213 protein-coding genes, 2 tRNA genes, 2 pseudogenes and 1 riboswitch (2 of these 218 running past the window's edge) are annotated in these 230686 nt (G+C 68.9%); of the genes and pseudogenes, 124 read left to right on the forward strand and 93 right to left on the reverse strand.

The genetic code is table 11. From position 1 onward, the window contains the following. Positions 1-344: the start of a 2,3,4,5-tetrahydropyridine-2,6-dicarboxylate N-succinyltransferase gene (gene dapD / locus HH310_RS04665; RefSeq protein ID WP_312033832.1), read on the reverse strand. 592 nt of this gene lie to the left of the window's left edge; 344 of the gene's 936 nt are visible here — the first part of the coding sequence; the start codon lies at positions 342-344; its stop codon lies beyond the left edge, outside the window. A 97-nt stretch (positions 345-441) separates the two neighbouring features. Between dapD and dapE the strand changes: the two genes are divergently transcribed. Beyond that, on the forward strand, positions 442-1521 hold the full coding sequence (gene dapE, locus HH310_RS04670; protein WP_169174118.1) for a succinyl-diaminopimelate desuccinylase: 1080 nt from the start codon (positions 442-444) through the stop codon (positions 1519-1521). Positions 1522-1534: 13 nt separating this feature from the next. On the opposite strand, the gene HH310_RS04675 is transcribed toward dapE, so the two are convergent. Further along, positions 1535-1741, reverse strand: a complete 207-nt coding sequence (locus tag HH310_RS04675) for a hypothetical protein (RefSeq protein WP_169174119.1) — start codon at positions 1739-1741, stop codon at positions 1535-1537. 164 nt (positions 1742-1905) lie between these two features. Between HH310_RS04675 and HH310_RS04680 the strand changes: the two genes are divergently transcribed. From HH310_RS04680 to HH310_RS04700, 5 genes are read left to right on the forward strand one after another with little or no spacing between them, the layout of a single operon-like run. Continuing rightward, a complete protein-coding gene (locus tag HH310_RS04680) occupies positions 1906-2679 on the forward strand; it encodes a TIGR00730 family Rossman fold protein (protein WP_169174120.1) in 774 nt (257 codons plus the stop codon). Between the two features lies 1 nt (position 2680). Then, positions 2681-3223, forward strand: a complete 543-nt coding sequence (locus tag HH310_RS04685; RefSeq protein ID WP_169174121.1) for a TIGR00730 family Rossman fold protein — start codon at positions 2681-2683, stop codon at positions 3221-3223. 46 nt (positions 3224-3269) lie between these two features. Next, positions 3270-4295, forward strand: a complete 1026-nt coding sequence (locus tag HH310_RS04690; RefSeq protein WP_169174122.1) for a LacI family DNA-binding transcriptional regulator — start codon at positions 3270-3272, stop codon at positions 4293-4295. Between the two features lie 42 nt (positions 4296-4337). Further along, positions 4338-7859: an ATP-dependent DNA helicase gene (locus HH310_RS04695; RefSeq protein ID WP_169174123.1), complete on the forward strand. Its 3522-nt coding sequence runs from the start codon at positions 4338-4340 to the stop codon at positions 7857-7859. Next, positions 7856-11224, forward strand: a complete 3369-nt coding sequence (locus HH310_RS04700) for a UvrD-helicase domain-containing protein (RefSeq protein ID WP_169174124.1) — start codon at positions 7856-7858, stop codon at positions 11222-11224. The genes HH310_RS04695 and HH310_RS04700 overlap by 4 nt, the downstream gene beginning before the upstream one ends. Here the strand turns inward: HH310_RS04700 and HH310_RS04705 are convergent. Beyond that, entirely contained in the window at positions 11221-11634 is a 414-nt protein-coding gene (locus HH310_RS04705) for a pilus assembly protein CpaE (RefSeq protein ID WP_169174125.1), read from the reverse strand. The two genes, HH310_RS04700 and HH310_RS04705, sit on opposite strands and share 4 nt — an antisense overlap. A 222-nt stretch (positions 11635-11856) precedes the next feature. On the opposite strand from HH310_RS04705, the gene HH310_RS04710 reads away from it, so the two are divergent. Next, on the forward strand, positions 11857-12063 hold the full coding sequence (locus HH310_RS04710; RefSeq protein WP_169174349.1) for a cold-shock protein: 207 nt from the start codon (positions 11857-11859) through the stop codon (positions 12061-12063). A gap of 49 nt (positions 12064-12112) precedes the next feature. Here the strand turns inward: HH310_RS04710 and HH310_RS04715 are convergent, their stop codons facing one another. Next, a complete protein-coding gene (locus HH310_RS04715) occupies positions 12113-12829 on the reverse strand; it encodes a 1-acyl-sn-glycerol-3-phosphate acyltransferase (protein ID WP_169174126.1) in 717 nt (238 codons plus the stop codon). 106 nt (positions 12830-12935) lie between these two features. On the opposite strand from HH310_RS04715, the gene HH310_RS04720 reads away from it, so the two are divergent. Then, on the forward strand, positions 12936-13823 hold the full coding sequence (locus HH310_RS04720; protein ID WP_169174127.1) for a hypothetical protein: 888 nt from the start codon (positions 12936-12938) through the stop codon (positions 13821-13823). Here HH310_RS04720 and HH310_RS04725 read toward each other — a convergent pair. From HH310_RS04725 to HH310_RS04735, 3 genes are read right to left on the reverse strand one after another with little or no spacing between them, the layout of a single operon-like run. Then, positions 13810-14655 carry an ABC transporter permease gene (locus HH310_RS04725; RefSeq protein WP_169174128.1) on the reverse strand — a complete coding sequence of 282 codons (846 nt, stop codon included), beginning with the start codon at positions 14653-14655 and terminating at the stop codon, positions 13810-13812. The genes HH310_RS04720 and HH310_RS04725 overlap by 14 nt on opposite strands. Further along, the gene (locus tag HH310_RS04730) at positions 14645-15409 is read right to left on the reverse strand and encodes an ABC transporter ATP-binding protein (RefSeq protein ID WP_169174129.1); all 765 of its coding nucleotides are present in this window, start codon (positions 15407-15409) and stop codon (positions 14645-14647) included. Before HH310_RS04730 ends, HH310_RS04725 begins: the two co-directional genes overlap by 11 nt. Then, on the reverse strand, positions 15409-16473 hold the full coding sequence (locus HH310_RS04735; protein ID WP_169174130.1) for an ABC transporter substrate-binding protein: 1065 nt from the start codon (positions 16471-16473) through the stop codon (positions 15409-15411). The genes HH310_RS04730 and HH310_RS04735 overlap by 1 nt, the downstream gene beginning before the upstream one ends. A 207-nt stretch (positions 16474-16680) precedes the next feature. Here HH310_RS04735 and HH310_RS04740 point away from each other — a divergent pair, with 207 nt between their 5' ends. The 6 genes from HH310_RS04740 to HH310_RS04765 all read left to right on the forward strand — a co-directional run bounded on the left by HH310_RS04740 (position 16681) and on the right by HH310_RS04765 (position 22170). Beyond that, positions 16681-17976 carry a pitrilysin family protein gene (locus HH310_RS04740; RefSeq protein WP_169174350.1) on the forward strand — a complete coding sequence of 432 codons (1296 nt, stop codon included), beginning with the start codon at positions 16681-16683 and terminating at the stop codon, positions 17974-17976. Further along, on the forward strand, positions 17973-19286 hold the full coding sequence (locus HH310_RS04745; RefSeq protein WP_169174131.1) for a pitrilysin family protein: 1314 nt from the start codon (positions 17973-17975) through the stop codon (positions 19284-19286). The genes HH310_RS04740 and HH310_RS04745 overlap by 4 nt, the downstream gene beginning before the upstream one ends. Further along, on the forward strand, positions 19283-20230 hold the full coding sequence (nudC, locus tag HH310_RS04750; RefSeq protein WP_169174132.1) for an NAD(+) diphosphatase: 948 nt from the start codon (positions 19283-19285) through the stop codon (positions 20228-20230). The genes HH310_RS04745 and nudC overlap by 4 nt, the downstream gene beginning before the upstream one ends. A gap of 105 nt (positions 20231-20335) precedes the next feature. Then, complete coding sequence (locus HH310_RS04755) at positions 20336-21223, forward strand: phytanoyl-CoA dioxygenase family protein (RefSeq protein WP_169174133.1); 888 nt, start codon at positions 20336-20338, stop codon at positions 21221-21223. A 27-nt stretch (positions 21224-21250) separates the two neighbouring features. After that, positions 21251-21694, forward strand: coding sequence for a hypothetical protein (locus HH310_RS04760; RefSeq protein WP_169174134.1), 444 nt, complete (start codon positions 21251-21253; stop codon positions 21692-21694). Further along, on the forward strand, positions 21691-22170 hold the full coding sequence (locus tag HH310_RS04765; RefSeq protein ID WP_169174135.1) for a hypothetical protein: 480 nt from the start codon (positions 21691-21693) through the stop codon (positions 22168-22170). The genes HH310_RS04760 and HH310_RS04765 overlap by 4 nt, the downstream gene beginning before the upstream one ends. Here HH310_RS04765 and HH310_RS04770 read toward each other — a convergent pair. Next, entirely contained in the window at positions 22167-22409 is a 243-nt protein-coding gene (locus HH310_RS04770) for a mycoredoxin (protein WP_169174136.1), read from the reverse strand. The two genes, HH310_RS04765 and HH310_RS04770, sit on opposite strands and share 4 nt — an antisense overlap. A gap of 70 nt (positions 22410-22479) precedes the next feature. On the opposite strand from HH310_RS04770, the gene HH310_RS04775 reads away from it, so the two are divergent. The 3 genes from HH310_RS04775 to HH310_RS04785 all read left to right on the forward strand — a co-directional run bounded on the left by HH310_RS04775 (position 22480) and on the right by HH310_RS04785 (position 25533). After that, on the forward strand, positions 22480-24627 hold the full coding sequence (locus tag HH310_RS04775) for an ATP-dependent DNA helicase UvrD2 (RefSeq protein ID WP_211191717.1): 2148 nt from the start codon (positions 22480-22482) through the stop codon (positions 24625-24627). A 116-nt stretch (positions 24628-24743) separates the two neighbouring features. After that, a complete protein-coding gene (locus HH310_RS04780) occupies positions 24744-25025 on the forward strand; it encodes a hypothetical protein (protein WP_169174138.1) in 282 nt (93 codons plus the stop codon). Between the two features lie 145 nt (positions 25026-25170). Further along, on the forward strand, positions 25171-25533 hold the full coding sequence (locus HH310_RS04785) for a WhiB family transcriptional regulator (RefSeq protein ID WP_169174139.1): 363 nt from the start codon (positions 25171-25173) through the stop codon (positions 25531-25533). Positions 25534-25805: 272 nt separating this feature from the next. Here HH310_RS04785 and HH310_RS04790 read toward each other — a convergent pair whose 3' ends face one another. The 4 genes from HH310_RS04790 to HH310_RS04805 all read right to left on the reverse strand — a co-directional run bounded on the left by HH310_RS04790 (position 25806) and on the right by HH310_RS04805 (position 30089). Beyond that, positions 25806-27083 (reverse strand): M18 family aminopeptidase, encoded by a 1278-nt coding sequence (locus HH310_RS04790; RefSeq protein WP_169174140.1) that lies wholly within the window; start codon positions 27081-27083, stop codon positions 25806-25808. A 29-nt stretch (positions 27084-27112) separates the two neighbouring features. Then, positions 27113-28459 carry an AarF/ABC1/UbiB kinase family protein gene (locus HH310_RS04795; RefSeq protein WP_169174141.1) on the reverse strand — a complete coding sequence of 449 codons (1347 nt, stop codon included), beginning with the start codon at positions 28457-28459 and terminating at the stop codon, positions 27113-27115. A gap of 244 nt (positions 28460-28703) precedes the next feature. Continuing rightward, the gene (locus HH310_RS04800; RefSeq protein ID WP_169174142.1) at positions 28704-29729 is read right to left on the reverse strand and encodes a hypothetical protein; all 1026 of its coding nucleotides are present in this window, start codon (positions 29727-29729) and stop codon (positions 28704-28706) included. 198 nt (positions 29730-29927) lie between these two features. Then, complete coding sequence (locus tag HH310_RS04805) at positions 29928-30089, reverse strand: DUF5679 domain-containing protein (protein WP_015625326.1); 162 nt, start codon at positions 30087-30089, stop codon at positions 29928-29930. Between the two features lie 458 nt (positions 30090-30547). Between HH310_RS04805 and HH310_RS04810 the strand changes: the two genes are divergently transcribed. Continuing rightward, positions 30548-31081 carry a M48 family metallopeptidase gene (locus tag HH310_RS04810; protein WP_169174143.1) on the forward strand — a complete coding sequence of 178 codons (534 nt, stop codon included), beginning with the start codon at positions 30548-30550 and terminating at the stop codon, positions 31079-31081. A gap of 84 nt (positions 31082-31165) precedes the next feature. On the opposite strand, the gene HH310_RS04815 is transcribed toward HH310_RS04810, so the two are convergent. Further along, positions 31166-31762: a hypothetical protein gene (locus HH310_RS04815; RefSeq protein ID WP_169174144.1), complete on the reverse strand. Its 597-nt coding sequence runs from the start codon at positions 31760-31762 to the stop codon at positions 31166-31168. Between the two features lie 147 nt (positions 31763-31909). Further along, positions 31910-33169 (reverse strand): zinc-dependent metalloprotease, encoded by a 1260-nt coding sequence (locus HH310_RS04820; protein WP_169174145.1) that lies wholly within the window; start codon positions 33167-33169, stop codon positions 31910-31912. A 135-nt stretch (positions 33170-33304) separates the two neighbouring features. On the opposite strand from HH310_RS04820, the gene HH310_RS04825 reads away from it, so the two are divergent. The 4 genes from HH310_RS04825 to HH310_RS04840 all read left to right on the forward strand — a co-directional run bounded on the left by HH310_RS04825 (position 33305) and on the right by HH310_RS04840 (position 38804). Further along, positions 33305-34333 (forward strand): PDZ domain-containing protein, encoded by a 1029-nt coding sequence (locus HH310_RS04825; RefSeq protein WP_169174146.1) that lies wholly within the window; start codon positions 33305-33307, stop codon positions 34331-34333. A 78-nt stretch (positions 34334-34411) separates the two neighbouring features. After that, on the forward strand, positions 34412-37384 hold the full coding sequence (locus HH310_RS04830) for a UPF0182 family protein (protein ID WP_169174147.1): 2973 nt from the start codon (positions 34412-34414) through the stop codon (positions 37382-37384). A gap of 120 nt (positions 37385-37504) precedes the next feature. After that, positions 37505-37578, forward strand: a tRNA-Met gene (locus HH310_RS04835). A 449-nt stretch (positions 37579-38027) separates the two neighbouring features. Continuing rightward, positions 38028-38804 carry an SAM-dependent methyltransferase gene (locus HH310_RS04840; protein ID WP_169174148.1) on the forward strand — a complete coding sequence of 259 codons (777 nt, stop codon included), beginning with the start codon at positions 38028-38030 and terminating at the stop codon, positions 38802-38804. A 101-nt stretch (positions 38805-38905) separates the two neighbouring features. Here the strand turns inward: HH310_RS04840 and HH310_RS04845 are convergent, their stop codons facing one another. After that, a complete protein-coding gene (locus HH310_RS04845; protein WP_169174149.1) occupies positions 38906-39403 on the reverse strand; it encodes a helix-turn-helix domain-containing protein in 498 nt (165 codons plus the stop codon). 152 nt (positions 39404-39555) lie between these two features. Next, positions 39556-40497, reverse strand: a complete 942-nt coding sequence (locus tag HH310_RS04850; protein WP_312033833.1) for an SDR family NAD(P)-dependent oxidoreductase — start codon at positions 40495-40497, stop codon at positions 39556-39558. 260 nt (positions 40498-40757) lie between these two features. Between HH310_RS04850 and lpdA the strand changes: the two genes are divergently transcribed. Beyond that, positions 40758-42134 carry a dihydrolipoyl dehydrogenase gene (lpdA, locus tag HH310_RS04855; RefSeq protein ID WP_169174150.1) on the forward strand — a complete coding sequence of 459 codons (1377 nt, stop codon included), beginning with the start codon at positions 40758-40760 and terminating at the stop codon, positions 42132-42134. Between the two features lie 280 nt (positions 42135-42414). Here lpdA and HH310_RS04860 read toward each other — a convergent pair whose 3' ends face one another. Together HH310_RS04860 and HH310_RS04865 are read right to left on the reverse strand one after the other, a co-directional pair. Further along, positions 42415-43638 carry a TerC/Alx family metal homeostasis membrane protein gene (locus HH310_RS04860; protein ID WP_169174151.1) on the reverse strand — a complete coding sequence of 408 codons (1224 nt, stop codon included), beginning with the start codon at positions 43636-43638 and terminating at the stop codon, positions 42415-42417. 9 nt (positions 43639-43647) lie between these two features. After that, complete coding sequence (locus HH310_RS04865; RefSeq protein WP_169174152.1) at positions 43648-44415, reverse strand: pentapeptide repeat-containing protein; 768 nt, start codon at positions 44413-44415, stop codon at positions 43648-43650. Positions 44416-44579: 164 nt separating this feature from the next. Then, a riboswitch (cyclic di-GMP riboswitch) is annotated at positions 44580-44654 on the forward strand. A 14-nt stretch (positions 44655-44668) separates the two neighbouring features. Between HH310_RS04865 and HH310_RS04870 the strand changes: the two genes are divergently transcribed. Beyond that, positions 44669-45112 (forward strand): hypothetical protein, encoded by a 444-nt coding sequence (locus HH310_RS04870; protein ID WP_169174153.1) that lies wholly within the window; start codon positions 44669-44671, stop codon positions 45110-45112. 120 nt (positions 45113-45232) lie between these two features. Beyond that, positions 45233-46765: a DUF5305 family protein gene (locus tag HH310_RS04875; RefSeq protein WP_248293670.1), complete on the forward strand. Its 1533-nt coding sequence runs from the start codon at positions 45233-45235 to the stop codon at positions 46763-46765. Here the strand turns inward: HH310_RS04875 and HH310_RS04880 are convergent. After that, positions 46756-47970, reverse strand: coding sequence for a M48 family metalloprotease (locus HH310_RS04880; protein ID WP_169174155.1), 1215 nt, complete (start codon positions 47968-47970; stop codon positions 46756-46758). The genes HH310_RS04875 and HH310_RS04880 overlap by 10 nt on opposite strands. Continuing rightward, on the reverse strand, positions 47960-49255 hold the full coding sequence (locus tag HH310_RS04885; protein WP_169174156.1) for an MFS transporter: 1296 nt from the start codon (positions 49253-49255) through the stop codon (positions 47960-47962). Before HH310_RS04885 ends, HH310_RS04880 begins: the two co-directional genes overlap by 11 nt. A gap of 68 nt (positions 49256-49323) precedes the next feature. Here HH310_RS04885 and HH310_RS04890 point away from each other — a divergent pair, with 68 nt between their 5' ends. Then, positions 49324-50319 carry a DUF5937 family protein gene (locus HH310_RS04890; RefSeq protein ID WP_169174157.1) on the forward strand — a complete coding sequence of 332 codons (996 nt, stop codon included), beginning with the start codon at positions 49324-49326 and terminating at the stop codon, positions 50317-50319. A 9-nt stretch (positions 50320-50328) separates the two neighbouring features. Here the strand turns inward: HH310_RS04890 and HH310_RS04895 are convergent, their stop codons facing one another. The 4 genes from HH310_RS04895 to HH310_RS04910 form a co-directional block, all read right to left on the reverse strand. Continuing rightward, the gene (locus HH310_RS04895) at positions 50329-51099 is read right to left on the reverse strand and encodes a phosphotransferase (RefSeq protein ID WP_312033834.1); all 771 of its coding nucleotides are present in this window, start codon (positions 51097-51099) and stop codon (positions 50329-50331) included. Between the two features lie 118 nt (positions 51100-51217). Beyond that, complete coding sequence (locus HH310_RS04900; protein ID WP_169174159.1) at positions 51218-51433, reverse strand: hypothetical protein; 216 nt, start codon at positions 51431-51433, stop codon at positions 51218-51220. Further along, complete coding sequence (locus HH310_RS04905) at positions 51430-52047, reverse strand: sigma-70 family RNA polymerase sigma factor (protein WP_169174160.1); 618 nt, start codon at positions 52045-52047, stop codon at positions 51430-51432. The genes HH310_RS04900 and HH310_RS04905 overlap by 4 nt, the downstream gene beginning before the upstream one ends. A gap of 67 nt (positions 52048-52114) precedes the next feature. Beyond that, entirely contained in the window at positions 52115-53230 is a 1116-nt protein-coding gene (locus HH310_RS04910; RefSeq protein WP_169174161.1) for a hypothetical protein, read from the reverse strand. Positions 53231-53478: 248 nt separating this feature from the next. Here HH310_RS04910 and HH310_RS43565 point away from each other — a divergent pair, with 248 nt between their 5' ends. After that, positions 53479-53811: a helix-turn-helix transcriptional regulator gene (locus HH310_RS43565; RefSeq protein ID WP_169174162.1), complete on the forward strand. Its 333-nt coding sequence runs from the start codon at positions 53479-53481 to the stop codon at positions 53809-53811. Positions 53812-53815: 4 nt separating this feature from the next. Here the strand turns inward: HH310_RS43565 and HH310_RS04920 are convergent, their stop codons facing one another. Continuing rightward, positions 53816-54133, reverse strand: coding sequence for a hypothetical protein (locus tag HH310_RS04920; protein ID WP_169174163.1), 318 nt, complete (start codon positions 54131-54133; stop codon positions 53816-53818). A gap of 107 nt (positions 54134-54240) precedes the next feature. Between HH310_RS04920 and HH310_RS04925 the strand changes: the two genes are divergently transcribed. Genes HH310_RS04925 through HH310_RS04935 form a run of 3 tightly spaced genes read left to right on the forward strand, consistent with a single transcriptional unit; the run spans position 54241 to position 56795 of the window. Then, the gene (locus tag HH310_RS04925; protein WP_312033835.1) at positions 54241-55428 is read left to right on the forward strand and encodes an argininosuccinate synthase-related protein; all 1188 of its coding nucleotides are present in this window, start codon (positions 54241-54243) and stop codon (positions 55426-55428) included. Between the two features lie 24 nt (positions 55429-55452). Continuing rightward, positions 55453-56163 (forward strand): 2OG-Fe dioxygenase family protein, encoded by a 711-nt coding sequence (locus HH310_RS04930; protein WP_169174165.1) that lies wholly within the window; start codon positions 55453-55455, stop codon positions 56161-56163. Further along, positions 56157-56795, forward strand: coding sequence for a LysE family translocator (locus HH310_RS04935; RefSeq protein WP_169174166.1), 639 nt, complete (start codon positions 56157-56159; stop codon positions 56793-56795). The genes HH310_RS04930 and HH310_RS04935 overlap by 7 nt, the downstream gene beginning before the upstream one ends. Before the next feature lie 4 nt (positions 56796-56799). On the opposite strand, the gene HH310_RS04940 is transcribed toward HH310_RS04935, so the two are convergent. The 11 genes from HH310_RS04940 to HH310_RS04990 form a co-directional block, all read right to left on the reverse strand. After that, complete coding sequence (locus HH310_RS04940) at positions 56800-57621, reverse strand: carbon-nitrogen hydrolase family protein (protein ID WP_169174167.1); 822 nt, start codon at positions 57619-57621, stop codon at positions 56800-56802. Continuing rightward, the gene (locus HH310_RS04945) at positions 57614-58903 is read right to left on the reverse strand and encodes a hypothetical protein (RefSeq protein WP_169174168.1); all 1290 of its coding nucleotides are present in this window, start codon (positions 58901-58903) and stop codon (positions 57614-57616) included. Before HH310_RS04945 ends, HH310_RS04940 begins: the two co-directional genes overlap by 8 nt. Further along, a complete protein-coding gene (locus tag HH310_RS04950) occupies positions 58900-59946 on the reverse strand; it encodes a ThiF family adenylyltransferase (protein ID WP_169174169.1) in 1047 nt (348 codons plus the stop codon). The genes HH310_RS04945 and HH310_RS04950 overlap by 4 nt, the downstream gene beginning before the upstream one ends. Before the next feature lie 125 nt (positions 59947-60071). Next, complete coding sequence (locus HH310_RS04955; protein ID WP_169174170.1) at positions 60072-60986, reverse strand: sucrase ferredoxin; 915 nt, start codon at positions 60984-60986, stop codon at positions 60072-60074. An 11-nt stretch (positions 60987-60997) separates the two neighbouring features. Continuing rightward, positions 60998-62236: a cation:proton antiporter gene (locus HH310_RS04960; protein WP_169174171.1), complete on the reverse strand. Its 1239-nt coding sequence runs from the start codon at positions 62234-62236 to the stop codon at positions 60998-61000. Further along, positions 62233-62790, reverse strand: coding sequence for a DUF6218 family protein (locus HH310_RS04965; RefSeq protein ID WP_169174172.1), 558 nt, complete (start codon positions 62788-62790; stop codon positions 62233-62235). Before HH310_RS04965 ends, HH310_RS04960 begins: the two co-directional genes overlap by 4 nt. Further along, the gene (locus HH310_RS04970) at positions 62787-64355 is read right to left on the reverse strand and encodes an amino acid adenylation domain-containing protein (protein ID WP_169174173.1); all 1569 of its coding nucleotides are present in this window, start codon (positions 64353-64355) and stop codon (positions 62787-62789) included. Before HH310_RS04970 ends, HH310_RS04965 begins: the two co-directional genes overlap by 4 nt. Positions 64356-64379: 24 nt before the next feature. Then, positions 64380-66146, reverse strand: a complete 1767-nt coding sequence (locus HH310_RS04975; protein ID WP_312033836.1) for a 2-isopropylmalate synthase — start codon at positions 66144-66146, stop codon at positions 64380-64382. 182 nt (positions 66147-66328) lie between these two features. Beyond that, complete coding sequence (locus HH310_RS04980; protein ID WP_169174174.1) at positions 66329-68047, reverse strand: AfsR/SARP family transcriptional regulator; 1719 nt, start codon at positions 68045-68047, stop codon at positions 66329-66331. A gap of 418 nt (positions 68048-68465) precedes the next feature. Further along, entirely contained in the window at positions 68466-69449 is a 984-nt protein-coding gene (locus HH310_RS04985; protein ID WP_169174175.1) for a DMT family transporter, read from the reverse strand. A 22-nt stretch (positions 69450-69471) separates the two neighbouring features. After that, positions 69472-69903: a DUF2000 domain-containing protein gene (locus HH310_RS04990; RefSeq protein ID WP_169174176.1), complete on the reverse strand. Its 432-nt coding sequence runs from the start codon at positions 69901-69903 to the stop codon at positions 69472-69474. Positions 69904-69952: 49 nt separating this feature from the next. Between HH310_RS04990 and HH310_RS04995 the strand changes: the two genes are divergently transcribed. The 6 genes from HH310_RS04995 to HH310_RS05020 all read left to right on the forward strand — a co-directional run bounded on the left by HH310_RS04995 (position 69953) and on the right by HH310_RS05020 (position 74546). Beyond that, positions 69953-70768, forward strand: coding sequence for an AraC family transcriptional regulator (locus HH310_RS04995; protein ID WP_312033837.1), 816 nt, complete (start codon positions 69953-69955; stop codon positions 70766-70768). A gap of 78 nt (positions 70769-70846) precedes the next feature. Beyond that, positions 70847-71797 (forward strand): chlorinating enzyme, encoded by a 951-nt coding sequence (locus tag HH310_RS05000; RefSeq protein ID WP_169174178.1) that lies wholly within the window; start codon positions 70847-70849, stop codon positions 71795-71797. A 28-nt stretch (positions 71798-71825) separates the two neighbouring features. After that, positions 71826-72068, forward strand: coding sequence for a phosphopantetheine-binding protein (locus HH310_RS05005; protein WP_169174179.1), 243 nt, complete (start codon positions 71826-71828; stop codon positions 72066-72068). Between the two features lie 62 nt (positions 72069-72130). Continuing rightward, positions 72131-73408 (forward strand): aminotransferase class I/II-fold pyridoxal phosphate-dependent enzyme, encoded by a 1278-nt coding sequence (locus HH310_RS05010; RefSeq protein ID WP_169174180.1) that lies wholly within the window; start codon positions 72131-72133, stop codon positions 73406-73408. Continuing rightward, positions 73405-74160: a thioesterase II family protein gene (locus HH310_RS05015; RefSeq protein WP_169174181.1), complete on the forward strand. Its 756-nt coding sequence runs from the start codon at positions 73405-73407 to the stop codon at positions 74158-74160. The genes HH310_RS05010 and HH310_RS05015 overlap by 4 nt, the downstream gene beginning before the upstream one ends. Positions 74161-74171: 11 nt before the next feature. Next, the gene (locus tag HH310_RS05020) at positions 74172-74546 is read left to right on the forward strand and encodes a cupin domain-containing protein (RefSeq protein ID WP_169174182.1); all 375 of its coding nucleotides are present in this window, start codon (positions 74172-74174) and stop codon (positions 74544-74546) included. A 539-nt stretch (positions 74547-75085) separates the two neighbouring features. On the opposite strand, the gene HH310_RS05025 is transcribed toward HH310_RS05020, so the two are convergent. The 3 genes from HH310_RS05025 to HH310_RS05035 form a co-directional block, all read right to left on the reverse strand. Then, positions 75086-75424 (reverse strand): hypothetical protein, encoded by a 339-nt coding sequence (locus tag HH310_RS05025; protein WP_169174183.1) that lies wholly within the window; start codon positions 75422-75424, stop codon positions 75086-75088. Between the two features lie 425 nt (positions 75425-75849). After that, a tRNA-Met gene (locus HH310_RS05030) sits at positions 75850-75923 on the reverse strand. 119 nt (positions 75924-76042) lie between these two features. Next, positions 76043-77512, reverse strand: coding sequence for an MFS transporter (locus HH310_RS05035; RefSeq protein WP_169174184.1), 1470 nt, complete (start codon positions 77510-77512; stop codon positions 76043-76045). A gap of 102 nt (positions 77513-77614) precedes the next feature. Here HH310_RS05035 and HH310_RS05040 point away from each other — a divergent pair, with 102 nt between their 5' ends. After that, positions 77615-77986, forward strand: a complete 372-nt coding sequence (locus HH310_RS05040) for a MarR family winged helix-turn-helix transcriptional regulator (RefSeq protein ID WP_169174185.1) — start codon at positions 77615-77617, stop codon at positions 77984-77986. Positions 77987-77996: 10 nt separating this feature from the next. On the opposite strand, the gene HH310_RS05045 is transcribed toward HH310_RS05040, so the two are convergent. Next, positions 77997-79004 carry a translation initiation factor 2 gene (locus HH310_RS05045; protein ID WP_169174186.1) on the reverse strand — a complete coding sequence of 336 codons (1008 nt, stop codon included), beginning with the start codon at positions 79002-79004 and terminating at the stop codon, positions 77997-77999. Positions 79005-79143: 139 nt separating this feature from the next. Then, positions 79144-79995, reverse strand: a complete 852-nt coding sequence (locus tag HH310_RS05050; RefSeq protein ID WP_169174187.1) for a spermidine synthase — start codon at positions 79993-79995, stop codon at positions 79144-79146. Between the two features lie 168 nt (positions 79996-80163). Here HH310_RS05050 and HH310_RS05055 point away from each other — a divergent pair, with 168 nt between their 5' ends. After that, complete coding sequence (locus HH310_RS05055) at positions 80164-80526, forward strand: hypothetical protein (protein ID WP_312033838.1); 363 nt, start codon at positions 80164-80166, stop codon at positions 80524-80526. On the opposite strand, the gene HH310_RS05060 is transcribed toward HH310_RS05055, so the two are convergent. Both HH310_RS05060 and malQ read right to left on the reverse strand, forming a co-directional pair. Then, on the reverse strand, positions 80523-80714 hold the full coding sequence (locus HH310_RS05060; RefSeq protein WP_169174188.1) for an antitoxin: 192 nt from the start codon (positions 80712-80714) through the stop codon (positions 80523-80525). The two genes, HH310_RS05055 and HH310_RS05060, sit on opposite strands and share 4 nt — an antisense overlap. Continuing rightward, complete coding sequence (gene malQ, locus HH310_RS05065) at positions 80711-82660, reverse strand: 4-alpha-glucanotransferase (RefSeq protein WP_248293671.1); 1950 nt, start codon at positions 82658-82660, stop codon at positions 80711-80713. The genes HH310_RS05060 and malQ overlap by 4 nt, the downstream gene beginning before the upstream one ends. A 45-nt stretch (positions 82661-82705) precedes the next feature. Between malQ and HH310_RS05070 the strand changes: the two genes are divergently transcribed. Together HH310_RS05070 and HH310_RS05075 are read left to right on the forward strand one after the other, a co-directional pair. Then, entirely contained in the window at positions 82706-82978 is a 273-nt protein-coding gene (locus HH310_RS05070; RefSeq protein ID WP_169174189.1) for a hypothetical protein, read from the forward strand. Between the two features lie 48 nt (positions 82979-83026). Beyond that, positions 83027-84259: a chitosanase gene (locus HH310_RS05075; RefSeq protein WP_169174190.1), complete on the forward strand. Its 1233-nt coding sequence runs from the start codon at positions 83027-83029 to the stop codon at positions 84257-84259. On the opposite strand, the gene HH310_RS05080 is transcribed toward HH310_RS05075, so the two are convergent. After that, complete coding sequence (locus HH310_RS05080; RefSeq protein WP_169174191.1) at positions 84260-85486, reverse strand: glycoside hydrolase family 16 protein; 1227 nt, start codon at positions 85484-85486, stop codon at positions 84260-84262. It abuts the gene before it with no gap. 98 nt (positions 85487-85584) lie between these two features. Here HH310_RS05080 and macS point away from each other — a divergent pair, with 98 nt between their 5' ends. Next, a complete protein-coding gene (gene macS, locus HH310_RS05085; RefSeq protein ID WP_169174192.1) occupies positions 85585-86703 on the forward strand; it encodes a MacS family sensor histidine kinase in 1119 nt (372 codons plus the stop codon). Between the two features lie 25 nt (positions 86704-86728). Beyond that, complete coding sequence (locus tag HH310_RS05090) at positions 86729-87358, forward strand: response regulator transcription factor (RefSeq protein WP_169174355.1); 630 nt, start codon at positions 86729-86731, stop codon at positions 87356-87358. A gap of 3 nt (positions 87359-87361) precedes the next feature. On the opposite strand, the gene HH310_RS05095 is transcribed toward HH310_RS05090, so the two are convergent. From HH310_RS05095 to hisN, 4 genes are all read right to left on the reverse strand, one after another. Next, positions 87362-87919, reverse strand: coding sequence for a DUF5709 domain-containing protein (locus HH310_RS05095; RefSeq protein WP_169174193.1), 558 nt, complete (start codon positions 87917-87919; stop codon positions 87362-87364). 9 nt (positions 87920-87928) lie between these two features. After that, the gene (locus tag HH310_RS05100; protein WP_248293672.1) at positions 87929-88714 is read right to left on the reverse strand and encodes an anti-anti-sigma factor; all 786 of its coding nucleotides are present in this window, start codon (positions 88712-88714) and stop codon (positions 87929-87931) included. 323 nt (positions 88715-89037) lie between these two features. Further along, positions 89038-89895 carry a hypothetical protein gene (locus HH310_RS05105; RefSeq protein WP_211191804.1) on the reverse strand — a complete coding sequence of 286 codons (858 nt, stop codon included), beginning with the start codon at positions 89893-89895 and terminating at the stop codon, positions 89038-89040. A 54-nt stretch (positions 89896-89949) separates the two neighbouring features. Continuing rightward, positions 89950-90768 (reverse strand): histidinol-phosphatase, encoded by an 819-nt coding sequence (hisN, locus tag HH310_RS05110; RefSeq protein ID WP_169174195.1) that lies wholly within the window; start codon positions 90766-90768, stop codon positions 89950-89952. Positions 90769-91585: 817 nt separating this feature from the next. On the opposite strand from hisN, the gene HH310_RS05115 reads away from it, so the two are divergent. Continuing rightward, entirely contained in the window at positions 91586-92038 is a 453-nt protein-coding gene (locus HH310_RS05115) for a hypothetical protein (protein ID WP_169174196.1), read from the forward strand. Between the two features lie 91 nt (positions 92039-92129). Here HH310_RS05115 and rsgA read toward each other — a convergent pair whose 3' ends face one another. Together rsgA and aroA are read right to left on the reverse strand one after the other, a co-directional pair. Then, positions 92130-93197, reverse strand: coding sequence for a ribosome small subunit-dependent GTPase A (gene rsgA / locus HH310_RS05120; protein WP_211191805.1), 1068 nt, complete (start codon positions 93195-93197; stop codon positions 92130-92132). A 2-nt stretch (positions 93198-93199) separates the two neighbouring features. Further along, positions 93200-94423 (reverse strand): 3-phosphoshikimate 1-carboxyvinyltransferase, encoded by a 1224-nt coding sequence (gene aroA, locus HH310_RS05125; protein ID WP_312033855.1) that lies wholly within the window; start codon positions 94421-94423, stop codon positions 93200-93202. Positions 94424-94804: 381 nt separating this feature from the next. Between aroA and HH310_RS05130 the strand changes: the two genes are divergently transcribed. The 5 genes from HH310_RS05130 (at position 94805) to rsrA (ending at position 97821) form a co-directional block, all read left to right on the forward strand. Further along, positions 94805-95473 (forward strand): SOS response-associated peptidase, encoded by a 669-nt coding sequence (locus tag HH310_RS05130; protein ID WP_169174198.1) that lies wholly within the window; start codon positions 94805-94807, stop codon positions 95471-95473. A 177-nt stretch (positions 95474-95650) separates the two neighbouring features. Then, a complete protein-coding gene (locus tag HH310_RS05135; protein ID WP_169174199.1) occupies positions 95651-96046 on the forward strand; it encodes a WhiB family transcriptional regulator in 396 nt (131 codons plus the stop codon). Positions 96047-96065: 19 nt separating this feature from the next. Further along, positions 96066-96668, forward strand: coding sequence for an alpha/beta family hydrolase (locus tag HH310_RS05140; protein ID WP_396027489.1), 603 nt, complete (start codon positions 96066-96068; stop codon positions 96666-96668). A gap of 68 nt (positions 96669-96736) precedes the next feature. After that, the gene (locus HH310_RS05145; RefSeq protein ID WP_169174201.1) at positions 96737-97528 is read left to right on the forward strand and encodes a sigma-70 family RNA polymerase sigma factor; all 792 of its coding nucleotides are present in this window, start codon (positions 96737-96739) and stop codon (positions 97526-97528) included. Positions 97529-97533: 5 nt separating this feature from the next. Beyond that, positions 97534-97821, forward strand: a complete 288-nt coding sequence (gene rsrA / locus HH310_RS05150; RefSeq protein ID WP_169174202.1) for a mycothiol system anti-sigma-R factor — start codon at positions 97534-97536, stop codon at positions 97819-97821. A 45-nt stretch (positions 97822-97866) separates the two neighbouring features. On the opposite strand, the gene HH310_RS45715 is transcribed toward rsrA, so the two are convergent. Beyond that, positions 97867-97941 carry a 50S ribosomal protein bL37 gene (locus tag HH310_RS45715; RefSeq protein ID WP_370657623.1) on the reverse strand — a complete coding sequence of 25 codons (75 nt, stop codon included), beginning with the start codon at positions 97939-97941 and terminating at the stop codon, positions 97867-97869. Positions 97942-98067: 126 nt separating this feature from the next. On the opposite strand from HH310_RS45715, the gene HH310_RS05155 reads away from it, so the two are divergent. Beyond that, on the forward strand, positions 98068-98286 hold the full coding sequence (locus HH310_RS05155) for a biotin/lipoyl-binding carrier protein (protein WP_169174203.1): 219 nt from the start codon (positions 98068-98070) through the stop codon (positions 98284-98286). Here the strand turns inward: HH310_RS05155 and HH310_RS05160 are convergent. Continuing rightward, positions 98283-99758: a tetratricopeptide repeat protein gene (locus HH310_RS05160; protein WP_248293734.1), complete on the reverse strand. Its 1476-nt coding sequence runs from the start codon at positions 99756-99758 to the stop codon at positions 98283-98285. The genes HH310_RS05155 and HH310_RS05160 overlap by 4 nt on opposite strands. Positions 99759-99972: 214 nt before the next feature. Between HH310_RS05160 and HH310_RS05165 the strand changes: the two genes are divergently transcribed. The 5 genes from HH310_RS05165 (at position 99973) to HH310_RS05190 (ending at position 106219) form a co-directional block, all read left to right on the forward strand. Continuing rightward, positions 99973-101007 (forward strand): SIS domain-containing protein, encoded by a 1035-nt coding sequence (locus HH310_RS05165; protein WP_169174357.1) that lies wholly within the window; start codon positions 99973-99975, stop codon positions 101005-101007. Positions 101008-101035: 28 nt separating this feature from the next. Then, a complete protein-coding gene (locus tag HH310_RS05170; protein WP_169174205.1) occupies positions 101036-102586 on the forward strand; it encodes a sensor histidine kinase in 1551 nt (516 codons plus the stop codon). Between the two features lie 291 nt (positions 102587-102877). Continuing rightward, positions 102878-104572: a nitrite/sulfite reductase gene (locus HH310_RS05175; protein WP_169174206.1), complete on the forward strand. Its 1695-nt coding sequence runs from the start codon at positions 102878-102880 to the stop codon at positions 104570-104572. Positions 104573-104723: 151 nt separating this feature from the next. Beyond that, the gene (locus tag HH310_RS05185) at positions 104724-105464 is read left to right on the forward strand and encodes a phosphoadenylyl-sulfate reductase (protein ID WP_169174208.1); all 741 of its coding nucleotides are present in this window, start codon (positions 104724-104726) and stop codon (positions 105462-105464) included. After that, positions 105446-106219 carry a sirohydrochlorin chelatase gene (locus tag HH310_RS05190; protein WP_169174209.1) on the forward strand — a complete coding sequence of 258 codons (774 nt, stop codon included), beginning with the start codon at positions 105446-105448 and terminating at the stop codon, positions 106217-106219. The genes HH310_RS05185 and HH310_RS05190 overlap by 19 nt, the downstream gene beginning before the upstream one ends. A 344-nt stretch (positions 106220-106563) precedes the next feature. Here HH310_RS05190 and HH310_RS05195 read toward each other — a convergent pair whose 3' ends face one another. Both HH310_RS05195 and HH310_RS05200 read right to left on the reverse strand, forming a co-directional pair. Continuing rightward, positions 106564-106818, reverse strand: a complete 255-nt coding sequence (locus HH310_RS05195; protein WP_093619131.1) for a WhiB family transcriptional regulator — start codon at positions 106816-106818, stop codon at positions 106564-106566. A 425-nt stretch (positions 106819-107243) separates the two neighbouring features. Then, the gene (locus HH310_RS05200; RefSeq protein WP_169174210.1) at positions 107244-108194 is read right to left on the reverse strand and encodes a diacylglycerol kinase family protein; all 951 of its coding nucleotides are present in this window, start codon (positions 108192-108194) and stop codon (positions 107244-107246) included. A 52-nt stretch (positions 108195-108246) separates the two neighbouring features. On the opposite strand from HH310_RS05200, the gene HH310_RS05205 reads away from it, so the two are divergent. Both HH310_RS05205 and HH310_RS05210 read left to right on the forward strand, forming a co-directional pair. Continuing rightward, positions 108247-108627 carry a hypothetical protein gene (locus HH310_RS05205; protein WP_169174211.1) on the forward strand — a complete coding sequence of 127 codons (381 nt, stop codon included), beginning with the start codon at positions 108247-108249 and terminating at the stop codon, positions 108625-108627. Between the two features lie 57 nt (positions 108628-108684). After that, positions 108685-109380: a FadR/GntR family transcriptional regulator gene (locus HH310_RS05210; RefSeq protein ID WP_169174212.1), complete on the forward strand. Its 696-nt coding sequence runs from the start codon at positions 108685-108687 to the stop codon at positions 109378-109380. Here HH310_RS05210 and HH310_RS05215 read toward each other — a convergent pair. Both HH310_RS05215 and sodN read right to left on the reverse strand, forming a co-directional pair. Beyond that, on the reverse strand, positions 109377-109799 hold the full coding sequence (locus HH310_RS05215) for an ATP-binding protein (RefSeq protein WP_169174213.1): 423 nt from the start codon (positions 109797-109799) through the stop codon (positions 109377-109379). The two genes, HH310_RS05210 and HH310_RS05215, sit on opposite strands and share 4 nt — an antisense overlap. Positions 109800-109885: 86 nt before the next feature. After that, positions 109886-110290: a superoxide dismutase, Ni gene (gene sodN / locus HH310_RS05220; RefSeq protein ID WP_169174214.1), complete on the reverse strand. Its 405-nt coding sequence runs from the start codon at positions 110288-110290 to the stop codon at positions 109886-109888. Between the two features lie 86 nt (positions 110291-110376). On the opposite strand from sodN, the gene HH310_RS05225 reads away from it, so the two are divergent. The 3 genes from HH310_RS05225 to HH310_RS05235 all read left to right on the forward strand — a co-directional run bounded on the left by HH310_RS05225 (position 110377) and on the right by HH310_RS05235 (position 112990). Next, entirely contained in the window at positions 110377-110685 is a 309-nt protein-coding gene (locus HH310_RS05225; protein WP_312033841.1) for a S26 family signal peptidase, read from the forward strand. 182 nt (positions 110686-110867) lie between these two features. Then, positions 110868-112028 (forward strand): NADP-dependent malic enzyme, encoded by a 1161-nt coding sequence (locus HH310_RS05230; protein WP_169174359.1) that lies wholly within the window; start codon positions 110868-110870, stop codon positions 112026-112028. Positions 112029-112039: 11 nt separating this feature from the next. After that, positions 112040-112990: a zinc-binding dehydrogenase gene (locus HH310_RS05235; protein WP_169174215.1), complete on the forward strand. Its 951-nt coding sequence runs from the start codon at positions 112040-112042 to the stop codon at positions 112988-112990. Positions 112991-112997: 7 nt separating this feature from the next. On the opposite strand, the gene HH310_RS05240 is transcribed toward HH310_RS05235, so the two are convergent. Beyond that, positions 112998-113873 carry an alpha/beta hydrolase gene (locus tag HH310_RS05240; protein WP_169174216.1) on the reverse strand — a complete coding sequence of 292 codons (876 nt, stop codon included), beginning with the start codon at positions 113871-113873 and terminating at the stop codon, positions 112998-113000. A gap of 121 nt (positions 113874-113994) precedes the next feature. Here HH310_RS05240 and HH310_RS05245 point away from each other — a divergent pair, with 121 nt between their 5' ends. After that, positions 113995-114159 carry a hypothetical protein gene (locus tag HH310_RS05245; RefSeq protein WP_169174217.1) on the forward strand — a complete coding sequence of 55 codons (165 nt, stop codon included), beginning with the start codon at positions 113995-113997 and terminating at the stop codon, positions 114157-114159. Positions 114160-114178: 19 nt separating this feature from the next. Here the strand turns inward: HH310_RS05245 and HH310_RS05250 are convergent, their stop codons facing one another. The 8 genes from HH310_RS05250 to HH310_RS05285 form a co-directional block, all read right to left on the reverse strand. Continuing rightward, positions 114179-115288: an acetate/propionate family kinase gene (locus HH310_RS05250; RefSeq protein ID WP_169174218.1), complete on the reverse strand. Its 1110-nt coding sequence runs from the start codon at positions 115286-115288 to the stop codon at positions 114179-114181. After that, the gene (pta, locus tag HH310_RS05255) at positions 115285-117342 is read right to left on the reverse strand and encodes a phosphate acetyltransferase (RefSeq protein ID WP_169174219.1); all 2058 of its coding nucleotides are present in this window, start codon (positions 117340-117342) and stop codon (positions 115285-115287) included. The genes HH310_RS05250 and pta overlap by 4 nt, the downstream gene beginning before the upstream one ends. A gap of 21 nt (positions 117343-117363) precedes the next feature. Beyond that, a complete protein-coding gene (locus tag HH310_RS05260) occupies positions 117364-118122 on the reverse strand; it encodes an AAA family ATPase (RefSeq protein WP_169174220.1) in 759 nt (252 codons plus the stop codon). Next, entirely contained in the window at positions 118112-118291 is a 180-nt protein-coding gene (locus HH310_RS05265; protein WP_169174221.1) for a DUF6104 family protein, read from the reverse strand. The genes HH310_RS05260 and HH310_RS05265 overlap by 11 nt, the downstream gene beginning before the upstream one ends. A 54-nt stretch (positions 118292-118345) precedes the next feature. Then, complete coding sequence (locus HH310_RS05270; RefSeq protein WP_169174360.1) at positions 118346-122050, reverse strand: multifunctional oxoglutarate decarboxylase/oxoglutarate dehydrogenase thiamine pyrophosphate-binding subunit/dihydrolipoyllysine-residue succinyltransferase subunit; 3705 nt, start codon at positions 122048-122050, stop codon at positions 118346-118348. A gap of 124 nt (positions 122051-122174) precedes the next feature. Next, the gene (locus HH310_RS05275; RefSeq protein ID WP_169174222.1) at positions 122175-122996 is read right to left on the reverse strand and encodes an ABC transporter permease; all 822 of its coding nucleotides are present in this window, start codon (positions 122994-122996) and stop codon (positions 122175-122177) included. Further along, positions 122993-123910 carry an ABC transporter ATP-binding protein gene (locus HH310_RS05280; protein ID WP_169174223.1) on the reverse strand — a complete coding sequence of 306 codons (918 nt, stop codon included), beginning with the start codon at positions 123908-123910 and terminating at the stop codon, positions 122993-122995. The genes HH310_RS05275 and HH310_RS05280 overlap by 4 nt, the downstream gene beginning before the upstream one ends. A gap of 37 nt (positions 123911-123947) precedes the next feature. After that, positions 123948-124649 (reverse strand): hypothetical protein, encoded by a 702-nt coding sequence (locus HH310_RS05285; RefSeq protein WP_169174224.1) that lies wholly within the window; start codon positions 124647-124649, stop codon positions 123948-123950. Positions 124650-124742: 93 nt separating this feature from the next. Between HH310_RS05285 and HH310_RS05290 the strand changes: the two genes are divergently transcribed. The 7 genes from HH310_RS05290 (at position 124743) to HH310_RS05320 (ending at position 135221) form a co-directional block, all read left to right on the forward strand. Continuing rightward, positions 124743-125504, forward strand: coding sequence for a GNAT family N-acetyltransferase (locus tag HH310_RS05290; protein ID WP_169174225.1), 762 nt, complete (start codon positions 124743-124745; stop codon positions 125502-125504). Continuing rightward, on the forward strand, positions 125501-126262 hold the full coding sequence (locus tag HH310_RS05295; RefSeq protein ID WP_169174226.1) for a 1-acyl-sn-glycerol-3-phosphate acyltransferase: 762 nt from the start codon (positions 125501-125503) through the stop codon (positions 126260-126262). Before HH310_RS05290 ends, HH310_RS05295 begins: the two co-directional genes overlap by 4 nt. Before the next feature lie 67 nt (positions 126263-126329). Next, positions 126330-127043 (forward strand): response regulator transcription factor, encoded by a 714-nt coding sequence (locus HH310_RS05300; protein WP_169174227.1) that lies wholly within the window; start codon positions 126330-126332, stop codon positions 127041-127043. Positions 127044-127049: 6 nt separating this feature from the next. After that, positions 127050-128600, forward strand: a complete 1551-nt coding sequence (locus HH310_RS05305; RefSeq protein WP_169174228.1) for a cell wall metabolism sensor histidine kinase WalK — start codon at positions 127050-127052, stop codon at positions 128598-128600. Positions 128601-128701: 101 nt separating this feature from the next. Next, positions 128702-130378, forward strand: a complete 1677-nt coding sequence (locus HH310_RS05310; protein WP_169174229.1) for a trypsin-like peptidase domain-containing protein — start codon at positions 128702-128704, stop codon at positions 130376-130378. Between the two features lie 198 nt (positions 130379-130576). After that, entirely contained in the window at positions 130577-133753 is a 3177-nt protein-coding gene (locus HH310_RS05315; protein WP_169174230.1) for a cyclic nucleotide-binding protein, read from the forward strand. A gap of 49 nt (positions 133754-133802) precedes the next feature. After that, complete coding sequence (locus HH310_RS05320) at positions 133803-135221, forward strand: chitinase (RefSeq protein WP_169174231.1); 1419 nt, start codon at positions 133803-133805, stop codon at positions 135219-135221. A 668-nt stretch (positions 135222-135889) separates the two neighbouring features. On the opposite strand, the gene HH310_RS05325 is transcribed toward HH310_RS05320, so the two are convergent. Further along, positions 135890-136207: a LysR family transcriptional regulator gene (locus HH310_RS05325; protein WP_211191721.1), complete on the reverse strand. Its 318-nt coding sequence runs from the start codon at positions 136205-136207 to the stop codon at positions 135890-135892. A 96-nt stretch (positions 136208-136303) separates the two neighbouring features. Here HH310_RS05325 and HH310_RS05330 point away from each other — a divergent pair, with 96 nt between their 5' ends. The 4 genes from HH310_RS05330 (at position 136304) to HH310_RS05345 (ending at position 139811) form a co-directional block, all read left to right on the forward strand. Further along, on the forward strand, positions 136304-136978 hold the full coding sequence (locus tag HH310_RS05330) for a type 1 glutamine amidotransferase domain-containing protein (RefSeq protein ID WP_169174232.1): 675 nt from the start codon (positions 136304-136306) through the stop codon (positions 136976-136978). 111 nt (positions 136979-137089) lie between these two features. After that, positions 137090-137854: a hypothetical protein gene (locus tag HH310_RS05335; RefSeq protein ID WP_169174233.1), complete on the forward strand. Its 765-nt coding sequence runs from the start codon at positions 137090-137092 to the stop codon at positions 137852-137854. Between the two features lie 47 nt (positions 137855-137901). After that, positions 137902-138756 (forward strand): patatin-like phospholipase family protein, encoded by an 855-nt coding sequence (locus HH310_RS05340; RefSeq protein WP_169174234.1) that lies wholly within the window; start codon positions 137902-137904, stop codon positions 138754-138756. After that, a complete protein-coding gene (locus HH310_RS05345) occupies positions 138756-139811 on the forward strand; it encodes a 1-acyl-sn-glycerol-3-phosphate acyltransferase (RefSeq protein ID WP_169174235.1) in 1056 nt (351 codons plus the stop codon). Before HH310_RS05340 ends, HH310_RS05345 begins: the two co-directional genes overlap by 1 nt. Positions 139812-139814: 3 nt before the next feature. Here HH310_RS05345 and HH310_RS05350 read toward each other — a convergent pair whose 3' ends face one another. Further along, on the reverse strand, positions 139815-140570 hold the full coding sequence (locus HH310_RS05350; protein WP_169174236.1) for a hypothetical protein: 756 nt from the start codon (positions 140568-140570) through the stop codon (positions 139815-139817). Positions 140571-140716: 146 nt separating this feature from the next. On the opposite strand from HH310_RS05350, the gene HH310_RS05355 reads away from it, so the two are divergent. Next, on the forward strand, positions 140717-141871 hold the full coding sequence (locus HH310_RS05355) for an FHA domain-containing protein (protein ID WP_169174237.1): 1155 nt from the start codon (positions 140717-140719) through the stop codon (positions 141869-141871). Here HH310_RS05355 and rocD read toward each other — a convergent pair whose 3' ends face one another. The 4 genes from rocD to HH310_RS05375 all read right to left on the reverse strand — a co-directional run bounded on the left by rocD (position 141872) and on the right by HH310_RS05375 (position 145368). Beyond that, positions 141872-143065, reverse strand: coding sequence for an ornithine--oxo-acid transaminase (gene rocD, locus HH310_RS05360; RefSeq protein WP_211191814.1), 1194 nt, complete (start codon positions 143063-143065; stop codon positions 141872-141874). Between the two features lie 11 nt (positions 143066-143076). Then, the gene (gene ddaH, locus HH310_RS05365; protein ID WP_169174239.1) at positions 143077-143883 is read right to left on the reverse strand and encodes a dimethylargininase; all 807 of its coding nucleotides are present in this window, start codon (positions 143881-143883) and stop codon (positions 143077-143079) included. A gap of 163 nt (positions 143884-144046) precedes the next feature. Then, a complete protein-coding gene (locus tag HH310_RS05370) occupies positions 144047-144655 on the reverse strand; it encodes a hypothetical protein (RefSeq protein ID WP_169174240.1) in 609 nt (202 codons plus the stop codon). Positions 144656-144762: 107 nt separating this feature from the next. Next, positions 144763-145368 carry an ATP-dependent Clp protease proteolytic subunit gene (locus tag HH310_RS05375; protein ID WP_169174241.1) on the reverse strand — a complete coding sequence of 202 codons (606 nt, stop codon included), beginning with the start codon at positions 145366-145368 and terminating at the stop codon, positions 144763-144765. A 214-nt stretch (positions 145369-145582) separates the two neighbouring features. Here HH310_RS05375 and HH310_RS05380 point away from each other — a divergent pair, with 214 nt between their 5' ends. From HH310_RS05380 to HH310_RS05390, 3 genes are all read left to right on the forward strand, one after another. Beyond that, the gene (locus HH310_RS05380) at positions 145583-146881 is read left to right on the forward strand and encodes a carboxylesterase family protein (RefSeq protein WP_169174242.1); all 1299 of its coding nucleotides are present in this window, start codon (positions 145583-145585) and stop codon (positions 146879-146881) included. A gap of 70 nt (positions 146882-146951) precedes the next feature. Further along, positions 146952-148322 (forward strand): FAD-dependent oxidoreductase, encoded by a 1371-nt coding sequence (locus HH310_RS05385; RefSeq protein WP_169174243.1) that lies wholly within the window; start codon positions 146952-146954, stop codon positions 148320-148322. Positions 148323-148433: 111 nt separating this feature from the next. Then, the gene (locus HH310_RS05390; protein ID WP_169174244.1) at positions 148434-149795 is read left to right on the forward strand and encodes a polysaccharide deacetylase family protein; all 1362 of its coding nucleotides are present in this window, start codon (positions 148434-148436) and stop codon (positions 149793-149795) included. Here the strand turns inward: HH310_RS05390 and HH310_RS05395 are convergent. Next, on the reverse strand, positions 149786-150592 hold the full coding sequence (locus HH310_RS05395) for an Fpg/Nei family DNA glycosylase (RefSeq protein WP_169174245.1): 807 nt from the start codon (positions 150590-150592) through the stop codon (positions 149786-149788). The two genes, HH310_RS05390 and HH310_RS05395, sit on opposite strands and share 10 nt — an antisense overlap. 119 nt (positions 150593-150711) lie before the next feature. On the opposite strand from HH310_RS05395, the gene HH310_RS05400 reads away from it, so the two are divergent. Continuing rightward, positions 150712-150927, forward strand: a complete 216-nt coding sequence (locus tag HH310_RS05400) for a DNA-binding protein (RefSeq protein ID WP_169174246.1) — start codon at positions 150712-150714, stop codon at positions 150925-150927. Between the two features lie 563 nt (positions 150928-151490). Here HH310_RS05400 and HH310_RS05405 read toward each other — a convergent pair. Then, positions 151491-152648: a glutamate--cysteine ligase gene (locus HH310_RS05405; RefSeq protein WP_169174247.1), complete on the reverse strand. Its 1158-nt coding sequence runs from the start codon at positions 152646-152648 to the stop codon at positions 151491-151493. 64 nt (positions 152649-152712) lie between these two features. Here HH310_RS05405 and HH310_RS05410 point away from each other — a divergent pair, with 64 nt between their 5' ends. The 7 genes from HH310_RS05410 (at position 152713) to HH310_RS05440 (ending at position 159155) form a co-directional block, all read left to right on the forward strand. Continuing rightward, positions 152713-152982 (forward strand): DUF6412 domain-containing protein, encoded by a 270-nt coding sequence (locus HH310_RS05410; RefSeq protein ID WP_169174248.1) that lies wholly within the window; start codon positions 152713-152715, stop codon positions 152980-152982. Between the two features lie 185 nt (positions 152983-153167). Beyond that, on the forward strand, positions 153168-153788 hold the full coding sequence (locus tag HH310_RS05415) for a membrane protein insertase YidC (protein ID WP_169174249.1): 621 nt from the start codon (positions 153168-153170) through the stop codon (positions 153786-153788). An 86-nt stretch (positions 153789-153874) separates the two neighbouring features. Beyond that, positions 153875-155236 (forward strand): carbohydrate-binding protein, encoded by a 1362-nt coding sequence (locus HH310_RS05420; protein WP_169174250.1) that lies wholly within the window; start codon positions 153875-153877, stop codon positions 155234-155236. Between the two features lie 139 nt (positions 155237-155375). Then, positions 155376-156602, forward strand: a complete 1227-nt coding sequence (locus tag HH310_RS05425) for a chitinase (protein WP_169174251.1) — start codon at positions 155376-155378, stop codon at positions 156600-156602. Between the two features lie 46 nt (positions 156603-156648). After that, positions 156649-157824, forward strand: coding sequence for a carbohydrate-binding protein (locus HH310_RS05430; RefSeq protein ID WP_169174252.1), 1176 nt, complete (start codon positions 156649-156651; stop codon positions 157822-157824). A gap of 84 nt (positions 157825-157908) precedes the next feature. Continuing rightward, positions 157909-158241 (forward strand): PadR family transcriptional regulator, encoded by a 333-nt coding sequence (locus HH310_RS05435; protein ID WP_169174253.1) that lies wholly within the window; start codon positions 157909-157911, stop codon positions 158239-158241. Further along, positions 158238-159155, forward strand: a complete 918-nt coding sequence (locus HH310_RS05440; protein WP_169174254.1) for a hypothetical protein — start codon at positions 158238-158240, stop codon at positions 159153-159155. The genes HH310_RS05435 and HH310_RS05440 overlap by 4 nt, the downstream gene beginning before the upstream one ends. A 59-nt stretch (positions 159156-159214) precedes the next feature. Here HH310_RS05440 and HH310_RS05445 read toward each other — a convergent pair whose 3' ends face one another. Then, positions 159215-159874 carry a DedA family protein gene (locus HH310_RS05445; RefSeq protein ID WP_169174255.1) on the reverse strand — a complete coding sequence of 220 codons (660 nt, stop codon included), beginning with the start codon at positions 159872-159874 and terminating at the stop codon, positions 159215-159217. Positions 159875-160190: 316 nt separating this feature from the next. On the opposite strand from HH310_RS05445, the gene HH310_RS05450 reads away from it, so the two are divergent. From HH310_RS05450 to HH310_RS05470, 5 genes are read left to right on the forward strand one after another with little or no spacing between them, the layout of a single operon-like run. After that, positions 160191-160688, forward strand: a complete 498-nt coding sequence (locus tag HH310_RS05450; RefSeq protein WP_169174256.1) for a MarR family winged helix-turn-helix transcriptional regulator — start codon at positions 160191-160193, stop codon at positions 160686-160688. Then, the gene (locus HH310_RS05455; RefSeq protein WP_169174257.1) at positions 160685-162325 is read left to right on the forward strand and encodes an alpha-amylase family protein; all 1641 of its coding nucleotides are present in this window, start codon (positions 160685-160687) and stop codon (positions 162323-162325) included. Before HH310_RS05450 ends, HH310_RS05455 begins: the two co-directional genes overlap by 4 nt. Positions 162326-162374: 49 nt before the next feature. After that, positions 162375-163136 carry a 3-oxoacyl-ACP reductase FabG gene (fabG, locus tag HH310_RS05460; protein ID WP_169174258.1) on the forward strand — a complete coding sequence of 254 codons (762 nt, stop codon included), beginning with the start codon at positions 162375-162377 and terminating at the stop codon, positions 163134-163136. A 47-nt stretch (positions 163137-163183) separates the two neighbouring features. After that, a complete protein-coding gene (locus HH310_RS05465; RefSeq protein WP_248293674.1) occupies positions 163184-163585 on the forward strand; it encodes a hypothetical protein in 402 nt (133 codons plus the stop codon). Between the two features lie 2 nt (positions 163586-163587). After that, positions 163588-165051 (forward strand): glutathionylspermidine synthase family protein, encoded by a 1464-nt coding sequence (locus tag HH310_RS05470; RefSeq protein ID WP_169174260.1) that lies wholly within the window; start codon positions 163588-163590, stop codon positions 165049-165051. On the opposite strand, the gene HH310_RS05475 is transcribed toward HH310_RS05470, so the two are convergent. Further along, positions 165048-165482 (reverse strand): hypothetical protein, encoded by a 435-nt coding sequence (locus HH310_RS05475; protein WP_169174261.1) that lies wholly within the window; start codon positions 165480-165482, stop codon positions 165048-165050. The genes HH310_RS05470 and HH310_RS05475 overlap by 4 nt on opposite strands. Further along, a complete protein-coding gene (locus tag HH310_RS05480) occupies positions 165475-165843 on the reverse strand; it encodes a hypothetical protein (protein ID WP_169174262.1) in 369 nt (122 codons plus the stop codon). The genes HH310_RS05475 and HH310_RS05480 overlap by 8 nt, the downstream gene beginning before the upstream one ends. Before the next feature lie 72 nt (positions 165844-165915). Here HH310_RS05480 and HH310_RS05485 point away from each other — a divergent pair, with 72 nt between their 5' ends. The 3 genes from HH310_RS05485 (at position 165916) to HH310_RS05495 (ending at position 168221) form a co-directional block, all read left to right on the forward strand. Beyond that, complete coding sequence (locus tag HH310_RS05485) at positions 165916-166812, forward strand: Gfo/Idh/MocA family protein (RefSeq protein WP_169174263.1); 897 nt, start codon at positions 165916-165918, stop codon at positions 166810-166812. 66 nt (positions 166813-166878) lie between these two features. Further along, the gene (gene sigK / locus HH310_RS05490; protein ID WP_169174264.1) at positions 166879-167484 is read left to right on the forward strand and encodes an ECF RNA polymerase sigma factor SigK; all 606 of its coding nucleotides are present in this window, start codon (positions 166879-166881) and stop codon (positions 167482-167484) included. Next, positions 167481-168221, forward strand: coding sequence for an anti-sigma factor domain-containing protein (locus HH310_RS05495; protein ID WP_169174265.1), 741 nt, complete (start codon positions 167481-167483; stop codon positions 168219-168221). The genes sigK and HH310_RS05495 overlap by 4 nt, the downstream gene beginning before the upstream one ends. Positions 168222-168320: 99 nt before the next feature. Here the strand turns inward: HH310_RS05495 and HH310_RS05500 are convergent, their stop codons facing one another. Beyond that, entirely contained in the window at positions 168321-168611 is a 291-nt protein-coding gene (locus HH310_RS05500; RefSeq protein ID WP_169174266.1) for a hypothetical protein, read from the reverse strand. 309 nt (positions 168612-168920) lie between these two features. Between HH310_RS05500 and HH310_RS05505 the strand changes: the two genes are divergently transcribed. Next, positions 168921-169280, forward strand: a complete 360-nt coding sequence (locus HH310_RS05505; protein WP_312033845.1) for a hypothetical protein — start codon at positions 168921-168923, stop codon at positions 169278-169280. Positions 169281-169395: 115 nt separating this feature from the next. On the opposite strand, the gene HH310_RS05510 is transcribed toward HH310_RS05505, so the two are convergent. Continuing rightward, positions 169396-170400, reverse strand: a complete 1005-nt coding sequence (locus HH310_RS05510) for an AraC family transcriptional regulator (RefSeq protein WP_169174267.1) — start codon at positions 170398-170400, stop codon at positions 169396-169398. Positions 170401-170700: 300 nt separating this feature from the next. Between HH310_RS05510 and HH310_RS05515 the strand changes: the two genes are divergently transcribed. After that, positions 170701-171057 carry an STAS domain-containing protein gene (locus HH310_RS05515; RefSeq protein WP_169174268.1) on the forward strand — a complete coding sequence of 119 codons (357 nt, stop codon included), beginning with the start codon at positions 170701-170703 and terminating at the stop codon, positions 171055-171057. 120 nt (positions 171058-171177) lie between these two features. Here the strand turns inward: HH310_RS05515 and HH310_RS05520 are convergent, their stop codons facing one another. Continuing rightward, complete coding sequence (locus HH310_RS05520) at positions 171178-172710, reverse strand: MDR family MFS transporter (RefSeq protein WP_169174363.1); 1533 nt, start codon at positions 172708-172710, stop codon at positions 171178-171180. A gap of 182 nt (positions 172711-172892) precedes the next feature. After that, entirely contained in the window at positions 172893-173534 is a 642-nt protein-coding gene (locus HH310_RS05525) for a TetR family transcriptional regulator (protein WP_312033846.1), read from the reverse strand. A 159-nt stretch (positions 173535-173693) separates the two neighbouring features. Between HH310_RS05525 and HH310_RS05530 the strand changes: the two genes are divergently transcribed. Further along, the gene (locus HH310_RS05530) at positions 173694-174152 is read left to right on the forward strand and encodes a VanZ family protein (protein WP_169174269.1); all 459 of its coding nucleotides are present in this window, start codon (positions 173694-173696) and stop codon (positions 174150-174152) included. A 10-nt stretch (positions 174153-174162) separates the two neighbouring features. On the opposite strand, the gene HH310_RS05535 is transcribed toward HH310_RS05530, so the two are convergent. Then, the gene (locus HH310_RS05535; protein WP_169174270.1) at positions 174163-174543 is read right to left on the reverse strand and encodes a VOC family protein; all 381 of its coding nucleotides are present in this window, start codon (positions 174541-174543) and stop codon (positions 174163-174165) included. Between the two features lie 120 nt (positions 174544-174663). Further along, positions 174664-175146 (reverse strand): hypothetical protein, encoded by a 483-nt coding sequence (locus tag HH310_RS05540; protein ID WP_169174271.1) that lies wholly within the window; start codon positions 175144-175146, stop codon positions 174664-174666. Positions 175147-175261: 115 nt separating this feature from the next. Here HH310_RS05540 and HH310_RS05545 point away from each other — a divergent pair, with 115 nt between their 5' ends. Continuing rightward, positions 175262-176455: a serine hydrolase gene (locus HH310_RS05545; RefSeq protein ID WP_169174272.1), complete on the forward strand. Its 1194-nt coding sequence runs from the start codon at positions 175262-175264 to the stop codon at positions 176453-176455. A 10-nt stretch (positions 176456-176465) separates the two neighbouring features. Further along, positions 176466-176819: a nuclear transport factor 2 family protein gene (locus HH310_RS05550; RefSeq protein ID WP_169174365.1), complete on the forward strand. Its 354-nt coding sequence runs from the start codon at positions 176466-176468 to the stop codon at positions 176817-176819. 17 nt (positions 176820-176836) lie between these two features. Here the strand turns inward: HH310_RS05550 and HH310_RS05555 are convergent, their stop codons facing one another. Continuing rightward, entirely contained in the window at positions 176837-178477 is a 1641-nt protein-coding gene (locus tag HH310_RS05555) for a CocE/NonD family hydrolase (protein WP_169174273.1), read from the reverse strand. Between the two features lie 124 nt (positions 178478-178601). On the opposite strand from HH310_RS05555, the gene HH310_RS05560 reads away from it, so the two are divergent. After that, entirely contained in the window at positions 178602-180350 is a 1749-nt protein-coding gene (locus HH310_RS05560; RefSeq protein ID WP_169174274.1) for a serine/threonine-protein kinase, read from the forward strand. A 13-nt stretch (positions 180351-180363) separates the two neighbouring features. On the opposite strand, the gene HH310_RS05565 is transcribed toward HH310_RS05560, so the two are convergent. Together HH310_RS05565 and HH310_RS05570 are read right to left on the reverse strand one after the other, a co-directional pair. After that, positions 180364-180675 carry a hypothetical protein gene (locus HH310_RS05565; RefSeq protein WP_169174275.1) on the reverse strand — a complete coding sequence of 104 codons (312 nt, stop codon included), beginning with the start codon at positions 180673-180675 and terminating at the stop codon, positions 180364-180366. 121 nt (positions 180676-180796) lie between these two features. Beyond that, entirely contained in the window at positions 180797-181465 is a 669-nt protein-coding gene (locus HH310_RS05570) for a DUF305 domain-containing protein (protein WP_312033847.1), read from the reverse strand. Positions 181466-181588: 123 nt separating this feature from the next. Between HH310_RS05570 and HH310_RS05575 the strand changes: the two genes are divergently transcribed. Then, positions 181589-183025, forward strand: coding sequence for an LVIVD repeat-containing protein (locus HH310_RS05575; RefSeq protein WP_396027491.1), 1437 nt, complete (start codon positions 181589-181591; stop codon positions 183023-183025). Between the two features lie 51 nt (positions 183026-183076). Here the strand turns inward: HH310_RS05575 and HH310_RS05580 are convergent, their stop codons facing one another. After that, positions 183077-183901: an oxidoreductase gene (locus HH310_RS05580; RefSeq protein ID WP_169174277.1), complete on the reverse strand. Its 825-nt coding sequence runs from the start codon at positions 183899-183901 to the stop codon at positions 183077-183079. A 275-nt stretch (positions 183902-184176) separates the two neighbouring features. Between HH310_RS05580 and HH310_RS05585 the strand changes: the two genes are divergently transcribed. The 5 genes from HH310_RS05585 to HH310_RS05605 all read left to right on the forward strand — a co-directional run bounded on the left by HH310_RS05585 (position 184177) and on the right by HH310_RS05605 (position 189147). Further along, positions 184177-185127: an alpha/beta hydrolase gene (locus HH310_RS05585; protein WP_169174278.1), complete on the forward strand. Its 951-nt coding sequence runs from the start codon at positions 184177-184179 to the stop codon at positions 185125-185127. A 212-nt stretch (positions 185128-185339) separates the two neighbouring features. Next, entirely contained in the window at positions 185340-187790 is a 2451-nt protein-coding gene (locus HH310_RS05590; RefSeq protein WP_312033848.1) for a nitrate- and nitrite sensing domain-containing protein, read from the forward strand. A gap of 29 nt (positions 187791-187819) precedes the next feature. Further along, complete coding sequence (locus HH310_RS05595; RefSeq protein WP_169174279.1) at positions 187820-188197, forward strand: roadblock/LC7 domain-containing protein; 378 nt, start codon at positions 187820-187822, stop codon at positions 188195-188197. Next, positions 188187-188552 carry a DUF742 domain-containing protein gene (locus HH310_RS05600; protein ID WP_169174280.1) on the forward strand — a complete coding sequence of 122 codons (366 nt, stop codon included), beginning with the start codon at positions 188187-188189 and terminating at the stop codon, positions 188550-188552. The genes HH310_RS05595 and HH310_RS05600 overlap by 11 nt, the downstream gene beginning before the upstream one ends. 16 nt (positions 188553-188568) lie before the next feature. After that, positions 188569-189147: an ATP/GTP-binding protein gene (locus HH310_RS05605; protein WP_169174281.1), complete on the forward strand. Its 579-nt coding sequence runs from the start codon at positions 188569-188571 to the stop codon at positions 189145-189147. Here HH310_RS05605 and HH310_RS05610 read toward each other — a convergent pair. Beyond that, entirely contained in the window at positions 189144-189971 is an 828-nt protein-coding gene (locus HH310_RS05610) for a MerR family transcriptional regulator (protein WP_169174282.1), read from the reverse strand. The genes HH310_RS05605 and HH310_RS05610 overlap by 4 nt on opposite strands. Before the next feature lie 131 nt (positions 189972-190102). Between HH310_RS05610 and HH310_RS05615 the strand changes: the two genes are divergently transcribed. Then, positions 190103-190486, forward strand: coding sequence for a nuclear transport factor 2 family protein (locus HH310_RS05615; RefSeq protein WP_169174283.1), 384 nt, complete (start codon positions 190103-190105; stop codon positions 190484-190486). A 69-nt stretch (positions 190487-190555) separates the two neighbouring features. On the opposite strand, the gene HH310_RS05620 is transcribed toward HH310_RS05615, so the two are convergent. Next, complete coding sequence (locus HH310_RS05620) at positions 190556-191017, reverse strand: nuclear transport factor 2 family protein (RefSeq protein WP_169174284.1); 462 nt, start codon at positions 191015-191017, stop codon at positions 190556-190558. Between the two features lie 249 nt (positions 191018-191266). Here HH310_RS05620 and HH310_RS05625 point away from each other — a divergent pair, with 249 nt between their 5' ends. The 6 genes from HH310_RS05625 to HH310_RS05650 all read left to right on the forward strand — a co-directional run bounded on the left by HH310_RS05625 (position 191267) and on the right by HH310_RS05650 (position 198988). Continuing rightward, a complete protein-coding gene (locus tag HH310_RS05625; RefSeq protein ID WP_169174285.1) occupies positions 191267-192880 on the forward strand; it encodes an NAD-dependent malic enzyme in 1614 nt (537 codons plus the stop codon). 122 nt (positions 192881-193002) lie between these two features. After that, positions 193003-194448, forward strand: a complete 1446-nt coding sequence (locus HH310_RS05630) for an MFS transporter (protein ID WP_282438396.1) — start codon at positions 193003-193005, stop codon at positions 194446-194448. 22 nt (positions 194449-194470) lie between these two features. Then, positions 194471-195424, forward strand: coding sequence for a helix-turn-helix domain-containing protein (locus HH310_RS05635; RefSeq protein WP_169174287.1), 954 nt, complete (start codon positions 194471-194473; stop codon positions 195422-195424). A 553-nt stretch (positions 195425-195977) separates the two neighbouring features. Beyond that, complete coding sequence (locus HH310_RS05640) at positions 195978-196613, forward strand: DUF4433 domain-containing protein (protein ID WP_169174288.1); 636 nt, start codon at positions 195978-195980, stop codon at positions 196611-196613. A 17-nt stretch (positions 196614-196630) separates the two neighbouring features. Beyond that, entirely contained in the window at positions 196631-197677 is a 1047-nt protein-coding gene (locus HH310_RS05645; protein ID WP_169174289.1) for a macro domain-containing protein, read from the forward strand. A 633-nt stretch (positions 197678-198310) separates the two neighbouring features. Further along, complete coding sequence (locus HH310_RS05650) at positions 198311-198988, forward strand: hypothetical protein (RefSeq protein ID WP_211191725.1); 678 nt, start codon at positions 198311-198313, stop codon at positions 198986-198988. 163 nt (positions 198989-199151) lie between these two features. Here HH310_RS05650 and HH310_RS05655 read toward each other — a convergent pair whose 3' ends face one another. Both HH310_RS05655 and HH310_RS05660 read right to left on the reverse strand, forming a co-directional pair. Continuing rightward, positions 199152-200129 carry a nucleotidyl transferase AbiEii/AbiGii toxin family protein gene (locus tag HH310_RS05655; RefSeq protein WP_169174290.1) on the reverse strand — a complete coding sequence of 326 codons (978 nt, stop codon included), beginning with the start codon at positions 200127-200129 and terminating at the stop codon, positions 199152-199154. Then, a complete protein-coding gene (locus HH310_RS05660) occupies positions 200126-200878 on the reverse strand; it encodes a type IV toxin-antitoxin system AbiEi family antitoxin (protein ID WP_169174291.1) in 753 nt (250 codons plus the stop codon). The genes HH310_RS05655 and HH310_RS05660 overlap by 4 nt, the downstream gene beginning before the upstream one ends. Before the next feature lie 1224 nt (positions 200879-202102). Between HH310_RS05660 and HH310_RS45230 the strand changes: the two genes are divergently transcribed. From HH310_RS45230 to HH310_RS05675, 3 genes are read left to right on the forward strand one after another with little or no spacing between them, the layout of a single operon-like run. Further along, positions 202103-205195 carry a LamG domain-containing protein gene (locus HH310_RS45230; RefSeq protein ID WP_169174292.1) on the forward strand — a complete coding sequence of 1031 codons (3093 nt, stop codon included), beginning with the start codon at positions 202103-202105 and terminating at the stop codon, positions 205193-205195. A gap of 23 nt (positions 205196-205218) precedes the next feature. Then, positions 205219-211611, forward strand: coding sequence for an HYD1 signature containing ADP-ribosyltransferase family protein (locus HH310_RS05670; protein ID WP_169174293.1), 6393 nt, complete (start codon positions 205219-205221; stop codon positions 211609-211611). After that, positions 211604-211900 (forward strand): DUF6881 domain-containing protein, encoded by a 297-nt coding sequence (locus HH310_RS05675; protein WP_169174294.1) that lies wholly within the window; start codon positions 211604-211606, stop codon positions 211898-211900. The genes HH310_RS05670 and HH310_RS05675 overlap by 8 nt, the downstream gene beginning before the upstream one ends. A gap of 453 nt (positions 211901-212353) precedes the next feature. Here HH310_RS05675 and HH310_RS05680 read toward each other — a convergent pair whose 3' ends face one another. Next, complete coding sequence (locus tag HH310_RS05680; RefSeq protein ID WP_169174295.1) at positions 212354-212872, reverse strand: hypothetical protein; 519 nt, start codon at positions 212870-212872, stop codon at positions 212354-212356. Between the two features lie 116 nt (positions 212873-212988). Between HH310_RS05680 and HH310_RS05685 the strand changes: the two genes are divergently transcribed. The 4 genes from HH310_RS05685 to HH310_RS05700 all read left to right on the forward strand — a co-directional run bounded on the left by HH310_RS05685 (position 212989) and on the right by HH310_RS05700 (position 222625). After that, positions 212989-215679 (forward strand): LamG domain-containing protein, encoded by a 2691-nt coding sequence (locus tag HH310_RS05685; protein ID WP_169174296.1) that lies wholly within the window; start codon positions 212989-212991, stop codon positions 215677-215679. 122 nt (positions 215680-215801) lie between these two features. Then, complete coding sequence (locus tag HH310_RS05690) at positions 215802-216458, forward strand: hypothetical protein (protein ID WP_169174297.1); 657 nt, start codon at positions 215802-215804, stop codon at positions 216456-216458. Then, positions 216436-222009, forward strand: coding sequence for an RHS repeat-associated core domain-containing protein (locus tag HH310_RS05695; RefSeq protein ID WP_169174298.1), 5574 nt, complete (start codon positions 216436-216438; stop codon positions 222007-222009). Before HH310_RS05690 ends, HH310_RS05695 begins: the two co-directional genes overlap by 23 nt. A 37-nt stretch (positions 222010-222046) precedes the next feature. Further along, entirely contained in the window at positions 222047-222625 is a 579-nt protein-coding gene (locus tag HH310_RS05700; RefSeq protein WP_169174299.1) for a hypothetical protein, read from the forward strand. A 56-nt stretch (positions 222626-222681) separates the two neighbouring features. Here the strand turns inward: HH310_RS05700 and HH310_RS05705 are convergent. After that, a pseudogene (locus HH310_RS05705) lies at positions 222682-223174 on the reverse strand (transposase family protein); the annotation flags it as partial. A 209-nt stretch (positions 223175-223383) separates the two neighbouring features. On the opposite strand from HH310_RS05705, the pseudogene HH310_RS43575 reads away from it, so the two are divergent. Further along, positions 223384-223749 (forward strand): annotated as a pseudogene (locus HH310_RS43575) (IS1380 family transposase); the annotation flags it as partial. A 134-nt stretch (positions 223750-223883) separates the two neighbouring features. Beyond that, positions 223884-224225: a hypothetical protein gene (locus HH310_RS05715; RefSeq protein ID WP_169174301.1), complete on the forward strand. Its 342-nt coding sequence runs from the start codon at positions 223884-223886 to the stop codon at positions 224223-224225. Positions 224226-224253: 28 nt separating this feature from the next. Here the strand turns inward: HH310_RS05715 and HH310_RS05720 are convergent, their stop codons facing one another. Beyond that, a complete protein-coding gene (locus HH310_RS05720) occupies positions 224254-225648 on the reverse strand; it encodes a helix-turn-helix transcriptional regulator (protein ID WP_169174302.1) in 1395 nt (464 codons plus the stop codon). 187 nt (positions 225649-225835) lie between these two features. Between HH310_RS05720 and HH310_RS05725 the strand changes: the two genes are divergently transcribed. From HH310_RS05725 to HH310_RS05745, 5 genes are all read left to right on the forward strand, one after another. Further along, positions 225836-226768 carry a TauD/TfdA family dioxygenase gene (locus HH310_RS05725; RefSeq protein WP_211191726.1) on the forward strand — a complete coding sequence of 311 codons (933 nt, stop codon included), beginning with the start codon at positions 225836-225838 and terminating at the stop codon, positions 226766-226768. Next, a complete protein-coding gene (locus HH310_RS05730) occupies positions 226761-228170 on the forward strand; it encodes an FAD-binding oxidoreductase (protein ID WP_169174303.1) in 1410 nt (469 codons plus the stop codon). The genes HH310_RS05725 and HH310_RS05730 overlap by 8 nt, the downstream gene beginning before the upstream one ends. Then, entirely contained in the window at positions 228157-229026 is an 870-nt protein-coding gene (locus HH310_RS05735) for a phosphopantetheine-binding protein (protein WP_169174304.1), read from the forward strand. Before HH310_RS05730 ends, HH310_RS05735 begins: the two co-directional genes overlap by 14 nt. A gap of 85 nt (positions 229027-229111) precedes the next feature. Next, positions 229112-229615, forward strand: a complete 504-nt coding sequence (locus tag HH310_RS05740) for an NUDIX hydrolase (protein WP_169174305.1) — start codon at positions 229112-229114, stop codon at positions 229613-229615. Between the two features lie 53 nt (positions 229616-229668). Next, positions 229669-230686 carry the 5' portion of a DegT/DnrJ/EryC1/StrS aminotransferase family protein gene (locus HH310_RS05745; protein WP_169174306.1) on the forward strand. 83 nt of this gene lie beyond the right edge of the window, so 1018 of the gene's 1101 nt are visible here — the first part of the coding sequence; its start codon is at positions 229669-229671; its stop codon lies beyond the right edge, outside the window.

Genomic DNA, 230686 nt, shown 5'->3' on the forward strand with positions numbered 1-230686 from the left:
GGGCACGGGCCGGCCGACGTCCAGGCGACGTTGGCCAGGGAACCGAAGATCCCGTCGAGGTTCAGGCCGTTCGGCACGACCAGGCGGTGCGACAACAGATGCAAGCGGAGGTACGCGTCGGCAGCGTCCGCGATCGGGTCGGCGAGCGATTCGATGACCGTACGAACCTCGATCGTGGACAAACCGGGAAGAGCGCGCGGACCGGTCAGTCCCGCGGGCAGTGACAGATCCGGCGCGGAACCGAGGCCGAGGAAGCCGGACGGGTACCAGGTGTCGAGCACCTGCCCGTCGGCGGTGACGGTCGCGAGGCCGATGCCCCAGGCGGGAGAGATGGCGTAGTCCACGTCCGCACCCTACTAAAACAGTCAATTGACGCGCGCCGAGCGTGACGAGGATCTTACCGCCGGGGTGTATTCACACTGCGCCGGTATGGTGCGGCCTATGGCCAACCCGCTAACCCCGGACGTGTTGGTCGACCCCGTCGCGTTGACCCGCGTTCTGGTCGACATCGAGTCCGTCTCCCGCAACGAAAAGGCTATTGCCGACAGCGTTGAGGAGATTCTTCTGCAGGCTCCGCATCTGAGTGTGGACCGCCTCGGCAACAACGTGATGGCCCGGACGGATCTCGGACGGGAACAGCGTGTCGTGCTCGCCGGACACCTGGACACCGTGCCACTGAACGACAACTACCCGTCGACCGTTATCGACGATCTCATATACGGCTGCGGCAGTGCCGACATGAAGTCGGGCGTCGCGCTCGCCCTGCACCTGGCCGGGACGCTGCCCGACCCCGGTTACGACGTCACCTACCTCTTTTACGAGGCGGAGGAGACCGGGACCGAGTTCAACGGCCTCGGCTACGTCGCCGAACAGCGGCCGGAATGGATGCGCGCCGACTTCGCGGTGTTGCTTGAACCGACATATGGGGCAGTCGAAGCCGGCTGCCAGGGCATGGTGAAAGCGAGCATCCGGACCACCGGCCGGCGGGCGCACACGGCCCGGTCCTGGCGCGGGATCAACGCGATCCACAAGGCCGGCGAGGTGCTGAACCGGCTGGAGGGCTACCGCCCGCGGACCGTCACGATCGACGGCTGTACGTACCGGGAGGGCCTGAACGCGGTCGGCATCTCCGGGGGCGTCGCGGGCAACGTGGTGCCCGACGAGTGCACCGTCGAGATCGATCTCAGGTTCGCCCCGGATCGCACCGAGGAGCAGGCCGTCGAGCATCTCCGCGAGGTGTTCGACGGGTTTGAGGTGGACGTGACCAGCACGGCGGCGGGTGCGATGCCCGGGCTGTCCGCGGCGCCGGCCCGCGAGTTCCTGCTCGCCGTCGGCGAGGAACCGGCCGCCAAACTGGGCTGGACCGACGTGGCCCGGTTCGCGGCGATGGGCATCCCGGCCCTCAACTACGGTCCCGGCGATCCGATGCTGTCGCACGCGCCGGACGAGCACGTGGAGATCGGCAAGATCCGCGACGGCGCGGCGACCTTGCACCGCTGGCTGGCCTCGCCGGTTTTCTAGATCTCGCCGGTTTCTAGCTCCCGTCGGCTCGGACCGCCACGCGGCCGATCGCCCGGTCCGGGTAAAGCCGGCTGATCTCGACCGTCGCCTCCGGGTCCACCGCCGGCTGGGCCGGCAAGGGGTGCCGATCGGCGAACGCGAGCCGCCGCTCCTCGACCACCATGCGTATGCGCCGCTGCATCCGCCGCTGCGCTTTGATCCGTTCGTATCGGTTCGTCACGTGGCTCCTCAAGCCCAAGCCGCGGGATCTCGTAACTCTACAGACGCATGAGAGCTACCGTCCGTTGCTTCAATCTGGCAAAAAGCTTCGCGGGCCGCAATGCCGTTACCGAAACCCGCCGCGTTGTTGGCCGGGTCACTGACGGCGCGCACTACCGTTTAGGCATGACGAACAGCACCAACGGGCGACCCCAGGGGCCTGAGCGGCACCGCGGCGCGGTCACGCTGCGCCGGGAATCGGCGCCGGTGAGCACCGCCGACGAAAAGCTCCTCGACTCCCACCATCGCCGTGAGTGGAAGACCAAGGACGCTTGGCGAGCCCTGCGGATTTTGTCCGAGTTCGTCGAGGGTTTCGACACGCTGGCCGACCTTCCGCCCGCGGTCAGCGTCTTCGGATCGGCCCGCAGCAAGCCGGACAGCCCCGAGTGCGAGATGGCCGCCGACCTGGGCGCGGCCTTAGCCGAGGCGGGCTACGCGGTGATCACCGGCGGCGGTCCCGGGGTGATGGAGGCGGCCAACCGGGGTGCCACCGAGGCGGGCGGGATGTCCGTCGGGCTCGGCATCGAACTGCCGTTCGAGCAGGGCCTCAACGACTGGGTCGACATCGGCATCGATTTCCGGTATTTCTTCGTGCGCAAGACGATGTTCGTCAAGTACGCGCAGGCGTTCGTGGTGCTGCCCGGCGGGTTCGGCACCCTGGACGAGCTGTTCGAGGCGATCACGCTGGTGCAGACTAAGAAGGTCACCCGGTTCCCGGTGATTCTGATGGGCACCGAGTACTGGTCCGGCCTGTTCGACTGGCTGCGCAAGACGCTGCTGGACGACGGCAAGATCAGCGAGGCCGACCTGGATCTGATCCAGCTCACCGACGACGTGGACGAGGCGGTTCAGATCATCGTGGATGCGGACGCGGCGCTCGCCGAGTCAGGGAAGCGGTGACGTGGCAGCGATCTGCGTATTCTGCGCTTCCTCCAGCACGATCGAACAGAATTGGCTCGACCTGGCCACCGACACCGGTAAGGCGCTGGCCGCCCGCGGTCATACGCTGGTCTCCGGCGGCGGCCGCGTCGGCATGATGGGTGCGGTGGCCGAGGGTGCCCGCTCCGGCGGCGGGCACACCGTCGGCGTGATGCCCGAGCAACTGGTGTCCCGCGAGATCGCCGACACGAAGTCCGACGAGCTGATCGTCACCGACGACATGGGCAGCCGGAAGAACGTGATGATCGAGCGGTCCGACGCGTTCATCGTGCTCGCCGGCGGACTGGGCACGCTGGACGAACTGTTCGAGGTGTGGACCACCGGGTACCTCAACCTCCACCGCAAGCCGATCGTGCTGCTCGACCCGGACGGCTTCTACGACGACCTGCTCGCCTGGCTCGACCGGCTCGCCGACACGGCGTTCGTCAAGCGGCCGGCACTCGAACGGGTGATCGTGGCGAGGACGATCGACGCGGCCCTGGACACGATAGAGAGTCGTCTCTGAGCGACCGGCTATAAAACGGTCGACACGGCGTGGAACACTGCGAAACATGGCGCCGCAACGGGCGACACTTCTGCAGGTCGCACAGCGGGCGGGCGTGTCCCGCAGCACGGCCTCCTTCGTCCTGACCGGACGCCACCTGGACATGCGCATCTCGGAGGACGCGCGGCAACGCGTCCTGCGAGCGGCTCAGGAACTCGACTACCGGCCCAACCTCATGGCCCGCAGCCTGCGGACCAAGGTCACGAAGACGGTCGCGCTGGTCTCCGACACGCTTGCTTCCGACCCGTACGCCGGGAGGGCCATCCACGGCAGTCTGGCGGCCGCCGTCGCGTACGGGCACCTGCTCTTCATCGGCGAGACGGAGGGTGACCCGGTCGTCGAGGAGAAGCTGATCGCCGATTTCCTCGACCGGCAGGTCGACGCGTTCGTCTACGCCAGCATGTTCACGCGATATGTCCGATTGCCCAAACAGCTCAAGGGCCGCCGCGTGGTGCTGCTGAACTGCCTGACCCGCTCGGCCCGGCCGATCCACCACACGATCATCCCGGACGAGCTGAGCGCCGGCCGCAGCGCCGCCCGTACGCTGCTCGACGCCGGTCACCGCGCCGGCATCTACCTGGTCGGGCACGTCACGCAGCGAGTGTTCGCCTGCCGGGAACGCATGGCCGGGATCCGCGACGAGCTCGGCGACGCCGGGACCAGGCTGGCCGGCACGATCGACTGCGAGTGGTGGCCGGACTCGGCGTACGACGCGGTCAGCCGGGCGCTGGCCGACGGGCTCGTCCCGAAGGCGTTCATCTGCCTCAACGACCGCATCGCCCTCGGCGCCTACCAGGCACTTCGCGAGGCGGGCCGGGTGATCCCCGACGACGTGTCGGTGATCTCCTTCGACGATTCCGAGATGGCCGCCTGGCTGCGGCCGCAGCTCACCAGCATCTCGCTGCCGCATTACCAGCTCGGCTGGCAGGCGATCGAGCGGCTGCTGGGCGTCGCGACCGAGCCGCAGGTGCACCGCCTGCCGATGCCGGTCCGGGTCCGTGAGTCGGTCGCCAAGCCGACCCCCGAGCTCTGACCGGCGCGATTCTCGTCGTACCCCCGTGGTTTCCTTAATGCCGTGAACACGCCGGCCCCCTCTCTCCCCGCGGCACGCCGGCCTGCCTATCGCCTGGTCCGGCGTCCGTTGCCGGCCGCGCCGCCGCTTCTGGACGATCCCTTGCAGCGGTACGCGACGGAGCACGCCGACGGGCCTCTGCTGGTCGTCGGCGGTCCCGGCACGGGGAAGACCACGGTGCTGGTGGAGTCGGTTGCGGCCCGGATCGCCGCGGGGGTCGATCCGGAGCGCATCCTGGTGCTCACGTTCGGGCGGCGCGGCGCCGGGCTGCTGCGTGATCGCATCGAGGCGCGCATCTCGGCGGATCCCGGGCGGATCGTGCACGAGCCGCTGGTGCGGACCTTTCACGCGTACGCCTTCGGCCTGCTCCGCCGATCCGCAGCCGAGCGAGGTGAGCCGTCGCCGCGGTTGCTCACCGGTCCCGAGCAAGACCTCATCATCCGCGAGTTGCTCGCCGTCACCGGTGACGGCGAGGAGCCGGACGAGATCGGCTGGCCCGAGGCGCTGCGGCCGGCGTTGCCCACCAGGGCGTTCGCCCAGCAGCTTCGCGACCTGATGCAGCGTGCCGCCGAGCGGGGCATCGGCCCGGTTCAGCTCGCCCGGCACGGTGAACAGCTCGGGCGTGACGACTGGCCGGCCGCCGCGCGCTTCCTCCGGCAGTACGTCGCGGTCCTCGCCCTGCGTGACGTGACGACACGGGGTTCCGCGGCCTACGACCCGGCCGAGCTGGTCCGGGCGGCCACCGGCCTGCTCGTCGACGACCCGGCGCTGCTGACGGCCGAGCGGCGCCGCCTCGACTATGTGTACGTTGACGAGCTGGCCGACACCGACCCGGCCCAGATCGAGCTGTTGTCGCTGGTCGCGGGCGGTGGGAAGCCGTTGGTGGCGTTCGGCGACCCGGATGCCTCGATCTACGGGTTCCGGGGCGCCGATCCGGGGGCGGTGTCGTCGTTCCCGGCCAAGTTCCGCACGGCGTCCGGTGCGGTGGCCGAGACCATCACGTTGCATACGAATTACCGGGCGGGCGCGTCGTTGCTGAGCTCGACGAGCCGGGTGGCGCGGCACATGCGCGGCCCGATCACGCACCGCCCGATGCATCCACCGGAAGATGAGCCCCACGTGCCGGCCGCCGACCCGCCGGTTGCCGACGTGCCGGCCGCCCATGCGCCGGCCGCTGAGGCGGTGGTGCGCACGTTCCGGTCGGCGATCGCCGAGGCGGCCTATGTCGCGCATGCTCTTCGTGAGGCGCATCTGATCCAGGGGGTGCCCTGGTCGCGGATGGCGGTGCTGTTGCGGTCGACGTCGCTGCAGCTGCCGTCGCTGCAGCGGGCGCTGGCCGCCTCCGGGGTGCCGACCGTGACGCACTCGGAAGACCTGCCGCTGCACCTGCAACCCGCTGTCGCGCCGTTTTTGCTGCTCCTGCGATGCGCGCTCGATCCGGACGCGCTGAACGAGGAGGCCGCTGTCGCGCTGCTGCACTCGTCGCTCGGTGGCGCCGACCCGCTCGCCGAACGCAGGCTCCGGCAGGGGCTGCGGGCGCTGGCGCTGGCCGCGGGCGACCGGCGGCCGTCGGGCGAACTGCTGGTGGACGCGGTGCGTGATCCGGCCGGGCTGGACATGGTCGAACGACGATGGGCGGTCCCGGCGCAGACCGTGGCCCGGCTGCTCGCGACGGCGCGTGACGCGGCGGCCGAGCCGGGCGCCACCGCCGAGCAGGTCTTGTGGACGGTGTGGCGGGAGAGCGGGCTGGCCGACCGGTGGTATTCGATGAGCACCCGGTCCGGCCCGGCCATGGACGAGCCGGAGGTGGGTCGCGCCCGGCAGTGGCGGGCCGAGGCCGCCGATCGGGACCTCGACTCGATGGTGGTGCTGTTCGACGCGGCCGCCCGGTTCGTCGACCGGTTGCCCGGTGCCGGCCCGGCGGTCTTCCTCGATCATGTGCTCGGCCAGGATCTCCCGGCCGACTCGATCGCGCCGAGTGCCGACCGGGGCGAGGCGGTCCGGCTGCTCACCGCGCACGCGGCGAAGGGCCTCGAGTGGGACGTCGTGGTCATGGCCGGGGTGCAGGAGGGCGTCTGGCCCGACCTGCGGTTGCGCGGCAGCCTGCTCGGTTCGGAACGGCTGGTCGACTTCCTCGCCGGACGTGCGGCGTCCGGCCAGGCGGCGGTGGTCGGCGAGACGTCCGCCCTGCTCGACGAGGAGCGCCGGCTGTTCTACGTGGCCACGACCCGGGCGCGACGCCGGCTGATCGTCACGGCGGTGGCCTCCGCGGGCGTGGGCGGCTCGGAGGGCGAGGAACAGCCGAGCCGTTTCCTGAGCGAGCTGGCCTTCCCCGATAACGGCCCGCCCGACGACGGGCCGCCGGATGCCGACCCGCCGCCGCCCGCCGACCCGCCGGAGCCGGATCCCGACGATCCGGGCCCACCCGAGCCCGACCCGTGGGACACCGGCGCGGATCCCGCCGCGCCGGAAGCGACCGACGCCGAGGAGAGCGCGGACGCCGAGGATCAACACGCCGCGGACGGGACGCGCGACGGGGAGCTTGTCGTGGGGCGGCCGCCGCGTGCCCTCACCCTCGCGGCGCTCGTCGCCGAGCTGCGGACCGTCGTCGTCGGCCTCGACCAGACTCCCGCGCGGCGCCGGGCCGCCGCCGCCGAGCTGGCCCGGCTCGCCGCCGCGGGAGTGCCCGGCGCGCATCCGGACGACTGGTGGGGGCTGCGGCCACTCTCCGACGATCGGCCGCTCGTCGACGAGGGCGAGCCGGTCAAGGTCACCCCGTCCTCGATGGAGAGCGCCCTCCGCTGCAGCCTGCGCTGGCTGCTGGAACGCCACGGCGGCGCGGCCCCACCCGGCCCGGCCCAGGGCGTCGGCAACCTGGTGCACGCGGCCGCCATGCTCGCCGAGGACGCCAACGCCGACCGCGAGCAGCTCGTCGAGTACGTGAGTGCCCGCTTCGACGCGATCGAGCTCGCCGCCCGCTGGATGGCCGGCCCCGAGCAGGACCGCGCCCAGGCCATGGTGGACAAGTTGCTGCGCTGGCTGGCCGTCAACCCGCGCCGGCTGCTCGCCATCGAGCACGAGTTCACCGTGCGGCTCGAGGACGAGACCCGGCCCATCCAGCTCACCGGCCGCGTCGACCGGCTGGAGATCGACGACGCGGGCCGGCTCGTGGTCATCGACCTGAAGACCGGCAAGAGCACCACCGTGTCGGCCGCCGACGTCGAGGACCACGCCCAGCTCGCCGGCTACCAGACGGCCGTCGAGGCGGGAGCGTTCGGCGAGGGGACGGAGAGCGGCGGCGCCGCCCTGGTGCAGCTCGGGCCGGGCAAGGACGCCAAGGAGCAGATGCAACTGCCGCTGGCCGACGCCGCCGACCCGCAATGGGCGTACGCGATGGTCAGACGCACTGCCGAAACCATGGCCGCGGCGACCTTCACGGCCGTCGCCAACAACAAGTGCCGCGTCTGCCCGGTGCAGACGAGCTGCCCGATCTCCGGAAAGGGCCGCCAGGTAGTAGAGCAGTGACCCAGCCCAGCCTCTTCACCGACCAGCCCGCCCCCACCCGGCGGCGGGCCGACTCCGGGCCCCGCTACACACCGCGGGAGCTCGCCAAGATCTTGCGCCTGCCGCCGCCCACGGACGAGCAGGAAAAAATCATCTCGGCGCGGACCGAGCCGCTCCTGGTGGTCGCGGGCGCCGGCTCCGGCAAGACCGAGACGATGGCCGCGCGGGTCGTCTGGCTGGTCGCGAACCACTACGCGCGCCCGGACGAGATCCTCGGCCTCACCTTCACCCGCAAGGCCGCCGGCGAGCTCGCGCACCGCGTGCGCACCCGGCTCGGCCAGCTGATCCGCCACCTGGGCCGGGACGAAGCGTTCGCCGGCGAGGCCACCATCTCCACCTATCACGCGTACGCCGCGCGCGTCGTCACCGAGCACGGCCTGCGCGCCGGCTTCGAACCGTCGGCCCGGCTGCTCACCGAGGCCGCCCGCTGGCAGATCGTCGACTCGCTGGTCCGGTCGTACACGGGCGAGATGACCGGGGTCAACCGCGCCCCGGGCACCGTCACCGACGACGTCCTGGCCCTGTCCGCCGAGCTGTCCGAGCACCTGGTCGGCCCGGACGATCTCGCCGCGTGGACCGGCCGGTTCTTCGCCGAGGTGCAGGAGCTGCCCGGCCGGGTCTACAAGGACGTCAACGACATGCTGGCCCGGCAGCGGCTGCGGCTCACCCTGCTGCCCCTGGTGCGCCTCTACGAGCAGCGCAAACTCGACCTGGAGGCGATGGACTTCGGCGACCAGATGGCCCGGGCGGCGCGGGTGAGCAGGGACCATCCCGAGGTCGGCGAGATCGAGCGCGGCCGCTTCAAGATCGTCCTGTTGGACGAGTATCAGGACACCAGCCACGCCCAGGTGACCATGTTGAACGAGTTGTTCGGCGGCGGTCACCCGGTCACCGCGGTCGGCGACCCCTGCCAGTCGATCTACGGCTGGCGCGGCGCCTCGGCCGGCACCCTCGACCGGTTCCCGTCCGAGTTCATCCGGTCGGACGGCGGCGACGCCGGGGTGCTGGGCCTGACCAAGAGCTGGCGGAACCGTCCGGAGATCCTGCGCGTCGCCAACCGGCTGTCCGCGCCGCTGGGGGCGCGGGTCGCCCGGCTCGAGTCGGCCAGCCGGGTCGCCGGCAGCGTCGGCGGCCGTACCGTCGCGTGCGCGCTGCTCCCGACGTTCGCCGATGAGGCCGGCTGGATCGCCGACTCGATGCTCACCGCGTGGCGGATCGCGGCCGGCATGCTGGACACGCCCGCCGAGCAGATCCCGGTCGAGAAGCGACCCACCAGCGCGGTGCTGGTCCGGGTGCGCAGCCAGATCCCGGCGATCGAGGAGGCGCTGCGATCGCGTGGCCTCCCGGTCGAGGTGGTCGGCCTGGGCGGCCTCCTGGACACCCCGGAGGTACGCGACGTGGTCTGCACCCTGCGCGTGCTCGCCGACCCGACCGACGGCGCCTCGCTGTTGCGCCTGCTCACCGGCGCCCGCTGGCGGATCGGGCCGCGTGACCTGGTCGCCGTGCACCGCCGCGCCCGCGCGCTGGCGGCCGCTCGCTCGAAAGCCACCGGCCGCTCGAACGAACCGGAGGAGATCGTCGGGGACCGGCTCGACGACGCCACCCTGGTCGAGGCGATGGCCGACCTGGGTGCCCCGCAGCTTTACTCGATGGATGGCTTCGCGCGCCTACGGGCGTACAGCAGGGAATTGAGCGCTTTGCGGCAGCGCCTGGACCAACCGCTGCCCGATCTGATCGCCGACATCGAGCGGACGATCGGGCTGGACGTGGAGGTCGCGGTCCGTGGCTGGGCGGCCGGGGACGCCGGTCTCGCGCGCGGGCATCTGGACGCGCTCGGCGAGACCGCTTCGCGCTACGCGGCCGAGACCGACGCGGGCACGCTGGCCGGCTTCCTCGCCTTCCTGACCGCGGCCGAGGAGGAGGAACGCGGGCTGGAGCCGGGCCAGGTCGACGTGGTCGAGGGCGCGGTGCAGATCCTCACCGCGCACGCTGCGAAGGGCCTGGAATGGGACGTGGTGTCGGTGGCCGGGCTGAGCCGCGGCGTCTGGCCGGGTCAGGTCCGCAACAGCGACCACTACCTGATGGGTGTCGGCGTGCTGCCGTTCCCGTTGCGCGGCGACTCGGCCGGGCTGCCCCGGCTCGATCTCGACCAGGCGCTCACCCAGAAGGACGTGGTGCAGGCGGTGGCCACGTTCGAGGGCGCCTGGCGCGAGCACGACGAGCGGGAGGAACGCCGCCTGGCGTACGTGGCGGTGACCCGGCCCCGGCGGCTGCTGCTGTGTTCGGGCTACTGGTGGGGCGAGGGGGTCAAGCGGTCGCGCGGCCCGTCGGTCTTCCTGAGCGAGATCCGCGCGACCTGCGACGAGGGCGCCGGCGTCGTGGACGTGTGGACGCCGGAACCGGCCCCGGGCGCGGAGAACCCGTCGGCCGAAGTGGTGGTGGCGGCCGAGTGGCCGGCCGATCCGCTGGGCCTGCGTCGCCCGGCCATGCAGGTCGCGGCCGACCTGATCCGCCGGATGATCGCCGACCCGTCGGCGTCGGCGGCCGAGGCCTTCGCCGAGCTGGCGAGCGAGGACCCGGAGATCGCGGTACGCGCGGGGCTGGCCGCCGACCTGGTCGGGATCCCGGCGGAACCCGATGATCCGGACGTCGAACGCTGGCGGCGCGAGGCGCAACTGCTGCTCGCCGAGCGCGACGAACGCGCCCAACGGGACGGCCCCCTCGAGGTGGCGCTTCCTGCCCATTTGTCGGTTTCGCAACTGGTGGTGCTGCGGCGCGATCCGCAGGCGCTGGCCCGCTCGCTGCGCCGGCCGCTACCCCAGCGACCCATGCCGTACGCCCGCCGGGGCACCGCGTTTCACGCCTGGCTGGAGCAGCGCTTCGGCTCGGTCCGCCTGATCGACATCGACGAGCTGCCCGGTGCCGCGGACGACGACGCGGCCGCCGACGAGGAGCTGGCCGCCCTGCAGGAGGCGTTCCTGACCGGCGAGTGGGCGCAGCGCACCCCGGTCGAGGTGGAGGTTCCGTTCGCGACCACGATCGGCGGCGTAGTGGTGCGTGGCCGGATGGACGCGGTGTTCGCCGAGTCCGGCAACCGCTACGACGTGATCGACTGGAAGACCGGCCGCCGCCCGTCCGGACCGGACGCCGAGGCCGCCGCGGTGCAGCTCGCCGCGTACCGGGTGGCCTGGGCCGCGCTGGCCGGGGTGCCGGTCGAGCGGGTCCGGGCCGGCTTCCACTACGTCCGTGAGCAGGTCACCGTCCGCCCGGCCGACCTGCTGAGCGCCGACGAGCTGGCGGCGCTGGTGGAGCGTGTCCCGAGCTAGTCACCGACCCCGGCCGCGGCTAGCAGGTGCAGCAGCGCCGCGGCGTACGCGCTCTCCGCCGACGGGTCGGAGAATCGACGTTCCTCACCGAGCAGATCGATCAGGACCTGGTATTCGTCCGGTTCGCAGCGTAGCTCCCGGAATGTGCCGCCGAGGAGCTCTCGTAGCTGATCCTCCCGGGGCAACCAGATCGCCTCGTCCATCTCCAGATCGTCGAGCGCCCACTCGGTCGTGCCATTGAAACCGATCACCCGCCCCTCCGGCATCGCATGGACCTCGATCGTCATGTTGCTCAGGACGAACACCTCTTCATCGAGGTCTCTGTCGGGGATGGCAAAGCGGTCGCCCAGGGCAGGTTTCCAGGTCAGACCCGCTTCCTTGAGCCTCTGTGCCACTTCCGCGTCGATCACCTTCGGACCTCCCACATCGTGCTACGCTCCCACCGTTGTTCGTTTGGTTCCCAAGTACTCAGGAGCGCCTGTGGTGAATTTTGCCTTAGGCGCTCTTTGTCGTAACCGGGCTGCTCCGGTCGGGCGATCAAGTACGGCGACACGAGACTCGGGAAATTCGGGTCTTACCACCTCGCTTCCGTCCACAATGGTCGGGTGCGATCGACCGTCGAGGAGACGATCATGGTTTACGGCACCGTGAAGTGGTTCAACGCGGACAAGGGCTTCGGATTCATCACCCCTGAGGACGGCGGTCCCGACGTCTTCGCGCACTTCTCCGCGATCCAGATGTCCGGCTACCGGACGCTCGAGGAGAACCAGCGGGTCGAGTTCGAGGTAACTCAAGGCCAGAAGGGCCCGCAGGCGGCCAACATCCGCGCCGCCAGCTAGTCCATCGAAGCAAGGGTCCCCCGGTCCACCGACCGAGGGACCCTTGGCATCAGATCGTTGCCGGGGTTGGGGGCAGCGGGGCTGTGCCGCCCAGGTGGGCCGGGAGCCACCAGCGGTCGTCGTTGGCCGCAGGCTTGTCGGGGTAGGCGCGCTGGACCGCGTCGAGCAGATCCTGCAGGCGCTTCTTGAGGGTCGCGGTGATGTCGTCGGGGGAGGTGCCCTTGGGCATCTCGATCGGCTCACCGATCTTGATGAACACCGGCACGTGCCGCTTGGTCAGATCTTTCTTGTGCCCCTTGGTCCAGAGCCGGTGCGGACCCCACACCGCCATCGGGATCAGCGGCACCTTCGCCGTGCGCGCCAGCCGGGCCGCGCCGGACTTCAGTTCCTTCACCGTGAACGACTCGCTGATCGTCGCCTCCGGGAAGACGCCGACGACCTCACCGTTCTTCAGCGCCGTGGCGGCCTCGCGGAACGAGGCGGCCCCCGCGTCCCGGTTGACCGGGATGTGCCGCATGCCGCGCATCAGCGGCCCGCTGATCTTGTGGTCGAAGACCGACTGCTTGGCCATGAAGCGAACCAGCCGCTTGGCCGGCCGCGCGCCGAACCCGGCGAAGATGAAGTCGAGATAGCTGACGTGATTGCTCGCCAGGACGGCACCCCCCGTCGTCGGAACGTGCTCGGCACCGTCGACGTGGATCTTCAGGTCGAGCACCCGGAACATCGTCTTGGCGAAGGCGATGACCGGGGGATACACGATTTCCATGGACCGACGGTAACGGAAGGGGCGGAAGGTCACCTAGACGGCATGCGGCGGAATGGCGGTCTAACGCCGTAACGCGTTATTTCCCGCCGTAGTGTTCACTGGACTCATGTCCGACCCGCGCGCCGAGACCTTCGGCCGGCAGCGTCCCGGTGGTGCGCTTTCGTCGGGCCTGGTCACGGGCACGGGCGTACCGCCGCAAGCGCCGCCGCCGGACGACCCGCCGCAGCCGCCCCCGCCCGATGGACCACGACGGCGCCGGCGTCAGATATTGATCTTCTCCGGTGTGGCCGGTGCGGTTCTCGCGATAGGTGTGACGGTAATCCTGGTTTTGGCGCTCTCCGGAACCGCGTCGCCGTTCGGGGAGAAGGTCGCCGCGCCCACCGACGTGCGTCCGCCGCTGGCGCAGGCGTGCCCGGCACCGACCGGGTCGCCGGATGCCGCACCCACCCAGGCGCCGCCCTCGCTGCCGCCGGCCACCGGTGCGCGCACTGTCGACCAGGAGGCCGGCATCTCGTACAAGGCATACCCGGCGCCGTGGGTCACCTGGAACGAGGTGTGGCGGGCCGGGACGCTCGAAGTCCCGTACAAGGTGGGCCAGCACTTCGTGACCGAGCAGTACAGCGGCGGCCTCTACCACGCGTCGATCCTGTCGGCCGCGGTGCCGGCCGCGGACAACGACGCGGTGACGCTGAACCTGGAGTGCGTGGGCCGGCAGGTGGCCGCGGACGTGCGCGCCGAGTATTACCCGCAGCCGAACACGTTGGACCGGATCCGCGACGAGCTGACCACGCTGGGCGGGCGTCCGGCCTACGTCAGCGAGTTCCGGCTGCACTTCCGGGCGCCCGGCCTGATGGCCACCGACGAACTCTCCGCGGTGGCCATCATCGACGTCGGCAAACCCACGGCCGCCGTCCTGTACGTCTCGATCCCCGGCACCCACAAGCAATACGACTACGTGGTCGACGACGTCCTCAAATCCGTCAGACCTCTTTGAGTCCCCACCGTTTGCGCAGCTTGTTGTCGGCGGCGTTGAAGAGGACGTCGATCAGGATGCCGATGATCAGCACCACGATGATGTAGCTGATCACCAGGCTGGAGTCGCTGAGATCGCGCGCCTGTTGCATCCGTACGCCGATGGACAGCGCCCCGGGCACGATGACGAGCAGCTCGCCGGCCATCAGGCTGCGCCACGAGAACGCCCAGCCCTGCTTGAGCCCGGAGATGAACGAGGGCAGCGCGGCCGGCAGGATCAGATGCCGGTACTTCGCGACGCCCCGCATGCCGAGCACCTGACCCACCCGCAGCCACGTCCGCGGCACGTAGTCGATGCCGCTGATCAGCCCGTTCGCCACCGAGGGCGCGGCACCGATCACCACCACGAACAGGATCGCCTTCTCGCTGAGCTGGAACAGCAGGATCGCCAGCGGGAACCACATGATCGACGGCATCGTCTGCAGCCCGGTGATCAGCGAGCCGATCGCCGCGCGCAGCGGCGCGAACCGGGAGACCGCGGCTCCGACCACCGTGCCGATCACGACCGCCAGCAGGAAGCCGGTGATCGCGCGCGTCAGGGTGAGCCTCACGCCGTCCCAGAAGTCACTCGTTTTGACCACGTCGCCCAGGTCGCCGAACACGGTGCGCGGGCCGGGCAGCACGAACTCCGGCTTCCAGTGCGACCACACCACGATCTGCCAGACCAGCAGCACGATCACGATGGCGAGCAGCTTCGGCCAGGCGCTGCGCCAGATCCGCTTCGCCAGGTCGCCCTTCTCGGCGGTGGGCGCGAGTTCGAGCGCGTCCAGGCCTCCGACGGTGTCAGCCTGCATGCCGGGCCACCTCCGCGCGCAACTTGTCGGTGATCTCCGCCGCCTGTCCGGACACCTCGGGCGAGTCGATGCGCCGGGGGCGCGGGTGCAACACCGGGAAGTCCTCGATCACCCGGCCCGGCCGGCTGCTCAGCAGCACGACCCGGTCGCCCAGCCGGACCGCCTCGCGCACGTTGTGCGTCACGAACAGGACGGTCAGCTCCTGCTCCCGCCAGATCCGTTCCAGCTCGTCGTGCAGGATGTCGCGGGTCATCGCGTCCAGCGCGCCGAACGGCTCGTCCATCAGCAGGATGTCCGCGTTCTGGGCGAGCGCGCGGGCCAGCGCGACGCGCTGCCGCATGCCGCCGGACAGCTCGTGCGGCCGCTTGTCGCCGAAGCCCTTGAGCCGGACGATCTCCAGCAGTTCCTGGGCTCGCTTGCGGCGCTCGCCGCGGCCCATGCCCTGCAGGCGCAGCGGCAGTTCGACGTTGCCGGCCACCGACAGCCACGGGAACAGGGCCGCCTCCTGGAACATCAGCGACACCTTGCGGCCGCCGATGTCCAGGGTGCCGCCGGTGATCTGGTCCAGCCCGGCGACCAGCGACAGCAGTGTGCTCTTGCCGCACCCGGAGGCGCCGAGCAGGCACACGAACTCGCCCTGGCGCACGGTCAGCGACACGCGATCCAGGGCGAGCAGCGCGTTACGACCCGAGCCGTACGCCTTCGAGACGTTCTCGAGGCGTACGACGTCGGTCTGTGTCTCGACGAGAGTCATCAGGAGGCCGTGGCCGCGTCGCTGACGGGCTGCTGGCCACCGGCCTTGAGCAGGTCGTTCAGCGGGCCGAGGTCGTAGATGCCGGTGAGGTCGACCGGTTTGAGCAGGCCCACGTCCTCGGCGTGCTTCGCGCTGGTGAACAGCGACGACGCGATCGGGTCGGCGGTGAACTCCATGTTCTTGAAGGCGCTGGCCAGCACGTCGTCCTTGAGCGGCTTGCCGGTGAGCGCGGCCAGCTGCGCGTTGGCCGCCTGTTGCGCACCGGCCGGGTCGTTCTTGATGTAGTCGAGCGACTTGAGGTGACCCTGCAGCAGCTTCGTCACGGTCACCGGGTACTTCTTCAGGAAGTCCTGGGACACGATCAGGTGGGTGGTGACGAACTGCCCGCCCGGCCACAGGTCTTTCTCGTTGACCAGCAGCTTGCCCTTGGACTCGATGATCATCCGGCTGAGGTTGGGCTCGGGCACCCACGCGCCGTCGATCGCGCCCTGGGCGAACGCCTGCAGCGAGGTGGCGTTGTCCTGCGGCAGCACCGAGACGTCGCCGCCGCCCTGCTGGTCGGCATTGAGGCCGTTCTGCTTGAGCCAGGAGCGCAGCGCGACGTCCTGCGTGTTGCCGAGCTGCGGCGTGGCGATCTTCTTGCCCTTGAGGTCGGCCGCGCCGTTGATGCCCGGCTTCACCACCAGGCCGGCGCCACCCGAGGTGCTCCCCGCGATGATCTTCAGGCCGGTGCCCTTGGACTGCGCCCAGGCGTTGATCGCGGGATTCGGTCCCAGGTACGCGGCGTCGATCGCCCCCGAGAACAGCGCCTCGATCGCGGCCGGCCCGGCGTTGAAGGTCTTGCCCTCGAGCTTGGTGTTGCCCAGCGCCTCCTGGAAGAAGCCCTTGTTCACGCCGACCAGCGCCGGCGCGTGCGTGATGTTCGGGAAATAGCCGAGCCGGATCGCCGACGCCTCGCCACCGGCCGAAGCCTTGTCGTCGTCGCCGCTACAGGCGGTAAGGGCGGTCGCTGACAGGAGGACGGTCGCGGCGAGGGCAAGCGCACGGACAGTGCGGGAGCTCATGCTCACTCCTAGTTGTTCGCCCAAAATCTCGTAAGCCTATCTGTTGCATGGGAATACTGGATGATGTGGGATTGGGAAGTCAAGGGGGACTGCGATCGGCATCACGTCGGCTTCTTGTCAGTAGCTACGCCGCTCAGTGCTCAAGCGGTGACCTCGCGTCGCCACGTTGACCACGTAAAGCGCTAATGTCTTTCCGTGGCGCGCAAAATGAAGATCCCCGCGACGAAGTATCCGGTCGAGCGATTCACCCTGGACAACGGTCTGCGCGTGGTGCTGACACCCGATCGCAGCGCCCCGGTCGTCGGCGTCGCGGTCGTCTACGACGTGGGCATCCGTTCCGAACCCGAGGGGCGCACCGGCTTCGCGCACCTGTTCGAGCACCTGATGTTCCAGGGCTCGGAGAATCTGGAGAAGCTGGCCCACTTCCGGCACGTGCAGGGCGCCGGTGGCACCTTCAACGGGTCCACCCACCTGGACTACACGGACTACTTCGAGGTGCTGCCCGCCGGCGCGCTGGAACGCGCCCTCTTCCTGGAGGCCGACCGCATGCGCGGCCCGCGCCTGACGGAGGAGAACCTGCAGAACCAGATCGACGTGGTCAAGGAGGAGATCCGGGTCAACGTGATGAACCGGCCGTACGGCGGGTTCCCGTGGCTCAAGCTCCCCCCGGTGCTCTTCGCCAGCTTCGCCAACTCGCACGACGGGTACGGCTCGTTCGGCGACCTGGACAGCGCCACGGTCGACGACGCGCGCACCTTCTTCGAGCGTTACTACGCCAGCGGCAACGCCACGCTCGCGGTGGCCGGCGACTTCGACGTGGCCAAGGCCACCGAGATGATCCACCGCCACTTCGGTGACGTGCCGTCGCGCCCGGCGCCGCAGTTGCCCGACTTCGACGAGCCCGATCTGACCGCGGAGAAACGCGACTCGTACACCGATCGCCTCGCCCCGCTGCCCGGCGTGGCCAGCGCGTGGCGGGTGCCGGACCCGATCCACGACTTCGAGCGTTACCTGCCGTTCGTGGTGCTCGCCGAGGTGCTCACCGACGGCGACGCCTCCCGCCTGGTCGACCGCCTGGCCCAGCGCGACCGCTCGGTCACCAGCATCGGGGGCTATATCGGTTTCATGGGCGACGAGTTCCAGGTGCGCAACCCGACGGCGCTGCTGCTGCAGGCGAACCTGCCGCCCGGCGGCGACTCCGAGAAGGTGCTGCGCACGGTCGACGAAGAGATCGACCGCCTGGTCGCCGACGGGCTCGCGGCCGGCGAGCTGGAGCGCACCCAGGCGCGCATCGCGACGCACCTGCTGCGGGACACCGACGCGGTGCTCGGCCGCGCCCTGCCGATGGCCGTTCTCGAGTTGCAGCGCGGCCGCCCCGAGATGCTCAACGAACTGCCCAAGCTCCTCGGTGAGGTCACCGAGGCACAGATCGTCGAGGCCGCCGCCACCCTGCGCCCGCAGCGGCGCGCCACCGTCGAGGTCATTCCCGGAGTCAGCTCATGACCATGCACACCCTTCCCGACCTGATTCCGGACGCCAAGCTCAAGCTGCCGACGCAGGCCGAGCGCACGCTGTCCAGCGGGCTCACCGTGATCGCCATCCGGCGGCCCGCGGTGCCGCTCGTCGAGCTGCGGCTGCGCGTGCCGTTCGGCCGGGCGCCGCTGCCCCGGGCCACCCTGCTGTCGCAGGCGCTGTTCACCGGCACCGGCACCATGTCCAGCGTCGACATCGCGGCCGAGCTGCAGGCGGTGGGCGGCGGCCTGTCCGCCGGGCTCGACCCGGACCGCCTGCTGGTCACCGGCAACGCGCTCGCCTCCGGCCTGGACCGCACGCTGGAGATCCTCGCGGCGGTGCTGACCGACCCGGCCTACCCGAACGAGGAGGTGGCCACCGAGCGCGACCGCCTGGTCGACCACATCCAGGTGGCGCTCAGCCAGCCCGCGCACCTCGCCCGCACGGCCCTGCTCAAGCGGATGTACGGCAACCACCCGTACGCGGTGCAGACGCCCGAGCCGGAACAGGTCCGCGGCGTACGCCCGGGTCAGTTGCGCACCCTGCACGGCGACCGGGTCCGCCCCGAGGGCTCGGTGCTGGTGCTGGTCGGCGACATCAACCCGGAGAAGGCGATCGACGCCGCGGAGAAGGCGCTCGGCAGCTGGACCGGCCCCGGCAAGGACGGCGACGTCCCGCCCACGCCCGCCCTGCAGCCCGGCCCGCTGGTGCTGGTGGACCGGCCCGGCGCGGTGCAGTCCTCGCTGCGGATGGCGCTGCCCGCGCTGGGCCGCACCGACCCCGACTACGCGGCCCTGCAGCTGGCCAACCTGATCTTCGGCGGTTACTTCTCCTCCCGCTGGGTGGAGAACATGCGCGAGGACAAGGGCTACACGTACGGCCCGCACACATCGATCGAGCATTTCCTGGCCGGTTCGGCGTTGCTGGTCGCGGCCGAGGTGGCCACCGAGGTGACCGGGCCGTCACTGCTCGAGACGCTCTACGAGCTGGGCCGCATCGCCAGCCTGCCGCCGAGCGAGGACGAGCTCGAGCAGGCCCGCCGGTACGCCCTCGGCACGCTGCGCCTGGGCATGTCCACGCAAGCCGGCCTGGCCGGGCTGGCCAGCATGTACGCGAGCTTCGGGCTGCGCCTGGACTACCTGCGCGACTACTCGACGGCCCTGAGCAAGGCGACCCGCGAGCAGGTGGCCGAGGTGGCCGCGCGGTTCCTGGCGCCGTCGCGGGCGATCACCGTCGTGCTCGGCGACGCGGCCAAGGTGGAGGCGCCGCTGGCCGCCCTCACCACGGTGGAGAAGGGGTGAGCGAGCGGGAGCATCCGGGGACGCCGCCACTGGCCCGCAGTGCTCTGGACCGCGCCGCCCTGCACCGCACCGACGACGCGTGGCTGGCCGACGCCTGGGAACGCGGCCGGGTCATGGTCATCGACTCCTCGAACGGCCGCGCTCTGGTCACCGACCGTCCGGACGGCGGCGCCGCGCTCGTGACGCTGTCGCCGAAGGAGGCGCCCGAGGGCGAGCACTGGTTCCTCGGCGTCGACACCGACGGCACCCCGTTATGGGCCATGGACGCCGCGCTGGGCTCGCCGGACGGATCCCGCGCCGCCACCCTGCGCGACGTCGGCCACCTGCTCGACGACCGGGACGCCGGGATCTTCACCGAGGCGGCGGCGCTGGCCAACTGGCACGCGAGCCACCGGTTCTCGCCGCGCACCGGCTTACCCACCGAGACGGTCGAAGCCGGCTGGGCGCGCCGCGACACCGAGGGCAACACCATGTGGCCGCGCACCGACCCGGCCATGATCGTGCTGGTGCACGACGGGACGCCCGGCCCGCAGGGGCGGTGCCTGCTCGGTCACAACGCCGCGTGGCAGGACCCGCGCGGCGACCTGCGCTATTCCTGTCTCGCCGGGTTCGTCGAGCCCGGCGAGTCGGCCGAGGCCGCGGTCGCGCGCGAGGTGGACGAGGAGGTCGGCATCCGGCTGTCCACCGTGACGTACGCGGGCAGCCAGTCCTGGCCGTACCCCGCTTCGCTGATGCTCGGCTACCACGCCACCGCCGACGCGCGGCAGCCGTTCCAGCTCGACCCGAAGGAGATCGACGACGCCCGGTGGTTCACGCGGGCCGAGGTCGAGGAGATCATCGAGGGCGGGTTCCACCACCCGGACAACGGCGCCCCGATCCGCCTGCCGATGCGTTCATCGATCGCCTTCTGGCTCATCGAGCACTGGTTGACGGGTTTGGCCTGATCAGGGCCGTCGGTAACGCATAACACAAAACTTTTCCACTTTCTCGGTAACCAAATGGCGCGCGGGCCGCGTCTTGGAGGGCAAAGACCGAGAGGTGGAAATTCGATGACGCAGGTGGAAGCGCCCGCATGGACGCCCATGACGGACGACGAGCGCGCCCAGTTCGACCGGGACGGGTTCCTCGTCGTGCCGGGGGTGCTGAGCGAGAGTGAGATCGAGGTCGCGCGCGCCGCGGTTCTCGGTGCTTACGAGCGGGCGGGACAGCCCGGCGGGCACGGCCTCGGCCCGACCGGCGCACTGCACCAGCTCTCCGCGGTGACCTCCGTGCCGGAGCTGGCTTTCCTGTTGGACCACCCGAAGGCGTTCCGGTACATCTGGTCGCTGCTGGGCTGGAACATTCACGTGTACCACTCGCACGTCGACGTGCACCCGCAGCTCACCGAGAAGCGGAAGGAGTGGTGGGAGTGGCACCAGGACGGCGGCCGGCAGAACCGGGAGATCGAGACCGACCCGCGGCCGATGCTGTCGGTGAAGCTCGCCTACTGGCTGTCCGACGTGAGCGAGCCCGGCCGCGGTAACTTCACCGTGCTGCCCGGCAGCCACAAGACCAACTGGCTCCCCGGCCCGCCGAGCCGTGGCGTGCCGTGGCCGCAGCCCGAGGGTGCCATCCAGGTCACCGCGAACGCGGGCGACCTGGTCGTGTTCGACCGGCGCCTGTGGCACGCGCGCTCCGACAACTACTCGGACATCACCCGCGTCGGCGCCTTCTTCGGGTACACGTACCGCTGGATCGCCGGCCGCGACGAGGTCGCCGAGCTGCCCGAGACGGCGGCCTGGGCGGGCTTCAACGACGTGCAGAAGCAGCTGCTCGGCGGGGTCGGCGACGGCACCGGCGACCACGCCTGGGGCCATTACCCGGAGACCACGCCGCTGTACGGCGCGCTCAAGGAGCGGGGCCTGCTGGACTCCAGCATCCCGGCTCTCAAGCCGTAAACCCGCTCATCCGGATACCATCCGGATGTGGGGCAAATCGGGACAATCGCGAAAACAGCGACCGCGGCCGGCGGACTCATCCTTCAAGCACTGACGGACGAGCAGCCGGCGCGGTCGCTGTCGCGTCTGGCGGACTCCCCGAGCGCCGTACGGCTGCTGCGGGAGCTCTTCATCGTGTCGGTGCGCCGCAGCTTCGTCCGGCGCGATCCGCGCGACGTCACGCGCTACGTCGCCGACCTCCTCGAATACCGGTCGCTGCCGTCCGGCGGTGAGATCGCGCGCGAGACCGAGGCCCTGATCCGGACCGCGCTCGGCGAGCCCGACCTGGCCCGGGGCATCGCCGACCTGCGCCGGTTCGAGCTGAGCTGCTTCGTGATCGGCGACCTGGCCCGGCCGCCGGGGGTGCCGCAGGCCGAACTGCTCGGCCTGGTCGATCAGGCGGAACGCCGAGTCGCGCGGCGGGCCACATGAGCTCCACGATGTTCTCCGGCGGGGCCGGGGTCACCGAGCCGCCGGATCCCGAGGTGGTCGTCGAGGCGTACGCGGCCCCGGAAATCACCACCGAGGCCGGGCGTTATCTGCGGGCCGTGGCCCGCGACGAGGTCCCGCCGCGCCGCAGCGTGGCCGACGACGACGCGCGCCGGCTGTGGGAGATCGCTTTCGGTCTGGCGGCTCGTCGCCGCTTCGCCGAGCGCGCGCCGCTCGCCGAGATCAGCCGGACCGTCGCCGCGGCCGTCCACGAGCACCCGACACTGTGCCTGCCGATGCTCGACGCCGAGATGCTGCTGCGGGCCGCGCTCGGCGAGGAGGTCCCGGTCGACGAGATCGACCCGGACGTGGTGGTGGCGGTCTACGTGCTGCTTTTCCGCGCGATAGCCGACGAGCTCGCCCTCGGTGAGGACGAGCTCGGCGGACTGATCGTGCAGGCGGAGAAGACCGCGTTCTAGACGGCGATCGCCGCCAGCTTCTGCTTGACCTGCACGATGGACGGATTGGTCAGGGCCGAACCGTCCTCGAACCGCAGCGTCGGCACCGTCTGGTTGCCGCCGTTGACACTCTCCACGTACTCGGCGGAGGCCGGATCCCGCTCGATGTCCACGACCTCGTAGGCGATGCCTTCGCGGTCGAGTTGGGTCTTGAGACGGTGGCAGAAGCCGCACCAGGTCGTCGAGTACATGGTTAACATCGGTCGGTTTTCCCTTCGAACGGGTCACAGGGGGACAGCGCAATACGGCACAACGTCGTACCGGAGTGCCATGATTCCCTGCGTGCTGACAGATGCGGTGCTGGCCGGGCTCGACCCGGAACAGCGGACGGCGGTGACCGCTGCGGCCGGTCCGGTCTGCATCCTGGCCGGCGCCGGCACCGGCAAGACCCGGGCCATCACGCACCGCATCGCGTACCGCACGCTCACCGGCGAGATCAGCCCGCGGCACATCCTGTCGGTCACCTTCACCGCGCGGGCCGCCGCCGAGATGCGCGCCCGGCTCACCGCGCTCGGCGCCGACGGCGTCCAGGCCCGCACGTTCCACGCGGCCGCGTTGCGCCAGGTGCGTTACTTCGCGCCCCGCCTGCTCGAGGGCCGCGGGATGCCCGAGCTGCTGGAGAGCAAGGTGCGGGTGGTCGCGCTCGCGGCAGGCCGGGCCGGGGTGCGGGCCGACCGGGCCGTCGCGCGTGACCTGGCCGGCGAGATCGAGTGGGCCAAGTCGTCGCTGGTCGAGCCCGGGGAGTACGCGGTGGCCGCGGCCAAGGCGCTGCGCGAGCCGCCGTTCGAGCCGGCCAAGGTGGCGGAGGTCTTCGCGGCGTACGAGACCCTGAAGCGGCGCCAAGGCGTGATCGACTTCGAGGACATGCTGCGCGCCGCGGTCTGGGGGATCGAGGAGCACCCGGACGTCGCCGAGCAGATCCGCGCGCAGTACCGCCACTTCGTCGTGGACGAATATCAGGACGTCAACCCGCTGCAGCAACGCCTGCTGGAGGCGTGGCTGGGTGGCCGGGACGACCTCACCGTGGTCGGCGACGCGAGCCAGACGATCTACTCGTTCACCGGCGCCACCTCGTCGTACCTGATCGACTTCCCGCGCCGGCACCGGGACGCGGTGGTGGTCCGGCTGGTCCGCGACTACCGCTCGACGCCCCAGGTGGTCGGTCTGGCCAACGCGGTGATCCGCCAGGCGCGAGGCAGCGAGGCCCGGCTCCGGCTGGAGCTGGTGGGTCAGCGGCCGCCGGGCGCCGAGCCCGAGCTGAAGATTTTCCCGGACGAGGTCGCCGAAGCCGCCGCGGTGGCGCGCCGCTGCCGTGACCTGATCGCGGCGGGCACCCCGGCCAGTGAGATCGCCATTCTGTTCCGCACCAACGCGCAGTCCGAGACGTACGAGGAGGCGCTGGCCGCCGCCGAGGTGCCGTACGTGGTGCGCGGCGCGGAGCGCTTCTTCGACCGGCCGGAGATCCGCCAGGCGATGATCGCGTTGCGCGCGGCGGTGCGCTCCACGCCCGGCGAGACCCCGCTGGTGCAGGCCGTCGTGGAGGCGCTCGCGGCGACCGGGTGGCAGCAGGGCAAACCCCCGCCGGGTGGGGCGGCACGCGAGCAGTGGGAGGCCCTCGCGGCCCTGGTCGCCCTTGCCGAGGAGTTCGCCCGTACGCCGGTGCTGGAACCCATCGGACAGGCCGGCTCGGTGCAGCGCGAGTTGACGCTGGCCGCCTTCACCGAGGAGCTGGCCCGCCGCGCCGAGCAGCAGCACGCCCCCACCGTTTCCGGCGTCACGCTCGCCTCGCTGCACTCCGCCAAGGGCCTCGAATGGGACGCGGTGTTCCTGGCCGGGCTGGCCGACGGGACACTGCCGACCACGTACGCCAAGACGCCCGACCAGCTCGAGGAGGAGCGCCGCCTGCTGTACGTCGGGGTGACCCGGGCCCGGCAGTGGCTCTGGTTGTCCTACGGCCAGATGCGGTCGTCCGGCGGCCGTTCCCGGCGCCCGTGCCGGTTCCTGCCCCAGCTGTCGCGCACGCCGTCCACCGAGCGGGCCGGCACGCAGAGTCGGAAACCCGACCGACGGCGACCGCAGGTGGCCTCCTGCCGGATTTGCGGGGCCACCCTGCTGGCCGGCGCCGACCGCAAACTGGGCCGGTGCCCGACCTGCCCGTCGGACCTCGACGAGGATCTCCACGAGCGTCTCCAGACATGGCGGTCCGGCGTCGCCGCCCATCTCAAAGTCCCTGCGTACGTGGTATTCACCGATGCCACTCTGATAGCCGTCGCGGAACGTCGCCCGTCGTCGCCCGCGGAGCTGCTCGCGATCGCCGGGATCGGACCTCGGAAGCTCGGTCAGTACGGTGCCGCGGTCTTCGCTCTGGTGGCCGGTGCGAGCCCGGCCGAAGTCTCGTCAGAAAACTTTGGAAACTAGTCCGTAATTCGTTTGCCCTCGCTTACGCGGCAGGCATAGCCTCAGTGGGCACCTGGTCGGGACGCCTCCCGAACAGGGACAACGACGAGTGCAAGGCAATGGAGGAGGTGGCAGTCATGGAGATCTTCGCTACGACGTTCCGACCGTGGACGCCGCTGACTTCCGCTTGCGCTCCGTCGGCTCTCAAAGACCGTCCCGTGGCCGTGATGGCCGCCGAGCGGGCTCCGGTCTCGCGGGTGCACCAGGTCCAGATCCAGGCCGAGCTGGCTCAGGAACTGCTGCTCGTCAGCGCAAGGAACGGCAACACCAGCACCACCGGGTTCAAGGGCATCGATGTCTCCACGAAGCGTTACGCGGATGGTGGCAATGGTGTTCCGCCTCGAGGAAGGCCGGTCTGACAGACCAGACCTCCGGCTCACCTCGAGGCCGCGGAACCCGTAACCGGGATCCGCGGCCTAATTTTTTGCCGGCTCACCGGCCGGATGCACGACCTGTACGGCGATCCAGAAGATCGATCGAAGAAGAGAGAGGTGACCGGGCTTTATGAGTCTGGCGCTGGCCCCGCTCGACGTGAGCGTCGAGATCGAGGCAAACCTGCCCTGTCGGAAGTTCGACCCGGACCTGTGGTTCTCCGATTCCCCCGCCCAGCTGGAACTGGCGAAGTCGCTCTGCGGTGAGTGCCCGCTGCGCGCCGAGTGCCTGGCCGGCGCGGTGGAGCGCAACGAGCCGTGGGGAGTCTGGGGCGGCGAGATCTTTGAGCGTGGCGCCGTGGTTCCGCGCAAGCGGCCCCGTGGCCGTCCCCGCAAGGCCGATGTGGCTCGCGACGCCGAGCTCGCGGTCGAGGTCGAGGAGCGGCTCGCCGCGAACGGCCTGGAGTCCCGCAATTCGGTCCGCCTCGCGGCCTGACCTTCCGTCCCCTTCCGACCCCGAAACGAAAGCAGAGCAATCGACATGACCACGAATGGAGCACCGAAGGTGAGACTCATCCAAGAAGCGTTGTCCCGGGCCCGAACGCGTCGGCCTCAGAGTGAGTACACGTCTGAGGCGCACCGCCCCGCTCGCCAGGTCGCCATGGAGGCCCGTCACCGGGCCGCGCGCGAACTCGGCGGTGGGCGCTACTGAGTCCCGGTTGTTTCTTTCGAAGGCCCGTCCGCGTTTCGCGGGCGGGCCTTCCGCTTTCAGGCCAGGCCGGACAGGAAAACCTGGGTCGCCGCGGCCAGATGGCCCGGGTCGTCGACGTGGCACATCTCGCGGGCCGAGTGCATCGAGAGCAGCGGCGTGCCGACGTCCAGCGTGCGGATGCCGATGCGGGTCGCGGTCAGCGGGCCGATCGTCGAGCCGCACGGCACCGCGTTGTTGGAGACGAACTCCTGCCACGGCACCCCGGCCTTCGCGCAGGTGCGGGCCCACAGCGAGGCCCCGACCGCATCGGTCGTGTACCGCTGGCTCGCGTTGATCTTCAACAGCGGCCCGCCGCCCGCGACCGGACGGTTCGCCGGATCATGCTTCTCGCCCCGATGCGGGTGCACCGCGTGCCCGGCGTCGGCCGATAAGCACCACGAGCCGGCGATCGCCCGCGCCAGCTCCGCGCGATCGCCGCCCAGCGCCGCGGTGATCCGCTCGAGGACCTCGGCCAGCAGCGGCCCGGACGCGCCGGACCGGCTCTCCGAACCGATCTCCTCATGGTCGAACGCGGCGAGCACCGCGATCGCCTGCGTCGGCTCGGCCGCGAGGTGGCCCACGAGCCCGGCGTGCACCGACGACAGGTTGTCCAGCCGGGCCGAGGCGAACAACGACCCGTCGAGCCCGAAGCGTGCGGGCGCCGCCGAGTCGACGGTGAGCACGTCGTACCCGGCCACCGCGGCCGAGTCGATGCCCGCGATCGACGCGAGATGGGCGACCACGTCGGCCTGATCCAGCCCGCCGACCCCGAAGATCGGCTGCACGTCACGCTGCCGGTCCGGCGCGAACGAGGCGTTCAGATCGCGGTCCAGGTGGATGGCCAGGTGCGGGATGCGGGCGAACGGACCGGTCCGGACCAGGTGGGTCGTGCCGTCGATGTCGACGATCCGGCCGGCCAGCTCCAGCTCGCGGTCGAACCACGACGCGAGGATCGGCCCGCCGTACACCTCGACGCCGGCCAGCAGCCAGCCGTTCGCCGCCCCGGACGGCTTGGGCTTCAGCTTGAAGCCGGGCGAGTCGGTGTGCGCACCCACGATCCGGTACGGCGTGGCGGCCACCGCCGAGTCCGGTAAGGCGATCGCGATCACCGAGCCGTCGCGCACCACGGCGAGACGGGCGCCGGGGCGAACCGTGCCGTGCCAGTCGGCGGTCTCGTCGAGCATCGTGTACCCGGCGGCTCGCAGGCGGCGGGCAACCTCCGCGGCGGCGTGGTACGAGCTGGGCGAAGCCGAAACAAAGGCAGCAAGATCTTCGATGTGTCCGGACGAGTCCATTCGATTATCGAAGCATTGCGCCGCCGCTGTCAGGACACCGGGGCGAACCCGGGCAGCCACTTCTCCAGGATCTCGCGGTACGGCGCGCACGCCTCCAGCTGGCACAGCACGCCGATCGAGCCGAGCGTGACCCGGTGGATCAGCAGGTACGACGGCGGCAGGTTGAGTTTGCGGCTCAGCTGGTATGCCGGCGAGCGCGGGTTGCTCAGCCGGGCCGCCTCGCCGCGCAGCCACGTGCGCGTGAACCGGAACTTTTCCACCGCGACCGGCTCGATCATCGGCCGCAGGAAGTTCAGCACCGCCTCCGCGTCGATCTCGTCGTCCGGCTTGATGAAGCCCTCGGACCGCAGGCCGTCCGCGACCGCCTGGGCGTCACCCTCCAGCGCGAGCCGCACCAGCCGCCCGATCGGTTCCGGGTGCCCGCCGGGCAGCCGCGCCACCGCCCCGAAGTCGATCACCCCGAGCCGTCCGTCGGGCAGCAGCCGGAAGTTGCCCGGATGCGGGTCGGCGTGCAGCAGCCCGGCCCGCGCCGGCGCCGAGAAGTGCAGCGTCGCCATCAGCCGGCCGGCCTCGTCGCGCTCTTCCTCGGTGCCGTCGCTGATCACCTTGGCCAGCGGCATCCCGTCGACCCACTCGGTGACGAGCACCCGCGGCGCGGCGGCGATCACGGCCGGCACGAAAATCTCCGGATCATTCGCGTACGCCGTAGCGAACGCGCGCTGCGTCTCCGCCTCCAGCGCGTAGTCCAGCTCCTCGGTGATCCGCTCCCGAAGCTCGGCCAGCAGCGGCTTGATGTCCATCCCCGGCTGAATGATCTTGAACATGCCGGCCAGCCGGGACAGCTGCTTCAAGTCGCCGAGCAGCGCGTCCCCCGCGCCCGGGTATTGCACCTTCACCGCCACCGCGATGGTCTTCGGCTTGGCGTTCTTGCGCTTGGGCGGCACCTTCCAGAGCGCCTTGTGCACCTGCCCGATGCTGGCCGCGGCCGCCGGCGAGTCGTCGAACTCGGCGAACAGGTCGCGCCAGTCCGGTCCGAGCTGCTCCTCCAGCACGCGGTGCAGGCTGCCCACCGGCATCGGGGGCGCGGCCTCCTGCAGCTTGGTGAGCGCCTGCCGGTAGGGTCCGGCCATCTCCTCGGGCAGTGCGGCCTCGAAGACGGACAGCGCCTGCCCGAACTTCATCGCCCCGCCCTTGAGCTGCCCCAGGACGCTGAACAGCTGCTCGGCCGTGCGCTGCTGGATGTCGGCCGAGATGACATCGGAGGCGATCCCAACCGCCCGCTTGCCGAGCCCGAGCGCGGTCCGCCCGGCAAACCCCAGGGGAAGCGCGGCCAGCTTGGCGGTCCGGGACGCCGCACGGCGCGGAATGTCGCTCACCAGATCATTGTTACCGACGATTCCCGTTTCAACCGCCCGCCTGCGACCCCCTTGCCCCTCTATGCCACGTAAAGTCCGATCACTGTTTCCGCCGCACATCCCAGAACGTCGCCTCCTTTTTGCGCCCCCGCCCCCGCACCCAGGCCCCCGACGGACATCCGGCCAGACCCCCATCGATCGCGTCAAATCTTTGAATTTCGCCACATAACCGGCGCCGACTTCACGATTGCGACCCGCCGCCCGCTTAGAGCCCCGGGCGGCGCGTGCACGTGCAGCGCGGGTGGGGGGACCACGAGCGCTTGCGGACGCGGCCCGGGCCGCTGATCTCGGTGGCGGCGCCCAGCGTCTCGGGGGAGCCGCCGTCCAGGAACGTGAGGGCCTCGGCGGTCGCATACGCCGTGGCGGCCAGCAGGGTCGGGACGGCGCACGGCTCCAGCGCGTCCGGGCGGGACACGCCCGGCCAGCCGGCGTCGCGGTCGCGGCGGTGCAGGTCGAGGCAGCTCAGGCACGGGCCGCCCGCCGGTGGGACCAGCGGGCCGATCACCGGGACGCCCTCGCGGATGGTCACCGCCAGGTGCGCCTGCCGGCGTTGCGCGTGCGCGGCCGCCAGCAGAGCGACGGGCTCGTCGTGGTCGAGCTGGACGACCAGGGTGGCGGACCCCCGGCGTACGGGATGGGTCTGGGTCTGGGGAACCGCGCGGGAGACGGCCTCGGCGACCGCCACGCGCCGGGCCTGTCCGACATCGGCCTCGCGCAGCGGGCCCGCCGGCAGCTCGCCCCGCGTGACCGAACCGACCAGATCGGGCTGCACATGACCGATCCCGGCCTCGGCCAGCGCGACCGCGACGGCGGCGCCCAGCCGGCCGCGACCGGTGATCACCACGCGGCAGCCGGCTCGGCGCCGGAGAATCGTGGCCGGCGCCGGGAAACCGCGCAGGGCCAGCGCCGACGCCTCGCTCAGGAGACGATCGCGACCGGGGAAAGTCAGCGGGACCAGCGACGCGGCCGGCATCGCCAGACCGGCCGTGCGCAAGCTGTCGATGATGGCCCGTGCGTCCAGCGTCCCGATGCCTTGCCGAGCGGCCTGGAGCAGCACCGACTCCTCCGACCGGCTGCCGTCGAGCAGGTCGAGCACCTGGGCCGCACGAGGGTCGGCCATCGTCAGAACCACGCCTCGGGGCGGGCCCGAGCCGAGCTGGATCTGGGACGACGAGCGCCATGTGCGGGGGAGTCCGGGGATGAGGGTGGGGCGGTTCACGGGTGACAGCATGTCACCGAAGCGCTGCGGAGCGGATTAGTTGTCCACAGGCCCGGGATGCCGGCCAGACGTGTTGTCCACAGGCGGACCCGAGTTATCCACAGGCCTGCGAGTTATCCACACCCTCACTCAACGTCACACCTCCGTCGCGGATATGGGTGCTACGGAAAATGCACCGGGGAGGGCGACCGCCCTCCCCGGGAGTGTGAATCAGGCCTTGGCCTTGCCGAGGATCCGGTTCACGGTGGTGCCGCAGACAGGGCACTTGCCCTTCGCCATGTTCATGCCGGTCTTCGAGACTTCCACCGTTCCCTGGAAGTCGCGCTTCTCCTTGCACTTCACGCAGTAGCCGTTGTACGTGTTGTCGGCCACGGTTCCTCCTCGTCATGTTGTCGGCCCGGTTTGCCGGTCTCGCGACGGCCGGCCGCGACGGCGCCTGGACCGATCCGCGACCACGTGGATGTGGCCACCCGCAGGAGCGGTCACTACCCAGGTCAGGGCTCTTCCATGTCAGCACCGCCCCAGCGGTCTAGCCGCCGTCGTGAGTGTGCAGGGCGGAATAGCCCTTTTTGCGAAGTTGGTCCGCAACACGCCGTGGAATTCTCGCAAAGTCGCGTAAATCGGACCCTGCGGTGCGTTTTTCACTCGGTATCGGGGCGCGCTACCTTGGCGAGACGGTCGTGCGGCACCGGGGGTGGAAAATTTTTACGTCGATACCTGGACGAAGCGCACATATCACGCGCGTGTCATCCGCCGTACCCTTGCGGTGACATGGGTCTCACGGATTAGCGTCTCAACGTGAACCCGAATCCGGGCCGCGCGAGGGTGTAATGGCCCGGACGCGTAAGCCTGTCGTGGAAGTGCGGCGCAGTCAGCGCCGCCGTCGGACGGTGTCCGCGTACCGCGACGGCGAACGCGTCGTCGTGCTCATCCCCGACCGGTTCTCGCGAGCCGAGGAAACCGAGTGGGTCGAGCGCATGCTCGCCCGGCTGGCCGCCCGCGAGGAGCGCATCCGGCGCACCGATGACGAGCTGCTCGCCCGCTGCCGTCGCCTGATCAAGCGGTACCTGCCCGATCACGCCCCGACGATCACGCCGGCCAGCGTACGGTGGGTAACCAACCAGAACGGCCGCTGGGGCTCCTGCACCCCCGACGACGGCACGATCCGCATCTCGCACCGCATCCAGGAGATGCCGGACTGGGTGATCGACTACGTGCTGCTGCACGAGCTGGCCCACCTGGTGGTGCCGAGCCACAGCACCGAGTTCTGGGAGCTGGTCAACCGCTACCCGAAGGCGGAGCGCGCGAGGGGTTACCTGGAGGGCATTTCCGCCGCCACGGGCGTCGTCCTCGCCGACGACTGACAAGCCTTCCCCGGTACGCCTCGGCCCGCACCCGGCAAGCGCCCGCCGCGCTCGCCCAGGTAGCGCCTGGCCGCGGGTGGGGTCTCAGCCGCCCAGCAGCGCCCGCGTGTTCTCCCAGCCCTCCAGCGCCGGGTCCAGCGACGCCAACTCGGCCGGACCGCGCAAACGCCGCCATTCGGGTGTCGAGGACACATCTCCGGGTTTCGGCGCGTTCTTGCGCAGGAGCTGCGCGGACGCCTCCTCCAGCGAATGATCGGCCAGCCACCCCGGGGCCGGCAGGCTCGTCGCCATCCCCAGCAACCCGCCGCCCGGCCCGCCCGAAGACACCGCCACCGCCTTCGACTCCAGCGGCCGCAGCAGCTTGCCCAAGATCATCCCGGGCACGTCGGGAGCATCCGCCGCGAGCACCGCGGCCTGGTCGAAGCCGTCCCGCGCGGCGGCCGCGAGCACCGGCAGATACGTCGCCGACGGCACTTCGTAGATCCGCGTCCCCGGCCAGGCGATCTCCTCGGCCAACGGCAGGTCCGCGGACACGGCCGCGATCGCCGGCTCGGCCTGTGCCAGCCGCGCGAGCAGATCGACCACGTCCTCGGCCATCGCGGCCCGCCACTCGCCGAGATCGACGCCGGGCGGGCTCCACGGCACCGGCACCAGCAGCACTGCAACAAGCCGTCGAACCACCCGGCAACCCTACCGGCGCGCCACCGTCCGGTTCGCGGCCGCCCGATGTCGCCCGGCCGACACAAACGGCAGCCCGGCCGATGCCGTCCGGCCGCGCGGCCGACACGAAAACGGCCGCCCCGGAGGGCGGCCGTTTCGCTTGTTCGCTTACTTGTCGGACTCCGGTGCGTCGTCGTCCGGCTTGTCGTGCGGCTCCAAGCCCTCCAGCTCGCTGATGTCCCAGTCGCTGCTGCCCTGCGCGAACGCCTGGGGGTTCGCGAAGTCCTCCTCGGTCGGCATCAGGTCGGGGTGGCTCCACAGCGAGTCGCGGCCCTGCACGCCACGCGCGTCGGTGACCGCCTGCCACAGCGCCGCGGCCTCCCGCAGCCGCCGCGGCCGCAGCTCGAGACCGACCAGCGCGGCGAACGTCTGCTCGGCCGGCCCGCCCGCGGCACGACGCCGCCGGAACGCCTCACCCAGCGCGGACACCGACGGCAGCCGGTCGCCGACGGCCTGGTCGACGACGAGACCGACCCAGCCCTCGATCAGCGCCAGCGCCGTCTCGAGACGGGCCAGGCTGGCCTTCTGCTGCGGGGTGTCCTCCGGCGTGAAGATGCCCTCCAGCGCCATCGCCTGCATCGACTCGGGATCGCTGGGGTCGACGCGGCTCATCGCCTCCTCGATCGCCTCGCGATTCACGGTGATGCCGTTCGCGTACGTCTCGACGGAGTTCAGCACGTGCGCGCGCAGCCACGGCACGTGCCCGAAGAGCCGCTGGTGCGCTGCTTCACGGAGTGCGACGTACAGGCGTACCTGGTCCTCGGGAATTTCCAGACCCTCGCCGTACGCCTTGATGTTCGCCGGGATGAGCGCGGCGGTGCCGGTGGGCCCGAGTGGCAGGCCGATGTCGCCGGCCGACAGCACCTCGGCCGCCAACTGGCCGAGCGCCTGGCCGAGCTGACCGCCGAACAGCGCGCCGCCGAGTGTCGCGACCATCGACTGCATCGGGCCGAGCTGAGCCTTCGCCTCCTCCGGCACGATGTCGCCCATCGCGCCGACCATGCGACCGGCGATCGGGTCGCACAGCTTCTTCCACACGTCGAGCGTATTGAAGATCCACTCGTTGCGATTCCAGCCGGCCGCCTGGCGGATGCCGCTGGGCAGGGCGGACACGGGGTCGAGCCAGAGGTCGGCGAGGCGCAGGGCCTCCTCGACCTGATGGCGCTCGAACATGGTCACGGCCGGGTCACCGGTTGCCGAGAGTTGGCTGGCGGCGACCTGGCGGGCCAGGTCCCAGTTCACCGGGCCACTGCCGGGGCCCGCGAACATCTGCTGCAGCTGCGCCATGAACTGCTGCATCTGCTGCGGGTCGGAAGGGTCGGGCGGCTGGGCGCCCGGCAGGGAGAAGCCGAACGGGATATCAGGCACGTAGACAACCGTACGCGCGAAACCCAAGCTCCGTACCGGCGGCGTTGTCAGCTCAGAGAGAACGGGGGAAGGTCCCGTAGGGGACAAGGGTGCCAGCTCAGGGAGGGCCCAGGAAGACGGGATAGTCTCACGCGCATGAGACGTCGCGGTGTCACGGTAATCCTCGGCGCCCTGATCACCGCCCTGCTGGCAGTCGGTGTCATGGTCGCCCCCCTGCCGTACGTCGTGTTGAAGCCCGGCCCCACGGTGAACACGCTCGGTTCAGACAACGGTGCCCAGGTCATCCAGGTGACGAACGCGAAGACGAGCACCTCCACCGGGCAGCTTCGGCTCACCACGGTCAACGTGCAGTCGCAGGTCGAGCTGGTGTGGGCGATCAGCAGCTGGTTCAGCCGGAAGGACGCGGTCGTGCCGCGCGACCTGATCTATCCGCCGGACCAGACCGAGCAGCAGGTCGAGCAGCAGAACGCGCAGGAGTGGACGCAGTCGCAGGAAAGTGCCGTGACGGTCGCGCTGACAAAACTCGGGTACCCCGTGCAGTCGTACGTGAAGAGCGTGACCCCCGGCGGCGCGGCGACCGGCCAGCTGCAGGTGAATGACGTGATCACCGCCGTCGACGGCACCAAGGTGACCGAGCCGGACCAGCTCATCAAGTTGGTTCAGGCCAAGCCCGCCGGCACCACGCGCACTATCACTTATACGCGCGCCGGGAAGACCGGCACCGCGAAGATCACCACGAAGAAGGACGCCGGCTCGGACGCCCCGCGACTGGGTGTCTCGATCGACGGCAAACAGCCCAGCCCGTACGACGTCAAGATCGATCTGAACAAGATCGGCGGGCCGAGCGCGGGTTTGATGTTCACTCTCGGCATCATCGACAAGATCGAGCCGGAGGACCTCACCGGCGGCAAGATCATTGCAGGAACCGGCACCATCGACGACGACGGAAACGTCGGACCGATTGGCGGCATACCGCAGAAACTGGTCGGCGCGAAAGACGCCGGCGCTCAGATCTTCCTGGTTCCCAAGGACAACTGTGCCGAAGCGCTGAAGAACGCCGTCCCCGGCTTGCCGATGGCCCGGGTGGCCACCGTGGACGACGCACTGACCGCGCTCAAGACCTTCACCAGCGGCGGCACCCCGAAGCCGTGCTCCGCCGCGTGACAGATGTCGTACTGTGAGACACCGGCCCGACTGAAGTGGTGACCAACGTTGGTTATGCGTAATACGCCTCTACCCAGGATGAGCCGGCGCGGTCGCGTCACCGTCGGCGTACTGGTCGGGGTCTTCCTTTTGTTTACCCTGATCGGCTGGGGCATTGACGCGTACACCGACTACCTCTGGTTCAACGAGGTTCATTTCGTCAACGTCTTCTCCGGTGTGCTGCTCACCCGGCTGCTGCTTTTCCTGATCATCGGTGCCGCGATGGCGCTGATCATCGGCGCGAACCTTTATCTCGCCTATCGCCTCCGCCCACTTCTCCGCCCGCACTCGGCCGAGCAGGCCACGCTCGAGCGGTACCGGATGATCCTCACGCCGCGCCTCGGCACCTGGATCACCATTCTCTGCCTGATCATCGGCTTCTTCGGCGGGCTCTCCGCGCAGGGCCGGTGGAAGGACTGGATGCTCTTCCGCAACGCGGTGCCGTTCGGCGTCAAGGACCCGCAGTTCCATGTGGACCTGGGGTTCTACGTCTTCGACTACCCGTTCTGGCGATACCTGCTCGGCGTCGCGTTCACCTCCGTGGTGCTCGCGGTGATCGGCTCGCTCGCCGTTCACTACATTTTCGGTGGCGTACGCCTGCAGGGCGTCGGCGACCGCATGACCACCGCGGCCCGGGCGCACCTGACCACCCTCGTGGCCGTGTTCGTGCTGCTCAAGGCCGTGGCGTACGTGCTGGACAGGCGTGCCCTGCTGCTCGAGCAGCACGTGTCGCCGGGGCTCTACGGCGCCGGGTACACGGACGTCAACGCCCTGTTGCCGGCCAAGGAGATCCTCGCGTACATCTCGATCGTGGTGGCGATCGCGATCATCGTGTTCTCCAACGCGGGCATGCGCAATCTGGTCTGGCCGGGTGTCTCGCTCGCGCTGCTGGCGGTGTCCGCGGTCGCGATCGGCGGCATCTACCCGCTCGCGGTGCAGAACTTCTCGGTCAAGCCCAGCCTCGCCGACAAGGAACGGCCGTACATCGCTCGCTCCATCGACGCGACCAGAGCGGCTTTCGGCTTAACCAATACGCAGACCACGGCGTACAAGGCAAACGTCGTGGTCCCACCGGCCGGCCTGGCCAACGACACCAGCGCGCAGAACGCGCGTCTCATCGACCCGCAGCTGGTCTCGCAGGCGTTCACCCAGTCGCAGCAGTCCCGCGGCTTCTACGACTTCGGGCAGAAGCTCGACGTCGACCGCTACACGATCAACGGCAAGACCGGCGACTACGTGGTCGGCGCCCGTGAGATCAACGACGACAAGCTGAGCGCGCAACAGCGTAACTGGATCAACCGGCACACCGTCTACACGCATGGCTACGGCCTGGTCGCGGCCCCGGCCAACCAGGTGGTCTGTGGTGGTCTGCCGTTCTTCGTCTCCGGCTTCCTCGGCGACGACCGCCCGCCGGGCTGTTCCGCGCCGACCGAGGAGATCAAGGTCGCGCAGCCGCGGATCTACTACGGCGAGCAGTCCACCGAGTACGCGATCGTCGGCCAGACCGACCCGAACCGCAAGGTCGAGTTCGACCGGCCGCAGGAGAACAACAACGCCGCCGAGGAGCTCTACACCTACCAGGGCACCGGCGGCGTGCCGATCGGCTCGTTCTTCCGCAAGCTGGTCTTCGCGATCAAGAACACCGACAGCAACTTCCTGCTGTCCGACGCGGTGAACAAGGACTCGCGGCTGATGTACATCCGCGACCCGCGCTCCCGCGTCGAGAAGGTCGCGCCGTTCCTCACGATCGACGGCGACCCGTACCCGGCGGTGGTCGACGGCAAGATCGTGTGGATCCTCGACGGTTACACGACGTCGGCGACGTACCCGTACTCGCAGAAGATCAACCTGGCCAACGAGACCCGCGACGAACTCACCGGGCAAGGGCAGTTCGCGCTGGCCCGCGACGACGTCAACTACATGCGCAACTCGGTGAAGGCGACCGTCGACGCGTACGACGGCACGGTCAAGCTGTACCAGTTCGACGACCAGGACCCGGTCCTCAAGGCGTGGAACAAGGCGTTCGGCGGCCACCTGATCATCCCGAAGGCGCAGACGCCGCCCGAACTGGCCGCGCACTTCCGCTACCCGCAGGACCTGTTCAAGGTGCAGCGCAACCTGCTGACCAAGTTCCACGTCACCGACCCGCGGGCGTTCTTCTCCGGCCAGGACTTCTGGCAGGTGCCGAACGCTCCGGACGCGCCGTCGAGCAACGTCAAACAGCCGCCGTACTACCTGAACGTGCAGCTGCCCCAGCAGACCGGCATCCGATTCCAGCTCACCGCGGGCGTCACACCGGCCAGCCGGGAGAACCTCGCGGCGCTGATATCCGGGTCGTACGTGGACAACAAACCACAGTTGTCCGTGTTCGAACTACCGGATCAGACCGTCATTCCCGGCCCGGTCCAGGTCCATCAGAAGATGACCAACAATGCCGTGGTCAGACCCCAGCTGAACCTACTGTCCACAAACAACAGTCAGGCTCAGGTCCTGTACGGCAACCTGATATCACTACCCGTGGAAGACGGCATACTGTACGTCGAACCGGTGTACGTGAAAACCGGCAACCAGGCCAACGCCGCGCCACTGCTGCAGAAGGTCCTGATGTCGTTCGGCGACGGCGGTACCTACGTCGTCCTGGCCGACAACCTGAAACAGGGGCTGGAACAACTGGTCGCCCAAGGCAAAGCCGCCGGCACCGGGACGGGCCAGAGCCCACCCGCCCAAACCGGCAACAACCCGCCCCCGGCAACGCTGCCGGGCGAGTTGTCCGCCGCGGCCGCAGAGCTCGACCAGGCCATCGCGAACGTGCGGGCCGCCCAGCAGTCCGGCGACTTCGCCAAGTACGGGCAGGCGCTGCAGGCTCTCGACGCCGCGATGACCAAGTTCGAGACCGCGCAGAAGGCGGCCCAGCCGAACGCGTCCGGCACCCCGTCACCCAACCCGTCCGGATCGGCCCCCGCACCGGGAACCGCCCCGTCCGGCGCGGCGTCACCAACGCCAGGCAGCTGAGCGAGCCCATCGAAGTTCGAACGTTTTAGCAGGTCAGGTGGCCCGCCCCAGGCGGGCCACCCCCGTTTCCGGGGTCGTTTTGCAGCCGACGTCCGGGTTGCGCTAGTGTTAACGAGCCGACGCGGGGTGGAGCAGCTCGGTAGCTCGCTGGGCTCATAACCCAGAGGTCGCAGGTTCAAATCCTGTCCCCGCTACGAGTCTGGGAGTCCCCTGTCCGCGGAAGGCGCGGACCGGGGACTCTTCGCATTTCTTCCTGGGGGCCGAGCCCCCAGACCCCACGTTGCGGTGGTTGCGCTGCTGCTGTCGGTTGCGGTTACCCCATGGTGTGGTTGCGCTGCTGCTGTCGGTTGCGGTTAGCCCGTGGTGTGGTTGCGCTGGTGCTGTTGGTTGCGGTTAGCCCATGGTGTGGTTGCGCTGGTGCTGTTGGTTGCGGTTAGCCCATGGTGTGGTTGCGCTGCTGCTGTCAGTTGCGGTTACCCCACGGTGCAGCTTAGAGGCCAGGCTGGGCCCAAAGATCTGTCCGCCCTGTTCGCGGGCGCCGGGTCCAAGGTTGGCGGGGTCGGGTCAGAAGGTGTCGGTCGGCGGGGGTGGGGGACATTCAATATGATCGCTTCCTGATGGCTGTGCGGCGAAGGGGATTTCGATGACCGATCCTGCGATCGACGTGGTGCACCCGAGTAGCGCGCGGGTGTGGAACTACCTGCTGGGGGGCAAGGACAACTTTGCCGTCGACCGGGAGCTGGGCGAGGCGCTTCGGTTGGCGAATCCGGGGATAGCGGCGGTTGCGCAGGCTCAGCGGCGGTTCCTTCGTCAGGCGGTTACGCTGCTCGCCGGTGAGATGGGTGTCCGGCAGTTCCTGGACATCGGCACCGGCCTGCCGACCGCCGACAACACGCATGAGGTCGCGCAACGGACGGCACCCGATTCACGGATCGTGTATGTCGACAACGACCCGCTCGTGCTCTCGCATGCCCGTGCACTGCTGACAAGCTCAGCCGTGGGGAAAACCGCGTACGTGGACTCTAATGTGGAGGATCCGGAACGGATCCTGAGCGAGGCTGCCCGGACGCTCGACTTCAGCAAGCCCGTCGCGCTGACCATGATCGGCATCCTGGGCAACGTCGCTGACTATGGCGAGGCCCGCTCGATCGTCGAGCGGCTGCTCGCTGCCGTTCCGTCGGGCAGCTACCTGGCCGTGAGTGACGGGACGAGCACCAGCGCACAGAGCGTCGAGAGCCAGCGGGTCGCCAGCGAGGGCGGCCACCCCTACAACCTGCGCACGCCCGAGGAGATCGCCGGCTACTTCGACGGCCTGGAACTGCTCGAACCTGGAGTGGTGCCGACCTCGCTGTGGCGGCCCGAGCCCGGAACACAACCAGCCGCTCTCGACGTGTACTGTGCCGTGGCTAGCAAGCCGTGACGCGCTGAGGATTTCGAATGGTCCGGGCCCTCCGAACGGCTGCTCGATAAAGGTGGAACATCTGCGATTCCTCACGTCGGCTCATGTCGACCAATGGCGGATTATTGCCTTCCGGTGGCGTTTTGGGGAAACAGCGTCTGCTGTCGCGTACGCCGGTATCGGGCTTTCTTGCTGCGAGGTTGGTTTCCGGCCAGCTCTACAGTTCCCTCGTCCCGCATGATAGTCAGCCAGCGGCGGACGGTCGGATCACTGAGCCCGGTCAGGGCGGCTAGCTCGGGTTCGTCATCTCGTGGCTGGCCTCTTGAGGACAGCATCAGCTGGACCTCATAAGCCGACAGGCGCCGGTCGCCATCGCTGACCCGAACGAAGCTGCCCTTGGTCATGCCTGCCCCGATGTAGAAGCACGGTCGATGGGCCGGATCAAGCTCGGGAATCTCAGCGACGACTACGCGCTCGCCCTCGAATTGGTGGATTTGTATGAGCGGCCGTATTGCCGGATCCATCTCTGACGAGCACATGGAAGCGAAGTCGGAAGCGAGTTTCGCTGGGTTCGACAGGCCCGCGGCCGCAAAGTTCTGGCCTTGGCGATTCCACGTCATGCTAACTACATGCTAACTAGCATGATAGTTGGCATGATGCTTCCGCCTGCGTCGCGGTGTGGTCGAAGAGTCGCCGTGGTGCCCCGGGTCCGGTGGCGGCTCCTGGGACCGGACGCCGGGGTCCTTTCGTCGGCGGTCGACGGGGCGGGGGGTTAGGCGAGCATGCCTGCGGTGATTGCTCCGTCGATGACTAGTGCCGCTCCGGAGATCATGGATGCCTCGTCGCTGAGCAAGAAGGCGACGAACGCGGCGACCTCGCCGGTGTCGCCTGGGCGGCCGAGCGGGATCGTGCTCATCAGCTTCTGGTGCATTTCCGGGTTGCTCTCGGCCAGCCCGTCGATCAGTGGGGTATGGACGACGCCCGGCAGAACAGCGTTGACGCGGACGCGGTCCTTTGACAGTTCGAGAGCGGAGGCGCGGGTGAGCCCCACAACCCCGTGTTTGGCGGCAGTGTAGGCGTGCATCGCCGCGTGACCGATCATGCCGCCCATGGACGCGTTGTTGACGATCGAGCCACCACCGGATGCCAGAATGGCGGGCACCTCGTACTTCATGCTGTAGTAAACACTGTCCAGGTTCAGCGCCACCGTGTCATGCCACGCGGAAGTCTCCATGGTGTGCACCGATGCGATGGTGTTGCCGCCGCCGGCGTTGTTGAAAGCGCCGTCGAGCCGGCCGAGCGTCTCGATCGTGGTGTCCACCGCGGCGGCGACGTCATTTTCCAAGGTGACGTCGGCCCGCACGAACAGGGCCTGGCCGCCGTCGTCGCGGATTCTTTCGGCGACCGCTTCGCCTCGTTCCTTGTTACGGGCGGCGAGCATGACGGTAGCCCCGTCGTGCGCCAGCCGCTCAGCGACGCCAAGCCCCATGCCGACGGTCGCGCCGGTTACCAGGAATACTTTGGACCGGAAACGCTGGCTCGATGCAGTGTCAGCCATTTTTCTCCAATTTTGGTCTTTGTCTTCTGTGGAACTGCTAACCGACTGAGCGCTGTCCGTCTCCGACGAAACGAATGGCCGTTGATAACGTCGAGAACGAGAGGTGCCGGCAAAGATCGAACGACAGGCGCCGACTTCGGGGCGAGGATCATGCACGCCGGGCACGAACCTGCCGGTCGTTGCTTGTCGAAACGCATTCCAGGTTCATGGGTTCATGAACCAAAGTGTGATACACGACATACGGTCTTTCGCGACGACTTCCTTGCGGGCGACGACGAGACCCTGCGGCTGTCACCGGCGTTGAGCGACCTCGGCGCGACCGTGCTGGTCGCGGGCCGGCCGTGAGACGAGCTGGACCCGACCGGGAAGGAGTGAACAACGACCCGGTAGCCGCACGCGGTGAATATCCTCGGGGTATGGATGAGAGCTTTGACCTTGTGGTGCTCGGTGCCGGGGTCGGTGGGTACGTGGCGGCCATTCGGGGGGCGCAGCTCGGGCTGAAGACCGCCGTCGTCGAGGAGAAGTACTGGGGTGGGGTGTGCCTCAACGTGGGGTGCATTCCGTCCAAGGCGCTGCTGCGGAACGCGGAGCTGGCGCACATCTTCACGCACGAGGCGAAGACGTTCGGCATCAGCGGTGACGTGTCGTTCGACTACGGGGTGGCGCACGACCGCAGCCGGAAGGTGGCCGACGGGCGGGTCAAGGGCGTCCACTTCCTGATGAAGAAGAACGGGATCACCGAGATCGAGGGGCGCGGGGCGTTTGTCGACGCCAATACGCTGCGGGTGGGGGATCGGACCATCCGGTTCGGACACTGCATCGTGGCGGCGGGGGCCAAGCCGCGGCTGCTTCCGGGGACGGCCAAGTCTGAGCGGGTCGTGACGTACGAAGAGCAGATTTTGGAAAGCGCGCTGCCGGGCAGCATCATCATTGTCGGGGCCGGGGCGATCGGGGTCGAGTTCGCGTACGTGCTGCACAACTACGGCGTGAAGGTGACCGTCGTGGAGTTCCTGGACCGGATGCTGCCGCTCGAGGACGAAGAGGTGTCCAAGGAGTTGCAGCGGCAGTACCGCAAGCTCGGGATCGACGTCCGCACCGGCACCAAGGTCGAGAAGATCGACGACAGCGGGGACAAGGTGCGCGTCACCGTCTCGCGCGCGGGGCAAGAGGAAGTGCTTGAAGGCGACAAAGTATTGCAGGCGATCGGTTTCCAGCCCACCGTGGAGGGCTACGGGCTGGAGAAGACCGGCGTGCGTCTCGACAAAGGGGCCATCGAGGTCGACGATCGCGGCCGGACGAACGTCGAGTCGATCTACGCGATCGGGGACGTCACGGCGAAGCTGATGCTGGCGCACGCGGCCGAGGCGATGGGCATCGTGGCCGCCGAGACGATCGCGGACGCGGAGACGATGACGCTGGACTTCGCGATGATTCCGCGAGCCACGTACTGTCAGCCGCAGGTGGCCAGCTTCGGGTACACCGAGGCGCAGGCCCGGGAACGCGGGTACGACGTACGGGTGGCGAAGTTCCCGTTCATGGCCAACGGCAAGGCGCACGGGCTGGGCGACACCGTCGGGTTCGTCAAGTTGATCAGCGACGCGAAGTACGGCGAGTTGATCGGCGGGCACCTGATCGGACCGGACGTGACCGAGTTGCTGCCCGAGCTCACCCTGGCGCAGCAGTGGGATCTGACGGTCACCGAGCTGGCCCGCAACGTGCACGCTCACCCGACGCTGAGCGAGGCGGTGAAGGAAGCGGTCCACGGGCTGGCCGGCCACATGATCAACCTCTGACAGCCACTTGCCCCGGCGCCGGTGAGCAGCGCCGGGGCGTAGCTGCCAGCGAAGGCGCAAGCGAGGCCAACGGACGACGCCGACACCGATGCTGAAACGACCCGGCAGCCGAACCTTAGCCCATTAATACATTTCGCTCTACAAACGGATATAAAGCTATATAACCGATTTTTCCGGGGGGAGCCTGCGCTCAAACGAAGCTGCGCGGCGGTCAGGCGGCCGGCGCCCGGGTCGCAGCGTGGCGGGAGGCGGCGTGGCCGGAGGCGCCCCGGGCCCGCGATCACGCGGCGCGCGCAGCCGGCGCGAAACAACGCCCCTCGGAAACCCGCTGCGCGTGCAGCTTGTGAGCCCGCCCCAGCAGATCCATCAGGTCCTTCTCGGCGCGCACGCGGGCCCGGTGCTTCTCCGGCAGCGTCCGCAGCCGCGTCTCCTCCTGCAACAGACGATGGTAGATCTCGTCGCAGTACGCCGGGTCCGTCTCGATGTCGAGGAACTCCGTCGCGTGGCGGCGCGCCGCGGCCACGTACGTCTGGGCCCGCCCCTTCGGTGACAGCAGCGAGAACACCACGGTGACCGCCAGGATCAGCAGGATCGCCAGCAGCGAGACGGCGGTGGAGATCTCGGCCGCGTGCACCGGGTTGCCGTCGTTGATGAACGGCACGTTGTTCTCGTGCAGCGCGTGCAGCACCAGCTTGACGCCGATCAGCGCCAGGATCGCCGCCAGGCCGTACGAGAGATAGACCAGGCGGTCGAGCAGCCCGTCGATCAGGAAGTACAGCTGGCGCAGCCCCAGCAGCGAGAACGCGGTCGCGGTGAAGACCAGGTAGACGTTCTGCGTGAGCCCGAAGATCGCCGGGATCGAGTCCAGCGCGAACAGGATGTCGGTGCCCCCGATCGCCACCATGACCAGCAGCATCGGGGTCAGCACGCGGCGGCCGTTCTGGTGCGTGACGAGCTTGTCCCCGTCGTACGTGTCGGACGTGCGCAACACCCGGCGGGCCAGCCGGATGATGATGTTGTCGGGGGTTTCCTCCTCGTCGCCGGTGCGCTGCTCGCGCAGCAGGTTACCGGCCGTGACCAGCAGGATCAGCCCGAACAGGTAGAACACCCAGGCGAACGAGTTGATCAGCGCGGCGCCGAGGAAGATGAAGCCGGTGCGCGCGAGCAGCGACACCGCGATCCCGACCAGCAGCACCTTCTGCTGGTCCGCGCGCGGCACCTTGAAACTGCCCAGCAGCAGCAGGAACACGAACAGGTTGTCGACCGACAGCGCTTCCTCGGTGATGTAACCCGCGAAGTACTCGGCGCCCATCTGCCCGCCGCCGAAGACGAAAACCCCCAGCCCGAACAGCACGGCGATCGACACGTAGATCCCCGTCCACCGGGCCGCTTCCCCGAGGGTGGGTATGTGGGCCCGGCGTACGTGGAAGAAGAAGTCGAAAAGCAGCAGACCGATGATGCCGAGAACGGTCAGCAGCCAAACCCAGCCCGATACTTGCTGCATAGCCACATCTTATGGGTGGGAGATATCGGTGATCGCCGCGCGTCGCTGTGCCGGGGTGAGAAAGAGGACACCGGTGAGATCCGCGCCACGCAGGTCGGTTCCGCGCAGGTCGGCGCCGGTGAAGTCGGCCCGCCGCAGGTCGCTCTCGCGCAGGTCGGCACCGATCAGCAGCGCGCCCCGGAAGCTCGCCCCGCGCAGATCCTGCCCGCGCATCCGCCGTCCGGCCAGATCGGCGCCACGGTAATCCTTGCGCTTGCCGCCGGCACGTGCCCGCGCCAGCTCACTGGCCCGTTGCAGCAGAGGATTCACTTTCCCCCGGTACGCGTCGAGGTCGAGCCGTTGCAGCTCGGCCGGCGTGACTGACCCCAGCCGGTCGGTCTCGGCGAGCACCTCACGCAGTTTCCCGTGTACGCCTCGAGCCTCGTCCAGTTTCAACGCCTCGGTGACGTACCACATCAGTTCGTGCAGCTGCCGCATGATCGGAAGGCTCGCGAACATCGGCCCCGCGATCGCCGGGTCACCGCGCCAGTCCCGGCCGCCGAAGGTTTCCTGGGTGAGCCGCTGCCCGGCGCCGAAACAGTCGAATACCACGCAGCCGGGGAAGCCGCTCTCGGCCAGCCGCTCGTGGATACCGCACCGGAAGTCGTCGCCGAGGTTGCGGCAGGCCGTACCGGCGGGCTTGTTGATGGCGAAGTCAGACGATTTCGCGAACGCCGGGGCGACGCAGCAGAGGCCGGCGCAGTTGGCGCAGTCAGCTTCGAGGAGTCGTTCGCCCATTCGCCCCACTCTGGCAGACGCCTTGGGTAGCGACGACCCGGGTGTCCGCCTCGTGACCCGAGAGCCCTGCCACGACTGCCGAAGCGGGTGCGCCGAGATTGCCAGATAAGGCGAGCCGAACCCTTCACCACTTGCCGCCGGGCAACCGAAACAAGTGGTGTCGCAAGCCGAAAGGGCAAACCCGGCGGAAACCGGGGACGCAAAGCCACAGGGCCACCGGGGCCGGCTGGGCTACCGAACAGGGGAGAACCACATGCGTAACATGCTTCAGCTGCTCGGCGGTGTCGCCGTCGCCGGTGCCGTGGCCGCGGGTACGACGGCCTTCACCGCGTCCGGGCTCACCAACACCGCATCGCTTACCTCTACCGGCATCTCCGGCGGTGGTTCGGTCAGCGTCAACGTCAACGCGATCGACGCGAAGCTGACGGCTGTCTCCATGGTGAACGACCCCACCAGCCCCGACCTGTTCACCGGCGTCACGATCACGGTGCGGAACTCGGCGGACAACGCCAACTACGTGGACGCCAACGTCGGCAAGATCAGCGCGAAGTTCACCGGATCGGGCGGCAGCGGCGGTACCGCCGCCTGGGGCGCCTGCACGATCGGCACCGGAACGGACGACGGCAACTTCAGCTGCGCCATCCCCGGTGGCACCTACGACACGATCACCGCCGTGAAGATCGCGATTACTGCCTGATATCCGGTCCACGAGCGATGCCCGGCGGCATTTAATCGGCAGAGCAACCGGGCATCGTTCGACGGAGTCGTCATCGGGTCACGAACACGCACTGTCGCCTTGGCCGTCATCCTCGTGGTGATGGCCATCGGTGCGTGGCTGATCGGAACCGGCAAGGTCTCGTACGTGATCACCCATGGCGTCAGCATGAATCCCGTCTATTACCAGGGTGATCTTGTTCTGGTGGTGAAATCCCGAACCTATGAGGTCGGGCAAATAGCCGCATATCATGGCAAGGGTGAGGAAGTCCTCCATCGCATCATCGGCGGGGATGCCGCGACCGGGTACGTCTTCAAGGGCGACAACAACCAGTCGATCGACATCCCGACGCCGACCGCCGGCGAGGTCATCGGGCACGCGGTCCTGCACGTGCCGAAGGGCGGCATCTGGCTGAAACCGGTGCTCAGCCCGACCGGTTTGGGGATGATCGGATTCCTGATCATCGGCGGTGGCGCGGCGGCCCCGCGCAATCGGCGCGAGGTTCCGCGCGGTCGCAGGAAAAAGAGGGTGAAGGCGATGGCGCGCCAAGGGGGGCCCTGGGTCACCGCGACGGCACTCGCGAGGTCCGTCAGCCGCCTTCCGCCCGCCTTGTTGACGCTGGCCGGCGCGGCCGCGTTCGCCGCCCTGTTCGGCATCGCGCTCGGCGTCCTGGGCTGGATGAAGCCCGTCGTGGAGCCGCAGAAAGCGTCGGGCTCCCCTCGAACGATGACGTTCTCGTATGCGGCCTCGGTCCCGCGCTCGCCCGCCTACGACGGCACGACGGCGACGTCGCCGGAGCCGATCTTCCGAAGGCTGGCCCATCGGGTCGAGCTGCGCATGCGCTACGTCGGCGCGGCCGGCACCTTCGACGCCACGACAGTGCTGTCCGACGATTCCGGGTGGAAGACGAACCTCGCGTTGGTCCCGGCCCGGATAACGACCGGGGACGGCCTGGACACCACCGTGCGGCTCGACCTGAACGCGCTCGAAGCGCGCCAGCGTGCGGCGGCCGCGGCCATCGGCGTCCAGCCGGGCACGCTGACCATCACGATCAAGACCCGCGTGATCAACTCCGCCGGAACGTTCGCGGCACCCTTGACGCTCAAGGTCACTCCGGTGCAGATGGCCCTCGCGAACAGCGCGGCCGACCTGACCGTGACCGACAACAGCGCGAAGCCGGCGGTGTTGGTGCCCCGCACGATCGGAACCGCCACGCACCCGATCATGACCGCCGGGCGGGCGCGAGGTCTCGCCGTTCTGCTGCTGATCGGCGCGGCCGTCGCGGCCGCCGCCGTCTTCCTTGTCGTCCGGCGCAACACTCCACTTCGGACCCGCGCCGACATCGAGCGTCGCCATTCCGGCCTGCTTGTCCACGTCGAGCCGATGCTCGTGCCGCCGGGACAGGCGGTGGTCACCGTCGGCAGCTTTCCCGCGCTCGTGAAGCTCGCCGAACGCTACGGGCAGATGATTCTCACCTGGCGGCAGCCCGACGCGGACGACTTCGTCGTACGGGACGAGGGGATCACCTATCGGTTCCGGCTTGCGCTCGACGAACCCGTGCTGCACAACGTCGAGCGAACCGTGCGGTCCACCACCGGGTCGCATCGACGGAAAACGCCGACGCCTTACTCGTAGACCACGGCATCGAGCATGGTCCGGTGGATGGCCTCGGCGTACGGGGCGATCTCTTTTTCGATCCGCTCCGCCTCGGTTTCGTCCAGCACGACGATGGCCGGGCTGGCGGGCTGGCCGGCCAGCCACTGGTAGCGCCGGCCGGGTGCGGGGTGTGAGGCGAACAGGGACGCTTCGGTGCGCACGGAAAGCTGACGCCACGCCGGAGCCGACTCCAGCTCGCGCTCCCGCACGTCGCGCAGGAACGTGCGCCACTTCGCGGCCGCCTGGCCCTTTGGGACGTAACGCTGCACGTATTTTTGCAGCTCCGGCAGCATCGCCGTCAGGTCGATGGTCTCCAGCGTGGCGGTGGTGCCGGCCACCTGGATGGCGGCCGCGTCGGCGCGCAGCTCAACGCGTCGGCGGTCGCCGCTCGCCAGCGCGTTCACCGCCAGATGGATCACCCACAGCACCCAGGACACCAGGCCCGCCACGATCTGCCACGCGAGGAGGAAGCCCGTCGCGGGACCGGCGTTCTCGATGATCCGGATCGGAAACTTGATCATGCGGGAGACTCGGCCGAACGTGGTGCGGGCGGGATGGATGAGCTGATTGCGCCGATAGTCGTCGTGCCGCAGGTGGCCCAGCTCATGAGCCAGCAGCGCGACCAGGTGCCGCGGCTGCAGCGCGAGCAGCAGCGGTACGCCCAGGACCAGCACCTTCCGGCCGCGTAAGCCGACGTGGGTGACCGCGGCGTTCCAGTCGACGTTGACGATGACCACATCCGGCTTGGGGCCGGCGAGCTCGGCGGCGACGCGGTCGATCAGCCGATGCAGCGCGGGGGCCTTGTCCGGCTTGACGACCCAGGCGTCCGCCAGCATCGGCTTGAGCCGGGTGACCCGGGGGAGGAGCATCGCGCCGACCACGAGCAGCACCAAGCCGATCGGAACGTGCGACAACGACGGCGTCCCGACGATCAGGTACAACCCGCCGAGGATCGCCGCCGCCACACCGAGCAGGATCAGCGCCGACACCGACACCAGAACGCGCCGCGGTGTGGGATCGATCGGTGACGCCGTCGTGGACTGGGCCAGCCGCAGGTCCGAGCGGAACCCCGCGACTTGGTCGGAGCGCCGCATCCGCCCCCAGAACCAGCTGGATCGTTGATCGAGGGGGAAGTGATCGAGGTTCCACTCGCACGCGCCGCACCACGGCTCCTCAAGATCCAATGTCCACAGCTGGGTCCCGCACCGCGGACACACTTCCCCCATGATCTTTTGCACGGTCGCTAATGATCGTGATGGATGCGCGTCGTGGCAAGAACTTTCGCGGGCGGGCGGCCGGGATCAGCAGCAGGACCGCCACCCCGGCGACCCCGATCGCTGTTCCGGGTGCGGTGACCTCCGCGATGCCGCCGAGCAGCACCGGGGCGAGCCCCTGCACGGTCATCAGACCCGCGGACAAAAGCGCGAACGCCTGGCCCGAGCGATCCTCCGGCACGGCGTCCAGGAACGGTCGCTGCAAACCGATCGCGTACGCCGTGCCGACGCCCGCGACGACGAGCAGTGCGACGGCGGCGAGCAGGGGGAGGCGTACGGGCAAGAAAGCAAACGGGAGGCCCAGCACCGCTAGCAGCCACGGCACCGCCCGGAGCCGCCGCCGGGGAGTCGCGCGGCCGAGCACGAAGTTGCCCGCGACCATGCCGACCGGAATGGCCGCCATCAGCGCACTCACGGTGGCGGCCGGGAAATGCCGGGTTCCCGCGTACGCCACGAGCAACGACTCCGCGCCCGCGCACATGGCCGGCGGCAGCCATTGCAGCAGGAAGAGCCGGCGGACGGTGGCGTCGGCGAACACCTCCATGCTTCCGGCCAGCCCCGCGCGCATCGTGCCGGTCCGGTTGTCACCGCCGGCGGCCGGCATCGCCGGCATGGTGAGCACGGTGACCAGCACGGCGAGCAGACCGAACACGGCCGAGGCCAGCAACGCCCCGCGCGCGCCCATCGCGGCGAGCAGCACCCCGCCGCATGCGAGCCCGACGAGCTGGGCCGCGGACGAGGCGATGGTGAAGAGCGAACGACCGAGCACGTACGCGTCGCCGCGGAGCAGGCTGGCCAGGGCTCGACCGGAGGCGCCGTACGCGACCGGCATGTAACAGGCAACGGCCGCGACCAGCAGCAACGCCACCGGCACCGGCATCCGGAACGCACCCAGCACCCCCGACAGCAGCGCCTCGAGCGCGTACCCGGTCAGGATCAGGCTCCGCGCGCCGACCCGATCCGCGAGCGATCCGAGCAGCACGCCGCCGAACACCTGCGGCAGGAAACCGGCCCCGAAGGCGAGCGCGCTCAGCAGCGGCGACCCGGTGCTCGAATAGACCAGCACGGACAGCGCGAAGATCTGCAGCGAGTTCCCGACGATCGCCACGCTCCGGCCGGCGAACAGGCCGGTGAACGCGGGCGCGGCGAGAACTTCGCGGTAGGTCGCTTTCCGGTCATACGCATCGACACTCACGTGCCCGAGGGTGGCCGACCCCGCCCGCGCGCCACCACTTTTTCGGTCCAGACCGTAACCTCGTGGGCATGCTGCGCGTCGACGTCAACGCGGACGACCTGCTGCACACGCGGTTCGCCCTGTCACCGGTCTTCGAGCTGAACTCGCTGCTGCGCCGCCTCGAAGCCGGCAACTCGCCGGGCTGGGCCGCGGCGCACCTCGATCGCCTCCGGCCGCGTTTCGAGCTTTTGCGCCGGGACACCGCCTTGGACGCCGTGCTGGCGCTGAAGGTCCCCGAGTCCGGCGCGAACTTCGTCGCCCCGCCGCCGCGCACCGCCGCCCAGACCTTCGACGACGATCTCGCCGCGATCCGGGCCACCCCGGCGGCCGACGCACGCGCGGAGATCGACTTCTACCTGGGGCGGCGCCCTACGCTGCCGGAGCGTGTGCGCCGCATCCTGACCGATCGGGCTGCGGTCACCCTGCTGGCAGAGGCGATCGAAGCCGCGTGGACCGAACTTCTGGCCGATGACTGGCCGCGGGTCCGAACGGTATGCGAGCGCGACGTGGTCCACCGCACCGACCGGCTGAGCCGCTCGGGCTGGGCGTCCGCGCTGGCCGGGCTGGCACCGCAGGTCCGCTGGAACAATTCCGGCATCGAGCTGCCCGGCTTCATCGGCCGGGACGGCACCGTCTCCCCGGGCGGCGCCGGCGTCCTGTTCATCCCGTCGGTCTTCATCTGGCCGGACGTGGCCGCGCACCTGGACGACCCCACGCCGAAGACCGTCATCTACCCGGCGCGCGGCGCGGCCACGTTCTTCAGCACCCCCGAGGCTCTGGTGCCCGACGCGCTGGCCGCCTTGATCGGACGCTCCCGGGCGCGGCTGCTGCTGGCGTTGGCGACCCCGGCCACGACCACCCAGCTGGGCCACGGCCTGGACCTGCCACTGGGCACGATCAGCGACCACCTGTCGGTGCTGCGCCGCGCCGCGCTGGTGCGCCGGACCCGGGTCGGCCGTGGGGTCCGCTACGAGCGAACCCCGCTGGGCGAGAGCCTGGCATCACTCGGCGACGAGCCAGAGTAGTGAGCGCATTCATCGCGGTCCGTGGCGTCGGTGTCGGAGCCAGGCGCGGCTGGCGTCGGCCATTTCGGCGAGGTGGGGTGCGCCGGTGTTGTCGTCGCGTAGCCGGCGGGCCAGTTTGGCGAGCGCGGCGGCGAAGGCGTCAACCGCGTCCGGCGAGATGTCAGCCCAGGTCGGCAGTTGAGCGGCCCAGATTTCGGCTTGCGCCGGAGTATGTCCGGCGCGGATGAGCCGAACCAGCATGCGGGCCGCATCCAGCCAGGCGGGGCCGCGGCACGGCATCGACCAGTCGACCACCTGTACGCGGTCGCCGTCAACGATGAAGTTGTGGTGGGTCATGTCGGTGTGCAGCAAGGTGTCTCCGCGCAGCAGGACCGGGTCGAGCAGGCCTCCCCACCTGGCGGCGGCCGGCTGAATGGTGATCGGCGGGCAGGGCGTGAGCGCGGCGGCCATACGAGTCAGCGCGCCGGCGACGACAGGCAGGTCTGGCGAGCCGGGCCGCAGATCCGCCGAGCGTCCCGTGGCGCGGTCAAAGGCCGCGATCAGCCAACCGTTCTTTTCGAGATGCCATCTCAGCCTCGGAGCCACGTCGGCGGGCAAGTGCCGGTTGACGCGGATTTCATTGCGCAGAAAGCCGACCCGGTCGGTGTCGGCTCGAGCGCCCTTGCAGAAGACCCCGCCGTCGGCGGTGGTGAGCGCTGCCGCGAAGTCGCCCACGGAACCGGCCGTAGCGTGCTCAACGCGGTCGATCGACCCGGTGTGGTTGGCGATCGCTTCGCGCACCCCGGGGGGAAGCTGCTCCCAATGGTGCCGGGCCAAGGTCGCTCTCCGTCCACGCTGGTGCCGAACCAGGCCGCGCCGGCGACCAGCCACGATGTCAAAATCCGCGGGGAGCCCGGACTCACTCGGAGATGAGCGCCAGCAATCCCTCGAAGTCGGTCGAGCACGGACCGCACGCTTTGAGGTGCGCGGCGATGCCTGGGTACCGGGTGCGGGCGGCCTGCGGGTCCGCGGCGTACAGCTCGGCGTAGACGTGCAGCGCCTCGGTCGCCTCCTCGCAGCCGACGTCGCGTGGGTCGGTGTGCAGGAAGGCGTCGAGATCGATGTGGTCGTTCATCGCTCCTCCGGCAGGTGGCCCTTGGCGACCAGGACGGCGCGTAGTTTGCGGCGGGCGTCGAAGAGGACCTTGTAGATGGCGTTGCGGTTGGTGCCGAGCCGTACGCGGAGCGCGTCGAGTGGGACGCCGTCCACGACGATCGCCTGGAAGATCTGCCGCTGATGGTCGGTGAGCTCATTCTCCACCGCGTGCCGGAAGACCACGAACAGCTCCCGCCATTCGGCCTCGCGTTCGGCGGAGAAACCGAAGACCGCGGGTACGCGCTCCCAGGCGATGCCGTCCAGTGGCACCGCCGGGTTGCGGGTCCAGAAGTGCCGGCCCAGCTTGGTGGAAACCTCGAAGACGACGAACCGGTACGCCCAGGTCGTGAACCGGCTCTCGCCGCGGAACTGGGACAGCTTGGCCAGCACCGCGAGCATCGCGTCGGCGGCGGCCTGGTGTGCGAGGTCGTCCACCTCGACGCCGGTCAGTCGCAGGCGGTTCGCGCGCCGGTTCGTCTCGGTGCGCGCGGCGCGCAGCAGCAGGTCGTGCAGCCGGGCGTGCGCGGCGTCGCGGGTGGCGCCGGTCGCGCGGAGGTCGGCGAGCCATTGCTCGGTTGCATCGTCGACGGCCACCCGCCCAAGGGTACGGCGCTCGGCCCGGGGAAGCGGGAGCCCGGACGGCTCCCGCTCCCATGCCTGCTCAGAAGGCGGCCAGGCCCTCCGAGTTGGCCCCGCCGGGGATCGTGGCGGACCCGATCGAGGTGAGCTTGCCGTCGTGGCCGATCCGGAACGCCTGTACCGCGTCGGTGCCGCCGCCGGTCTGCGCGTACAGGACACTCCCGTCCGACGACGCCGAAAGGTCGATCGAGCCGGCGCCCGCGGTCGCGGTGGTGGACAGCTTCCGCAACGACCCGCCGGGTCCGGTGCCGAACGCGGTGATCGTGGCGCTGCCCGCGTTGGCCAGGTAGAACGTGCCGTTTACGCCGATCACCCAGCAGGTGGCCTGACCGCCGGTGGCCGCGGCCGTCTTCGCGTCGAGCCGCCCGTTGCGGGCCAGCCCGAACGTCGCGGCCGCGTTCGGCCCCGACTCGGACACGACCACCTGCCGCGACCCGTCGAACGCCAGCGCGAACGGGCCGGTGGTGCCTTCGGCGTTGCGTACCGGTTTGGTTGCCGGACCGTGGGCGGCGCTCACCGCGTACGCAAGGATCTCATTGGTGTTGCCCTTGGTCGTGACCAGCAGCTGCCGGCCGTCCGGTGTGAACGCCACCTCGCCCGGCGTGTGCGTGAACTCGGGCGTGGCCGTCGGGTCGAGCCCGAGCGCGCGGTGCCAGCCCGCCTCCCGCACGAGCCGGTTCCCGTCCCGCCGGAACCCTTGAATCGAGCCGCCCTCGCGAGCGTTCAGCACGTACACGAGATTGCCGTGCACGGTCACGCTCACCGGGAACGCGCCCCCACTGCCGATCACCTGTAGCCGCTCGAGCCGCGTGCCGCGCACCCCGAACACGGTGATCGTGTCGCTGCCGGCGTTGACCGCGTACAGCAGCCCGTGCCCCCGGTCCAGCGTCAGCGACCCTTGCGACGCCAGCGGATCCACCGCGGCTCCCGTTTCGAGCCCGCCACGCCCACCGGTCGCATAAACCCCAACCCGATGCAACCCCGAGTCGTACGCCACGACGCTGTTCCCGCCAAGCCCGTTGGCCTGCGCGAACACTCCGCCGTGCGAGCCACCGGACGCGTACGCGGGCGCGCCGAGAACGCCGGCCCCCACCAGAACGGCCCCGGCAACCGCCGCGGCCCGAACACCATGCCTCATGCCAACTCCATGTCTCGTGTGAAGGACATGAGTTGGCGTCCGCACCCCGCCAGATCTTTCCCCGCGTAACCATTCCCTAAGAACTAGCTGGTCAGGATCCGAGCAAGTCAGCGCGATGCCCATCGCCGGCGAGGTGACCTCGTGATCGTGCCGAGCACGCCGGCCAGAAGCGCCTCCAGCGTGTAGCCCGCCAGGATCAGCGTCCGCGGGCCGATCCGGGCGGTGTCCTGTTCATCCCCTCGGTCTTCGTGTGGCCGGACATCGCCGCCCACCTCGACGACAGCACGCCGAAAACCGTCATCTATCCCGCCCGGGGCGCGGCCACGCTTTTCACTCCCGAGTCGCCCATTCCGGACGCGCTGGCCGCGCTCATCGGGCGCTCCCGCGCACGTCTGCTCCTGGCGCTGGCCACCCCGGCGGCGACGACGCAGCTCTCGCACGGCCTGGACCTGCCGCTCGGCACCATCAGTGACCACCTGGCGGTCCTCCGCCGCGCCCGCTTGGTGCATCGTTCCCGGACCGGTCGATCGGTCCGCTACGAGCGGACCGCGCTGGGTGACGCCCTGGCGGAGCATCCCTGACCGGCTACGCGATCTCCTCCGGGGCGGGTGCCCGGAAACTCACGGGCTTGGCGTAGTCGCTGAAGTGGGCGGTGACCTGCGGGTTCTGTATCTTGACGATCCGCGGTTCACCCGGGGCGGCCACCCAGGTTAACGTGTCGCCCTCTTTCAGCTCCGTCGTCTGGACGCCGTCCACCGTGGCGACTCCTACCTTGGTCACCACACCGTCCGGCCGGGCCGCCTGGGCAACCTCCGACTTGAAATCGCACACCCCGGCGAGGGTCGCCAGGTGGGAATACCGGTCGGTCGGAACGTATTTGCCGACCGCGACCCCGGCCAGCACTTCGTGCGGCGCGTCGCGGCATACGTCGTCTAGGGTGGGCTATGCCGAGTCCGTGACGACCGGCCTGCGGAGGACGGGATGAGGACGGTCTACTCCACAGTGTGTGCGTGCTCATACACCCCACGATCGCCAGTTTCGCCGACCTAGCACCCATCTCCATGACCACTTCGGTGGTGACCCTTTTCAGCGGCGGTTTGGACAGCGCATACACGCTGCTGCGACTGGGCGAGCTCGGCTTCCGCGACGTCACCGCGCTGCTCGTTGACGTGGGAGCGCCCTATGACGAGCCGCTGCTGAAGGAGACTGCCGCGCGCCTCGGAGCGCAGCTGCGGATCATCGACGCCCGGGAGACGTTCGCCGAGGAGTTCGTGGCGCCTGCGATCGCCGCCCACGCGACCTATCTGAACACCCACCCGGTGAGCTCCTCGCTGAGCCGGCCGTTGCTGGCCCGCGAGGCCGTCCGGATCGCCGGGGAGATCGGCGCCCGGGTCGTCCTGCACACCGCCAACCAGTCGCAGAACAGCCTGCGGCGGCTCAACGGCGCCATCGCGGCACTTGGCTATGACGGATTCTTCGGGACGCCGTATGAGCTGGACGCCGATTCGCGCCTGAAGAAGCAGGCCGCGCTCGAGCACGCCGGCCTGAGTTTCTACGTCCAGCGCGAGACCAGCGGCGACGAGAACCTGTGGTGCCGTGAGTTCGAGTCGGGTGTGCTCGACGACCCCGAGGACGTCCGGGTCCCCGCCGAAATGTTCGAGTGGAGCCGGCTCGCCGGCGAGCCCGCGGACGAGACGCTGGTACTGGCGTTCCGCGAGGGCCGTCCGGTGGCCGTGGACGGCGAAGTGCTTCCGCTGGTCGAGCTGATCATGCGGCTCAACGAGAGAGTGGGCCGGTACGGGCTGGGTCGCTACACCAGCCTCGAGCACATCGACACCGGCGAGAAGGTCGTCGAGGTGCGCGAGATGCCCGCCGCCCACCTGCTGCTCGACGCGTACCGGCGGCTCGAGAGCGCCACGGTGAGCAGCGAGACGATCCGTACGAAGCTGGTCGTCGAGCAGGCATGGGTGCGTGAGGCCGTGGAGGGCCGCTGGTTCGGGCAGTTGCGCGAGGCCTGCCAGCGCTTCGTGTTCGAGGTCCGCGCGCACGTGACCGGCGAGATCCGCTACCACCTCGGCCGGCACGGCGCCGACGTCACGTCGGTGCGTGCGGCTCGCCCGCTCTACATCCGGGACCGGGACGCCTGGGAGACCGTTGCCTGCGGGCGCGGCACCCGATCGTTCACCACCCTCGGCTGACCCGTTGACTCAGGAGGCGCCATCATGACCACCGACCTCGCCGGTACTGGCTACCATCACGGCCACCTCGGCCAGATCCTGGGCCGCGACCTGGCCACCGACGCCGACTGGGCGGCGTTTGCCGACACCTGGAACCGCCTGCTGCTCGACGAGTACATGGCTGACGGCGGCACCTACCGCTACCGCCGTTACGCCGAGTTCCACTGCGACTCCACGGGTCTGCGCCCGATGCCGCACGTCCCCTATTCCCAGTCGAAGGACGTCAACCATCTCAATGGCGGGATCGAGCGGTGGTACCAGCCGTTCGAGCCGGACGCGGCCGGGTCGCCGATCCTGGCCGGGCTCGTCCGGTGCGCCGTCAGCGTGCTCGACGCGGCCGCCGGACCGGGCAGCTGGAGGTTACGAAGCTTCCAGAACCGGATCTACGCGCGCTCCGGGGCACTCGGCAAGCCCACGCCGGAGGGTGTGCATCGCGACGGCGTGGACTACGTGGTCGCGCTGCTGGTTGACCGGGTCAACGTCAAGGGTGGGGACAGCAGCCTGTACACGCCGGACCGGGAGCGCCTCACGACGATCACGTTGGCCCAGCCGGGTGAGCTGATCCTCAACGACGACGAGGCGACGCGGCACGGCGTGCGGCCGCTGACGCCGGGTCCCGGCCAGGGCGAGTCGTTCCGGGACGTTTTGATCGCCATGTTCACCCGCGAAGGGCGTTTCGAGGAGAGCTCTTGCTGACGCATCTGCTGACCTTCGGCGCGCTGGCCGCACTGATCATCGTCGTCCCCGGTCCGGACCTCGCGCTGATCACCCGGACGGCCATGACGCACGGCCGGTGGCCGGTCCTCGCCGTCTGTGCGGGCACCGTGGCCGGGATCCTGTTCCACGCGACGATCGCCATGCTCGGCGTCACGGCCATCGTGACGGCCTCGGCTGCGGCGTTCACCATCCTGCAGATCGCCGGCGGCCTCTACCTGGCATACCTTGGCATCACCGGGTTGCTGCAGACGATCCTGGCGGCCCGGGTGCCGGAGCGGGGCGATGCGGAGGCGGACCCGGGCGCACGCCGGACGATCGGCAGCGCATTTCGGCAGGGAGTGCTCAGCAACGCGCTGAACCCCAAGGTAGCGGTGTTCTTCGTGACCTTCGTGCCGCAGTTCGTGCGGGCCGGCCACGCCGTGCTGCCGCAGACGATGGCGTTGTCGGCCGTGTTCCTGAGCATCGCGGCGGTCTGGCACACAACCTACGCCCTGCTGATTCTGCGGCTGCAACGGTTCTTCCGCCGGCCCTCGGTGCGGCACGTGCTCGAGGTGCTGACCAGCCTCGTGCTGCTCGGCCTCGGGGCCCGGCTCGCGCTGGAGCTGCTGTGAGCTGTCATCCGCGGGCCTCGATCAGGCCCCACGGCTGCACGGCCCGGTAGGACCGCAGCCGTGCCAGCGGTACGTCCACCACCGCGGTGACCGGTGTTCGGCCGGCGCGCCACGCGACCAGGTCGCGTGGCACTCCGGCCTCGTCGAACGCGATGCCGTCGCAGACCAGCGAGCCGCCGCCCATCGGAGCTCCCGCGTAGTTGGCGACCGCGACCGCGTACTTGTTCTCGAAGGACCGGGTGCGTACCTGTGCGTCCCGGATATGGCACAGCGGCCCGGCGTTCGGCACCAGCACCATCTCTGCTCCGGCGGCCGCCAGCGCCCGGCCGGCCTCCGGGAATACCCGGTCGTAGCAGATCATCACGCCGGTCCGCACCACGCCACCACCGGGGCGCGGAAGGTCGGCCACCGGGAATCGAGAACCCGGCAGCAGGGCATCCTCGCCGGCGAAGCGCGCCAGATTCACTTTGGTGTAGCGCAGGAGAACCATGCCGTCGGCACCGACCAAGGCGGCACAGTTGGTCAGTCCCGCACCCTCGACGCCGAGGTAGGTGGCCACCACCGCGACGTTCAGCTCGCCGGTCAGCCGGGAAAGGCGCGCGAGGAATTCCTTCCCGGCCCGGTCCGCCGCGGCACGGAAGGCGGGCGAACCTGCCTCGGCACGAGTGGGCAGCCGGTAGCCGGTGTTCCACAGCTCCGGCAGCACGATCAGCTCCGCACCGGCCTCGGCCGCGTCGCGCACGAGCCTGGCGGCCTCAGCGGCCGCGGCCGGCGGTTCAGGCGCGGGCTGCTGCACCACGCCGATGCGCAGCGAATCCTCAGCCAACGGTCTGCTCCGTCCGAAGCGGACGGCGCAGGACTTGCGGCAACGCCAAGCCGATTGTCTCGGTCAGCACGCCACCGAACACCGCGAGCGCCGCGCAGGTCACGCCCGGTAGGCCTGCGGCGACCAGGGCGGCCAGCACGACGGCCAGGCCGGTCAGGTGCACGCCGACGCCGTACGAAAGGATCCGGGTGCGCCCGGTCGCCATGGTGGTGGCTCGCAGATAGCCGCGCACCACCCAACCCGCCGGAATCAGCAGTGTCCACAGCGACCCGGCCAGCGCCACGTCCAGTGCATGATCGTCCAATCCGGAAAACCCGCTCATATACCAGTCGCGCAGCGGAGTGAACAGCGCGATCCCGTACCCGGCGGTGACCACGCACACGAGCAGCGTCCCGAGCCGGCGCGGCGTGGCGTCGGCCGGGTCCCGGAGCAGTGCGGCTGTGCTCACCGTCTCGTAGTCGGCCGTCGGGCCGGTGAACAGCGACAGCAAGCCGTAGACAATCGGCCACGCGGCCAGCGACGACAGTGAGCCGGCCGCGTACCCGATGCCGATCGTGGTGAGCAGCTGCGGAACCATGTTCAGCACCCGCACCGCGGCCAGCGGCAGGTGCGCGGTCCCGATGGATCGCAGGCCGGTCGGCGGTGCGGTGTCGCGGCCGGTGTCGATGCGGCGCAGGCGCATTGCCAGCGTGGTCGCCTCGGCGCACGCGCCGAGGGTTAGCGCGAAGGCGCCGACCACCGCGCCGGAGGACACGAACGGCGCGACGCACCAGGCGAATGTCGCCGATACGGCCAGCCGGACGCCGGTGGCCACACCGATGCCGCCCGTTGCGCCGGCCGCGACGAGCCGGCCGTGCTGGAAGCGTCGCGAGGCCACCGCCACGGACGCCGGCGCGAGTACGAGCAGTGCCCAGCCCGCGTCGCGTGCGGTGGCGGCGTCCAAGTGGAAAAGGGACGTCAGCAGTGGCCGGCACAGCCCCACGGCCGCCACGACGACGGCGGCCGCGATGCCGAGGGCCACGGCGTAACGGCGGACGCTGCGGCGTGCGTACCGGCTGTCGAGGATGACCACCAGCGGCGCGAGGGCGAGTGAGGGACCATTCACCACGACGATGACGGCGACCGCGATGCCCAGCGCCGCGACAGCCTGCGTGGTTGAACCTGACCGCGCCACCGCGGCGGCGACCACCGGGATCTCCAGCACGAGCATGCTGGAACCAAGGCTCGTGGGCAGCCACTGCCACCAGAGCTTGCCCAGCGACGAGGTACGCACGTTTGTCACGCCGCCCGTCGCTCCAGCCGATACGCCTCGCAGCGGCAGCCGGGCCGGAAGTCGTACTCGGTGAAGGTGAAGGTGAGCGAGTCGGTGTTGACGTACAGGCTCTGTCCGCTGGTGCGGGTTTTCTCTTTGGCGCCGGACAGGAGTTGAAGCACCTCGTTGACGGCGATACCGGCGAGCATCGCCACGGTGGAACCGGTCAGCGCCGCCGTCTCCTCGTGCCGCAGGATGTCGAAGCCGTAGATTCCCGCGCACTCCCAGCACGGCGTTACACCTGGAAGCATGGTTGGCCCGACCCGGGCACCCTTGTCGGTGGCGCCGATCGACGTCAGCGGTACCCCCGTGCGAAGACTGGCCAGATTGGACCAGGTCGCCGCCAGTTCGCGCGGCCGATCGAAAGCGTGCACGAAGAAGTCCGCGCCGTCGATGAGCTCGGCCAGGTCATCCGCCGACTGGATCGTCCGGTCATGGGCGGTGAAGGCGGTGCGCGAGTTCTGCCGGAAGAGGTGCCGGCGCAGCGACTCCAGCTTGTGCGAGCCGACGTCCTCCTCGTCCAGGGTGGCGTGTGTCGGCAGGTTGTCGACCGCGAACGTGTCGAAGTCCACCGCCTCGAGGTGCCCGACGCCGGCCGCGTTGAGCAGGCGAAGCAGTGTCGTCCCGCCGGCGCCGGTGCCCACGACCACCACCCGGGCGTCGCCGATACGCCGCTGGCCGTCGAAGCCGGACCAGCCTGGCCGGTCGAACAACCGCAGGTAGTTGATCTGGCGGCTCCACCGCTGCGCCACGTCGACGTCGAGACCGTCGGTGTCCTCGACACTCTCGAGGACACCGACGCCGGCCAGCCCGCTGAGCCACTCGTCGGTGTCGGGATATTTCGTCCGCAACTGCTCGACGGCCGCGGTACCGTCCAGGCCGACCACGAATTCGACCATCTCGGGCGTCGGGTCAGTGATCCGCACCTTGTCGGGACCGACCCCGATGAACAAGTGATTCTCGTCCTGCCGGTGATAGACCCGCAGGAAGGGCTTGAGGCGAGGGTTGCTCACGGTGTCCTCCGCTGTGTCACACGGGTCGGTGGGGGCCACGAGCGCCCCCACCGCGCAGGTCAGATCTGGTTGCCGTGCCACTCCTTGACGAGGCCCTCCTCGTACACGCGCTCGATAGTCATCGCTCACCTCCTTTCGCTCGCCGCCCGGATGATCGGGCAAGGACCATGCTCCGGTGTCGATCCTCGATCGGTCCCCGGCCGGTCCTCGTGCTGCCCTGGGCCGGTCACCCCGACCGCCTCGTACCGCAGGCCGGACTGGCCGCGCGGGTGAACCGTCACGCGGTACGTCCCGCGCGTCGTAAGCACCTCGACGAGCCGGTGCCCGGACGCGTCCGCCGGCCCGATACCCGCCACCCGCACCGACTCGACGGCGTCGAGCCCGGTGACCCGCCGCACCGCCCACTCGGCCGCCTGCGCGTCCGGCGGGAGCCCCGCCCGGCCGCGGTACCGCGGCAGGACGATCCGCCCGCGGTCGGCCGCCTCGACCAGGGCCGGCAACTCCGCCACGGCCAGGCCCCGGTAGTAGACACCGGCCGGCAGCCAGACCAGGTTGGCGGCGAATCGGCAGCCGCCGACGTGCGTGGTCTCCCAGGCATGGCCGCCGGCTGTGGCCGTGGCGGCCCGCGCGACCGCCGTACCGGAACTGCCGCAGGCCGCATTGCGCTGCGCATTTGTGCAGACCAGGAATATCGGCCCGGTCAGCGGCGTGCCGAGCCCGGACGGTCGCCCCGCGGTCAGCGCGGCAGCGATACTGGGCAGCCGGCCGGTGAGTTGCTCGCGGTGTACCTCCTCGATCAGCGGAACACCGCCGGCGAACGACGAGACGAAGCACCGGCCCGTCTCCGTGCGCCGGCTTCCGTACCGGCGGATGAGATTGATTCGCAGGCCGTGCTCGGCGGCGGCGGACCGCACCCGGGCGGGCAACCCGGGCACGGTGCGCTCCACTGAGGAACTCCACGGACCCGGATGCTCGATCAGCAACCAGCCGCGCAGCACGGGCACCTCGAACCGGATGCCGTCCCGTTCGGGCGGAGGCATCCGTGCCTCCCTCAGCCCGGCGATGAGGTGACGGCCGCCGCGCTCGGCAGCGGCGCGGCTTCGGCGACGGCGTCGAGGCGGGACAGCCGGCGTAGCGCTGGTGCGGCCATCATCGTGGTGACCAGCGCCATTACCACGAAGACGGTGAACAGCGTGGCGTCGATGACACCGAGCTGCAGGCCGACCGTGAGGATGACGATCTCGGTCAGGCCGCGGGTGTTCATCAGCACGCCGAGCGACCACGCGGCCGGCCAGCCTTCTCGCATGGCCCGCGCGGCCAACGTGGTGCCACCCAGCTTGCCGGCGACCGACACCGCCGTGACCAAGGCCAGTACCCCGAGCGTCCGCCAGCTGCCGAGCTCGTCGATGCGCGTGGACATGCCGACCACCACGAAGAACATCGGTAGCACGAACGCCTCGACTACGCCGATCAGCCGCACCCGGACCGCCTCCTGCCAATCCGGCCGGCGTGGCAGCACCAGGCCCGCCAGGAAACCACCGAAGATCGCGTGGATCCCGATGGTCTCGGTGCACCAGGCCCCGAGGAACGCCACGGTCAGGGCCGCCCAGAACGGCAGCCGCGGCATCCGGGCCAGCAGCGGCCGGACCACGCCGAACATGAGCAGGACGAAGGCCAGGGCGCCGACGACGTGCAGGGCCACCTGCGCGGGGCTGCCGTTGCCGGCCACCGCCACGACGACGGCGAGCAGGCACCAGGCGATGACGTCGTCCACTGCGGCACAGGTGATGGCGATGACGCCGACGCGGGTGTGTGTCAGCCCGGTCTCCTGGAGGATCCGCGCCAGCACCGGGAACGCGGTGATAGCGGTGGCCGCGCCGAGGAACAGGCTGAAGGCCACCCGGCTGTGTCCGTGGCCGAAGTCCGGATAGAGCGGAAAGGCAAGGACAACGCCGAGGACGAACGGGAACGCCACCGACACCAGGCTGATCACGAGCGAGCGGCTGCCCTGCCCGCGCAGGTGCCGCACGTCCAGCTCCATGCCGACCAGCAGCATGAACAGCACCAGCCCGAACTGGGCGAGCACCTGAAACGCGGCGATCACGCCGGGCGGGAAGAGCACGTCGCGGGCGGCCGGCCAGAGCATTCCGAGCACGGTGGGTCCGAGCAGGATGCCGGCGATGATCTCGCCGACCACCCGGGGCTGACCGGCCCGGGCCAGCAGCCAGCCGACCAGCCGCACGACGAGGATCACCACGCCGGCGGCGAGCAGCACTTGCGTCGTGGTCACGGCAGGTCCTCCGATACGGGTTCGCGCCCCAGCCACCGCTGGAGCGGGGACGGTTCGTCAGCCAGGCCGACGCGGGTGGACCATGCGCGGGTCGCCCAGCCGATGAGCCGGCACGTCTCCAACAGATTCGCCACCACAGGGCAAGGGTCATGTCCGGTGAACCGCTGCGGCGGCGCCGCCACGCTGGTCCGGTCGCGGACCAGGCTCACCAGCTCGTCGACGTCGAGCACGTCAGAAGGGCCGTAGCCGGAGCCTGGCAGGCCGGCCTGCCGGGCAAGGTGCGCCAGCACGCCCCAGCCCGTCGCCGGACCGCGCCCGGCGGGCCGCCCGTACCCGCCGGCCGCGAGTAGTCGTTGCGCCACTGCCGCGTCCTGCTCCGCGAGATCCACGGGAAACAACCAGCCCGCCTTCGGCTCCCCGGACAGGTCGGTCCACCACAGGGCGAGGGACTCAGCGCCGGCCTCGTCAGCGCCGGTTGCACAGACCACCAGCCGGTCGTTGGGGCTACGCCGGTGGTGGCTGTCCAGCAGTTGCACGACGGCTGGGCCGTTCACGACTGAGCCCCAGCGGCCGGGACCAGGTCCGCGAGCCGCCGTCGGTCTATCTTCCCGTTCGGGCTGAGCGGGAACTCGTCCATCGGGATGAACCTCTGGGGCACCATGTTGCGCGGCAGCACGCCGAGCAGGTCGCGACGCAGGGCCGGGAACCGCAGGGCCTCGTCCTGCGGAATGACGAAGGCGGCAAGTTCGACCTGGCCGTCCATGGCATGCACCGGCAGCACCGCGACGTCGCTTACTCGCGGGTGCCGGCGAACGGCGTGCTCGATATCGCCCAGGTCGATGCGCATGCCCCGGACCTTCACCTGCGCGTCCGCGCGGCCCACTACGACCAGTTCACCGGTGGGCCCGACGTAGCCGCGGTCGCCGGTGCGGTAGATCCGGGTCGGCCGGCCGCCGATGTCGGTGGTGAGGAACCGGAGATGGTCGGCGGGCACCGCGTTGAGATAGCCGGCGCCGACGCTGATCCCGCTGATGCAGATCTCGCCGGTCTCGCCGTCGGGCACCTCCTTCAGACCCTCGTCGAGCAGGTGGATCTCGGTGTTGTAGACCGGTTGGCCGACCGGTAGGGCACCCGACGCGTACGCCGGGAAGTCGACCATGGGATGCGAGCTCGCCACGTCCGTGCACTCGGCTACGCCGTACTGATGCAGCAGCAAGCAAGCGTTGCCGGCCCGGGCGGCCCAGTCGGCGACCCGCCGGGCGTTCATCGGCTCGCCGCCGATGAACACGTACCGTAGCGCGTGAAGCGCCGCGCCGCCGGTCGCGACCTCCCGTTCGATCAGCAGGTAGAGGGTGCTTGGTGCGCAATGCAAGGTGCGCACCCGGCGGTCGCCGATGATCCGGTACGCCATGCTGATGTCGAAGCTGCGGCTGGGCAGCAGGTGCAGGGTGGCACCGCAGAACAGCGGCGCCATGAGGCTGCGCTGGGTGATGTCGAACCCGAACGAGCTGATCATCAGGTCGCTGGAGCTGGTGTCCAGCTCGTACTCGATCCGGAGCCAGGTCAGCAGGTTGAACCAGCCCTCATGGCGCACCGCGACTGCCTTGGGCACTCCGGTGGAGCCGGAGGTGAACACGGCGTAGCAGATGTCGTCGCCGGTCAGCTCCAGGACCGGATCGGTGTCGGGGTGATACTCCGCGGCCGGCGTGGACAGGTCGACGATCTCCGCCGGCAGCGAGGCGACCAGCTCGACGGTCGAGGCGGCCGAAAGTATCAGCGACAGGGCGTCGAGCTGGGAGACCATGACCTCGAGGCGGTCACGAGGGTAGGTCGGGTCCAGCGGCACGTAGGCGGCGCCGGTCTTGAGAATCGCCAGGATCGCCTCCATCAGATGCAGGTTGCGGTCGATGCAGACGCCGACGATGACGCCGGGGCCGACACCGCGGGCCGCGAGCCGGTGCGCGAGGCGGTTCGCCCGAGCGTTGAGCTCGGCGTACGTGAGGCTCTCGTCGCCGCACGTCACAGCGATCTGGCCGGGGTTCGACCGGGCGTGCCGCTCGAAGGACCGGTGCACCACGGTGTCGTCGGGCAGGGGTACGCGACGGCCGATGATGGTCATCGTCTCTTCTCCTTGGCTTTGCGCTCAGGCACGGACGGCGCGGTTGACGGCGGAGAGGATCGCGCCGAGCTCGGCTTCGCCCGGATCCTCGGCCAGGCCCACCCCCCACACCACCTCGTCGTCGGCGGTCACCCGCACGTACGCCGCGGTGCGCGCGGTTACGCCGTCGTCCGCCAGATGGCGGGAGAGCTCTTGAAGGACGATCGGCCGTACCGAGCCGGACAACGCCGCCGCGAAGGCAGACCCGACGCCGCCGCCCGTGCCGCCGACCCTCATCTCGCGGCCGTCCGGAAGGGCGACCAGCGCCTCGACCCGGTAGCCGTCGCCGGTCTTCTCCGTCTGCGCGTCCTTGAGCACCATCCCGGTGTGCGGCTGGAGATACTCGTCACGGAAGATCTCCCACAGGCGCCGGCTGTTCAGCTCGACCCCGGACTCGTCGGTGACACGCTGTACGACGCGGGCGAACTCCACCCGCACGTCGCGCGGGAGGTCGAGGCCGTGCCGCTCGGCGAGCAGGTGCGCGATGCCGCCCTTGCCGGACTGGCTGTTGACCCGGACCACGGACTCGTACGTGCGGCCGACGTCGTGCGGATCCAACGGCAGGTACGGCACCTCCCAACGCTGCTCACCGACCGGTCGGCCGGCCCTCTCGGCGGCGCCGCGCACGGCCGCGAAACCCTTGGCGATGGCGTCCTGGTGAGTACCGGAGAAGGCGGTGAAGACCAATTCCCCCGCGTACGGATGGCGGGCCGGGACCGGCATCTGGTTGCACTCCTCGACCGTGCGCCGTATGTCGTCGATGTGCGAGAAGTCGAGCTGCGGGTCCAGGCCGTGGCTGAACAGGTTGAGCGCGAGCGTGGCGAGGCAGACGTTGCCGGTGCGCTCCCCGTTGCCGAACAGTGTGCCCTCCACCCGGTCGGCGCCGGCCATGACGGCGAGCTCGGCCGAGGCCACGGCGGTGCCCCGGTCGTTGTGCGGGTGGACCGAGAGGATGATCGACGAACGATTGTCCAGGTTGCGGTGCATCCACTCGATCTGGTCGGCGTAGAAGTTGGGCGAGTCGGTCTCGACCGTGGTCGGCAGGTTGAGCGTGACAGGCCGGTCCGGGCAGGCATCCCACAAATCGGCGACCCGGTTGGACATCCGCAGCGCGAAGTCGGGCTCGGTGACGTTGAAGGTCTCCGGCGAGTACTCGAACCTGATACGGCCGGGCATCGCGTCGGCGAGCCGTACCACCTCCCCGGCAGCGGCCACGGTTACGCGTTCCAGCTCGTCCGGCGACAGCTGGAACACCACGTCACGCCACAGGCAGGCAGTCGCCATGCAGAGATGCACCATGGCCCGGTCGCAGCCCTGGATCGCCTCGAACGTGCGGGCGATGAGGTCGGGCTTGGCCGGGGTGAAGACGGAGATCGTGACGTCGTCCGGAATCCGGTCCTCGGTTATCAGCGTGCGGACGAAGGAGAACTCGGCCGCGCTCGCTGCGGGGTAGCCAACCTCGATGTCCTTGAAACCCATGCCCACGAGCACGTCGAACATCGCGCCCTTGCGATACGCGTCCATCGGGTCCGCGAGCGACTGATTGCCGTCGCGAAGGTCGACCGAAGCCCAAAGTGGAGCGCGCTCGACGGTCTTGCCTGGCCATTCGCGCTCGAGGGGTGTGCTCGGCAGCTCGATGCGGTTACGCAGATAACGGCCCACGGGCATGGCCGACGCGCGTTGCGGGTTCCACCACGGCTGCTCCGGGGAAACAGGCCCTGAGGGGGTGGTGAGGCGCGGCTGGACGAACACTTCGGTCCACCTTTCTTCACGACACAGAGCCGCCTGCAGGCGGTTGGGAGTCACCGTCAGAACTGTGCGCCGCGTTGTCCTCGCCGGGTCCTCGATCCGGCCTTGAAAGCGAATTCACGGACACAAAAATGCCCGCCGGTGCCCGATCGAAATCGGGCCCGGCAGGCGGTGGAGGCGAGCATTCAGGCCAGTTGCATCGAATAAGCGCGCACCAGCTCATTCATTCGGTAAAGTCCGTGACCGGTCGCGTCCAGCAGGTGGGAGTCGACGAGGCTCTCGAGCAACCGTGCGGCTCGCGAGACGGAAAGCCCGGCACGGGCCGCGACGTCGTCGGGCTCAATTTCCGTGCTGTCGAGGCCGCCCAGAATGCGGAACAGCCGCTGGTGTTCGGAATCGAGCTGGTAGAAGGACATATCGAAGGCGTCGGTCAGCCGGCAGCTTTCCATGCTGAGCTCGGCCAGCCGGGACCGATCGTCCGCCAGCCGCGACGCCAGATACGACACGCTCCAGGCGGTGCGGTGCCGCAGTCGTATTGCCGCGGTGCGGATGGCCAGCGGCAGCCGCCCGCAGTGCCGCAGTATCTCGTCGACGGCCGCCGTCTCGGTGATCGGCCGGTCGTCGCCGACCACGCTGCCGAACAGGTCCCGGCCGGCCGCGATCGTGAACTCCGCCAGTGAGAGCTGGCTGGTGGAGTGCAAACTGGACAGCCGGGACCGGCTGGTGACCACGGTGAGGCAGCCCGGCACACCGGTCAGCAGCGGCGTGATGTGCGCGGTGTCGGCGGCGTCGTCCAGCACGACCAGCACCCGCTTGCCGACCAGCCGGTTGTGCCACGCCGCGCGGCACCCCTGGAGGTCATCGGGAATCGCCTCGGCCGGTACCCCGACGGCACGCAGCAGCACGGCCAGGGCCTGCAGTGCGGGCAGCCGCCGCCGCCCGGCCGCGTGCGCCTGAAGGCCGACATAAAGCTGGCCGTCGGGATAGGACGCGGCCAGCCGGCGGCCCAGGTGCAGCGCGAAGGCCGTCTTGCCGACGCCGGCCATTCCGTCGACCGCCACCACCGCCGGCGGCGGCGTGCTTTTCCCGGCGCCGGCGTGCCGCAGTAACGCCCGGACGACGAGATCCTCCTCGGTGCTGCGGCCGGTCAGAGGCACGGTGTCGCCGGGCAGGTTGTGCCAGGGCAGCGACAAGTCGGGCAGCCCCGGCGCGGAGGGTAGCTCGCTGGCGAGGATGCGCAGGTTGAGTTCTCGGAGCTCTGGCTCAGGGTCCACGCCCAGCTCGTCACGGAGCAATCGGCGTGTTGCGTCGAAGACCTTGAGCGCCTGCGCTCGGGCACCGGAGCGGCACAGCGCGATCATGAGCTGAGCCACGAACCGCTCCCGGAACGGGTTCTCCGCGACCGCGGCGGTCAGCTCGCCGACCAGCGAGGCGTGCTGGCCCTGGTCCAGCTCGAGGTTGATGCACTGCTCAAGGACGGTGAGACGCAGCTCCTCGATGCTGGCCACCTGCGAGCGCAGCACGGGGCTGGTCAGGCCGGCCAGTGCCGGGCCGCGCCACAACGAGAGGGCGGCCCGTAACGACCCGGCCGTGCGGGCTGGATCCATCTCGGCCCCGCCCAGCTCGACCCGCCGGGTGAAGTCCTCGAGATCGAAGCCCGAGCCCGCGCGGTCGAGCCGGTAGCCGTCGCCGGCTGGCCGGATCGTGACGCCGGAGCGGGCCAGAACCTGACGCAGGTTCGACACCGCGTTGCGTACCTGCTTGGCCGCTGTCGGGGGAACGGAATCGCCCCAGACGGCGTCGATCAGGCGAGACAGAGGGACCGGCTTGTCCTCGGCGAGCAGGAGCATGGCGAGGACGGTCTGCTGCTTGGCTCCGCTGATTCGAATGGTCGTGTCGAACACCTGACATTCGAGAGGACCGAGAACACGGAAAATCGCAAACGACACGAATTACCCCCGTGGATAGGCGATTCATCGCCCTGGAATAGACGCCCGATGGTTGAGCGGCCTCGATGCCGCGCATTTCCGGTAAGGACGAGCCGGATGCGAAGCAGACTCGTTCTGCACTTGGCACGTTAAACCGAACATCAAATGCTGTCAATTCCAGTGGTGACCGCGATGGCCCCGGGGGACTACGTGAAGTGACCGGATTCATGCAAGTTGCCGATCGAAGATCACGGTACGTAAGGAAAGGCGTGAATTTCTCACTTCCGACCCTCCCATGGAATGGGACTGTCCATTGAGGTCGGTCGAAACAGAAGAAACGACGAATGCCCGCCCCGCCGCAAAGGGCGGGACGGGCATTCAGGGGTGAACGCGGCTATCGGACGTCGCCGGCGCTCTCCAACTCCCGGGTGGAGGGGACCCGGGCGCTGCGGCCGGCGACGGCCCGCGGATTCACCGCGAGCAGCGCGCCCATCAACATGATCAAAGAACCGATGATCTGCCACGCCGTGAACGACTCGCCGAGGAACAGCACGGAGCAAGCGATGCCGAACACTGGCACGGCGAACATCATGACGGTGGCCGTCGAGGGACTCACCTTTGACAAGCCCCGATAGAAGAGGAGGTACGCGACGGCGGTCGGACCGATGGCCAGATAGATCACGTTGGCCAGGACGGTGCCACTCAGCGCACCCCAGTCGGTGTCCGAGACGGCCGGGACCGCGAAGATCAACAGGAACAACGCGCCGATCGTGGTGGCTACCGTGGTGGCGCGCAGCGGGTCCATGCCGACGAGCACCCGCTTGGAGGCGATGCTGTACGCCGCCCATGCCACCGCGCCGAGCAGGAACAGCAGCTCACCAGCGATCCGGGAACTGCCGAGCCCGCCGACTTCGTCGATGCCGAGAAAGAAGACCAGGGCGCCGAGCAGGCCGAGCACCAGGCCCACGGCCCGGGACCGCGTCGTGCGCTCGGCCCGCGTGACCATCAGTGCTCCCGTCGTTAGCACCGGGCTCAGCACGGGCACGATGATGCTGCCATCGATCGACGGCGCCTTCGTCAGACCCCAGAAGAAGAACATGTTGTATGCGAACACGCCCAGCAGGCCGACGAGGCCGCACCGGACGACCTGCCGCCAGGACAGCCGCGGCGCGTCCGGACGACGCCGGCTCATGGCAGCGGCGATCACCAACAGGATGAGTGCGCCGCCACCGAAGCGCAGTACGGCAGCCACCTGGTGCGGAACCTGCTCCACGACCACCTTGGAGCTGGCGAAGGCGCTTCCGAAGAAGGCCATGGTCCCCAGCAGCGACAGGTAGGCGTCGACCGGCACGGGTGAGCGGCCGGAGTGGTTGTCCATGAGAGTCCGTTTCCCGAGCGAGTCAATGATGCATGCCGGCGCCCTTGAGCACCTTGTCCACGGCGTTCTTCGGGCCGTAGATCGCCATGCCCACCAGGTCCAGATTCCCGGTCGTGACGGCACGCACCGCCGCGCGGTTGTCGCGGTCGTTGTTGGTGGCGAACAGGTCCGACGTGAAGACGGACACCGGCAGCTCACGGCTGAGGGCGCGGCCGTGCGCCGCGAGGAGCATCTCCTTGCCACCCTCGAAGATCAGCACAGGCTGCCGGAACATCGGCAGGTACCGCATGTCGTCCGCGTCCTCGTAAGGCTCGCCGATCACCTCCGGCACCTTGGTGCCGATGCCGCTTACCAGGAACGCCGTGATGTTGAGGCGCTGCCAGGTGAGCAGGTCATCGCGCAACAGGACTGCGATTTTGGTGTCGAACCGGACAGGTGCGTCGTCGGATGGCATGCATCGATGATCGGTCAGCCGGCCACCAGCCGTCTTGTACGATTTTGACGTGGCAGGTGTTCCGGGAGCCGAGATCTCGGCTTGGCAGCCGCGGCTGGACGGCGTGCTCGAGGTGTTGCACGCCCGCTTCACCAACCACGCCTACCCGATGCATGCGCACGACTCCTGGACTCTGCTCATCATCGACGACGGCGCCGTGAAGTACGACCTCGATCGACACGAGCGCGGCGCTTTCGGTGACCTGGTCACCCTGCTACCACCGTTTGTGCCGCACAACGGCGCCGCGGCCACCCCACTCGGCTTCCGCAAACGGGTGCTCTACCTGACGCCCGACCGCCTGCCGTCCCGCCTGGTCGGCGCCTCGGTGGACGATTCCGGATTCGCCGACCCGGCCTTGCGTCACCGCGTCTCCCGCCTGCACCGCCTCATCCGCGAGCCTGGCGAGGATCTCGAGGCCGAGAGTCACCTGGCCGACGTGATCGAGCGGCTCCGGGCACGGTTCGGCTTCCCCGCTCTGCCCGACCGCCTCGATCGCACGCCCGCGTACCTGCTGCGCGACCTGCTCGAGGAGCACGTCGTCCCGGGCATCTCCCTGAAGCAGGCGTCCGCCTCGCTGCATTTCAACCCGGCATATCTGGTGCGCTCGTTCAGCCGCGAGTTCGGCATGTCGCCGCACCAGTACCTGATCTCGCGCCGGGTTGATCTGGCCCGCCGGCTCATCCTGGCCGGCGATCCACTGTGGTCGGTGGCCGCCGGAAGCGGCTTCTACGACCAGCCGCACCTCGACCGGCACTTCAAACGGATCCTCGGCGTCAGCCCGACCGGCTTCGCCGGGCGCAAGGTAGCGACGTCGAGGAGCGGCTGAGGACCGCCCGAGGACGTCCCTTTCTACGTTCGCGTCGCTGGTTGATCAAAGCGGCGCAACGTGAGGAAGTGAGACCGGATGACTGCGACTGACTACCCGACGCCGGCGGCTAACATCTCCGCCAACGCGGTGGTCCCGGACGATATCAAGGCGGACATCGAGAACTTCGCCAAGGACGGATTCACCGGCCCGATCAAGCTGTACGAGCCCGACGAGGCGGCGGCGCTGATCCGTGAGATCCGGATCAACAACCACGACACCAGTAAGGCGCTCTACCGCAACAGCGTGAACTACGACCGGCACTTCGACATTCCGGAGCTGAGCCGGCACGTCGCGCATCCCACGATCATCAAGTATTTGAAGGCGATCCTCGGGCCGGACATCCTGTGCTGGCGTACCGAGTGGTTCCCGAAGTTCCCGGGCGCCAAGGCCACCGAGTGGCACCAGGTCCGCGACTACAGCTACGCGAACGGCAAACCACAGCTGCTGCCGACCGAGTCGCAGTGGAACGCGTACATCGACATCACCGTATGGACGACATTCACGCCGGCCACCAAGGACACCGCCTGCATGAAGTTCGTCAAGGGTTCTCAGCGCGACTGGATCTTCGACGAGCGCAAGGCCACCGACCAGGGCCGCAACGACTACAACGTCGAGCAGGCGAACACCGGCTTCTTCGGGTACGACTTCTCCGACTTCGCGGTCGACAAGAACTGGGAGCCGAATCCGGAGGACGTCGTCGAGGTGGAGATGAAGCCGGGCGAGGCGGTCATCTTCACGGCCTCCTGCGTGCACGGGTCGACGCCGAACAACACCGAGCGCGAGACCCGCTTCGCCATCGCCGGCCGGTACGTACCGACCCACGTGCGGGTGTACCCGGACCAGGACTCGTTCACCGCGCACGGCGCGACCTTCGACCTCGCCGAGTACGGCAGCGTCCTGGTAGCCGGCGAGAACCGCTACGACCACCACCGAATTCGCGCGGCCAACAACCACGACGTGCCGTTCGCCTGGCCGGCCAAGGGCTGACCAGGATCCACGCAGAAAGGACACCGACGTGACACAGGACAAGGTCTACGAGATCTGGCGCCGAGAGCTCAAGCTCGGCAGCTTCTCGATGGACGACGACTTTTTCATGCTGGGCGGCCACTCGCTGATCATGACGAGAATCCAGCATGAGATCGGCACCGAGATCGGCGTCGAGGTGCCGATGGACGAGCTGTTCCGCAAGTCGACGGTCGCCTCCATCTCGGCCTACATCGACTCGCTCGCTGCCGCTCCGCAAGGTAGCGCGGCCTGATCGCCGGTCCCGGTGCCGCACCGTCGGGCGCGGCACCGGGTGACCTCGACGAGGAAGGTTCCATGCTCCTATCGACCTTCGGCCGCCGCCTGAGCGGCCGTTCCGGCATCCGCGCCATCATGGACGACATCGCGGACGTGGCCGCCGACCCGTCCGCCACCGGCCGCTGGGTCAATCTGAGTCCCGGCAACCCGTCGGCGATCCCGGACGCGGTCGAGGCCTGGCAGCGGCTCACCGCCGACGCGGTCTCGGCCGACTTCACCGCGACCAGCTGTTGCTATGGCCCATCTCGCGGCTACGGCCCGCTGGTCGACGCGATCGTCGAATACTTCAACGACCGGTACGACTGGGGCATCACGGCCGAGAACGTGGTTGTCGGCCCCGGCAGCCAGCTGCTCTGCTTCGCGGCCGCCTGCTTGTTCACTGGCCCGGGTCCCACCGGCTTCCGCCGTCTCGTGCTGCCCGCGCAGCCCGACTACGCCGGCTACCAGGGGCTCACCCTCGACGCCGACGGACTGACCGGCATACCGGCCCGGATCGTGCGCACCGGCGAGCATCTGTTCCGGTACGCCGTCGACCTCGACGCCGTCCGCCGCACACCCGACATCGGCATGTTGCTCGTGTCCAGCCCCGGCAACCCGACCGGCCGTGCGCTTGAGCGGGACGAGTTGGACGGGCTGGTGGCGATCGCCGCGGACCGCGACATTCCGCTGCTTGTCGACAACGCGTACGGGCAGCCGTTCCCCCTCGTGGTCGAGACGCCGGTCGCGCCCGTACGGCACCCGTCGGTGCTCAACAGCTTCACCTTCTCCAAGGCCGGCTTGCCCGGCGACCGGCTGGGCTTCCTGATCGGCGAACCCGAGCTGATCTTCCCGATCGTCTCGTACCTCGCCAACACCGCACTGCATGCACCCCAGCTGGTGCAGTCGGTGACCGCCCGTGCGCTCCGGTCACGGGAGATCGACACGCTGGTCGAGAAGACGATCTCCCCGTACTACCGCGCCAAACGCCAGTTCGCCGAGCGCGCGTTGAGCGACGCCCTGCCCTCTGACATGAGCTGGCGGCTGCACGAGAGCAGTGGCGGAATGTTCTGCTGGCTGTGGATGGACCACGACTGGTTCGACGACCACGAGGCGTACGAGGCGCTGAAGCGCCTGCGCGTCTTCGTCGTGCCCGGCCACCACTTTTTCGTGGCACCGCGCGGCGGGTTTCCCGCGGGCGACCACGGCACGCGCTGCCTGCGACTCAGCCTGAGCCCTGACGAGGACACCATCGCCGAGGGCATCGCCCGGCTCGCCGAGGTGCTGCGCGAGCAGCGCGCCAACGGAGACCGGTCGTGAGCCGATGGCTGCGACGCCACGCCGTCGCCGGGAACTCGGTCCGGCGCCTCGTGTGTTTTCCGCACGCCGGCGGCACCGCTGGGGCATACGCGCCTTGGACGCGCCGGCTGCCCGCGGGCACCGAGCTGGTCGCCGTGCAGTACCCGGGCCGCCAGGACCGCATGCTCGAACCGTGCGTCGAGGACATGCGCGAGATGGCCGATCGGATCACCGCCGAGCTGACCGGTCTGCTCGACCTGCCGATGGCGATGTTCGGGCACAGCATGGGCTCCGCGATCGGCTACGAGGTGGCCCTGCGCCTGCAGCGCGACCATGACTTCACCGTGGCAGTCCTCTTCGTGTCCGGCCGCACCAGTCCGCACCGGATTCCCGGCGAGCCCCGCCACGGCTTCTCCGACACCGAGCTGGTCAACGCGATGAACGAGCTGGGCGGCCCCGACGTCGAGGTGTATCGCAACGCTCAGCTGCTGCCGCTGATCCTGCCACCGCTGCGCTCCGACCTGCGCCTGCTGGACGGGCATCGGCCGCGCATCATGGAACGGCTGGACACGCCGATCATCGCCTACGGTGGCGACGCCGACTTCACCTGCCCGATCGACGACCTTTTCCACTGGGACGACGCCACCACCGCCGGCGTCCACGTGCAGGCCTACACGGGCGGCCACCACTTCCTCCGAACTGCTGAGACGAGGGTGTTGGTAACCCTGGGCCGGCAGCTGCTGGCCGCCACCCCATCGAAACAAACCTCATAGGAGTCCTGATCATGGCATGGCCCGATGTCCCGGTTAACTTCCAGGCCAAGCACGCGCTCTTCGACGATTATTGGAAACCTCGCACCGTCGCCGAAACCAACGGCTACGAGATCCGAGTAGCCAAGTTCAAAGGCGAGTTCGTCTGGCACCATCACGCCAACGGCGACGAGACCTTCGTCATCACCAGCGGTGTCCTTCAAATCGAGATGAAGGACCGCGAGACCGTGACTCTCCACCCTGGCGACCTCTTCGTGGTCCCCGCCGGCTTGGAGCACCGCCCCGTCAGCCCCGGCGGCTGCGACGTGATCCTCCTCGAGCCCCCCAACACCCGGAACACCGGCAACCGTACCGACCACGACCTGACCACGGACAGCCCGCGCATCTGACATTTTCCGGCTTTTCAGGACGCGGATTCGGTTGGCCATGCCGCGGCGGGCCACCTCGGTGTCGTAGGCGACGAGCTCGAACGGCGTCACCCAGCAACGCTCCCGCACCCGATGTCGCAGCAACCCCCAGCGCCGCCAGCACCACCCGCGCTCGTTCGTCGTCATCGCCCCCAGGCGGCGCACCCAGCCCGTGATGGCTGGAGTTGCTCGGTGCTGCGAGGTCTTTGCTCGGACCATGCCCGGATAGAGATTGAAAACGCGGTCCGTCACGACGACGGACCGCCTTGGAGAGTTGCGCCCACATATCGACCAACGACCACAACTCTCCAAGGTCTACGAAACGCCGGGGAAACTGGCGGAACAAAAACGCGAGAGCGGAGAAAAGACGCTCCACTATGGACGGGTGTCTCACATTGCGGACGCGCCGCCACTATGTGGTCGCCGGTCCCGGACAGCGGACACGGATCCCACATTATGGCCTCGTAGGGCGGCGCCGGCAGCAAGTCGATCAGGGAAGAGACGTCTGACGCGAAGGATCTCTAGACCCACAGCTCGTACTTGTTCAGCGTGTGAATGGCGTGAACGACGATGAAGACGGCCACCGCAAGGCACAAGAACATCGACGGGACAATGAACCAGGGAACCAGTTGCTTAGAACTGCCGTCGGTGAAGTGGCAGACCGCACTAGGCAGGAAGAGGTGCTGGTCGACCCCGGTCACTTCATGCGCGTTGATGTCCTTGGCCCCACACCAGAAGTCCCACTCCAGCAGGTTGAAGTAGCTGTCGTCGAAAGTCCCCCAGCACCAGAACATGACGGAGCCGAACAGTGCCACCGTGGTCCTCAGGGCCGCCGAAACAACGACCTTCTTAGCGGTCATGCCCCGAGCGCCGTCCGTGTCCCCCCGAATGTCAGAATCCGAGCACATCACGTCCAAATCCGCGTGGAAACCCCACCCACCGAGTGCGACCGTAGACAAGAGACACACACAGCACGACCGCCCCGGGGCCCCGCCACCCTAGGGCACAACCACCACCAGCCGCGCTCCCGAACCCCACCAACCGCAACCAACAGCAGCAGAGCGCCATTGCACCGTGGGTGAGCGCAACCAGCAGCAGCAGAGCGCCCCCCGCACCGTGGGTGAGCGCAACCAACAGCAGCAGAGTGCCCCCCGCACCGTGGGTGAGCGCAACTGACAGCAGCAGCGCAACCACCGCAACGTGGGGTCTGGGGGCTCGGCCCCCAGGCAGAAATGCGAAGAGTCCCCTGTCCGCGCCTTCCGCGGACAGGGGACTCCCAGACTCGTAGCGGGGACAGGATTTGAACCTGCGACCTCTGGGTTATGAGCCCAGCGAGCTACCGAGCTGCTCCACCCCGCGTCGGTAGAGACAACAATACCGCGCGGGGTGGAGGGGCCGGCGACCGGGTCAGGTCACGGGTGTTGGGCTGCTGGGCCGCCGGGGCTGCGTTGCTCCCGGGGCCCGGGTTTCGCTGCTGGTCAGGCGGCGGCCTGGACCGCTTCCGCTTCCGCCTGGGCGTTGCGGCGGCGACGGGCCGCCAGCGGGACCAGGTTGAGCAGCAGCCCGGCCACCGCGACGCCCGCGACCAGGTTGACGCCGGCGTGGAAGTGGGTGAACGAGCCGCCGGTGCCGTCGATCAGGCCGGTGACCACGGCGAGCACGATCGCGGCCCCCACCTGGCCGCTGGACTGCACGAGGCCGGAGGCCAGGCCTTGCTCGTGGTTGGCGATGCCTTCGGTGGCCTGGGAGAGGATCGCGCTGAAGCCGAACCCGAAGCCGAAGCCGAGCAGGATCAGCGACGGCAGGATGACCGACGCGTAGCTCGGGTCGGAGTGGCCGCGCCAGACGATCCCGAGGTAGCCCAGCGCCAGGGACACCATCGCCAGGATGATCAGTGGACCGGTGCCGAGCCGGGTGATGAGCCGGCCGGTGATGGGCGAGCTCAGGACCACGATCACGCCGACGGGCAGCAGCCCGACGGCCATCCGCAAGGGTGCCCAGTGCAGGTCGTCCTGCAGGTACAGCGTCATCATGAACTGGAAGCTGAAGTACGAGCCGAGCAGCGCCACCATGCTGAGATTGGCGCGTACGAGTGACCCGCGCCGCAGGATGCCGAGGCGCACGAGCGGGTGCTTCACCCGGGTTTCGATGAAGACGAAGCTGGCGATCAGGGCGAGCGCGATGACGAACGAGCTGATCGTCACCGGGTCGGTCCAGCCGCGAGCGGGTGCGGAGACCACGGCGTACACGATGAGCAGGGTGCCGGCGACCAGGGTGACCGCACCGCCCAGGTCGTGCTTTCCGCCTTCGGCCGGACGGTCGCGGCGGATCAGGAAGATGCCGACGATGAGCGCGGCCAGGGCGATCGGGACCGGAACCAGGAAGTTCCAGCGCCAGCCGATGGTGGTCAGCAGGCCGCCGATGATGAGCCCGCTCGAGTAGCCGCTGGCGCCGAAGACCGTGAAGATCGACAGCGCCTTGTTGCGGGCCTTGCCCTCCGGGAAGGTGGTGGTCAGGATCGACAGGGCGGTCGGGGCGGTGAAGCCCGCGGCCAATCCTTTGACGAAACGGGTCGCGATGAGCAGGCTGCCGTCGTTGACCAGCCCTCCCACCAGGGACGCGACGGTGAACACGCCGAGCGCGATCAGGAAGACCTTGCGCCGGCCGAGGAGGTCTGCGGTGCGCCCGCCGAGCAGGAGCAGACCGCCGTAGCCCAGGACGTAGCCGTTGACGACCCACTGCAGGGACGTCGTCGACAGGTGTAGTGAGGATCCGATGGACGGCAGGGCCACGCCGACCATGGAGACGTCGAGGCCGTCCAGGAAGAGGACGACGCAGAGCACCGCCAGAACGCCCCAGAGTCGTGCGTTCCAGCGCACTTCCGCCGATGCGGATGCCGCCGCTGCTGGAGTGTTCGCGGAGACGTTGAGGGATTCGGTGTAAGACACGCGGCCGAGGTTATATGCGTGTGCATCTAATGTCCAAGCATATGAGGTGGGCTCAACTTATGCGTGTGCATCCAAGCCGTTCGGCGAGGTAGGATGCCCGCCATGGAGGCAGAGTTGACTCTCATCAAGCAGTGGCACGGCCTGCTGTCCAGCTATAACGAGGTCGCCTCCCACCTGGAGCGAGAGCTTCAGGAACTGCACGGACTCTCGCTCAGTGACTTCGAGACGCTCGACCGTCTCAGGAGCCGAGAGCACGACAAGTGCCGCATGCAACACCTGGCGAGTGACATGTACCTCAGCCAGAGCGCTCTGTCCCGCACGGTGGCGCGCCTGGAGAAGAGCGGTTTCGTCGAGCGTAGCTTGTGTCAGGACGACCGCCGGGGTGTCTACGTCGAGCTCACCGACGCCGGGCGCGAGCGGCATGCGGAGGCCAGTGCGACCCATTTAGCGGTCCTGGCCGAGCACCTGAAGTAAGGATCAGATCTCAGCGCCCCCTGGGCGCATCGTCGGAGCGACGCTGCGAGAGCAGGCCGCGGCCTCGTGGTGCGTTGCCGGCCATTCTTGCGGCCGTACGCCTCGCCGCCTCGGCCCGGCTGGGCGGCGGCTCGGCGGCCGGCGGCTCGGCGGCGGGCGCGGCGTAGGGCGACAGGTTCCGTGTCTCCCACTCCAGGCTGTTCGCCTCGGAGACCAGCTCGGCGACCCGCGCGGCCAGGTCGGCGGCGCGCGACGCCAGCTCGACCGGGTCGGGATGATGCTGGCGCGGCACCCCGGGTGAGTTCCACCGCAGCGCGACGGTCGTCTCCCCGGAGTCGTCCGGGCCGCGCGAAGCGGACGCCGGCTCCGAAAGGGCCGGCTCCACACGAGCGGGCACCGGCTCCAGAAGAACGGGCCCCGGCTCCAGAAGAACCGGCAGGGCCGGCACGGGCCGTGGCGGCTCCTGGATGTGCAGCGCCCCGAGAAGCGTGACCGTCTGCCCCTCGCCACCCTGGTAGTTGCTGAACTCCGGGCCGATCACCAGACGCGAGAGCACCCGGGCCTCGGCCGCGGTAACGCCCAAATCGTCGGCGTGCTCCACCCGGTAACGCGCAATTGCCTGACGCAGCAAATTCGCGAGACGATCCGCGTCGCCGACCGTTGCAAGATCGCCTCCGGCGAATACGAGTGCCGGAAATGTCTCGTCCGGCCCAGCACATACCAGCTGAATCTGGGTCGCCGTGGCGGAGCGGCCGGAATCCCGGCTGCCGGGCTGCACGCGAATGTGCTGGGGCCACACCCACCGCAGCTCACCGGTGCCCAGCGTCGTCGCGTCGCGATAGATCACCCGCTCGTCGGTGACCGCGATTTCGGTTTCCTCGCCAAGCGTCCACCGCGGCAGCGAAGCGGGTAGCTCGAAGGCGTACTCGGCGACGGCGCAATTGCCGCTCCAGAGCACGCGTTCGCCCGGCCCCAACATTTCGCCGCCCGGTGGCGACAGGAAAAATTTGTCGGACATGCGCAGCCTTCCCCCCAGTGGCGGCAGCCGATCGAAAACTGTCTCCAACGATTAGAGCGGCGCGGAAGCAAGACCCACAAGGTGCATTGCAGAATTCACACGTGATTTCCTGGCCGCAACACGACAGGCCGGTACGCGATTACTGACGGTTACCGAAAAGGCCCTCGGGGGGCGGCGGTGACGCTACGGCGACGGTGTCGGTCACCGGGGCGAACCCGGACGTGAACCGGTCCAGGTCGGTCTCGACCCGGCCGGGGAACCAGTCGCCGGCCGCGCGGCGCACCAGCCCGTCGACCGGGGGCGGGGTCCGGCCGGCGAGCACGACCAGGTTGCCGAAGCGACGGCCGCGCAGCACCGACGAGTCGGCCACCAGGCAGGCCGACGGCAGCGCGGTTCGAATCGTGGCGACCTGGGCCTTGGCGTACCGCAGGGGTGGGCCGTCGGCGATGTTGGCGATCAGCCACCCGCCCGGGGCCAGCACCCGGGCGATCGCCGACATGAACTCGACGGAGGCCAGGTGCGCGGGGGTGCGGGCGCCCGCGAAGACGTCGAGGACCACCAGGTCGTACGAGCTTTCCCGCATGCCCGAGACGGCCTCGCGCGCGTCCCCGACGCGTACCTTGATGGACGCCCGCGCCGGCAGCGGCAGCGACCTGCGCACCAGCTCGACCAGCTCGCCGTCGATCTCCACCACGCGTTGCGCCGAGCCCGGCCGGGTCGCCGCGAGGTAGCGCGGCAGGGTCATCGCCCCGCCGCCCAGGTGCAGCGCCCGCAGCGGCTGCCCGGGCGGGCCGATCAGGTCGATCGCCGCGGCCATCCGCCGGACGTACTCGAAGAGCAGGTACGTGGGATCGGCCAGGTCGACGTGGGACTGTGGCGCGCCGTCCAGCAGCAGCGTGAACGCAGTGTGATGGTCGGGGTCGGGGACCAGCTCGGCCACCCCGGTAGCGACGGTCGCCACCACCCGTTCCGATCTTTTGCGCGATGCCACAGGGCAAGTATCACGGGTGGCATCGCGAGGATCGAACCGCCCTCCCGGGCGATAAATCCTGAAAAAGGCTCTTTTGGGCTCGGAAAGGCGTAACACTCACGAGCAAGCCGAAAGAGCGAAACGCGCGTAACGAGCCTAACGAGTCTAACGAGCGGAAGGAGGCGGGTCGTGTCGACCAGTGACGTTCTGACCCAGATCATCGGCAGGCAGCCCCCGCCCGCCGGCGAGATGCCCGCGATTCTCGCCGCCGCCGAACGCGAGGCCGGCCCGCCGCTGCGGATCCGCAAGTTCGAGGCCGACGAGGGCCCGGCCTACTGGCGCTGGGACTGCGAGCACTGCGGCGAGTACGGAGGCGGCCGGCACCACGCCGACGCGATCACCCGGGCGACGCGGCACTGCCGGGAGCACCCGGAGCACCGGTCCTCGCTGCTCCCGCCCGCCCTGTGCCGGCAGCAGGACACCTACCTCCCGCTGCACCCGATGCTCTTCGCGGTCGACGACGACCCGCCGCCCCCACCGCTGTCGAACTAGCGGCCCGGCTCCGGCCGGGTGTCGCCCTCGCCGGTGCGCTTCTGCGCCTCGTCGACCGCTTTGTCGATGTTGCTCGTGTATTTGCCGTGGGTCTTCTTGTCGACCATGTCGCCGGCCTTGTCGAGAGCCTGGTCGACCTGCTTGTCGTGCTTGTCGAGGAACTGCTTGGCCTTGTTCAGGAAACTCATCGGCCTGCCTTTCGTCGGGCGAGAATCCCGGCGATCGTCGCGATACGCGGGTCCTCGGCTATCTGTTCCAGACTGCTGGCCAGCGGCATCCGCCAGTTCGGGTACTCGTACATCGTGCCTGGTAGGTTGGGCTGGCGCACCTCTCCGAGCGCGTCATAAAGCGATGCGGTGACAAATCGGCACGGCGTACGGGCAAGGAATTCGTGCATTGCCACGATGATTTCCGGGTCGGTGCTCGCCGTCGTGATCAGACCTTCGTCGCGCAATGCCGCCAGCAACGCCATGCGATCTTTCGCGGCCGTACGCCTTTCCGCCTCCACCGGACCGGCCAGCTGACCGAGTTCGGCGCGCACGCGCACCTGCTCGCCGGCCAGGAAACCGGCGGCGGTCGGCAGGTCGTGGGTGGAGATGCTGGCCAGCGCGTTGCGGGGATAGTCGGCCGCGGGCACGAACGGGCTCTTCGGGTCGTCGTAGTCGCGGGTGAACCACAGCACCGCCGAGCCCAGCATGTTCATCCGTTCCAGGCCCTCGGTGACGACCGGCTGCACGGTGCCGAGATCCTCGCCGATCACCACGGCCCCGGCGCGGGTGGCCTCCAGCGCCAGGATGCCGAGCATCGCCTCCGGGTCGTAGTGCACGTACGTGCCGCCCGCGGCGCCCATGCCCGGCGGCACCCACCACAGCCGCCACAGCCCGGCCACGTGGTCGACGCGCAGGCCGCCGGCGTGCCGGAAGATCCGGCGCAACATGTCCCGGTACGCCGCGTACCCGGTCTCGATGAGCCGGTCCGGACGCCACGCGGCCAGCCCCCAGTCCTGCCCGAGCTGGTTGAACGCGTCCGGCGGCGCGCCCGCGTGCACACCCTCGGCGAGCACGTCGCGCAGCAGCCAGCCGTCCGCGCCGTTCGGATCGATGCCGACCGCGAGATCGTGCACCACGCCCACCGGCATGCCACTGTCCCGGGCCGCCTCGTTCGCCGCCGCCAGCTGCTGTTCGAGCAGCCGTTGCAGCCAGGCGTGGAAGGCGACGCGATCACTGCGGAATTCCCGTACGCCGGGAGCGTCCGGCCGTTGATATTCCGGCGGCCATTCCGGCCAGTTGGGTCCGAAGCGCTCGGCCAGCGCACAGAACCGGGCGAAATCGGTCAAGCCGGCGTCGCTCTCCAGGTCGACTTCGCCGGCGAGGGGCCAGAGCAGCTCCAGGGCGGCGCGCTTGGCCTGCCAGACCGCGCTGTAATCGATCAACCCGTCGGCGGGCTGGGCCGGCTTGAGGGCATCGACCTGCGACCGCAGCGCGGGATCGGCCCGGCGGTATTCGTCGGTGTCGGACACCCGCAGGTACAGCGGGTTCGCGAAGCGGCGGCTCGACGGCGAGTACGGCGAGGACGGCACCGGCAGCGTCGGCGTGATCGCGTGCAGCGGGTTGAGCAGCACCAGCCCCGGACCACCCGACCCGGTCAGGAACGTGCGCAGGTCACCGAGGTCGCCCATGCCCCATGACCCGGCCGAGTGCAGCGCGTACAGCTGCAGCATCCAGCCCCACGTCTCGGGCGCCTCGGGCAGCGCGACCGGCACCACCACGAGCGTCACCTCCTGGCCGGCGACCCGCAGCCGGTGCCAGCCCAGCGGCAGGTCGTCCGGCACCCGGTCGACCTCGCGGGTGCCGCCGTCCTCCAGCTCCAGCGTCCCCGGACCGGGCAGCGCACGCCCCGTCCCCACCCGCACCACGATCGTCGCGGGCAACCGTCCCAGCCGGTCCCGCTCGCGCACCGCGGCCAGCCCGGCGGAGATCGCCGCGGGCGTGCTCGCGTCCACCCCCAGCAGCGCGAGAACACCCACCACCGACTCGGTGGAGACATCTTTGCGTTGCCGATGCCAGTCCTCGTACCAGGTGGCCACGCCGTGCGCCGCGGCCAGAGCGGCCAGCTCGCCGTTCATCAGGGTCATGGACCCATCCAACCGGTCTTGCCGGGATGGGTCACGATGGGTGGCATGTCTGCAATGGTGAAGTGGTGGTCGCGGGCGGCCGCGGCGGTGACCGGCGCGACGCTGACGCTGGTCGTGCCGGTGCACGCGTGGGCGGCCAGTAACGGTGTCGCCGACGTGGCGATCGAGGCGGCGCGGTACCGGCGCCGGCGCAGTGGGTTCGGCCTGATCGGGCTGCTCGGCGGTTTGTGCTGTCTGTTCGTGATCGCGGCGATCGTGCTCGTCATTGTGCTGTCGTCCCGTCGGCGTCGCGGCAAGGACGATTACCGAAAGGGATAGCTCTCACGTTTGGCGGCGATCATGAAACTGCCGACCTAGCTTGGGGGAATGCGGAGCGTTAGATCGATCATTCTCGGCACCGGTGTCGGCGCGGCGCTGAGCGTTCCGCTGGCCGTTTCGGTCGCCGCGAGCGCGGACAGCTCCGTGATCATTTCACGCAACAAGCCGGCCGCCGCGTCGTCGGTGCTGGCGCCGAACGCCGCCGCCCGGGCCGACGATCTGTCCGATTCCACCCGCTGGGCGAGCGCCGCCGGGCCGGGCACCCAGTGGCTGCGGATCGACCTCGGCTCGGTGCGCTCGATCGCCCGGGTGCAGTTGCGCTGGGCGGGCGCGTATGCGAAGGCGTACCGCGTGCAGACCTCGACCGACGGCGCGAACTGGAAGAACCTCTACGCGACCGCGTCGGGCAACGGCGGCGTCGACGACCTCTCGAAGCTCAGTGGCAGCGGCCGGTACGTCCGGGTGCTGGCCACCCAGCGTGGCCAGGCCGAGGGTGGGTATTCGCTGGCCGACGTCAAGGCGTACGGGCCGGCGTCGACGACCCCGCTGGCCGCGGTAGCGGCGCCCGCCGGATCCGCGGCCTCCGGGCTCGAGGACGGCCGCAAGAAGGAGTACGCGCTGGAGCTGGTGTCCAGCGCCGAGAACTCCACGAAGTCGTGGCGCGGCGAGTTCGGCTACATCGAGGACATCGGCGACGGTCGCGGCTACACCGGCGGGATAGCGGGCTTCTGCTCCGGCACCTCGGACATGCTGGCGGTCGTCAACGCGTACACGAAAGCCAAGAAGAGCAACGTGCTCGCCCGCTACCTGCCCGCCCTGCGGACCGTCGACGGCTCGGACTCGCACGCCGGCCTGGACCCGGGCTTCCCGCTCGCGTGGCGGACCGCGGCCAAGGACCCGGTCTTTCAGAAGGTGCAGGAGAACGCCCGCGACAGCATGTACTTCACCCCGGCCGTGAAACTCGCCAAGGGCGACAAGCTGCGCGCGCTCGGCCAGTTCGCGTACTTCGACGCGGCGGTCATGCACGGCGTCTCCGGCCTGCAGGGCATCCGGGCGGCGGCGATGAAGGTGGCCAGGACCCCGGCACAGGGCGGCGACGAACTGACCTACCTCAACGCCTTCCTGAACGCCCGGGAGGCGGCGATGCGCACCGAGAGCGCACACCTCGACACCACCCGGGTCGACACGGCTCAGCGGGTGTTCCTGCGGAACAGCAACCTCGATCTGAGCGCGCCGCTGAGCTGGAAGGTCTACGGCGACTCGTACAAGATCGCGCAGTGATCAGGCCTTCGACCACTTCTGGTTCGAGCCGCCGCCACAATCCCAGAGCTGCAGCTGAGCGCCGTTGGCGGTGTTGCGGTCCTTGACGTCGACGCACCGGTTCGCCGAGACGTTGACCAGGTCACCGGCCGCCGACAGGGTGAAGCGTTGCACCGGGTTGCCGTTGCAGGTGACCAGTTGGATCGGCGTGCCGTTGGCCAGCGCGCCGCCGGCCGGGTCCATGCACTTGCCCATCGCGCGCAGCGTGCCGTCGCCGTTGAAGGTCCACTGCTGGGCGGCCGAGCCGTTGCAGTCGTAGGTCTGCAGCCGCGCCCCGTCCACCGGGTTGGCCGCCGGGATGTCGATGCACCGCCCGCTCAACGCGCTGCGCAGCATGCTTCCGCCACCCGGCGGCGGCGGGGTGGTGCCACCGTTCCAGGCCGAGACCCGTACCCAGTCGACCAGCATCGTCTGCGGGAAGACCGTGCTCGCGTCCGGGTTGCCCGGCCAGTAGCCGCCGACCGCCACGTTCATGATCATGAAGAACGGGTGGTCGTAGACCCACTGCCGGCCGCCGAGGCTGGCCGGGGTGACGCGGAAGTACTCCTGGTTGTCCAGGTACCAGACGATGAGGTTGGGCGACCACTCCACCGCGTACTGGTGGAAGGCGTCGCCGAGCGCGGATCCGATGCTCCGGTTGCCGCCGATGCCGCCGGCACCGGAATAGCCGGGACCGTGGATCGTCCCGTACACGGTATTGGGTGTACTACCGACGTTCTCCATGATGTCGATCTCGCCGGTGGCCGGCCAGTTGCTGCCGCCGAGCATCCAAAATGCGGGCCAGATGCCTTGCCCCTTGGGGATCTTGATGCTGGCCTCGAACCGGCCGTACGTCTGGCTGAACTTGTCCGCGGTGAGCACCCGGCCCGAGGTGTACTGGCAGGTGCCGTAGTGGCATTGCAGGTTGGACGGGTTCTCCTTGCGGGCGGTGATCGCCAGATGGCCCTGACCGTCTTGCACGACGTTGCGGGTCGAGTTGGTGTAGTACTCCAGCTCGTTGTTGCCCCAGCCGCTGCCGCCGGTGTCGAACTTCCACTTCGAGCCGTCGATCGGCGTGCCGGACGCGCCGTTGAACTCGTCGGACCAGGTCACCGGCCCGGCGGCGGCGCTGGCCACGTCGTGCTGGGAGAGGCCGGTCAGGGACGCCGCGACGACGGCCGCGGCGAGGAGCATTCGCGTGATGCACATGGGGAGTACCTCCGGGGGAGACCTTTTAACAATCCTTAGAGATAGATGACTATCAGTCAATAAGGATGCGTTCCGGAACATGTGGAATCGTCTATCCCATGCCCGGCTTCCAGGCCCCGCTGTGGCGCGCCATCGCCGTCTACCGCATCGCCGCGCTGCTCTACATCACGATCCTCGTGATCCGCAACGTGGGTGACTATCAGCGGCCCCTGCTGGCCTGGCCGTTTCTCGCACTGGCTGCCTCCTGGACGGCATACACCACCTTCGCGTACGCCGATCCGGCCCGCCGCCGCACGCCACTGCTCGTGGCCGACCTGGTCGTCACGATGGTGGTGATGGCGGCCAGTGTCCCCGTCGTCGGCCGTACCGGGCTGCGCGACGGCCTGCCCACCCTCACCGTGGCCTGGCACGCCGCGCCCGTCCTGGCCTGGGCGGTCGCGCGCGGGCGCCGCGCCGGGATCGCGGCAGCGCTCGTCGTGGGCGCGACCGACCTGGCCGTCCGGGCCCGCTACGACCAGGGCGCCTGGACCGGCGCGGTGCTGTTGCTGCTGGCCGCGATCGCGGTCGGCTACATGGTGCGGCTCGCCGAGGTCGCCCAGGAGCGGCTCGAGCGGGCGGTCGAGGTGGAGGCCGCGACCCGGGAGCGGGAACGGCTGGCCCGCGACATCCACGACTCGGTGCTGCAGGTGCTGGCGCTGGTCCGGCGTCGCGGCGCCGGGCTGGACGGCGAGGCCGGCGAGCTGGCCCGGCTGGCCGGCGAGCAGGAGGCCGCGCTCCGCACGCTGGTCGCCGGTCTCCGGTCGGCCGAGGTGCCGGGCCACGACGCCGATCTCATGCGATTGCTTCTCCCGTACGCCTCCCCGGCGGTCAGCGTGTCCGGCCCGGCCGGCGCCGTCGTGCTGGACGCGCGGGTGGCCCGGGAGCTGGGCGCGGCGGTGGCCGCCGCGCTGGACAACGTCGAACGGCACTGCCCACCCGGCACGAAGGTCTACATCCTGGTCGAGGACGAACCGGACGCCGTGGTGGTGACCGTGCGCGACGACGGTCCCGGCTTCGAGGCGGACCGCCTCAGCGTGGCCCGCGAGCGCGGCCGGCTGGGGGTGGCCCAGTCGATCCGCGGCCGCGTCGAGGACCTGCACGGCCGCGTGACGATCGTGTCCGCGCCCGGCGTCGGCACGGAGGTGGAGATGACCGTGCCACGCGCGCCGATATCGTGATCCCGTGAGTGAGCCGATCCGGGTCATGGTGGTCGACGATCACCCGATGTGGCGCGAGGGCGTGAGCCGCGACCTTGCCGCGGCCGGGTACGAGGTGGTCGCCACGACCGGGGAGGGTCTGCAGGCGGTGCGCATCGCGGCGGCGGCCCGGCCCGACGTGGTGGTGCTCGACCTGCAACTGCCCGACGTTTCCGGCGTCGAGGTCATCACCGGGCTGTTGGACGGTCTTCCGGGCGTACGGGTGCTGATGCTCTCGGCCAGCGGAGAGCAACAGGACGTCCTGGACGCGATGAAGGCGGGCGCGACCGGATATCTGCTGAAATCGGCCGGGCTGCCGGAGTTCCTGGCGGCGGTGAGCCGCACCGCGGCCGGCGACACGGTCTTCACGCCGGGGCTGGCCGGGCTGGTGCTCGGTGAGTTCCGGCGGCTCGCGGCCGACCCCGCCGGAGCGGAGCCGGGCGCGCCGAAGCTCACCGAGCGCGAGACCGAGGTGCTGCGCCTGGTGGCGAAGGGGCTGTCGTACCGCCAGATCGCCGAGCGGCTCGTGCTGAGCCATCGCACGGTGCAGAACCACGTGCAGAACACGCTCGGCAAGCTCCAGCTGCACAACCGGGTGGAACTGACCCGTTACGCCATCGAGCAGGGCCTTGATTAAGGTCTAGTCGTAGTCGGGGGCGTTGGTCTCGTGGATGGCCAGCTCCTCGGCGCTCGCGCCGCCGCCGGCCGCGCCCGCGTCGTACGCGATGGCGTCGGTCTCGTCGTCGAAGCCGTAGCCCTCGTCCGGCGCCACCAGGCGACCGACCGTCTCCGGGTCGTCGTCGTCGAGCTGGCCGTCGTCGTAGAGCGACACCTGCGACTTCGGGTCCGACGTCGGGCTCGCGCCCCACACGTCCGCGTCGAAGTTGCGCTGCTCGGAGCTGTCCACCGTCTCGTCGAAGGGGTCCCGGTCGGCCGGGATCGGATCCTCCCAGCCGGTGTCCGGCTCCTCCTGGCGCAGGTGGTAATCGAGGGACTCGCCCTGCAACGCCTCATCGGGGGTGTCACCGAAGCGGTTCGAACCGCCCGGGCCCACCCCGGCCAGCGCCGCCGGGTCCTGCCCGTCAGCCCAACGGCTGCTCTCCACCGAGTCGTACGCGGTGGAATCGTCGTCCGCGGTGTCCGGCAGACCGGAAGCCTCCGGGTCCGACACCTCAGCGGGGTAGTCGTCGTCTCGCATCGTTGCAATCTACCCGCGGGCCGGGTCGGGCATGCCCGCAGCGTCATGGCTATCACTGTGCGGCGGCTCCGGCTCGTGGTCCGCCTGCAGCAGCGCCCACACCACCTTGCCGTCCAGCAGCACCAGACTGCCCCACCGGCTCGCCACCGAATCGATGAGCAGCATGCCGCGGCCGCCGAACGCGGTCGGCGCGACCGGGCCGCCGTCATACGACGGCAGCACCGCCGAGTTGTCCCGCACCGCCACGCTCATCCCGTCGTCGTGGGCGGCCAGCAGCACGGTCATCGGCGTCCGCGCGTGCGCGACCACGTTGTTCACCATCTCGGTCACCACGATGCACGCGGGACCGACCAGATCGGGGCGATCCCACCGCGCGCACGCCTCGGTGATCAGGTCGCGGGCCATCCGGGCGGCGCCGACCTGCGGTTCCAGCTCGGCGCTGAGCCGGGTCCGGCGGTCGGGCTCGCCCAGCTCGGCGAAGGCGTCGCCGGGCTCCGGCCAGACCGGCCATCCGGTGGCCCGCCACCCGGCGGCGTCCTTCGGGCAGCACAGGCAGAGGTGAGCGGCCGGCCAGTCGGCCGTCTCCCGGCGCAGATCACTGAGCATGGCGACCGCGGCCGGGGCGACCGGTTCCAGCCCGGCGACGTCGACCACGAGGGCCTCGGGTTGCCCGGCCAGCAGGTCCAGGAGGATCGAGCGCACCGGGGCGGCCGTGGTCGCGTCGAGCACCCCGGAAAACCGGACCAGCGGGTACGCCAGGCCGTGATCCACCAGGTGGTGCACCTCGCTCGACATGATCGCTCCATTGTGCATAACGCGTCCTCTTTTCGCATTTCCGCGGCGTGAGGACCGGTTGCTGGGCCCATAGCCCAACAGAGCGGGTCGATGGGGACATATACGCCCGGCTGGCTATGGTCAGCTTTTACCCCGATGCCCCATTCCCATGCGTAGGGGGTTGGAGCGGGCTGAGGTGAGCGGGGCGGGCGGGGTGGGCGGCGCCGAGCGGGTGCCCAGGCGCCCTGACGGTGAGCCGGGGTGGCGGGGACGGGCGGGTGCTTGGGTGCCCCGCGGTGAGTGGCTCGGGTGCTGAGGCGCGCTGCCCCGGGTGCTCCGGCGCTCTAGCGGTGGGCGGCGCGTAACGCGGTTGGCTTGGGGCGGGGCGGCCCGGCGGTGGCGTGGTGGTGCTGCGGCTCCGCGTACCGGGTCAGGCCGACCACGGCGACCAGCGTCGCCACGAAGCCGAGCGTGGCGAGCCAGCCGCGGCCCTCGTGGATGCGGTCGCCGAGCAGCAGCAGGCCGACGATCGCGGCGGGCACCGCGCCGGCCGCGTCCATGGCGGCCACCGCCGCGGTGGTCGAGCCGCGCTGCATCGCCAGGCCCAGCAGGAGTTGACCCACGAGCGAGTGGATCACCAGCAGGTAGAGCAGCGGGTTGCCGACGAAGCCGGAAAACGAATGTTCGTTCGCCAACGGCCGGGCGGCGATCGCGGCGGCCGAGAACCCGATCCCGGCCAGGGAACCGAGCACGACCGAGCCGAGGGCGCCGTGCAGGCGTACGGCAAAGAAACCGGCAGCGGCGATCACCAGGACCGTCACCGCCAGAGCGACCACGCCGGCCGTGCCCAGCCGGCGTGAATGTGCCGGTTCCGCCGACATCACCAGCGCCGTGATGCCCATGAGCAGCAGCGTGAGCAGGGCGACCTCGGCGATCGGAAGCGACCACTTCAGCAGCACCACGCCGAGGATCGCGGTCACCCCGAGACCGGCGGCGACGCTCGACTGCACCAGGAACAGCGGAAGGTCACGCCGAGCCAGGAACGCGAGCACGAACCCGAGGATCTGACAGCCGAGGCCGAGCAGGTATGTCCGCTGGCCGGCCAGCCGCACCAGCAGCCCCGGGTCGAAGCTGTGGTGCACGGTCGTGTTCGCGGCGGCTTTCGACTGGAGCAGGTTCGCCACCCCGTACGCCATGATCATGGCAGCGAGGAAGATCCAGCCCGAGGACACCACTGCTGCACGATAGACCAGGTTTCAGCGCCTTGGACCCGATACCCCACCGGTCGTGAGGGCCGTGAGCAGGGTTTCGTGAAGTGTGCCGTTCGAGGCGATGGAAGCCGTCTTGTCGGCCGGCGGCCGCCCGGTGAAGTCGGTGATCGTGCCGCCGGCCTCGTTGACGATCGGGATCAGCGCGGCCACGTCCCACAGCGAGAGCTCCGGCTCGACCATCGCGTCCACCGCGCCCTCGGCGAGCAGCATGTAGCCGTAGAAGTCGCCGTACGCGCGGCTCCGCCAGGCGGCCAGGCTCAGATCGATCACCGCGTCCAGCCGGCCGGTCTGCTGCCAGCCGTCCAGGCTGGCGTAGCAGAAGCTGGCGTCCGCCCACCGGCGGACACCCGAGACATTGATCCGGGTCGCGGCGTGCTGGTGTTTGCCCGCGTACGCGCCGTGCCCGCGCGCCGCCCACCAACGCCGCCCGAGCGCCGGCGCCGAAACGAGTCCCGCCACCGGCGTGTCGCCCTCGAGCAGCGCGATCAGCGTGCCCCAGATCGGGACGCCGCGCACAAAGTTCTTGGTGCCGTCGATCGGGTCGATCACCCAGCGCCGGCTCCCCGCACCGGCGGGCGCCGGCGACTGCCCGAACTCTTCACCCAGGACGCCGTCGCGCGGCCGGGCGCGCGTGAGCGTGGACCGGATCGCCTGTTCGACGGCCTTGTCGGCGTCCGACACCGGGGTGAGGTCGGGCTTGGACTCGACCACGAGATCGAGCGCCCGGAACCGGCTCATCGAGATCGAGTCAGCGGTGTCGGCGAGCAGATGGGCAAGCGCGAGATCATCGGCGTATCCGGCCATGGTCGAACGCTAGCCGATCGACCCCTGCAACCGCCGTCCGCGTAGTGCGCCGCCCCTCGCGCCGCTTCTCGCCGCCGCGGTGGTTGGCTTCGGTGGGTTACGTCATCTCCCCAATCGCCCGTACGCCTATTCGGAACTGTTCAGCTGGCTCCGTCGGCCGCGAGTCCCCCGTGCGAGGCGACACCGCTAGGCCCAGGCAGGTCCCAGCTCCCCACAGCGGCCGCCGCCCCACCCGGGTGTGGGGAGTCGCGACGCCCGAGAGGCGATGGTTCCCCACACCAACCCACGTCTGGGCAGTCGCGACGCTGGGGAGGTTGTGGTTGCCCACGCCGTGGCGGCCCCCGTCCGGGTGTGGGGAGTTGCGGCGCTGGGGAGGTTGTGGCTGCTCGCGCCGTGGCGGCCCCCGTCCGGGTGTGGGGAGTTGCGGCGCTGGGGAGGTTGTGGTTCCCCACACCGCGGCCACCCTCACCAGGTGTGGGCGCCCGCCACGGCCGGAACGTCCCAGCTCCGCACACGCCACGAAAGGCCAACTCATCGCAGGGTGAGCGGCGCGGGTAACAACTGAAAAGTTCCACTATTCGGTCTGGGATGACCACATCTTGAGCGCTGGTCTCATGTGGACGGTGGTTTTACCCAGATTTGTGGCTTTGGCCACCGAGGTTCGGAGCCTGATTTCGAGACCTTGGAGAGTTATGGCTCGTATTTGGGCGTAACTCTCCAAGGTCTCGAACATTCGGCCGCAAACACTGAAACGGCCAATGACGAACATAGTCAAAGGGTATGAAAAGCGCCCTTTGATCTTGCCGGGGAATCGACCTTGGTCGTTGCGGTGTGCGCGATTCACTCCGCGTCGCGGACGGTGGCGGTTGACAATGTGCTGGCGGTGCTGGCGGTGCTGGCGGTGCTGGCGGTGCTGGCGGTGCTGGCGGTGCTGGCGGTGCTGGCGGTGCTGGCGGTGCTGGCGGTGCTGGCGGTGCTGGCGGTGCTGGCGGCGGGCTGGCTCTGCGCCGGCGGCGGGCTGGCGGTGCTGGTTGTGTGCCGGTTGTGGGCTGGCTGTGTGCTCGCTGTGGGCTGGCTGCGCGCTGATGGCGCTGGTGGAGGCTGGCTGTGCGCGGCGGAGGCTGGTAGCCGCTGGCTGTGGTTGGCGGGCCTCGCCGTAGGTCGGCGGCAGCTGGCTGTGGCACCGCGGCAGCTCGCCGTGGCACCGCGGCAGATGGCTCTGGGTCAGTGGGGCTGTTTGTGGGTCGGTGGGCTCGCCGTGGGCCGGTGAGAGCTTGGACGTGGGCTGACAGACGCTGACGTCGGCTGACAGACGCTGGGGAATCGGGCCGGCCCATTTGTCGGCGGCTGCGGTCGTGCGGCTACGCCGGCAGGTCGTCCTCGGCGGGGGTGTCTCGGGCGTCGTGTTCGCCGGAGCGGGAGGCCAGCAGGCGGCGGTACGAGGCCAGGCGGCGCGGGTCGGCCTTGCCCTCGGCGACCCACGCGTCCAGGCGGCAGTCGATGTCGGCGGTGTGGCCGCAGTTCGGCTGGTCCTCCAGCGTGCCCTCGATCAGGTCGGGGAAGCCGTGCAGCAGGCTTTCCGCGCTGACGTGCGCCAGGCCGAAGCTGCGGATCCCGGGCGTGTCGATGATCCAGCCGGGGTCTTTGCGGGAACGGCCGACCACCGGCAGCCGCAATGCCACCGCGCTGGTCGACGTGTGCCGGCCCTTGCCGACCGCGCTCACCGCGCCGACCGCGCGTAACGCGTCCGGCACCAGGCGGTTGACCAAGGTGGACTTGCCCACCCCGGAGTGCCCGACCAGCACCGAGATCTGCCCGGCCAGACGCTGGCGCACGTCGTCGAGGTCGCTGTCCGGCTGGACCAGCACGTACGGCAGGTCGAGCTCGGTGTAGTAGTCCAGCACCGCCTCGGGGCCGGCCAGGTCGGCCTTCGTGAGGCAGAGCAGCGGCTCGATGTCCGCGTCGTAGGCCGCCACCAGGCAGCGGTCGATGAACCCGGTGCGCGGCGGCGGGTCGGCCAGCGCGCTGACGATCACCAGCTGGTCGGCGTTGGCGACCACGACCCGCTCCAGACGGCCCTCGGGCGTGGTGTCGTCGTCGTCCGCGGTGCGGCGCAGGGCGGACGTGCGCTCGCTGATCCGCACGATGCGGGCCAGCGCCCCGGCCGAGCCGGACACGTCTCCGACGACCGCGACCCGGTCACCGACCACGACCGACTTGCGGCCCAGTTCGCGCGCCCGCATCGCGGTGATCACCGGGCTGTCCGGCGCGTCGAGCGGCACGCACCCGTACCGCCCGCGATCGACGGCGATCACCAGTGCCTCGACCGCGTCGTCGTGTTTGGGCCGTGTCCGGGTACGCGGACGGGACGAGCGGCCCGGACGGATCCGGACGTCGTCCTCGTCGTACTCCCTTTTGCGCGGCGGCAGATTTAGCTCCTTGCCACGAGTCCCTGCCAGAGTTCCGGGAACTCGGGCAACGTTTTCGAGGTACACGCTACGTCGGTGAGCTCGATGCCCGGGACGCTGAGTCCGATAACGGCCGCGGCGTGCGCCATCCGGTGATCCGCGTACGTCTCGAAGGACGTCGCGTGCAGCGGCCGCGGCTCGATGCGCAACCCGTCCGGGAACTCGGTGACCCCGGCGCCCACCTTGGTCAGCTCGGCGGCGAGCGCGGCGATCCGGTCTGTCTCGTGCCCGCGGATGTGCGCGACGCCGCGCAACTCGGATGGCCCGTCGGCCAGCGCCGCCAGCGCCGCGATCACCGGGGTCAGCTCGCTGATGTCGGACAGGTCGGCGGTCACGCCGTGCAGCGAGCCGGTGCCGCGGACGGTCAGACCCGCGTCGGTCAGCTCGACCGTCGCACCCATCTCGGTGAGCAGATCGGCCACCGTGCGCACCGGCTGCCAGCTTTCGGCCGGCCAGCCCGCCAAGGTGACCTCGCCGCCGGTGACCATGGCGGCCGCGAAGAAGGGCGCCGCCCCGGACAGGTCGGGCTCGATCACCCAGGTGCGGCCGTGCAGCGCGCCGGGCTCGACCGCCCAGACGTCCGGGACGCTCTCGTCCACGCGCGCGCCGGCCGCCCGCAGCATGTGCGTGGTCATCCGCAGATGCGGCGCGGACGGCACCGGCGGACCCTCGTGCCGCAGCACCAGACCCTTGGCGAAACGCGGCGCGGACAGCAGCAGCCCGGACACGAACTGGCTGGAGCCGGACGCGTCGATCACCGCCTCGCCGCCGTCGACCTGCCCGGCGCCGCACACGGTCAGCGGCAACCCGCCGGCCGGCGACGCGTCGATCGACACGCCCAGCGAGCGCAGCGCCTCGACGATCGGGCGCAGCGGGCGGTTGCGCGCGTGCGGATCGCCGTCGAACTCGACAGTGCCCTGAGCGAGCCCGGCCACCGGCGGCAGGAACCGCATGATCGTGCCGGCCAGCCCGACGTCGACCCGGGCCGGACCGAGCAGCGGCGCGGGGGTGACCAGCCAGCGGTCGTCGGCCGCGGTGTCGACGCCCACGCCGAGCGCCTGCAGCCCGGCCGCCATCAGCCTCGTGTCCCGGGCGCGCAGCGGCCGCTCGATCTCGCCCGGCCCGTCGGCCAGCGCGGCCAGGACCAGCGCGCGGGCGGTCATCGACTTGGAGCCGGGCAGGCGCACCGAGGTGCTGACCGGGCCGGCGGCGGTCGGGGCGAGCCAGGGGCGGAGTTCTGCGTTCACGGTGCCATTCTGCCGCTCGGGTACGACAGTTCCGCGCCGGGCCACACGAGCCGCTCATGAAAACGAACGTTCGTTCGAGGATCTTCGGGGGTGGCGCCGAACGGGGGTGGCGCCGAACGGGGGTGGCGCCGAACGGGGGTGGCGCCGAACGGGGGTGGCGCCGAACGGGGGTGGCGCCGAACGGGGGTGGCGCCGAACGGGGGTGGCGGCGAAAGGAGGTGGCGCCGAACGGAGGTGGCGGCGAAGGGAGGTGGCGCCGAAAGCCCATCCGACAATCCGCCGGACCACGCCCACGCTCGGTGAGGCGTACCGTTTGCTGCCATGTGCGGGCGGTACGCGACGACGCGGAGCGAAGCGGATCTCAGCGACCTCTTCGACGCCGTCAACGTCACCGAGGGGCTCACGCCGAGCTGGAACGTCGCGCCCACCGACCCGGTCCCGCTGGTCCGGGTGTCGCAACGAAGGCAGGAGCGCGTGCTCGACGCCGCGCGCTGGGGCCTGGTGCCGCCGTGGGCCGACGACCTGCGCGCCGGCTCCCGGATGATCAATGCCCGCTCCGAGACGGTGGCCACCTCGCCGGCCTTCGCCCCGTCGTTCGCCAAGCGCCGCTGCCTGATCCCGGCCGACGGCTGGTTCGAGTGGCTGCGCGACGGCAAGCGCAAGCAGCCTTATTACATGACGCCGGAAGACGGCGGCGTGCTGGCGTTCGCGGGCCTGTGGTCGGCGTGGGGCCCGGAATCGGTGCTGACCTGTACGATCCTGACCGCGGCGGCGGACGGCGAGCTGCGTCGGGTGCACGACCGCATGCCGCTGGTCCTGTCCCGCGAGCACTGGGACGAGTGGCTGACCGCCCCGGACGCGACGGCTTTGCTGACGCCGGTGGTCCCGTCCGGGATCGAGCTGCGGCCGGTCGGCGCCGCTGTGGGAAATGTCCGTAATAACGGCCCCGAGTTGATCATCCCGGAGCAGACCGAAGCGACCCTGTTCTGACCGTCTACTTTGCGCGTATATAGACGTGTTTACCTTTAGCAACTTTGTTTCAAGATTGATAACACCCTTGTTCTGATCTCCTACCCTGCGGTACAAAACTGCGCCGGAGTGGTACCGGTTCCGTACGGTGCGGGCCGTCGCCACACGCAACACCGGTCCCACGGGGGAGGTGGGCTGATGACACGGGCTCGTATGCCGCGCCCGAACGAAGTGGCCATCGCACGACGCGATCCGCGACTGCTCGACGCCATCCGGGAACGCCGCACCGACGAGGCGTGGCGCACGCGCGGCGCCTGCCGCAGCGTCGACCCGGAGACGTTCTTCCCGGCACCGAACGAGCCGTCCGAGGGTGCCATCGCACTCTGCGGCACGTGCTCGGTGCAGGGCCCCTGCCTCGCTTGGGCGTTGCAGGTGGGCGACTGTCACGGGGTCTGGGGCGGCACCACGCCCCGGGAGCGCCGGGCCATGCTGGTCGCGTGGCGCGAACGTGTAACACCGAACGGCGACGCGGTCGAGGACGAACCGGACGAGGAAGACCGTCGCCTGCTCACCCTGGAACCGGTGAGCCACTGAATCGCCCATCATGGGAGCTGTGACCAGCTTCGAAATTGAGACGCCACGCGGGCCGGCCGGCCTCCGGATCACGGAGCCGACCGGCCCGCTCGTCAGCATGCTTGTTCTCGGGCACGGTGCCGGCGGCGGCGTCGACGTGCCCGACCTGACCGCGGTGCGCGAGGCGGTGGTCGACGCCGGCGTGCGGGTGGTGCTGGTGACCCAGCCGTACCGGATGGCGGGACGGAAGGCACCCGCACCGGTGAATCAGCTGGACGAGGCCTGGACGGCCGTCATCGAGCAGCTGCGCGAGCCGGGGCTTCCGATGATCTTCGGAGGGCGGTCCAGCGGAGCCCGGGTGGCCTGCCGGACGGCCGAGCCGCTGGGTGCCGCCGGGGTGCTGGCGCTGGCCTTTCCGCTGCATCCGCCGGGCAAGCCGGAGAAGAGCCGGGCCGGCGAACTGCCCACCCGCGTCCCGACCCTGGTGCTGAACGGGGACCGCGATCCGTTCGGCGTGCCGGAGGCCACTTCCAGCGTAGAAGTCCTGGTCAGGCCCGGTGCAACCCATGACCTGCGCCAAGGCGTACGGGAAACGGCCGAGCTGGCCCGCACCTGGCTGAAGCAACACAAATGGGCTGCCTGAGATCGGAATGTTGGTGGCCCTGTTGTGGTTACACAACCCGGGAGACGTACGTCGGAAGGGGTTGTGAGGTGCGAGCTGGAATCCAGCGCGACCCACGTGAGGTCGACCGGGTGCGGAACCTGTTGAGTTCCCCCGAGTGGCCTGTGAAGGAGCCCGAGCCCGCCATGCCATTGGTGAGTGTCAGCACACCACCGGTTTTCGAAGCCGGTAGTGGGGCAGTACCCGTATCCTCGGCGGGGCGGTCGAGGGGAGAGCAGAGGGTGGCCCAGACGGAACGCACTGAGGATCGGCGCGCTCGTTTCGAGCGGGACGCGCTGCCATTCGTGGACCAGCTGTACGCGGCCGGTCTGCGGATGACGCGCAACCCGGCCGACGCCGAGGATCTCGTACAGGAGACGTTCCTGAAGGCGTATTCGGCGTTCCATCAGTTCGAAGAGGGCACCAACCTGAAAGCGTGGTTGTACCGCATCCTCACGAACACCTATATCAACTCATATCGCCGCCGGCAGCGGCAGCCGGTGCAGGCTCCCACCGAGGAGATCACCGACTGGCAGCTCGCGTCGTCCGAGTCGCACACCTCCGGTGGTCTGCGCTCGGCCGAGACCGAGGCGCTCGACCGCCTTCCGGACAGCGACATCAAGGAAGCCCTACAGTCCCTGCCGGAGGACTTCCGCCTGGCCGTCTACCTCGCCGATGTCGAGGGTTTCTCGTACAAGGAGATCGCCGACATCATGGGAACGCCCATCGGCACCGTCATGTCGCGGCTGCACCGCGGCCGTCGCAACTTGCGTAAGCTGCTTGAGCAGTACGCCGCCGACCGCGGCATCACCCGGACCGCATCGGAACCGCAGGAGGCGTGACGGCGATGAGCGGCCTGAACGACGAACCCGAAGACGCCGACTGCGACGACGTGCTCGGCGAGGTCTACCTGTATCTGGATCTCGAATGCAGCGAGGATCGCCGCGTCCTGATCCAGAACCATCTGGACACCTGCACGGGTTGCCTGCGCGAGTTCGGCATCGAGCACGAGGTGAAGGCTCTGGTGGCTCGTTGCTGCGGCGACGAGACCGCGCCGCGCGAGCTGCGTGACCGGCTCCGCGTCAAGCTGGACCAGCTCGAGGTCCAGGTGGAGACCCGCGAATACCTCCCGTAAGGCAAGCGAAAGGCCCGGCGAAAGCCGGGCCTTTTTCTATGTTCCTCAGCTGTTGGGGCGCTTGCCGTGGTTGGCGCTGCTCTTCTTACGAGCCTTCTTCTTCCGGGACTTCTTTGCCATGGTTCGACTCCTCTACGTACGAATCCTCCGATCGTAGACGGCGCTTGCGGTGGCCCCCGACTGGGCCGTAACCGATCCATGGTTTGATGGCGCTGACCGTTAGCGAAATGTAGGAGGGTTTCCCCGATGGCGGACGAGATCCGGGCCGAGATGGTGGCCAACGTGTGGAAGGTCGTGGCCTCCGTCGGCGACGAGGTGGCCGAGGGGGACACCCTGGTGATCCTGGAATCCATGAAGATGGAGATCCCGGTGCTGTCCGAGTCGGACGGCACGGTGGCGCAGCTCGCCGTCAACGAGGGCGACGTCGTCCAGGAGGGCGACCTGATCGCCGTGATCGAGGACTAGAAGTCCCGCCTCCAGCGCAAGAGGAGGTGGCGGGTGCCCTTGCGCTGGCGCGGGATGACCGGCACGCGGGTCAGCGCGGTCGCCAGCTGGCGCGCACTCGCGTCCAGGTCGGGCGTCGCCAGCGCGAGCTCGGCCACCGACCGGGCGCCGGGCCGGGACGCGACCTCGGTGAGCCGGCCCGCCACGATCGACGCCACGTCGGCGCGGGCGTCCGGGTCGATCCACGCCGAGACGATCAGGCCGAACAGCGCGGCCTCGGTGACCCGGTCGAGCCCCCCGTCGAGCAGGTCCAGCAGCAGCCGCCGGCGGGCCGAGTCGAGCCACGGCTCCTCGGTGCCGTGGTGCAGCAGGCCCAGGCAGGCCCACACCTCGGCGGCGGCCACGTCGGCCGGCGGGTGCGCGAGCAGCCCGAGCAGATCGGGCACCGGCACCAGGATCAACGACACGGCGGCGTCGTACGCGGCGCTCGGGTGCGGCCAGGAGAGCGTGGCGACCTGACGTAGTCGCCGGACCGCCTCGGCGCCGGGTTCCGCGGCGGCGGGCACGTTCCCGCGGGGCAGCGGTGCCGCGGCCGGGGCGCCGCCGAGCCACGGGATGGTGTGGCAGCAGTCGGCGAGGTCGGTGTGCTCGTGCGTCTCGTCCGGGTGCTCGCGGATGAAGTCAGCGAGGCGTACGAGATGGGCCAGATCGCCGTCGGCGCGGTGCCGCAGCCGGTGGGCGGTGTGCACGGCGCAGTCGTAGTCGGGGTCGCGGGCCAGCGCGCGGTCGACCCACGCCAGCGCGTCGTCGAGGCGGCCGTTGTCGGCCAGGGTGCCGGCGATGTCGGCGTACACCGACAGGTCGTCCGGATCGTGCGTGACGGCCCGGCGGAGCGCGGCGAGCGCCTCGGGCAGCCGGCCGGCGCTGCGGTAGGCGTACCCGAGCCAGATCTCTCCCAGCTTGGACGGCCGCACCCGCGCACCCCGCGCCGCCCACTCGATGGCCAGCCCGCTCTCGCCGATCCGCCGCGCCAGCGCCGATCCGGCACCCAGCAGCAGCGCGTGCTCGGGATGCGCCGCGATCGCGTTGCGCACCACGGCCAGATAGGGCCGCACGGACGGCGGCGCCGGATCGCCCGCCGCGGTGCACAGCCGCATGAGGGTCTGCGCCAGAAGATCAGGTTCCATCCGTACGCCTAGAGTGGGCTCGCCGACCCACGGCACGTCCGCCCACTCGACGGCCGGCTGGCGCGCGCTGGCCAGGGCCAATAACGGGAGCGCCGCTTCGGGTAGGCCGGCCGCCGCGAGCAGGTGGGCGCGCGCGGCCAGGACACCGGCCGGAGCGTGCGGGCCCGCCGGGAAGAGTTCGAGCCCGCCGTCGCCGGATCGGGCCGCCAACTGGCTGAGCAGCTCGTGCACCTCGGGCAGGGCCGGCGCGTGGCCGAGCGCCCTCGCCACGTGTTCGGCGGCGGCCGACGAGTCGCCGTCCGCCATGGCTGATCTTGCCAGTTCCAGGGCGCGGGCGGCGGCGCGACGTGCTTCCACGAGGGAGAACAGTAGGGGAAGACGGGGCCGGATGTCAGTCCCCATCACATGCTCATTATTGCGCGAAAGATTGACCAACTAAGCTTTATCTTGCAAGACTGCGCAGCGATCGCGCTAATAACGCTCATCCGGGGAGGAACAAGTGGCGCAGCGAGGTCAGGGCATGGCGGCGGACATCGCGGAACAACCGGCAGGATTCGCGCGGTTGCTCGACGACGAGCACTCGTCCGCGATCGCCGGTGTGGCCGCCGAGATCGCCCGGCGCGCGCCGCGCAACGTGGTGTTCGTCGGCCGCGGCACGTCGGACCACGCCGCGCTCTACGGGGCGTACCTCACCGAGATCCGCCTCGGCCTGCCGGTGGCCAGTGCCTCACCCAGCGCCATCACCCTGTACGGCGCGCGGCCCGACTACACCGGCACGCTGGTGATCGGGGTCAGCCAGAGCGGCGGCTCACCCGACCTCACCGGCGTTCTCCGGGTGGCCCGCGAGACCGGCGCGCTCACGCTCGCGGTCACCAACAACCCGTCGTCGCCGCTGGCGCAGGCCGCCGAGCTGTCGGTCGACGTGGCCGCCGGGCACGAGCGCGCGGTGGCCGCCACCAAGACCTATACCGCCGAGCTGCTCGCTCTGCTGATGCTGGTCGAGGGCGTACGGGCGGGGGATGGCCGGCTGCCGGCCGAGGAGCGCACCGCGCTGGACAAGCTTCCGCAGCTCGCCGAGGACGCGCTCCGCGACACCGCCGCCGACGATTTGGCTCAGCGGTACCGTTTCGCTTCCCGCATGGTCACCACCGGCCGGGGGTACGCCTACCCGACCGCTCGCGAGACCGCGCTGAAACTGATGGAGACGTCGTACCTTCCGGCGCTCTCGTTCTCCGGTGCCGACCTGCTGCACGGTCCGCTCGCGATGACCGACCCGGACGTGCCGGTGCTGGCCGTGGTCGGCGACGGGCCGGGCGGCGCCTCGATGCGTGACGTGGTGACCCGGCTGGCCGAGCGCCGCGCCGACGTGGTGACGATCGGCGCGACCGACGTCGCCGGTGCGTCCGGGCGGCTCGCCGTGCCCGGCGTCGACGAGCGGCACGGCCCGTTGCTGGACATCCTGCCGCTGCAGCGGCTCGCGCTCGCGCTGGCGCTGGCCCGGGGCGAGGACCCGGACGCCCCGCGCGGGCTCAAGAAGGTGACCACGACCCTGTAGCGAGGGTCGCGCGTGGCACGCTTGGCGCGTGTCCACGTTGCGCGAACTGGTCGAAGAGCACACCAGCCTCGGCGAACCCGAGATCGACCACCTGCACCGGCTGGCCGGCGACTGGCAGCTGCTCTCCGACCTGTCCTTCGCCGACCTGCTGATGTGGGTGCCGGTGAAGCCGTCGCCGACGCGCCGCGGGCGAGAGTTCCTCTGCGTGGCCCAGGTGCGGCCGACCACCGCGCCGACCGCGTACCTGGACGACCAGGTCGGCAAGATCGTCGGTGGGCCGGAGGTCGCGCATCTCGACATCGCGTTCGCGCAGGAGCGGATCTGGCGCGAGGGCGACCCGGTCTGGTACGGCGACACCCCCGCCCGCCACGAGGCGATCCCGGTCCGGCTGCGCGACACCAAGGATCTCGAGGAGGGCTGGAGCGAGGTCATCTCGGTGATCGGCCGGGACACCAACCTCTCCACCGCCCGTACGCCCAGCCAGCTCGAACTGAACTACCTGACGACCGCCGACGACCTGGCGCAGATGGTCGCGGACGGCACCTTCCCGCCGCCGCATCACCCGGGGGAGACCACCTCGGCGCCGCGCGTCGGCGACGGGCTGATCCGGCTCGACGCGGCCGGCAAGGTCACCTACCCGAGCCCGAACGCCCAGTCCGCGTACCGCCGCCTGGGTTTCAACGCCCATCTCGTGGGCGAGGATCTCGCGCTGCTCACCAGCCGCCTGGCCGCCGACCCGCTGGAGGGCAACGACGCGGCCGAGCGGATCCTCGGCGCGCTCCGCGGCGAGTCGCCGGCCCGGCAGGAGATGGACGCGCGCGGCGCTACCGTGCTGATCCGGGCGCTGCCGCTGATGCCGGCCGGCGTGCCGATCGGCGCACTGGTGCTGGTCCGCGACATCACCGAGGTCCGCCGCCGGGACCGCGCGCTGATGACCAAAGACGCCACCATCCGGGAGATCCACCACCGGGTGAAGAACAACCTGCAGACCGTTGCCGCGCTGCTGCGCCTGCAGGCCCGCCGGGTGGACGCGCCGGAGGCCCGGATGGCGCTGCAGGAGTCGGTGCGGCGGGTCGCGTCGATCGCGCTGGTCCACGAGACGCTGTCCATGTCCAGCGACGAGGCGGTCGACTTCGACGGCATCGTGGACCGGGTCGCCAGCGCCGCCACCGAGGTCGCGGCCACCAACTTCACCGTGAAGATCCGCCGCGAGGGCACCTTCGGGGTGCTGCCCGCGGAGATCGCCACCTCGCTGGTCATGGTGCTCAACGAGCTGCTGATCAACGCGGTCGAGCACGGCTTCCCGGCCCCCGAGGAAGACCTCGAACTGGACGCGCCGCGCGCCGAGGTGGGCGAGGTCGTAGTCTCCGCGCACCGATTCCGCAAGCAGCTACACGTCACCGTCGCGGACAACGGGCAGGGCCTGCCGGACGACTTCCAGGCCGACGCGGCGGGCCGGCTCGGCCTCCAGATCGTGCGCGCGCTCGCCACCGGTGAGCTGCGCGGGAGCATCGAATTGCGGAACCGTGCGGTGGGCGGGACGGAGGCGGTGCTGGTGGTACCGCTGGGCAAGCGTTAGGGGCCGGTGTTACTTCCCACACTCCCGGATTGTGGACCGCCCTGGCTCAGAAGGTTGCTTCGTGAGAGGCTTACCGGCATGACTGCTGCAGTTGACCGCCGCTTCGTGGCTCGGCGCCACGTCGACTACGGCCGTGTCCGCAGCGCCATGTGTCCGGCTTACTGACGCCGCCCGAATGATGTGAGTTCGGGCGCGCACGACGCGCCGGCCCACTCCTGACACAGATGTCACGAGCCCCCAGGTGGCCGTGAGCGTCGCAGCGCGCTCACGAAAACCCGGAGGACCGCCGACATGGCGCCCAGCAGTACCCCCGCAGTCCCCACCGCCCGCCCCCGCAAGGCGCGCGGCGAGGGTCAATGGGCGCTCGGACACCGCGAGCCGTTGAACCCCAACGAGCGCAGCAAGAAGGACGACAACCCGCTCAACGTCCGGGCGCGCATCGAGAACATCTACGCACACGCCGGTTTCGCCTCGATCGACCCCGCCGACCTGCGCGGTCGCTTCCGCTGGTGGGGCCTCTACACGCAGCGCAAGGCCGGGATCGACGGCGGGCGCACCGCGGTGCTCGAGCCGGAAGAGCTCGAAGACGAGTACTTCATGCTCCGGGTCCGCATCGACGGTGGCGCCCTCGATCTCGCCCAGCTCCGGACCATCGCCGGGATCTCGCAGGAGTTCGCCCGCGACAGCGCCGACTTCACCGACCGGCAGAACATCCAGATGCACTGGATCCGCATCGAGGACATGCCGGAGATCTGGCGCCGCCTCGAGGCCGTCGGCCTGGAGACCACCGAGGCGTGCGGCGACTGCCCGCGCGTGGTGCTCGGCAGCCCGGTCGCCGGCGTCGCGGTGAACGAGCTGGTCGACCCGACGCCCGCGATCGACGAGATCACCGACCGGTTCGTCGGCGACCCGCGCTATTCCAATTTGCCGCGCAAGTTCAAGACGTCGATCTCCTGGCTGGTGGACACGCCGTACGAGGTCAACGACGTCTCCTTCATCGGCGTCGAGCACCCCGAGCACGGTCCGGGCTTCGACCTGTGGGTGGGCGGCGGCCTGTCCACCAATCCGCGTCTCGCCGAGCGCCTGGGCGTGTGGGTGCCGCTGAACGAGATCCCGGACGTCTGGGAGGGCGTGGTCGGGATCTTCCGCGACTACGGTTACCGCCGGCTGCGCAGCCGGGCCCGCCTGAAGTTCCTGCTCGCCGACTGGGGCGTCGCACGCTTCCGCGAGGTGCTGGAGAAGGAGTACCTCGGGCGCACGCTGCTCGACGGCCCGGCCCCGGAGCTGCCGGAGAAGCCGGTCGACCACATCGGCGTGCACAAGCAGTCGGACGGCCGGAACTACGTCGGTGCGGCGCCGATCGTCGGGCGGACCTCGGGCACCCAGCTCGCTCGTCTCGCGGACCTGGCGGAGCAGCACGGATCGGATCGGGTGCGGCTCACGCCGTACCAGAAGCTCCTGGTCCTTGATGTCGCGGACGATCGGGTCGAATCGCTGATCACCGGACTGCGCGGGATCGGGCTCGACGCGCGCCCCTCGGCGTGGCGGCGCGGCACGATGGCCTGCACCGGCATCGAGTTCTGCAAGCTCGCGATCGTCGAGACGAAGAAGCGCGGCGAGGAACTGGTGGCCCGGCTGGAGGAGCGGCTCGCCGACTTCGACGTCGACATCACCATCAACATCAACGGCTGCCCGAACGCGTGCGCGCGCACCCAGGTCGCGGACATCGGTCTCAAGGGCCAGCTCGTCATGAACGAGCACGGCGAGCAGGTCGAGGGATTCCAGGTGCACCTTGGCGGCGGTCTCGGCATGTCGAAGGGCGAGACGGCCGGGTTCGGGCGCAAGCTGCGTGGCCTCAAGGCGACCGCGACCGAGCTGCCCGAGTACGTCGAGAAGATCGCCCGCAACTACCTCGCCGGCCGGACGTCGTCCGCGGAGAGCTTCGCGCAGTGGGTGGTCCGAGCGGACGAGGAGCTCATCAAGTGAGCGACGCCCGGTCGGCCCCGCTGTACTGCCCCTATTGCGGGGAGGAGGACCTCTACCCCAACGAGGCCTCGCACGGAGCGTGGGAGTGCCACTCCTGCGCACGAGTTTTCACGGTCAAGTTCAACGGGTTGCTGTCCAAGGGAGTAAACCGATGACAGTCGTGGACCTGGTAGGTTTTTCGGCCCCCACCGAGCCCGGCCGTCGCACCCGCGACGAGCTGGAAGCCCTCGCCCGCGACGCCGCCGTCGCCCTGGAAGGCGCCTCCGCCGAAGAGATCGCCAAATGGGCGACCGACACGTTCGGCCCGCGTTTCTGCGTGACCAGCTCGATGGCCGACGCCGTGGTGGCGCACCTCTTCTCCCGGGTGGCCCCGGGCGTCGACGTGGTCTTCCTCGACACCGGCCTGCACTTCCCGGAGACGTTGAAGGTGCGCGACACCGTCGCCGCCACCATGAACGTCAACGTGCGCTCGATCCGGCCGCGGATGACGGTCGGGCAGCAGGACGGCGAGTATGGGCCGCGGCTGTTCGCCCGCAACCCGGACGAGTGCTGCTTCCTGCGCAAGGTGGAGCCGCTGGAGCGGACCCTGGTGGAGTACGACTCGTGGGCCACCGGACTGCGCCGTGACGAGTCCCCGACGCGTGCCAACACTCCGGTGGTCGCGTTCGACGCGAAGAAGGGCAAGGTCAAGGTCAACCCGATCGCGGCCTGGACCCAGGCGGACGTGGACCGCTACATCAGCCGCTGGAACATCCCGGTCAACGAGCTGTTCAAGAAGGGCTACGGGTCGATCGGTTGCTGGCCGTGCACCCGTCGCACGAAGGCCGGCGAGGACCCGCGCGCCGGGCGCTGGGCGATGTTCGAGAAGACCGAATGCGGTCTGCACGTCTGAGCGGGCTTTCCCGGCCTGCCGTGGTGCTGGTGGCACACGGCAGCCGGGACCCGCGCGCGGCGGCGTCGACGGAGGCGCTGGCCCGTGCGGTGCGGCGGGTCCGGCCCGGGTGGGACGTCCGGGCGGCCTATCTCGATCATGCGGGGCCGCGGCCGCTCGCGGTGCTCGCGTCGCTGCCCGCGGGTACCCGCGCGGTGATCGTGCCGCTGCTGCTGACGTCGGCCTACCACGGCCGGGTGGATGTGCCGGCGATTCTTTCGGCCGCGGCCGATCTGCCCATTGACGTACGCCTCGCGCCGGTGCTCGGTCCGGCTACGCGCGGCGGCGTTTCCCCGTTGCTGATCGACGGTCTCGTGCGTCGGTTGTCGGCGGCGGTGCCCGACGCTCCGCTCCACGGTGTCGTGCTGGCCGCCGCGGGAACGCGCGATCTTGCGGCGCGGGAGACGATCACGTGGGCGGCGGACGCCCTGAGCGCTCGCCTGAGCCTCCCGTGTGCCGTCGCGTATGCCTCGGGTGCCCCGCCCCTGCCCGGTGCGGCTGTGGCTTCGCTGAGGGCTTCGGTGGGTGCCGAGCGAATCGCTATAGCGACTTATTTCCTGGCGCCGGGGTATTTGTACGACTTGGCCGTCGAGTCGGCTCTGTCGGCGGGGGCGGTGGCCGCCGCGGCCCCGCTGGGCGACACGCCCGAGCTGGCCGAGCTGGTCGCCACCCGCGTAGACGCCGTGGCCGCGCCCGCGCTGCCCACCGCCGCCTGATCCACGCTGTGCGGCCTTGCGCCCGTCGTTGCCGGCCGTGGCGGCGGGTGGTTGCGGAGCGTCACTGGCCGGTGGCGGCGACTTCCCCTCCCGAACGGGTGTTTGGGTGTCCACAGCGGAGGGTGAGGGAATGCGGACTAATCGTTTGTGCGCCGGAAGCGCCGCGCTATTTAGAGATCAATTCGCGAAGTAGCGGAAACACAACGTGATCGTATTAGCGCTCTGCGGATGCTCCCGGATAGTTCGCGCGTGTCGTACCGGATCGGCGCGCTCCGTAATCGCCCCGAAACAGCAAGACGCCCCGGTGCCGATCGGCCCGGGGCGTAAATGCTGTGGGGGTTGGTTCAGGCGGTGGGAGCGCCGACCCGGAGGCCGCCGCGGCGCTTGACGGCACGCCGCTCATCTTCGCTCATCCCGCCCCATACGCCGGCGTCCTGACCGGACTCGAGTGCCCACGAGAGGCATTCCTCGGTCACGGGGCACCGCCGGCACACGGCCTTGGCCTGCTCGACCTGCAGCAGGGCGGGGCCGGACGTCCCGATCGGGAAGAACAGCTCCGGGTCCTCGTCGCGGCAGATCGCATCGTGGCGCCAGTCCATGGCGGCAACACTCCTTGTTTCGGATGGGGTAATGAATTCGGTGCTGGTTTTACCTATGCGTGCGCGGTGGCGCTGAGCGGGGGCGACCCGTCCACACGCCGGTGCGGCAGCAAGCTTTATTGGTGTGCTGGATGTCGTTCGGCGCTTCCGGATTAGGAACGCGCACAAGCGGCAACCGGTTACTTCTTATCGCTTGTGAATGCTTTCACGAACTCGTGCGATGTCAAGGGTAGCGGCGGAAGTTTCTCCCCGAGGGTGAGCTGGGTCACGACCGCTTTGTCCGGTTCTGACGCGCATGTCAGGGCCGGTTGACCAACGCTCCCATCAATGTAGTACGGTCCAGCCCGCTGTGCCGACCTTTTCGCCGGGTTTCTGTGACTGATCGTGACAGCGTTACCCGTGTGTGAACGGATGACACCTGATCGTCAACAGATCACACGGAGCGCATGAGGAATCGACACAAAGTGCACCTTCTGCCGCTCGCCCAGGTAGTCGCCGTCGAGCTGGAACGGCTGCGGGCGGTTCGAGATGACCGTGAACTCGGCTTGGTCGTGCAGATGCAGCACCTGCTTGCCGTGCGGCTCGCCCTTGCGCCCGGCCAGTTGCGCCGCGGTGCGCGTGGTGCTGGCGACCGCCAGCCGGCGCAGGGCCATGACGTCCAGGCCGCGGTCGAAGGACGCGGACGGGTTCGGATTGATCGGGCGGTCGCCCAGATAGGTCCACGGCGCGGTGTTCTGCACGATCACGGTGCTCATCTCGGACTCGGTCGGCTCGCCGGGCCGCTCGATGGACAGCGGCGGCGACTTGCGATCGTCGCCGGTGAGGAACTGGCCGAGGATCGAGCGGAAGTACAGCGCGGGCGTCGACGTGCGGCCGCGCAGCCGGGCCTGCTCCACCCGGCGCACCACCGCGGCGTCCAGTCCGAGGCCGGCGGCGAAGGTGAAGTATCGGTCGTCGGCGCGGCCGAGCCCGATCACGCGATGCCGTCCGTCGCGCAGGCCGTCCAGGATGACGCTCACCCCGTCCACCCAGTCGCGGGGGAGGCCGACCGCGCGGGCGAAGACGTTCGTCGATCCGCCGGGGACCACGGCGAGCGCCGGGAGGCGCTGCGCGATAGTTCCGGGCAGGCCGGAGAGGACGGCCGGCGTCTTCATGAGGCCGTTGACCGCCTCATTGACCGTGCCGTCGCCGCCCAGGGTGACCACCACATCGACGCCGCTCTCGGCGGCGGCGCGGGCAAGCGTCGCCGCGTGCCCGCGGCGGGTTGTGTATTCCACAGTCAGATCGACCGCGCTGCGCAGGGCCCGAACCAGTACGTCGCGGCTGCGCTCGCTGGTGGTGGTGGCTTTTGGATTTACCACCAGTAACGCTCGCATGGGCGGCACTGTACCCGGTGAGCGGCCAAAACACTGTCGGTATGGTGCTCAGGTGACCGGTGAGAAGACCGACAGCCCCGCGACTCTGGCGTGGGCCGTCCGCCTGTTGTATCTCGAGACGTTGGGCCTGGTCGCGCTTACCGTGGTGTTGATCGTCGACGCGATCCGCAATCGATCCTCGGTGGGCGCCGGTCTGGCCGTGATGGCGTTGATCGCCGCCGCGGTGGTGTTTTTCACGGCCCGGGGGCTCGGCCGGCAACAGCGCGGCGCGCGCGGGCCGGGCATCGTGATCCAGTTGTTCGTGATCGCGTCGGGCGGCTTCCTCATCCAGGTGCACCCGGTGTGGCTGGGCGTCCTGATGATCGTTCTGGGCGCGGCGGTGGGCGCGCTGCTCGTCGTGCCGCCCACCACGAAGGCTCTGGGGCTGAGTTGACAAGACGCACATCGAATTACGGCTCTCTTTCGACGAGCCAGGGCCTACCCTGATTGAGTGACCGGATCTACGGTGCGACCGCCCGCCTATCAGGTGCTGGCGGACGAGTTGCGGGCCGACATCACTTCGGGACGACTTCAGCCGGGCGAACGCCTGCCACCCGAGCCTGAGCTGTGCGTCAAGACCGGTGTCAGTCGCAGTACGGTGCGCGAGGCGTTACGCCTGCTCGCCAGCCAGCATCTGATCGTGACGACGCGGGGCGTGACCGGGGGCAGCTTCGTCGCGCACCCCGACGCCGAGCAACTGGCCGACGGTCTGGCGACCGGCTTCACGTTGCTGACAAACTCGGCGGATGTGGGCCTCGCCGACATGCTCGAGTTACGGCGCGCCCTGGAGATCCCGGCCGCCGGGCTGGCCGCGCAACGGCGCGACGAGGAGCACCTGGCCGAGATGCGCGCGGCGCTTTTCAACCCGGCCGTCGACGATCTCGACTCGATGATGGCGGCGCACTCGGTGTTCCACTCGGCGGTGGCCAAGGCGACCGGCAACCCGCTGTTCGAGCTGGTGGTGCGTCCGCTCTACCAAGCCTCGTACGGCGAGGACGTCACCGGCAACCTGCCGCCGGCGTACTGGGAGCGCATCGACGCCGACCATCGCCAGCTGATCGAGTGCGTGGCGGCGCGGGACGTCGCGGCGGCCACCCGCGTTGCGGCCGAACACCTCGATTACGTGGCCGAGTCGACCAAGTTCTAGATCTCGGTGCGCCGGGTGAGCAGGCGGATCGTCGCGTGCTGCCCGGTCGCCTCGGCGGAGGCTGAGGTGGTCAGCGCGGTCAGCACCTTCCACGCGAAGGAGGACTCGGCCGGCAGTCGCGCGCCGCGCACGGTCGCGACGGTGACCTCGACGGTCAACGCGTCCTCGGTGACCGCGAACCGGCACTCCAGCTCGGCGCCGCGGGTCGCGATGGCGAGCAGCATGGCGCACGCCTCGTCGACCGCGATCCGAAGGTCTTCGATCTCGTCCAGCGCGAAGTGCAGACGCGCGGCGAGCCCGGCGGTCGCGGTGCGCAGCACGCCCAGGTATCCGCCGTCGGCGGGCACCGTCAGCATGACGACGTCGTCGCCGATCGCCGGATCCGGGTGTGCGTCTGTCAACTGAGTCACCGTAGCCATCCTCCCACCGCCGGCAGACTCTAGTCGACGGTGGGTAAGCATCGCGGCGACGGCCGGTGGGACCGCCGCCGCGACGGGGCCGTGACTCAGGCCTTCTTGGTCTCCCAGAAGATCGTGGAGATCTCCTCGATCTTGTCGAGGAGCTGCTGTCCCACGGCCGGGTCCAGGGAACCCTTGGCACCGGCGGCGCCGGCCAGCTTGGTGGCCTCGTTGAACAGCTGGTGCAGGTTCGGGTACTTCTCGAAGTGCGGCGCCTTGAAGTAGTCGGTCCAGAGCACCCAGAGGTGGTGCTTCACGAGCTCGGCGCGCTGCTCCTTGATGATGATGGCGCGAGTGCGGAACTCCGGGTCGGTGTTCGCCTGGTACTTCTCCTGAATGGCCTTGACCGACTCGGCCTCGATCCGGGCCTGTGCCGGGTCGTAGACGCCACACGGTAGATCGCAGTGCGCGCTGACCACGGTGCGCGGCATGAGGAAACGCGGAAGTCGCATCAGGACTCCTCCATACGAGTTTGCGATGATCCGCGCTTGAATCTACCCCTAACGAGCTGGGCATAACGCGACGGAGGCTGGATGCTGTGAGATGGCGACTACCTTTGCTGACCGCCCTGGTCCAGGGCCCGTCCATGGTTCCCACGCTGCATTCCGGCGACGCCTTGGTGGTGCGCCGCGGCGGCCGGGTCAAGGCGGGGGACGTGGTGATCGCGCGCTTCCGGTCGCGGCCCGATCTGCTCGTGGTCAAGCGCGCCGTGCGTCCCGAGGACGGCGGATGGTGGATCCAGGGGGACAACGAGCTCGTCGAGGACGATTCCCGGGCGTACGGGGTAGCGGATGTCATCGGGCGGGTTTTGTTCCGTTATTACCCGCGGCCGGGCCGGCTGGGTTAGAGTTCTTCATCCCGGGTGATCCCCGGCATCACACCGTGGTCCGCGCATACTCGCGCCCTCGACCGGCCGGTGTTCACGATCAAACCTGATGCCGTGTGGAGTCTCCTGTGTCTTTCTTCAGTTTCGAGCTCGATCCCGCCCTGGCCGCCGATCCCGTCTTCGACCTGCATCAACGCGGCAAGATGGCGATCAGTCCGACCGTTCCGCTGGCGAGCCGCGACCACCTCTCGCTCGCGTACACGCCCGGGGTCGCCCGGGTCTGCGAGGCCATCGCCGAGGAGCCGGCGCTCTTCCACGACTACACGTGGACGGCGAACACGGTCGCGGTCGTCACCGACGGTTCCGCGGTGCTGGGCCTCGGTAACATCGGTCCCCGCGCCGCGATGCCGGTCATGGAGGGCAAGGCCATCCTGTTCAAGCAGTTCGGCGGCGTCGACTCGATCCCGATCTGCCTGGACACCCAGGACGTCGACGGCATCATCGCGGCGGTCAAGGCGATGGCGCCCTCGTTCGGCGGCATCAACCTGGAGGACATCAGCGCGCCCCGATGCTTCGAGATCGAGCGCCGGCTGGACGCCGAGCTCGACATCCCGGTCTTCCACGACGACCAGCACGGTACGGCGGTGGTCACGCTGGCCGCGCTGCGGAACGCGACGACGCTGCTCGGGCGCCGCTTCGCCGACCTGCGCGTGGTGATCAGCGGGGCCGGCGCGGCCGGGGTGGCGATCACCCAGACGCTGATCGCCGCGGGCGTGGACGGCGCCAACGTGATCATCTGTGACTCCCGGGGGATCATCCACGCCGAGCGGCCGGACCTTACCCCGACGAAGGCCGAGCTGGCCGCGACGACCAACTTCTCCGGGCGTACGGGAGGAATCGCGGAAGCCTTGATCGGCGCCGATGTGCTGATCGGGGTTTCCGGGGGCGCCATCGACGAAGCGGCGCTGGCCGGCATGGCGCCCGGCGCGATCATCTTCGCGCTGGCCAACCCGACGCCCGAGGTGCCGCCGGCGGTCGCCCACAAGTACGCGGCGATCGTCGCGACCGGCCGCAGCGACTTCCCCAACCAGATCAACAACGTGCTGGCGTTCCCCGGCATCTTCCGGGGCGCGCTCGACGTGCGGGCCAGCACGATCACGCCGGGTATGAAGGTGGCCGCGGCCGCCGCGATCGCCGACGTCGTCTCGGACGAGCTGCGGGCCGACGCGATCGTGCCGTCGCCGCTGGATCCGCGGGTCGCCCCGGCCGTGGCGAAAGCGGTCGCGGAAGCCGCGGTGATCGATGGAGTCGCCCGGCGTCCGGCTCGCTCCGAGGAACGCGCGCTTATCCCCGGAGGCAACTAGGGTTCTGGGGTATGCGCGCCGCCTACGCCAGCACCACCAACCCCGAATCCCCCCTTGATGAACTCACGGTCGCCGATGTCCCGGAGCCGACTCCGCCGGACGGCTGGGCCGTCGTCGAGGTGCGGGCCGCCTCGCTCAACCGCCATGATCTGTGGTCGCTGCGCGGGGTCGGCCTGCCCGCCGACCGCCTGCCGATGATCCTCGGCTGCGACGCCGCCGGGGTGGACGCCGACGGCAACGAGGTCGTCGTCTACCCGGTGGTCGAGGACAAGGCCGACCCGCGAGGCTATTCGCTGTTGTCCGAGCGCTTCCCGGGCACGTTCGCCGAGCGGGTGGCCGTGCCCCGGGAAAACCTGGTGGCCAAGCCGGCCGGGGTGTCGTTCCTCGACGCGGCGTGCCTGCCGACGGCCTGGCTGACCGCGTACAGCATGCTGACCGGCCGCGGCCGGGTCGATCAAGCCGCCTCGGTGCTGGTCCAGGGCGCCGGCGGCGGGGTGGCCACGGCCGCTGTCGCACTCGCCGCGGCGATGGGCAAGCGGGTGTACGCCACCAGCCGCGACCCGGGTAAGCGGGAGCGCATCGCCGCTCTGGGCGCCACCGCGGTGGAACCAGGCGCGCGACTACCCGAGCGGGTCGACGTCGTGATCGAGTCGGTCGGCGCGCCCACGTTCGACCACTCGATGAAGTGCAGCGCGCCCGGCGCCCGGATCGTGGTCTGCGGCGCGACCGCCGGCAACCAGGCGACGATCGACCTGCGCCGGGTGTTCGCCATGCAGCTGGAGATCCTCGGCAGCACCATGGGCACCCGGGCCGACCTGGAGGGCCTGCTGGAGTTCCTGGCCGCGAACGAGCTGCGCCCGGTGATCGACTCGACGTACGGCTTCACCGCGATCGCGGACGCCTTCGCCCACCTCGAGTCGGGCACCGTGTTCGGCAAGGTGGCCGTCGACTACCTGCACTGAGGGCGGCTCAGAAACCCTTCAAGGTCTCGTTCAGGAACCGCAGCACGGCCGGGTCCATCAGGCGGTAACCGAGTTGGCCGGGCCGCAGATAGTTGGCGTGCGAGACGCCCTGCAGCACTACGTAGCTCTTGGGCCACGGGACACGGGCGTACGCGGCTCGGCTCTTCGCCATCGGCACCACCGGGTCCGCCGTGCCCTGCAGGAAGAGCATGCGGGCCGGTGGGCCGGCGAAGGCGCCGGGCGCGCGCCAGCCGGAGAGGATGACGCCGGAACGCAGCCGCGGGTCGTGGCCCTTCACGAAGAGCCCGCTCGTCGTGTATCCGCCCGCCGAGTGGCCCACCGCCCCGATGTGGTTGATGTCGATGTGCCCGGCGAGCGGGTCGTCCGGGGTCGCGGCGAGCCGGAGCATCCGCTTGATCACGTAACGCGCGTCGTCCGGTTGGTTCACGATGTCCCAGCGCCGGTAGTCGCGCGTGAACTCATGCGTGTACGGATAGCTGGGCGCGGCCACGACGTATCCGGCGGCCGCCCACCCGGCGAGTGTGGCCGCCACCCGTTGGGGTGATCCGCTGAGCCCGTGGCTGTAGAGCACGAGCGGGAAGCGACCGAGCGCCGGCGGCAACCCGGTCGTCGGTCCGAGCCCGACCGCCAGCATCGACATCGCCGGGTAGAAGACCATGGTGGGCAGCGGACGGTGCTGGCCCCGCTGCAGCCGCAGCACGCGTAACCCGACCGGGTAATTCTCCGGCGGCCGCGCCGCCGCCGCGACCGGCATCGGTGGCCGCGCGGCCACCGGCAGTGCGACCGGCCGCCCGGAGCATGAGGCAAAACCCAAGAGGGTGAAGACCGCCAGAAACATCCCGCCGACCCGCCGCGTTCCCATGATCCGACGTTACGGCCGGACACTCCCACTTAGGGGTGAATTCCCCAGACCGAGTGTGTTCGTCCTGCTAAAGGCGGGTGCGGGCTATGCGGGCGAGCGCGGCTTCGCTATGGTCGTCGCCATGTCTGACAACCGAGTCGATCCGAGCGGCAACACCGAGGCCTTCCGGGCGTTCAAGGCGGAGCCGTCCACCGAGCCGGCCGCGGCTTCCAAGACTCCGCTGATCGTGGGCGGCATCGTCGTCGCCGTGGTGCTGATCGCGCTGATCGTGTGGCTGGTTTCCTAGCTCTTTCATTGGCCGGCGTTTATTGGCCCAGCGCCCCTCGCGCCTGGTCGGCGATCTCCAGCTCCTCGTCGGTCGGGACCACACACACCGCGATCCGCGAGTCGTCCGACGAGATGCGCTCCTCGTTCGCCGCGTTGAGGGCCGGGTCAAGCACGATGCCCAGCGACTCCAGGCCGCCGAGCGACGCCGCCCGCACGGCCGGAGCGTTTTCGCCGACGCCCGCGGTGAAGGTGATCGCGTCGACCCGGCCCAGCACCGCCAGGTAGGCGCCCACGTACTCGCGGATCCGCCGGCAATACACGTCGAAGGCGAGCGTCGCGGCCGGGTCGCCGGCCGCGCGCCGGTGCAGCACCGCCCGCAGATCGTTCTCACCGGTCAGCCCGAGCAAACCGGCATGACGGGTCAGCGAATTCTCGATCTCGTCGATCGGCAGACCCGCCACCCGGTGCAGATGGAAGACCACGGTAGGGTCGACGTCGCCGCTGCGCGTCCCCATCACCAGGCCGCCCTGCGGAGACAATCCCATCGTCGTCGCCACGCTGCGGCCGCCCGCCACGGCACAGGCGCTCGCGCCGTTGCCCAGATGCAGCGTGATCACGTTGGTGTCGTCGACCGGCCGGCCGAGCAACGCGGCGGTCCGCCGCGACACGTACGCGTGCGACGTCCCGTGGAACCCGTACCGCCGAATCTGCCACCGCTGGGCGAGGCTCGCGTCGATCGCCCAGGTCACGCCCTCCGGCGGGATCGTCGCGTGGAACGCCGTGTCGAACACCGCCACCTGCGGCACCGACGGCAGCAGCTTGCGGGCCACCGCGATCCCGCTGAGCGCGGCCGGATTGTGCAGCGGCGCGAGCGGCACCACCGCCTCGATCTGCGCCACCACGTCGTCGTCGATCAGCGTGGCGGTGGTGAACGCGGGGCCGCCGTGCACCACCCGATGCCCGACCGCGGCCAGGTCGTCCAGGTCGAGCTCGTCCATGATCCGCTGCAGCGCGGCGCGGTGGTCGGGGGCGTCGCCGCCCTGCTCGCCGATCCGCTCGATCAGGCCCTTGGCCACCGTCGACGCGCCGTCGAACAAGCGGTACTTCACCGAGGAGGAACCGCTGTTGAGCACCAGCACCCGGCTCATCGCGCCGCCGCCTGGATCGCCGTGATCGCCACCGTGTTCACGATGTCCTTTACCGTCGCGCCGCGGGACAGGTCGTTGACCGGCCGCCGCAGCCCCTGCATGACCGGCCCGACCGCGACCGCCCCGGCCGAGCGCTGCACCGCCTTGTACGTGTTGTTGCCGGTGTTCAGATCGGGGAACACGAACACCGTCGCCTTGCCGGCCACCTCGCTCGACGGCAGCTTCGTCGCCGCCACCGCCGGATCGATGGCCGCGTCGTACTGGATCGGGCCCTCGACCGGCAGATCGGGTCGTCGCTCGCGGACCAGGGCGGTGGCCGCCGCGACCTTTTCCACGTCGGCGCCCGCGCCGGAACTGCCGGTGGAGTAGGACAGCATCGCGACCCTCGGCTCGATGCCGAAGGCCGCGGCAGTGTCCGCCGAGGACAGTGCGATGTCGGCCAGCTGCTCGGCGTCCGGGTCGGGGTTGACCGCGCAGTCCCCGTAGACCAGGACGCGGTCGGCCAGCAGCATGAAGAACACACTGGACGCGACCGACACCCCCGGCACCGTCTTGATGATCTCGAAGGCCGGCCGGATCGTCGCCGCCGTCGTGTGGTTCGCCCCGGAGACCATGCCGTCGGCCAGCCCGGCGGACACCATCATGGTGCCGAAGTAATTCACGTCGCGGACCACGTCGTACGCCAGATCGAGTGTCACACCACGGTGTTTGCGCAGCTCCGCATACCGCGGGGCGAAGTCGTCGCGCCACGGGCTGGTCTCCGGATCGACCACCCGGGCGCCCTCGATGGACACCCCGATCTCGCGCGCCCGGCGCTCGATCACGGCCGGGTCGCCGAGCAGCGTGAGGTCGGCGACGCCGCGCCGCAGCAGCGTCTCGGTGGCGCGCAGGATGCGCTCCTCGGAGCCCTCAGGCAGCACCAGGTGACGACGGTCGGCGCGGGCCTTGTCGATCAAATCGTTCTCGAACATCAGCGGGGTGACCCGCGAGGACCGGGCCACGTCCAGCAGCCGGGCCAGCTCGGCAGTGTCCACACTCTCCTCGAACGCGCCGAGCGCGGCCTGCACCTTGCGCGGCGTGCCGGTGCCGAGCCGGGACCGGATGCGCGCGGCGGACGCGATCGTGTGATAGCTGTCCGAGGGCACCACGAGCATCGCCAGCCCCGTATTCAGCCGCTCGATCACCTTGAGCGCGCGCGGATCGGGGAACTCGCCCAGCGTCAGCACGAGACCGGCGAGCGTCACGTTACCCGCCGCGTGCGCGGCACTCGCGGCGACGAGCAGGTCGGCCCGGTCGCCCGGGGTGATCAGCAACGCGCCGTCGGTCAGGTGGTCGAGCACGGCCGGGACGTGCGCGGCGCCGACCACGTAGTCGAGCACGTCGCGGTCGAGGGCCCCGCCGAGCACCGTGGCGTCCAGCTCGGCGGCCACCTCGGCCACGGTCGGCGAGCCCACGGCCGGCACCTCGGGGATCGCCCAGCACGGCACCGGGAGGCCGGGATCGACGAAATCGCCGTTCACCCTGTTGGCGATCAGCGCGACCACCGTCGCGTTCAGGTCGGTGAACGAGTGGACCGCGCTGCGGGCGGCCGCCGCGAGCGACTCGGCCGAACGCCCCTCACCGCTGATCACCGGCAGCACCACGCTGCCGAACTCGGTCGCCAGCCGCGCGTTGAAGCCCAGCTCGCGGGGCATCTTGTCGTCGCCGTCGGTGTCCCAGCCGGAGAAGTCGCTGCCGATCACCACGACCGTCGCGGACCGGCGCTCGACCTCGTTGTAACGCTCGACGATGCGGGAGATCAGCTCCTCCCACTTGCCGTCGGCGACCAGCGCGCTCGCCTCGGCGGCGGTGACGCCGAACGAATCCGCATAGGGCGCGACCACCGGATAACGCTCGGTCAGCAGGGTGAGCAGGGCGTCGTCGCGAGCCGAGAGGAGCGGGCGGAACACGCCGATGCGGGCGACCCGCCGGGACAGCAACTCCACCAGACCGAGGGCGACGGTTCCCTTCCCGACGCTTGGTTCGAGACCCGCCACGTAGATGCTTTGTGCCACGTCCTCAACCTACCGCCGTCGCTAGTCGCGCGAATTGGCCTGTGGATAACCCAGAACCGACCGCAGGAACGTGTCCGGAGAGTCCAGGAAACGCCGCCAATTGCCGACGATGTCGAGCTCTTCCCAGGTGGCCTTGCGGATCCCGTGCGAACCCAGCTCGAGGATCGTCGCGCCGGGCAGCGCGGTCAGCAGCGGGGAGTGGGTGGCGACGACCACCTGGGCGCCCTCGGCGCGAAGACCGTCGAGGCGGCCCAGCATGCCCAGCGTCGAGACGAACGAGAGCGGCGCCTCCGGCTCGTCCATCAGGTAGAAGCCCGGCCCGCCGAACTTACGGCCCAGCACGTCCAGAAAGCCCTCGCCATGACTCTTCTGATGCAGCTCGGCGTCGAGATTCGGCCCGCGCATCGGCGGGTTCTGTTCCAGATAGGTGTAGAGGCCGTGCATGGTCTCGGCGCGCAGGAAGTAGGCGTGGCCGCCGCCGCCCGCACCGCGGATCACCCGCAACGCGCCGGCCAGCGGCGACTCACTCGCCCGCGTCTGGTGCCGGGCACCCCGCGAGCCACCCTCCGCATTCAGCCCGTACGCCCCGGCCAAGCCCTCGATCAACGTGGACTTGCCGGACCCGTTCTCGCCGACCAGGAAGGTCACCCCGGCCGGGACGTTCAGCCCGTGCTCGAGGACCGCGGCCACCGCCGGGATCGACGCCCACCAGGCCTTCCGGTCCACGGTCGCGGCCGGATCCCGCTCGACGCGCCGCACCGGGCGGGAACTATCCCTCATCGTCCTCGTCGTCGCGGGCCAGCCACGTCGCCAGCCGCTCGATCGGCGTCTCGAACTCGGGGTTGAGGTCGACGAACGTGCGCAGTTGCTCGCTCAGCCACTCGAACGTCACGGTCTCCTCGCCGCGCCGCTCGGCCAGCTCCTCGATGCCTCGATCGGTGAAGTACACGATTCCTCCAGCGTGCCGAAGGGGCGCCCGAGGGCGCCCCTTCGTATAACGGAATTACGGGCGCGGCAGCGCGGCCTCGATCATGGCCGTCTGCTCGGCGTCATGCATCTTGGCAGACCCGACGGCGGGCGCCGCGGCGGACGGACGGGAGATCCGGCGCAGCCGCACCCCCTCGAGGTGCTCCAGCAGGTTGAGCGCCACGAACGACCAGGCGCCCTGGTTGGCCGGCTCCTCCTGGACCCACACGTGGTCCTCGGCGTTCGGGTACTGCGCCAGGACCGCCTTGAGCTCGTCCACCGGCTGCGGGTAGATCTGCTCCATCCGGATGATCGCGGTGTCGGTGATGCCGCGAGCGGCCCGCGCCTGGAACAGGTCGTAGTAGATCTTGCCGGAGCACAGCAGCACCCGCTTGACTGCCGCCGGGTCCAGCGGGGTCCCGTTGACCCCGGCGTCCCCGATCACCGGCTGGAAGGTGCCGTGGGTGAAGTCGGCGACCGCGGACACCGCCAGCTTGTGCCGCAGCAGCGACTTCGGTGAGAACACCACCAGCGGCTTGTGCTTGGTGGACAGCGCCTGGCGACGCAGCAGGTGGAAGTAGTTGGCCGGGGTGGTCGGGTTGGCCACCCGCATGTTGTCCTGCGCGCAGAGCTGCAGGAACCGCTCGGGACGCGCGGACGAGTGGTCCGGGCCCTGGCCCTCCATGCCGTGCGGGAGCAGCAGCACCACCGACGACTGCTGGCCCCACTTCACCTCGCCGGCCGAGATGAACTCGTCGACGATCGACTGCGCGCCGTTGGCGAAGTCGCCGAACTGGGCCTCCCACACCACGAGCGCTTCCGGGTTCTCGACCGAGTAGCCGTACTCGAAACCCATCGCCGCGAACTCACTGAGCAGCGAGTCGTGCACGAAGAAGCGGGCGTTGCCGGTGGCCAGCGTGGACAGTGGCAGGAAGTCCTTGCCGGTCTTCGCGTCGACGACCGAGGCGTGCCGGGAGACGAACGTGCCGCGGCGCGAGTCCTGCCCGGCGAGCCGGACCGTGACGCCCTGGCTGAGCAGCGTGCCGATCGCGACCAGCTCGCCGAAGCCCCAGTCGATGTTGCCCTCGGCGGACATCTTGGCGCGGCGTTCCAGCAGCTGCTGGACCCGTTTGTGCGGGGTGAAGCCCTCCGGCAGGTCGATGTGCGCCTGGCCGACCGCGCGCACCGCCGCCGAGTCGACCGCCGTGTCCACCTCGGGCTCCGGCTCCTCGGCGATCACCCGGGGGCGCGGCGGCGTGCCGGCCGCGTCGCGGGTGGCCTTGAAGACCTGCTCGAGCTGGGACTGGTAGTCGCGCAGCTGCTCTTGGGCGCCGTCCAGGGTGATGTCGCCGCGGCCGATGAGGTCCTCGGTGTAGAGCTTGCGCACCGAACGCTTGGTGTCGATGATCTCGTACATCCGGGGGTTGGTCATCGACGGGTCGTCGCCCTCGTTGTGCCCGCGGCGGCGGTAGCAGACCAGGTCGATCACGACGTCCTTGTTGAACGCCTGGCGGTACTCGAAGGCGAGCTTCGCGACCCGGACCACGGCCTCGGGGTCGTCGCCGTTCACGTGGAAGATCGGCGCCTGGATCATCCGGGCCACGTCGGTCGAATACAGCGAACTGCGGCTGTACTCCGGTGCGGTGGTGAAGCCGACCTGGTTGTTGACGACCACGTGCACCGAGCCGCCGGTGCGGTAACCGCGCAGCTGGGAGAGGTTCAGCGTCTCTGCGACCACGCCCTGGCCGGCGAACGCGGCGTCGCCGTGCACCAGCAGCGGCAGCACCGTGTAACCGTGCAGGCCGAGGTCGAGACGGTCCTGCTTGGCGCGGACGATGCCCTCGAGCACCGGGTCGACCGCCTCCAGGTGCGACGGGTTGGCGACGACGCTGACCGTCGTCGCGTTCTCGCCGTCCGGCGTCGTGTATTTGCCGGTCTGGCCCAGGTGGTACTTCACGTCGCCGGAGCCGTGCGCCGACTTCGGGTCCATCTGACCCTCGAACTCGTTGAAGATCTTCTCGTACGGCTTGCCGACGATGTTCGCCAGGACGTTGAGCCGGCCGCGGTGCGCCATGCCGATGACCACCTCGTCCAGGCCGGCCTCGGCGGACGACTCCAGAATCGCGTCCAGCAGCGGGATCAGCGACTCGCCACCCTCCAGCGAGAACCGCTTCTGCCCGACGTACTTGGTCTGCAGGAAGGTCTCGAAGGCCTCGGCCGCGTTCAGCCGGTTGAGGATGTGCTTCTGCTCCTCCTGGTCCGGCTTCGTGTACTTGATCTCGACCCGGTCCTGGATCCAGCGCCGCTCCTCGGGGCCCTGGATGTGCATGTACTCGATGCCGACGCGGCGGCAGTAGGTGTCGCGCAGGACGCCCAGCACCTCGCGCAGCTTCATCTTCTGCTTGCCGGCGAAGCCGCCGACCGGGAAGTGGCGGTCGAGGTCCCACAGGGTCAGGCCGTGCTGCAGCACGTCCAGGTCGGGGTGCCGGCGGATCTTGAACTCGAGCGGGTCGGTGTCGGCCATCAGGTGGCCGCGGACCCGGTACGCGTGGATGAGCTCGACGACCCGCGCCGCCTTGTCGATCTGGCCCTCGGACGTGCGCGCGACGTCGCGCACCCAGCGCACCGGCTCGTACGGGATCCGCAGTGACGTGAAGATGTCGTCGTAGAAGCCGTGGTCGCCGAGCAGGAACTCGTGAATGGACTTGAGGAACTCGCCGGACTGCGCGCCCTGGATGACCCGGTGGTCGTACGTGCTGGTCAGCGTCGTCACCTTGCTGACGCCGTGGTCGGCCAGGGTCTCGTCGCTCATGCCCGCGTAGGGAGCGGGATATTCCATCGCGCCGACCCCGATGATCGCGCTCTGGCCGGTCATCAACCGCGGGATCGAGTGCACCGTGCCGATGCCGCCGGGGTTGGTCAGCGAGATCGTGGTGCCCGCGTAGTCGTCCATGGTCAGTTCGTTGCGGCGGGCGCGGCGGACCACGTCCTCGTACGCCTGCCAGAACTTGCGGAAGTCCATCGTCTCGCAGTTCTTGATGGACGGGACGACCAGCGCGCGGGAGCCGTCCTTCTTCTGCAGGTCGATCGCGATACCCAGGTTGACGTGCTCGGGCTGGACCAGCGCCGGCTTGCCGTCGACCTCGGCGTACGAGTAGTTCATCTCGGGGTGCGCGATGACCGCGCGGACCATGGCCCAGCCGATGAGGTGGGTGAAACTGACCTTCCCGCCGCGCCCGCGGGCGAGGTGGTTGTTGACCACGATGCGGTTGTCGACCATGAGCTTCGCGGGCACCGCGCGCACCGAGGTGGCGGTCGGCACCTCGAGCGAGGCGTCCATGTTCTGCACGATCTTGGCGGCGACGCCGCGGATGGTGGTGACCTTGGCACCCTCGGGCGCCTTGCCGTTGACGGCGGGCTTCGCAGCGGGGGCCGGCTTGGCCGCCGGAGCCTTGGCCGGCTCGGCCGGAACGGCCGGCTTGACCGGCGCGACCGTCGCGGCTGCGGGGGCGTCGGTGCCCGCCCGGGCCGCGGTGGCTGTCGCGGTCGCGGCCTTAGCCTCGTCCGGAGAAACGATCGAACCCGTGGCCATCGCCGGCTTGTAGTCCGCGAAGAAATCGTGCCAGGCCGGGTCGACACTCGTGGGGTCGGCCAGGTATCTCTGGTACATCTCGTCGACGATCCACTCGTTGGGACCGAAGTCCGCGAGTGGGTTGTCTTGCGAAGTCTGCTGGGTCGACACTTCCGTGTTCGCCTCTTTCACCGTGTTTGTCAGCACGCGACTGTTTCGTCACATGGGACGGGAAGGATTCGGGAACCAGGCTACGCCGTGGGACCCGATCTTCCGATCGCACGTCCGGTGTTGATCAGCTGATGTCGCGGCGCTTGGTAAGGACCGTACCGACGACACCACCGAGCACCGCGTACGCCACGAGGACCAATGCGCCGACGAACCGAGGCGGGTTCCCGGGCAGGTCAGTTCCGCTGATCATGAGCTGGGAGGCGGAGGTCGGGATCAATACCTGGAGGTTCTCGATCCAGCGGGCCACGTTCTCGGTGAGGAGGAAGAAGATCAATCCGACCGCGGACGTGCCGACCGTGTACGTGATGGCCAGGATCAATGTCGCGGCGAGCTGGTTCTTGATCAGTACGCCCGCGCCCACGCCCAGTACGCCCCACAGGATGAAGGCGAGCGCGTTCAACGCGATCGCGCGCCACACCGCCGGTTCGCCGAGCTGGTTACTCAGATCGAGCTGATTCATGATCAACGGTACGAAGATCAGATTCAGGATCGTGGTGAACGCCCAGACGATCAGGCTGATCACCACGGCGGCCGCGAACTTCGCCAGGATGACCGATTCCCGCTTCGGGGTGACCAGGAAGGTGGCGGTCGCGGTCAGGTAGAAGAACTCGCTGGTCACCATGATCGCGGCGAGCAGCAGCACGATGAGCACGCCGAAGAACTGACCGCTGGTGTACAGGTTGGTCGCCACGTTGATGGGGTTCAGCGCCGCCTCGATCTGCTGTCGCTGGGTGTCGCTCACCCCGCCGTCCGGCACCGTGGCGTTCGCCTGCGCCCAGTTGGCGAGCAGGCTCGCCGCGTACAGGGGAACCAGGATGATCCCCATGATCCACCAGAGCGAGGTGGTGCGGACCTTGAACAACTCGGCGCGGATGAGGTTGTTCAACGGATGCCCGCCTTTCCGGCCGTGAGCTGCAGGAAGACCTGTTCGAGGTCGCCACGTTCGCCGGTCAGCTCGTGCAGCTCGACCGCGGCGGTGAAGGCCGCGTGCCCGATCTGGGCCGGGTCGGCACCGCTGACCAGAAGCGAGCCGTCCGGCTGCGGGGACACCGTCGCGTTGAGCGGGTCGAGCGCGGCGGCCAGCTCCTGCGGCTGCGGGGTGCGCACCCGCACCTGGGCCGAGCCCATCGAGCCGAGCACCTCATCGACCGGGCCCTGGCGGATCAGCTGGCCGGCCGCCACGATCACCACGTCGTCGGCGAGCAGCTGCATCTCGGCCAGCAGGTGACTGGAGACCAGGATCGTGCGGCCCTCGGCGGCCAGCGCCTTGAGCAGGTCACGCATCCAGCGGATGCCCTCCGGGTCCAGGCCGTTGGCCGGCTCGTCGAGGATCAGCACCCGCGGGTCGCCGAGCATCGCGGCGGCGATGCCCATCCGCTGCTTCATGCCCAGCGAGTAGCCCTTGAACTTGCGGTTCGCGGCCGGGGTCAGCCCGACCAGCGCCAGCGCCTCGTCCGCCCGCTGCTGGGGGAGGCCCGCGGCCAGGCAGATCATCCGCAGGTGGTTGCGCCCGGTGCGGCCGCGGTGCGCGCTGGACGCCTCCAGCACGGCGCCCACCCGGCGGGTCGGGTCGGCGAGATCCACGTAGCGCCGGCCGCCGATGGTGGCCGTGCCGGCCGTCGGTGTCACCAGGCCGAGCAGCATCCGCAGCGTGGTCGTCTTGCCGGCGCCGTTGGGCCCGAGGAACCCGGTGACCCGGCCCGGGCGGACCCGGAAGGAAAGGTCGTCCACCGCGCGCAGCTTTTTGTACTGCTTGCTCAGACGCTCGACGACGATCTCGTCGGTGACCGGGCTACCCATCGACGAGGCTCCCTCCGCAGCGGTTCGCACCAAGGTACTAGGTCGTGGCGATCCAGGTGGCCCGTGCGGTGGCGATGCGGTGGCCGCCGGGGGCGTACAGGGTGGAATTGACCTTGGCCTTGCGGCCCTCGATCTCGGTGGCCTCGCCGACCACGACACACGCCTCACCGGGCGAGGGCAGTTCGTCGACGGACGCGGCGATCCGGCCGAGCACGTACGTCCGGCCGTTCTGGATGGCGGTCCAGCCGCCGGGGCAGTCGAGCGCGGCCCACACCGTGGTCAGCTCGACCTCGTCCGGCACGATCCAAGGCGCTGCCGTACGCCCGTCACCCAGCGGCCCGGGAAAGATCCGCAACCCGTCGGACCGTTGCGGGCCGCACACGTAGCAGGTGGGAAACGGGTGCCGGGTGAACCCCGCGTAGTGGCGCGACGCCTCGGCGGCGGTTCCCGCGTCGACGGCCTCGACCGGGATCAACTCGCCGTCGGCCGCGGTCATCTCGGCGACCAGCGCCGCCCCGTGGCGAACCGAGCCGCCGGCCACCGTGAGCTCGGTGTCCAGCGGCGGCGGCATCCGCAGGGTCACCTCGATCGCGGGCCCACCGGGACGGGCCCCGGCGGCGATCGCGAAGGTGCCGGCCGACCAGCCGCCGTTGCCGGTGCCGGGCGGCCCGTTGAACCGTGCCGGAATCTCCGTCCAACCGCCCCGCCCGCCACCCTGAACCTGACTGAAGGCATCCATCCTGGAAGGCTCGCACAACACGTTCACGTTTCCGACATCAATCCCCACCAGACGCGACATTCCATCGGCAGTTGTTGTCGTTACACAGATCACATGGCCGTTCTTCTGACCGCCCCCGCCCCCACCGGCACCACCGGCTATTCACTGCTGATCGCCGACGACGAGAGTCTGGTCGCCGCCGCACAACGGCTGCGCCACGACATCTACGCCGGGGAACTCGGCGCCCGCCTGTCCACCGTGATCGACGGACGGGACGTCGACGATTTCGACCAGTACTGCGACCACCTGATCGTGCGCGACGACGCGACCGGCGACGTGGTCGGGACCTACCGGATGCTTCCCCCCAAGGCAGCCGAACGGGCCGGGCGCCGCTACAGCGACGCCGAGTTCGACCTGAGCGCGCTGAGCCCGATGCGCGACCAACTGGTCGAGACCGGACGCTCCTGCGTGCACCCGGACCACCGCAACGGCTCGGTGATCAACCTGATGTGGGCCGGCATCGCCCGGTACATGCACCTGAACAACCTGCGCTGGCTCGGCGGCTGCGCCTCGGTGCCGCTGGACGACGGCGGCGCACTGGCCGCCGGCGTGTGGGCCCGGGTGCAGGGCAAGCACATGTCGCCGCCCGCTTTACGGGTCACCCCACGCCGGAACTGGCTGGCCGAGACGGACCTGGTCGGCGACCCCAAGGTGCAGCCGCCCGCGCTGCTCAAGGGCTACCTGCGGCTGGGCAGCTGGGTGTGCGGCGAGCCGGCCTACGACCCGGACTTCAACTGCGTCGACTTCTACGTCCTGTTCTCGATGGACCGGCTCGACCCGCGGTACCGCCGGCACTTCCTGGGAGCGGAACGATGATGTGGCAACCCGTCTCCGGCTGCGGGGACCAGTGCCGCGACGGCGCCGACCGGGTGGCGTCGCCGATCCGGCAGGCCGCCCGCCTGGTGGCCGCGGCGGTCGTCCTGCTCAGCGGCTTCGTGCTGGTGCCGCTCTTCCGCGGCGCCGGTCTCCGGCTCGTCTCGCGGGCCATGCTCGCGGCGTTCGGCGTCCGGGTGGAGCGACGTGGTCCGGCGCTGCGGCCCGGCAGCCTGGTCGTCGCCAACCACGTCTCGTGGCTGGACATCGTGGTGCTGCTGGCGACGTCGCCGGCCAGCCTGGTGGCCAAGGGTGAGGTCGGCGCGTGGCCGGGCATCGGCGTGCTGACCAAGCTGTCCGGGGCGATCTTCATCGACCGGTCGCGGCCCAAGGCGCTGCCCGGCACGGTGGCCGAGGTGGCCGCCGCGCTCCGGGCCGGGCGCACGGTCGCCGCCTTCCCGGAGGGCACTACCTACTGCGGCACGAGCCATGGGCGGTTCCGGCCGGCGCTGTTCCAGGCCGCCATCGACGCGGGCGCCCCGGTGGTGCCGGCCTCGATCCTCTACGACACCACCGCGGCGGCGTTCATCGGTGACGACACGCTGTGGGCTTCCCTGCGCCGGGTGTCCGCGCTACGGTCGCTGACGGTGACCTTGGTTACCGCGCCGGCGCTGCGCCCGGTCCCGGACGCCAGCCGCAAGATTCTCGCCCGCGCGGCCCAGTCGTCGATGCGAGTGTCCGGTTATCGCCTCGCCGCGTAGGTCGTTCTCAGAAAACTTTCAGCCAGTGTGCAGCGGAGCTGCAGTGCACTGTTAAACAATTGGCCGTATGGCCGTTCAGACCCAGCCCAAGCAGAGTGAGGCAAAGCTGCTCGTCGTCGAGGACGACGCGAACATCCTCGAGCTGCTGTCCGCCAGCCTGCGCTTCGCCGGGTTCGACGTCAGCACCGCCACCACCGGTAGTGCGGCCGTCAGCGCGGCGAAGAATTCCACTCCTGACCTCGTCGTTCTCGACGTGATGCTGCCCGACCTCGACGGTTTCGAGGTCATCCGGCTCATGCGCGAGGGCGGCCAGCGCACGCCGGTGGTCTTCCTGACCGCACGCGACGCGACCGACGACAAGATCCGTGGTCTCACCCTCGGCGGCGACGACTACGTCACCAAGCCGTTCAGTCTCGAGGAGCTCACCGCCCGGATCCGGGCGGTGCTGCGCCGCACGACGCAGGGTGAGGACGAACCGTCCCGGCTCGTCTTCGCCGACCTCGAGCTCGACGAGGAGACCCACGAGGTCTATCGCGCCGGTCAGCGCGTCCAGCTGTCGCCGACCGAGTTCAAGCTCCTGCGCTACCTGATGCTCAACGCGAACCGGGTGCTCTCCAAGGCGCAGATCCTCGACCACGTGTGGAAGTACGACTTCCGCGGCGACGACAACATCGTCGAGTCGTACATCTCGTATCTGCGGCGCAAGGTGGACAACGTCCAGCCGCGCCTGATCCACACGCTGCGCGGGGTCGGCTATGTGCTGCGCAAACCGGCCGTCTGAGTTCAGGTGACCCTCACCGAGCGGGTCCGTCGATCGATACCGGCGCAGCCCAATCTGCGCCGAGTGTCGCTCCGGACCAAACTAGTCGCGTCCGTGCTGGTCCTGGTGTTTGCCGCGCTCACCCTGATCAGTTCGGCGAGCACGTATGCCCTGCACAACTATCTGCTGGGGCGCCTCGATGAGTCCATCAAGATCTACGCGCAGACGTTGGCCGGCACGCAAAGCGCCAAACTCACGATTCCCAGCGACTACTACGTCTCGCTGAGCACGATCGACGGGGTCGGCGGCAGCAAGGCCGGCGACAGCAAGCTCAGCCCGACGGACGTGCCCCCGCTCGTCACCGGCCTCAACAACGTGTATCAGGTGATGGACAACCCATACACGGTGCGTTCGTCGAGCGGGCGTGTCTACTGGCGGGTCGTGGTCACCGTCAGCCCCAACGGCACGGTCATCCAGGTCGCTGAGAAGCTCTCCGTCATCGAGAAGGCGATCACCTGGCTCGTCTGGGTGGACGTGCTGGTCGGCGTCGGCGTGCTGATCGCGCTGGCCTCGGTCGGCGCGGCGATCGTCCGGCAGAGCCTGATCCCGCTCGGCCAGATAGAACGCACCGCGGCGGCGATCGGGGCGGGCGACCTGACCCAGCGTGTCCCCGATCCGGAGGAGCACGACGGCGAACCGACCACCGAGCTGGGCCGGCTGTCGCGCGCGCTGAACGCGATGCTGGCCCAGATCGAGGCGGCCTTCATCGCGCGCGCCCAGTCCGAGACGGCGGCGCGGGCGGCTGAGGTGGTGGCCCGGGACGCCGCCGAGTCGGCGCAGGCCTCGGAGTCGCGGGCGGTGCGCTCGGAGGCGAAGATGCGGCAGTTCGTCGCGGACGCCTCGCACGAGCTGCGGACGCCGCTGACCACCATCCGCGGCTTCGCCGAGCTGTACCGCCAGGGTGCCGTCACCCGCAACGAGGACGTGGCCGGCCTGGTCCGGCGCATCGAGGACGAGGCCGCGCGGATGGGCCTGCTGGTCGAGGACCTGTTGCTGCTGGCCCGCCTGGACCGGGAACGCCCGCTGACGCTGGCCCCGGTGGAGCTGCCGGTGCTGGCGCTGGACGCGGTCGAGGCCGCCCAGGCGACGGCGCCGGAACGCACCATCAAGCTCGAGGTGCGCGACAGCCCGGAGCAGCTCGTGGCGTACGGCGACGACGCCCGGCTGCGGCAGGTGATCGGCAACCTGATGACGAACGCGCTGGTCCACACGCCGCCGGCCGCGGACGTGACGCTGCGGCTGTACGCCGAGCCGGGCAACCGCGCGGTGGTCGAAGTGTCCGACACCGGCCCCGGTTTGTCCGACGAGCAGAGGGCGCGGGTGTTCGAGCGCTTCTACCGCGCCGACGAGGCCCGCACCCGGCACACCGACCGCGCCGCCACCGGCACGGGTCTGGGGCTGGCGATCGTGGCCGCAATCGTTCGTTCACATCACGGGTCGGTCGAGGTGATCAGCGAGCCTGGGCAGGGCGCCACCTTCAAGGTCACGTTGCCCACGCTCAACGAGCAGGGCCTTTAGTCCGCTCCGGGGTGGTGGGCGGGGTGGTTGGACGGGGGTTCACAGAAAACATCCAGGGCTAACACAGGCCGGTACGAGAACGACGGGGCAATGTTGTGGACATGAACGAGAACGAGACCGACCCGCAGCGCGAGGACGCCGCCGTCCCGGGCCCCCGCCCGGAGGCGCAGTCGTCCGAGGAGCCGCCCGCCCCGGAGGACCCGACCGTCCCGGTGGAGCCGACTACCGCGCCGCCGGCGCAGTCTCAGTCCGGCGCCCCGCAGTGGGCCTCGCCCGCGACCGGTGAGTGGGCCACTCCCGCCTCCGGTGAGTGGGCCTCTCCCGCGACCGGTGAGTGGGCCGCCCCGGCGGCCGGCGCGCAGATGCCGCCGGCCAGCGCCCAGCCCGCGACCGGCCCGCAGCCGCCGGCCAGCCCGTGGCAGCAGCAGCCGCAGACGCCGTGGCACCCGGGCTATCCGCAGCCCACCCAGGCTTACCAGCAGTATCCGCAGGCCACCCCGCAATACCCGCAGTCCGCTTACGCGAACTGGCAGCACGCGGCGCAGCACGCCGCCGGCGGCGGCCAGACCCCACCGCCCCCGGCCGGCCCGGACGGCACCACCGCCACCTGGCCCAGCAGCGACGCGCAGCCGGTCTGGGCCGCCCCGGTCGGCGCCGCCGTGCAGGCGCCGCCGCGCTCGGATCGCCGCCGCAAGGTCTTACTCGGCGCCGCCGCGGCCGTGGTGATCGCGTTAGGCGCGGGGGGTGTCGGTGCCGCGACGGCGATGGCCTTCGACGACAACGGTTCGGTTCCCGCGGTGCAGACCGGTAACTCGTCGGTCACCCGCGTGGTGGACCGCTCCTCGCTGGCGCAGATCGCTTCGGCGGTGCAGGACAGCGTCGTCTCGATCACGACGCAGAACGGTGAGGGCTCCGGCGTGGTGCTCACCGCCGACGGGTTCATCGTGACCAACAATCACGTGGTCGCGACCGCCGAGGGCAGCACCGTGACGGTCATCTTCGCCGACGGCAAGAAGTCCACCGCCCGGATCGTGGGCACCGACCCGCGGACCGACCTCGCGGTGGTCCAGGTGAACGGCGCGTCCGGCCTGCAGGCCGCGAAGTTCGGCAGCAGCGCGAAGATGCAGGTGGGCGACACGGTCCTGGCGATCGGCAGCCCGCTCGGCCTGGAGGGCTCGGTCACCGCGGGCATCGTCAGCGCGAAGGACCGCACGATCCAGTCGCAGAGCGAGGACGACCAGCAGGGCCAGGATCAGGGCCAGCCCTTCGGCGGTGGCCAGCAGCAACAGCAGCAGGGCACCTCGACCACGATGTCCGGCCTGCTGCAGACCGACGCCCCGATCAACCCGGGTAACTCCGGTGGCGCGCTCGTCAACACGAACGGCGAGGTCATCGGCATCAACTCGGCGATCGCCACCCAGGGCCAGGGCTCCGGCAACATCGGCCTCGGCTTCGCGATCCCCAGTGACAAGGCGCGGCAGGTCGCCGACGCGCTGATGGCCGGCAAGAAGGTCAGCCACCCGGCGCTCGGGGTCAGCGTCGCCGCCGCGGAGAACGGCGGCGCCCTGGTCAGCAGCGTCACGCCGAACAGCGCGGCGTCCAAGGCCGGCCTCCAGCAGGGCGACGTGATCACCAAGGTCGACGGCAAGACGGTGTCCGATTCGGACGATCTGGTCGGCTTGGTGCAGTCCGGCACGGTCGGGCAGAAGATGACCATCACCTTCACCCGGGACGGCGCCGAGAAGCAGGTGACGGTGACTCTCGCCGAGTCCCAGTAAGACTTCTCCTCCCGGTACGGCGGGTGCGTGGCAAGGGGGTTGCCACTCACCCGCCGTACGCTTTTTGTCCATTCGCGCCAGGGGGACTCGCTTTCCCGGCGGCGGACCGCCTACTCTCCATTTCGCCGCCGGCGGTGGTCGCCCGCGGTGGGCAGCGCCTTCGTGCGGTCCGGCGCGTTGCGGGAGAGGCATCCTCAGTTGACGTACGTCGATACCGGGATGAATGTCTGGGAGGCTTTGGCCGGGCGTGCGCCGGCCGAGCCGTCCGGTCCGGTGGACCCCGGGCTGTGGGGTGCGGTCGTCGATCGGCTCAACCCGGCGCGGGCGCGTCCGGTGCTGCGGGCCGGGATCGAGGCGGTGCGGCTCACCGGCGCGCGCGGCAACGACTACATCATGCTGCGCTCGCCCGACGACGGTGCCCGCGCCGGCTATCTGCGGCTCACCCCCGAGGAGTGGCAGATCGCGCTGCTGATGGACGGCGGGTTCACGGTGACCCTGCTGGTGGCCGAGTTCGCCCGCATCGCCGGGCGGCTCGCACCCGACCAGGTGCACCGGGTGGTCGCCGATCTGGCCGGCAACCGGATGCTCGCCGACCTGCCGCGCGACGCCTTCCGCCCGCTGCGCGAGCCGTACCGCAAACCGCTGCCGCCGCGCCCCGCCCGCGGCTTCGTCGTCCGGGCCGACCGGATCATCACGGCGCTTTATCGGGCGGGCGGCGCGGCCTTCTTCAACCGCACGGGCGCCGTGCTGACCGCGGTGCTGGCGGTGCTCGGCCTCGCGTTGTTCACCACGACGTGGTCGCGCGGCAGTCGATCGCTGTTCCTGGCCGGCGGCGGGTCCTACCTGGCCGGCGCGATCCTGCTGGTCGTGCTGAACGTCGGCGTGCTGGCCGTGTATCACCTGGCCCGCGCGCTGGCCGTCAAACACGGGCGCCGTGAGGTGCCCGCGGCCGGACTGCTGTTCTCGTTCGGCGTTCCGTCGCTTTTCGTGGACACCAGCGACGTCTGGATGGCCGGCCGCCGCGCCCGCCTGCTCGTCTCCGCGGCCGGTCCGCTCGGCGCCGTCCTGTTCGCCGGTCTCGCCCAGCTCGTCGGCCTGGCCCTGCCGTTCCTCGCCGGGCTCACCTTCAAGATTGCTTTCCTCTTCTACCTGAACGCGTTCTTCCGGCTCAGCCCGCTGCTGCCACTCGACGGGCACTATCTGCTGACCGACTGGCTGGAGATCCCGCAGCTGCGCGCGCGTGCTCTCGCCTGGGTGAGTGGCCGGCTGCGCGGCCGCGGACCCCGGTGGTCGTCGCTCGACCGCGAGGGCCGCCTCATTTCCCTGTACGGATATCTCACCGTCGCGTGGCTGGCCTTCGCCGTGGCATTGACCGTCCTGGTGTGGTCCGACCGCATCTCCGGCCTGGCCACGGGTCTGTGGCACGACGGCGTCTTCGGCGCGCTGCTGTTCCTGCTGATCGTGCTGGGCGTCGCCGCCCCCGCGGCCGGTTTCCTGCTCGCCCGCCTGAGCCGCTGGTGGTCCGGCCGTTCCCGGCGTGATGACGAGTCGCTGCGGCTGGCCGCGCTGCGCTCGTCCGACCTCGGTGGACTTCCCGAGGCCGCGCTGCGTGACCTGGCCGCCCGGGCGCGCTGGGAGCATCCGCCGACCGGCCGGCAGATCGTGCGCGCCGGTGCCGCTCAGGCCGCCGTCTACGTGGTGGTCGAGGGCGCGATGGCGGCCCGCCGGCCGGGAGACACGCCCGGCACGATCCGGCACCGCGCCGGCCCGGGCGGGGTGGTCGGGCTCGCCGACGCGCTGACCGGCCGGGCGGCGCAGCTCGACTGGCACACCTCCGGCACCAGCCTGCTCGCGATTCCGGCGGCGACCGTGGCGACCGTGGTCGGACCGCTGCCCGGCCCGCCGTTTCCGGACCGGGCCGAGGCGGAAATGCTGTTCGCGGACACGCCCGCGCTCGCCGATCTGTCGGTCGACCAGCGGCTCGCGCTGGTCGCGTCGGCCCATCCAGCCGACCTGGAGGCGGGCGCGCCGGTCGTTTTGCACGGTCCCACGCACGCGGTGGTCGTCGAGTCCGGGGTGATCGCCCTGGACGGCGGTGTCGAGCTGCGGCGCGGCACGCTGGTCGGCCCGGTCGGCGAGGGCCATCCCGGCATGGTCGCGCAAACCCGCACTCCGGTACGCCTGTGGATGCTGCCCGACGCGTCCGACCTGCCGCCGCTCGTCGGGGCCCGTCCGCCCGGCTCGCCGATGCCGGTGACCTCGAATCGCGCGCTGCGTCCGGGCGCCCCCGGCGGGGGGATGTATCCGCCGCTGGCGGTGCCGGCCGAGCCTCCGTTGGAGCCGGCCGACCCGGGCCGGGACGCCGCGTTCGAGAAGCGCCTGTGGTGGGCGACCGCGGCGTTACTGATCCTGGCGCTGGTGCTGACCGGCATGTCCTTCCGGGCCGGGCCGGCGTGGGCCGAGATGCCGACCGACCAGGTGCGGCTCAGTGTCGACACCGGACGGATCACGGTACTGATCGGTGGTGAGCAGGTGTCGCTGTCCGCCGGCGCCACGCGTTATCTGCGGACGTCGGACCAGGTCGTGGTCGGCGGGGACGCGCTGGCCCGGCTGACGTTCAAGGGCGGGGCGGTCGCGCGGCTCTGTTCCGGCTCGCGCGTCGAGATCGGCGCGCTGGCCACCGGCGCCGGGCGGCATCAGACGCCGTCGGGCACGGTCAAGGTGGACGGCGGGCGCCTGGTGGCGGACACGTCCAGCACCAGTGGGGCGTACGAACCGTTGAAGTTGACCGTCTCCCGCGCGAAGGGTGCGGTGGTCAATTCGGGCCCCGCCGTGTTCGCGGTGGAGCCGGAGACCGCGACGTCGGCGCGCGGGACGGTGACCGCCGTCGGTGCCGCGGTGCCCCACGGCGGCACGGTGACCGCCGATGGTGAAAAGGTGCCCCACGCCGGCACGGTGACCGCCGGTGGTGCCGCGGTGCCCCACGCCGGCACGGTGAGCTGCGGAGACGCGGTGCCGGAGTCTTCGCCCGCGCAGGCGGGCATCGAGGCGCCGTTCCCGGCCGATTCGGGCGTGCCGTCGACGGACGTGACAGTCGAGCCGAGCCTCCCGCCCTCGCCGGATGCCACAGTGGACGCACCGTCGGTGACGCTCGAGCCGACCGCTCCCGGCGACCCCACCTCGACGCGGACCGAGTCGACGGTGCGACCGACGCGCACGCCGACGAGGCGGCCGCCGACGTCAAACCCGACGACCCCGCGTCAGCCTCCGGCCACGACGCCGCAGACGACGCCGCCGGACACCGAGGAGCCCACCACCGAGCCGCCGACGACCGAGCCGACGCCGCCGGAGACCGATGGAGCGCAGGCTCCCTAATTCGCGTCCATCTATTTACATTTACAGTTAACAGTCCTAATAATTGGCCATGCGCCGATCGATGATCTTCGCCATGGCTACGGTGCTCGCGGCTGCCGGCACCACCTCCTACCTCGCTACCTCCGCCAGTGCCGCGGCCGCGTGCGCGCCGGCGTGGAGCGCGAGCGCCGTCTACACGCAGGGCGGCGTCGCCTCGCAGAGCGGCCACAACTACACCGCCAAGTGGTGGACCCAGAACGAGGCGCCCTCGACACATTCGGGGCAGTGGGATGTCTGGGCCGACGGCGGCACATGCGGCGGCGGCACAAATCCGACAAATCCCCCGACGGCTCCGCCGACCACGCCGCCTACAACGCCTCCGACCACGCCGCCTACAACGCCTCCGAGCACGCCGCCCACGACGCCACCGACGCCGCCGCCCACCCAGCCGCCCGTCGGTGGGCTGCCCAAGCACGCGCTGATCGGTTACCTGCACGCCAGCTTCGCTAACGGGTCCGGCTATCTGCGAATGGCCGACGTGCCGGCCAACTGGGACATCATCAACCTGGCCTTCGGCGAGCCGACCAGCGCCACGTCGGGTGACATCCGCTTCACCCTGTGCCCCGCCTCGGAATGCGCGGGCGTCGAGTCCGAGGCCGATTTCATCGCGGCGATCCGGGCGAAACGGGCGGCCGGCAAGAAGGTCCTGCTCTCGATCGGCGGCGCGAACGGGCAGGTGCAGCTCACCACCACCGCGGCGCGGGACAAGTTCGTCAGCTCGGTGAGCGCCATCATCGACAGGTACGGCTTGGACGGCATCGACATCGACTTCGAGGGTCACTCGCTGTCGCTGAACACCGGCGACACCGACTTCAAGAACCCGACCACGCCGGTCATCGTCAACCTGATCGCGGCGATCCGCTCACTCAAGTCGCGGTACGGCGCCGGCTTCGTGCTGACCATGGCGCCGGAGACGTTCTTCGTCCAGCTCGGCTACCAGTTCTACGGCTCCGGTCCGTGGGGCGGCCAGGATCCGCGGGCCGGCTCGTACCTTCCGGTGATCTACGCGCTGCGCAACGACCTCACCGTCCTGCACGTCCAGGACTACAACTCCGGCTCGATCATGGGACTGGACAACCAGTACCACTCGATGGGCGGCGCCGACTTCCATATCGCGATGACCGACATGCTGCTGGCCGGCTTCCCGGTCGCCGGCAACACCGCGAACCTCTTCCCGGCACTGCGCGAGGACCAGGTGGCGTTCGGCGCGCCCAGCTCGGTCAGCGCCGGCAACGGCTATGTGGCGCCGGCCGCGGTGCAGCAGGCGGTGAACTGCCTGGTCCGCGCCACGAACTGCGGTTCCTACGCGCCGCGCAGCGGCACCAACCCGAATTTCCGCGGCCTGATGACGTGGTCGATCAACTGGGACAAGTTCTACGGCTGGGAGTTCCAGAACCAGAACGGCGCCTACGTGAAGAACCTCCCCTAGACGAGTAAGTCCTAACCGTGGTGGTAGGCGGCGAGTGATCTGGTCCCGGTGTCCCGGTGTCCCGGTGTCCCGGTGTCCCGGTGTCCCGGTGCTGCGGTGCTGCGGGGCTGCGGGGCTGCGGGGCTGCGGTGCCGCGGTGGTACCAGGGGCTGAGGCGCTGTGCCGATCCGTTCGCGGTTCGCGGCTCGGGGTCCCGCTATGTGGACACCGCGGTCACATCGTGGATTTTTGTGAACCTTGGAGAGTTGCGCCCACATACGAGCCACAACTCTCCAAGGTTCACATTCGACCGGAAAAAGCTGCCGGGCGAAAGCCGCGTTATAGGACAAAAGTATTCTCTACAATGGACGCGGGTCTCACATTGCGGACGGTCGGTCCATGATGCGGGCGCGGGTCTCAGCAGGCGGTCACCCGTCTCACGGAATGGAAGCGCCGCGCGGCTGCGCGCCGGGCCCGCCCGTCCAACGGCCCAGCCGAACCAAGAAATATCCGGAAATATCGGATATGCGAGACGGGTGGCGGGCGCTGGCGGTTGGACGGTGATCAGATCGCTGACGCGCCTGCGGCCATTGACGCGCCTGGCGGCCACTGACGCGCCTGCGGCCATTGACGCGCCTGGCGGCCATTGACGCGCCTGCGGCCACTGACTCGGCTTAGGACTTACTCGTCTAGAACGCCTCCACCAGGCCGTTCTTCTGCCCGTCGTGCGGGCAGCGGATGCAGTCGCCCGCGTCGTCGGCGGTGACACGCAACGTGTCGACCGCGGCCAGCGCGGCGCGGGCGCTGTCCAGCGTGGCGTGGCCGGCCTGGGTCAGCGCGACGTGGTGGGTGCTGCGGTCGAAGAGCTGCCGGCCGAGGTCGCGTTCCAGGTCGCGGATCGTCCGGGAGACCGCCGACTGGGCGATTCGTAACCGGTCGGCGGCCCGGGAGAAGCTGCCCTCCTCGGCCACCGCGACGAAGGTGCTGAGATGCCGCAGGTCGATCACGTTCGCGAGCGTACGCCGAAGCGGATATCTCCATCCGGCATAACCGGTTCGGTTCCCGGCTCGTACGGTCGAGTCAGGCTTCGAATGGAGGAACACATGGCGTCCGTATTAATCGTTTTGTCGTCCGCACGCGTCTGGACCTGGCTCGACGGCACCCAGCACCCGACCGGCTTCTGGGCCGAGGAGTTCGTCACGCCGTACCGCATGCTGGCGGAGGCCGGCGCGGATATCACCGTGGCCACACCGGGCGGCCGGGTGCCGGTGGCGGACCAGAAGAGCGTCGACACCGACGAGATCCGCGGCTACCTGGACGGGCTCGCCGGCGTGCTGGAGAAGCCGGCCCGGCTTGAGGACGTGGACCCGGCCGCTTTCGACGTGGTGCTGATCCCCGGCGGGCACGGACCGATGCAGGATCTGGCGGTCAACCCGGACATCGCCCGGGTGCTGGAGGCCATGCTGCCCGACCAGACCAAGACCGTCGTCGCGCTGTGCCACGGGTTGGCCGCGTTCCTGCCGGCCGGGGCACCGGACGGCAGCTGGTTGTTCCGCGGCCGGCGGATGACGTCGTTCATCGACGAGGAGGAGCGGCAGGCCCAGCTGGCCGACCAGGCGCCGTGGCTGCTGGAGACGAGGCTGCGCCAGGCCGGCGCCACGTTCGAGGGCGGGGCGGCCTGGTCCTCGCACGTCGTGGTCGACGGCAACCTCATCACCGGGCAGAACCCGGCCTCCGCCGAAGCGGTCGGTGAGGCGTTGCTGAAGCGCCTCGCGTGACGCTTCGTGCAACATCGGACGTGCCCGGCATATCAAGTTTCGTGCTGATCACGCCCTGGTAGGGCATCGCTACCGTCCGGAGTGGACATCCCGCACTGATCGGGGGCACTCATGAACGGGCGACGGCTGGCGATAGCGGGTTTCGTATCCGCCGGGATGATTCTGCTGGCCTTCGGGGCGCAGGTTTCGCAGCGCCCCTCCGAGGATCTTCAGGTCGCCGCGGCTCATCTCGGCGGTACGCCCCTGCGAGTCCGGATGACGACGCTGGCCGGCGTCGGCATCGACGGCGCCATGGACATCGCGCATCACCGGATCAACGTCAGCCTGGTGGCCGGCGAGGCGGCCAGCCTGTCGGTGCGCCAGATCGACATGGACTGCTACGTCATGGCGAACGGCGCATTCGCCCCAAGTGGTCAGGCCCCGGACGGCCGATGGATGCACCTCGACCTCGCGAGCTTGCCGGCGCGCACCCGCCTCCAGCTCACCGGCGCCGGCCCGGGCCAGCTCGGCACGATGTTCACCACCGCCGCCAACGTGACCAAGGTGGGGCCGCGCGAATACACCGGAAGCCTCGACTTCACCAGGGCCTCGATGTACCGGATGTCGTTCGGCCCGATCTCGTTGGCCCTGGTGGCACCGCCCGACGAGGTGGCGGCCGACCTGCACCGGAACGCGGTGTCGGTCCCGTTCACCGCGACCACCGACGACCATCACCGGCTGACGGGTGTCGTCATCGACGTCGGCGCGGTTGCCGACGGACTGGACAAGGTGACGCTGCGATACAGCGACATCGGCGTCCCGGTCGATGTGCAACGGCCACCGGCGTCGATGGTGGTCCCGATGCCCGCGGCGTTCCAGCATCAGATCGGGCTCTGACCCCACCGGTCCGGGGCGCCGGGGACGCGGCGTGCCACGATGAACCCATGGTCAACGGTCCGGTTGCGTTTGTGCTCGGTGGGGGTGGCGTACTCGGGGCTGTCGAGGTGGGCATGCTCCGTGCGCTGTTCCGGGCCGGTTTCCGACCGGACATGGTGATCGGCACGTCGATCGGCGCGGTGAACGGCGCCCTGGTCGCGGCCGACCCCAGCGAATCGGTCACCGACCGTCTTGTGCGGCTCTGGACGTCGCCGGAAGCGGCCGCGGTCTACGGCGACTCGGTGGGCCGGCAGCTGCGACGGTTCGCGGCGCGGACCCACCTGCACTCGCCGATGCCGTTGCGCCGGCTGCTGGAGAGCGAGATCGGCGAGCACACCACGTTCGGCGAGCTGAAGATTCCGTTCCGGTGCTGCGCGGCGAGCATCGAGCGGGCCGCCGAGCACTGGTTCGACAGCGGGCCGCTGGTGGACGCGGTGCTGGCCAGCTCGGCCGTGCCGGGGCTGCTGCCGCCGATGGAGATCTCCGGAGAGCACTTCGTGGACGGTGGGATCGTCAACTCGATCCCGATCGGGGAGGCGGTCCGGGTGGGCGCCAAGCTGATCTTCGTGCTGCAGGTGGGCCGGATCGAGCGGCCGCTGACCGTGCCGAAGCGGCCGTGGGAGGTCGCGCAGGTGGCGTTCGAGATCGCGCGCCGGCATCGGTTCGCCCGCGAGCTCGCTTCCCTGCCCGACGATGTACGCGTGCACGTCCTCCCGAGCGGCGGCAGTGAGAAGCGCGACGACACCCCGTGGGCGTACCGGGACATGGCGGCCGTGGGCCGGCGCATCAGCCGCGCGTACGTGGCCTCCCGCCGATACCTGGCGATGAACGTGAACCCGCTGCCCGGCCCGAACGGCAGCTGATGGTCCTGCCCACGCGTATCCGCCGGTTGGTGGTCGCCCCGGTGGTGGTGCTGCTCGCGCTCGCGCTGCTCGCCACGCTGCCGGTCTGGCTGCTGCTGGCGCTCGCCGCGTCGCCGCTGGTCCCGGGTCATCTGCGGGTGCCGCGCCTGATGTTCCTGGCGATCGTCTACCTGGTGTGGGACGCCGTCGCCCTGATCGTGCTGGCCGGGTTGTGGGTCGCCTCCGGCTTCGGCTGGAAGATCCGCACGCCCGCGTTCCAGCGCGCCCACTACGTCGTAACCGGCCGGTTCCTGAGCATGTTGTTCTGGCTGGCCCGCTGGTCGCTGCACCTGACCGTGGACGTGGTCGGCACCGACCCGGACACGGCGATCCCGGGCCGGCCGGAGATCGTGGTGAGCCGGCACGCCGGGCCCGGCGACTCGTTTATCCTCATCAACGGGCTGGTCAACTGGTTCGACCGGGAGCCGCGCATCGTCCTCAAGGCGACGCTGCAGTGGGATCCGGCGGTCGACGTGATGCTCAACCGGCTGCCCAACCGGTTCATCTCGCCGGGCCGGACCGGCACGACGACGTTGGAGCAGCAGATCTCGGAGCTGGCCACCGGCTTGGACGAGAACGACGCTTTCGTGATTTTTCCGGAAGGGGGTAATTTCACCCCTCGCCGCCGTACGAATGCCATCGCCAAGCTTCGATCCATGGGAATGACCGGATTGGCGCGGAAAGCCGAGCAACTGAAAAATGTTCTCCCGCCGAAACCTACCGGTCTGTTCGCCGCGATCGACGCCGCCCCGGACGCCGGCGTGATCTTCGTCGCGCACACCGGGCTGGACCGGATGATGACGGTCGCCGACGTCTGGCAGGAGCTGCCGATGGACAAGCGGCTGGTCATGCGCTTCTGGAGCGTCCCGCCCGAGGAGGTGCCGACCGGCGAGGAGGAGCGGGTGGCCTGGCTCTACGACTGGTGGGCCCGGATCGACTCGTGGATCGAGGAGAACCGCCCGGCCTTCCGTCCGCTGAGCACGGACTGGACGGCCAGGCGGTCCGAGAACGTCTGACGGCTACTTGCCGCCGAACGAGCTGTAGAGGCTGTCCGGCGCCTCGGTGATCTCGGACGCCGCCGGTCGCGACGCCGTCACCGGCGAACCGTAGTCCGAGTAGCGCACCTCGATCGGCGCGGTCGACGCCGGCGTGATGGTCATCGTGGACAGCCGGCCCTGGTCGTCCAGGTTCACCGTGAACGGCACGTTCTGCGGCTGCGTCGTCGACACGCCCAGCCCGGCCGCCTTGCTCAGATCAAGCGTCCCGGCGTACGCGTCGGGGCCGGTGGAGTGCACGTCGGTGGCGCTGCTGAGCAGGTTCGCCGTGTCCACCGGATCGACCTGGCCCGGGCGCAGTCCCACGTTCGCACCCGCGGGCAACCGCGAGACGTCCAGGTGGGTCCACGTGCCGGCCTTCGTCACCCCGGGCACCTGGACGTACAGGTCCTGGCCGATCAGCAGGGTCTTGACGTTGAGCGACGCGTTCGGGCCGGTGGCGGTGAGATCGACGGTGCCGACGCCCTGGGCGGGATCGACCGCGCCGTTCAGCGTGAAGTCCGACCCGGACGTCGCGCTGACCTTGAAGCTGGTCTCGCCCAGTTTGGCGGCGGCCGCGGAGAGCGCCTGGACGGCGGCCGGTTCGGCGGCGCTGGCCGACGGGGAAGCCGACGACGCCGGGGCCGATGACGAAGAGGCGCTGGTGTCGCAGCCGGCGACCGTCATGGCCGCGGCCGCGAGGGTCGCGAGCCCCAGCCCGGCGAGCCGTGGTGTCCGCATGTCCGTCCCTCCTGTCGTGCCGGCGGTCGGGGGCGCCACCGGCTCGACCAAGAACGTGCCCCATGCCCGATGGGGGCAAACGGAGCATGCCCGAGCATGGGGCATGATTGCCAGGACCAAAACTTGCCGCTCTCCCGGGAGGATCCGTGAGGTTCGAGGTCAGCAAGGTCCTCGACGCCATCGAGGCCCGGCTCAGCACCGATCCGGCGCTGGCCCGCGCGGTGGTCGACATGTCCGAGATCGTGCGTTATGCCGATCTGGACGGTGGCCGCCCGGCCAGCTCTGTCCGGCTCGGACTCGTCATCGACGCGCTGGGCAAACGCTTCGCCGAGGAGAACGTCCCGGTCTACGTGGTGGCGCCGCGCGGCCTGCTCTCCGACACCGATCTCACCTCGAACGAGCGCATGGTCATCCGCCGCTGGGCCGACGACGGCAAGGTCGAGGTCGTGCCCCAGGTGGACGATCGGGTGTACGAGGTCGCCGAGCTGCTCGGCCTTCCGGTGATCACCCGCGGCCGTGGTGACCAGGTGCGCGGTCGTCGCCCGTGGGTGGACGAGCCGGGCCGCCTGCTGGCCGCGGTGGCCGGCGAGGGCGGCGCCCCGGTGCTGGTGGCCCGGGTCGGCCGCGACCAGCAGCCGAAGCCGGCCGAGCGGTCGCCGATGGGTCAGCGGATGCTGGCGCGCATCTGGCGCTGCCCCGAGTCGAACTGCACGAGCTTCGGCACCGGCGGCGACCCGGACAGCCCGTTCGCCGACATGCGCACGTTCACCAGCCCGGTGTCACAGCCGCCGCCGGCCCTGCGCGGCGGCGCGCCGGCCTGCCCCCGGCACGGTGCGAAGCTGCGCGACATCGGTGCTCGACCGGCGGTCGAGGTGATGTCCGTCCGCATCGACGGCGTGATCCGCAAACGTTTCGTCGTGTCCACCGAGCAGGCCGTGGTGGTCGGGCGCGCGCCCGAGGGCGGCAGCGGCGTGATGCTCGGCCAGTGGCTCACCGAGGACGCGCGCAAGTGGATCAGCCGTGGTCACGTGCAGTTCGAGCTGCGCCCGGACGGCGGCCTCACCGTCCAGGACGTCAGCACGAACGGTTCCGGGATCCGTCCCGGCGGGTCATCGAACGACGACGACCGCATCACGCTGGGCCGCCACGAGACCCGGCAGCTCGCCCCGGCCGACGTGGTCGAGCTCTACGGCGGGGTCAACGTGGGCCGGTCGAAGATCTGGGCCACCGGCGGCGTCGTGCAGCCCACCTCGGTGATGGCCGAGGCGCCGACGATGGCCATGCGCAAATTCCAGGGTTAGTCAGAGGATCGCGGCCAGCTGGGCCACCCCGTGGTCCAGCTCGTCGGCCGTGATGACCAGCGGCGGCGCCAGCCGGATCGTCGAGCCGTGCGTGTCCTTGGCGAGCACGCCACGCTCGGCGAGCCGCTCGCACGCCTCGCGCCCGGTCATCAGCGCCGGGTCGAAGTCGACGCCGGCCCACAGCCCGCGCCCGCGAACCGCGGTGACGCCCTTGCCGACCAGCGCGTTGAGGCCGTCGTGCAGGCGAACGCCCAGCTCGGCCGAGCGGCGCTGGAACTCGCCGGTGGCCAGCAACCGCACCACCTCGACGCCGACCGCGCAGGCCAGCGGGTTGCCGCCGAAGGTCGATCCGTGCTCGCCGGGCTTCAGGACACCGAGCACGTCGGTGTTCGCCGCCACGGCGGAGACCGGCACGATGCCGCCGCCGAGCGCCTTCCCCAGCACGTACATGTCGGGAATGACGCCTTCGTGGTCGAGCGCGAAGGTCGCTCCGGTACGGCCGAGGCCGGACTGCACCTCGTCGGCGATCATCAGCACGTTGTTCGCGTCGCACAGCTCTCGCACGCCCGCGAAGAACCCGGGCGGCGGCACCAGCACGCCGGACTCGCCCTGAATCGGCTCCATCAGCACGGCGACGGTGTTCGGTGTGATCGCATCCTGGACGGCGGCGAGATCCCCGTACGGGACAATCTTGAAGCCCGGGGTGTACGGCCCGAAGTCGGCCCGGGCCTCCGGGTCGGTGGAGAAACTGACGATCGTGGTCGTACGCCCGTGGAAGTTGTCGGCCGCGACGATGATCTCCGCCTGCTGGTCGGCGACGCCCTTGACCTGGTAGCCCCATTTGCGCGCGACCTTGATCGCGGTCTCCACGGCCTCGGCGCCGGTGTTCATCGGCAGCACCATGTCCTTGCCGCAGAGCTCGGCCAGCTCCTGACAGAACGCCGCGAACTGGTCGTGCACGAACGCCCGGCTGGTCAGCGTGAGCCGGTCGAGCTGGGCGTGCGCGGCGGCGATCAGCGCCGGATGCCGGTGCCCGAAGTTCAGCGCCGAGTAACCGGCGAGGAAGTCCAGGTAGCGGCGGCCGTCGACGTCGGTGACCCAGGCGCCCTCGCCCTCGGTGATCACCACCGGCAGCGGGTGGTAGTTGTGCGCGGTATGCGCCTCGGCCCGCGCCAAAGCGGTGGGCGTCAGCATGTCAACGCTGGTCACGAGCGAACCTCCAAGGTGCAGCACTTGGGGCCGCCGCCGGCTTTACGCAGCTCGGAGACGTCGACCCCGACGGTCTGGTAGCCGGCCGCGCGCAGCTCGGCGGCCAGGTGGGTGGCCTGCTCCGGCAGCACCACGGTACGGCCGTCGCTGACCGCGTTCAGGCCGAGCACCGCGGCGTCCTCCGCATTGGCGATCACCGCGTGCGGGAAGAGCTGCTTCAGCACCGCCTGCGAGCCGGGCGAGAAGGCCGACGGAAGATACGCGATGTTCGAGTCGTCCAGCACGCACAGGGCCGTGTCCAGGTGGTAATAGGCCGGGTCGACGAGCTGCAGCGTGATCACCGGACGGCGCAGCGCCTCCTGCGTCTCGGCATGCGAGGCGTGCGACGTCCGGAAGCCGGTGCCGGCGAGCAGCACCTCCCCGGCGAGCAGGATGTCGCCCTCGCCCTCGTTGGTGTGCTTGGGCTCGACGACCGTGAACCCGCGGTCGCGGAACCAGGCCGCGTACGCCGGGGCCTCGTCGGCCCGCTCGGCGTCGCGGAACTGGACCGCCAGCACCCGGCCGTCGACGACGGTCGCGCCGTTCGCGGCGAACACCATGTCCGGCAGGCCGGGCAGCGGGTCGATCAGGTCGACCGTGTGGCCGAGATCCAGGAAGGTCTGCCGCAGCGTCTCCCACTGGCGGACGGCGAGCGCGTTGTCGTACGGGGCCGTGGGATCCATCCACGGGTTGATCCGGTACGTGACCGCGAAGTAGGTGGGCCGGCACATGAGGTACCTGCGCGGCGAAGCCGTGGTCGTCATGGCTGCAACGCTAGGTCCGCGACCTGTAGAAACGCTTTGGTTCAACATTGCGCGACGCGGCTGTTCGTTGCGTGATCGGCAAAGCGCGCGGCGATTCGTTAACCACGCGCGGAGGGCCGGCCCGAACCGGGCCGGCCCTCCGCGTGCAAACTTCTCATTCCCGTCAGAACCGGTCGACAAACTGTGTGTCGAGCCACTCGCGGAGATTGCTCACCGGCTGCATGTCGGTGCCCAGCCAGCTGAGTGAGCCGGTCAGGGCCAGCACGCCGATCACGATCGCGGCCAGCGAGAACACCATGCCGAGCAGCGCATCCGATTTACCGGCTACGTGCCGTTTGCCGGTAGCGCGCACGCCCAGCAGCGAGAGCACCAGCGCCAGGCCGGCCACGCCGATGCCGTAGCCGAGCAGCGGCCCGGACAGCACCAGCAGCATGGACGCGACGCCCAGGATCAGGCCGAGGGTGGCGAGCAGGCTGGCTCTCGGTTTCGGGCCGGCGCCCGTGACAACGGGAGCGGCCGGACTGGTCGGTCTGGTCACCAGCGTCTCCGGCTTGGCCGTGGGCGGCAGACCGGTGCGGCCCGCGGCCTTCGGCCCCGGCGGGAGGTCACCCGCGGTCCTCGGCGGCGGCGGGTCGCCCGCGTGTTTCGGGACCGGCGGCAGATCGGTGGTCGTGGCGGCGTCGGCCCGCGGGCGTACGGGAGCGGTGGCCGGGCGCTCGTCGGTGGCGGTGGCGTCGGTTTCGGTCTGGCGGGAGAACGTCGGGAGCCTCACGTCAGCACCTCCTTGGCGAACTCTGGGGGTATGGCCTGGGTCATACCCGAAACGCTCGCCAAGCATGCAAAGGGCACGCGACCAGGGCCGCGTGCCCTTTTTTCGACTCAGACCAGCGACGGGGAGGCGACGACGTCGCTCGCCTTGCTGATCACGTGATCGACGATGCCGTACTCCTGGGCCTGCTTGGCGGTGAACCAGCGGTCCCGGTCGGAGTCGCGCTCGATCTCCTCCGGCGTGTGGCCGGTGTGGAAGGCGATCCGCTCGTTCATCGTCCTCTTGATCGAGATCATGCTCTCGGCCTGGATGGCGATGTCGGCAGCGGTGCCGCCGATGCCGCCGGACAGCTGGTGCATCATCACCCGGGCGTGCGGCAACGCGTACCGCTTGCCGGGGGCGCCGGCGCACAGCAGGAACTGACCCATCGACGCCGCCATGCCCAGCGCGATCGTCGCGACGTCGTTCTTGATGTAGTTCATCGTGTCGTACACCGCCATGCCGGCGCTGATCGAGCCGCCCGGCGAGTTGATGTAGAGCGCGATGTCCCGCTCGCTGTCGGCCGAGGCGAGCAGCAGCATCTGGGCGCAGATGCGGTTGGTCACCTCGTCGTTGACCTCGCTGCCGAGGAAGATGATGCGCTCCCGCAGGAGCCGCTCGAAGACCTGGTCGTCGAAGGATGCGCCGCCCCGCATCGTCAACTCGTCAACACTCATGACCCCAACCCTCTCGCATCGGTTCGACGACCCCCAGAATTACTCGCCGGTGGCCTCGCGTCCCAGCGATTCCCCTGTAGGCGAATCCGCTCACGGCATAACAGCATGCCAAGCGACGCCGGCCGGGTTCGCGGCCCCCACCTGAGTGATCACCGTCGCTGCGGCGAACTCGGCGCGCTCGCAACCGTTGACGGGCGCGTGGGGCGTGCTTGAGATGACCGACATCGACAATGACACCCTGGTCACCGTGCGTGGCGGCAAGCTACGCGGGGTGCGGGTGGACGGGCTGACGATCCTGCGCGGAGTCCGGTACGCGACGGCCGCACGGTTCGCGGCGCCGGTGCCCGAGCCGCCCTGGCCAGAGGTGCGCGACGCGACCGAGCACGGCGCGGTCAGCCCGCAGCCCTCGCACGACTCGGCGGTGGGCGCGTGCGAGCAGGTCGCGGAGTCCGAGGACTGCCTGAACCTCACGATCGTGACGCCGGCGGCCGACGACGCGCGCCGGCCGGTGCTGGTCTGGTTGCACGGCGGGTCGTACCGCAACGGTGCCGGCTCATGGGAGCGCTACCGGACGGACCGGCTCGCCCGCGAGGGTGACGTGGTCGTGGTGAGCGCCAACTACCGGCTGGGCGCGCTCGGCTACCTGCGGGCACCGGGCGTCTCGGACGGCAACCTCGGCCTGCTGGACCAGATCGAGGCGCTGCGCTGGGTCCGGGACAACGCGGCCGCGCTCGGCGGCGACCCGTCCAACATCACCGTCGTCGGGCAGTCGTCCGGTGCCCACTCGATCGCCTGCATGCTCGGCATTCCGTCGGCTCGGGCACTGTTCGACCGGGCGGTGCTGCAGAGTCCGCCGCTGGGTCTGGGCCTGGGCTCTCCGGCACGTGCGGAGCGGGCCGGAGCGCGCTTTCTCACGCGACTGGGCAAGGACCCGCACGCGGCGTCGGTTGCCGAGGTGGTGGCCGCGCAGTCGGCCGCGGAGAAGGACGTGACCAGCGGCTTCGCTCCGGTCTGGGGGCCGGTGGCCGGGACGGGACCGATGCCGGACCCGGCGGGGTGGCGGGCCGCCTGTCAGGCCGGCGCGGAGGGCCTGGAGGTCATCCTCGGCACCACGCGGCGGGAGATCGCGTATTTCGTGGCCGGCCGTGCGATGGCCCGGCGCCCGATCGTCGCGGCGGCGACGTGGCTGGTGTTCGCCCGGCCCACCCGCCGGATGGGCAAGCGGCTGGCCGAGGCGGGCGCGCGGGTGTCCGCCTACCGCCTGGACGGCCCGCCGTCGCGGTCGCCGTTCCGGGCGGCCCACTGCACCGACCTGCCGTTGCTGTTCGGCGACGAGCATGCGTGGGCGGACGCGCCGATGCTGGCCGGGCGGACGTGGGCCGAGCTGACCGAGACGGGAAAGCCGATGCGCGCGGCGTGGTTGTCGTTCGTCGCCCGGGGTGCCGATGCGCTGGCCGAGTCGGGGTGGGCGCCGTACGCGGGCAGACGCCGGGCGATTCACCGTTTCGGCTGACGCCGACGGTCCGATTCGGCGCGACGCGCATCGCCGAGGCGTACGGGCTCCAAGCAGTAGCCTGAGCCGTATGAAGCTGGTCGTCATCGGCGGTGACGCGGGCGGCATGTCGGCCGCCTCGCAAGCCCGCAAGCGCCAACCCCGCGAGAAACTCAGCATCGTGGCGTTCGAACGCGGCCACTTCACTTCCTACTCGGCCTGCGGAATCCCGTACTGGATCGGGGGCGCGGTGACCGAGCGTGACAAGCTCATCGCCCGCACGCCGGGAGCGTTCCGGGATGCGGGCATCGACGTCCGGCTGCGGCATGAGGTGGTCGGCATCGATCTGGACCGCCGGCAGGTGGTGGCGCACGACCTCGAGGGCGGCGGCGAGGTGCGGGAGAGCTTCGACCAGCTTGTGTACGCCACCGGAGCGTCCCCGGTCACCCCGGACTGGGCCCGGGTCCGCGGCGAGGGCGTCTTCGGCGTGCAGACGCTCGACGACGGCGCGGCCATCCACGCGTGGCTGGACGCGGATCCCGCACCGAGCCGGGCGGTGGTGATCGGCGGCGGGTACATCGGGGTCGAGATGGCCGAGGCGATGGTCCTGCGGGGCCTGGAGGTCACGCTGCTGGAGAAGTCGGCGCAGCCGATGGCGAAGACGGTCGATCCGGACATGGGTGCGCTCGTCCACAACGCGATGCGGGACCTGGGCATCAAGGTGGTCACCGAGACACACATCGAGGGCATCGACATGTCCGGCGGGCGGGTGCGGGCGGTGGTCACGCCGGACGGCGAGATTCCGGCGGACATCGTGGTGCTGGGATTGGGCGTACGGGCAAATGGGGATCTTGCCCGCGATGCCGGGCTCGCGGTGGGGGCGACCGGTGGCGTGCGGACCGACGTGCGCATGCGGGTCGAGGGAGCGGACGGCGTGTGGGCCGCCGGGGACTGTGTCGAGACGCGGCACCTGATCACCGGGCATGCGGTGCACGTGCCGCTCGGGACGCACGCGAACAAGCAGGGACGCGTCGCCGGCATCAACATCGGCGGCGGCTACGCGACGTTCCCCGGCGTCATCGGCACGGCGGTCACCAAAGTGTGCGATTTGGAGGTCGCGCGGACCGGGCTCACCGAGAAAGAGGCGGACAAGGCCGGGTACGCCTTCGTGAGCGCGACGGTCGAGTCGTCGAACCGGGCCGGCTACTACCCGGGCGCGGAATCGATGACGGTGAAGTTGATCGCGGAGCGGCGCACCGGGACGCTGCTGGGCGCGCAGATCGTCGGCCGCAAGGAGGCGGCGAAGCGCATCGACGCGCTCGCGATTGCCGCGTGGAACCGGATGACCGTGGAAGAGATGACGTCGCTGGACCTCAGTTATGCGCCGCCGTTCGCGCCGGTGTGGGACCCGGTGCTGATCGCCGCGCGTAAGGCCACCGACGCGGTGCATTCCACTTTGTAAGCCATTGTGATCCATTAGTCACTCAACGCCACCTGGGATTACTACGACCGGTAACGCGGAGATCACCTATCCGGTATTCCCCCAGATCAGCCGAGACGGTAGGCATGCTGCATGCCGCCGCAATCGTCCCGTTATCCCTCGCCTGCGGCCGACGATATCGCCGCGGGCGGTGGCCGTCATCGGCGGCCGGAGTCGCTTGCGGACGTTTCTGCCGTCGCCGCCGACGCGGACGTTTCTGCCGCCGCCGACGCGGACGTTTCTGCCGTCGCCGCGGACGTCAACGTGGACCCGGGCGTCGCCGCCGCGCCGGACATCGCTGCCGGCCCGGCCAAGCCGGACGTCTTCGTGCCGCGATCGCGCCGCCCCCGGAACCGGACGACGGCCCCGCAACGCTCCCGGCATCAGCGCAACACCGGCCCCCGGCACGCCGCCGCCCCGACCCACCCGCCGGCCACCGGAACCCATCGCGCTCCCGGCACCCTGCCCATCGAGTCCTGGCTCCTGGTCGGCAAGAAGCGGCAGCAGATCCTGCTGGCCTCCTTGGTCGCGATCGCGTTGTTCCTGATCGCCGTCCCCGCGCAGCAGCGGCGCAGCGGGGTAGAAGCGGTGAACGCGGCGGCGCAGCGTGCCGTCGGGGTGACGAGTCCGTCGAAGAAGAAGGCCCCGGTCGAAGGCGCCGCCGGTGCGGTCGTGAACGCCCCCTCCGGCCACTCCGACGAGGCCAAGCCCGCGCCGTCCACTTCGGAGACCCCGACGAAGGCGCCCGCCATCCCCGCCGCCAAGAAGAAACCCGCGGTCAACGACCTCGGGCCGGGCAAGTCGCTGCGCACCACGGGCTCGTCGGCGATCGCGTTGACCTTCGACGACGGCCCGGACCCGGTGCAGACCCCGAAGATCCTGGCGCTGCTCGCGAAATACCAGATCAAGGCCACCTTCTGCCTGGTCGGCGATCAGGTCGCGAAGCATCCCGAGGTGGTACGCCAAATCGTCGCCGCCGGGCACACGTTGTGCAATCACACGACGCATCACAGCCTGACGATCGGCAAGGAGACACCGGAGCAGATCCGCGCCGATCTCGAGAACACGAACGCGGCCATCCGCCAGGCCGTCCCGGACGCGAAGATCCCGTTCTTCCGCGCGCCCGGCGGCAACTTCACCGAGCGCCTCGTCGGGGTGGCCGACCAGCTGGGGATGACGTCGCTCTACTGGGCGGTGGACCCGCGCGACTGGGACCACCCGAAGGGCGAGACCGACCCGGCACACGTCGCCCGGGTGATCGCCGAGGTGCAGAAGCACGTCAAGCCCGGATCGATCATCCTGTCGCACGACTTCAACCAGCCGGACACCATCGAGGCGTACGAGAAACTGATCCCGTACCTCCAAGAGCACTTCACCATCGGCCTGCCCGGCGGCGCGTCACCGACCGTGACCGTCACGCCGAGCGCGACACCGTCAGCGACGGTTCAGCCCTGACATTTGGGGCACCAGTAGAGGTTGCGTCCGGCGAGCGGCCCGCGCGCGATCCCGGTTCCGCACACGAGACACGGCTGCCCCGGCCGGCGGTAGACGTAGACCTCGCCGCCGTGCCGATCGACGCGCGGCGCTCGCTGCATCGCCTCGGGCGTGTGCTCGGTGTGCACGGTGTCGATGCGGCCGCGCGCCACGCCCTCCTTCATCAGTGCCCGTAGGTCGGTCCAGATCTGCTCCCACAGCTCCGCCCCGATCGACCGGCCGGGCGTGGTCGGCGGGAGCCCCGCCCGGAACAGCACCTCGTTCGCATAGATCAACCCACACCCCGCGACCACGGTCTGGTCCAGCAACAGGGCAAAGATCGGCTTGGTGCTGCCACGCACTTTCCCGTACGCCCGGAGTGGCTCCGCATCGTCGCGCAGCGGATCGGCGCCGAGCCGGTCGCGCAGCTGCTGAACCTGCGCCGGGTCGAGCACTTCGCAGGCGGCCGGCCCGCGCAGATCAAGCCAGTGCCGCTCGCCGTCGACCCGCATCCGCACCTGCCCGACGGGCTCCGGCAGCGGCGGTTCGCCATCCGTGAACTTCCCGTACAGTCCCAGGTGAATGTGCACGCTGAGGTCACCGTCGTAGTGATGAAACAAATGCTTCCCGTACGCCTCGGTATCGCGCAGCACGCGCCCGTCAACCTTGGCGGCACCGCCCTCGAACCGCCCTTGCGGACTGGAGACGGCAAGCGACTGCCCCACGAACAGCTCCCGGTGGCGAGCGGCAAGGCGATGGATGGTGTGTCCCTCTGGCACGGTCAGCAACGGTACCCAAGTGCCCCGTTTCCCCGCCATCTGAGCTGGCGAGACCATCACCGTGACCTTTCCTAGGGTGGCTGTCTAGTGCCTACTGGGCATGAGGCTAGAGTGTTCGCATGGTTGAGAAGCTGTCTCTCATGGGCGCGCACGAGATCAGGGTCCGTCTCGGCGGCATGAGCCGGCAGCGCGTCTACCAGATCACGAGCCATCAGAACTTTCCCGCGCCCGTGGCCGAGCTGGAGATGGGCAAGGTGTGGGACGGCGACGACGTCGAGGCCTGGATCGACCGGTACCGGCCGGAGCTGAGCAAGGACCGAACCGACCGGCCCTGAAGGAAGCGCGGCCGTTCGCCTGGGTGTCCTGCTGCGCTTCTCGAGCGCATCCCGCTCCTGAGTGGTGACGTGGCGTGCCTCTCCGATTACCGGCTGCCGCCTTGTCGCGGCCTTGGGCGAGATGCTGCGGCGGCCGCCGGGTCAGCTTCGATCTGGGGTCCATGATGTGGAAGCGGCGTCCGCTGTCTGAGACGCGAGACCACATCGTGGCGTCGAGTCCGCGATGTGGGACGCACGTCCACTGTGGAATCCCTTTCATCCCGCCTTGTGGCTTTTGTTCGGGCGCTTTCCACGCTTGGGAGTGAACCTTGGAGAGTTGTGGTGCAAATATGGGCGCAACTCTCCAAGGTCGCGGGAAAGCCCACGAAGTGGTCGTGATTTACCACAGGATGGGATGACGGCGACCGCGCGGCCGCTTCGACAAGACGTCAGAGTGCGCCGCGGCACGGCGCTGCCGGCCCCGGCACGGCGCTGCCGGCCCCGGCACGGCGCTGCCCGCCCCGGCACGGCGCTGCCCGCCCCGGCACGGCGCTGCCCGCCCCGGCACGGCGCTGTGCGGGGCGCTACGCCTCGCTTCGGGTCGTGTCGGCGAGCCAGTCGACTACCTCGGACACTGAGCCGTTTCGGGCCAGGACCGCGCGCTGGCGGGCCGCGCCGGTGCCGCTGGCGCGCAACCGGTCCATCAGGACGGTCGCCGTCTCCAGGTCGCCGTGGCGGTCGAGCTCCGCGCGTACGTAGTCGAAAAGCTGTCGCAGCAAGCGCCACGCCGGGCGCGGTTCCCGGGTCGCCATGTCGATGTTCACGCCCTGCAGGCCGTCGTGGGCTGCCCGCCAATGGGCCGCCATCAGCAACGGATGCGGCACGTTCGGTGCCGGCACCCCCGCCCGTACGTCTCGCAGCAGTGTCGCCACCAGCGCACGAGCCAAGGCCGCGAGCAGTATCGCGTCGTCGACGGACGGGGTGACGTCGCCCATCCGGATCTCCACCGTCGGATAGGTGGCGGACAATCGGGCGTACCAGTAAAGCATTCCCTCGTCGAGCATCGCGCCGCTCGCGACCAGGTCGCTGACCAACGTCTCGTAGTGCTCGTGGGATTCCAGGTACGGCGCCGGGCCGACGGTGGGCCAGCGTTCCCAGAGCATCGAGCGCCAACTGGCGTACCCGGTGTCGTGGCCGTTGAACAGGGGTGAGTTGACCGTGGCGGCCTGGAAGATCGGCAGCCAGGGGCGCAGGTGGTTGAGCACCTGCACGCCGGTCTCGGGGTCGGGGATGCTGACGTGCACGTGCATGCCGCACATGCCGGGGCCGGGGGAGAGGTCGCCGAAGAAGTCGCGCATCCGGTGGTAGCGCGGGTTGTCGGCGATCCGGGGCAGCGGGCCGGAAGCGGGGCCGGTGCCGGCCGCGATCAGCCGCACCCCGGCCCGGTCGGCGGCGCCCGCCACGCCGGATCGGAGGCGGTGCAGCGCGACGCGCAGGCTGCCGAGGTCGAGCTGCGGCGGGCTGGCCACCTCGATCTGGCTGCGCATGTACTCGTGTTGCACCGATTCGCGCAGCTCGTCGGGGACCTGCGCGAAGACGTCCTCGACCGCCTCCACGGCCCGTGGCTCGGTGCCGTCGACCAGCAAGTATTCTTCCTCGACGCCGAGCGTGAGGAGGTCGTGCGACTCGGCCTCCTCGGCCAGTTCGGGGGAGACGGTGGTCCCGCCGGAAGCCGTGTCCATGGGTCCCTCTTACCCGGATGATCACCGGGCAAAAACGTTGTGTGCCTCGCATAAGCTCTAGGCCATGCTGCTGTGGGGTGCGGTCGTTGCGCTCGGCAACACCGCCCTGCTGGACCCGACGCCCGGCCACCTGATGGTCGGGCTGGCCGTGGTGGTCGCGGCCCTGCTGGTCGCGGCGGCGACGGCGATCCCGGTGGCGCCCGGTGCGTGGGCGCCGAGCGGCCGCCTGGGCACGCGCCGATCGCGTGCGATCGCGCTGCCGAGGTTCGTGGATCCGAATGCCGCGGGCCGGCCCAGGCCGAGAGCCCCGTCGGGCGGCCCGGCGACCGCGTAGGCCGCCTGGCGTGGGGATCCGTGCCGCCAGCAGCGGCGTAGTTCCCCGCAAGGCGTGCTGTGGGGATCCCGGCTGCTGACAGCGCCGCGCCTCCCCACGCCCGTGCGCGCAACCAGCGCCACGCCCGCCTACGCGCTCGCCTTCTGCGTCAATCCATCCCTTTGTGGACCGCAGAGGTGCCCGAAATGCCCTTTACCGCCATAGTCAACGCTGCCCATTCCGCCATCGAAAACCTCGACACCCTCCTCACCCCAGCCGCCGGCACTCTCGCCCCGGCGCTCGCGATCGTCCTGTTCACCGTCCTCGTCCGCCTGGCGATCAGCCCGCTCGGCTACCTCCAGGCCCGCGCCGCCCGCCGCCAGCAAGCCCTGGCCCCGGAACTGGCGCAACTCCGTGCGAAGCACCGCGACGACCCGATGACCCTCGCCACCGAGACGCTCGCCCTGCAGCGGGCGAACGGCGCCGGCTTCGCGCGCTCGCTCCTGCCCGGACTCGCGCAAGCGCCGTTCTTCATGGTCATGTACCACGTCGCCCGCCAAGCCCCGGCCGGCGTTCTCCTGGGCGTACCCCTGGGTGCTCATCTCGCCGCCGGCCTGCCGGTGTTCGCCCTGCTGATCGCGATCAGCGCCGCCGTCGCCTGGTGGTCGTCGCGCCGCTTCACCGGCTGGATGCGATTTATGCCCTATTTGTCCGTCATTGGCGTCGCCTGGCTGCCCCTCGCCGGCGCCCTGTACCTGGTGACGACAACGACGTGGACACAGCTCGAGTACCTCGTGTTCCGTCGCGGCGGTAACAACGGGCAATAGATGTCGATCCATGTTGACACTCCGTGCGGGGCAAGCGTGGAATTCGCCTGAGAGCGCTCTCACACCCCCCTACGAAAGGCGTTCCCATGAGAAAGGCACTGCTCGCGGCCGTGGCCGCGACGGCCACGGTGATGGCGTCGACGCTGTTCGCGATCAACGCCGACGCCGCCGTCCCGGCCCCGCCATCGGGCATGACCACGGTGTTCAGCGACGACTTCACCGGCTCGTCCGGCACCGGCCTCAACCGGTCCAACTGGCTGTACGACATCGGCACCAGCTATCCCGGCGGCGCGGCCAACTGGGGCACCGGCGAGGTCGAGACGATGACCGACTCCACGCAGAACGTCTACCAGGACGGCAACGGCAACCTGGTGATCAAGCCGATCCGCGACTCGTCCGGCCGCTGGACGTCCGGGCGGGTGGAGACGCAACGCACCGATTTCGCCGCGCCCACCGGCGGCAAGGTGCGCATCGAGGCACGCCTGCAGCAGCCGAACGTCAGCGGTGCTGCCGCGGCCGGTTACTGGCCCGCGTTCTGGGCGCTCGGTGCGGCGGCCCGGCCGGTCGGCGCGACCAACTGGCCCAGCATCGGCGAGTGGGACATCATGGAGGACATCAACGGCCGGAGCTCGGTCTTCTCCACCCTCCACTGTGGCAGCAGCCCGGGCGGCCCGTGCAACGAGACCACCGGTCTCGGCAGCGGTGAGCGGGCCTGTTCCGGCTGTCAGACCGGATTCCACACGTACGCCGTGGAGTACGACCGTGGCACGTCACCCGAGCAGATGCGGTGGTATCTGGACGGCAACAACTACTTCACGCTCAACTCCTCGCAGGTCGACTCGACCACCTGGAACAACGCGACGCACCACGGCATGTTCGTGATCCTCAACGTGGCGATGGGCGGCGGGTTCCCGGCCGCGTTCGGCGGCGGCCCGACCTCGGCCACCCAGTCCGGCGTCCCGATGCTGGTCGACTACGTCGCCGTCTACCAGTCCTCGGGCGGCACCACGACGCCGCCGACCACCACGCCGCCGACCGGAAGCCGGGACGCGTTCAGCCGGATCGAAGCGGAGTCGTTCAACGCCTCCGGAGGCGTACAGGTGGAGGCCTGTTCGGAGGGTGGTCAGGACGTCGGCTACATCGCCAACGGCGACTGGCTGCAGTTCAACAACGTCAATTTCGGTACGGGCGGGGTGCGCGACTTCGTGGCACGGGTGGCCTCGGGCGCCGGCTCCGGCGTGAGTGGTCTCGTGCAGGTACGCCTGGACAACCGCACCAACGCGCCGATCGGTAGCTTCGCGCTGGGCAGCACGGGCGGCTGGCAGACGTGGCAGTCCATCCCGGGCAACGTCTCCGGGGTGACCGGCAGCCACACCGTGTACCTCACGTTCAGCAGCGGCCAGTCCGCCGACTTCGTCAACGTCAACTGGATCCAGTTCCGCAGGTAAGCACCGACGTCAATGGATCGAGGGCCTTCACCTGGGCCTTCGATCCATTCACATTTAAGGAACTTTAAGGTCCCGCCCTCTGGACTTTTACTGTTAACAGTCCTAAAGATTGATGTACGTCAACGTGAGAGGGCGGACGATGCGAATCAGATCGGCAATCCTGGCCACCGTCATGGCGCTCGCCGCCGGTGGAGCGGCGACCTACTTCTCCGGCTCGGCCGAGGCCGCCGCGGCCTGTGTCCCGGCGTGGAGCGCGAGCGCGGTCTATGTCGGCGGCGGCCAGTCCTCGCAGAACGGTCACAACTACACGGCCAAGTGGTGGACCCAGAACGAATCGCCGGCCACCCACTCGGGCCAGTGGGACGTGTGGGCCGACAACGGGGTGTGCGGCAGTGGCCCGACAGATCCGACAAGTCCACCCACGACACCGCCGACGACCCCGCCCACTCAGCCGCCCGGTAACGGCACGCTGCCGAAGCACTTCCTCACCGGTTACTGGCAGAACTTCTACAACGGCGCCGCCGCCCTCAAGCTGGCCGCCGTCCCGGCCAACTACGACCTGATCGCGGTCGCCTTCGCCAACGCCACCGCGACCCAGGGCGCGGTGTCCTTCACCCTCGACTCCGGCCTGTCCGCGCAGGTCGGCGGCTACACCGACGCGCAGTTCAAGGCCGACGTCGCCACCCTGCACCAGCGCGGTAAGAAGGTCATCATCTCGGTCGGCGGCGAGACCGGCACGGTCAGCGTCGCGAACTCGACGGCGGCCACCAACTTCGCCAACTCGGTCTACTCACTGATGACCACGTACGGGTTCGACGGGGTCGACATCGATCTGGAGAACGGGCTCAACGCCACCTACATGGGGCAGGCACTTCGCGCGCTGCGAGCCAAGGCGGGCGCCAACCTGATCATCACGATGGCGCCGCAGACCATCGACATGCAGAGCACCGGGTCGTCGTACTTCGCCCTCGCCCTGTCCATCAAGGACATTCTCACCGTCGTCCACACGCAGTACTACAACTCCGGGTCGATGCTCGGCTGCGACAACAACGCCGCGTACTCGCAAGGCACCGAGAACTTCCTGACCGCGCTCGCCTGCATCCAGACGCAGGGCGGCCTGCGCCCCGACCAGGTGGCCCTGGGTCTACCCGCGAGCAGTCGAGCGGCCGGCGGCGGTTACCAGAACCCGTCGGTCGTCAACGCCGCGCTGGACTGCCTCGCCCGGGGCACCAACTGCGGCACCTTCAAGCCGCCGGCGACGTACCCGGGGATCCGCGGGGCCATGACCTGGTCCATCAACTGGGACGTCGCCAACGGAAACGGCTTCGCCAACACGGTCAAGCCGCACCTCGCCACCCTCCCCTAACCCCATCCCCATCCCCCGCATCCCCATCCCCCGAAGGAGAATCCCCGTGAAACTCCGCAGAAAACTGCTGGTCGTCGCGGCCGTCGCGATCGCCGGCTCGGCCGCGGCCCTGGTGCCGATGACCGCTTCCAGCGCGGCCGCGGCCTGCGCCCCGGCGTGGAGCGCGAGCGCGGTCTACGTCGGCGGTAACCAGGCCTCGCAGAGCGGCCACAACTACACCGCCAAGTGGTGGACCCAGAACGAGTCGCCGGCCACCCACTCCGGCCAGTGGGACGTCTGGGCCGACAACGGCACCTGCGGCGGTGGCACCACGCCGCCGCCGACCGACCCGCCGCCGACCAGCGGCACGAAGATGGCGTCCGCGCCGTACATCTATCCCGGCTGGGGCAACCCGCCGGCACCGTCCACGGTGGTCAACGCGACCGGCATCCGGTCCTTCACGATGGCGTTCGTGCTGGCCTCCAACGGGTGCAACCCGGCCTGGGACGGCGAGGGCGGCCTGACCGGTGGCGTGCACGCGAGCACGATCTCGGCGATCCGGGCGGCCGGCGCCGACGTCATCCCGTCGATCAGCGGGTGGCAGGGCAACAAGCTCGGACCGAACTGTGCCACGGCGGACGCGCTCGCCGGGGCGTACCAGAAAGTCATTGACGCCTTTGGTCTGCGGGCCATCGACGTCGACATCGAGAACACCGACGAGTTCGAGAACACCGCGGTGCAGGACCGCATCCTGAACGCATTGAAGATCGTCAAGCAGCGGAACTCCTCGGTGAAGACCATTCTCACCTTCGGGACGACGCCGAGCGGTCCCAGCTACTACGGCACCCGGCTGGTGCAGCAGGCCAAGGCGCTGGGCGCGAACATCGACATCTTCACGCAGATGCCGTTCGACTTCGGCGGCGGTTCTGACATGTACGGCTCGACCGTCGGGGCATCCGAAGGACTGAAGAACCTGCTCAAGTCGACCTTCGGCTACAACGACGCGCAGGCGTACTCGCACATGGGCATCTCCGGCATGAACGGCCTGTCCGACCAGCAGGAACTGACCACGACCGACACCTGGACGAGGATCCGCGACTACGCCCGTAACAACGGGTTCGCGCGCTTCACCTTCTGGGCGGTCAACCGCGACCGTGGCTGCGCCGGCGGCGGCGTGGTGTCGAACTGCTCCGGCATCGCCCAGTCCGACTGGGCTTTCACCAAGATCAGCGCAGGTTTCTGATCGCTTCGGCGAGGCGACGCGCGGCCGCTGTTTCCGGCGGCCGCGCGTTGGCGTATATACCGTAGTCGGGTATATGCTTCCGGCGTGACCGAGCAGACCTTCCTGATTCTCACCGCGCTGGCCGGTGAGTCCTTGCACGGCTATGCCGTGATCGAGGATGTCGCCCGCCAGACGGCCGGGCGGGTGAAATTGCGGGCCGGCACGCTGTACGCGGTGCTCGATCGGCTGCGCGGCGCGGGCCTGATCGAGGTCGACCGGGAAGAGGTCGTCCAGTCCCGGCTCCGGCGCTATTACCGCCTGACCGCGGCCGGCGCCGAGTCGCTGACCGCCGAGGCCGCCCGCCTGCGGGAGCGAGCCACCCTCGCGGAGGGACGCCTGCGGGCTCGCCGCGCCGACTTCGGGGGAGCGACCGCGTGACCACGCCCGAGATCCGCTATCGCCGTCTCCTCGCGCTCTATCCGAGCGACTTCCGCCGGGAGTATGAGGAGGAGATGCTGGCGGTCCTCATGGCCGACCCGCGTCCGGGTGCGGCGCAGATCGCCGACGTGCTGCGCGCGGCGCTCGCGGCCCGGCTGCGTCAGACCTGGTCCGGCGCCGGTGCGTGGGGCCGCGCGGCTCGGGTGTTCCAGCTCTTCGGGGTCATCGCGATGCTCGCGATCTCGCTGCGTCGCGTGGCCGCCGCCGTGGCGGGTGCGACGTGGCCGGGGAGGGCATTCCATCTCGACAGCGTCGACGGTCTGCGCGCGGCCGGGTGGGCCGTGGCGCTCGCCGGGGCGCTCTACGGTTTGCGGGCGCTCGGCGCGGCCGGGGCGGCAGCAGGGTTGACCGGGGAGATCATCTTTACGGCACGCATCTATCCGGACACCCCCGCCGTAGTGATCGACCGCTACTGGCAGTTGGTCGCCGCGGTCCTGCTCCTGGCCGCCGGGCTGGTGGCCGAGCGGGGGCCGGTGCGGCCGCGCGGCTGGGCATGGATCGCGCTTGCCGGTGCCGCGCTGGTGGCGCACGGCGCGGTGCTGCGCTACGGGCTGTGGCAGGCCTACGCGGCACTGCCCTGGGTGTCCGTCGTGCTCGCGGGGGTCGGCGTGGCCCGTCAGGAGCCGGAGACGCGCCGGCGGATGATCGCCCTGGCCGTCCCGGTGCTGGCGACCTTTCCGGTGGAACGGGCGGGCTTCGCCGGATTCGTCGAGCACAACATGCGACATCCCGAGGCGCTGCGCGTGCTCGGGCCGGGGCAGTGGATCGCGCTCGTCCTGATCCCGGTCGCCGCCTTCGTCGTGGTGGCCGACATCAATCGGCGACTGGAACGCGGCCGAGCCGAACGGCGGTGAGGGGCGGTCTGGAGCACGCGCTCGCTCGTCGATCGATCGGTGCGGCCGACCACGCACGCCTATGACACGCGGTCGGCGTTCTCGGCCGCCGCGCGCCGCCGCTTGCGCATCTTCTTGACCACCCAGCCGCCGACCGCGATCACGAAGACCGCCGCGATCGCGTAGTCGAACCAGTGGCTGTACTTCTCGACCTGCTGCCAGCGCTCGCCGAGCAGATAGCCGCCGCCGATGAACAGGGCGTTCCACACCCCGCTGCCCAGCGCGGTGAACACCAGGAATTGACCCATCGGCATGCGGTTGGCGCCGGCCGGGATGGACACCAGGCTGCGTACGACCGGAGCGCAGCGGCCGAACAGCACGGCGGAGCGTTCGTGCCGCTCGAACCAGGCGTCGGCCTTGTCGAGATCGTCCGCGTCGACCAGCGGAATCCGGTCGAGCCAGCGCCGCAGCCGTTCCTCGCCGGCCTTGTACCCCAGCCAGTAGAGCGCGACCGCGCCGGCGACCGACCCGGCGGTGGCCGTGATCAGCACCATGACCAGGTTGACCCGGCCCTCGCCGGCCAGGTAACCGGCGAGCGCGAGCACGATCTCGCTCGGGATCGGCGGCACCAGATTCTCCAGCGCGACCAGCAGGCCGACGCCGACCTCGCCGAGCGACTCGATGACCGACGCCACCCACCCGGTCAGCCCGGTCAATCCTCCGAGATCCGCCTCCGCCATCTCGAAGTTGTACCCGCCGAGCCTGTGACGAACCTGACCGCGGAGTTATGCGAAGAGTGCGCTGATCGTCACAGATCGCACCGGAGCTTGTGTGCCGCCGTGCTGACCAACCGTGAGTTCCACAAAAAAAGCCTGGTGAGCGGCAAGGTGCGCGCCGCCACATTTGCACCGCAGCGAACTATTGCGGTGAACCAAACCAGACCAGATCCGTTTGTGAAATTACCGGGCCGCTCGGGGGGCGACCGGCCCGGTGCCGTGCGCTGTCGCGAAATTTCGCCTGGGACGACAGCGCGCGGCCGACCGGTAGGAGTTCGACATGACACTGACGACGGCAGCGCCGACCACGGCGCACCAGCCCGCGGAACTGGCCTGGACACTTGCCCAGGTGCAGGGGGCAGTTCAGACCGGCATCACGCACGCTCTGCGGCGCTACGGCCTGAGCCACGCGATGCTGCAGGCCATGATCCGGCTGCGTCAGGCGCCGAAGCGGCGGCTGCGGATGACCGATCTGGCCGACGACATGGCGTACAGCCGCAGCGGCATCACCCGGCTGATCGACCGGCTGGTCGATTTCGGTCTCGTGGTCCGCGAGCACTGCACGGACGATCGGCGCTCGCTGGAGGCGGCGCTGACTCCGGAAGGCGAGCGCACGCTGGCGCTGGCCCTGCCCAACTACCTCGCCGCTCTCGACTCGCTGCTGACCTCGCGGCTGAGCCCGGAGCAGCTGGACATCGCGATGGGCAGCCTGACCGCCCTGCACGACGCGGTCGCCGGTTTCGCGCCGGCGGAAGGCGGACAAATAAAGGCTGCATGAGCGACCGGTGGTACCAGAAGGCAGTTGTCTACTGCTTGGACATCGACACTTACGCGGACTCGAACGGCGACGGCTGCGGAGACATCCGCGGGTTGATCGGGCGACTGAACTACCTGGCCAGGTTGGGGGTCACCTGCCTGTGGCTCAACCCGATCCACCCGTCGCCGGACCGCGACGACGGTTACGACGTCGAGGACTTCTACAACGTCGACCCGCGCTTCGGCACGCTGGGCGATTTCGCCGAACTGCTGCACCAGGCGTCCAACCTGGGCATCAAGGTGATCATCGACCTGGTCGTGAACCACACCTCGGACCAGCACCCGTGGTTCCAATCGGCACGGTCGTCACCCGACTCGCCGTACCGGGACTGGTATGTCTGGTCCGAGAAGGCGCCGGCGGACCGGCACCAAGGCATGGTCTTCCCCGGCGAACAGGGTGAGACGTGGTCCTACGACCGCACCGCGAAGCTCTGGTACTACCACCGGTTCTACAAGTTCCAGCCGGATCTCAACATTCGCAACCCCGAGGTCCGGCGCGAGATCAAGAAGATCTGCTCGTTCTGGCTTCAGCTCGGCGTGGCCGGGTTCCGGATGGACGCCGCGCCGTTCATCATCGAGGAGACCGAGCCCGGCAATCCGAGTTCGCCGCTGGATTACGAGTTCCTGACCGATCTCCGCCAGCACATCCAATGGCTCAAGGGCGACGCGGTTCTGCTCGCCGAGGCCAATGTGGAGCCCAGCCAGCTGCCCGTCTTCTTCGGCGATCGGGGCGGTTCGAGCAACCGTATCCACATGCTGTTCGACTTCATGTTGAACACCAAGCTGATGCTCGCGCTGGCCCGGCGCAACCCGGAGCCGATCATCGAGGCGCTGCGCGAGACGCCGAAGCTGCCGCGCGGCGGGCAGTGGGCCACCTTCCTGCGTAACCACGACGAGGTCGACCTCTCCCGGCTCACCGCCGACCAGCGCGAACAGGTCTTCGCCGAGTTCGGCCCGGATCCCCGGATGCAGCTGTACGGGCGGGGTATCCGCCGGCGGCTGGCCCCGATGCTCGGCAACGACCGTCGCCGCATCGAGCTCGCCTATTCGCTGCAGTTCACGCTGCGTGGCACCCCGGTCCTGCGCTACGGCGAGGAGATCGGCATGGGCGAGGACCTCGCGTTGCACGGCCGCGATTCCATCCGTACGCCCATGCAGTGGTCGCTGCTCAGCAACGGCGGGTTCACCACGTCGTCGAAGCCGCTGCGCCCGGTGATCTCCGGCGGCAACTGGGGCTACGAGAAGGTCAACGTCACCCTTCAGCGTCAGGACCCGCGCTCGTTGCTGTCCTGGTTCGAACGCATGATCCGTACGCTTCGGGAGGCACCCGAGGTCGGCGCCGGCACCTGCACGCACATCGACGTCTCCACACCCGGCGGCGTTCTCGCGCACCGCGCCGACGACGTCACCGGGACGATGGTCTTCGTGCACAACCTCGGCACCGAGGACGCGAGCATCGACCTGGGACTTCTCGCCGGCGAGGCGGAATCGGCGAACGACGTGCTGGCGGATCAGCACTATCCGGCGCTGGGCAAGTTCGATTCCGTCGATATCGCGGGTTACGGATATCGGTGGATCCGGCTGCGCCGATCGGTGTGATGCACGTTAAAGTCGGCCATCGGTGTCGAGATCACCCCCGGAGGCCGCAATGTCGCAGTCCGTATCCAAGGTCGCCATCGTCACGGGAGCCGCCCGCGGCATCGGTGAGGCGACCGCCCGAAAGCTTGCCGGGGACGGACTGGCGGTGGCGGTCGTCGACCTCGACGAGGGTGCCTGCGCGAACGTGGTGACCGCCATCCACGACGCCGGCGGCTCGGCGCTCGCGGTCGGCGCCGACGTCTCCGACCAGAAGCAGGTCACCGCCGCGGTCGAGCGGGTGGTCGCCGACCTCGGCGCGCCCACCGTGCTGGTCAACAACGCCGGCGTGCTGCGCGACAACCTGCTGTTCAAGATGAGCGAGGACGACTGGGAGACCGTGATGGCGGTCCACTTACGCGGCGCGTTCCTGTTCAGCCGCGAGGTGCAGAAGCACATGGTCGACGCGAACTGGGGCCGAATCGTCAACTTATCCAGCACGTCCGCGCTCGGTAACCGCGGCCAGGCGAACTACGCCGCCGCGAAGGCCGGCCTGCAGGGCTTCACCAAGACCCTCGCGATCGAGCTCGGGCGCTTCGGTGTCACGGTGAACGCGGTCGCGCCGGGCTTCATCGTGACCGACATGACAGCCGCCACCGCCGCCCGGATCGGGGTGGATTTCGCCGATTTTTCCAAGGCTGCGGTGGCGCAGATCCCGGTTGGTCGCGCGGGACGCCCCGAAGACGTCGCGCACGCCGTATCCTTCCTGGTCAGCGAGGGCGCGAGCTTCGTCTCGGGTCAGGTTGTCTACGTGGCCGGAGGCCCGCGCGCCTGATCGATCATGTTGACCGAAGGCGATACAAAGAGATGATGAATCGACGCATGAGCTCCCGCAGCGTCTCGCTGACCAGCACATTCCTGTTGCTGGCGGCGGGCGGCGCGGCGGCCTGCGACAGGGGCAGCGAAACCCAGCAGCAAGGGTTCTACTGCGCCGATGCGAACGGTGTGGTCGTCGACGAGGACAACTGCGACGACAACCGGCACTACGGCGCGGGCGCGATCCTGCCGTTCATCTGGTATTCGTCGCTGTATCGCCCCGGCTACGCGGTCGGCCAGCGACTGCCGACCGGCGGCCAGAGATTCGCCTACAACGACCGGGCCGCGCGGCAGAAATTCGGGCTGCCCGCCACCGGCAAGATCGGAAACGGCACCATCAAGACCAGCGTGATCGGCAAGGGCGGCGGCGGGGCGAAGAACTCCGGCTCGAAGAAGTCGGGCGGCTGAGCGTGCGCCGAGTTCCCTACGGTCCGGTCCGCGACGGCTGGAAGCTCACCAACTACAGCCTCGGGCTCACCTACAACGACACCGAACTGCCCGACGGCTCGATGATCTCGTACTGGCAAGAAGGTCCTTACTACGACTTCACCGCCGAGGAGATCGAGGAGCTCGAGGCCGCGACCACCACGATCCACGCGATGTGCCTGGAGGCCGGCGACTGGATGGTCGGGCAGTGCCCGCGGCGCACCGTGCAGGGCCGTCGCGAGGGTTACTTCGCATCGGTCTGCAACCCGTCGACCTGCTTCCTCGCGCGTATCGGCATCCCCGAGTTCGCCCACGAGCAGATCATCCGGACGTGGTTCGACGGCGACGCCGAGACGTGGACGCACTACGACAAAGACCCGGACATGCGCCTGCCGATGGAGACCCCGGACTACTCGCCGAGCGTCTACGGCCGCTTCGACCTGTGGTACGACGGCGGCGGCAGTACGCCCAAGCTGCTCGAATTCAACGCGCAGACGCCGACGTCGCTGGTCGAGAGCTCGGTCATCCAGTGGCACTGGGTCGACCAGACCGGCGTGACGCAGCACCCGTGGCGCCAGTGGAACTCGATCCACGACCGCCTGGTCGGCTGGGAGGCGGCCGACGGCGAGCCGGCCAACCCCGGAGCGTGGCGCCGCAACATCGCCAAGCTGCGCGAGGCCCGCACGTGGCTCCCGGAGAAACCCAAGATCTTTTTCGCGTACGAGACGTCGGAGCCCACCGGCGAGGACCGGATGAACGTGGCCTACCTGATGGCGACCGCCGAGGAGGCCGGCTTCCCGGTCGAGCTGATCGCGATGAGCCAGATCGGCTGGGACGTGGCCGGCGACCGCGTCGTTTTCGTGCCCGCCCCCGGCCAGGAGCACAAGGCCGAGCCGATCGACATCATCTTCATGCTGTACCCGTGGGAGTGGTTCTGGAACGAGGAGGGCGGCAAGGCCTTCTTCCGTAACATGGCCGACCCGACCAAGCACGGGACGGTCTGGATCGAACCGCCGTACAAGGCGGCGCTGCTCGGCAACAAGGCGCTGCTCCCGGTGCTGTGGAAACTGTTCGGCGACGACCCGGAGCGCGGCAAATACCTGCTACCGGCCCATTTCGCCGAGTCCACGGCCGCGAAGGCGATGACCAGCTACGCGAAGAAACCGGTGTGGGGGCGCGAGGGCGGTTCGGTCACGCTGGTGCGCGACGGCGTCACGATCACCGACAACCCTTCCGAGTACGGCTCGGACGGGCGTTACGTGGTCCAGGAGTTGTGCGAGCTGCCGTCGTTCGACGGTCTGGAGGGCACGGTGCACCCGGTGATCGGCTCGTGGCTGATCGACGGCGAGCCGGCCGGCATGGGCATCCGCGAGGGCCTGGGCGTCGACGGCCTGGTCACGAAGGACGAGTGCTACTTCGTCCCCCACACGGTCGAAGCGTCGGCCTAGTCTTTGCTCGGCCGGTGGTGCCAGAGCCACCACAGGCCGAAGAACGGGAGCACCAGCGGGACGTAGCCGTAGCCGCTGCCGTAGCGCGACCAGACCGTGTCGTCCGGGAACGCGCCCACGTCGGCGATGCTCAGCGTGCCGACGACCAGCACGCCGATCAGCTCGACCGAGCAGCTGGTCAGGGCGATCCGCCGGCCCTTGGCGCCGCCGATCGCGAGGCCCACGGTCGCCGCGATGTAGACCAGGCCGGCCACGCCCGACAGCAGGTACGCCAGCGGCGCCTCGGAGAAGTGCGTGATGATCTGCACCAGGGCGCGTGCGCTGGCGGCGAGGGCGAAAATCCCGTACACGAAAAGCAACAGGCGGCCGAAACCGGTGCGCAGAGCGGCGTCGGCCGGGCGGTCGGCGGCGGGAGCGGGCGAGTCAGACACCGGTCGTCACCGACGCAATCTGCTGCAGACGCAGCACGAGAACGGGAATCACCAGGCAGGCGACGCCGAGAATCAGGCTGCCCCAGCGGGTCGGCTCCAGACGGGCCAGATAGATCGCGACCGGCGCGAACGCCACCGTGGTGATCAGGTAGCCGACGAAGGTGCCGGTCTCGGCGGGGCGGGAGCCGTCGAAGAGGCCGACCACGGCGACCACGACCAGCACGATGACGAGCACGCCGAGGGCGGCGGTCGCGGCCAGGTCGAAGCGGCTGGGCGGCCGGTTGCGGGACGAGCGCAGCAGGCACCACAGCGCCAGCACGAGCGCCGCGATGATCGTCGCGACGGACAAGGGACCGTTCACCCGGCATAGGGTACTGATCCTCGCTCGCCTGATAGCTTGCGGTCCGACTGCTAGAGAGGCGGGCGAGCGGAAATGCGCTTCGGACTTTTCGGAACCGGACCGTGGGCACACATGGCACACGCGCCGGCGTTGACGGCACACAAGGACGTCGAATTCGTGGGGGTGTGGGGACGGAACCCCGCGAAGGCCGCCGAGCTGGCCACGGAGCACGGGGTCGAGGCGTACGGGGAAATCGATGCCTTGATCGCCGACGTGGACGCGATCGCCGTGGCGTTACCCCCGGATGTGCAGGCGCCGATCGCGTTACGCGCGGCCCTCGCCGGGAAGCATCTGCTGCTCGACAAGCCGGTGGCGTTCACCTCGCGGGAGGCGGACGAGATCGTCGCCGCCGTCGAAGAGCGCGACCTGGCCTCGGTGGTGTTCTTCACGCGGCGGCTGCTGCCGGAGATCGCCGACTTCTACCGTGACGTCGTGGCGACCGGCGGGTGGACTGAGGGCCGCATCGAGCACGTCGGCACGATCAATCAAGAGGGCAATCCGTTCGGCGCTTCGCCGTGGCGGCACGAGGCCGGCGGCCTGTGGGACGTCGGGCCGCACGCGCTCGCCGGCGCCCTGGCCGTGTTCGGCCCGGTGACCGAGGTGACCGGAATGACCGGTCCGCGCGACAACACGCACGTGCTGGCCAAGCACGCCTCCGGCGCGATCAGCTCGCTGACGATGTCGGTGGACGCGCCGCCCGCGGCCGGTCGCGAGGACTACGCGTTCCTCGGCGAGGCCGGGCTGCGCGCGGTCCCGCACGTGTCGTTCGAGGCGGTGACCGCGCTGCAACTGGCGATCGATCACCTGCTCGAGGCGGCGGCCGGCGGTCCGAAGTCCCCGCTGGATGTCCGGTTCGGGGCCCAGGTCACCCGGATCCTGGAAGCCGCGGCCGAATCAATCGACTCGGGTCGAAAAATCTCCCTCATCTGACACCCATCCGTCTCCCCGCCGGCGCCGAATCCGGGTTTGAATGGCGCGAACGAGAGGCGGGGAACCATGGTGGAGGAGCGCAGCGCCAAAAGACGCCTGACGGCGGTGCCGTCCGCCGCCCCGCCCGACGTGGGTGACCTGCTCGGCTCGGTCGCGCGGGGCGACGAGGACGCGTTCGGCAAGCTGTACGACCTGGTCGCGCCCCGGGTGTTCGGCCTGGTCCGGCGGGTGCTGCGCGATCCGGCGCAGGCCGAGGAGGTCGCGCAGGAGGTCCTGGTCGAGGTGTGGCGGATGGCGGCGCGCTTCGACCCGGCCCGCGGCTCGGCGTCCTCGTGGATCCTCACCATCGCGCACCGCCGGGCCGTCGACCGGGTGCGGTCCGAGCAGGCGGCGACCTCGCGCAGCATCGTCGTCGGGGTGGCCGCCGTCGAGACGCCGTACGACGCGGTGGCCGACGAGGTGCAGGGCCGGCTCGAACGCCAGCAGGTGCGCCGCTGCCTCGAAGACCTCACCGAGCTGCAGAAACAGGCGGTGACTCTGGCGTATTACCAGGGCCACTCCTATCCCCGGGTGGCCGAGCTGCTCGGCGCGCCGCTCCCGACGATCAAGACGCGCATGCGGGACGGGTTGATCCGGTTACGCGACTGCCTCACCACGGAGGTGACCGCATGACCGACATCCATACCTTGGCCGGGGCGTACGTCCTGGACGCGGTCGACGACATCGAGCGGGCCTCGTTCGACCGCCACCTGCGCGAGTGCGCCGCGTGCCGGACCGAGGTGGACGAGCTGCAGGAGACGGCGGCCCGGCTGGCGGACGCCACGTGGTCGGTTCCGCCGCCGAGGCTGCGGGAGAACGTGCTGGCCGAGGTGGCGCGCACGCGTCAGCTGCCGCCGGTGGCCGCCCCGCCGGTGGCGTCGCCGCGTCGCCGAGCTCCGCGACGGTGGCTTCTGAGTGCCGCGGCCTCCGTCGTGGTGGCTGCGGCTGCCGCGGGCACGGCCGTTTACGTGGTTCAGGACCAGCGCGTACGCGACGAGCGCGCGATCGCCGAGGCGGCCCGTTCCAGCGAGGCCCGGGTCCGGGAGATCCTGGCGGCCCCGGACGTGCAGGTGCGTGAGGCGGCGGTGACGGGCGGCGGCCGGGTGACGGTCGCGTCGTCGCGCCTGCATGATGCCGGCGTCGTGGTGATGGCCGCCGATTCCGCCCCGGGAGGTGGTCAGGTGTATCAGCTGTGGACCATCCGGGCTGGTAGTGATCCGAAGTCGGAGGGTGCTCTGCGGGTCGGGCAGACGGCGACGTTGTCGGTGGTCGAGGGGTTGCCGGGCGCCTCGGATGTGGCGGTGACGGTGGAGCCGGCGGGGGGTTCTCTCCAGCCGACGACGACGCCGGTTGCGCAGGTGCCGCTCTGATCTGGGCGTGCTACTTCGGCCCGGGCGCGGGGCCCGGGCCGGGCTCTCGGTGACGTGGTCGGCGCGGCGTCCGGCTTTGGCCCGCGGCGCGCTCTCAGATCAGGGGACCGTGCGCTCGATGGCGGCCGGGCCGTCCTCCTCGAGCTCTTCGCGGGCGCGCTCGATGTTCGCCGGCGTCGGGTCGCGGCCTTCGGCCTCGGCCAGGTCTTCCGGGTCCCACGGCTGGTCCGCGCCGGTACGCCATTCCGGCTCCTCGCCCGGCTGAAGGAAGTCGGGATTGTCCCGATCCTTGCCCCCGCCGGTGATGAATGCGTCCACCGCGACGTCGTCGTCGATGGCGTCGGCCACTTCCTCCGACTCTTCAAGCGGCGGGCGGTTGTCGTCGGTCATGGTTCCTCCAAGGCTGCTGGTCTCCTCCCGTGATACTCCGTCCGCGCGATCATGACCATCCCTGCGCGGCCTTGCGCCCTCCGCGTTTGGGCCGCCGGAGTTCGGGGCAGGTGCGGAAAGGGACGATCATGTTGTACGAGGGTCAAACTGAGCGCTAACTGGACAGGACCTGCGCGTTACGGATGGACGCATAGTAGTGGGCCGAATACATTTCGGCTGGACGCACGTATCGGACAGCCGGCGAGGCCCGGGGTGGTGTCCGACGTGCGGTAAGGGGGAAGGAATGAGCGAGCCCAGGGGAGGGCAGGCGTGACCGGCCTGTCCGACGCCGAACGGGACGCGAATGACGTGATGCGGGCGCTCGAGGGCCTGGCCGCCCTGGCGCGCCGACCGGCGGCCGGCCCTGGCTCGGCTGCCGCGCTGGACGATGACACGCGCCGCCTGCTACTCGGGATCGCCGAGGACGCCGGCGAGGCCGCGGCCCGCGTGCTGTCCTATTTGCGCGACCAGCGAGGCTGCGGCGACGGCGACCTGGCCGCGGTCCCGCCGCGTCTGGGCCAGTGGCGGGAGTGGGTCCCGGCGCGTGGCCACCTCTTTGGAGTGAAATCGGCCGTCGCCCGCGGCGCCGACGAGGTCCCGCAGCCCCGCCGCTCGGACCCCGGCGAATAGCCCACCGGTCACCCTGCGTAGTCGAACGGGCTCGTCTCCCCCTGCGAACCGCCAATATTTCTCACTCGACCGGGGTCGTCCGCGTGGCGCCGCGCCGTTGTCCGGGGTGGCGGGCTCAACCGATTGAGCGGAGCGTTTCGGAGGGCGATTCGCCGAACCGGACGCGGTAGGCCGACGCGAAGCGGCCCAGGTGGGCGAAGCCCCAGCGGTGGGCGACCGCCGCGACCGTCACCCGCATCGGGTCGGAGATGCGCAGGTCGTCGTGCGCGCGGCCGAGGCGTACCTGCTGAAGGTATGTCATCGGGGCGCAACCCAGGTGGCGGCGGAAGCCCTCCTGCAGCGAGCGCACGCTCATCCCGGCGATCCTGGCCAGGTCGGTGACCGTGACCGCGCGTTCCGGCTCGTCCTGGATGGCGTCGACCACCCGGCGGATCGCGCGCGGCGGACCCGCGGTGGCGGGCGTGGTGAGCTCCCGGTAGTAGCGGTGCGGCACGCTGAGCAGCAGCCCGCTGAGCACCGTGCTGCGCAGATGCTCGGCGATCAGCGGCTGAAAGATCAGGCTTTCCTCGAACGCGAGCTCGTCGCGCAGCAGCCGCACCAGCCGGATCCAGCTATCCACCGGTCCGCTCGACAAATCGATGGCGGGTGGCAGGTCGATGGGTCCCTCGATCGGGCGACCCAGCAGACCGGACAACTCCTCCTCGAGGGCCTTGCGCTCGATCTTCACGGCGAGTTCCGCCGAGTTTTCCTCATGCCGCGTGAAAACCGGGTTGCCAGGTCCGAAAACGACCGCCGTGGAGGGGGTGCCGACGACCTCGCGGCCGGCGTGGCGTGCGTGCAGACGGCCCGTGGTCGGGATGCTCACGTGGTATGCGTCCAGCTCAGGCACCCGGAACGTCACCGGCCCGGCATAACTGAGCTGGCCGACGGTGAGCGGTCCGAGCTGGATCACCTCAGCACCCAGCCCGAAATCGGCCGACCCCTTCGGCACCCCGACCGCCACCGGATAGTAAAAACGATTTAGCACAGACCGGGCCTGCTCGATGTCCGCGCTGCTGAAGTGCACGATGTCCGGGACTTCGGTGTACGCGTGGGCGGCCCTCGGTAGTAACTCAGACATGCCGACGTGGGCTCCATCGCATACCGTGAGTATTCGGTGCCGATGAGTGGAACGTCAATGTTGCCAACTTGCTCTGACCGTTCCAGCACATTCAGGCCATATGAACTACTCTGGCGTTCCGCGCCTACGTGGCGTAACTTGCAGACCAGCGGACTGTTGTTGGAACGCGGTTGGAGAGAGGCGCCCCGGGGGCGAGGCGTCCGACGCCCACCACGCTTGGTGATCACCCCAGGCGGGCGCGCGTCCTCCCCGCGGAGGGCAGGTGTCGGCCCCCGCTCGACGCCAGGAAGAGGGCAAGCCGTGTATCTGCCGGTCACCACGCGACAGCTGGCCGATGGCACCGTCGAGATCGCCCCGAGTGGCGAGATCGACCTGGACAACGCCCACGTGATGCGGGACGCCGTCAACGACGTGCTGACGACCTCCACGCCCGGCAAGATCTGCCTCGACCTCCAGCGGGTGATGCTGATCGACAGTATCGGCATCGGCATCCTGGTCGCCTGCTTCCACACCGCCGCGGCAAGCGGCGTCAAGCTCGTGGTCAGCCACCCGAGCCCCACGGTCTACCGCCAGCTCTGGGTCTCCGGCTTGGTGGGCTTGCTGGGCTGCGCCGAGCCCCCGTCCCCGCGCACGTCTGTGGGCCTGCGCCCGTCCTGACAGCGGCGCGCCATCAAGCGCGGCCACGCGGTGGCGCGTGCGGGGCGCAACGGCCAGGACCCGGCAGGGACCTGGCCGTTCCCGAGGCGGGACTTTTCGAAATCCCGTACCAAATGTTGATCAGTGATTTGCCCCGGCGGCCGCGGATTCCTCCTGGGCCCGCCGCTCGTCGCCGCTCAGGGTGGACAGCGGCTTCTCCTTGATGAACAGGACGACCAGCACCGTGATCGCGGCGATCGGCGCGCCCACCAGGAAGAGGTCGGACGTCGCGGTGCCGTAGATGTCCCGCACGACGGCGAGCACCTCCGGCGGCAGCGTGTGGATGTCCGGCACCTTGCCCTCGCCGGCGCCCGCGGCCGCAGCCCCGAACTTCTCCGAGAACAGGCTGGCGATGCGGCTCGCGAGGACCGCGCCGAGTGCGCTGACGCCGACCGCGCCGCCCATGCTCCGGAAGAACGTCACCGTCGACGTCGCGACTCCCAGCTCCGCGGCGGGGACGTCGTTCTGCGCGGCGAGCACGAGGTTCTGCATCAGCATGCCGACGCCGACGCCCAGGACCAGCATGAAGATCGACAGCATGAGGACGCTGGTTTTCGCGTCGATCGTGGACAGCAGGAGCATGCCGCCGAGCATGATGACCGAGCCCGCGACCAGGTACATCTTCCATTTGCCGTACTTCGTGATGAGCTGGCCCGCGACGGTCGAGGAGACCAGCAGACCGAAAATCATCGGCAGGCTCATGAGGCCGGCGACCGTCGGGGTCTTACCGAGAGCGACCTGGAAGTACTGCGAAAGGAACACGGTCCCGCCGAACAGCGCGACGCCGACCAGCATGCTGGCGATGATCGTGAGCGACACCGTGCGGCTGCGGAAGATGCGCAGCGGGATGATCGGCTCGGCCGCCCTGGACTCGACCCACACCGCGAGCGCCAGCAGGATGACGCCGCCGGCCACGAAGGCGAAGCTGTCCGCCGAAGCCCAGGCGAAGTGCTGTCCGGCCAGCGTCGACCAGATCAGCAGGGTGCAGACGCCGCCGATGATCAGCAAGGCACCCAGCCAGTCGATCTTCACGGCGCGCTTGGCCGACGGCGGCAGATGCAGGGTCTTCTGCAGCAGAGCGATCGCGGCGAGCGAGAACGGCACCCCGATGAAGAAGCACCAGCGCCAGCCGAGCCAGCTGGTGTCCACGAGGACGCCGCCGATCAGCGGCCCGGCGATGGTGGCGACGCCGAAGACGGCACCGAACAGGCCGGAGTAGCGGCCCAGCTCACGAGGCGGGATCATCGCCGCCATCACGATCAGCGCGAGTGCGCTCATGCCGCCCGCGCCGACGCCCTGCGCGACCCGGCTGACGATCAGTACGCCCACATTCGGGGTGAAGCCGGCGATCAGCGAGCCGACGACGAACAGGCTCAGCGACAGCTGGATCAGCAGCTTCTTGCTGTAGAGGTCGGCGAGCTTGCCCCAGAGCGGCACGGTGGCCGTCATCGAAAGCAGCTCGGTCGTGACGATCCAGGTGTAGATGGACTGGCTGCCGCCGAGCTGGGCGATGATCGTGGGCAGCGCGTTGGAGACGATGGTCGAGGCGAGGATGGCCACGAACATGCCGAGCATGAGGCCCGACAACGCCTGAACGATCTCCCGGCGGGACATCCGCCCGGAATCCTCGGTGCCGGCGAGCTCGGTGCCGGCTAACTCGGTGCCGGCTAACGCCGCGTTGACCGCCTCGCTGGGGATCGGTTCGCCGGCGATGGCAACGGCGTCCTCCGCGACCGTCGCTTCCACCTCGTCGAGGGCACCCTGCTCCGGCTGGTCCGGCGGGTGACTGGTGACTGTCATCTGGGGGCTTTCTGGTGAGAGGGGGTGGGTTCGGCGAGGCCGGTGGCGAGGATGCCGAAGGCTTCGCGCACGAAGTCGGACAGGGGGCTGTGTCCCTCGGTGCCGGCCCAGCGCATCATCGCCGTGCGGATCGCGGCACCGGTCAGCGTGGCGGCGAGCTGGGGAAAGAGGTCGTCTCGTGACAGCCCCGTGCGGGCCGCGATCGCCGTGATCAAGTCCTCTTCGGCTTGTGTGCCGTGGGCGACGAGGGCGGGGAGAAGTTGCGCGTTGTTCTTGAGCACGCGCATCCGAAGGAGCCACAGATCGCGCTCGGCCTGGATCTCCTCGATCGACGGTGTGAGTGCCTCGAGCAGCGCGGCCACCAGCGGCCGGTCGCCGGGCAGTGCGAGGAGCCGGTCGCGCAGGGACGCGGCGTCGTGGACCGGGTCGCCGATGAGGGCGTCGTCCTTGGTCGCGAAGTAGTTGAAGAACGTGCGGGGCGAGACGTCCGCAGCCTCACTGATCTCGTCGACCGTCACCCGGTCGAGACCGCGCTCGTCCACCAGGCGCAGCGCGGCCATCATCAACGCCGCACGTGTCTGTTGCTTCTTACGGTCCCGGCGGCCGGTGACCGGTGCTGTGTCAGCGGCCGTCTCCACGTGGCGCCACGCTACGGCCGATCTTGCAGGACCTGCAAACTTTTATTGGCTGCAAGTGACGAGGGTTACGTCCGTGATCGACACCACCGCGGCCGGATCGCGATGTGTCATCGTGAGGCTTGCGATTTGGGGGAGGGGCCCAGCTTGCGCCGTTCGTTTGTGGCACTGCTGTTATTCGTCTACGGCATGGCCGTCGTCGCCGTGACGATCTTTCCGATTCATCCCCATCCATCGTCCTACTGGGCCGATTCGCCATGGTGGACGATGATCCACTACATCCCGCTGGTGGTGGACGCGCCCAGCTTCGTCCTGAACATCGTCATGTTCGTTCCCTTCGGACTGCTGACGCCGATCCTGTGGCCCCGGCTCGACTCGGTGCGCCGGCTGGCCGCCTACGCCGCGGCGGCCAGCTCGGCCATCGAGCTGACCCAGCTCGTTCTGGGTCTCACCGTGGGCAGCCGCCGGACCGTCGACATCAACGACCTGATCGCCAACACCGCCGGCGCGCTGGCCGGTCTGCTCGTGTTGCGGGCCGCCGTGCCGGATCGGCGGCACCGGGCGTTGATCGCCACGCGGAACGCGGATGCTGCTCTCGGGATCACGCGGGCGGACACGTAAATGGCCTTGATCATTCCTCGGATTCACGCTGTGTAATTTTGATCAGCAGGCCGTCGGGCGTACGGACCTGTAGCTGCTCGCCGAAGGTCTGGTCGGTGGTCACCTCGGCGGCCCGGAAACCGGCCTGGTGCAGTCGGCGTTCCAGTTCATCCAGAGCCATCGCGGCGCTGAACGTCAGCTCCACCGCGCCCTCGTCGCGGCAGGCGTCCGGGGCGTGGGCGATCAGGCCGATCTGTACAGCCCCCAGCTGCATCAGCACCCAATCGGTATCCGGGCCGCCGTGGATGATCTCGGCGCCGAGCCGCTGATAGAACGCGATCGCCGTGGCCATGTCGGCGACGTGCACCATCGGCCGCAGGTGCAGTCCCGGATCGGAACCAGTTGTCGTCATGTCGTCGCCTCCAGCCTTGTCCGGGCTGTTCAACGACGTTTGCGTCGGTAGGTCGTCTGAATCTCCTCTCTGTTGCCGTTCCGGTGCCGAGCCGGCGCTCCCGTCGTCGAGCGGGGCCCGTCAGTCGTTGAGCTGGGCGCGCTCGATCTCGGCCAACGCCGCGGTGAACCACGGCTCGACCGGACGTGTGCCAAGCAGGTCGGCCAGCAGAAGTGCGGTGTGCAAGGCCATCACCTCCGGCTTCGCCGGCTCGGTCTGGTCTTCGTCGAGGACGCCGAGCGCGCCCGCCAGCAGTTGAAGAACGACATGGGGATCGACCTCGGGCTGCCACTCCGCTGCCGTGCGGACGCATCTCTGCAGCACCTCGCGCACGGCGTCGCCGTCCAGGCCGTCGGGATGGGCGTCCTCGAGGAGGAGGCGCACCGTGGTGCCTAGGATGAGGCCGGTCTGAGCCGGATCGAGCGCGGCGAGATCGCTGACCGCCGCGTCGAGGCCGTCGCGGTCGCGGGCCTGCACCGCACCGACCGCGACGGTCGCCGCTGCCGCGATCGGCCTTGCCGGAGCCGGTAGCTGTCGCCATTTCTGATGCGGGTCCTGATGCATGCGAGGACCCTAGCCGCGCCGTCCGACAGTTTCGGAGTTATCCACAGCGGCCGGGTTGTCCACAGGCCGCGAGCTCTCCCGGGAAATTGTCGGTCGGTCCTGGCAGGCTGTCCGCATGACCGACGAACAGCCCCGACCTGTGACTCAACGCGAGGCCATCGCCGCCCGCGTCGAGCGCGGTGACATCCCCGGCGCCGTCTCCGTGGTCGCCCGTGGTGAGGACGTGACCGTCGACGCCATCGGCATGACGGCGTTCGACGATGGCCTGCCGATGCGGCGCGACACCCCGTTCCGGATCACCTCGATGACCAAGCCGGTCATGGCTGCCGCGACGATGCTTCTCGAGGAGGATAACCGGCTCGACCTGGAGGAGCCGGTCGTCACCTTCCTCCCCGAGCTGGCCGGCCAGCGGGTGCTGGTCCGCCCGGACGCGCCGCTCGACGAGACCGTTCCACTGGATCGCCCGGTCACCGTGGAAGATCTGCTGACGTTCACGTTCGGTTTCGGCTTCGTCCTGTCCGGCGACCGGATCGACCCGCCGTTTCCGATCGTCCAGGCCTGGCAAGACCTTGAACTGGCCCTGGCCGAGCCCGATCCGCGCACGCCGCATGAGCCGGACGAGTGGATCCGCCGTTTCGGGTCTCTGCCGCTGATTCATCAGCCCGGCGAGACATGGATGTACAACTCGGGCACCCTGGTCTTGGGCGTGCTGCTCGCCCGGGCCGCGGGCCGGCCGCTGGAGCAGTTTCTACGGGACCGTCTGTTCGACCCGCTGGGCATGACCGAGACGGGGTTCTGGCTGCCGCGCGAACGGGCTGCCGCTCTCCCCAAGCGCTACATGACCGACTTCGCCACCGGCGAGATGGTCGAGCGGCCAGACTCGCCGGCCGACGAGTGGAGCCGCCCGCCGGCCTTCCCGTCCGGGTCGGGCGGCTTGGTGTCCACCGCCGACGAGTTTCTGGCCTTCGCCAGGATGCTGCTCAACGGCGGCGTGCACGGCGGCACCCGGCTGCTCTCGGAGAAGTCGGTGGCGTCGATGACGACCAACCACCTCACACCGGCCCAGATCGAGGGCGGCGGCTTCATGCTCGGCGGCAGCGGGTGGGGCTACGGCATGGCGGTGACGGTCACCGCCGACGAGGTGTCCGCCCCGGGGCGGTACGGATGGTCCGGTGGCTACGGCACGACCTGGTTCAACGATCCGCGGGAGGGGCTGATCGCGATCGTCCTGACGCAGGTCGCCGACGTGCTGTGGAACGGGGCGCTCACCGAGTTCAACAAAGCGGCGTACGCGACGCCGCAGACCTGAAGGAGGGGTGATGACCGATCTCGATGCGGTTACCGCGTGGGTGACCGGCTACCGCAAGGCCTGGGAGAGCAATGAACGGGACGACATCGCGGCCCTCTTCGCCGAGGACGCGTCGTATTTTCCGGAACCGTTCGCGACGCCGTGGGTCGGTCGCGAAAAGATCGTCGAGGAGTGGCTGAAAATAAAGGACGATCCGGGCACCACGACATTTGCGTGGCACCCGGTGACCGTCACCCCCGATTTGGCGATCATCGAGGGGACGACGAGGTATCCCGACAAGATCTACAGCAATCTGTGGTTCCTGCAGCTCGACAATTCGGGCCGGGCGCGGCAATTCACCGAGTGGTGGATGGAGCAGAAATGAATTGAGGCGATCCGGTCTCAATGAGGCGCGGCGACCGGCAGGACGAGCCGCGAGCCGGCGCAGTGGATGGTGTGGACGCAGGAGCGCAGCGTGCGGCCCTCGGCGGGCGTGCCGGGGGTGCCGAGATTGCGGGCGAAGCGTGGGAAGGCGCCGCCCGAGACCTGAAGGCGCAGGCGGTGGCCGGCCGGCAGGCGATGGAAGCACGGGTCGAGTGCGAGGGAAAGGCGCTGTGCCTCGCCGGGCTCGATTGACGGATCGAGGCGGCACAACGCGTCGGCGAAGTTGCGGGAGTGGCCGCGTTCGTCGACGTCGCAGAGGCGTACGAAGACGTCGGCGTGTGGTTGGTCGACGGATATTGACAATTCCACAGTGGGTGAGCCGATGACATCGACCGCGGTGGGCAGCGCGTCGGTGGTGAAGGTGACGACGTCGGGGCGGGATTCGAGCGTGCGGTTGTCCTTGACGCCAGGGTCGCCGGTCAAGGTGCGGCCACCGACCGCGGGCGTCGGGTCCGCCGGGTTGTAAATGAAGCTGACCGTCCCGTTCGTGGCCGGGACGGAGCCGAGCGTCAGGGTGCGGTCGGGGTGGAGCTGGAACACCTCGGGCACGGACGGTGGCGGCCAAGCCGCGAGCTCGTGCCATTTGCTTTCGCCGGTGCGGTAGACCCGAACGGGTGAAGTTCGGGCCGCGGGTCCGTTCGCCATGTGTTGTTCCAGCCACGGGAGGGTCTCGCGCGTGAGGGTCGCCGCGCCGCGCGTGCCGAGCTGGAAATGGGTCCAGGGGCCCACGGTGAGGGCGACGTCGACACCACGGGCACGAAGCGCCTCGTACTGCTGGAGCGACTGGTCCACGAACAGGTCCTGCCAGCCGCTGATCAGCAGCACCGGGACGTCGACCCGGGCCAGCGCGGAGCCGGCGCGATAAGGCTGCCACCAGGGGTCCGTGCCGTCCGGGTGGGAGATCCACTCGCGGTACCACGGGGCCCGGCCATTGAGGATCAGGTCGGAGCCCTCGGATAACGGAAGTGCCCCCAGCGCGGGGCGTAAGCGCCGTGGCGCGGTGAGCATGGAGACGACGCGACGCAGGTTTCCGTCCTCCTGGTGGACGATCTGGTCGCTCCAGCCGAGGAAGTCGTTGAGGGTGAACGCACCCGTGCCGAAGACGGCCTCACGGAAGTCGTGCGGACCCACGAGAATGACGGCCGTGCGCAGCTCAGGGGGCGGATCCTGGAGGAGCGTCCACTGGGTCCAGCCGAGATAGGAAGCGCCGAGGGTGGCGAGGCGGCCGTCGAACCACGGCTGCTCTCGTAGCCAGGCGACGGTGTCGGCGCCGTCGTCGGTCTCCTGGGCCATCGCCCGGAACGTGCCGCCCGAGCCGAACGTCCCGCGCACGCTCTGGAGCAGCACGTGGTAGCCGCGAGCCGCGTAGAACCGGCCGTTCAGGGCGGATGTCGGAAAGCCGCGGCCGTACGGCGTGCGGATCAGGATCGTGCCCTTGGGTGCCGCGACGTCGGGTGCGAAGTGGTCGCCGAGGAGGGTCACGCCGTCGCGCATGGGGGTTCGCGCGGGGAAGACCTGGTAGCCGTTCAGCGCCTTCGTCTGGCGAAGCATGCCGCTCAGGGTGGCGTCCATCAGGCGCTGCCGCATAGAAATCGCCATGCCACTCCTTGATCAATTCCGAGGCCCGACGAAACGATAAGTCGATCAGATGGGAAAAGGAAAGTGAACGCCATTCGGGTGTCACCGGTGTGCGATTTTGCGGTCGGGCAGGCACACTGCCACGGTGGAGGTTCGGCAGGTACTCGGTGGCCGCTACAAATTGCTGAACGAGCTCGGCAGTGGCGGCATGGCGGTGGTGTGGCGTGCCCGTGACGAGGTGCTCGGACGGCACGTCGCGGTCAAGGTGCTGGCCGCGCGATATGCCGGTGATCCGCAATCACGGGAGCGGATCCGGGATGAGGCGCGCGCGGCGGCGAATCTGTCGCATCCCAACATCGCGCAGGTGTACGACTACGGCGAGGCGGCCGAGGGCGGCAGTCCGTTGCCGTTCGTCGTCATGGAACTGATCGACGGGCTTACCTTGCAGCAGCGGGTCGCGTCCGGGCCGCTGCCGCCACGCAAGGTGTTCCGGATCTGTGGCGAGGTGGCCGCGGCGCTGGCCGTCGCGCACGCCGAGGACCTGGTTCATCGTGACATCAAGATGGCCAACATCATGGTCACACCGGGCGGTGCGAAGGTGGTGGACTTCGGCATCGCGGCCGCGGTCGGGCCGGCGCCGGAGGACATGCTCGTCGGGACCCCGGCCTACCTGGCACCGGAGAGGTTGACCGGGGACGCGGTGGTGCCGGCCTCGGACGTGTACGCGCTGGGTGTGCTGCTGTACCGGCTGCTCGCGGGTGAGGCGCCGTGGAGTGTCGAGACGACGACGCAGATGCTTCAGGCGCACGTGTACGTCAACCCGGCGCCGCTGCCGGAACTCGCGGGCGTGCCGTCGGCGGTGTCCAAACTGGTCGGTCGCTGCCTGCGCAAGGATCCTGCGGAGCGGCCCACGGCGAGCGAGGTGTCGTCGACGCTGGCCGATGCTGCCGAGGCTTCCGTGAGTCCTGCCGGCGCATCTCGGGGGACGTCGGGCGGATTCGCTGCGGCCGGCGAGCCGCGTGGGGCGCAAAACCGCATCGCCACGGATCTCGCGGCCGCCAAGCCGAGCCCGGTCGTGCCGCGGCCGGCGCGCAACACCGCGAACCGCGGTGCTCAGACACTGGTTCTGCCGCCCGGCGGGGCTGGAGCCGCCGCCAGGCAAGGCGCCGCCAGGCAAGGCGCCGCCAGGCAAGGCGCCGCCGGGAAAGCCGCTGCGGGGCAGGCCGCTGCTCGTAGTGACGCGCCCGGCGTTCTCCTCCTGCCACCCGGGGTGCTGCGGCCGTCCGGGCGCGGGGCTCGGCGCGTACCGCTGAGCAAGCGGAAGTCCCTCCTGGCCGGCGGGGGTGTCGTGGCCGTGACCGTCGCCGCGCTGCTGCTCTGGTTTGTTCCGGGCGGCGACGGCGAAAACGAGAAGCGGTCGCCCGCCGGCGGATCCACCGCGTCGGTCGCGCCGGTGCGTGGTCTCGGCGTTGCGCCTACGGTGAGTGACGGTGCAGCGGCGCCTGCCACGGCCGTGCCCCCGGGGCGGCCCCCGCACAGCGGCGGTAACCCGGCGGCGTCCGCCGCGCCGGCCGGAACAGCCCGCCCCAGCGCCGGGGCGCCCGCGGGCACGTCCGGGCCGAGTGACGCGCCGGAAATCTCGCCCACCGCGTCGCCGACCCCCGGCGCGGGCGGAAAGCGGCTCAGCTCGCCCGGCGGGTCCGTGCTGGCGACCTGCGCGGACGGCAAGGCCACGCTGACGGACTGGCAGCCGGCCGCCGGCTACGAGGTCGAGAGGGTCGACCCCGGGCCGGCACTGACCGCGCTGATCATTTTCAAAGGGCCGACGCAGCGTTACCGGATGCGCGTCTCGTGCGTCGCCGGGGAACCTACGCCGTTCGTGCTACCGCTGTAGTGGGCAGCGGCCGTCACTCCGCGTAACGCGTGGGCGGGAACGGGTTGTCCTTGCTGAGCGGCCTGGTCTCGCCCTCGGCCTCCTGGCGGGCGGTGACGCTCTCGATGTCCTGTTCGTCGGTGTCGAAGTCCGGGTCGAACGGGACCGGGTCGTCGGTCGCGGCCGGGACGTCGTCCGGGTCGTAGTCGTCGACGCCCGCGTCCGCCCGCTCCTCCGCGGTGCGGCGGGCCAGTTCGTCGTCGTCGAGGTGGGCGGGCGAACCGCCGTGGAACCGGCGATCGCGCTCCCCTTCCGCCGCCTCGGTGTTGAAGTCGTCGGTAGCCATGTCGATGTCCTTTCCGCGGGGCGGGAGAACCGGAGTTTTACCCGGCTTCCCACGGCGCAACCCAGAAGGTACCCCCGGATTATCGCTCTCCGCCGACCGAAGATCCGACCAGGCGTACGGCTCAAATGCCCAGCTGAGCCATCCGGCGGACCTCGCTGCCCTGTTCCACGGCCATCTCGTTGGCCATCTCGCGCAGCAGCTCGTCCTGGCCCCCGGTGATCACGTCGCCGGCCATCTGCTGAGCGCCGCGATGATGATCGGTCATCATCGCCACGAACTTGCGGTCGAACTCCGCACCGGTCGCGGCCCTCAGCGCGGCCATGTCGGCGGGCGTCTGCATGCCGGGCATCGTGCTGTGGTCGTGCGACGGGTCGGTCTCGGGCAGTTTGCGGGCCCGCAGCCACGTCCGCAGATAGGTCACCTCGGGGGCCTGGGCGGCACCGATGCGGTCGGCCAGCGCGCGCAGCTCGACGTTCGAGGCGCGCCGGCCGGCCAGACCGGCCATCTCGATCGCCTGTCCATGATGGACGATCATCATCTGGACGAACGTCGTGTCGATCCCGTTGTAGGTGACACCGTCCGGGGCCTTCACCCGGTCGGACAACGTCACCTCCGCCGACTCGCCCGGCCGGCCCGGGACCACGACGCGGTGCGGCGCCTCGGAAACCGCGCTGGGCAACGGCACCGCCGCACTCGAGTCCGAACTCGACCGGGTTGCCACGATAAGCCCGACCGCGCCCGCGACGGCCACACCCGCAGCGAGCAGCATCGATGCCCTCTGACGGTTCACCCTATCTCCTTGCTGCCTGAATAGATGTTCCTCAAAACACTGTGGACCATTACTGTAGCGACAGGATTGAATACGCGCTGTCGTGACCCATCTTGCATCGACGGTGCATGAATCGGAAGGAGCATCGTGAGACCACTCGCCCCACGAGGGCGGAGGCTCATGCGCCTTGCCGCGTTAACCGCGGCCGCGGTCGTCGTCGGACTTATGACGGCACCTTCGAGCGGCGCTGCCCAAGCCCCCGCCCCGTCCGGGATTCCCGGCGTCGACGAGATCGTCAGCTCCGCAAACCTCAAGCAGGTCGCACATCTGCCGAAGACCGGGCCGTTCGCCGAGTCCTTCAACACGGACTGGGCGTTCCAGGGCCGCTACGCATACGGCGGTAACTACAACGGGTTCTCCGTCTACGACCTTCGCAACCCCAAGGCGCCCAAGCTCGCCGCGCAGGTGCTCTGCCCGGGTTCGCAGAACGACGTCTCGGTCAGCGGAAACCTGCTCTTCCTGGGTACCGACTCGCAGCGCACCAACGACTCGTGCGTGAACGAGGGGTCCACCACCGCCGTCCCGGGCGACCGCTGGGAAGGCATCAAGATCTTCGACATCCGCGACCCGCTGACGCCGAAGTACATCAAGTCGATCAAGACGGACTGCGGTTCGCACACGCAGACGATGGTGCCGGGCAAGAAGCACGACCCCAACGTCTACCTGTACATCTCGTCGTACAACCTGTCGACGGCGGACCAGCCGAACTGCGCCCAGCCGCACGACAAGATCTCGATCATCAAGGTGCCGAAGTACAACCCGAAGGCCGCCACGGTGGTCGCGGCGCCGATCGTGTTCCCGGACGGTGGGTATCCGGGAACGCCCGGCCACACCGCCACCAGCGGCTGCCACGACATCACGGTCTACGCGGAGAAGGACATCGCCGCGGGTGCGTGCATGGGCGACGGCGTGCTGTTCGACATCTCGAAGCGTACGGCTCCGAAGGTCATCACCACCGTGCGTGACACCGTGAACTTCGCGTTCTGGCACTCCGCGACGTTCAACAACAACGGCACCAAGGTCGTCTTCACCGACGAGCTGGGTGGCGGCGGCGCGGCGACCTGTAACCCGGAGATCGGCCCGAACCGTGGCGCCGACGCGATCTACGACGTCGTGGGTCATGGCAAGCGGGCGAAGTTCGAGTTCCGCAGCTACTTCAAGATCCCGCGGACGAACACGGCCACCGAGAACTGCGTCGCCCACAACGGCTCGCTGATCCCGGTTCCGGGCCGCGACATCATGGTGCAGGCGTGGTATCAGGGTGGCGTCGCCGTCTGGGACTTCAGCGACTCGCGCCGGCCCAAGGAGATCGCGTTCTGGGAGCGCGGCCCGATCTCGGACACCACCCTGGTGCTCGGCGGATCGTGGTCCGCCTATTGGTACAACGGCTACATCTACTCGAACGACATCGACAAGGGCATCGATGTCCTCGAATTGAAGGACTACCGCACGAACATCGCGAAGTTCTTCCGCACCGACACGTTCAACGCGCAGACCCAGGAGAATTTCCTGAGGTGGTAACGATTTGAAGGGGTGGGCCCGGGCATCGACCGGGCCCACCTCGTCGACGCCTCAGAGGTCCGTGCTGGTGCCCACCGAACGCCAGGCGTCCAGGTCGGCCCGCTGACTTTCCAGTACGCCTTCGAAATTCTGCACGGCGTCCGAACCGAGAACCAGAAGCTGCGGCGCCCGCCCCGATTCGAGAACGGTGATGAGGGCCTGCGCCAGCTTCTTCGGATCGCCCGGCTGGGTGCCGTGGCTCTGGTCGGTCCCTTTGCGCCGCGGCCCCACGGTCGGTTCGTAGTCGGCAATCACCGTCTTCGCCCCGGTCAGCGACCGGCCCGCGAAATCGGTGCGGAAATTGCCCGGCTCGACGGCCATGACGGTGATCCCGAGCGGCTCGACCTCACGCCGCAACGAGCCGGACATGCCCTCTAACGCCGCCTTGCTCGCCGAATAGTGCGCCGACCCGGGCAGGGTGATCCGCGCCCCGATCGAGGAGACGTTGACGATCGCGCCCCGGCGGCGTTCCCGCATTCCGGGAAGCACCTTCTGGATCAGCGTCACCGGGCCGAAGAAGTTCGTCGCGAAGAGCCGCCGCACATCCTCGTCATCGGCTTCCTCGACGGCTCCGCGATATCCGTACCCGGCATTGTTGACCAGCACGTCAACGCCACCGAATCGCGCCTCCGCCTCCCGTACCACGCGCTCGATCTGCGTCTGATCGGTCACGTCGAGCGCCAGCGCGAGAGCCTTTTCCGGGTACGCCTTCGCCAGATCCTCGACCGTGCTGACGTCCCGCGCGGTGACCACCGCATCGTCCCCGCGCTCGAGCACGGCCTCGGCAAGCGCCCGCCCGAAACCGGTCGAAGTGCCGGTGATTAACCAGGTAGACATGCCATTTCTCCTAAGCTTTCCCACGTACGCCGGTGAACAGCCCCGTGTTTCCCGAGCCTCCACGGCCGGCCACCACCCCGCAAACCCCCGCCGCGAGAAGAGACCCGATTCATGGTGCAAACAAACGGCGTACGTCAGTTGGCGGGTGTCTGCGGAGAAGACGACGGTCCCGTGATCGATGGCATAGCGCCACCGGAGCGGGTCGGTTGTACGGTTCACTCGAACATGGTGTCCGAGTCATGCGCTCGGGCAGTGCTTGTGACCAAGGAGTGAGCATGGCATTTCCCCTTGACCCCGAGTGGGTCGCGGCGCGGAAGCGGATGTTCGGTGCCGACGCGCCGCCCCCGCCGGTGATTCCGGTCGGTGACGTCAAGGCCGTGCGCACGGGGATCGACACCGTTCACGCCATGATCGATGTCGCGCAACCGGTGCCGGACGATGTGACGACCACCGATTTCGAGGTGACCTCGGCCGACGGCGCGACGATTCTGGCGCGGTGGTACGTCAAGGACGGCTCCCGGCCCGGATCCGCGGTGCTGCACTTCCACGGCGGCGGCGTGATCGCGAGCAGCGTCGACCTGTACCACGGCAGGGTCGCCCGTTACGTGTCCGACAGCGGCGTCCCGTTCCTGTCGGTGGGCTACCGGCTCGCGCCCGAGTTCCCGCATCCCAAGCCGGTCGAAGACGCGTACGCCGCGCTGACCTGGCTGGCCGCGCACGCGAGCGAGCTGGGCGTCGACCCCGGACGGATCGCGGTGATGGGCGACAGTGGCGGCGGAAACCTGGCGGCCGCCGTGGCACTGTGGTCCCGGGACCGGAACGGGCCGGCGATCGCCCGCCAGATACTGCTGTATCCGATGCTCGACGACCGCACCTCGACCCCGGTGCCCGGCATGGAGGACCGCATCGGCGACTACAACATCATCGTCACCGCGTGGCAGGCGCTGCTCGGCGACGCGTACGGCACGGCGGACGTGTCGCCCTACGCGGCGCCGGCGCGAATGACGGACGCGACCGGGATGCCGCCGCTCTTCATGGAGGCGGTGGAGATCGACCCGGTACGCGACGAGGACATCGAGTACGCCCGCCGCACGCAACTGGCCGGAGTGAGTACCGAGCTGCACGTCCATCCCGCGGTCCCGCACGGATTCGAGCCCATCGCGTACGACTCCGCGGTCGCGCGCCGCATGATGGCCGACCGCCTGCGAGTGATCGGCGCGCTCTGAGAATTGCAGAGAAACCGGGCGACGCGCGTCACAACTATTGCGGGACCGGTCTAATTCGTAAAGCTTGGGGGGACAGCAAGGAGGCTCGAATGGGGACTATTGCAACGTCCTTCATGGTGGAATCCTTACACTCCGTTGCGCCACGTTTCTGATGCGAGAGTTCGCTGCGAATCCCGCACTGCACGTCATTTCCCGAGATTGGATGCGAGTTGGTGTCTGCACCGACTGATCCCAGACCCAAGGTGACCCGCCAGCAGTCGATCAAGCGACGCGTCGTCCGGCTGGTGCTCATCCCCGGCCTCGTCGCCGTGCTGCTGTGGTTGGTCGCTTCCGCGTACCTGGTCTTCCAGGGTTACCACAGCCGTTCGACCGGCAACGCGATCCGCCAGGTCTCGGCCGAGTCGGCGGCCGCGGTCATTTCGATCGAGTACGAACGCCGGCTCAGCGTGGCGTTCCTCGCCCGCCCCTCGCAGGACAAGTCCCAGCTGCTCGACACCCGTCGGCAGACCGATGCACAGGTGGCCACCATCCGCGCGGCCGGCGAGAAGCTGGGCCACGTCCCGGACTCGGTCAAGACCAGTTTGAACACCCTCATCGCGACGCTCGACCAGCTTCCAGCCATTCGTAAGGCCGTCGACGCCGAGTCGATCAGCTCGGGTGGTGCGCTGGACATGTACAACCGGCTCTTCGAATCATTGGATCAACTCTTCGACGCGCAGGCGCGTGCGGTTCCCGACGTCAAGGGAACCCAGGGTGAGATCACTTCGGTCGAAATGGGGCGCGGCAGTGACCTGCAGAACCGTGCCGCTTCCGTGATCGATGCCGCGCTCATCTCCGGCGGGCTCAGCCGGGCCGACTACCTGGAGTTCGTCAAGGACGCCGGGGCGTACCACTACATGCTGGACTACGCGAGCCAGTTCATGGACGCCACCAACCGCCAGCAGTACGCGGCAGTGCAGCAAAGTCCCGCCTGGAAGCAGCTCGTCGCCACCGAGGACGCGATCACCGCGGCCGGGCCCTGGCACGACGGCCAGCCGAGCACGGTGCCGATCAACCGGGCCCAGTGGGCGACGCTGACCACCCAGGTCTCCAACGCCCTCCTCGGCGTGATCGTCGGCAACGAAACCCTGGTGTCGGCGCAGTCGGTGCACGCCGGCAACCAGAAGCTGCTCATTCCATCGCTCGGTAGCCTGCTGGCCCTGCTCATCGCGGTCGGCGCGATCCTGTGGGCGGTCCGGCAATCCAGCGTGCTGGTCGACCGCGCCCTGTCCGTACGTCTGGCCAAACTCGGCAGGGACGCGGACACGCTGGTCGACGAGCGGCTGCCCGCGGTCATGAACCGGCTGCGCCGACGCGAACAGGTCGATCTGAACACCGAGTTCGTCGGCCAGGACTACGGCGGCGACGAGATCGGCCAGGTCGCCAACGTGATCAACCGATCGCTGCGGGCGGCCGCCGGGGCCGCGACCGACGAGGCGAAGGCCCGCGCGGCCGGGACCGCGATCGTGATGGGTGTGGCCCGCCGGCCGCAGCGCCCGCTGCAGCGCGGGCTCAAGGTGGTCGAGGATCTGCAGAGCCAGATCGGCGACGAGAAGCTGCTGACGAACCTGTTCGACATCCACCACCAGCTCAACCAGACCCGGCGCTTCCTGGAGAACCTGGTCATCCTCGCCGGCGGGCAGAGCGGCCGCCGGTTCCAGAACCCGGTGCCGTTGCGCCGGGTGCTGCTGGCCGCGTTCGCCGAGACCCGTGACTACCAGCGGATCAGCCTGCGCGTCGCGCCCGACGTGGCGCTGGTCGGGCACGCGGTGGCCGGGGTCCTGCACATCGTGGCCGAGCTGCTGGACAACGCGCTCGCGTTCTCGCCGCCCGGATCCACCGTGTGGGTCAGCGCGAGCATGGTCAACGCGGGCGTCGCGGTCGAGATCGAAGACGCCGGCGTGGGCATGCCCAACGAAATGGTGGACCAGTCGAACCGGCTGCTCGCGACCGCGACCACCCCGGACGTCACCGAGCTCAAGGACGGCGCCCAGGTCGGCCTGCACGTGGTGGCGGAGCTGGCCAAGCGCGAGGGCGTGCAGGTCAGTCTGCGCCGGTCCGCGTACGGGGGACTGCTCGTCATCGTGCTGCTGCCGGGCCGGCTGCTCACCAGCGGGGCCGAAGGCCGGGACCCGGACGGGACACCCGTCTCGCCGGCCACGCCGGCGTCCCCGGCCCCGTCGCCCCGGCACAACCGGGTCGACTCGCTGGACGTCCCGACGGTCGCCGCCGTGGCCGTCATGAAACCGGAGAACGTCGAGTCTCTGCCGCCCCGGCGGCCTGAGACGCTCGCGCCGCGGCAGCCAGAGACGCTGCCGCGACGGCAGCCCGAGACGCAGCAGCCCCAGCCGCAGCAGCCCATGTCGCCGCAGCCGCTGTCGCCGCAGCCCTCGTCTCTGCCGAGGCGGCACAAGGAAAGCAGCAAACCACCGCTGCCGCATCGGCGGCCGCAGGAACACCTCGCCCCTGGCTTGCGCGACGAGCCAGAAATGGGGGCCGGCCCGACGCGGTCGCCCGAAGAGGCCCAGGCCCGGTTCGCGCGCTACCAGCAAGGTCGCAATGCGGGCCGCGCGGCCACGGGTGATGGAACAGTTACCGACGCTGAGCGAGGCATGCACCAGTGATCAATCCGACCCCTCCCAAGCTCCCCTGGATGCTCGACGATCTCGTCGAGGTGCCCAACGTCGTCTCCGTGGTGGTCCTGTCCGCCGACGGTCTGATCATGCAAAAGTCCGCATCCATCCCGCAGGAGCTCGCGGAGATCCTCGCCGCCGGCGCCTCCTCGATGTACAGCGTGGCCGAGGGCACCGGACGCCGCTTCGCCAGCGGCGCGGTGCAACAGGTGATCATCGAGTTCCACGAGCAGACCCTGTTCCTCGCGGCCGCCGGCCAGAACGCGCGCCTCGCCGTCCTCTGCGACCAGAACGTCGACATGGGCATGGTCGCGTACGAGATGAGCCGTTTGGTTACTCGAATCGGCAACTACCTGGGTACCAGCGCGAGATCAGGCGTGCTGGCCGATGGCATCTGACGCTCCGGGCGGCCGGGACGAGGCAGTCGCGGGCCGGTTTGTTCCGTTGTATGTGCTGGTCAACGGGCGCACCAGCCCGCAGGACTCGAACCTGGATCTGGCGACGCAGGTCATCGCGCTGCCGGCCGACCGCCGTCGTCTGGAGTCGGAGTACCTCAACGTCCTCGACCGGTGCGGCAACTGGATCTCGGTCGCGGAGCTCGGGGCGTACCTGCATCTGCCCTTGACCGTGACCAAGGTGATGGTGGGCGTCCTGGCCGAACAGGGCTATCTGGGGATGGGCGCGGCCGCCCAGCAGATCGTCATCGACCTGCGACTGCTTGGTTCGGTTCTCGCGGGCCTCGAGCGGCTCTGAAGCTGAGGGGTACACAGTGGATCGGACATCGGTCAAGATCGTCGTCGCCGGCGGATTCGGCACCGGCAAGACCACCCTGGTGGGCTCGGTCAGCGAGATCGCGCCCCTGACCACGGAAGAGATCCTGACCCAGGAAAGCGTCGGGGTGGACGACACGATCGGTGTCGAAGGCAAAGTGCAAACCACGGTGGCGCTGGACTTCGGCCGGATCACGATAAGCCAGGACGTCGTGCTCTATCTGTACGGTACGCCCGGGCAGGACCGCTATTGGTTTATGTGGGATGCCCTGGCTCAGGGGGCGGTGGGCGCGATCGTGCTGGTCGACACGCGACGGCTGGAGACCAGCTTCGCCGCGGTGGACTACTTCGAGCGGCGGGGAATCCCGTTCGTGGCGGCGGTCAACCAATTCTTCGGCAAACGCGACTATTCGGAGCGGGAGATCCGGGAGGCACTGGAATTGGACGCGGACGTGCCGCTGGTGTGGTGTGACGCGCGCGACCGGGAGTCGAGCAAGCTGGGATTGATCGCGTTGGTGCGGTACGCGATGTCGCTGCTGGACGGCCGCCGTCTGAGCCACAATTCCGCCCCGTACTAAGAAGGCGGCGGCTGGGTCTCAAAGATGGGCCAGCCGATTTCGGTGCGCCACCGTGATCGGTCGGCGGTGTGGTGCCGGTTCACGGGGTAGAACTCGTGGATCGGGCCGTCGACCGCGAGGGCGTGCCGGCTGACATAGGTGGCGAGTGCTCCGTAGGAGCGGTCGATGCCGTCGTCGGGGCCGTCATGCGCGATCACGGCCAGCTCGGCCGCGGGCAGCTCGGTGAGGTGGACGCGGCCCGCGGGGCGCAGGGCCGAGGTGATCGGGAGGTAGAGGGTGGCCTGCCCGTGTTCGTCGGTGAACAGCTCGTCGGCGTAGATGCCGGCCGCGGTGCCCGGATCGTCGATCTGCTGGCTGTCGAGCACCGCGTAGAGCTCGCCGAGGGCCCCCTGATACCAGGCGCCGATGTCGGCGATCTCGACGTGCCCGGAGATGGCCGCCACCCGTCGTTCGGGTATGCGCCGGTGCTCGATGGGGGTCTGCACCCGGGGATGCTCCAGCAGGTCTCGCAGCGAGGCCACGGCGCTCTGGGTGGTGGCGAGCTCGCGCTCCAGACGGCGCAGGTGCCGGGCGATGAGCTCGTTGCGGGCGGCGAGGTCGTCGGTGTGCAGCACGTCGCGGATGTCGTCCAGGGGCATGCCGAGGCCGCGGAAGCGGTGAATGATCTGGGCTATCGAGATCTGCTCGAGGCGGTAGCGCCGGTACCCCGAGGCCGCGTCGATCTGGGCCGGCTCCAGGAGCCCCTGGTCGTGATAGTGGCGCAGCGCCTTGACGCTCAGGTGGGTGGCGCGGGCGAAGTCACCGATCGACAGCAGCTCGGACATGGCCTCAGTCTTGACCCTCCCACAGGGGGAGAGTCCAGCGATTATGACGGCTTGACTCTCCCCCTGAGGGAGCGGGCAGCGTTGTCGTCGTCGCCCGGGAACGGCCCTGGCGAGAGACACGAGGAGCTGTCATGACTACCACCGAGATTTCCCTGGACGGCGTCGTCGCCGAGCATCTGCGCGCGGTCAACGCCTTCGACACCGACGCCGTGATGGCGACCTTCGCCCCGGACGCCTACGTCAACGACAACCGGCGGGAGATCCGGGGCGCGCAGGCGGTGCGCCGCTGGGTGGAGAAGGAGCTGGTCGGTGACCACGTGACCGTCGATCCGGTGACGGTGCTCGACCATTACGGCGACATCATCGTGCGGGGCCGCTACGACGGCGACTACGACAAGTCGAACCTGCCCGGCGAGCTGATCATGAGCAGCTACTTCTCGATCCGGGCCGGCAAGATCGTGTCGCTGACCGTGATCCGCAACCAGCCCTCCGAGTACGACCAGGCCACGGCGTAGGGCCGGGCTGCCGGGGTGAGAATTCGTAGCCCGAGCCCGCCGACCCGGGCTACACCCTCGATTCCACTCTCACCAGAGTGGGAAATCGACCTCTCGCTCGGATTCCGGGCGCGGTCCGAAAAAGCGGCGCTCCGATTCGTCGATGCGGCGGTCGTTGATGGAGGCCTCGCGCCGCCTGTTCAGGCCGTCCTCGGAGTACTCCCACAGCTCGTTGCCATAGCTGCGCCACCACTGCCCGTCCGCGTCGCGGCACTCGTACTGGAATCGCACGGCGATGTGGTTGCCGTCGAACGCCCAAAGGCCCTTGCGCAGCGCGTAATCCTGTTCGCGCTTCCATTTGCCGCTCAGGAATTCGATGATCGCGGGGCGTCCGACGACGTGGACGTGGCGGTTGCGCCAGTCCGAATCGACCGTGTACGCCATGGCGACCCGTTCGGGGTCTCGTGTGTTCCAGAGATCCTCCGCGGCCTGGACCTTCTGCAAGGCACTCTGCAGATCGAAAGGTGGTAGCGGCGGGCGGGATTCAGTCATCGGAATTGTCCCCTCTCATTGCGGTGGCTTGCCTGGGCACGCGGGGGAAGGGGACCGAAACGAAGGTTACCCAGGCTGCTGAAGCTGCTCGCAAGCCCCAGTTTGGGTGAGCTAAATAACACCAATTCCCGTGAATAAACAGCCGTGACCGAACGCACGTCTCGCACCGGATGACCTGCCGGAATGCCCGGTGGTTCTCTGGGACGTATATGCGCCGAACGATCTGGGGGGTAAGGCGTGAACGACAAGATGCCAGCCGTACTGAATGAACCGATACGCAATCGGGGCGTGGCCTTCACCGACGCCGAGCGGGCCGCTCTCGGTCTCACCGGGCGATTGCCGGCGGCGACGCTGACCTTGGAACAGCAGGCGTTACGCGCGTACGGCCAGCTCCACCGGCAGGGCAGCGACCTCGCCAAGAACGTGTATCTGGAACAGTTGCACGACCGGAACGAGGTCCTCTATTACAAGCTGCTCGGTGATCATTTGGCCGAGCTTTTGCCGATCGTCTACGACCCGGTGGTGGGTGACGCCATCGAGCGTTACTCGCACGAGTTCCGCCGGCCGAGAGGAATCTTTCTGTCGATCGATCGTCCGGACGACATGGCGAAAGCGTTCGGCACCTTGCAACTCGGCCCGGACGACGTCGACCTGATCGTGTGCAGTGACGCCGAGGAGATCCTGGGCATCGGCGACTGGGGTGTGGGCGGCATCGAGATCGCGGTCGGCAAGCTCGCGGTCTACACGGCCGCCGCCGGAATCGATCCGCGCCGGGTGATCCCGGTGTCGCTGGACGTCGGCACCGACAACGAGGAACTGCTCAACGACAACCTGTATCTGGGCAATCGGCACGCCCGGGTCCGCGGCGCCGCCTACGACGCGTTCATCGCCAGATATCTGGAGACCGTGTCGTCGCTGTTCCCCAAGGCCCTGTTGCATTTCGAGGACTTCGGGCCGGGAAACGCTCGCCGGATCCTGCAGACCTACGGCGACAGGTACCGCATCTTCAACGACGACATGCAGGGCACCGGCGCGATCACCCTGGCCGCGACATTGTCCGCGATAAAAGTGAGCGGGGTGCCGATGCGTGAGCAGAGGCTGCTGGTCTTCGGCGCCGGGACCGCCGGGGTCGGCATCGCCGACCAGATCCACGACGCCATGGTCCGCGACGGCGCGTCCACCGAGCAGGCCCGCTCGCAGATCTGGCTGGTGGACAAACAGGGCCTGCTCACCAGCGACATGTCAAACCTGCGAGATTTCCAGCAGCCGTACGCCCGTGACCCCGCCGAACTCCGCGGCCGGACAACCCTGCTGGACACCGTCCGCCGGGTCAAGCCGACGATTCTGCTCGGCACCTCGACCTCGCACGGCGCGTTCACCCGGGATGTCGTCGAGGCGATGAGCGCGGGGGTGGACCGGCCAATCATCTTCCCCATCTCCAACCCGACGTCGCGGATCGAGGCCATGCCCGCCGACGTGATCACCTGGTCGCGGGGGAAGGCGCTGGTCGCGGTCGGCATCCCGGTGGCCCCGGTGGCGTACCAGGGCGTGAGTTATCAGATCGGGCAGGCCAACAACGCGCTGCTCTACCCCGGGCTGGGCCTCGGCACCATCGTCGCCGGTGCCTCGAAGGTGACGCCGGGCATGCTGCTGGCCGCGGCCGAAGCGGTGGCCGGGCAGGTCGACGTCGGCGCTGCCGGGGCCGCGCTGGTGCCGCCGGTAGACAACCTGCGCGCGTCCTCGGCGACCACGGCAGTGGCGGTTGTGCACGCCGCGGTCGCCGACGGCGTGGCCACCGTGAAGCACGAGAACGTCGTCCAGGCGGTCCAGGACGCCATGTGGCAACCCGTCTACGCGCACTGAGGTGTCTGAAGCTCGGCCTTGACGGGTGCCGAGAATCACGCTTGCAAGAGGTCTGCAGAGGAACTCAAGTACCGCCGTATTCCGGTGCATAGCATCGCTCCAGTTCGGACGCGATAACGGCGATGCGGAGTACGTCTGTGACTGATCAACTGTCGAAAACTGAAGCGCCTTCGGGAGGCGTACAGGAAACCGGTGTTGCTTTTGCCGTGGTGGTGCTTGTCGGCATTTTCATGGCTGGACTGGACATATTCATCGTGAATGTCGCGTTGCCGTCGATCAGCGGTGACCTGGGTGCCGGGCCGTCGGAGCTGGAATGGATCGTCGCGGGCTACGCACTGCCCTACGGCGTGGCGTTGGTGACCGGCGCGCGGCTGGGTGACCTGTTCGGCCGGCGTGCTCTGTTCCTGTGGGGCATCGGAGGGTTCACGCTCGCGTCCGCGGCCTGCGGTTTCGCGCCGTCGCCGGGTGTGCTGATCGCGGCCCGGGTGGTGCAGGGGCTGGCCGCGGCGGCAGCGTCTCCCCAGGTCATCGCGTCGCTCACCGCCGCCTACTCGGGGCGTGCCCGGGCCCGGGTCGTCGACGCGTACGCATTCACGCTCGGGATCGCCGCCGTACTCGGACAACTGATCGGCGGGGTGCTGCTGCGCCTCGATATCGCGCACAGCGGCTGGCGCGCCTGCTTTCTGGTCAACATTCCGGTGGGCATTGCCGTGATCCTGGCCGGCCGGCGGTATTTCGTGAAGGTTCCGACGCACCCCGCTCGGTTCGATCCGGCCGGTACCGGGCTGCTCGGTGCCGGGTTGCTACTGCTCGTGCTGCCGTTGGTCGAGGGGCACGCGCAGGGCTGGCCGGTCTGGATCTGGGTGTGCCTGGCAGCGTCCGCGGTCGTGCTGACAGTCTTTGCCGGTTACGAACGACGTTTCGCAAGCAGAGGCGGGGCGCCGCTGGTGAACATGGCGCTGTTCGGGGAACGTGCCTTCAGCGCGGGTATGGGACTGCAACTGGTCTTTTGGATGGGCCAGGGCGCGTTCTTCTTCGTCCTCGCGCTGTACTGCCAGGACGGCCTTCGGCTCGCACCCGTCAAAGCCGGGCTGGTGTTCCTGCCGATGGGCCTCGGCTACATGATCACGTCGATGACGGCGCGGCACATCGCGGCCCGGTTCGGCCGGCAGGTGCTCGCCGCCGGCGCCCTCCTGATGGTCATCGCGGAGGTCGGCCTGATCCTGCTCGAGTCGCACGTCTCACCGGCCCAGCCATGGCTGCTCGACGTGCCGTTGTTCGTCGACGGTCTGGGGATGGGCCTGGTCGTCGGCCCGCTCGCGAGCACCATCATGGCGGGCGTCGAGCCGAAGCACATCGGCGCGGCGTCCGGCGTCTTCAACGCCGGGCTGCAGGTAGCAACCGCCGCCGGGGTCGCGCTGGGGGGCATCGTCTTCTACAGCAAGGTGAGCGGAAACCCGGCCGGCGACCGGAACGCGTTCGTCGACGTCCTGCCCTACCTGATCGGCGTGGGCGTGGTCGCGGCGTTGCTCGCACAGTTGCTGCCTCAGCGTAGAAACTCGCGCTGACCAGCGGGGTACCGTCGATCACGTGCAGCAGGACTGGCATTGGGACCTGGCTCTCATCCCACCGTCCGATCGGGTCGAGCAGTGGTTCGAGATCTTGTCGACCACCTATCTGGCGTTCGGAATCGCCATGGTGCCCGGCCGGCCGCAGGACTTCGACGCGAAGGTGCGCAAGCACGCGATGGGCGCGATGTCGCTGATTCGCACCTCGGCGCTCCCGCATCGGGGCCGCCGGACACGACATCACGTCGTCACCAGCACCCGCGACGTGATCGGGCTGAACTTCGTCGAGTCGGGCCGCCTGGGTCTGGATCTGAACGGTGAACGCGTCGTTCTGGGGCCCGGCGACGTCATGATCTGGGACGGCAACGCGACCGGCTACTTCGAGGTCCTGGAACCGGTGGTCAAGACCACCCTGATCGTGCCGCGCTCGTTGGCCGCCACCGCGCTGCCGAGCTACCGCGAGTCGTACATCCAGCTGCTGCCACCGGGTCATCAGCCGACGCGATCGCTGAGCCAGGTGCTGTTCACCCTGAACGAGCAGCTGCCCGCGATGGCGACCGGCGCCCGCCAGGCGTCCGCCCAGCTGGTGACCGAGTTGCTGAAACCGCTCGACCGGCTGCGTGGCGGCGATGTCGCGAAACCCGACCGCTGGCCCGCGTATCAGCTGCGCGAGCGGGCACTCGGGTACATCGACACCAACCTGCACGACGCGAAGCTCAGCCCGGTCACCATCGCCGCCGCCCACCAGGTCTCGGTGCGTACGCTGTACGCCGCCGTCGACGGGCTCGGGATGACGCTCGGTGCGTACATCCGGCATCGGCGGCTCGCCCGTAGCTACGACGATCTGCTCTTCGGTTCCGACCCGGTCGCCGTGATCGCGTCGCGCTGCGGGTTCGGCAGCCCGGCACATTTCAGCCGCCTCTTCCGGGACCGTTACGGCCTGACCCCGACCACGGTCCGCCGGCAACGGGCTTGACGGGTACCTGCCGCTGACGAGGTGATGATCTGTGATGTGGGGCTTCGCCTGCGCGCCTGCCGGCACGGTTGGCTACCCTCCCGACACGAGCCATTCGCGGTTATCCTGCCGCCGACTGGGGTGGCAACGCCGGTTACCTGACCGGCGTTGATCATCCCTGGTACGCGACGGGTTTCTGTCGTCGGGTTCGGCAAACCTGATCCTCGCCGTCTGTCCGATCACGACCGTCGCGCTGTCGACCTCCGTGCCGATAAGAGCGGCCGGACCTGTAGTGAAAGCTGAAACCGCTGCGAAGGCGGAACGAGTAGCCCAGCGGAGGCCGGCAGGTCGAGACGCAGCGCGTGGGGATCGGGACTCGGCCTCTGGGAGTCACGGCGCGTTGTGGCTAGCCGCTTGGTGCGCGCTCGCGGCACGAGGCGGCTGTCCCGGTCCGAGGCAGGCGGCCCTCAGGAGCCTGGACGAGGCTCGTGGAGTCAGAGCGCCCGGGCACCAGACAGAAATGTCGTACCGGCTGTGTAGCGTGCGAACTCATCGATGAATGCGTGTCTTGTAGGTGGCTGAGTTGATACCGATTTATCACTTCACTCACAGGGCTAACCTCCCGAAGATCCTCGAGGCGGGCCTGTTGCTGTGTGATCGACTATGCCGTGAGTCCGACCTGACTGTTAGAGACATCGCGTACAGCGGGCTCAAACAGAAACGTGCCGTCACCGAGGTGGAGGTGCCGCCGGGCGGGACGCTCGCGGACTACGTGCCGTTTTACTTCGGCACTCGTTCCCCGATGATGTACGCCTACAAGAAAGGTAAGGTAACGGGCAAACCGGAAAATCTTGATAATCTGGTTTATTTCGCGACCGACGTCGAGGATGTTGCCGACACCGGGCGGCAATTCGCATTCACTGATGGGCATCCAATTCGGGAACCGAAGGCATTTTACAATGACCTGGCGGACCTCAGTTTCGTGGACTTCCCGCTGATGAAGGAAAGGATGTGGATTGACACAGATGATGACCCGGATAGGAGGCGCCGGCGACAGGCCGAGTTCTTGGTGCATCAGAGGATTGAGTTGAACTTGTTCCGGGTAGTCGGTACGAGGACTGCGCGCATGAAGAATGAAGTGATGCAATTACTAGAGGAACATCGCATTGCATTGCCGTGCGATGTTAAATCCAACTGGTACTATGACTAGGTGCGGGAGGTGACGAAGTGATTAAGGAAGTGAGTGGCAATCTGCTCGATTCGCAGGCAGAGGCCATAGTTAACACTGTGAACACAGTCGGCGTGGCGGGTAAGGGAATTGCCCTCCAATTCCGGCAGGCGTACCCAGGTAACTTCCGCGCGTACGAACGCGCAGCCAAGAGGGGTGACGTCGTTCCGGGACGGATGTTCGTTTGGTCAACGGGCCAGCTCCAACCTCCGCATTACATCGTTAACTTCCCCACCAAGCGCCACTGGCGTGGGAATAGCCGCATAGCCGATATTGCGGCCGGACTCGAGGACTTGATCAAAGTCATCGAGGAGTACGGAATCAGCTCGATTGCTGTTCCGCCATTGGGATGCGGCAATGGCGGCCTGAAGTGGTCGGATGTGCGCCCGTTGATTGTAGAGGCGCTTGGGGGTCTGAATGCTGAGGTCCTTCTGTTCCCCCCGAACGGCGCACCTGAAGCCGATCAGATGCCCATCCGTACGGAGCGGCCCAAAATGACGCTCGGTCGCGCGGCCCTGCTGCTTCTCCTCAAGCAATATCGGGAGCTGGACTCGTATCGTCTCTCAGCTCTAGAGGTTCAGAAGCTAGCCTATTTCTTGCAGGAGAGCGGCGAGATTCTGCGGCTGAGGTACGAACGGGCACCCTACGGTCCGTACGCCGAGAACCTTAACCACGTCCTGATCATGATGGAGGGTCACTACACGCTTGGCTACGGGGACAGGAGCCGGGAGCCTCACATCGGGCTGGTCGAGGGTGCCGATCGCTTTGCCTCGGAGTTCCTTCACGATCATCCTGAGACCATGCGAAGGCTGGCTCGCGTATCGCAACTGGTGCACGATTGGGAGACTCCCTATGGGCTGGAGCTCCTGGCGACGGTGCACTGGGCGTTAACCCATGCTGGGCTGGGCCTAAGCGGACGGTCAGCCGTCTACGACTACGTCGCGTCATGGACTCCTCGGAAGGCGCATCTCTTCAAGCCGAGCCAAATCGATCGGGCGATGGACCAGCTGGTGAGGCATGAGTTCGCGTCAGGTGTGGTGCATTAGGTAAGCGCCGTTCGGTAGAGGCCGCTCGTTTGCGCGACTAGCTAGCCGAGCCTCGGTGATCGCGGCGAACGCAGTGGGCGGGCCCGCCCGGCATAGCCACGCCCGTCGGACACGGGGATGCCGGTCCGATTGGGCGTGGCCCAGGCTGCCGGACGACGCGGTGCCCAGCGGGTGAGGGCCACTGCGAGGCGTGAGAATCAACTCGGTGATTGCCGCTGGTGACAGTTCCGCTCCATTGGATCGCGCAACCCGGCACCAGCATGTGCCGGGAGGACCACCTACCGCGAGGCGCAGCTCAGGTATGCGCTCTGACCTCGACCCCATCAGTGGCCGGTTGCGCTCGAGCCAGAACGGTCTCCGCAGTTACGGAGGTTACAGGCATGCCCGGTCTTGATCTAACCACCATAACGGAGCCTTACCTGTGGCGAGTGACCAGGTGGAGCCGCTCGCTCGGCCGCCCCAATGGTGACGTCGGGCTTCTCGCCCGCAGCGTGACGTTGTGGTTCCGACGTGAGTGGAACGGACAGTCGCAGCCTCACCCCGCGGGGATGACGTGGCGCCAAGGGCGTCGGCGTAACTTCGCTTCGGCCTTTGCTGTCTTGAGCGGAAAGCCAGGGGGAGGAGTCTTCCGTCGTGCTGGACGGTGGCGACGTCGCGGATCGGCCGAATGTGGGGCGTTGGGCGACGCCGCCGCGGATAGGATCTGGCCTGGCCCGGCAGATCCGTGCCGCCGTCGTGGACCTGCCCTGGTACGTCGTGACACCGCTGCTGCGCACCTGGCACCTGACCTGGGGCGCCACCCCGCAGGAAGCGACCGCGGCGATGGCCGGCGACGACCTTCTACCCCAGGCCCAGTACCGCACCACCCGAGCGGTCACGATCGACGCCAGCCCGGCCGAGGTGTGGCCGTGGCTGGTCCAGGTCGGCTATCGGCGGGCCGGCTGGTACGCGGGAGACCTGCTCGACAACTTCGCCCGTCCCAGCGTGCGGCGCATCGTGCCGGAGTTGCAGGACATCCACGTGGGCCAGTGGCTTTCGATGGTTCCGAAGCCCTCCGAGCGAACGGCGTTCGTGGTGGACAGCTACGTCGAGCCCGCATGGCTGCTGTGGCGTACCCCGAACCGCAGCTGGGCCTGGCACCTGACCCCGTTGTCCGGGGAGCGGACTCGATTGGTCACCCGGCTGAAGACGGTCTACGAGTGGCAACGGCCGCTGGTTCTCGTGACGGTCGTGCTGATGGAGTGCGCCGACTTCGCGATGATGCGACGGATGCTGCGCGGCATCCGGGACCGCGCCGAGGCCGAACATTGACGAGTTCTGGTAGGGCCCGCGACTGCGGATCGAATCCCCTGGCCGGCTCCGCATACGACGAGTACCGCCGTAGCGTCCCGAGCGGACCAGGGTGCCCGCCAGCTCGACCTTGCCCATGGCCGACTCTGCCCGCGGGTCGGGAAAACCTTTGCGGTGCCCCGGGTCAGTAGAGACCAGCCTGTGCGAGGCGCGTGCCGGGTAGCTCGGCCAGCAGGCGCAGAGCGAGGTCGCGGTCCTGCTCCCGTGCCGCGGCGAGCTGCCGCTCTTCGGCGTCGAGATCGCCGAGGAAGGCGTAATGGGTATTGACGGCCTTGGCTAGCTCGGCCTCGGTGGGAATGGGAACGGCGAGCGCCCCGATGTCCTGGCGGTCGAACTCGCGGGCGGTTCGTTCCCGTAGCCACGTGGCGGGCTCGAATTCGCGTGGCTCGTGCCCCGGCTTCCAGGCGGCGTCCGTACCTCGTAGGCCTCGCGCGTCCACCCAGATCTTCAAGACCGCGAGCCGGCGTACGAGGCCGAAATCCAGGCCACCGAGCTTTCGCTTGTGCTTGGCCACCCACGCGAGGTCGTACATGTCGCGGGCCGTCGTGGTGCGGTTGAGGCGGGAGATCTTTTCGGCGAGGTTCTCCTCCAAGCGAATGACCTGCAGCGCCGGCAGTGGTCGGCCACCGTAGGTGCCGTGGACCGGCATGGGAACCCAGCCACGCCGCGCCGGGTCGAGCCACACCGGAGGGGAGACGTCGAGCTTGCTCGACAGCGTGGTGTCTCCGTCGTTGTACGGGCTGGTGACGGTCAGGGACCACTTCCCCCGCCGTTCACTGACGCCGTACACGAACGGACCGATGGTGATGCCGTCGATGGCGCTGACCAGGTCGAGCACGACGGTTTCGGGGTCCGCTGGAACGGACAAGCTGAAATCCAGGTCGAGGGAGAATCTGCCCTCGTTGCCGGCGAACAGCTTACGCAGGGCGGTGCCGCCTTTGAATACGAGCGGGTCCAGGACGGCGGATTCGTGCAGTTCGCGCAGCAGTAGATCCTGCGCGATGTCGAGGACTGCCGCCTCCCGGCCGCCTGTGCCGGCACCCTTGGGAGTGTGGCGCGCGACCCAGCCGACCGTCAGCGTGATGCGGCCAGGCGCGCTCACGACACCGGCTCCAGCGTGCGCGGGTCGAACGGCAGGATCGTGTCGGCGATCTGCCACTTGTTGTCATGCCGGAGCAGTTTGCCCCGCCGGCCGAACCACGTCTTCGTCTCGGGTGTGGCGATCAGGCTGGCGATGTCGGGACGCAGCCCCTGCAGGAGGTATCCCATCCGGACGCTCACCGTTGCCGGGCGCCCGTCCAACTCGGCGACCACGTCGTCGGCGGTTGCCTCGGCTGCGATCTCGGGCAACCACTCGAGGGCGCTCGCCCACGACCGCACTCGCGTCGGAGTCGCCGCCATGTGCGCCAGCACGCTCGGAGGCTGCAACACCGGCACGCCCTTCGCGAAGACATAGGGGAGTCGCGGCATGAACACCGACACATCCAACGAGGCGGGAAGCCGCGCGGCCGCTCGCTCGTCCATCGCGGCCACCTCGACGGTCGCTGGTGCACGATCCGCCAAGTTCACCGCCCAGGCCGCTGCTTGGAAGGTCAAGCCGCAGGAAATCTCTGCATGGGCCAGCACCGCTCGCAGCAGTCTGGTCGGACCGCCCCGGCTGTGAGGCCCCGCAACCGCGGCGGGCGCAAACTCCCACACCCCTCGCTGGCCGGTGGCAAGCAACCACCCGCGCTCCCGCAGCCGCGTAGCCACAGTCCGTGTCGCGGTGCCGATCTCAGCCGCACGCACGAGCTCATCAAGGTGGGCCATGGTAACGAGGTCCGCCTGCTCAAGCTCCAGTTGCTCAAGCACGGGAGCCAACGAAGCCGAGATAGTGCGTGTCATTCTCCACCCCCTAGCATCAAAACCCGATGCTACTCCACAGGAAGTGACACCAGCCAGCGACGCGGCAAGCAAGCGAGGTGTCAAAAACACTAGGTTTGCATCAGATTCAGATCCAAACCAGCAACATCGGACACCATCGGCCAGCGGCGGATCCACACACGACGAGCACCGACCCAAGCGTCGCAAGTGGACCGCAGCCACAAGAAACACGCAAGGGCGCAAAAGAAAAAGAGCAGACCCATCCACTGAACACGAAATGTGTTGGGGGTCCGGGGGTCACCCCCGGCGTGGGTCTGGGGGCTCGGCCCCCAGGAATAACGCGCGAGCGATAAGGTTTGCGCTTTCCGCAAACAGACCCCACCCTCGGTCGTGCCCCCGGCAGGGTACACCCCAAAACTGCTCCCCACGCGGACGCCTGGCCATAGCCGCTGAGCTGTCCATTTAGTAGGACGGGGTCGCCGGCGGCGATCTGATGCGCGGTAGTGATCTATGCCCTTTGGGTCTCGTCTGCGCCAAGCGGCGCGGGCGGGGCCCTGCCCGCTTCCCGGGACGTAGCTCCTCGATTGCGGTGCGGGCCACGATCCGGGTCACGTCATGAGAGGTGCCCAGAGTTGAGTGCGTGGCCCGAGGTGGGTCAGGTTCATCCGCGTTGAAGGTGTGATCTGAGCTACATGGTGCTTCGAGATTGATCTCTGCACGCAGGTAGATGGTTCACATGGTTGTCGATGCTTGCTATCGGTGAAGTGCCGCTTACCTTCAGGATTGTTTACAGCGTGCATGCGGCCGCTTACGTTCTCAGATGTCGATCTATCCCTGTAAGGGAAGGCATCCATGTTGCGTGTCCGTAGATGGGCCTCGCGCGCCCTTTTTCGGTCCACTGTGTCCGGTTTAGCAGCGTCGGGCGTCGCGGTGGCGGCGGTTTTGGTGGTTGCGAGTGGTTCACCGGCGGAGGCCGCGTGCGCCACGAAGTCTCGTCCGGACGCCGCGTCCGCGCTGAGTTTGGCTGAGTCGTGCAAGACGGCGATTGCCGTGTCAGGGGCTACGACGGAGACGTCGACGTTGCGGGCGAACGGGGATGGTTCATTCACGGTCGTTGAGTCGGCGGTGCCGGAGCGGGTGCGCCGCGCGGATGGCAGCTGGGTGCCGGTCGACACGACGTTGCAGGCCAATCGGGATGGGTCTGTTTCGCCGGTGGCGTCTCCGACGGCGGTCGTGCTGTCGGGCGGTGGTTCGGGTCCGTTGGCGCGGACGGCTAGTCAGGGTCAGGAGCTGGTGTGGACCTGGACGGGTGTGGCATTGCCGAAGCCAACGTTGTCCGGTGCCGTCGCGACCTATGCCTCGGTGCTGCCCGATGTGGACCTGAAGGTGCGTGTCGATGAGTGGGGTTTTTCCGAGACTCTGGTGGTGAAGACCGCGGATGCCGCGGCGAATCCGGCGCTTTCGGCTCTGCGGTTCGCGTTGTCGGGCAGCGGGCTGAGTGCGGTGGGGGCGGCCGGGCAGGCTACCTCGCCGGATGATGCGGTCACCGACGTCTTCCACATTGGGGCGGCGGCGATGTGGGATTCCACTGGTCCGGCGTCTCCGCCCTCGGCGTCGATGCCGGCCGAGGACGTGCAGTCTGAATTGGTGTCCACGTCCGACGGGCCGGGTTCCGGTGCGAAGGTTGTTGAGGCCCCGACCACGATGGACGGCACCACCTTGGTCGTGACGCCGTCGCGGAGCCTGCTGAGCGATCCTGCGTCGACCTTCCCGATCTTCATCGATCCGACGTCATCGGCGCCGCTTCGGACTTATTGGGCGATGATCAATAAGGGTGTTCCCGCCCAGGAGTATTGGGATTTCGACCGGGCCGACCACGCGAAGGTCGGCAATGCAGGCACTGGTGTCGACATGTATCGGTCGTTGTTTCAGTTCTCGACCTCGGCGTGGAAGGGCAAGCACGTCACCTCGGCCACGTTCTCCGATGACCTGGTGCACTCATGGAGTTGCAGTAACACCCAGACGGAGCTGCATCATGTGACGCAGGCGTTGGGCAAGAACACCACCTGGAACTTGAATGCCCCGGCGTGGGGAGGGTCATCGCTGGTCAACGTGTCGAACCAGAACTGCCACGACGCGGCGGGGGTGCACTCCGAGTGGAGCAGCACCGCGCTCGCGTCGGAGGTCAATTCCGCTACGGGCAACGCGACGATCACGTTCGGACTGCGGGCGGCCAGTGAGGCGGTGTCGTTCGACGGCTCGAACGGGTGGAAGAAGTTCGACGAGACGGGGGGAGCGGGTGGTGCCAAGCTGTCGGTGACCTACAACACCGCGCCGGCAATCAGCAACCTGCATACCGATGCGGCTGCCTGCGCGAGCAGCGCGGCGGCCGCTCCGCCGTTGTCGACCGTGGGTAGCCCGGCTCACAGCCCTGTTCCGCAGGTCACGGTGAAGGATGCGGAGGCAGACAAGTCGACGGTCAGCTTCACCTATCCCAAGCCTGGTGGCGGCACACTCACCACCTCGTACGCGAACGTGGCTAGTGGAGCGAGCCAGAAACTGGTCACCGGTATCCCGGCGGCAGCGATACTGTCCGGGGGAACCTATACGTGGAGTGTTAGCGTTTCGGACGGCACCGATTCGTCGACCGCGACCTGTTACTTCAAGATTGATAACACGGTTCCGCAGCCACCGACGATCGTGTCGGCCGACGGGGCCTATCCCGACGACGACTCTCTGCACGGTGGGGTGGGCAAGCCCGGGTCGTTCACGATCCGGGCGGCAGGCGATGCCGCGACTGTGGCCGCGGTCGTCAAGTACGCCTGGGGGCCGTCGGCCGGGGGCCCGTTGCAAACGGTGACGACCAGTGCCGGGGCGCCGGTAACCGTCTCCTACACACCGCCGGTCGAGGGCGACAACACGCTGCAGGCATACGCCTACACCGCCACCGGCGTCGTGTCCGCGATGGGCAGCGCCGACTTCCTAGTCGACAACGCCGATCAGCCGGTCGGGCTATGGGCTCTCGACGGTGACGGCACCGACACCGGCACCGGCGACCACGCGGCGACCGCGGCGAATGTCACGTGGACGGGCAACGGCCGGCAGATCGGCCACAGCGTGGCACATTTCAACGGCACCTCGGCCGCGCTGACCGCGACACCGCCGATTCACACCAACACCTCGTTCGCCGTTGCGGCGTGGGTACGCCCGACAGGAACCTCGTGCACGGGCAATGCGGTGAGTCAGGACGGTGTGCACACCTCCGGCTTCTATCTGGGCTGTTTCCAGGGCAAGTTCGACTTCGACATGATCGCCTCCGACAGCAGCAGCGTGGCCTCCACGCGGCTGCTCTCCACGGCAACAGCTAATACGGGTGTGTGGACCAGCATTGCCGGGGTCTACGACCGATCCGCAGGAAAGATCAGCCTGTACGTCAACGGTGTCCTGCAGTCGAGCGCGACGCTGAGCGGGCAGCAGTGGGACGCGGCCGGGCCGTTCGCGATCGGCCGCGACCGCTACACCGATATCTCGGGCGACTGGTGGGCCGGCGACATCTCCGATGTGCGGGTGTGGGACCGCGTCGGCTACGCCTCCGATATTGCCGGGCTGAGCGCGTCGAGCTGGGCCGACCAGTATCCCCTCGGCTTCGACCCGACCCAGAACAAAATGGACCCGATCGCGAATCCGCTGACCTGGACGGGTGGCCCGCAGCCCGGCTTCGACGACATGAATCCACCCGACAGCGGTGGCACGCCGGCGACCGTGCTCAACTCGGCTGATCCCGACTACGGCCTCTCGGCCCGTCCCGCGGTACGCACCGACGGCTCGTTCAGCGTCTCCGCGTGGGTCAACCCCGCGACCCTGACCGGAGCGTTCGCCAGCGCCGTGTCGCAGAACGGCACGGTCACGTCGAACTTCGGCCTTGGGGTAAGCGCGGCCAACCACTACACCTTCTGGATCCACAACACCGACACCACCAGCACCCCGGCGGCCATCGTTCAGTCGACGGCACTCGCGGTAGCGGGCCAGTGGGTCAACCTGATCGGTACCTTCGACGCCACCACCAAACAGATAACACTCTATGTCAACGGGGTGTCGCAAGGCGCCACCGCGTTGCCCGTCACGCCCTGGCACGCGACAGGTCCGGTCGCCGTCGGCAGCGGCCTGTGGCAGGCACAACTCGGCTACGTCTGGAACGGCGGCATCGACAACGCCGGGCTTTTCAACGGCGTGCTCAACGCCACCGAGATCAGCAACCTCTACACCTTCAACGACCCCTACTACGTGTCGGCCGACGCCCAATGAGCTCCTCCCGTCCCATCCCGCAGTTGGAGGTCGCCGTGCCCCATTCACGAACGCGTCGCCAGACCGGACGCGTCCTATTCACCGCCGTCCTGACGACCGCGTTGACGCTCGGGGTCGTAGGCACCCAGCCCGCGTTCGCCGACAAGACGCGGCCCGCCAAACTCGCCGCCCCCGAGGCACGCAGCGTCGCGCCCGGACGAAACCCTCTTCCTGCAAAGCGTCCTGCAGACCCAGTGGCCAGTGCGACACTCAAGCGAGCTCCCGGATTCACCTGGCCCGTAGCCTCATCGACCGCCGTGTCCATGGGTGCGGCTCTTTCGGCGACGGGCCGACATGCGGTCGTCGTGGCGAACACGCCCCTCAGCGTCGATGCACCGGTCGCCCCAGAACGCCATACGGCGACGTTATCGGCTGCCGAGCGGGCAGCCACTCCCTCGTCGGTGCGGGTGGAGGTCCTCTCGCATGACACCGCAGTGCGTGCTCACCAAGACATGGTGATCAAGGTCAGCCGCACCGATTCCCAGGCGAATGCGGGCAAAATCGACCTCACCGTCGACTATCGGACGTTCCGCAGGGCGTACGGCGCCGACTGGTCCAGTCGGTTGCGCATGGTTACGGTCCCCGACTGCGCCACGACTACCATGCAGGCAACACAATGCCAGCCAACCGTGCTGCCAGTTCGCAACGACGCCCCAGCATCGACGATCACCGCGACGGTCGATCTCGCCCCATCAGGCGCGGCAGCAACCACCGTGGCACTAGTGTCCGGACCGTCCGGTGACGCTGGGGACTTCACCGCGACACCGCTCAAGGCCTCCTCTACCTGGACCGGCGGCAACCAGTCCGGCGACTTCACCTGGTCGTACCCCATGCGGGTGCCCCCAGCCCAAGGCGGACCTGAGCCGGTAGTCGGGTTGGACTACTCGTCGGCATCGGTCGACGGCGAGATGGCCGCGTCCAACAACCAGCCTGGCTGGATCGGCGAGGGCTTTAGCTATCAGCCCGGCGCGATTGTCCGCAGCTACAAATCCTGCTCAGACGACATGGGTGGCACTGCCAACAACAAGACGAAGACCGGCGATTTGTGTTGGGGCACGAACAACGCCACCCTGTCCATGCCGGGACATTCTGGCGAGCTCATCCGTGACGACGATGACGGACACTGGTCGCTCAAAGACGATGACGGCTCAAAGGTACAGCTCCTGACCGGCGCGACCAACGGCGACAACGACGGCGAATACTGGAAGGTCACTACCAGCGATGGGACGCAATATTTCTTCGGCTTGAACCATATCGCTGGCTGGGCTACCAACGATCCGACAACCAACTCCGTCTACACCGTTCCGGTCTTCGGGAACAACCCAGCCGCTGGTAGCACCCCCGCAGACCCCTGCTACAACGCGACCTTCGCGTCTGCGTCATGTAACCAGGCATGGGAGTGGAACCTCGACTACGTCGTCGACGCCCATGGCACCACGATGTCGATGTGGTACACGCCGGAGACGAACAAATACGCCCGCAACCTGACCAGCAGCTCGATCTCCACATATGTCCGCGGCGGCGACCTCACGCGTATCGACTACGGCACGGACCAACACACCGGCGGCAAAGACAGCGACCTGACCGCGAAGGCGCCATACAAGGTTGATTTCACCACCGCTAACAGGTGTGTGACCGGTGGCTCCGCCTGTACATCATCAACTCCGGCGAACTGGCCAGACGTGCCGTGGGATCAGTCCTGCACCTCTACGACCTCGTGCACGGATTACTCGCCCACCTTCTTTACCCAGAAGCGTCTCGACACAGTGCAGACCTCGGTGTGGGATGCCTCGACGAGTGCGTATACGCCGGTGGAGAAGTGGACCCTGCACCAAACCTATCCGGATCCCGGCGATAGTACCCGCGCTGGCCTGTGGCTATCGTCGATTTCGCACAGTGGTCTATACGGCGGCACAGCAATTCTCCCTGACATCAAGTTCACCGGCATCCAATTGGCCAACCGGGTCGACACGGGTGCCGACCAGACGGCGAAGATGAATTGGTGGCGTATCGCCTCTATCACCACGGAGACCGGTGACCTGATCGGCGTCACGTACTCCGACCGCGAATGCGTCGCCGGATCAACCCCCGCGCCCGAAGCGAACACATCGAGCTGCTACCCAATTTTCTGGACTAGGCCTGGTGAGACGAACCCGCGCATTGACTGGTTCAACAAGTACCGGGTCATCGCCGTCTCCGAGAACGACCTCACTGGCGGCGCGCCGCGCACCTATACCACCTACGCCTATGGAAAGCCAGCCTGGCATTACGACGAGGACAACGGCCTCGTGCCGGCGTCGCGCAAAACATGGGCCGTTTTTCGCGGCTATGACACCGTTACCACGACCGTTGGCGACAACGGTGACCCGAAGACCAGCACCACGGTCCGGTACTTCCAAGGCATGAACGGCGACAAGACCCCCTCCGGAACGAGGAGCGTGCAGGTCACGGACTCGACCGGAGCCAAGGTTGACGACGACGATGCGTACGCAGGCATGGTGCGCGAGACCATCACGAACAACGGTCCGGACGGCGCGGAGGTCAGCGGTGAGATCGACGACCCGTGGAAATCGGACGCGATCGCAACCCGCACAGTCAACGGCTACACCCTCTCGGCGTACCGGACCGGGGTGACCGCCACGCACGAGCGAACTGACCTTGACGGCGGCCGCGCACCCCGGCGCAGCGAAATCGACACTACCCTGGACGACTTCGGCATGCCGACGAGGGTTTGGGACAAGGGCGATCTCAGTGAGGCCGGTGACGATACCTGCACGATTTCTGCCTACAACCGCAATACAAGCGCGAACATCCTCGAGACTGTCGGCCGCACCCAGGACTATGCCAAGCCCTGCGGCACGGCCCCCACATCGCAGAACGACGTGATTTCGGACGTCGAGAACAGCTTCGACGGCCTCGCGTACGGGATCGCTCCGACCAAGGGCGACATCACTAAAGTACAGACAGCTAAGGCGTGGACGGCCTCAAGCATTACCTGGCTGACAACAGCCACGAGCGTCTACGACGCTTTCGGACGCGTCACAGACGCCACCGACGTCCGGGGTAACCACACCCTCACCGTCTACACCCCGGCGACCGGCGGGCCGGTCACCTCCAAGAAAACGACTAAGAACCCGCTCGGCTGGAACACGACCGAGGAGATCTCCCCCGGCTACGGGCTCACTACCGGATTAATTGACGAGAACAACAAGCGCACCGACACCGCCTACGACCCGTTCGGCCGGCAGACGGCGGTGTGGAAGCCGACACGGTCGAAGGCATCCGGGGTAACGGCGAACGCCACGTTCAGCTACCAGGTCAGCCAAACCGCCCCGTCGGTGGTCACGACGAACGAACTCGACGCACTCGCCACCTACGTGCCCAGCTACACATTTTACGACGGTCTGCTACGTGCCCGTCAGACGCAAGCGCTTGCTATCGGGGGCGGACGCACCGTCACGGACACGTTCTACAACTCACTCGGCGAAAAGGTGAAGGACAGCGGCCCGTACTACAACTCCGACGAGCCGAGCACGACGCTGTTCCCCGCGCCGATTGACCAAAATGTTCCCTCCCAGACAATCACCTCGTTCGACGGCGCCGGACGCCAGATCCGCTCAGCTTTCGTGTCCAACGGTTTCACCCAATGGCACACGACCACGACGTACGGCGGTGATCGTACCGATGTTACCCCGGTAGCCGACGCCGCAGCGCCATCGGCCGGCACCGCGACCTCTACCTACAGCGACGCCCTCGGCCGCGCGGTCGAGCTGCGACGATACTCAAGCGGCTCGTTCGAGTCGACCAAATACACGTATAACGAGAAGGGACAGCAGACTCTCGTCACCGACAACGCCGGAAACCAGTGGCGATACGGATACGACCTGCTCGGACGAACGATCAGCACCACCAATCCAGACTCCGGTGCGACCACCACGACGTACAACGACGCCGGGGACATCACCAGCACTACGAACGCGCTGAACCGGACGCTGTCCTACGACTACACGTTGCCCGCAGGTTACAACGATCCGCTCGGCCGAAAGACAGCAGAGTGGCTAGGACCCGTCGGAACGGGCACCAAGATGGCGACCTGGTCGTACGACACCCTGTCCAAAGGGCGTTTGACGTCGTCAAGCCGGTTCGACAGTGGCAATGAGTACAAGACCACCGTGATCGGCTACAACAACCTCTACCAGCCGGCCGGAACGATCACGACCATTCCCTCTGCCGAAGGGGCGCTAGCCGGCACTTACGCCTTCTCCAGCACCTACAACCTTGACGGCACAATAAACAGCCAATCGATCCCGACCACCGGCGATCTGCCGGCCGAGACACTCAACTACAGCTACGACTCGGCCACCGGACACCCGTACAGCCTCAAGACGGACTTTGGCGGCGCAGTCAAGCAAATCGTGCTCTCGACCCAGTACAGCCGCTTCGGCGAGCCAGCCGTAACCACATTTGCCGACAGCAACACCGCCGAATTCGCCCAACAGGCCCTGACCTACGACGAAGGCACCCACCGGCTCACCGAAGCCAAGATACTCAAATCCACCGGGTCGAATATTGTCGCCGACGTCCACTACACGTACGACGCCTACGGCAACATCGTCAAAGCCGATGACACGCCGTCCGGCGGCACGGCCGAAACCCAATGCTTTGGCTTTGACGAATTGCAGCACTTGACCAGCGCGTGGACTCCGGCCGACCGCGACTGCGCCGCGGCACCCACAACGGCGAACCTCGGCGGAGCAGCGCCGTACTGGAAGTCGTGGACATTTGATAGCACCACGGGCAACCGTCTGACCGAGGTCACACACACCGCAGACTCGACCACCACGGTGACCTCCGTGTACCAGCAGGCCGATCACCCGCACGGTGTGAGCAACACGACCACTACAGAGGGCGCGGCCGCGTCGTATACCTACGACGCGGTCGGCAACACAATCAGCCGGCCCGGCGCCCATGGCCAGCAAACCCTAGTATGGGACGCCGAGAACCATCTCACCTCGGTGACCGACGGAGCGGACCACTACACCTACGTCTACGACGCCGATGGCAACCGCCTAATCGCACACGAACCCGACGGCACCACCCTGCACGTCGGCAACGTGGAACTTCGAATGTCCACCAGCAGTGTCAAGACGGCCGAGCGGTACTACAGCTACAACGGACAGACCGTCGCGCAGCGCACTACCTCTGGTCTGCAGTTCCTTAGCGGCGACCCCAACGGCACCAGCACGATCGCCATCGATGATACGGCGACACAGAAGACCACCAAGCGCTACCAAGACCCGTACGGCAACGCTGTCGGCCCGGCCGTCTCATGGACCGGCACAAAATCCTTCGTCGGCGGCGATCAAGATGCCTCCGGCCTCATCCACGAGGGCGCCCGCGAATATGACGCGACGCTCGGAGCCTTCATCAGCCGAGACCCGATCGTCGACCCCAACGACCCAGCACAGCTCAACGGCTACGCGTATGCCGGAAGCAACCCGGTAACCCACGCCGACCCAAGCGGTCTACGCACCGACTACGACGCCGATGTTCACGGCAATACCCCGGCGAAGAAGCCCACCTGCGGTAGCGCGAACGCATGCGAGCATCACAACAACAGCGGCAGCATCTCCAGCACTACCTATGTGCCAGTATCGAAGCACGTCGTTGTGCAGGTCGGTGACAAGCACTACGGACGCATGAATGTCGCCTACGCCAAGGCGACGAAGAACATCCACACCAAGGACATCCAGCCCGCACAGGAACTTGCCATTTGGCACCAAATCTGCGTTCAAGGCCTGTACGGCGCGCACGTCTGCCCGGATGGCTTCACCGAGAAGCTCACGGAACTCATCGATGCGCCGGGGGCGTCATACCCGGTAGCGGAGAGCCGAGCGATCGATGCCGGCGCGGTATTCGCCGTTGGCGCGTCGTTCGCGGCGACCGGCGGCATGGGCGAGCTGATCTCGGTAAATGGCACAAGCGAGGGGTCTGGGCCGCAGCGAACGCTCTACCACTACACAACCGAGAAGAACATGAACGGCATCGTCCAAAGCGAGGAGATGTATCCATCAACATTGGCGAACAACCCGAAGGATGCCAAGCTAGGAGATGGCCAGTACTTCAGCGACATTGTCCCCGGCACCAAGACGACTGGCCAACTGTCCCGTGAATTCTACGGAGTTCCCTGGGCGGGACGCAAAGTAACGCACTATGTACAGATCGATGTCGACGGACTTGAGGTTTACTCCGAGCCCGGACGCCCGGGAGTCTTTGTGATCCGCAACTCCGGAAACCTTAACGTCAGTGGGCGTATCGTCTCCTACGGTGCAAATGCCGGTGGCGAAGCCGAGGGGGGCGGTGGCGGTGGTGAGTGACGCCGAAGAGATGCGGTATTGGAAGGTGCGCTGGCTGCACGACTTTCCCGACGAGCCCGTCGAGCTCTACAGCGAGATCGGCGAGGACGACTTCGAGCAGCGCAAGGTCGAGGTCTACCGGGACGGACATCGAGACTACGCCAGCGCGTCCACCACAACCGGCACGACGATGCTTAGCGACATCCCAGTCGGGACTTTCGACGACATCGCCGCGCAGGCTGATTTCGAACCAAGGAGAATTAGCGCCGACGATTTCGAAAGGATCTGGCGCGCAGCAACAGAAGCCTAAAATGCGTGCGGCGGGCTTGTAGAACGACTGCTGGCGGTGCTTAGAGAGCTTTAGCCCGTCAGCAGTCAGCCGTTTCGCGCACCGACGTGCTGGTCCGCGGCGACGGGGTGCAAATCGGCTTCGAGCCGCAGCTCTCGCCGATCACCGCAGCGACGGTGCGGCGCCGGTCGAAGCTGGCGACCGACGACGGGATTACCCCTGCGTGGATGACGAACAGTGCGGCGTCGAAGGTGATTGACCAGGCGCCGTGGGCGCGGATCGATCGGAAGGTGTGGCATGAGTATCTGTCCGACACGGAGCTCCCGGTCCGTGGGGGCGTCCGCGGCCTGGTGACCGAGGAGTGCTCGCGGATGGGCACGGTGTGCCCCGACAAGAGGGCCGGCCGGCCGTGCTCGGGCTGGCACGCGTCCTGGTCGGACGCGCGCGCTCTGGAGCGGTTCGATGACTTGGTGATCAAGGCTGCGGCCCGCGAGTTGGTCGCGGTGAACGTGCAGCGGACGGCGACCCGGTCGGTGTGGTTCTGGGTGCCGACGTCCGACCTGGAGAAGGTTGTTCCAGCGACGGTTCGCCGAAGATGGTATCGATACAGGTTTCGCTGCCGCCGATGTAGCTGCTGTCGAGGTCGATGTCGGTGGCGATGCACCAGGTCCGGTCGGCGGGCCACCACAGGTTGGGGCTTTGCTCGATTGGGGCGATGTCATCGAACCGTTGCGGTGTCGGCCAGTGGTCCTCGTAGAGCACCATGGTGCGTGTGAGGGGCAGTTGCATGGTGGCGACCCCGTCGGTGGGGACCGCGAGAGCACTGAAGCCGTCCCATACCGCGTAGTAGCAGTCATCGGCGGTGGTGGTGAATTGCTCCAGTACGGTGGCGAGGTGTTGGGCCTGTCTCGCTGGCAGGGATCCTTGTTCAGGCGGCTGGTCCCAGATTCGCGGCTGCGTGCCGTCGTAGTAAGCTACGCGCGGCTGTTCCACCCACACACCTGCACCAAGATGACGATTCGCCGGAGGACGCGGTCACCGCCGCCTTCGACATCGGCCCGGCGGCGATGTGGGATTCCACCGCGCCTGCGACTCCCGTGTCGGCGTCGATGCCGGCCGAGGACGTCCAGTCCGAGACCGTGTCCACCTTCGACGGCCCGGGCTCGGGCGCAACGCTGCTCCCGCTTACGCCCACGATGGACGGAACGACGCTGGTCGTGACTCCCGAGCAGAGCATGCTTTCCGATCCGGCGACGACGTTCCCGGTCTACATCGACCCGAAGTCGTCGTCGCCGCTACGCAGCTCGTGGACGATGATCAACGAAGGTCACCCGGCCCAGGAGTATTGGGACTTCGACCGCTCGGATCACGCGAAGGTGGGCAACGCCGGCACCGGGGTGGACATGTACCGGTCGCTGTTTCAGTTCTCCACCTCGGCGTGGAAGGGCAAGCACGTCACCTCGTCCACGTTCTCCGATGACCTGCTGCACTCGTGGAGTTGCAGCGACACCCAGACTGAGCTGCATCATGTGACGCAGACACTGGGCACGAACACCACCTGGAACTTGAACGCCCCGGCGTGGGGTGGCTCATCGCTGGTCAATGTGTCGAACCAGAACTGCCACGACGCGCCTGGCGTGCACTCCGAGTGGAGCAGCACCGCGCTCGCGTCGGAGGTGAACTCCGCCACCGGCAACGCGACGATCACCTTCGGTCTCCGGGCCGCGAGCGAGGCGATATCTGGCGACGGGTCGAACGGGTGGAAGAAGTTCGACGAGTCCTCAGGTTCGGGCGGCGCGCATCTGTCGGTCACCTACAACACGGCACCAGTGTTGAGTAACCTGCACACCGACGCCGCTACCTGCGCCAGCAGCGCGTCAGCGGCACCGGCACTGGCCACGATCGGCGACCCGGCACACAATCCGGTGCCGCAGGTGACGGTGACCGACGCCGAAGCCGACAAGTCGACGGTCTCGTTCACCTATCCCAAGGCCGGCGGTGGGACGCTGACAACCTCGTTTACCAATGTGGCCAGCGGGGCGAGCCAAAAACTGACCAGTGGCATTCCGGCCTCGGCGATCCCCTCCGGGGGAACCTATTCGTGGAGTGTGAAGGTTTCCGACGGCACGGACACGTCGGCGACCGTGACGTGCTTCTTCAAGGTGGATAACACCGTTCCCGAGGCCCCGTCGATCGTGTCGGCTGACGGTGTCTACCCCGACGATGACGCGCTGCACGGCGGGGTCGGCAGACCTGGTTCGTTCACGATCCAGGCGGCCGGCGACGCAGCGACGGTGGCGAAGGTCGTCAAATACACGTGGGGCCCGTCGTCGGGTGGCCCGCTGCAAACGGCGGCTACCACGGGTGGCGCCCCGGTGACGGTCTCGTACACGCCGCCGGTGGAGGGCGACAACACCCTGCAAGCGTTCGCGTTCACCGCAACAGGGGTGGTGTCGGCGATGGGCAGCGCGGATTTCCTGGTAAACACCGCGGATCAGTCGGCGGGGGAGTGGACACTCGACGGTGACGGCACCGACACCAGCAGCGGCGGGCACGACGGGGACGCCACCGATGTGACGTGGACGGCGGACGGCCGGCAGATCGGTCACAAGGTCGCCCATTTCAACGGCACCACCTCGACGATCACCGCCACCCCGGCGATTCACACCGACACCTCGTTCGCGGTCGCGGCCTGGGTCCGCCCGACCGGCACCGCGGCGTGCGGTAACGCGGTGGGCCAGGACGGTGTGCACACCTCCGGCTTTTATCTGGGCTGTTTCCAGGGCAAGTTCACCTTTGACGTGATCGCCTCGGATAGCAGCACGGTCGCCTCGACCCGGACCGTGTCGACTGCGAACGCGCCGACTGGGGTGTGGAGCAGCATCGCCGGCGTCTACGACCGCTCGGCGGGGCAGATCAGCCTGTACGTCAACGGCGTGCTGCAACAGACTGCGACGCTGGCCGCCCCGTTGTGGGACGCCGCCGGGCCGTTGGTGATCGGCCGCGCCCGTTACAACGACACCGCGCAGGGCTTCTGGACCGGTGACATCTCCGACGTGCGCGTGTGGGACCGGGTCGCTTACGCCCCTGACATCGCGGCGTTGAGCGCGTCGAGTTGGGCGTCGCAGTTCCCGCTGGGCATCGATCCGAGCGAGGATCACAAAGATGTCGTGGCTAACCCGCTGACCTGGACGGGAAGCCCGCAGCTCGGGATCGACGACATGAACCCGCCGAACACCGGCGGCACCCTCGCGAGTGTGCTGAATTCGGCTGATCCCGACTATGGGATCTCCGCGCATCCTTCGGTGCGCACGGACGGCTCCTTCAGCGTCTCGGCCTGGATCAACCCGGCCACGCTGCCCAGCGGCTTCGTCAACGCGGTATCGCAGAGTGGCAACCTCTCAGCGAACTTCGGACTGGGGCTCGGCGTCGACCACCACTACGACTTCTGGATGCACGTCTCAGACGCGACGGCACCCGCCGCCACGGTCGCCGAATCGCCGACGGTCGCGGTCGTCGGGCAGTGGGTCAACCTGATCGCCACGTTCGACGCCACGACCCGGCAACTCACCCTCTACCTCAACGGTGTCGCACAAGCCACGCAAACCCTTTCTGGAACGCCATGGCAGGCCAGCGGCCCGGTCGTGGTCGGCGGTGGCCTCTTGCAGGGCGCACAGGGCTACCTGTGGAACGGCGGCATCGACAACCTCGGCCTGTTCAACGGCGTCCTCAACCCGACCGAGATCAGCAACCTCTACACCTTCAACGACCCCTACGTCGTCGACGCCGACGCCGAGTGACCTTCCCCTTGCCCCCAGCACCGCTGATGGAGGTTGCTGTGCCCCTTGCACGATCGCGCCGCCGATGGACCGGCCGCGCACTACTCACCGCAGTACTCACGGCCGCACTGTCGGTCGGGGTCGTGGGCGCCCAGCCCGCATTCGCCGACAAATCACGGCCGGCCAAACTCACCGCACCCAAGGCACGCAGCGTCGCACCCGGCCCGAAACGCGCTACTGCGAAACGACGGCCCGACCCGGCAGCCGCCGCAGCACTCAAGGCGGCGCCCGCTGTCACCTGGCCGAAAGCCTCGTCTAACACGGTGTCAACGAGCGCCGCGCTTGCCGTGTCGGGTCGGCACGCGGTCGCGGTGACCGGCACGACGGTCACCGTGGACGCTCCGGTTACGCCGGGGCGTGCGGTGGCCACGGTGTCGGCCAGCGAGCGGGCCGCGACCCCGTCGTCGGTGCGCGTTGATGTTCTCGGCCATGACGCGGCCGTGAAGGCTCACCAGGACATGCTGATCAAGGTCAGTCGTGCCGTCACAGACAAAGACCGGCAAGATCAACCTTGCGGTGAACTACAAAACGTTCCGGGCCGCCTATGGTGCGGACTGGTCGAGCAGGTTGCGTCTGGTCCAGCTCCCAGATTGCGCGGCTACCAGTCCAGGTGCTGCTTCGTGTCAGCCGATCTCATTGCCGTTCCACAACGACTCGGCGGCTTCGACGATTACCGCGACGGTCGGCCTGGCGGCGACCGGCGCGACCACGCTGGCCTTGACGTCCGGCCCGTCGGGTGATGCGGGCGATTTCACCGCGACGCCGCTGAAAGCTTCGTCGACCTGGTCCGGCGGTGACCAGTCCGGGGAGTTCAGCTGGTCGTATCCGATGCGGGTGCCGCCCGCGCAGGGCGGCCCGGAGCCGGATGTTGCGCTGAACTACTCGTCGACCTCGGTCGACGGGGAGATGGCCGCGTCGAACAATCAGCCGGGCTGGGTTGGTGAGGGGTTCAGCTATCAGCCTGGGTCGATTGAGCGGAATTTCAAATCGTGTTCCGACGATGTGGGCGGTACAGCTACGAACACGAAGAAGACCGGGGATCTGTGCTGGGGCACGAACAACGCGACGCTGTCGATGCCCGGGCATGCCGGCGAGCTGATCCGCGACGACGGCGACGGGCATTGGTCGCTCAAGGACGACGACGGCTCCAAGGTCGAGCTGCTGACCGGGGCCAGCAACGGCGACAACGACGGCGAGTACTGGAAGGTCACCACCAGCGACGGCACCCAGTACTTCTTCGGGCTCAACCACATCGCCGGGTGGGCCACCGGTAACCCGACCACCAACTCGGCCTATACGGTTCCGGTGTTCGGCAACAACCCGGGCGAACCATGCTATAACGCGACGTTTGCCTCCGCGTCATGCATGCAGGCGTGGGAGTGGAACCTCGACTACGTGGTCGACACGCACGGCGTGACGATGTCGATGTGGTACACGCCGGAGACCAACAAGTACGCCCGGAACCTGACCAACAGCTCGATCTCCACCTACACCCGCGGCGGCACGCTGACCCGTATCGACTACGGCACCGACCAACACACCGGCGGCAAGGACAGCGACCTGAGCGTCAAGGCCCCGTACAAGGTCGACTTCACCACCGCGGACCGGTGTGTGACCGCCGGGTCGACCTGCGTGTCGAGTACCCCGTCGAACTGGCCGGACACGCCGTGGGACCAGTCCTGCACCTCGACCACCTCCTGCTCCGATTTCTCGCCGACGTTCTTCTCCCAGAAGCGGCTCGACACCGTGCAAACCTCGGTGTGGAATGCCTCGACCAGCGCGTACGTGCCGGTGGAGAAGTGGACGCTGCACCAGACATATCCAGACCCGGGTGACAGCACCCGCGCCGGACTGTGGTTGTCGTCGATCTCGCACACCGGTCTGTACGGCGGCACCGCGACTCTGCCGGACGTGCAGTTCACCGGGATCCAGATGGCCAACCGTGTCGACACCGGCACCGACCAGACCGCGCCGATGAACTGGTGGCGCATCGCGTCCGTCCTGACCGAGACCGGTGATCTGATCGGGGTCACCTATTCCGGGCGGGAGTGTGTGGCCGGGTCGACACCGGCGCCCGATGCAAACACTTCGAGCTGTTATCCAGTCCTCTGGACTCGGCCGGGAGAGACCAGTCCACGCATCGACTGGTTCAACAAATACCGGGTCACCGTGGTCTCGGAAAACGACCAGACCGGCGGCGCACCCCGGGTCTTGACGACGTACAGCTATGGCAAGCCGGCCTGGCACTATGACGAGGACAACGGCCTCGTGCCGGTGTCCCGCAAGACGTGGGGCCAGTTCCGTGGCTACGACACCGTGACCACCACCGTCGGTGACACTGGTGACACGAAGACCAGCACCACGGTGCACTACTTCCAGGGCATGAACGGCGATAAAACCTCCTCCGGTACCCGCAGTGTGCAGGTCACCGACTCCACCGGCGCCAAGGTGGATGACGACAATGCGTACGCGGGCATGAAGCGCGAGACGATCACCTTCAACGGGCCCGGCGGCGCCGAGGTCAGCGGCGAGATCGACGACCCGTGGAAGTCCGCCGCGGTCGCGACTCGCACCACCAACGGTGTCACCGTCTCCGCCTACCGCACTGCGATCGCCGCCACCCACTCGCGTACGGACCTCGACGGCGGACGGGCGCCGCAACGCACCGAAACCGACACCACCCTGGACGCGTTCGGTATGCCCACTCAGGTGTGGGACAAGGGCGACATCACCAAGCCAGCCGACGACACCTGCACCATCACCACCTACAACCGCAACACCGGCGCCAACATCCTCGACACCGTCGGCCGCACCCAGAAATACGCCAAACCGTGCGGCACGACACCGGCATCGCAAGATGACGTGATCTCCGACGTCGAGAACAGCTTCGACGGCCAGGCCTACGGCACCGCACCGACCAAGGGCGACATCACCACAGAACAGACCGCCAAAGCCTGGACATCCTCGAGCATCACGTGGCTGACTACCGCCACCAGCGTCTACGACGCTTACGGCCGGGTCACCGACGCCACCGACGTACGGGGCGACCACACCCTGACCGCCTACACGCCTGCTACTGGCGGTCCGGTCACCTCGCAGAAGACCACGAAGAATCCCCTCGGGTGGACCACGACCGAGGAGATCGCTCCTGGCTACGGGCTGACCACCGGTGAGGTGGACGAGAACAATAAACGCACTGATACCACCTACGATCCGCTCGGCCGGCAGACCGCCATCTGGACACCGACCCGATCCAAAGCCGCTGGCGTGACCGCGAACGCCACGTTTAGCTACCAGATCGGCCAGAGCGCCCCGTCGGTCGTCACCACCAACGAACTCGACGCCCTGTCCACCTACGTGCCGACCTACGCCCTCTACGACGGGCTGCTGCGGCAACGCCAGACCCAGAAACTCGCACCGGGCGGTGGCCGCACCATCACCGACACCTTCTACAACTCGCTCGGCGACACGGTCAAAGAAAGCGGCCCCTACTACAACTCCGACAATCCCGGGACCACGCTGTTCCCGGCGCCGATCGACCAGAACATCCCGGCCCAGACCCTCACCACCTACGACGGCGCGGGACGGGCGATTCGCTCGGCGTTCGTGTCCAACGGCTTCACCCAGTGGCACACCACCACCGCCTACGGCGGCGATCACACCGACGTGACCCCGGCCGCCGACGCGACCGCGCCATCGGCAGGCACGCCCACCTCGACCATCACCGACGCGCTCGGCCGCACGATCGAACTGCGCCGCTACCCGGGCACGAGCATCACCGGCAGCTCCTACGAGTCAACGAAGTACGCGTTCAACGAGAAGGGCGAACAGAGCAGCGTCACCGACGCGGCCGGAAACACCTGGAGCTATCGCTACGACCTGCTTGGACGAAAGATCTCCAGTACCGACCCGGACACCGGCACCACCAGTACCAGCTACAACGATGCCGGTGATGTCACCAGCACCACCGATGCCAGGAACCAGACGCTGTCCTACGACTACACCCTGCCCGCCGGCTACGCCGACCCGCTCGGCCGTAAGACCGCGGAATGGCAAGGCGCCGTTGGCACCGGCACCAAACTGGCGACCTGGACCTACGACACCCTCGCCAAGGGACAACCGACGTCGTCTAGCCGCTTCGTCGGCACCAACGAGTACAAAAGCACAGTGCTTGGCTACAACAACCTCTACCAGGCCGCTGCGACGACCACGACGATTCCCGCGTCGGAGGGTGCTCTGGCGGGCAGCTACACGTTCGCCACGACCTACAACCTCGACGGCACGATGAACCAGCAGTCCATCCCCGCCACCGGTGATCTGGCCGCGGAGACTCTGAACTACAGCTACGACAGCTCGACCGCGCTTCCGTTCAGTCTCAAAACGGACTTCGGTGGCACCGTCAAACAGATCGTGCTCTCGACGCAGTACACCCGGTTCGGCGAACCGGCGGTCACCACATTCGCGGACAGCAACACCTCGGCGTTCGCGCAGCAGTCGCTCACCTACGACGACGGCACGCACCGGCTCACCGAGGCCAAAGTGCTCAAATCCACGCCGTCGAACATCGTCGCCGACACCCACTACACCTACGACGCCGACGGCAACATCCTCAAGGCCGCCGACACCCCCACCGACGGTACCGCCGAAACCCAGTGCTACAGTTACGACGGCCTGCAACGGCTCACCAACGCCTGGACCCCGACCGACGGCGACTGCAACGCCGGCCCCTCCACGGCGAATCTGGGTGGCGCGGCACCGTACTGGAAGTCGTGGACCTTCGACGGCGGCAACGGCGTCACCGGCACTACGAACAGCCGGCTGACCGAAACCACCCACACCACAGCAGGCGACACCACCGTCACCTCCGCCTACCAGCAGGCCGGACACCCGCACGGCGTCAGCAACACCACGAGCAGCGACGGCACAACGGCGAGCTACAGCTATGATGCCGCCGGCAACACCAGCAGCCGCCCGGGTAGCGACGGGCAGCAAGCCCTGACCTGGGACGCCGAGAACCATCTCAGCACCCTGACCGAGGGCACTAACCATTACAGCTACGTCTACGACGCTGACGGTAACCGGCTGATCGCCCACGACCCGACCGGCACCACACTCTACATCGGCAACGTGGAACTTCGGCTGTCTACCAGCGGCGTCAAGACCGCCCAGCGCTACTACACCTTCAACAACCAGACGGTAGCGCAACGTACTGCGGCTGGCCTGCAGTTCCTGACGTCCGACCCGAACGGCACCAGCACCATCGCGATCGACGACACTACCGCTCAAGACACCACCAAGCGTTACCAAGACCCGTACGGCAACACCATTGGGCCAGCGGTGACCTGGGCCGGCGCCAAGTCTTTCGTCGGCGGCGACCAAGACCCCACCGGCCTAATCCACGAAGGAGCCCGCGAGTACGACAAGGCGCTCGGCGCCTTCATCAGCCGAGACTCCGTCGTAGACCCCAAAGATCCACCGCAGATGAACGGCTACGCCTACGCCGGCAACAATCCGGTCGTGCACTCCGATCCGACCGGCCTGCGTACCGACCCTTTCGCCGACGTAAACGGCAACACTGCGCCGATTCCCAGCTACAACGTGCCCGCGCCGGGACACAGCACGTATCACGATCCGTCACGAACCGACCCGCATCGTACCTACAACTTTCCGGTGCCTCCTCGGCGTAAGCACAATCACCCAGGCGCGTACGATTTCATGCTCGACTGGATGACCGCCGAGATCAACCGCAACAGCAGGAGCCGCGACGTACACGGTATCGTACGAGAGAACTGGTTTGCCCACAATACTGGCCTGCCTCAGTTCAAGGAGGAGGCACTTTTCCAATGGGCGGCTCTGGTCGGCGCAGGGAAAAAGTGGGACCACAAGAGCAAGATCATCGCCATGTTGGGAATGGACCCAGATGACAAGCACGACCGGTACACGGAGGTCCCCGGCACCGGCGAGCGGGTATACTTCGACATTTGGTCCAATATCCACTATGGTTATGTTGGCAGGAAAATTGGATTCACTGCAGCGGAATTGCAGGCTGGTGCATCAGGTGGCGCAACCGTGCCCGGCGTTGGAAAGCTTGCGAAGTACGTCCACTCTTCCAGCACGGGGCTGACCGACAGCGGGGACATCCAGACCGTCCAAATGGGTATAGCCTTGGCGGACGAAACCATTGGATCCGGCGGCCGGTCGCTAACTAGGGACGATCTGGATCAAATGATTCGCGGCAACATGGCTACGCTAAGTGCCCTGGACGATTACCACGTAACTCCTGTTGAATGAAGTTCTAGGCGTATCGTATCGGCCCGGGTGAGATCAAATGACGTTTAAGAAATCGATACTCACGGTATTTGCAGGCGTCGTGCTTGTAGGCGTCGGTGCAGGGGTATTTGTGCTCACCCGGGATGATGGCCAAAGCTCGCCACAAAACACGCAAGCGTCAACGTCGCTGCTTCTTGGGACGGACGATTGGGGTAGCTCCCTTGACGACGTGTTTGACGTCACAGTCGAGACTTCCAGAGTTACCGATCAAGTTTCGAAGGACCTGACAATTGTGCGTATATGGAGAGGCAAACTTGGGTTCCAACTAAAGCAGGGCGTTCAGACTCAGCCGACGGTCAAGAAGGCGGTCGATGCATTCAAATACAACGATCCCGGACCAAGCCTCCGTAAACATCTCGGTGGTGCCGACCCGATCAGTACGGCAATGGCCGCACACGCCGACGAGGGAATCGGTTACTGCGTTCCCGAAGGGGCGGGGTGTTACACAATCAGCTACACGCTTCGCTATGGCACCCACATCATCAATCTCAATCTCTACAAAGAGGCTGAGAATGAGCATTCCGCCGAAGTCTTCCTGCAAGAACTCGACAAAGCCGTTAACGAGCGGCTTTCGTAACGCCCTAAGCGATGTTTCGTAATTCGGTGTAGGTGTTGCCTGGCAACGGTCGCGGGTCAGCCGGCCAGAGCGATGTTGTGCAGATGCGCTATTCCGGAGGCGGTGACTGCCAGGGTGGATCCAGCGCGGCGCTAGTCGCGCGGGATTTTGTAGGTCTTCAGCCGGGCAAGGCGTGTTCGACACGAGCGGGGACTTTGCGGTGGCCTTTGTTGTACTCCTGTTTCCAGGCCGTCAGTTCGCTGCCGTCACGAGGTTTGCGGTACGGGATGTGATCACTTCGGGGTTGCTGCGGTAGCCGCCGTCGGCCATCACCTCACGTCCGGCCAGTAGGTGGTTGATGCCGCTGCTGCGATAGACGATGGTTTCGTTGCGGTTGCCCGGTTGCGGCTCACCCAACGCGATGACCAGGCGGGTGTTGGCGTCGATCGCGACTTGCAGGTTCGCCGAGTAGCGGTAGTTCTTGCTGGGTGCGGCCAGCCGGTGGGCGCGGGTCGGGATCAGCGTGCCGTCGACGATCGCGATCTGGCCGTTGGGCCGGCGGCGTACGGGCCGGGCGGTCGGCAGGTGATCGGCGAGCGCGGCAGGGTTGGGCCTTCAGAGTCGAGCTGCTGGTTTAGTCACCTTTGCTCGTACCGGAGGCCCTTCCTCATGTCATGGCGCCACGCCGCACGCAAGGGCGATCATCGATCTTCAACCAGCGCACGCATCGCTCCGCCAGTTATTTACCAGGGTCTCACGCCTGGCGCGGCGGCAGCGCGATCTTCGACGAGGGCAATCTCGTGTCACATGCGGGGTTGGTCCCGCTCTTTGGGCTGGCCGAACGCACGGGCCTTTCGGCTCTGCTGGACGAGCACGTGCGGTTCGCCGATGAGCGGATCAAGTCCGGGGCGGCGAACGCGAGCGCGAAGCTGACCGCGATCATCGCGGGAATGGCCGCCGGGGCCGACAGCATCGACGACCTGGAAGTCATCCGCGCCGGCGGAATGCGTAAGCTGTTCGACGGCGTGTATACGCCGGCCACGCTGGGCATTCTGCTACGCGAGGTCACCCACGGCCACACCCGGCAACTGTCCGCCGTGCTGCGCCGGCACCTGGCCGCTCTCGCCGAAGCGACCCCGGTCCTGCGTAACGGGCTCGCGCTGTCCCTGTCGGCGCTGTGGATGCAGGTCGGTGGGGAACTGGAGAAGCTGGTGTACTCCGACTTTTCACCGGTGATCGGGCGGGCGAAGGTGCGGCCCGCAAATCGAGGGGAGCTGGCATGGACGTGGAGCCGATGACCCTCATGCAGGAAATCCTTGACCGGTTCACCACAACCGCGAACCGTCACAAGGTCCCTGACGATCTGATCACGACCTACCAGGACCGGTTCGTCCGCAACGGACGGCAATACCAGGACGGCTTCGTAGCGGCGGCATTGAGCCAGGCCGTGCTGCGGCTAGCCGACGAGCACACGCAGATATGTGCCGGCGGTAGTTGCGCGGCGTGCGAGGACCTGCGCCACGCGCTGGCGGCCACGGTGGTGCGGCTGCGGCTCATGCAGACCAAGGAGTTGGAACGGCGGGCGGGCAGGGGGTTCCTTCGCCGGTGGCTGGGGCGCTAGCCGCAATGCCGGGCCGACGAGCAGCGCCTCAATGCACGCCGATCCTTATGGCGAGTTCCCGCAGTGCTGCTGGGGTGGCGGTGGGCGCGATGATCAGAGCGGCGACGAGCTCGCGGACGGAGGATCGGTTGACCTCTTCTGGGGCGTGGCTATCGGCGGCGAGTAGAGCGTGGGCGGCCTTGTCGGGTCGGCCGTGGCGGTTCCAGGCGCGGGCGGTGTCGACGAGGTAGCGGCCGTAGCGTTCGGCGGTGGGTAGTTGGTCAGGTTCGACGGCGGCGGCGTGGGTGAGGGCTCGTCCGGTGTCGCCGAGTGTGGTGTAGACGCCGATCTTGTAGATGTTCACGCCGGAGGCGCTGAATGGGATGACGCCTGGGGTGACGATGTTGCCGAGCCGGTCTGCGGTGCTGGTGGCCTCGGTGATATAGGTGTCGGCGTCGCCGGTGTTTCCTGCTTGGGCGCTGGTGTAGGCGGCGGTGCAGAGCAGGCTGCCGTATGCGCCGATCAGCTGAGGGGTGGCGTCGCTGCGGTCGGCACCGAGGTTTGCGGCGGTGCTGGTGAGCAGGTTCAGGGCTCCGGTGTGGTGGCCGTCGCGGCGCATGGTGATCGCGAGTACGTGGACGGCGGCGGTGATGGTGAGTCCGTCGCCGGATTCCCGGGCTGCTGTGAGGCCTCGGTCGGCCATCGTGAGGGCGATGGCGTCGTCGCCGTATTTGGTGGCCAGTGATGAGGCGATGCCGTACGCGCGGGCGAGCATGCCGGCGAGAGATTCTTGTGGGTGCCCGGTTGTGGCTGTGCGGGAGGCGTGCAGTCTGGCGAGTAGGCGAGGCAGAGCATGCGCCAGGTCGGCATATCGTGCGTCTTTGTAAGCGCGGGTCGCGGCGGCTAGGTCAGCGCTGGCCCGGCTGATAGGCAGCGGGTCTACGGGCATGCTCTGCGCGAGTAGGAGCTGCTCCAGGCATGCTTGAGCGGGTGCCGCCGTTGCCGGGTTGGCGCTGCTGAGACCTGCGATGGCCGCTGTCGCGGCTCCCGCGCTGGTGAGCAGGGTGCGTCGTTTCATCGGATCACCGCCTCCTGTGGGCACAGTAGCGGGCCGGGCGGGGTCGCGTGGTGAGCCATGGCCTGGGTGACGCTCGTGTCGCTGTGTCGGGGCAGTCAGTCCGAGGAATTCGTGGGGAATGCTCATGACTTGGGCGAGGTGACGGCGGACTTCGATCTGGTCGATGGGCGGACGACCGTTCTCGATTCTCGACATGGTCGATGTGGAGTAGCCGCACAGGTCGCCTGCCTGGCCCTGCGTCAGGTGGGCTGCTTGGCGGATCTGGCGGATGACCGAGCCCGGTTTTTGCTGCTCGACCGCTGTCTGGAACGACGGCGATGTCCACACCGGATGGGTGGCGTCGACGAGAGGGCGAACCGCGTCCATGGCCTGAAGGTAGCCGCTGGAGTGGATCGAGGCACGTCAGCGATTTTCAAAGACTGCAAACCGCGCCCAGTGCCTGCAACACCTCTGGGAAGACACCTATGCATAGGGCTTCATGGATTCATCCGAGGCTGGTTCGCGATTCCCGATGGCGCGGGCCGCCCATTCGAGCTACTGAAGGTAGGTCGCGATGGAATTCGTGGATCCGGTCCGAGTTGTCGTGCCGACCCGTCTCGCTCAGCTGCTGGCTCAGCGGTGCACGCTGCAGATGCAGGGATACCAGTGGGCTGCGGCGAACGTGGCCGCCGCCCGCAGTGTGCTGTCCGAGAACGCTGCGGGTTCTGTGGTCGCGGAGCTGGGGCGGCGGCTGGCCCGCTCGGCTGCCTCGACCCCGGGGTGGGCGATCGTGGCGCTGCCGGACCGGCTGGGCGACGAGGACCTGCAGCGCGCCGCGGCCGGCGTGCTGTCACTGCTGGGCCGGCCGTTTTATTCAATCAAGCAGGACGGCCGGTTGTGGATCGGCGGGGCGTCCTCGCCCGAGCGTGACGCGGCGTCGTTCGGCGGGCTCGGTGCCCAGGCGCTGCACGTGGATGCCCCGAATGTGCAGCGGGTGCCGGACTACACCAGCTTGTTGATTCTGCGTTCCGACCCGGCCGGCGGCGGCGCCTCGATCGTCGGTGACCTGCAGGCCGCGCTGGCTTCGCTCAGCGACGCGGATCGGGCAGTGCTGCGTCGGCCGGTGTTCTTCGAGGGGCAAGCCGACGGTTTGCTGGGTGTCGGTGATCCGCTGCTGCCGTTCCCGGTGCTGACCGACGCCGCCGATGGTGGACGGCCGTGGATCCGGTGGGCGGGCAAACTGCTCGGTGACTCCCGCAATTACGATCACCTGGCGGTGTTGCAGCGTTTCGCCGACGCATTGCAGCTAGAGGCCCGTAGTGTCGCTCTGGAGCGCGGGCAGCTGCTGATCGCCGACCAGCAGCGCATCGCGCACGGCCGCACAGCGCTCGGCCCGGTCTCGCCGGATGATGCCCCGCGGTGCTTGCTGCAGGCCAAGGTCAGCTACGAGCCGGACGCGCCCGCGCAGCAGGCGGCCTCGGTAGGTGCCGGTGACCGCGATGTCTGAGCGCTACGACGTGGCCGTGGTCGGCGCTGGGGTCATCGCGCTGGCCTGCGCCGAGGAACTGCTGACGCGCGGTCTGAGCGTTGGCATCGTCGGTGCCTACGCCGGCGATCACGCAGGGCAGGCCACCCGGGCCGCCGGGGCGATGCTGTCAACGTTTTCGGAGATCGAGCCCGGCCACGACAACCAGCGGATCGCCGTCGAAACCGCCGAGCGTCTCGCCGCCCACGCCGCCTATCCAGGCTGGCTGGAACGTCTTAGCCGCCATCACGCTCCTGCTCTGACCATGGTGCCCGGTACCTGGGTGCTGGCGCCTGCCGGCCGTCACGAGCACCTGGCACCGATCGCCGCCGCAGCCCGCGAGGCCGGACACCCCGCCGAGGAACACGACGCTCGGCAGATCCCGGGGCTGCAAGCGCCGGCGGACATCGCCGGAGCGTTGTGGCTGCCCACCGAGGCCCGCATCGACAGCGCCGCGCTCATGGACGCCCTGGCCCGGGTGGTCCGGCGTCATCCACGAGCCGAGTGGCACGACACCACCGCTGCGCAGGTCACCACCGGCCGGGTGCGCTGCGCCGACGGCAGCGAGGTCCGGGCCAAGCAGATCGTGGTAGCAGCGGGCTCCGCTACGTCGTCACTGCTGTCCGACGGCGGCCGGGCGGTCGGGCTGCCACCGGTGCTGGCCGGACGTGGGGCGAGCATGGTGCTGCACACGCCAGCCGTCCGTCTGCCGTATGTGGTCCGCACCTCGAATGCCGCATTCGCGTGCGGCGCGCACCTGGTGCCCCGCGCGGACGGCAGCCTCTACCTGGGGGCGACGAACCGGCTGACCACCGGCCACGACCACACGCGGACTGCGACGCTGGATGAGCTGAGCGTGCTGGTCCGCGAGGCGAGCATGCTGCTAGACGCCCGACTCGCTTCGGCTGAGCTGCGCGGCTACCGGAGCGGGAACCGGCCCTACACCCTCGATCATCTGCCGCTGCTCGGCCGTACCGCTGACCCGAGCCTGCTCGTGGCCACCGCGACCTACCGCTGCGGGATCATGCTGGCCCCCCGCATCGCGGCCTTGATCGCTGACGAGATCACCACGGCTGGGGCGCTCGATGATCACCCGTACCGGGCGTTGCGGCCCATGCCCACACCGCAGATCAGCAAGGTTCTGCACGGTGCGGGCGACGCGCTCCTCGAGCACCTGCTGCAAGGCGGCGCGAGCCTGCCGGCACCGATGGCCGAGCAACTCGCCGGATTCGTCGACCTCGCGTTGCGTGCGCTGCTGCACGACGACTGCGCATCCGGATCGGCGTTGCGCAGGCTCTGGCGCTCCGTACCGGTCATCGAAGCAGTGCCCGCCCTGTTCGCCTTACCCGCCCGGATGAAGGACACCACCGATGGACGCCACTGACGTGCCTGGCCTGCGCGAGACGGTTTTGACCGCCGTCCGGAACATCCGCCCACAGGCACACCCGATTGCCGACACCACCTCGTTCGGCGACCTCGGCATGGACTCCCTCGACCGGCTGGTGCTGGCCGAACGCGTCGAACGGGCAACGGGCCTGCCCGTCCCCGATACGATCCTGGCCGCCGCCACCAATATCGGCGACCTGCTCGCGCATCTCGGCGACGCCATGAACACCGCCGGCAGCGGCACACCCGACTCGGCTGAACGCCCGGCGTTGACCGCGCTCGGAATGCTCGACGACGGCGCCATCGTCGGAGCTGGCACCCGGCTCTGGCATCAGGCCCAGATCGCGGGCGGCGCCCAGGTCGGCGACGACTGCACCCTGGGCAAAGGCGCCTATGTCGGCACCGGAAGCACGATCGGCAACCGCGTCAAGATCGGCAACTACGCGTCCATCTTCGGGGCCACCGTCGCCGACAATGCCATGATCAGCCCGAACGCCGCACTCCTGGAAGATCCCGCACCGCGGGCCACCACCGCGGATGGGCGCCGCAAGCAGCACACCGACTACGAACGCCGGCCGGTCATCATTGGGGCGAGTGCCACCGTGGGAGCAGGTGCCCTGATCGCACCCGGCGTCACCATCGGCCACGACGCGCTCGTCGCCCTCGGCGCGGTCGTCGTCCGCGACGTCGCCCCGCACGCCCTGGTCGCCGGCAACCCCGCCCGGCAATGCGGCTGGGTCTGCGTCTGCGGGCACACCCTTACCGAGCGGCACACATGCCCCCACTGCCCACGCCGCTACACCCTGCACGGTGACGTGCTCACCCAAAACCCGCTCAGCGACAACGCTGGCTAGCACCTGCGCAAAAGGCTCACCCGTTCGGGCCATCCCGGGTGGCGGGGCTGCAGATGCGGCCAGCAGTGGTCTACGGTCGCGCGTCATGAGCCCAGCCCAGCTACCTCCGGCCGAGTACTACGCAAGCCTGCCGAAAAGCATCACCGGCGCCGGCGTCATCCTGCACGACGAACACGGCCGGTTCCTGCTCGTGCAGCCCTCATACCGCCACGACACCTGGGAGATACCCGGCGGAGGGCTCGAAGAAGGCGAATTCCCGTGGCAAGCCGCGTGCCGGGAAGTCAAAGAAGAACTCGGCATCGACATCAACCCCGGACGGCTGCTGGTCGTCGACTGGGTCCCGCCCCAACCCGACGGCCGCCCCGCACTCGCGAACTTCCTGTTCGACGGCGGCTCCATCAACCAGCACACCGCAGAGCAGCACGTCCGCCTGCAATCCGACGAACTCAATGCCTGGCGCCTGGCCGGCCCCGACGAGTGGGACCACCTGTTCGCCGAACACATGATCCGCCGACTGCACGCCTGCACCGAAGCACTGACCAGCGGCACCACCGCATACCTGCACCACGGCTGGCACCCCGTCCGCTGACCGCCCCGGCATGCTTCCTGCCGGGCGGTCAGCCCGGCAGGAAGGACAAACCGATGACCCCGATCGCCGTAGCGGCCCCCACGCTCGACGACACCGAGATCGCCGCCGCCGTACGCGTCCTGCGCTCTGGCGCCCTCGTGCAAGGCAGCGAAGTCGCCGCCTTCGAAGACGAATTCTCCGCACACGTCGACGGCCGGCACTGCATCGCCGTCAGCTCCGGCACCACGGCCCTGTGGCTATCCCTGCTCGGCCTCGGCATCGGCCCCGGCGACGAGGTCATCGTGCCGTCATTCACCTTCGCCGCGACCGCCGCCGCGGTCCGGCTCACCGGAGCCGACTGCGTCTTCGCCGACATCGACCCACACACCTACTGCCTCGACCCGGCCACCGCCGCCGCCGCGATCACCGCCCGCACCGCCGCGATCATCCCCGTCCACCTCTACGGCCAACCCGCCGACATGGACCGGCTCACCGCCCTGACAGCACGACACCGACTCGCGCTCATCGAGGACGCTGCCCAAGCACACAGCGCCGCCTACCACGAGCGTCCGGTCGGAACCATCGGCACCGCCGCAGCGTTCTCGTTCTACCCCACCAAAAACATGACAGCAGTGGAAGGCGGCATGATCACCACCGCCGACCCCGCCCTCGCCCACCGGCTGCGCATGCTGCGCAACGTCGGCATGGCAACCCGCTACCGATACGACATCGTCGGCACCAACGGCCGCCTCAGCGACGTCTTCGCCGCCATCGGCCGCGCCCAACTACGCAGACTGCCACAGTTCACCCGGATCCGTCAGGGACATGCCGCCCGGCTTACGAGCTGCCTGAGCGGGCTTCCAGGAATTACTACCCCTTGTGAGCAAGCAGGCGTCCGGCACGTCTTCCACCAGTACACCGTCCGCGTCCACGACGGCCTGCGCGACATGCTCGCCCAGCAACTCCAACGCGACGGAATCGAAACCGCCGTGCACTATCCAAATCCGCTGCACCGCAGCCCGGCATACCGCACAGCCATCCACCTACCCCACACCGACACCGCCGCCAACCAGGTCCTCTCCCTCCCCGTAC

This window comes from Actinoplanes sp. TBRC 11911, assembly GCF_012933445.1.
In the GTDB taxonomy this organism is placed as follows: domain Bacteria; phylum Actinomycetota; class Actinomycetes; order Mycobacteriales; family Micromonosporaceae; genus Actinoplanes.

Bases quoted from the DNA above. Each gene is read 5' to 3' on its own strand.
- HH310_RS04985 (WP_169174175.1), bottom strand. From the start codon at position 69,449: ATGGACAACCACTCCGGCCGCTCACCCGTGCCGGTCGACGCCTACCTG.
- HH310_RS05465 (WP_248293674.1), top strand. From the start codon at position 163,184: ATGAGCTCCCGCAGCGTCTCGCTGACCAGCACATTCCTGTTGCTGGCG.
- HH310_RS05135 (WP_169174199.1), top strand. From the start codon at position 95,651: ATGACACGGGCTCGTATGCCGCGCCCGAACGAAGTGGCCATCGCACGA.
- HH310_RS05240 (WP_169174216.1), bottom strand. From the start codon at position 113,873: ATGGGAACGCGGCGGGTCGGCGGGATGTTTCTGGCGGTCTTCACCCTC.
- HH310_RS05045 (WP_169174186.1), bottom strand. From the start codon at position 79,004: ATGTCCGACAAATTTTTCCTGTCGCCACCGGGCGGCGAAATGTTGGGG.
- HH310_RS04720 (WP_169174127.1), top strand. From the start codon at position 12,936: ATGTCCGACCCGCGCGCCGAGACCTTCGGCCGGCAGCGTCCCGGTGGT.
- HH310_RS05025 (WP_169174183.1), bottom strand. From the start codon at position 75,424: ATGACCGCTAAGAAGGTCGTTGTTTCGGCGGCCCTGAGGACCACGGTG.
- HH310_RS05280 (WP_169174223.1), bottom strand. From the start codon at position 123,910: ATGGGTAGCCCGGTCACCGACGAGATCGTCGTCGAGCGTCTGAGCAAG.
- HH310_RS05580 (WP_169174277.1), bottom strand. From the start codon at position 183,901: ATGTCTACCTGGTTAATCACCGGCACTTCGACCGGTTTCGGGCGGGCG.
- HH310_RS05415 (WP_169174249.1), top strand. From the start codon at position 153,168: ATGCCCTTTACCGCCATAGTCAACGCTGCCCATTCCGCCATCGAAAAC.
- HH310_RS05540 (WP_169174271.1), bottom strand. From the start codon at position 175,146: ATGCATCAGGACCCGCATCAGAAATGGCGACAGCTACCGGCTCCGGCA.
- HH310_RS04775 (WP_211191717.1), top strand. From the start codon at position 22,480: ATGATTCCCTGCGTGCTGACAGATGCGGTGCTGGCCGGGCTCGACCCG.
- HH310_RS05040 (WP_169174185.1), top strand. From the start codon at position 77,615: ATGGAGGCAGAGTTGACTCTCATCAAGCAGTGGCACGGCCTGCTGTCC.
- HH310_RS05615 (WP_169174283.1), top strand. From the start codon at position 190,103: ATGACTACCACCGAGATTTCCCTGGACGGCGTCGTCGCCGAGCATCTG.
- HH310_RS05350 (WP_169174236.1), bottom strand. From the start codon at position 140,570: ATGCGGACACCACGGCTCGCCGGGCTGGGGCTCGCGACCCTCGCGGCC.
- HH310_RS04810 (WP_169174143.1), top strand. From the start codon at position 30,548: ATGGCCCGGACGCGTAAGCCTGTCGTGGAAGTGCGGCGCAGTCAGCGC.
- HH310_RS04970 (WP_169174173.1), bottom strand. From the start codon at position 64,355: ATGACCATCATCGGCCGTCGCGTACCCCTGCCCGACGACACCGTGGTG.
- HH310_RS05295 (WP_169174226.1), top strand. From the start codon at position 125,501: ATGATGTGGCAACCCGTCTCCGGCTGCGGGGACCAGTGCCGCGACGGC.
- HH310_RS05520 (WP_169174363.1), bottom strand. From the start codon at position 172,710: ATGTCCCGCCGGGAGATCGTTCAGGCGTTGTCGGGCCTCATGCTCGGC.
- HH310_RS04990 (WP_169174176.1), bottom strand. From the start codon at position 69,903: ATGCCATCCGACGACGCACCTGTCCGGTTCGACACCAAAATCGCAGTC.
- HH310_RS05010 (WP_169174180.1), top strand. From the start codon at position 72,131: ATGCTCCTATCGACCTTCGGCCGCCGCCTGAGCGGCCGTTCCGGCATC.
- HH310_RS05700 (WP_169174299.1), top strand. From the start codon at position 222,047: ATGACGTTTAAGAAATCGATACTCACGGTATTTGCAGGCGTCGTGCTT.
- HH310_RS05290 (WP_169174225.1), top strand. From the start codon at position 124,743: ATGGCCGTTCTTCTGACCGCCCCCGCCCCCACCGGCACCACCGGCTAT.
- HH310_RS05235 (WP_169174215.1), top strand. From the start codon at position 112,040: ATGCGCGCCGCCTACGCCAGCACCACCAACCCCGAATCCCCCCTTGAT.
- HH310_RS05390 (WP_169174244.1), top strand. From the start codon at position 148,434: ATGCCGCCGCAATCGTCCCGTTATCCCTCGCCTGCGGCCGACGATATC.
- malQ (WP_248293671.1), bottom strand. From the start codon at position 82,660: ATGACCCTGATGAACGGCGAGCTGGCCGCTCTGGCCGCGGCGCACGGC.
- HH310_RS05610 (WP_169174282.1), bottom strand. From the start codon at position 189,971: ATGTCCGAGCTGCTGTCGATCGGTGACTTCGCCCGCGCCACCCACCTG.
- HH310_RS05075 (WP_169174190.1), top strand. From the start codon at position 83,027: ATGCGGAGCGTTAGATCGATCATTCTCGGCACCGGTGTCGGCGCGGCG.
- HH310_RS04870 (WP_169174153.1), top strand. From the start codon at position 44,669: ATGCGTAACATGCTTCAGCTGCTCGGCGGTGTCGCCGTCGCCGGTGCC.
- HH310_RS05385 (WP_169174243.1), top strand. From the start codon at position 146,952: ATGAAGCTGGTCGTCATCGGCGGTGACGCGGGCGGCATGTCGGCCGCC.
- HH310_RS04785 (WP_169174139.1), top strand. From the start codon at position 25,171: ATGAGTCTGGCGCTGGCCCCGCTCGACGTGAGCGTCGAGATCGAGGCA.
- HH310_RS04690 (WP_169174122.1), top strand. From the start codon at position 3,270: ATGGCGCCGCAACGGGCGACACTTCTGCAGGTCGCACAGCGGGCGGGC.
- HH310_RS04900 (WP_169174159.1), bottom strand. From the start codon at position 51,433: ATGAACGACCACATCGATCTCGACGCCTTCCTGCACACCGACCCACGC.
- HH310_RS05000 (WP_169174178.1), top strand. From the start codon at position 70,847: ATGACTGCGACTGACTACCCGACGCCGGCGGCTAACATCTCCGCCAAC.
- HH310_RS05720 (WP_169174302.1), bottom strand. From the start codon at position 225,648: ATGGACGCGGTTCGCCCTCTCGTCGACGCCACCCATCCGGTGTGGACA.
- HH310_RS04770 (WP_169174136.1), bottom strand. From the start codon at position 22,409: ATGTTAACCATGTACTCGACGACCTGGTGCGGCTTCTGCCACCGTCTC.
- HH310_RS04825 (WP_169174146.1), top strand. From the start codon at position 33,305: ATGAGACGTCGCGGTGTCACGGTAATCCTCGGCGCCCTGATCACCGCC.
- HH310_RS04830 (WP_169174147.1), top strand. From the start codon at position 34,412: ATGAGCCGGCGCGGTCGCGTCACCGTCGGCGTACTGGTCGGGGTCTTC.
- HH310_RS05070 (WP_169174189.1), top strand. From the start codon at position 82,706: ATGTCTGCAATGGTGAAGTGGTGGTCGCGGGCGGCCGCGGCGGTGACC.
- HH310_RS04865 (WP_169174152.1), bottom strand. From the start codon at position 44,415: ATGGGCGAACGACTCCTCGAAGCTGACTGCGCCAACTGCGCCGGCCTC.
- HH310_RS04910 (WP_169174161.1), bottom strand. From the start codon at position 53,230: ATGAGGCATGGTGTTCGGGCCGCGGCGGTTGCCGGGGCCGTTCTGGTG.
- HH310_RS05510 (WP_169174267.1), bottom strand. From the start codon at position 170,400: ATGTCTGAGTTACTACCGAGGGCCGCCCACGCGTACACCGAAGTCCCG.
- HH310_RS05165 (WP_169174357.1), top strand. From the start codon at position 99,973: ATGGCGGCGGACATCGCGGAACAACCGGCAGGATTCGCGCGGTTGCTC.
- HH310_RS04780 (WP_169174138.1), top strand. From the start codon at position 24,744: ATGGAGATCTTCGCTACGACGTTCCGACCGTGGACGCCGCTGACTTCC.
- HH310_RS05345 (WP_169174235.1), top strand. From the start codon at position 138,756: ATGGTCCTGCCCACGCGTATCCGCCGGTTGGTGGTCGCCCCGGTGGTG.
- rocD (WP_211191814.1), bottom strand. From the start codon at position 143,065: ATGCTGACGCCCACCGCTTTGGCGCGGGCCGAGGCGCATACCGCGCAC.
- HH310_RS05175 (WP_169174206.1), top strand. From the start codon at position 102,878: ATGGCGCCCAGCAGTACCCCCGCAGTCCCCACCGCCCGCCCCCGCAAG.
- HH310_RS05455 (WP_169174257.1), top strand. From the start codon at position 160,685: ATGAGCGACCGGTGGTACCAGAAGGCAGTTGTCTACTGCTTGGACATC.
- lpdA (WP_169174150.1), top strand. From the start codon at position 40,758: ATGGATGAGAGCTTTGACCTTGTGGTGCTCGGTGCCGGGGTCGGTGGG.
- HH310_RS05310 (WP_169174229.1), top strand. From the start codon at position 128,702: ATGAACGAGAACGAGACCGACCCGCAGCGCGAGGACGCCGCCGTCCCG.
- rsrA (WP_169174202.1), top strand. From the start codon at position 97,534: ATGAGCGGCCTGAACGACGAACCCGAAGACGCCGACTGCGACGACGTG.
- HH310_RS05550 (WP_169174365.1), top strand. From the start codon at position 176,466: ATGACCGATCTCGATGCGGTTACCGCGTGGGTGACCGGCTACCGCAAG.
- sigK (WP_169174264.1), top strand. From the start codon at position 166,879: ATGGTGGAGGAGCGCAGCGCCAAAAGACGCCTGACGGCGGTGCCGTCC.
- HH310_RS04725 (WP_169174128.1), bottom strand. From the start codon at position 14,655: ATGCAGGCTGACACCGTCGGAGGCCTGGACGCGCTCGAACTCGCGCCC.
- HH310_RS05585 (WP_169174278.1), top strand. From the start codon at position 184,177: ATGGCATTTCCCCTTGACCCCGAGTGGGTCGCGGCGCGGAAGCGGATG.
- HH310_RS05230 (WP_169174359.1), top strand. From the start codon at position 110,868: ATGGCGATCAGTCCGACCGTTCCGCTGGCGAGCCGCGACCACCTCTCG.
- HH310_RS05450 (WP_169174256.1), top strand. From the start codon at position 160,191: ATGACACTGACGACGGCAGCGCCGACCACGGCGCACCAGCCCGCGGAA.
- HH310_RS05495 (WP_169174265.1), top strand. From the start codon at position 167,481: ATGACCGACATCCATACCTTGGCCGGGGCGTACGTCCTGGACGCGGTC.
- HH310_RS05445 (WP_169174255.1), bottom strand. From the start codon at position 159,874: ATGGCGGAGGCGGATCTCGGAGGATTGACCGGGCTGACCGGGTGGGTG.
- HH310_RS05535 (WP_169174270.1), bottom strand. From the start codon at position 174,543: ATGACGACAACTGGTTCCGATCCGGGACTGCACCTGCGGCCGATGGTG.
- HH310_RS05160 (WP_248293734.1), bottom strand. From the start codon at position 99,758: ATGGCGGACGGCGACTCGTCGGCCGCCGCCGAACACGTGGCGAGGGCG.
- HH310_RS05330 (WP_169174232.1), top strand. From the start codon at position 136,304: ATGGCGTCCGTATTAATCGTTTTGTCGTCCGCACGCGTCTGGACCTGG.
- HH310_RS04740 (WP_169174350.1), top strand. From the start codon at position 16,681: ATGAAGATCCCCGCGACGAAGTATCCGGTCGAGCGATTCACCCTGGAC.
- HH310_RS05100 (WP_248293672.1), bottom strand. From the start codon at position 88,714: ATGTCGAGCGAGGTGCACCACCTGGTGGATCACGGCCTGGCGTACCCG.
- HH310_RS05260 (WP_169174220.1), bottom strand. From the start codon at position 118,122: ATGAGGGATAGTTCCCGCCCGGTGCGGCGCGTCGAGCGGGATCCGGCC.
- HH310_RS05420 (WP_169174250.1), top strand. From the start codon at position 153,875: ATGAGAAAGGCACTGCTCGCGGCCGTGGCCGCGACGGCCACGGTGATG.
- HH310_RS05595 (WP_169174279.1), top strand. From the start codon at position 187,820: ATGCTCGACGATCTCGTCGAGGTGCCCAACGTCGTCTCCGTGGTGGTC.
- HH310_RS05090 (WP_169174355.1), top strand. From the start codon at position 86,729: ATGGTGGTCGACGATCACCCGATGTGGCGCGAGGGCGTGAGCCGCGAC.
- HH310_RS05060 (WP_169174188.1), bottom strand. From the start codon at position 80,714: ATGAGTTTCCTGAACAAGGCCAAGCAGTTCCTCGACAAGCACGACAAG.
- HH310_RS05405 (WP_169174247.1), bottom strand. From the start codon at position 152,648: ATGGACACGGCTTCCGGCGGGACCACCGTCTCCCCCGAACTGGCCGAG.
- macS (WP_169174192.1), top strand. From the start codon at position 85,585: ATGCCCGGCTTCCAGGCCCCGCTGTGGCGCGCCATCGCCGTCTACCGC.
- HH310_RS05545 (WP_169174272.1), top strand. From the start codon at position 175,262: ATGACCGACGAACAGCCCCGACCTGTGACTCAACGCGAGGCCATCGCC.
- hisN (WP_169174195.1), bottom strand. From the start codon at position 90,768: ATGGCCGGATACGCCGATGATCTCGCGCTTGCCCATCTGCTCGCCGAC.
- HH310_RS04890 (WP_169174157.1), top strand. From the start codon at position 49,324: ATGCTGCGCGTCGACGTCAACGCGGACGACCTGCTGCACACGCGGTTC.
- HH310_RS04755 (WP_169174133.1), top strand. From the start codon at position 20,336: ATGACGCAGGTGGAAGCGCCCGCATGGACGCCCATGACGGACGACGAG.
- HH310_RS04735 (WP_169174130.1), bottom strand. From the start codon at position 16,473: ATGAGCTCCCGCACTGTCCGTGCGCTTGCCCTCGCCGCGACCGTCCTC.
- HH310_RS05400 (WP_169174246.1), top strand. From the start codon at position 150,712: ATGGTTGAGAAGCTGTCTCTCATGGGCGCGCACGAGATCAGGGTCCGT.
- HH310_RS05020 (WP_169174182.1), top strand. From the start codon at position 74,172: ATGGCATGGCCCGATGTCCCGGTTAACTTCCAGGCCAAGCACGCGCTC.
- HH310_RS04800 (WP_169174142.1), bottom strand. From the start codon at position 29,729: ATGCTGTCACCCGTGAACCGCCCCACCCTCATCCCCGGACTCCCCCGC.
- HH310_RS05485 (WP_169174263.1), top strand. From the start codon at position 165,916: ATGCGCTTCGGACTTTTCGGAACCGGACCGTGGGCACACATGGCACAC.
- HH310_RS05735 (WP_169174304.1), top strand. From the start codon at position 228,157: ATGGACGCCACTGACGTGCCTGGCCTGCGCGAGACGGTTTTGACCGCC.
- HH310_RS05130 (WP_169174198.1), top strand. From the start codon at position 94,805: ATGTGCGGGCGGTACGCGACGACGCGGAGCGAAGCGGATCTCAGCGAC.
- HH310_RS05320 (WP_169174231.1), top strand. From the start codon at position 133,803: ATGCGCCGATCGATGATCTTCGCCATGGCTACGGTGCTCGCGGCTGCC.
- HH310_RS05740 (WP_169174305.1), top strand. From the start codon at position 229,112: ATGAGCCCAGCCCAGCTACCTCCGGCCGAGTACTACGCAAGCCTGCCG.
- HH310_RS05725 (WP_211191726.1), top strand. From the start codon at position 225,836: ATGGAATTCGTGGATCCGGTCCGAGTTGTCGTGCCGACCCGTCTCGCT.
- HH310_RS05215 (WP_169174213.1), bottom strand. From the start codon at position 109,799: ATGGCTACGGTGACTCAGTTGACAGACGCACACCCGGATCCGGCGATC.
- HH310_RS05425 (WP_169174251.1), top strand. From the start codon at position 155,376: ATGCGAATCAGATCGGCAATCCTGGCCACCGTCATGGCGCTCGCCGCC.
- HH310_RS05715 (WP_169174301.1), top strand. From the start codon at position 223,884: ATGGACGTGGAGCCGATGACCCTCATGCAGGAAATCCTTGACCGGTTC.
- HH310_RS05620 (WP_169174284.1), bottom strand. From the start codon at position 191,017: ATGACTGAATCCCGCCCGCCGCTACCACCTTTCGATCTGCAGAGTGCC.
- HH310_RS05375 (WP_169174241.1), bottom strand. From the start codon at position 145,368: ATGAGTGTTGACGAGTTGACGATGCGGGGCGGCGCATCCTTCGACGAC.
- sodN (WP_169174214.1), bottom strand. From the start codon at position 110,290: ATGCGACTTCCGCGTTTCCTCATGCCGCGCACCGTGGTCAGCGCGCAC.
- HH310_RS04860 (WP_169174151.1), bottom strand. From the start codon at position 43,638: ATGCAGCAAGTATCGGGCTGGGTTTGGCTGCTGACCGTTCTCGGCATC.
- HH310_RS05565 (WP_169174275.1), bottom strand. From the start codon at position 180,675: ATGGCTACCGACGACTTCAACACCGAGGCGGCGGAAGGGGAGCGCGAT.
- HH310_RS05155 (WP_169174203.1), top strand. From the start codon at position 98,068: ATGGCGGACGAGATCCGGGCCGAGATGGTGGCCAACGTGTGGAAGGTC.
- HH310_RS05080 (WP_169174191.1), bottom strand. From the start codon at position 85,486: ATGTGCATCACGCGAATGCTCCTCGCCGCGGCCGTCGTCGCGGCGTCC.
- HH310_RS05625 (WP_169174285.1), top strand. From the start codon at position 191,267: ATGCCAGCCGTACTGAATGAACCGATACGCAATCGGGGCGTGGCCTTC.
- HH310_RS05730 (WP_169174303.1), top strand. From the start codon at position 226,761: ATGTCTGAGCGCTACGACGTGGCCGTGGTCGGCGCTGGGGTCATCGCG.
- HH310_RS04875 (WP_248293670.1), top strand. From the start codon at position 45,233: ATGGCCATCGGTGCGTGGCTGATCGGAACCGGCAAGGTCTCGTACGTG.
- HH310_RS05195 (WP_093619131.1), bottom strand. From the start codon at position 106,818: ATGGACTGGCGCCACGATGCGATCTGCCGCGACGAGGACCCGGAGCTG.
- HH310_RS05105 (WP_211191804.1), bottom strand. From the start codon at position 89,895: ATGATCATGGCGTACGGGGTGGCGAACCTGCTCCAGTCGAAAGCCGCC.
- HH310_RS04765 (WP_169174135.1), top strand. From the start codon at position 21,691: ATGAGCTCCACGATGTTCTCCGGCGGGGCCGGGGTCACCGAGCCGCCG.
- HH310_RS05630 (WP_282438396.1), top strand. From the start codon at position 193,003: ATGCGGAGTACGTCTGTGACTGATCAACTGTCGAAAACTGAAGCGCCT.
- HH310_RS04730 (WP_169174129.1), bottom strand. From the start codon at position 15,409: ATGACTCTCGTCGAGACACAGACCGACGTCGTACGCCTCGAGAACGTC.
- HH310_RS05095 (WP_169174193.1), bottom strand. From the start codon at position 87,919: ATGCGAGACGACGACTACCCCGCTGAGGTGTCGGACCCGGAGGCTTCC.
- HH310_RS05300 (WP_169174227.1), top strand. From the start codon at position 126,330: ATGGCCGTTCAGACCCAGCCCAAGCAGAGTGAGGCAAAGCTGCTCGTC.
- HH310_RS05185 (WP_169174208.1), top strand. From the start codon at position 104,724: ATGACAGTCGTGGACCTGGTAGGTTTTTCGGCCCCCACCGAGCCCGGC.
- HH310_RS05685 (WP_169174296.1), top strand. From the start codon at position 212,989: ATGCCGGCCGAGGACGTCCAGTCCGAGACCGTGTCCACCTTCGACGGC.
- HH310_RS05555 (WP_169174273.1), bottom strand. From the start codon at position 178,477: ATGGCGATTTCTATGCGGCAGCGCCTGATGGACGCCACCCTGAGCGGC.
- dapE (WP_169174118.1), top strand. From the start codon at position 442: ATGGCCAACCCGCTAACCCCGGACGTGTTGGTCGACCCCGTCGCGTTG.
- HH310_RS05285 (WP_169174224.1), bottom strand. From the start codon at position 124,649: ATGGATGCCTTCAGTCAGGTTCAGGGTGGCGGGCGGGGCGGTTGGACG.
- HH310_RS04955 (WP_169174170.1), bottom strand. From the start codon at position 60,986: ATGCCTCCGCCCGAACGGGACGGCATCCGGTTCGAGGTGCCCGTGCTG.
- HH310_RS05410 (WP_169174248.1), top strand. From the start codon at position 152,713: ATGCTGCTGTGGGGTGCGGTCGTTGCGCTCGGCAACACCGCCCTGCTG.
- fabG (WP_169174258.1), top strand. From the start codon at position 162,375: ATGTCGCAGTCCGTATCCAAGGTCGCCATCGTCACGGGAGCCGCCCGC.
- HH310_RS05190 (WP_169174209.1), top strand. From the start codon at position 105,446: ATGCGGTCTGCACGTCTGAGCGGGCTTTCCCGGCCTGCCGTGGTGCTG.
- HH310_RS05600 (WP_169174280.1), top strand. From the start codon at position 188,187: ATGGCATCTGACGCTCCGGGCGGCCGGGACGAGGCAGTCGCGGGCCGG.
- HH310_RS05380 (WP_169174242.1), top strand. From the start codon at position 145,583: ATGACCGACATCGACAATGACACCCTGGTCACCGTGCGTGGCGGCAAG.
- HH310_RS05340 (WP_169174234.1), top strand. From the start codon at position 137,902: ATGGTCAACGGTCCGGTTGCGTTTGTGCTCGGTGGGGGTGGCGTACTC.
- HH310_RS05200 (WP_169174210.1), bottom strand. From the start codon at position 108,194: ATGCGAGCGTTACTGGTGGTAAATCCAAAAGCCACCACCACCAGCGAG.
- HH310_RS04745 (WP_169174131.1), top strand. From the start codon at position 17,973: ATGACCATGCACACCCTTCCCGACCTGATTCCGGACGCCAAGCTCAAG.
- HH310_RS04845 (WP_169174149.1), bottom strand. From the start codon at position 39,403: ATGACGTGGAATCGCCAAGGCCAGAACTTTGCGGCCGCGGGCCTGTCG.
- HH310_RS04790 (WP_169174140.1), bottom strand. From the start codon at position 27,083: ATGGACTCGTCCGGACACATCGAAGATCTTGCTGCCTTTGTTTCGGCT.
- HH310_RS05500 (WP_169174266.1), bottom strand. From the start codon at position 168,611: ATGACCGACGACAACCGCCCGCCGCTTGAAGAGTCGGAGGAAGTGGCC.
- HH310_RS05335 (WP_169174233.1), top strand. From the start codon at position 137,090: ATGAACGGGCGACGGCTGGCGATAGCGGGTTTCGTATCCGCCGGGATG.
- ddaH (WP_169174239.1), bottom strand. From the start codon at position 143,883: ATGACGACCACGGCTTCGCCGCGCAGGTACCTCATGTGCCGGCCCACC.
- HH310_RS04715 (WP_169174126.1), bottom strand. From the start codon at position 12,829: ATGGAAATCGTGTATCCCCCGGTCATCGCCTTCGCCAAGACGATGTTC.
- HH310_RS04930 (WP_169174165.1), top strand. From the start codon at position 55,453: ATGACCACCGACCTCGCCGGTACTGGCTACCATCACGGCCACCTCGGC.
- HH310_RS04710 (WP_169174349.1), top strand. From the start codon at position 11,857: ATGGTTTACGGCACCGTGAAGTGGTTCAACGCGGACAAGGGCTTCGGA.
- HH310_RS04680 (WP_169174120.1), top strand. From the start codon at position 1,906: ATGACGAACAGCACCAACGGGCGACCCCAGGGGCCTGAGCGGCACCGC.
- HH310_RS04840 (WP_169174148.1), top strand. From the start codon at position 38,028: ATGACCGATCCTGCGATCGACGTGGTGCACCCGAGTAGCGCGCGGGTG.
- HH310_RS05245 (WP_169174217.1), top strand. From the start codon at position 113,995: ATGTCTGACAACCGAGTCGATCCGAGCGGCAACACCGAGGCCTTCCGG.
- HH310_RS05250 (WP_169174218.1), bottom strand. From the start codon at position 115,288: ATGAGCCGGGTGCTGGTGCTCAACAGCGGTTCCTCCTCGGTGAAGTAC.